We start from the raw sequence: 230,686 nt of genomic DNA, 5'->3' as shown, positions 1-230,686 counted from the left end.
ACTGGGACGAGGACTGGACCCCCACTGATGCGGTGAGCGACGCCGCTCGCCGGTAGCTCGTCGCGGTGTTCAGCAGGGCCGGGCTCGTCGCTCTCGGAGCGGCGGGCCCGGTCTTTGCGCTGGTCAGGCCACGTTGTCGGATATCTGACAGAAACACGTTTCAGTATTTTCCCAAAAGTGCCACGCGCGGAACTGGACAGCCGATACAGTTCGCCCGACCGCAGCCGCAGCTGTGGTTGTGCAGCAAGGAGTTTCGAATGACCGTGTGTGTGGACACGCGTATCGCCAGGCGGGCCGGTGTCGGCGCGACCGCCCTGGCCGCGATGGCCTGTTCCGTGGCGATGACCGCGACCACCGCGTCGGCCGTACCCACCGGCCTGACGGTGAACGCGGCCAATATCTACATGGGCTGCGTCTACCAGATCACCGCCACCTACGACAGCTGGTTCCAGGCCTGGTTCTACGACAACGGCGCCATCATCAGCGGCAGCCCGATCAGCCCGGCCAACGGCAAGGCGAGCATCCAGTGGACGCCGCATACCGCGGGCACCCACACCCTCTCGACCCTGCAGGGCTCGGCGTGGGAATTGAAAGTGAACGTCCTCGAACCCACTCTCACCGGCAGCGCCACCTGTGGCGCGGGACCGCTGGGCTTCCTGGGTTCGTAGCGAAAAGACTCGGTTCAGGTGTGGCCCGACCACTCTGAACCGTCCCGGGCCGGCTGATCACAATCCTCTGTTCCCAGGTCAGCCGGCCCACCCCTTTGTTCGGGGCATCGTGTTCCGGGTCAGTGCACGGTTACGTGCCAGACCACGGCCGCGGCCAGTGCGCCCGCTCCGTTGACCGCCCAGTGCAGTGCGATCGGCGCGAGCAGGCTGCCGCTGCGCCGCCGCAGCCAGGTGAACACCACGCCCGCGCCCGCGGTGGCGATCACCGCGAGCCCGATGCCGATCACCTGCCCGGCGGGGCCGCCGCCGAGGAATCCGGTCAGCCCCTTGTTGCCGCTGGTCAGGCCGAGCGACGAGGCGATGTGCCAGAGCCCGAAAAGCATTGAACCGGCCGCGAATACGCCGCGCGCGCCGACCACCCGATCCAGCGTGCCGTGCAGCACGCCGCGGAAGGCGAGCTCCTCGGGGATCGCGGTCTGTAGCGGAATGACGATCATGGACGCGATGAGCGCGCCGGAGACGGCGGCATAGCGGCTGTTGAGGAAGAACGGCCGGGTGATGGGCAGTGCCGCCCCGATCACCACCGCGAGAAGCACCACCCCGACCGCGGCCAGCGCCCAGAGTGAACCTTGCCGCCACTGTCGTGGCGAGAGTCCCAGTTCCGCCCAGCCCAATCCGCGGCGGCGGACCAGGGCCACCAGTATCACCGCGGCGATCGGCACCGAGACGATGCTGGCCCACTGGTTGGTGAAGTGGGCGATGAGGTTCGTTCCGATCAGAACGATGACGACGACGGCCACATCGATGTAGGCGTGCAGCTTGTGGCCGGGCGGGGTGGGCTGGGTGTCGAGCACCTGGACCTCATCCAGCGCCATAACCGAGCCGTTATCGTTTCGAGACATTGCGGCCAGTGTACGAGCGAATTCTTGGAAATCGCTTCGAATGTGGTTAATCCCGCTGCCAACCCGCATAGTCGTCCCACGCTCGCAGGGTCCGCGCGGTTCGAAATCGACGGGGTTCGCGGGTGATCGGATCGGTGAATTCCAGCGTCGAGGCCAGCAGTTGCAGCGGCCGGGTGTAGTCGTCGACCGGCTTGTCGGTGAGTTCCGGATAGAAGTCGTCGCCCAGGATCGGAATCCCGAGGCTGTTCATGTGCAGCCTGAGCTGATGCGTGCGCCCGGTGCGCGGCCGCAGCCGGTAGCGGCCCAGTCCGTCGCGATGCTCGAGCAGTTCGACGAGGGTCTCGGCATTGGGTTCGCCCTCGGCCTCGTAGGCCTGCAGCACCTGCTTTTCCTTGACGATCCGGCTGATGATCGTGCGCGGAAGTTCCAGGGCCGGGTCGTATCCCGCGATGGCCTCGTATTCCTTGAACACCAGCCGCTTGTGGAACATGGTCTGATACGCCCCGCGCCGAGCCGGATTCACGATGAACATCACCAGCCCGGCGGTGACCCGGTCGAGGCGATGCGCCGGAACCAGATCGGGCAGGTCGAGTTCGCGGCGCAGTTTCACCAGGGCGGTCTGCAGGATGTGCTGCCCGCGCGGGATGGTCGAGAGGAAGTGCGGCTTGTCCACCACGAGAATGTCGTCGTCGCGGTGCACGATGCCGATCGGGAAGGGGACTTCGGTCTCGGTGGGCAGGTCGCGGTGGAACCACACCGCGCCGCCGGGCGCGTAGGGCGTGTCGAGGGCGATCGGTCCGGTCAGATCGACGATGCCGCCCTCGCGCAACAGCTCGTCGATCCGTTCCGGGCGAACCCGCGGCAATCGTTCGACGAGGTGGTCGCGGATGGTCGCCCAGTCGCCTTCTTCGGGCAGTCGCAACCGGGCCGGATCCAATCCGTGCCGCTTGGGTAGCGGGGGTTGCTGACGGCGTCTCACACGCCAAACCCTAGTCCCAGGGATTGTGCCGACCTGGGGGTACGGTTGCCCCACGCCTGGAATGTCCGGGTCCAAAACGAATGAGCGGGGGTCTCGTGTATCCGAATGACCAACAGCCACAAGGGCTGCCGGGTCAGCCCGGTCAGCCGGGTCAGTGGGATTACGGTCAGCCGGGATATCAGCCGGGGTACGCGCCGCCGCCCGGATACGCACCGCCGCCGGGATATCCGATGGTCCCGCCGCCGCAGGGCACCAATGGTCTGGCCATCGCGTCGTTCGTGCTGGGCCTGCTGGGCTTCTGTTTTCTGAGCCTGCCGTTCGGATTCATCGCGCTGAGCCAGATCAAGCAGCGCAACCAGGGTGGTCGTGGGCTGGCCATCGCGGGCCTGATCATCTCCGGACTGTATGCGCTGCTGGCGGTGGCGATCTTCGGGCTCGCGGCGATCGGTGCCTCGCACGACTCGGCGTCGCAGGGCGATTCGACGCGCTCGGTCATCCCGGACGGCCCGACGTCGGTCTCCATCTCGGAGTTGAAGACCGGCGACTGTGTGCAGTCGATCGAGGAGAAGGACCACATTCGCAAGGTGACCCTGGTGCCGTGCACCTCCGCGCACGATGCCGAGGTGATCACGCCGGTGACGCTGCCCGGTGCCTGGCCCGGTTCGGCGGATGCCGCGTTCGCGAAGGCCAATGACTCCTGCGGGGATCAGGTCGACAAGCTGGTCGGCAACAGCCCGATGTACGACAAGTTGGAGACCTTCATCCTGTACCCGAACACCGAGTCGCAGTGGAATCTGTCCAATGGCCGCGCGACCTGCATGGTGCACAACGCCAATGGTTCGAAGCTGACGGGGAAGGTGCCGCGCTGACGTCGGTATGGTCGTTCTGGCAAAGTTAGCCTAACCTATCTTCTCGCCGGTGTTCGTGGGAGCGCCGGCGGAAACGAAGGTGGGAGGCGGACTGATGACGGTCGAGTCACCGCCCGCGGTCGAGGCGCAGACCCTCGACCCGGGCCCGGGCGCAGCCGACGGGGGAGTGCCGGACGCGAAGGCCGAGGCCAAGGCCCGGCGACGGCGAGAGGCGCAGGCGCGCAAGGAGATTCTGGCCCCGGTCAGCGGCCCGCTGACCATTGCCGGGCTGATCGTCGCGGTCGCTGCGGTGTGCTCGGTGCTGCCGTTCCTGCTGATCGTGTCCGCCTGCCGGGAACTGCTCGCGGCCACTCCTGACACCGACCGCGTCTGGCGGCTGCTGCTGTTCGCCGTGCTCGTGCTGGTGGCGCGGGCCGTCCTGCATGCGGCGGCCCTGACCTGGTCGCACGCCGTGGACGCCCGCTACCAGCTGAGCCTGCGACGGCTGCTGGCCGACAAGCTGACCCGGGTGCCGCTGGGCTGGTTCGGCGAGCGCAGTTCCTCGGAGGTGAAGAAGTACCTGCAGGACGATGTGGAGGCGCTGCACTACCTGGTGGCCCATGCCCGGCTGGACTTCATCGGCTCGGTGACGGTTCCGCTGGTGACACTGATCTACCTGGCCACCGTCGACTGGCGGTTGACCCTGGTGCTGTTGCTGCCGCTGGTGATCTACGCGCTGTGCATGCGCGCCATGCTCGACGAGCCCGGCCGCCAGCGACTTTCGGCCTACAACGCGGCCGAGCAGCGCACCCGTGCGGCGACCGTCGAGTTCGTGGACGGCATCCAGGTGGTGCGGGCCTTCGGCCGGGCGGGCAAGGCGCACAGCGAGTTCCGGGACGCCGTGGACGCGCAGACCGAGCGGCTGCGGCAGTTGAAGATGCCGGTCATGACCGTGCAGTCGCTGTCGGACACGGTGGTCGCGCCGGTGTTCGTCATGCTGCTGGTCGTCGTGGCCGGGCTGGCCGGTGTCGGCCTGGACTGGCTCGAGCCGTTGGATCTGCTGCCGTTCCTGTTGGTCGGGCTCGGGCTGGGCAGTTCGCTGCTGGGACTGGGTTACGGCGCGCAGGCGCTGCGCACGGCCGGTGACGCGGCGCTGCGGCTGCACGAGTTGCAGGCGACACCCGAATTGGCGTCCGGCTCGGGCGGATTCGCCTCGAACGACGCGGCGGCCGGCCTGATCCGTTTCGAGAACGTGCGTTTCGGCTACCGCGACGATCACGAGGTGCTGCGCGGCATCGACCTCGAGCTCGCGCCCGGCACCATGACCGCCCTGGTGGGCCCCAGTGGCTCCGGCAAATCGACGCTGGCCAAGCTGCTACCCCGCTTCTATGACGTGACCGCCGGACGGATCACCCTGGGCGGCCGCGATATTCGCGATATTCCCAGCGAGCAGCTGTATCGCACGGTCGGCTTCGTCTTCCAGGACGTCCGCCTGATCCGCGGCACCGTCGCCGACAATCTGCGCCTGGCGAGCCCCGACGCCGATGCCGCCGCCCTCGAGCGGGCGGCCCGCGCCGCCCGCATCCACGACCGCATCCTGGCCCTGCCGCGCGGCTACGACTCCGAGATCGGCGTCGACGCCATTCTCTCCGGCGGTGAGGCGCAGCGCCTTTCGATCGCCCGCACCCTGCTGGCCGACACCCCGATCCTGGTCCTGGACGAGGCCACCGCCTTCGCCGACCCCGAGTCCGAGGCCGCGGTCCAGGACGCGCTGGCCGAACTGGTCTCCGGCCGCACCGTTCTGGTGATCGCCCACCGTCTGCACACCATCACTGGGGTGGACCGAATCCTGGTGCTGGACAACGGGACCCTGGTCGAACAGGGCACTCATACCACCCTGCACACGGCGGGTGGCCTCTATCAGCGGCTGTGGGAAATCAATGCCGCGGCCCTGGAGTCCATCGCGGCCGAGGAGGAGAACCGATGATCCGCAAGGTGCTGGGTCTGATCCCCGCCGAATATGCCCATCTGACACCGCGATTGCTGCTGGCCATCGTGGCGCAGGCGTTGTCGCAGGCCGCGGCCTACGTGCTGCTGGTACCGGTCCTGCAGGCGCTGTTCGCCGACGATCTGACCCGGGCCTGGTGGTGGTCGTTGTGGCTGGGGCTGGCGGTGCTGGCCGTGGTGGTGTTCGGGTATCTGCAGTCGTTGTTGGGATTGCGGATCGGGGTCGGGATGCAGCACGGGTTGCAGACCGAGCTCGGCGATCGGCTGAATGCGTTGCCGCTGGGCTGGTTCGACGGGCGGCACGCGGGTGAGCTGTCGCGGGTCGTGGTGGAGAACGTGCGCGAGGTGCAGGGGCTGATCGCGTATCTGCTGGCGAAAATGCTGACGGGCGTGCTGGTTCCGCTCGGGGTGGCCGTCGGCATGCTGTTCGTGGATTGGCGGATCTCGCTGGCCATGCTGGTCGCGGCGCCGCTGCTGTTCGGGGTGAACCTGTGGGCGAACCGGTCCTACACCGGTGCCGACGAGCGCATGCACGAGGCCGCGACCGAGGCCAATGCCCGGGTGCTGGAATTCGCTCAGGCGCAACCGGTGCTGCGTTCGCTGGGTGCGGTGGGCGCGGGCAATCGGGCCCTCGACGCGGCCCTGGCCCGGCAGCGCAAGGCCGCCTCGGGCATGCTCGTCGCCGCCGTCCCCGGCCTGATCGTGTTCGCGCTGGTGGTGCAGGCCATCTTCCTGGTGCTGGTGTACCTGGTGGTGGGCCGGGCCACCGATGGCGCGATCTCGGCCGCCGCGGCCATCGCGCTCATTGCCGTGAGTTCCCGCTTCATCGAGCCGCTGACCCAGGCCGCGCAACTGGGCGGTGCGCTGCGCGCCGCCGCGGCCGCCGCCGATCGCGTCACCGCGCTACTGGCGGAACCGGCGCTGCCGCAACCTGATGCGCCGGTCACCGTCGGCGCGCCGCAGGTCGAGTTCGAGGGCGTCAGCTTCGGTTACGACTCCGGCAAGCAGGTGCTGTCGGACGTCTCCTTCACCGCCGCACCCGGAACGACGACCGCGATCGTCGGTCCCAGCGGTTCGGGCAAGTCCACGCTGCTGCGCCTGGTCGCCCGTTTCCACGACACTGCGGCCGGCCGGGTCATGGTCGGCGGCAACGATGTTCGCGAGCAGCCGACCGAAACCCTGTTGAATCAGCTGGCGCTGGTCTTCCAGAACGTCTACCTCTTCGATCGTTCGGTGCTGGAGAACATTCGGGCCGGTCGCCCGGACGCGACCGATCAGGAGGTGCTGCGCGCGGGCGCGGTGGCGCGGGTCGACGAGATCGCCCAGCGCCTGCCGGACGGCTGGCAGACGACGGTCGGTGAGGGCGGCTCGGCGCTGTCCGGCGGTGAGCGCCAGCGGGTTTCGATCGCGCGAGCGCTGGTGAAGGATGCGCCGATCGTGCTGCTGGACGAGGCGACGAGCGCGCTGGATCCGCAGAACGAGGCGGTCGTGGTGCGCGGTGTGCACGAACTCACCAGGGGCAGAACGGTGCTGGTGGTGGCGCATCGGCTCGCGACCATCGCGCACGCCGATCAGATCCTGTTCATGGACGGCGGGCGCATCGTCGAGCGTGGCACGCACGCGGAACTGCTCGCGCTGGATGGGCGCTACGCCGCGTTCTGGAATGAGCGGACCCGCGCCGCGGGCTGGCGTCTGGCTGCCGCCACCGCTTGATCCGAGCATGCGAAATACCGGGCACCGCAATGCGATGCCCGGTATTTGCTGATCCGGAAGTCTTTACAGGCTGCAGGGCAGCATGGCGATGCTGGCGACCGTGCACTCGCCGTCGCGGGTGAGCTTCCAGGTGCCGTCGATGTCGCGCCAGGTGAGGGTGAAGTTCCACGGATCGAAGCCGTCGATGGAGGTCTGCAGGCCCGCGGTCAGGGTGTCACCGGAGACGTTCACCGGGCCCTGCACCGACCATTTGAAGCTCGGCGGGGCGGCCGCGATGACGCTGCCGACCTGATCGATGAGCGCCATTCCGGCCTCGCCGGCCTCCAGCTCATTGGCGCGCGCGGCGCGCGAAGCACCGGTGTTCAGCACCAGCGCGAGCTTCGACTGTAGTTCTCCCACACCGGGATTGGTGGCCTTGACCGGCACGATCACCGGTGCCGCGGCGGCGGGGACGACGGTGGCGGCGGTGCCGCCCAGGATGGCGGCCACGGCGAGGGTGGCGGCCGCGGTGCGGCGCATGGACTTGATCATTCGGGATTCCCATCGTTTTCGGTCAGGTGTCCGGTCCAAGGGGTTGCGCTGGACCCGGTACCTGACCAATATAAGGTAAGCCTATGCAAACATAGGACCCCACGGTTTGGAAGTGTGACGCCCGATCCCGTTCCCCGATCGGTCATTTCGACGCGACCACCACTGGGGTAGCCGCACAGTGGCTGCCATCACATGTCAGGAGCATCAGTGGACACCCTTCTCGTGGTCGGAGCCGGTCCCAAGGCCATGGCTGTGGCCGCCAAGGCGCACGTGCTGCGCGAACTCGGTCTGCCCGCGCCGCGCGTGGTGGTGGTGGAATCGCATGCGGTGGGCGGCAACTGGCTGCCCAGTGGCGGCTGGACCGACGGCCGCCACCGCCTGGGCACCAGCCCGGAGAAGGATGTCGGGTTCCCGTATCACTCCAGCTGGGCGCGCGGCCGCAATCGCGCCATCGACGAGGCCATGCGCGCCTTCAGCTGGACGGCCTACCTGGTCGAGCACGGCACCTACGCGGAGTGGATCGACCGCGGCCGTCCCAGCCCGCAGCACACCATGTGGGCCGACTACCTGCAGTGGGTCGCCCGCCGCAGCGGTGTGGAGGTCGTGCTGGGTTCGGTCACAAGGATTTCCGCGGCCGCCGACGGCTGGCTGGTCACGGTGACCGATGCCGACGGCGCGCAGAGCACCCTGGACGCGGATCGTCTGATGATCACCGGTCCGGGCAACAGCCGCCGCGCGCTCGCCACTCACCCACGAGTGCTGAGCATCTCCGAATTCTGGAATCTGGCCGCCAAGCGCAGCCTCCCGATGTCCTCGCGCGCCGCGGTGATCGGTGGTGGTGAGACGGCGGGTTCGGCCATGGACGAGCTGGTGCGCCACGATGTGCTGACCGTGTCGGTGATCTCACCGAAGGCCACCATCTACACGCGCGGTGAAAGCTATTTCGAGAACTCGCTCTACAGCGATCCGATCAAGTGGCCCGCGCTGAGTGTGGACGAACGCCGCGATGTCATCCGCCGCACCGATCGTGGCGTGTTCTCGGTGCGGGTGCAGGAGAACCTGCTCGCCGACAGTCGCGTTCATCATCTGCAGGGCCGGGTGGTCCGGGTGGCCGCGCAGGACGAGGCGGTCGCGCTGACGCTGCGCAATGCGGCCCGGGTCGATCAGCTGCACACCTTCGATCTGGTCGTCGATGCCACCGGCGGTGAATCCCTGTGGTTCCTGGAACTTTTCGACACCGATGCCGCGGACCTGCTGGAACTCGCGGTCGGCGGCCCGGTCGATCAGGCCCGCCTGGAGGCGGCGATCGGCTACGACCTGGCGGTCTCGGGTCTGGAGGCCAAGCTCTACCTGCCGAATCTGGCGGCGCTGGCGCAGGGCCCCGGGTTCCCCAATCTGAGCTGCCTGGGCGCACTTTCGGACCGGGTGCTGGCGTCGGCCCCGGAGCGGGTGCGGCCGGCGGGGGTGGGTGTGGCCCACAGTTCTGTTGGCAAGTAGGTTAGGCTTAGCTTACTTCCAGTAATGATGAGGTTTCTGAAGATGAGGTTCCGTTAGATGCGCATCGTCTCGTTCGGCTTCCAGACCTGGGGGCGGAAAACCCTGCAGGCCCTGATCGATTCGCGGCACGAGGTGGTGCTGTCGGTGACGCATCCGGCCGCCGAATCCACCTACAAGGCGATGTGGTCGGATTCGGTCGAGGAACTGGCTCGCGCACACGGGATTCCGGTCCACCTCACCGAACGCGCCGACGCCGAGACCATCGATCTGGTCAAGCAGGCCGAGCCGGACGTCATCGTGGTGAACAGCTGGTACACCTGGATGCCCGAGGAGCTCTACAACCTGCCCCCGCACGGCACCCTCAACCTGCACGATTCGCTGCTGCCGCGCTTCACCGGCTTCTCGCCGGTGCTGTGGGCGCTGATCAGCGGGGAGGCCGAGACCGGCCTGACCGTGCACCGCATGGACGAGAACCTCGACACCGGCGACATCCTGGTGCAGAAGCGGCTGCCCATCGGTCCGGACGTCACCGGCACCGAATTGGTGCTGGCCGGAATGGAACTCATCCCGGACGCCGTGAACGAAGCCCTGGACGCCGTCGAGAGCGGCACCGCCGAGTGGCGTCCGCAGGACCCCTCGCAGCGCACCTATTTCCACAAGCGCGCCGACCGCGACAGCCGCATCGACTGGTCGTGGCCCGCGGTGGATCTCGAACGTTTCGTGCGCGCCCTGTCCGCGCCGTATCCGCCCGCCTTCACCTACTACCGCGGCGCGCGCGTCGAGGTGCTGGCCGCGCGAATCGCCGAATTCCGTTGTGGCGGAACGCCGGGTCGGGTGGTCGTGCTCGACGGTGGCGCGGCCGTGGTCTGCGGGCCCGACGCCTTCCGGGGCGGCAATCAGGCACTGGTCATCACCCGGGTGCGCACGGCCGACGGCCACGAGCACGACGCGGCCGAATTCTTCGCTCGCGGTGGCTATCTGACCGATTCGGCGGAGTAGGAGTTTCCCCTCATGGCAGCACAGCTCGGCTGGGTCCGGCAGTTCCACAAGCCCGCGGCGGCGGGTCTTCCGCCGCTGTTGATCTGCCCGCACGCGGGTGCGGGCGCGTCCAGCTACCGGACGTTCTCGAAGATCTTCAGCCGGTACTTCGACGTCGTCGTCTTCCAGTATCCGGGCCGTCAGGACCGGGCCCGCGAGGCGGCACTGACCTCGTTGACGGAGATCGGCGCGGGCGCGTACGCGGATTATGTTGCCTCCGAGCATGATCGCGGCCTGCCGCTGACCGTGTTCGGACACAGCATGGGCGCGATGGTGGCCTTCGAGCTGGTGCGGGCCGCCGAGGCGGCGGGCCGTGAGGTGCGGCTGCTGGCCCCGTCGGCGGCGGTGTCGCCGGGTAAGGCGGCCGAGCTGCCGCCGCATCCCAGCGACGACGACGAGATCCTCGACCATCTCGGCCGCTTGGACGGCACCGGCGCGGACGTGCTGGGCAGTCGCGAGGTGATGCGGATGGCGTTGCCCGTGGTGAAGGCCGACTACCGCGCCTTCGATGCCTACGAGTGCGCCCCGGATATCCAGGTGCAGGCCAAGATTCAGGTGCTCGGCGGTGTCGAGGACCCGTTCGTGACGCCGCGCGATCTTTACGGCTGGGCCAGCCACAGTGCGCGCGAGATCGACGTGACGGTCTTCGACGGCGGGCACTTCTATCTCAACGAGCACACCGACGGGATCGCCGAACTGCTGGCGCCGTCGCTGAACACGGTCGGATGAGCGGCATGACGGAACCGGATCCCATCGTCATCGCGGGCATGGCAATCGAAGCGCCGGGCGGCGTGGAGACGCTGCCCGGCTACTGGGCGGCCCTGTCACAGGGGCGTGAGCTGCTCGGCGCGTTTCCCCGTGACCGCGAGTGGCCGCTGGATCAGCTGCTGGCGCTGGATCGCGTGGAGGGCTGGAGCCGGGTCGCCGATTCCGGCGGATTCCTGGACGGCGCAACCGAATTCGATCCGCTGTTCTTCGGCATCACGCCACGTGAGGCGGTGTCGATGGATCCGCAGCAGCGGGTCGGCATGCGGGTCGCGTGGCGGGCGCTGGAGAACGCCGGCCTCGAGCCCGGCTCGCTGGACGGGGCCGAGGTGGGCTGCTTCATGGGCGCGTCCATCAACGAGTACGGGCCGATCGCGGCCGCGGTCACCGACTACAGCGGCTACCGGGTGACCGGGACGGCGCTGGGCGCGGTGGCGGGGCGCATCTCGCACGGGCTCGGTCTGGTCGGGCCGTCCATGAGCGTGGACACCGCGTGCGCGTCCTCGCTGACCGCGCTGCACCTGGCCGCCAATGCGATTCGCAATGACGAGTGCGAATGGGCGCTGGCCGGGGGCGTGTGCGTGATGGGTTCGCCCGCCGCGTTCTACGAGTTCTCCAAGAACAACGCGCTCGCCGCCGACGGGCGTCTGCGGGCCTACGCCGCCGACGCCACCGGCACGGTGTGGGGCGAGGGTGCGGGTGTCGTAGTGCTGGAACGGGAGTCGCGGGCTCGCGCGCTCGGGCACCACATTCACGCGCGAGTGTTGGGCACCCGGGTGAATCACAATGGCAAGGGCGCGCCACTGGCGGTGCCGAGCGCGAAAGCACAGCAGCGGCTCATCGAGAAGACCCTGGCCGCGGCCGGTGTCGGCGCTGACGCCATCGGTCTGATCGAGGGACACGGCACCGGCACGCCGGTCGGCGATCCACTCGAATTGACTGCTCTCGCAAATGCTTACGGCTCGCTGGATCGTGCATCCGGCCCGCTGCTGGGCTCGGTGAAGTCCAATGTCGGTCACGCGCAAGCGGCCTCGGGCATGCTCGGCCTGATCAAGGTGCTGCTGTGCGGGCAGTACGGGCAGATCGCGCCGACCCTGTTCGCCGACAACCCCACCGACAAGGTCGACTGGGCGGCCACCAGTCTGCGCCTGGCCACCGAACTCACCCCGTGGGAGCCCGTCGACGGCCTCCGCTACGGGGCTGTCTCCTCGTTCGGCGTCGCGGGCACCAATGCGCACGCCGTCCTCGCCATGCCCGTTCTGGAGGATCTGCATGTCTGAGTACCGGCTCCCGGACGGCACCGTCCCGGTTCTGCTGTCCTCCGAGACCCCCGACGGCCTGCGCGCCGAGGCGGCACAGCTGGCCGGCTACCTGGCCGACCGGCCGGAGGTGACACCGGAAAGGGTGGCGGACATGCTGTTTCGCACCAGGTCCGCGCGTCGTCGCCGAGCGCTGGCCATGGTGTCGGACCGTACGGAACTGCTCACCGCGCTGGCCGCCGTCGCCACCGACGAGGAACATCCCGCCGTGGTGTCGGGCATCGGTGCGGCCACCGCGCGTCGCATCGGGTTCGTGTTCCCCGGTCAGGGTTCACAGCGGCCCGGCATGGGCGCGCTGTACTACGGGCTCTCGGCCGCCTACCGCGCCGAGGTGGACGCCTGCGCCGCACTGCATCTCGACCATTACGGGCACGCCCAGCCGCTGCACTACCTGCTCGGCGAAGACGGCCGTTTCGAGAACACGGTGTGGGAAGTGCAGCCCGCCTTGATGTTCCACATGGCCGGACTGGCCGCCATGTGGCGGGCGGCCGGTGTGGAGCCCGCCGCGGCCATCGGACACAGCCAGGGCGAGCTGGCCGCCGGGTGGGTGGCGCGGGTGATGACCCGCCGCGACGCCGTCATGGCGGTCACCCAGCGTGCCCGGCTGGTGGAACGCATTTCCCCGCGCGGCTATTCGATGGCCGTGCTCGGCATGGACCGCGAGGAGGTGGAGGCGCTGCTGGCCCGCCACTCCGGCTGGGCCGAGCTGTCGGTGGTGAATTCGCCGCACATCCTGGCCATTTCGGGTGACCGCGAGACCATCGTGGACCTGGTCGCCGTCGCGCAGGGGCAGGGTAAGTTCGCCCGGGAGATCCAGGTCGCCTACCCGGCGCACACCTCGATCGTGGCCGAACTCCGGTCGGCGTTCGAAGAGTTCCTCGGCGCGGAGATGAGCGCACCGACCTTCACCGCCGGCGACATCCCCTGCTACGGCGCGACTCTGGGCACCGAGATCACCCCGGACCTCGAGCACGAGCAGTACTGGTACTGGAATCTGCGCAATCGTGTCCGCTTCGACCGCGCCATCGTGGCCGCCGCCGTGGACGGCATCGACACCTTCGTCGAGGTCGCCGAACACCCCACCCTGCAACTGGCAGTCCAGGAGAACCTCGGTCTCGTCCCCCAGGACCCGGCCCTCCCACTCCGCGACTTCCGAGTCCTCGGCACCTCCCTGCGCACCGCCGACACCCTGCGCGACTTCACCCGCAACCTGGCCACCGTCGCCGTCTCCGACCTCACCTACAACTGGCAGGCCCTGCGCACCACCGACACGGTGACCCTCCCGCTGCGCGACTTCCCGAACACCGTCATGAACCCGCAGCGCCTGTGGGCCGCGATCGAATCGCCCGTGGGCCAACCGGTCCCGGAGTCCACGCACCGCCTTCCCCATCGTCTGGCGGAGACCTGGACCCGCCTCGACAAGCGCTCCCTCGTGCCCCCGCGCGACATCCTGGTCGTCGACCACACCGGCGCGAATCCGGAACTGGCCGCCGCCATCTGCACGGCCGCCCACAACCACGGCGGTTCGGCGCGGGTGTTGACCACCTCGGACCGCGCGAACGTCGCTGCGCCGCTGGCCGCGATCGTGCGGGACGCCGGGGCGATCGGTGCCGACGAGTCGCCGACGGCAATCGAGCGGTCGGCCTCAACCGCCGGGACGGATATCGGTGCTGCCGGATCGAAATCGACGTCGGGGGTCGAAGCCGACGCGCCCGGTGGCTACGACACCGTGGTGATTCTGCTGCCCGAGTTGGGCGAGCTCGAAGCGTCGGCCGCCGTCGAGGAGGCCGCCGCGTTCTTCTCCGAGCCGTCGTGGCTGCCGGAGTTGGCCGGGGTCACCAACTGCTGGCTGGTCACCGTCGGTGGCGAGCAGATCGTCGCCGCCGATCCCGCGCCGCATCAGTTCCACGGTGCCGTGACCGCCGGGTATCGGTGCCTGGGCATGGAGTCGCTGGGCATTGCGTTCCGGCGGGTGGATCTCGCAGCGGGACAGGTGGACGCGAGTCAGGCTGCCGCGCTGGTCCGGGCGGTGCACGTCAAGAACGAGCCGGAGCTCGCGCTGCGTGACGGCGCGGTCTATGCCAAGCGGCTGGAAATCGATGCCGCGCAGCCGGGTCCGGTGCGCGACGCGGACCTGTCGCATGTGGTGATCGTCGGCGGCACCGGCACGCTGGGCGTGGAGTTCTGCGCGCATTACACCCGTCGGGGGGCGCGTCGGATCACCCTGCTCAGCCGGTCCGGGGAGACCGATGCGGTGACCCGCCGCCTGCGCCCGATCCGGGCGTCGGGTGATACCGAGATCGTCGTCGAGTCCTGTGACGTGACCGACGGGGCTTCGGTTCTGGAACTGGCTGCGCACCAGCAGATTCCGGCATCCGTGATCGTGCACGCGGGCGTCAACTACGTGCGCGCCGAGCTGGCCGATGTCACCCCGGAGAAGTTCCGCGAGATGGCCGGCTCCAAGATCTACGGCACCGAGCACATGCTGCGATCCTGGCCCCGAACTTCCGACTGCCGGATCATCCTGTGTTCTTCTGCCGCAGCCACTTTCGGCGGGCGTGGCCAGATTCTCTACGCCACCGTGAACCGCATGCTCGACGTGCTGGCCCACCGCCTGCGCGCCCAGGGCGTCGACGCGGTCGCCATGCAGTGGGGTCTCTGGGATCTCGAAGGTCCGCTGCACGCGGTCGGCACCGGTCCGGTCCAGGCTGCCGGTGTCACTCCGATGCGGGCGGAGGATGCGCTGCGGATCGGATTCGCCGAGCACGCCGACCATTCCGGCGCGGGCAACCGCCTGGTTGCGGCTGCCGATTGGAATGACGTCCGGGCGCTCATGGCCGCGATCGGCCAGGGTCCGCTGCTGGACGACGTGGTCGCCACCGTGGCCGTGGAAGCGGCTGCGTCGGTCGTGGATTCGGCGGTGCCCGGTCCTGCCGAGGCGGAGCTGAGCCCGCAGGTTCCCACCGCGGCTCCGGCTACCGCCGCCGTCGCCTCCGGCAATCTGGCCGATCAGGTGCGGCGGCAGCTGGGGAAGGTGATGGGGGCGGGCACCGAGGCGTTCGACACTTCCGTCCCGCTGGTGGCGCTGGGCCTGGATTCCTTGCAGGCCTTGGATTTCCGCAAGCGGGTGCAGGCCGAGTTGAACCGGGAGTTGCCGGTGGCGGCCATTCTGGGCGGCGCGTCACTCGACGATGTCGTCCGGCTGATGGCCGGTTCGCAGGCGTAGTTCGCACGACATACTTTCAGGAGCGAGACGAGACATGGCGAACGATGCCAACACCCTGCTGGAGCGCCGTAAGGAACTGCTGCGCCGGCGGATAGCCGAGAGCGGTGTCGCCGCGGCGGCCGCCACGCCGCGCGCGACCGCGGGGGAGCGGCACCCGCTGTCGGACGGGCAGCGGCGCATGTGGTTCCTGCAGACCCGTGACCCGGACGACACCACACTCAATATCTGTGTGGCATACCGGCTCACCGGTGACCTGGATGCCGAGCGACTACGGCGCGCGGTAGGTGCCGTCGCCGAGCGGCACGACATTCTGCGCACTACTTACGGTCTCGGTGAGGACGGCGAGCCGTACCAGGTCGCGCGGGCCGATCTCGCACCCGGCTGGGAGGCGCACGATCTGAGCGAACTGCCCGAGACCAGCCGTTCCCGGCGGCTGGAAGTGCTGGCGCGCAGGGAGTTCGGCCGCCCCTTCGACCTGTCGGCCGAGTCGCCGCTGCGCCTGAGCCTGGTGCGGCTGGCGGCCGACGAGTACGCCCTGATCCTGGTCGCCCACCACATCTGCTGGGACGACGATTCCTGGGCAGTCTTCTTCGGTGCGGTGAATGCCGCGTACGGCAGTGCCGAACTGGCCACGCTGCCGGGCCAATTCGTGGATGTCGAGGTCTTCGGAGCCGACGTCGCGGCCTCGGACACCGATCTCGACTATTGGCGAGCCGCGCTGCGTCCCCTGCCCGAGTCACTCGAATTGCCCGGCAAGAGTTCTGATTCCGGGTCCCGGCAGGCTGAGCGCCGCACCCTGGCACTGTCCGCCGAGCTGATGTCGCAGGTCGACGCCTTCGCCCGCGAGCATCACGCGACGCCGTTCATGGTGTTGCTGGCCGCCTACGAGGCCGTCGTGCACCGCTACACCGCCGCCGGTGACTTCCTGGTGTCGGTCCCGGTCACGGTGCGCCGCAATGCCGTTGCCGAATCCTTGATCGGCTACTTCGGCAACACCCTGCTGTTGCGCGCCACCCTCACCCCGGCTGACAGCTTCGCCGCGTTCACCGACGCCGTCCGCGACACCTGCCTCGGCGCCTTCGCGCATCAGGGCGCAGGCATCGATGCGGTGGTACGCGCGGCCAATCCGGCGCGGCTGGGCGGCAAGGACGGCCTCGATCAGCTGGTGCGCCTGGGCTTCAGCGTCCGCAAGAGCGCCGGCGGTTTCGCCCTGCCGGGTGTCGAGGCGACCATGCTCGAATTGGGCAGCCCGGTGACGCAGCTGCCGTTGAGCCTGGCCGTGGTGCTGGAGCCCACCGGCGCGTATCTGGAGGCCGAGTACCAGCTCGACCAGCTCGACGGCGCACTGATCGACCAATTGCTGTGCCACTACCCGCAATTGCTCGGGGCCGCACTCGCGGAGCCCGGCAAGCGCATCGGTGACCTGGACATCCTGGGTGCCGCCGATGCCGCACGCATCCTGGAGCTCTCGCACGGCGAACTGATCGCGACCCCGGCGATCACCATGGTGGACCTGTTCCAGGATCGGGTCGCCGCCGCGCCCGCCGCCGTGGCCGTGGTCGCCCCCGACACCGGTGTCGAGCTCACCTATGCCGCACTGAATCATCGCGCGAATCGCCTGGCGCACTGGCTGATCGGTCAGGGCCTGGGCACCGAGGACCTGGTCGGTCTGCGCCTGTCCAACTCGGTGGAGTTCGTGGTCGGCATGCTGGCCGTGCTCAAGTCGGGTGCCGCCTACCTGCCCATCGACCCGGCTTATCCGGACGATCGCATCGACTACCTGGTCGCCGATGCTCGTCCCCGCCTGGTGCTGGGCCGTGTGGAACTCGATGCCGCCGAACTGTCGGCGGTCGACCTGCCCGAGCACGATCCCTCCGATGCCGACCGGCTGCGCGCGCTGCGCCCCGGCAATCTGGCCTACGTCATCTACACCTCGGGTTCGACCGGTAAGCCGAAGGGTGTCCCGGTGCCGCACGGCGCGATCGCCGAACACCTGGACGGCTTCGTCTCCGAATGGGGCATGACGGCGGAAGACCGGCTGCTGCAATCCTCTTCGGTGAGTTTCGACGCCTCGCTGCTCGACATCTTCGTCACCTTCACCGCCGGTGCGCGCCTGGTGGTGCCGAAACCCGATGCCTTCCGCGACATTCCGTACGTCGCCGAGATCATCACGCGCTGCGGTGTGACCGTGCTGCACATGGTGCCGTCCATGCTCAGCACCTTCCTGCTGCTGCCGGAGGTGAGCCAGTGGCGGGCGCTGCGGCACGTGCCGGTCGGCGGTGAGGCGCTGCCGGGCGAGATCGCCGACAAGTTCGCGGGCATCTTCGACGCGGAACTGCGCAATCACTACGGGCCGACCGAGGCGGTGGTGTGCGCGACACACCAGGACGTGGTGGGCCCGCAGGGCACCCGCATCGTGCCGATCGGCAGCCCCAATCGCAATGTGTACGTGTACCTGCTCGACGCGGCGCTGCAACTGGTCCCGGCCGGTGTGGTCGGCGAAATCTATCTGGGCGGCGAGCAATTGGCGCGCGGCTACCTCAACCGTGCCGGACTGAGCGCGGAACGCTTCGTCGCCGACCCGTTCGGCGGACCCGCGGGCGTGCCCGGCGCTCGCCTCTACCGCACCGGCGACCTGGCCCGCCGCAATGCCGACGGGGAGATCGAGTTCGTCGGCCGCGCCGACGAACAGGTCAAGGTGCGCGGTTTCCGTATCGAACTCGGCGAGGTGGAGGCCGTGCTCGGCAGCCACCCGAGCGTGGGCCACTGCGTAGTGATCGTCACCGAGGACCCGGCGGTCGGCGCCATGCTCGCCGCCTACGTGGTGCCCGCGGCGGGCGCGACCGTCGACCCGGAGCAGCTGCGCGCGCATGCCGCGACAGTCCTGCCCGAGTACATGGTCCCCGCCGCGGTCGCCGTCATCGACGCGATCCCGTTGACCGTGCACGGCAAGCTCGACAAGCGCGCCCTGCCCACCCCCGAACGCCGGGCCACCCGCGGCTACCGGGAACCCGCCACCGCCACCGAGATTCGACTCGCGGCACTGTTCGGGCAGCTCTTCGGCCGCGACCGGGTGGGCGCCGACGATTCGTTCTTCGAGCTCGGCGGGCATTCACTGCTGGCGACGCGCCTGATCGTGTTGATCCGCAAGGAATTCGGCGTCGAACTCGACGTCCGCGCCCCGTTCGACACCCCGACCGTGGCGGGCCTGGCCGCGCTCATCGAGGCCGCACCGGCCGCCGAGTCGCGCACCGAGCCGCCGAGCCTGGCGAAACGGGCACGGCCGGACCGGGTTCCGCTGTCGTTCTCGCAGCTGGCCATGTGGTTCCAGCACAAGCTGGAAGGGCCCAGCGCGGTCGGCAATATCCCGTTCGCCATGCGTGTGGACGGGCCGCTCGACCTCACGGCCCTGACCGCCGCACTCGGTGACGTGGTGGCCCGGCACGAGGCGTTGCGCACCGTCTTCCCCGCCGACGGCGGCGTGCCCTATCAGTCGGTGCTGCCGGCCGGGCCGATCGATGTCATCGTCACGGTGCTCGACGATCCCGACCGGCTGCCCGCCGAACTGGCCGAGGCGGCCGAATACTGCTTCGCCGTCGAATCCGAACTCCTGGTGCGGCCCAAGGTGTTCGTCCTCGACCGGCATTCGCATGCCATCTCACTGCTGGTGCACCACATGGTGGCCGACCACTGGTCCTTCCGCACCATCCTGGCCGACCTGGCCGTCGCCTACCGCAGCCGCATCGATGCCCGCAGCGCCCCGCACTGGGAGCCGCTCGCCCTCGACTACGCCGACTTCGCGCTCTGGCAGCGGGAATTGGTGACCGCCGACCAGGAGCGCATCGACTATTGGCGCGAGACCCTCACCGGCCTGCCCGACGAGATCAACCCCGCCCACGACCATCCCCGCCCCGCCGTCCTCGGCAAGCACGGCAGCATGTCGGCTTTCACCGTCGCCGCCGACCTGCGGCGCCGGCTCAAGGCGCTGGCCGAGTCCGCCGGTGCCTCCGAATTCATGCTCTACCAGGCCGCCGTCGTCACCCTGCTGCACAAACTCGGTGCGGGCGTGGACATTCCACTGGGCACCCCGGTCGCGGGCCGCTCGTACCCGGTCGCCGCCGACCTGGTCGGCCTGCTCGCCAACATGGTGGTCCTGCGCAACGACCTCTCCGGCAACCCCACCTTGCGCACCGTCCTGGACCGTTCCCGCACTGCCGCCCTCGGCGCGTACACCAACCAGGACGTCCCCTTGGAACGCGTGGTCGAAGCGGTCAACCCACCCCGCTCCCGCTCCCGCAACCCCCTGTTCCAAGCCATGATGCACTTCCGCGAGGAAGACTGGTCCGCCGGAGAAGCGGGCCTCGGCGAAGCCGAAATCTCGGTCCTCCCCATCGAATTCGACATCTCCCTCCTCGACCTGAGCATCAACTTCTTCGCCGCCCCCGACGGCGGCTTCGACGCCAGCGTCATCGTCAACACCGACCTCTACGAGGCCGCCACCGGCAACCTCCTGGCCCACCGCATGCTGCGCGTGCTCAGCGCCTTCGCCGAGACCCCGGAGCTCGCGCTGAGCGAACTCGATGTCATGCCGGAGACCGAACGCCGAAAGATGCTCGAGCAGTGGGCGACCGGCCCCGCCACCGGCACCCTCACCGGACCGGGGCTTCTCGATCACCTCCGCAGTGTCCCGGCCGAGCGGCCCGCCGTGCGCCGCGCGGACGAGATCATCACCTATGGAGAGCTCGCCGCGTGGGCGATGCGCGCGGTTGTCGGCGCGGACAGCGACGCCGCGGCGGACGATACGAGTGGTGCCGGCGGGTTCACCGCCGAGGTGACCGGCTTGCTGTCCGAGGCGATCGCGGGCGGATGGGCCGTGGACCGCCGTACCGGTGGTGCCAGTTCCGCCGCGACGGGAAGCGCCGCGGGCGGTGAAAGCACCGCCGCCACTGGTGAGAATGGCTCTGCTGCCGGTGAACCGGTGGTCAGCTGCTTGGTGGCGGCTGCCTGGGGCAGCGGCGCGCATGTCGCCGAGCTGCTGTCGGGCATCGCCACCGGCGCGACCGTGATCATCGCCGACGAGGCGGTGCGCGATGATCCGACCGCCCTGGTGGAGTTGATCACCCGGCACCTGCCCGCCCGGGTAGCCGCCGATCCCGGCACGCTGGCCCGGTTCGTGCATACCGGTGTGTCCATGTTGCCCTCGATGCGGCACTGGGAGGTGCTCGGAACCGAGTGGCCCGCAGCTCTTCCCGACCTGCTGCCTGCGCTGTCGTCGGATTCCACGGCCACCTACGCGTACGTGGTGCCCGGGTTCCCGGGCGTAGCGGCGCGTGGCTCGCTTACCGATGCCGCGACGGCCGTTCCGGCTTCGGGTGCACGGGTGCTCGTCCTGGATGACCATCGGCGTCCGGTCCCGCCGGGTGTGGTGGGCACGGTGTACGTCGGATTCGGGGCGGATTCCGCGGATGGAGAAGCTCTGGTGCGTAGCGCTGATCGTGCCCGCTGGACCGTGGGTGGCGAACTGGAGTTCGCCATCGAGCGGGAGCGGGCCGTCAAACGCCCTGCCTCCACTGTGGGCGCTGCCGAATTCACCGCTGCTGCAACCGGAGCCGACACCGAGGCCAGGCTGCTCGGCATTCTGGCCGAATTGCTCGAGCTGGAGCCCGACGAGGTCAGCGGGGAGGACAACTTCTTCGCACTCGGCGGGGACAGTGTCATCTCCATTCAGTGGTCGGTGCGCGCGAATGAGATCGGGCTGCCGTTGTCACCGCAGCTGGTGTTCGAGTGCATGACCGTCACCGAGTTGGCGGCCGCCGTCGACGCGGCGCTCGCGGCCGGGGTGACGACGGCGGATATCGCTGCCGCGGCGGGAGTGTCGGCGGCGGAGATGTCGGCTGCGTTCGGTGGTTCGGCTCCGGCGGAGACCGCTGAGCACCCCGAAATCGCCACGGCCCCGGTCGTTTCCGCGGCCGACATGCACAGTCATGCCCCCATGAGCGCCTCCGGGCTGAACCAGGACGCCCTGGCCGCGCTCGGCGCTGCCTGGAAGGGTGCACAGTGAGAGAGGATCAGCCCGTGACCGTCGATCGGTCCAAGCCCGCCGAGATCGAGGACGTGCTGGCGCTGAGCCCGCTGCAGGAGGGGCTGTTCTCACTGGCCCGCCTGGCCGACGGCGGCGTCGATCTGTACACCATGCAGTTCGTCATCGATATCGGCGGACCGGTGGATATCCCGGTGCTGCGCCGCAGTGTCGAGGCGCTGCTCGCGCGGCATCCGAACCTGCGGGCAGCGTTCTGGGATCAGGACCTGCCCAAGCCGGTGCAGATCGTGCCCACCTGGGTGGACCTGCCGTGGACCGAGATCGAGGCGTGCCCAGAGGAATTCGACGCGATCGCCACGGCCGACCGGGCGCACAACTTCGACCTGGGCAAGGGCCCGGCCCTCCGGGTCACCGTGGTGACCCTGCCCGGCGACCGCCGCCGGATGATCCTCACTACCCATCACATCCTCATGGACGGCTGGGCGGTCGCGGTGTTCTTCCGGGAACTCATCGCCATCTACGAGGCTGGGGGAGTGGCGACCGCGTTGCCCGCCCCGCGCCCGTACCGCGACTACATCGGCTGGCTCGCCGCCCAGGACACCACCGCCGCCGAGCGGGCCTGGGCCGACTACCTGCGCCCGCTGTCGGGCCCCCTCATGCTCGCCGACGCCGGTGCGGCCGCCGTGGGCACCGTCATCCCGCAGCGCACCCGCCACTACCTCGACCCCGACGAGACCCGGCGGCTCATCCGATGGGCGCGCACCAACGGACTCACCCTCGGCACCGTTATCCAATTCGCCTGGGCCGTCGTGCTTTCCCGCCTCACCGACCGCCGCGACCTGGTGTACGGCACCACCATCTCCGGACGCCCCGACGCGTTGCCCGGCGTGGAAACCATGATCGGCCTGTTCATCAACACCGTGCCCGCCCGCGTCATCCTGGACCGCAGCACCACCGTCCGCGACCAGTGCCGCACCCTGCAACGCGAACAGTCCGCCATGCGCGACAACGGCTACCTGAGCCTGTCCGCCATCCAGCGCACCGCCGGCCACGGCTCCCTCTTCGACGTCCTGTTCGTCTTCGAGAACGCCCCCATCGGCGCCGCCACCGACCCCCTGATCACCGCCAACGGCACCCGCTTCCTGCCCGTCGCCATGGAAAGCCTGGTCCACTACCCACTCTCGGTGGTCTCCCACCTGGAAGACAACCGCCTGGTGGTCGCCCTCGAGGCCATCGCCGAAGCCCTCCCGCACCTGCCCATCCCCGAGCTCGGCGCGCGCATCATCTCCGTCCTGCGCCAGCTCCCCGAACACGCCGACTCGACTCCGGACGCCCTGGACGTCCTGCTGCCGGCCGAGCGGGCCGAACTCCCGGCGGCAGTCGTCGCTACCGCCGCCACGGAAGGCGCGGACTCCAGGACCAATTCGGCGACGTCGATCGGGCGCGTAGCGAGCGACGGGGAATCCGGCGCAGCGGATCCGGCAGGCCAGCAACGTATGTCGGACGTGTCCGTGTCAGTGCCGGAGCTGTTCGTGCGGCAGGTCGAGGCTGCGCCCGAGGCATCGGCATTGAGCACCGCTACCGCGCATTACACCTACCGCGAGCTGCACGAGGCGTCAGGACGGCTGGCCGCCGAACTCGCGGCGCGCGGGATCGGCCCGGAATCCGTGGTGGCGCTGGCACTTCCACGCTCCGCCGACTCGGTGATCGCCATCCTCGCGACCCTGTACGCGGGCGCGGCCTATGTCCCAGTGGATATTTCGGCCCCGGCCGCGCGGATCGCCTCGATACTGCGTCAGGCCGAGCCCGACCTGGTGGTGACGGTCACCGCGAGCGCGCCGACGGTGCTCGCCGCCGCGGCGAATCTCGCTGCGTCGGCGCACTTCCTGGTGCTGGACGAGACCGCCACCGTCGAACGCCTTGCCGCGCGCCGCGCCGTGCCGCCGTGCCCGGTGCATCCGGAGACTCGTGCCTATCTGATCTTCACGTCCGGTTCGACCGGGGAGCCCAAGGGTGTCATGGGTACTCATGGCGCGCTGGCCAGCTACTTCACCGATCACCGGGATCGGGTGTATCGCCCGGCGCGGGTGCGGCTGGGGCGGGCATTGCGGATCGCGCATGCCTGGTCGCTGAGTTTCGACGCCTCCTGGCAGCCGTTGATCGGATTGTTCGACGGGCATGCGGTGCATCTGTTCGACGAGACCGAGATGCGCGACGCGCAAGGACTCGTCGCGGGGATCATCCGGCATCGGGTGGACATGATCGACACCTCGCCGTCGATGTTCGCGCAGCTCGAGGCGGCCGGACTGGTGGACGGGGATCACCTCACCGTGCTGGCGCTCGGTGGCGAGGCCATCGGGCCCGCACTGTGGGAGCGGCTGCGCGCACTGCCCGACACCACCGTCTACAACTGCTACGGGCCTACCGAGACTACCGTCGAGGCGGTCGTCGCCACCGTCAATACCGGTGGGCTCGAAGAACTTTCGCAGGCCGGTCCGGTGCCTGTCATCGGCCGTCCGGTCGATCGCATGGCGGGCTATGTGCTCGACTCCGCGCTGCGTCCGGTCCCGCGCGGCGTGGTCGGCGAGCTGTACCTGTCCGGTGCGCAGCTGACCCGCGGCTATGTCGGCCGGGCCGCGCAGACCGCGGACCGCTTCGTCGCCGATCCCTTCCGTGCCGGTGTGCGCATGTATCGCACCGGAGATCTGGTGCGGCAGTCGCCGTCCGGTGAGATCGCCTACCTCGGCCGCGCCGATGATCAGGTGAAGATCCGCGGCTACCGCATCGAGATCGGCGATATCGAATCCGCCCTGCTGCGTCTGCCGGGCGTGCGGGAGGCCGCCGTCGTGGTGGTCACCCGGCCGACCGGGCCCACGCTGGTCGGGTTCGCCGTAGCCGGTGACGCCAACGGGACCGCCCTGCGGGCAGCGCTTTCCGAGCACCTGCCCGCCTACATGGTGCCCGCGCGCATCGTCACCCTGGCCGCCCTGCCGGTGACGCCGAACGGCAAGCTCGACGTGCGAGCGCTCACCGCCGCCGGGCTGAGCCTGCTCAGCGAATCCGGTTCGGGGACCGTGCCGCGCACCGGCACCGAACGTGCGCTGTGCGACGCGTTCGCCACCGTGCTGGGCGGCCGCACCATCGGCATCGACGATGACTTCCTCGCACTCGGCATCGACAGCATTGTTGCGATCTCCCTGGTTGACAAGGCCCGTCGGGCCGGATTGCCGATCAGCCCGGCCATGGTGCTGGCCACCCCGACCGTCCGGGACCTGGCGGCGGCGGTGGATGCGCGTGCGGCGCTCCAGGAATCGGCGAAGTCGGAACAGCTCACCGAGTACGGAGAGGTGCCCGTCACCCCGATCATGCGGTGGATGTACGAGTTCGGCGGCTACCGGCGGCTCACCCTCTCCACCCTGGTGACGCTCCCGGCCGGAATCGACTCCGCGCGAATGGAAGCCACGCTGCAGGCCCTGCTCGATGGTCACGACATGCTGCGCGCCCGGCTCGACCACATCGACGGCGAGCCACGCCTGATCACGCGGGAACCCGGCACGGTGCGGGCGGCCGACGTGCTGACCGAGGTGCCCGACGGCACCGATCTCGGTGCGGCACTGGAGCTCCGATCACGCGAGGCCATCGACCGGATCAACCCGGAGGCCGGGATCATGCTGCAGGCGGTGCGCTTCCGCCGCTCATCGGGTGATGTGCTGCTGCTGACCGTCCACCATCTTGCGGTCGATCCGGTCTCCTGGCACATCATCCTCGGCGACCTGGCCGATGCCTGGCAGCAGCTCGATACGGGCGAAACACCGAGCCTGGCAGCGGAATCCACGTCCTACCGGCGGTGGGGGCAACTGCTCGACAGGCGTGGCATCGGCCGGGAGGTACAGTCCCAGCGCGAATTCTGGGCCGGACAGCTGGCGGGCGGTGACGCACCGCTCGGCCGCCGCCGACCGGATCCACGCACCGACACCTGGGATTCCTATCGGATCACCCCTTCCTTCACCGACTCCGAGGCGACACGCGATCTCCTCGCGGCCACCGGTCAGGGCGATCGAGCCGCCGGAATTCACGAATTCCTTCTCGCCGCATGGGTGCTCACACTCAACACCTGGCGCGCCGAACGCGGCCAGGCCACCACCGCGGGCGCGCTGGTGGCCATGGAGGGTCACGGTCGTGAGGACACGCGGGTATCGGCCGAGGCCGACACGGCACGCACCGTCGGCTGGTTCACCAGCGTCTATCCGCTCCGCCTGGCCGCCGGTTCCGGCATCGACGTGGCCCGCGCACAGGCCGATCCGGCCGCCGCGACGGTCCTGCTGGAAACCGTTGCGGCACAGCTGCACATGGTGCCGAACAAGGGGCTGGACTACGGCACGCTGCGCTACGACGGCAGCGCGCCGGAACTCACGGCCGACGCGGAACCGCAGGTGCTCTTCGACTACCTCGGGCGGATGGATCTGACCGCGGGTACCGGCACGGACGCGCCGTTCGCACCCGTCACCGATCTGGCCCTGCACCAGCGACTGCCGATCGCGCCCGAACCGGATATGCCGCTGCGCTACGCGCTCGATCTCATCGCGGCGATCTATCCCGGCGCGCAGGGGCCGCAGCTGGTCGTCCTGTTCCGTTGGAGCGCAGCGCTTTTCGATGAGGCCGATATCGCGCGGCTCGCGGAGATCTGGCAGCGGGCCGTCGCGGCGCTCACGGCCGCCCATGCCGCACTCAGTCCGGCCTGACCGGTGCCTTCCGCCCGCCTGACCCGAATGAACACGAGGATGGAGAACCAGGTGTCGCAATCCAGCACGGACGCGGCCATTGTCGTCGAATCCGTCGAGAAGTCCTTCGGCGCGGTACATGCCCTGCGCGGCATCAGCTTCAGCGCACCCACCGGCAGCGTCCTGGGCGTGCTCGGCCCCAACGGCGCGGGCAAGACCACCACGGTCTCGGTGTTGTCGACCCTGGTCCGGCCGGATGCCGGACGGGCCCTGGTAGCCGGGCACGACGTGGTCCGCGAGGCGGACGCTGTGCGCGCCTCGATCATGCTGACCGGCCAATACGCGGCACTGGACGAGGTGCTCACCGGCCGCGAGAATCTCGTGCTGTTCGCCCGGCTGATGGGCCTGCGGCCCAAGGCCGCTCGGCAACGCGCCGACGAACTGCTGGAACGCTTCGACCTCACCGCGGCCGCCGACCGCCGCGTCGGCCAGTACTCCGGCGGCATGCGCCGCCGCATCGACATCGCCTGCGGCCTGGTCCGCCAGCCCAAGGTGGTCTTCCTCGACGAACCCACCACCGGCCTCGACCCGGTCAGCCGCCAGAGCCTCTGGTCGCTGGTGCGCGAACTCAAACAGCAGGGCGTCACCATCCTGCTCACCACCCAATACCTCGAAGAGGCGGACGCCCTGAGCGACAACATCATCGTCGTCGACAAGGGCACCGTCATCGCCGAAGGCACCGCCGACCAGCTCAAGGCCCGCTCCGGCGCAAGCTACTGCGAGGTCGTCCCGGTCGAAGCCGCCGACGTCCCCTGCGTACTCACGGCACTCGACGGCCTCGGTGACCTGACCGTCCCCGAATCCGCCGACCGTGTCGCCCTCCCCGCCCCCGACGGAGCCACCACCCTCGCCGAAGTCCTGCGCCGCACCACCGCCGCAAACATCGACCTCATCGACATCGCCCTCCGCCGCCCCTCCCTCGACGAGGTCTTCATCGAACTCACCCGCCCCCAACCCGCGGGCGTCGAAGCATGAACCGCGACACCGCCGTCACCGCGGCCGCCACGGGTGGCGCGGGGGCGCCACTCCCTTCGTCATCCCGGCGTGCTTCTGGCCGGGATCCACACTGCGAGGCGGCACAGTTCCGCGTCCCGGTCGGCCTGCAATGGAAGGCGCTGAGCGGCCGGACCATTCGTGCCGCCATACGTGAAGGGGACATCCCATTCGGCTTCTTCGCGCCGATGATCTTCTTCCTGTGCTTCTATGTGCCGCTGCGCAGGTCCATGGAGGCGGGCGGGCTGGATTACGCGCAGTACCTGCTGCCCGTCATCGTGTTGCAGGGCATGTTCTTCACCGCCATGTCCGCCGGCGATCGCGCGGCCCGAGACACCTTCAGCGGCATGGGAACCCGGTTGCGGTCGATGCCGGTGCGGCCGTGGCTGCCCATGGCCGCACGCATGTCGGCGAATCTGGTGCGGGCCGGGGCAGCCATCGCGGGCGCGCTGGTGATCGGATACGTGTTCGGATTCCGCTTCCACGATATGGTGGGTGCGGCTGGATTCCTCTTGCTCACACTGGCTTTCGCGGCCGCCGTGGTGATCGGCGCCGATGCTCTCGGCGTCGCCACCGGCAAACCCGAGATCGGCGCGTCCGCCCTACTGGCCCCGCAGCTGCTGCTGACCATGATGTCGACCGGGCTCGTCCCGGCCGCGGCGTTCCCCGGTTGGATCCAGCCGTTCGTCCGCAATCAGCCCGTCTCGCAGGCCGCCGCCGCCCTGCGTGGCCTCGCCGACGGCGAATTCCCGGTGTCCGTGGCCATCTCGGCTGCCTGGTGCGCCGGACTGATCATTGTCTGCACCGCGCTGTCGGTACGAGTGGAAAGGCGGCGGCGGTGAAGGCACTGCTGGATCAAACCCTCATCGAGGCCGGTCGTCTCATGCGCCGCTGGCCCCGCGAACAGGAGGTCCTCACCTCCACCCTCATCCTCCCGATCCTGCTGCTGCTCATGTACGAGCTGGTGCTGGACCGAGTGCTCACGGGCGCATCCGGCGCGGACGCCATCTACGGTTTCGTCCCCATGATCGCCATCACCGGTGCCATGTACGGTGCCATGGGCGCCGGCCTGTCCCTCTACGCGGAACGCGAAAGCGGCCTGCTACGCCGCTTCTGGGTACTGCCCGTACACCGCTCGGCCGGACTGCTCGGCCGCCTGCTCGCCGAATGCGGCCGCACCCTGGCGGGCACCGCCGTCATCGTGGCCCTGGGTATGGCGCTGGGCCTGCGCTTCCACCAAGGCCCCTGGGCCGCAATCGGTTTCGTGCTGATCCCGGTCCTGCTCATCCCGGGCATCTCGACCATGGTCATCACCGTCGGCGTGACCCGCGCAGGCGACAAGGTGGTTCAACTCTTCTCGGCCGTCACCCTGCTGGCCCTGTTCTTCAATTCCGGCTTCGTGCCGGTCGACAACTACCCGGGCTGGCTGCAACCCGTCGTGCGCGCCCAGCCCATGAGCTGCGCCATCGAAGCCATGCGCAACCTCGCTCTCGGCGGGCCCGTCGCCACCCCGATCCTGCAGACGCTGGCCTGGTCGGCCGGTCTCGCAACGGTTTTCGGCGCACTGGCCGTCCGCAACATCCGCGCGGCCGCCCAGAGCTGAACCGTACGGCCGCGGCTCAGGCCGCGGCGTACCCGCTACCGGCGGTGAGATCCGCTTCGGTGGACTGAATGGTCACCTCGGAAATACCGGTAGACGATTCGATCATGTCCAGCAGCAGCCAGCCGTCGGCGGTCCAGCCGCCGTGGGTGTCGGTACGCACCAGCCGGGCACCCGGGGCGAACGGGTCGTCGACGAAACCCTCGGCGGCACCGTCGAGTTCGAGCGCCAGCGCCGCACCGCCCACATACACCCGGCCGGACCGGCCCGGCGGCACCAGCCGCAAAGACTTGTCCAGCACCAGTAGCCGCGCACCCGGAATCGGGCGCACCCGGCCGGACCCGTCCAGCGGGCCGCGGCCCGCGACGCCGGCGTACTCCGGTGTGCTGTAAGCGAATCCGGCGCACGAACCGGGCGCCAGCCCGCGCAGCAACTCCGCGAGCGCCGCGGGAGCGTCGGAGCCGAAGACATCCCAGCGCCGCACCGACGGCAGCGCGGGGGAGGGCAGGAAGGCCAGCCCGGCCAGCGTGCCCGCGTCGGCGACGACATGGGTGGGCGCGGTCAAGGCGATGAGTTCGGCCAGCGCGGCTGCGTCGCCGCGCTGCGCGGCGGTGGCCAGCACCAGGGTCGCGCCGTCGGCCAGCACGGCCAGCAGTTCGACCGCGGCATCGGTGGTGTCCCAACGGCTGGCGAGCAGGCGCACATCCGGTGAGCCGTAAGCCTTGTCGATCGAGCAGTCGCGCCGATCGGCGGCCACGGCCCGGCGGTCGTCGGCGGCCGCGGCCACCGCGACCGGCTTCAGGCCGGTGCCGTCGGGACCCAGTTCGGCCAGCACCGCGCCGAATTCGGCGGCCGCGGCGATATCGCACAGCAGCCGGGCCAGATCGTCGAGGGTCGGTCCGGCGGTTCCGGTGACACCGCCGTCGAGACGTTCGTAGAGTTCGGCGTAGGTCAGGATGTGGTCGCCGCAGCGCAGGGCGGTGCGCAACGCGGGCACTCGCCGACCGCAGTCGATCAGCATCGGGACCGACGGCACGTCGTACAGTTCGACGCCGTTGGCCCATTCGTCCACGAGCCGGTGATGCTCGACGGCGGACAAGATCTCCGGCACCGCACGCTCCATCGTTCCAAACCCCCGGGTTCTAACTTATCCAACCCTAACCTAACCGATCAAGAGCACGGTAGGCCACCCCGATCGGGATCGAATCGGCGACAACGGTCACCGATTGCCGAGAAGATTAGGCTAGGCTCACCTACCGCTCGGCCGTGTGGGCGGGCATCGGCAGACAGGAGAGTCACGATGAAGTCGGCGTTCTCGATGCCCGGACCGGCACGCGGCAGGCGATCGATCGCGGTGCGGACGGCTCTGGCGGCACTCGCGGGTGTGCTCGCGGTCGGGCTGACGGCCTGCGGATCCTCCGGCGATGACGCCTCCGGCGGCGGCGAACCGGTCACCATCACCCACGCCCTCGGCCAGACCACCGTCAACGGCACCCCGAAACGCGTGGTGGCGCTCGGCAACCAGTGGCTCGACACCGCCCAGGCGCTCGGCGTCACCCCGGTCGGCTACATCGACAACATCGCGGTCCTCAGCAAGGGCGCACCACCCTGGGAGCCCGCCGCGCTCGCGCAGTCCAAGGCGCTGCAGACCACCGGCAATCTCGCCGAACAGGTAGCGGCCCTCAACCCCGACCTGATCCTGGCCGATTCGTTCATCGCCGACGCCAAGACCTACGGAGACCTGTCCAAGGTCGCCCCCACCCTGCCCGGCCTCGGCAAGGAAGCCATCACCCCGTGGGCCGACCAGGTCCGCGCCCTCGGCCAGGTCCTGCACAAGACCCCCGCCGCCGACAAACTCATCACCGACCTCAACGCCCGCATCGACGGCATCTCCCAACGCAATCCGGGCCTGAAGGGCAAAACCTTCACCAGCTCCTGGCTGGCCGGCCCCACCCAACTCATGGTCCTCACGGCCCCCGACGACGGCTCCACCCGCCTGTTCACCCAACTCGGCATGACCATCCCCCCGGCCCTGGTCGCCCAAGGCGGCAACGGCGGCCGCCTGGCCCTCTCCCCGGAACGCCTCGACGAACTGACCTCCGACCTCCTCCTGGCGGGCTACTCACCCGGCATGGACGAAAAATACCGAGCCCTACCGGGTTACACCGACCTCCCCGCAGTGAAGAAAAACGCCGTCGTCTTCCTAACCGTCCAAGAAATCAGCGCCATCAACCAGCCCACCCCCCTCGCCCTCCCCTACCTCCTCGACAAACTCGACCCCGCCTTCACCAACGCCGCCAAATAGCCCCATCGGATCCGGCTCGGGCTCGGCGTCACTCCGCGTGACGCCCTGTTTCGGGCTCCGCGGCTGGGTAAGCTCCACGTCATGACGATCCAGCCGGTGGAATCGCTCCCACACTCGATGACCGAGGAGCAATACCGCCAGTTGCCGGAGGCGCTGGCCAGGGAGATCGAAGTCGTCCACGGCCACGTCATCGTTTGTGAGTCACCGGCACCCGAACACAATCGGATAGCTCGACGATTGGCCGGAGCGCTGGAGGAACTACCCACCACCGAGCCGTGCATCCGCGTGGAGACCGATATCGATGTCGTGCTGTGGCGGGTTCCCAAGTTCACTTTCCGCAGACCGGACGTAGTCGTCTATCGCTGCCTCGAGGAACGCGGCGCGAAGCCCGAAGCTGCGGACAGTCTGATCGTCGTCGAGGTCTCCTCCCCGTCCACCGCAGAGGAAGACCTCCTCGACAAGAAGGCTCAGTACGCCCGTGTCGGGATCCCCCTCTACCTCGTCGTAGTCCTCGGCGCGAAATACGAAATCGATGAAATCCTCGAATTCAGACTCGACGCCTACGCACGTGAATACCGACTTCACGCGCTCCACCGCGGTCCCACCCTCACCCTCGAACACATCGTCATCGGGGACATCCCGTTCGAGACCCTGACGCGCTGACGCCCGAGCGGCGGCCGGACATCGTCTGTCGGACTTGCCTGGCAGCATCGGGGTATGACGGTGAGCGGGGATGAGGTTCGGGCGGTGGCGCTTTCGCTGGCGCGGACCAAAGAGGGGTTCGAGTGGGAGATGCCGACGTTTCGGGTGGCGGGGAAGTTGTTTCTGACGCTGCCGGAGGGGGAGACGTCGATGGCTGTGCGGTGCCCGATCGCCGATCGGGACGAGTTGGTGCAGGCCGAGCCGGACAAGTTCTGGATCGCGGCGCATGAGGTGATGAACGCGTGGGTGCGGGTGCGGTTGGCTGCGCTCGATGATGCCGACGAGTTGGAGGCGATCATCACCGACTCGTGGCGGCAGGCCGCACCCCGGGAGCTGACCGACTGATTGGTTTCCTCGGCTAGGGTGTTGGCTCTTGCTCGAGGGGGAAGTGTGAAGACCGAGAAGTCCGGTCAGGTGTTGCGGCTGGTGATGGTGCTCGTGGGGATTCTGCTGCTGTCCCGGATCGCGAACTGCCACGGGTCGTTTCGTGATTCGAACGCATCGCAACCGGGGACACCGGCCGTGACCACGTCGAATCTGGCGATGGATCCTGATGACAATCAGAAGAATCCGTTGAACCACGACATTCGGCTGGACCCGATCAACTGCGAGTTGCCGCCCATCTCACTGGATTCACCCGGGCAGCTGCAGTTCGTGAACGCGACCGTGACCTGCCTGCGCGGGGCCTGGTTGCGCGCCTTGCGCGATGCACACGCCTTCAAACCCTCACTGACCACGACCGACCAGGAAGTCACCGTCTACACCGTCGACACCACCCGGAAATCGTGCGGCGAGAACACGACCGCGCCCACCGACGCACCGCTGTACTGCGGCGGTCGGCAGAAGATCCTCTGGCCGTCGAAATATGCCGAGTTCCAAAATCTGCGGGGACAGCGACTACACGGCGACATGTTGTTCTCGGTGATGCACGAGTACGGCCATCATGTGCAGTTCATGACGGGCGTACAAGCGCAGGCGGACAGGATGTTCGGCCTCTGGAACGAGGAGTCGAGCCTGGGACAACAGATCCATCGGCGTATCGAACTGCAGGCGCAGTGCCTGGCCGGGGTGGCCATGGCCGCCGCCGTTCAGGGTGGCACCGTGGGGCGCGAGGAAGCCGAGGACGTCGTCGATGCCCAGCAGTACGTGATCGAGGAACCGATCCACGGCAGCCGCGCGGCCAATCTCCATTGGTCGCGGGCAGGGTACGACTCCGGATCCGCTGCCGCATGCAATACCTGGGCGGCGGATCCGGCAGATGTCCAGTAATCACTTGCCGTACCCGGCCGCTGGTCTGACCGATCAGAAGGTGACGCGCTGGTCCTCGGGACGGAAGAGCTTGTCGCCGTCCTTGACTCCGAAGGTGGCGTAGTACTCGGCCTGGTTGCGAACCACCTGGTTGGCGCGGAATTCGTCGGGGGAGTGGCTGTCGTTGGCGATCAGGTTCTCGGTGTACTGCGGGGTCTGCTTGGACCGCCAGTTCCGGCCCCAGGATTCGAGCATGTCCTTGTAGTCCGGGTTTTCGACTCCCGCCCGCTTCTGGTTGATGCGGTAGGCGGCGAAAGCCATTTGCAGGCCGCGATTGTCGGCCACGTTCTCGCTGAGCGTCAGCGTGCCATCCACGTGATACGCAGGGTCGAGGCCCTGCGGCACCAGCCCGTTGTACTGGTCGACGATCTTCTTGGTGCGCTCGTCGAACTTGGCCCGATCCTCCGCGGTCCACCAGTCCTTCAGATTGCCGTCGGCATCGTATTTGGAGCCCTGATCGTCGAACCCGTGCCCGATCTCGTGCCCGATGACCGCGCCGCCCGCGCCATAGTTCACGGCCGCTTCCGCATTCGAGTCGAAGAACGGCGGCTGCAGGAACGCGGCGGGGAAGACGATCTCATTGTTGACCGGCTGGTAGTAGGCGTTCACCGTCTGCGGCGTCATGCCCCATTCGGTCTTGTCGACCGGCTTGTCGAGCTTGTCGAACATCTTCTTGTTACCGAAAATGTTTGCGGCACGCAGGGATTGGATCAGCTGCCCGCGGGTGATCTGCAGGCCGCTGTAGTCCTCCCACTTGTCCGGGTAGCCGATCTTCACGCCCATCTTGCCGAGCTTCACCAGCGCGGCATCCTTGGTCGGCTGCGACATCCAGCTCGAATTGGTGAAGTTGTCCTTGTAGGCGGCGATCAGGTCGGCGACCATATCCAGCGCCCGCTGCTTGGCCTCGGGCGGGAAATGCTTGTCCACGTACAGTTTTCCGAGCTGCTCGCCCAGCGTGTCGTCGACCGTGCCCACCGCGGACTTCCACCGGTCGGGCCGCTGCGTCAGCCCGCTCATCACGGTCCCGAAGAATTCGAAGTTGGCGTCGGCGATCGTCTTCGGCAGGAAGCGCGCGAATTCCCGCACCACCGACAGTTTCAGATAGTCCCGCCACACCGCGATATCCACGTCCTGCCACAGCTTTCCGGCCGCGGTGATAAAGGACGGCTCGCCCACGATCACCGTCGCGAACAGGCTCTTGGGCCGATCGGTGGTCCCGGCCAGCCACGGATCCCAATCGAATTGCGGTGCCAGCGCCACCATGTCGGTCCACGACATCTTGTTGTAGCTGGCCTCGGTGTTGTGCAGCTTGATGTTGTCCCAGAATCCGGCCGCGATCTTCGTCTCGAGATCGAGCACCCGGCCCGCCATGGCGACCGGATCGGCGAAACCCGCACCGGTGGCGATCTTTTCCAGGAACGTCTTGTATCCCGCCAGCTTGGCGGCGTATTCGGGCTTGCGGTAGTACTGCTCGCTCAACCCGATCCCGGACTGCCCGACCGAGGCGATGTGCGCGCTGGAGTTCTTGCGGTCCACCGAGACACCGAGCCCGATCAGCCCGCCGATCGGCAGCGCCGCCATCACCTTGGCCAGATCCGGTTTACCCGCGGCCTTGTCGATATCGGCGAACATCTCCGCCAGCGGCGTGACACCCAGCTTCTCGATGCCGTCGACATCCAGCCGGGCGTCGTACAGATCGCGGATCTTCTGCTCGGTGGTATCCGGCTTGGGATCCTTGATGCCCTCGATAATGTCCTTGAGCTGCCCCTGCACCCGGTCGCCGACCTCGTCGAAGGTGCCGAAGGAGACCTTGTCCGCGGGCAGCGAATAGTCCTGCAGCCATTTGCCGTTGACGAACCGGTACAGGTCGTCCTGAGGCCGCACCGCCGCATCCGATCCGGACATGTCCGGGCCGGTGAGCTGGGTCGAGGCGACCGAGTTCTTCGTATCGTGTCCACACGCCGCCAGCGTGGCCACCGCCGGTGCCAGCCCCAGCGCGATCAGAAAACGACGACGGTCCAAACCGGCCGGACGACCCGACGAACTCACAGGCACTACCTCTCCCCGAAGCTGCGATACCGACGCGAGGCTACCGGGGATGGCAGCCTCGCGCGGGGTGTCGCATTCCTCAGAGGGTGACGCGCTGTTCCGGCGGCAGGAATTCCTTATCGCCGTCCTTCACCCCGTAGGTGCTGTAGAACTCGCCGAGATTCTTCACCACCTGGTTGCACCGGAATTCGGCCGGCGAATGCGGATCATTGGCCAGCTGATTCTCCAGCGCCTCGTTCGTCATCTTGGTCCGCCAGGTGCGACCCCACGACTCGAACATCGGCTTGTAGTCGGGAGCATCGGTGCCCTTGCGCTTCTCGACCATGCGATAGGCGGACAGCGAGATCTCCAGTCCGCGCAGATCCGCCAGGTTCTCACCGACGGTCAGTTCGCCGTTCACATGCTGATCGGCGGGCAGCCCCGCCGGCACCAGCGCGTTGTACTGGTCGATGAGCTGCTTGGTCTTGGCCTCGAATGCCGCCTTGTCCTCGGGCGTCCACCAATCCTTCAGGTTGCCGTCGCCGTCGTACTTGGAGCCCTGATCGTCGAACCCGTGCCCGATCTCGTGCCCGATGACCGCGCCGCCCGCGCCGTAGTTCACCGCGGGCTGCGCGTCCGGATCGAAGAACGGCGGCTGCAGGAACGCCGCGGGGAACACGATCTCGTTGCCGCTGGGGTTGTAGTAGGCGTTCACCGTCTGTGGCGGCATGCCCCACTCCGACTTGTCCACCGGCGTGCCGAGTCGGTCGAACATCCGGTTGGCATCGAAAGTGTCGGAGGCGCGCAGGGATTCGACCAGCTTGCCGCGGGTGACGGTGAGCTTCGAGTAGTCCTCCCACTTGTCCGGGTACCCGATCTTGGCGTCGATCTTGTCGAGTTTGACGATCGCCGCCTGCCGCGTGGGCGGCGACATCCACGTCGAATTGGTGAAGTTGTCCTTGTAGGCGGCCCGCAGATCGCCCACCATCTCCAATGCCCGCTGCTTGGCTGCGGGCGGGAAATGCTTGTCCACGTACAGTTTTCCGAGCGCCTCGCCCACCGTGCCGTTGACCGTCGACACCGCCGCCCGCCACAGCTCCGGCCGCTCCTTCAGCCCCGACATCTCCTTGCCGAAGAAATCGAAGTTCGGATCGGCGATCGCCTTGGGTAGGTACGTCGCGAAGGCGCGCACCAGGCCCAGCTTCAAATACTCACGCCAGGCGGCGATATCGACGTCGGCCCACAGCTGCGCCGCACCGGTGATGAACGACGGCTCACCCACATCGACCTTGTCGAACAGGTTCTTGGGTCGATCGGTGGTGCCGGAAAGCCAAGGATCCCAATCGAACTGCGGCCCCAACGCGGTCAGCTCCGCCCAGGTCTTCAGGTTGTAGGTGGCATCGGTGTCCCGCAGTTTCACGTTGTCCCAATGGAATCCGGCGATCCGTGTCTCCAGGTCCACCACCCGGTCTGCCAGCGCGGTCGGATCCGGGAACCCGGCGCCGGCCGCAATGCGCTGCATGTAGGTCCGGTACTTGGCGAGCTTGTCGGCGTACTTGGGATCGCTGTAGTACTGCTGCCCCAACCCGAGCCCCGCCTGCGACACCGACGGCAGATAGGCGTTGGAGTCCTTCGGATCGGGCCCGACGCCGATCCCGATCAGCCCGACCCCCGGCAGCCCGCCCATCACCTTCGCCAGATCGGGCTTGGCCGCCGCCTTGTCGATCTGATCGAACAGATCCTGCAGCGGCGTCATGCCGAGCTTCTCGATGGCGTCCTTGTCCATCCGGCCGTCGTAGAAGTCGCGGATCTTCTGCTCGTCGGAGCCCGCCTTGGGGTTGTGAATCCCCTCGATAATGTCCTTGAGCTGCTGCTCGACCCGCTCCTGCACCTCGTCGAAGGTGCCGAAGGACACCTTGTCCGGCGGCAGCTGGTACTCGTTGAGCCACTTCCCGTTGATGAACCGGTACAGGTCGTCCTGCGGCCGGATCGCCGGATCGGACCCGGACAGGTCCGGTCCGATCAGCTGCTTGGGTTTGTCGTTCTTATTACAGGAGGCCAGCACGGCCACGGTGGGTGCGAGACCCAGGGCGATCAGGAACTTGCGGCGGTCGAGAGCAGGACGCTCGGACGTCACGCGGATCTCCTCATATCGGCTGATCGAATAGCTCGGACGTTGATTTTGGTAGCCCGGACTTTGCTCGGCCCGACGCTAGTAGCCTCGGCTGAGGAAGGCCTGAATCCGCTGCGGGCGCGTGTCCAGCACCCCGATTTGGGTCCGACCTGGGGGTTCGCTAAACTGTTCCGGTTGCCTGCGGGAGCTATGCCCCGCGCTTCGGCCGCGAACCCACAGTGGTTGATCTCCAGTTTGGTGTGAAACCGCTGGCAGGCGTGCGTTTGAAGGGCAACTGACCATGCCCGTCGGGTCGGCAATCCGGCGTGCATTTCGTCCAGGTCTAGGAGGAGCTGAAGTGATTCAGCAGGAGTCGCGGCTGCGCGTCGCCGACAACACGGGTGCGAAGGAAATCCTCTGCATCCGCGTGCTCGGTGGCTCGTCGCGCCGCTATGCCGGTATCGGCGACATCATCGTCGCCACCGTGAAGGACGCCATCCCGGGTGGCAACGTCAAGAAGGGCGAGGTCGTCAAGGCCGTCGTCGTGCGCACCGTCAAGGAGCGCCGTCGCGCTGACGGCTCGTACATCAAGTTCGATGAGAACGCCGCGGTGCTGATCAAGGCGGACAACGATCCGCGTGGCACCCGCATCTTCGGCCCGGTCGGCCGTGAGCTGCGCGAGAAGCGTTTCATGAAGATCGTTTCGCTGGCGCCGGAGGTGCTCTAACTATGAAGGTGCACAAGGGCGACACGGTCATCGTCGTCTCGGGTAAGGACAAGGGCGCCAAGGGCAAGGTCATTCAGGCCTACCCGGCGACCGGCAAGGTCCTGGTCGAGGGCGTGAACCGGATCAAGAAGCACGTCGCGAACTCCGCGAACCAGCGTGGCGCCAGCTCGGGCGGCATCGTCACTCAGGAAGCGCCGATCCAGGCCTCCAACGTGATGGTCGTCGACTCCGACGGCAAGCCGACCCGCGTGGGCTTCCGCACCGATGAGAACGGCAAGCGGGTCCGCATCTCCCGTCGCAACGGGAAGGACATCTGAGATGACTTCTACTGACAAGGTGCAGCCGCGTCTCAAGACGCGCTACCGCGCCGAGATCAAGCCGGCCCTGAACGAAGAGTTCAACTACGCCAACGTGATGCAGATCCCGGGCGTCGTGAAGGTCGTCGTGAACATGGGTGTCGGCGACGCCGCCCGTGACGCCAAGCTGATCAACGGTGCGGTCGCCGACCTCACCCTGATCACCGGCCAGAAGCCCGAGATCCGTAAGGCCACCAAGTCCATCGCGCAGTTCAAGCTGCGTGAGGGCATGCCGATCGGCGCGAAGGTCACCCTGCGCGGCGACCGCATGTGGGAGTTCCTGGATCGTCTGATCTCCATCGCGCTGCCGCGTATCCGCGACTTCCGCGGTCTGTCGCCGAAGCAGTTCGACGGCAACGGCAACTACACCTTCGGTCTCTCCGAGCAGTCCATGTTCCACGAGATCGACGTCGACCGGATCGACCGTCCGCGTGGTATGGACATCACCGTGGTCACCACGGCCACCAACAACGAAGAAGGCCGCGCGCTGCTCAAGCACCTCGGCTTCCCGTTCAAGGAGAACTGATCCATGGCTAAGAAGGCTCTGATCAACAAGGCCAACGCCAAGCCGAAGTTCGCGGTGCGTGCCTACACCCGCTGCCAGCGCTGCGGCCGCCCGCACGCCGTCTACCGCAAGTTCGGCCTGTGCCGTGTCTGCCTGCGCGAGATGGCCCACCGCGGCGAACTCCCGGGCGTCCACAAGTCGTCCTGGTGACCCCACGGTCCTAGCGACCGCGTAACACCAAACCCGAAGGCCCCCACCGAGATCCGTCCCGGTGGGGGCCTTCGGCGTTTCCGGGAAGTCAGCGGATCTGACTCCACATCCACCAGTTGATGTAGAGGCGGTCGAAGGTGTCGCCGGAGGCTTCGAGCAGGACGGTTTGCTTGCGGAGTTCCAGGCCCGGGTGGGCGGCCAGGCCGTAGGGGGTCGACGGTCCGCTCGGACGGAGCAATGCCATTGTGCTGCTGGGTGTTTCGTGAGTGCGGTCGCGTACCCAGTGCGCGTCGAGGTAGCGCTTCAGATCTGCGGGATCAGCGAATTCGGTGAACCAGGTCGACACTTCTCCGTCATCGACGCAGGTCAGCTGGCGGACCGGCACTGGATCACCTGGCTGAACCAGGATGCTACCCACGGTCGTACAACGTGCATTCGCGAAGCCTTTCTCGTCGGGCCGCAACGGCGTCACCGGATAGAAGGTCACCGCGAGGTTCCAGTGGTCGCCCCACGACGGGCGCTCCGCAACCGGTTCGTGGTGATGGGCGCGAACGAAATTCCGGTAGAGACCGACCACGCCGATCCCCGCCATGGCCACCGTCGCCACCACCACGGACACGATCAGCAGGATCAGTCGACTGGTCCTCATGCCGGGGCGAACCTGTCCCCGTTGACGACCAACTGGGACTGGGGAGTCAGGGAAGCGTTGTTGCGCAACTGGATCGGCATGGAATCGCCGCGCCAGTCGACCTTCTGGACTGGGACATGGTCCTTGAAGAAGAGGTAGAAACCCTCGGGGACCGGTTCCTTCACTCTGGGCAGGCCGTCCCAGCAATATCCGGGTGTCTGCGTGAATCCGTTCAGGTCCGCTGTCTGGGTGTTCGAACGCACCTGTGCCATGAGATCCCAGCCATCGGACCACCCGGCCGCGCGAGTGAGTTCCTCCATCCGGACAGACTGCTTGTCGTGGAGTGCAGCCCGCATGGTCGTGCTCAGCGCGAGACCGGGGCCGAGCGGCTCGGTCAATACATTGAGATCGAACTGTCCGGCACAGTTCTGTCGGCTCGAATCGTTCGATACGAGTGAGCATGCGCCGAGGATCGGGAGCATGAGTGAGATCAGGGCGAGGCGAATGGCTTTCGTCATCTCAGAACTTTCCGGTGGGCATGGGAATGTCCGCCCCCGCGATGATGGCGGTATCCGTCACCGGGATATCGCTCTTCGCGAGCTGGGGTACGCCACCCTCCACGGTGGGCTTGGCGATCACGACCATCTCGCCGCGGTCGATCGATTCGATGATCCTTGCCTTCAGTTCGTCGGGGGAGGCGTCAGGGTGCTGGCCCGCGATCGTGCGACCGCGTTCGTTGTTGAAGAGGTCCATCGCCTCACGGGCAGGTGGATTGCCCGCGGACTTCTCGTGCGCCGTCGCGTATTTCTTGGTCCAGTCCTCGCCGAACTCCTGGGTCATCCGAGCATTCCAATACGTGTGGCGCAACGCGTCCGCTTGACCGTCGGCAGCCGAATCCTCATTCATCTGCGTGTACTTGTTCGCGTTCGGATCCTTTCCGCCGCCCAGGGCTTCGGCTTCGTTCTTGATGTTGAAGAACTTCAGTGCGTTCGCCGGATTCCCACCGTTGAGCGGGTTGGCGAGTTCATCCAGCGCGTCGGCTTCCTCGCTGGTCATCTCGATGGGTTCCAGGTCCGGATACTTCAGCCGGAGGAGGTTCAGCAGGGTATTGCCAGGCCAGAGGTTGGTGCCGGATTTCGAGTCGTCCGTCTGATAGTCCTTCAGAATCCGGGCCAGGTCCGCGTCGGCGGGAATCTCGATCACCGCGTTCTTCACCGAGTCGGTCAGTGTCTCGAGGCAGCGCGCCACGGCCTGCGCGGCGAGTTTGTCGATTTCTTTGATGTCGTAGAACGCCTGGGTTAGGTCACCGCTCAACTGCATCTGCGCCGCCGCCTTCAGCGCGACCGCCGCCGCACCGTACGGCGAGGTGCTCGTCGCGGTCGCCCAGTTGGATTTGCGCGAGTACACGTCACCGGTGGTGTCCTTGTAGGCGAGATCCCACTTCGACTCCTCGACCTCCCGCACCACCGTCCGCAAGGTCGAGATCTTCACCGCGAGCGCGTGATTCGCGTCGTCGATCACACTGGCTATGGCTTGATACGAGTCGGCGGTCGTGGTCGCATCGGATTTGTGCTTGGTGGATGCCCCGCGAGCTTCCTGCCCGGCCTGGTCCCCGAAGTAGTCGCCCGACTGCTGCACCTTGGCGTCAGCATTGACGGCTTCCTGATCGAGAGTGGTCGAGGCTTGCCGCACTTTGGCGACCACCAGGCTCAGCGCCGACAGATCCCACGCCAGTACTTCCGAGATCTTCAGCTTCTGGTCGCTCATTTGATCGCCTTGAATCCGTCGGCGTTGATCTCTTCCGTCCGGTCGATCGCGTTGGCCGCGTTGTCGGTAAGGTCGGCGAACTCGCGAAGTCGTTTGGCGTGCAAGGCCAGCACCCGATCCATCGCCTTTAGTGATTCCTCGGTTCGGGTCGCCAGATCGCAGTGCGGCATCTTGTTTCGCGCCGATTCGCGATCGTTGACGGCGACGCCGGACCGGCCTTCCGACCCGGCCTCCGCGAGCTTGGCGATGGCCCCTTCGGCGGTGCGCTGCTCGGTGGCGAGCTGCCGCATCTTCGCGGTATCGAATTCCATGCCTAGATCCCGAACGTAATGCGATGCGGCACGGGCTCTTCCCACTCGGGCTCGGGCGTGGGCCGCGCTGCGGTCACGAGAGCCGTCGCCCGTCGCTCGTTCTCCTCGAGTTGCGTGTGGACACGACCGGCCTCGGCCTCGGCGCGCTGCCTCGCTGTCCGATGGCACTGCACGATGACGCCGGCAAGCCGCTCCGCGTCCGCACTCATGGCATAGGGCGAAATCCGCAGATCCGTGATCGCCCCATACGCATCGGACTCCACGACAACCAGCCCCTCCGACGCCTGTGCCCGCCCCCGAACCCGAAGGATCGCTTCGTCGGCCAGCTTGATCTTCTCCGCCAACAGCTCACCGTCGTCCAACGGGATCCCCTCATCACCAGTTGCGCACGCCCACAGCTATTTGCGGACAAAACGGACATTACTGAAGCGGCAAGCGCCCGGCAACCAGACCCGCCCGGCCGCCAAAGTCCCGCGCAGTTCAAGGCTGGATCTGGGAGGGCTTCGAGATGTGTTGGGCGATAGCGGTTTCAGCGCTGCTGTGTGGACCAAAGGGGCTGATACCGCCCATGCCTCAGCTCGCCCGGCTGGCTCGCCGACCTGGTATTCCGAGGCGGCGGAAGACGAGACGAGACCTGACCGTCCCCTCCTCAGACGCGGCCAGGGCATCGCTCGAATCGATCCTGTCAATGTCCACCGCACCCGATCAAGATCTGGGACTCCCCCAACCTGGTGGTAGCGTCGGTCGCTCTTCGGGTCGGGAGTCGAACTCCCACTGGTGCAAAGGGTCACAGATGCAGGTCGGCGATGCAGCCGAAGTCGAGATACCGACGCTCGCCGCGTTCCTGAAGCAGCTGCGCCTGCGCCGCGGGTGGACGCAGCGCGTGCTGGCGCAGCAGGTGTACCTGGGGATCGGCACCGTGCAGAAGCTCGAGCAGGGCGACAAGGTCGGGGTCGGCGACCGCGCACTGACCGTGCTCGCCGACGCGATCTGCGATGACGAGCACGAGCGGGCGCATCTGCGGGCCCTGGCCGGTCGCCCCGATCTGACGCTCGGCGAGGCCGCCACCGCCGCGGATATCGAGCGGCTGCTCGACCAGCTCGCCGCGATTCCCGCGGCGTGGCTGGTGGATTGGCGGATCGTCGTCGCGAACGCGACCTACCGCCGCCTGTGGACGGGCCTGCCCGAGGCCGAGTCCATCGCGCACTGGATGTTCACCGACCCGCGCGCCCAGCACGTGCTACCGGAATGGCGCTACGAGGCCGAGGTCGTCGTCGGCCTGCTGCGTCACTACTGGGCGGCCGAGGGCGGCGACGGTGTCACCGGAGCCATGGTGCGCGAACTGGCCACCGCCAGTGCCGAATTCCGTGAGTTCTGGGATTCGGGGGTGGTCTACGTTCGCCGCCCCGAGGGCCCACGCTACGTCCGCTCGGGGGACACCGGCGCCGTCATTCCGATCCGCGAGTCCCTGATCCCCGCAGCGGCGGGCTGGCTGGTCATCGGCCTGTGACCTGGCCCTCGATTTGGTCGCTGATCAGGGATTGTCTACCATGACCGCTCGTCTGAAACGGTTGGTAGCGGGAGTCCGGATCCGGTGGGCGGTACCGGCATCGCCTTCTGCTTGGTTGCCGACAAACCGCACTGAACTCGTCCGATTGGTCCGTATCGCGTTCACAGGCTAGCGTTTCGCCGGAAAAGTCGGTTTCTAAGCGGGGGAGGGACTCGAATTGCGCTGGTTAGTGGCGGTTTCGGCCTTGATGTTGGCTTTGTTCACGAGCGGATGCGGGCTGATCAACGGCTCGTCGAACGCCGTGCAAGCGGCCGACTGCTTGAAGAAGTCGGGGGATGACGGCTTCGACAAGGTGTCGTGTTCGTCGTCGGAGGCCGGGTTCGTGGTGCTGGATCGGGCCGGGAGCGGGAACGCGCACGAGCGGTGTGTGGACGTGGCGGGGACCGAGTACGTCTACACCGACAGCGGCAAGGGATCGATCTGTGTGGGGATCAAGGGGGTTGATCCCGCGCATGCGGCGAATGCCGCGCAGAAGGGCGATTGCCTGACCGACACCAAGGGCAACAATCCACTGAAGGCGGACTGCGGTGACAGCACGGCCGTCTACCGGGTGCTGGATCGACTCGACACGACCGAGTTCATGCCGGATGCGGCCTGCAAGAAGGTCGCGGGCACCCAAACCACCTACAGCTACCTGCTCAAGGCCAAGAAGGGCATGGGCGCCTTCGGCACCGGCATCGTATTCTGCCTGATCGCAAAGGGTTCCGACCCCACCCTCACCATCGACAACGCCAAGATCGGCGACTGCCTCAAGAAGTCCGGCGCCGACGACGTCGAGATCACCTCATGCTCCAGCTCCGACGCCGAGTACAAGATCCTCAGCTCCCAACTCGACACGTCCCTATGCGACAACGTCTCCGGCTCCATAGCCACCTACTCCTACCAACAACCCGGCGAAATCATGCCCAAGGCCTTCTGCCTAGGCCGCGCCCACTGACCTCCGGCTGCGGCGTGTCATAGGGTTCGGGCGTGAGTGTCGAGGGGGGTGCCCGGCGGTTCGGGTATTGGGTGGCGCGGGTTCAGGATGGGCTGCTGGTGTCGGCGGCGGGGACGTATGGCGTTGTCCTTGTCGTGATGGCGGTGCGGAGTGGGGAGCACTTCTTCGGTCATCTGCCGCTGGTCTGGCTGGCCAAGATGATTCCGATTGTGGTGCTGGGCATGTGGGGTGTGGTGTATGCCGCGCGGCAGTCCTGGCGGCGGGCGCGGGTGGTGGCGGTGCTCGGGCTGCTGGTGCTGTTGGCGCTCGCGGTCGTGCCGACCGTGATCATCCAGTCGCGGTTCGGGTCGGCGAATTTCACCGGCTACCTGCCGTTTCCGACGTCGATCGGGTATCTGCTCGCGCGGTTCGCCATCACGCAGCTGGCGTTGGTCGCGCTGCTGCAGATCGTGCCGACGGTGTCGATCCTCAGGCGAGGGGAGCCCGGCATCGATGGGCCCGGCCGGGTCGGGGCGTGGCTGCGCACGTCCGGGGTGGCCGTGCTCGCCGCCGGAATGGTGGCGGCCGTGACCGCGGTGTCGGCGGGTTCGTTGCATGCCTTGGATGTGAACGACACTGCCGCGGTGTCGAATCCGCCGATCAACCGGCTGCCGATGCTCGATCTGTCCCGGACCTTCATGCCACCCATCGATCGGGTGGGCAAGCTCGGGTCCGCGCCGGCCGGGCCCTGGGCCATCGTCACCGAGCCCTGGCTCGGCTGGGTGGTGGGGATCGATCCGCGATCCGGGAAGTCCCGCTGGGAGGTTCGCCGTGCGGGCTGGGAGCCGAGGCTGCACGACTCCAACGGTGTCGGCGATCAATTCGTGAATGTCGCCTGGTATTCCGAGCAGCCGACGCTGGTCATCGACACCGATACCGGTGTGGCCCGGCCCTTCCGAGTCGATCAACGCGACTGGGCGGAGTATCCCCCCGATCGGCGGAACGTTCGCGTCGATCCCCGCACGGGCCGCACGATGTGGACCTTCGACCCCACCACGATCGGGTGCGCGGCGAGAGCCGCACGGGACTACTCGATGCACGGCGGCGGCGTGGTGCTGTACGAGTGCCGGCAATCATCCCCGGCCTCGACCGACCCCCATACCGATCAGACGGTCGCCGCGCTGGATGCCGATACCGGTCAGCTGCTGTGGAAGCGGTCCGATCTCATGGGATTCGCCATGACGGCCTTCGACAAGGTCGCCGGACTCGAAACCGGCGACGGCTGCGAGACGGTCGACGCGCGGACCGGCGCGACACTCGGCCATTTCCCCCGAATGTGTACTCCCGCATCACTTCTCCGCGACGGCCATATCATCGACAGCCCGTCGGAGACCCCGGAGCTCGGTTTGCTCAGCGGAGATTTCCAATTCCTGGCACCCGACGCGAAACCGCTGTGGTCTGCGCAGATCCCCGACGGCCTGCGGGCCTGCGACTGGGCGAGCACCGGAAACCAACTGCTGATGGCATGGCGGCGAGATGACCACAGCGACTGCGGCGACGGCCTCCGATACGAATTCGGGAGACCTGAGTCGGGCTGGGTGGTCGCCTTCGATCTCACCGACGGTCACCGCACGGTGGTGGCCGGCCCCGGACCGCTCCCGGACGGCGAAAACCCCATCCTCACCATGGATGTCGCCGTCAGCTCCCTCGGCGGAACCCTGCTCACACCCCAATCCTGGGGCGTCGCGATCCCCGGCCGTAACGGCACCTTCGCCATCATCCCGGCGAGGTAGGGATTCGCCTCACGAGCAGGCGGTGACGGCCGCGTCCTTGGCGGCGAAGTAGCGGTCCTGGGCGGGGTCGAAGTCGGCGTCGTTGCTGGTGCCCAGGCCGAGTCTGGTCATTTGGCCGCCGAAAGCCGTTGCGGCTTTGGAGTATTCGGTGAGGGCGGCGGCGAAGTCGGCCGGGGTGGGGTTTTTGGCGAGGGCGTCGGAGACCTCGCTGCCCGCGCTGTTGAGGGCGTTGGCGGCGTCGGTGACGGCGGTGCGGGCGGCGGTGATGTCGTGGTCGTCGATGCGCTGGTTGGCGGTGTGGATCTTGCCCGCGACATCGAGGGCGTCGGCGACGAAGATGCCGCAGACGGCGTTCTGGTGGGCGATCAGGGCGGCGGAGGTGGCGGCCGCGGCCGAACTGGAGGCGGCGGCGACCGAGGACCGGTAGGTGGTCACCTCGGCTTGATTGGCGACGGCCGTGCCGTCGATGGTGCTGGCGCAGGCCACGATGGTGAGTGCGGTGGCCGCGGCGGCCAGCGCGGAGATCATTCCGGCGACTCGACGATTCACGCTTGCCCCTTTACCTGTAGCTCTCGCGGATGGCATCAGGCAGGAATGGTGAAAAGATCTTGTTCGCACGATACCGAACCCCGGCGGCACTGTGACCCAGGCCTCGATTTGGTCGCTGATCAGGGGTTGTCTACACTAGACCGGTTGCCCGGGCACAGCTCTGTCTTGTTCCGGGCGCAAGCGCTAACTCCGGTCGGGCATTCCCGGCTGGAACCGCCCCGAATTGTCGTAGGCCCACGACCGCCGATCACTGACGGTGCTGAATGGGAACCGCGGCGAGAAAGGTAACGGTCAAACATGACCATGACTGATCCGATCGCAGACTTCTTGACCCGTCTGCGCAACGCCAACTCGGCGTACCACGATCAGGTGAAGGCACCGCACTCGAAGATCAAGGTGAACATCGCCGAGATCCTCAAGCGCGAGGGCTACATCTCCGACTTCCGCATCGAAGATGCCACCGTCGGCAAGAACCTGATCGTCGACCTGAAGTACGGCCCTTCCCGTGAGCGCTCCCTGCAGGGCGTGCGTCGCGTGTCGAAGCCGGGCCTCCGGGTTTACGCGAAGTCCACCAACCTGCCCAAGGTGCTCGGCGGCCTCGGCGTGGCGATCATCTCCACGTCCTCGGGTCTTCTCACTGACCGTCAGGCCAAGCAGCAGGGCGTGGGCGGCGAAGTCCTCGCCTACGTCTGGTAAGGGAGGTAGGAACAATGTCGCGTATCGGTAAGAAGCCGATCCCGGTTCCCGCCGGCGTCGAGGTGAGCATCGACGGCCAGAACGTGTCGGTCAAGGGTTCCAAGGGCACCCTGTCCCACGTTGTCGCCGAGCCGATCACCGTCGTCAAGGCGGAGTCCGGTGAACTCGAGGTCGTTCGTCCGAACGACGAGCGTCAGAACCGCGCTCTGCACGGCCTGACCCGCACCCTGATCAGCAACATGATCGAGGGCGTGACCAAGGGCTACGAGAAGAAGATGGAAATCTTCGGCGTCGGTTACCGCGTCGCTGCCAAGGGCTCGAACCTCGAGTTCGCCCTGGGCTACAGCCACCCGGTTCCGGTCGACGCCCCCGAGGGCATCACCTTCGCGGTGGAGTCCCCGACCAAGTTCTCGGTGTCGGGTATCGACAAGCAGAAGGTCGGCCAGATCGCCGCGGTGATCCACGGCCTGCGTAAGCCCGACCCGTACAAGGGCAAGGGCATCCGCTACGCCGGCGAGGTCGTTCGCCGCAAGGTCGGAAAGACGGGTAAGTAAGCCATGGCACAAACCGAAAAGCAGAAGCTCGCCCGCAAGCCGGTCGGTAAGGACGTCTCGACCGCGCGTCGTCTGTCGAAGACGCGTCGTCACTTCCGTCTGCGCAAGAAGGTCGTCGGCACCACCGAGCGTCCGCGCCTGGTGGTCAACCGCTCCTCGCGTCACCTGCACGCCCAGCTGATCGACGATTCCGTCGGCAAGACCATTGCCGCCGCGTCGACCATCGAGGCCGATGTGCGTGCCGCCGAGGGCGACAAGTCCGCCAAGAGCGCCAAGGTCGGCGAGCTCATCGCCGCCCGCGCCAAGGCTGCCGGCGTCGAGGCGGTCGTGTTCGACCGTGGTGGTCACGACTACCACGGCCGTATCGCGGCCCTCGCCGACGCCGCCCGTGAAGGTGGGCTGAAGTTCTGATGATCAACTCTGCGAACGAAGGGAACGTCTGATGCCGGGACGTCAGCGGCGTGACGGCGGAAACAACGGTCCCGCCGGACAGAACAACAACGGTGGTAACGACCGCGATCAGCGTGGTGGCGGCCGTGGCCGTCGCGACGACAATCGTCGGGACAATGCCGCCGAGAAGAACCAGCTCGAGCGCGTCGTCGCGATCAACCGCGTCTCCAAGGTCGTGAAGGGTGGTCGTCGCTTCAGCTTCACCGCCCTCGTGATCGTCGGTGACGGCAACGGTCTCGTCGGCGTCGGCTACGGCAAGGCCAAGGAAGTTCCCGCGGCCATCCAGAAGGGCGTCGAAGAGGCTCGCAAGAACTTCTTCCGCGTTCCGATGATCGGCTCCACGGTCACCCACCCGGTTCAGGGTGAGGCGGCTGCCGGTGTCGTCATGCTGCGTCCGGCTTCGCCGGGTACCGGTGTGATCGCCGGTGGCGCGTGCCGTGCCGTGCTCGAATGTGCCGGTATCCATGATGTTCTGGCGAAGTCGCTCGGTAGCGACAACGCCATCAACGTTGTGCATGCCACCGTTGCTGCCCTGAAGATGCTGCAGCGTCCCGAAGAGGTTGCCGCGCGTCGCGGTCTGCCGATCGAGGATGTGGCTCCGGCGGGCATGCTGCGTGCGCGTGCAGGACAGGGAGCGCACTGACATGGCACAGCTCAAAGTGACCCAGATCAAGTCCAGCATCGGCGCCAAGTCGAATCAGCGGGATTCCCTGCGCACCCTCGGGCTGCGCAAGATCCGCCAGACCGTGCTGCGCGAGGACAATGCGCAGAACCGCGGCCTGATCAACGTCGTGCGCCACCTCGTTGTTGTTGAGGAGGTTTCCGCATGACCATCAAGTTGCATCACCTGCGTCCTGCCGCTGGTTCCAAGACCGAGAAGACCCGTGTGGGTCGCGGTGAAGGTTCCAAGGGTAAGACCGCGGGCCGCGGTACCAAGGGTACGAAGGCTCGCAAGAACGTCCCGGTCCGCTTCGAGGGCGGTCAGATGCCGATTCACATGCGTCTGCCCAAGCTCAAGGGCTTCACCAACCCGTTCCGCACCGAGTACCAGGTCGTGAACGTCGGTGACATCGCTCGGGTGTTCCCCGAGGGCGGCACCATCGGCAAGACCGAGCTGGTTGCCAAGGGTCTCGTTCGCAAGAACGAGCTCGTGAAGGTGCTCGGCGAGGGCGATATCGCTGTCGCCGTGCAGGTTTCGGCCGACAAGTTCTCCGGCTCCGCGTCGGAGAAGATCGTCGCCGCCGGTGGTAGCACCACCGTTCTGGCCGGACGGTAACCTGAAATAGCAATGGCACCGGGCGAGTCGCGAGCTCGCCCGGTGTCGCTGTTAGAGTTCAAGTGTTGTCTGCCAACACCGTCATGGTTCTCGGCTCATTGTGGCTAACCCAGCCCCATCGCTGATTCCGTGTCCTGACCCATGTCGTTAGCCAGGAGGATCTGTGCTTTCCGCCTTCGTGTCGGCTTTCCGGACCCCGGACTTACGGCGGAAGATTCTCTTCACGCTGGGACTGATCGCGCTCTACCGGCTCGGTGCGTCGCTGCCCTCGCCGGGCGTCAGTTACAAGAACGTTCAAGATTGCATCAATCTTGTCAACGGCGGTGATTCCGCCGGTATCTACCAGCTCATCAACCTGTTCTCCGGTGGTGCGCTGCTTCAACTTTCGGTGTTCGCGATCGGCATCATGCCGTACATCACGGCGAGCATCATTATTCAGCTGCTGACTGTCGTCATCCCGCGGTTCGAGGAACTGCGCAAGGAAGGCCAGTCGGGTCAGAACAAGATGACCCAGTACACGCGGTATCTCTCGATCGCGCTGGCGGTGCTGCAGTCGACCGGTCTGGTCGCGCTCGCCTCCCGTGGTCAGCTGCTGCAGGGCTGCCACAAGCCCATTCTGGATGACACCTCGATCTTCGGCATGATCATCATCGTGCTGGTCATGACCGCGGGCGCGGCCCTGGTCATGTGGTTCGGCGAGCAGATCACCGAGCGCGGCATCGGCAACGGTATGTCGCTGCTGATCTTCGCGGGTATCGCGGCGCGTATGCCGTCGCAGGGCAAGCAGATCTACGACAGCCGTGGCTTGATGACCACCATTCTGGTCGGTGTCGCCGCGCTGGTCGTGATCGTCGGCGTCATCTTCGTCGAGCAGGGCCAGCGCCGGATTCCGGTGCAGTACGCCAAGCGTGTGGTGGGTCGCAAGATGTACGGCGGTTCCTCGACCTATCTGCCGTTGAAGGTCAACCAGGCGGGTGTCATCCCGGTGATCTTCGCGTCCTCGCTGCTGTATCTGCCGAACCTGTTGGCGCAGTTGACGCACAAGAGCTCGGGCAACCCCGCCAAGTGGCAGGAGTTGATCCAGAAGTATCTGGTCAACCCGACGAACCCGGTCTACGTCGCCATCTACTTCGCGCTGATCGTGTTCTTCACCTACTTCTATGTCGCGATCACCTTCAATCCGGAGGAGCGCGCGGACGAGATGAAGAAGTTCGGCGGCTTCATCCCGGGGTATCGCCCGGGTCGGCCGACCGCCGACTACCTCAACTACGTCCTGAGCCGGATCACCCTGCCCGGCTCCATCTACCTCGGTGCGGTCGCGGTACTGCCGAACCTGTTGCTGGGCATCGGGTCCGGCGGCGGCGGAATGTCGAACCTGCCGTTCGGTGGTACCTCCGTGCTGATCATTGTGAGCGTCGGCCTCGATACCGTGAAACAGATCGAGAGCCAGTTGATGAACCGTAACTACGAAGGGTTCCTGAAGTGAGACTCGTACTGCTCGGACCGCCCGGCGCCGGTAAAGGCACCCAGGCCGAACTGTTGTCCGAAAAGCTCGGTGTTCCGCACATCTCCACCGGGAACCTCTTCCGCACCAACATCGCGGAGCAGACCGCGCTGGGCCGCGAGGCGCAGCAGTACCTGGACGCCGGCAACCTGGTGCCCTCGGACGTGACCAACCGCATGGTCGAGGCGCGCATCGGTGAGCCCGACGCTGTCAACGGCTTCATCCTGGACGGCTACCCGCGCACCGTGGATCAGGCCGAGGCGCTGGAGAAGATGCTGAAGGAGTCGGGCAAGGTCCTCGACGCCGTGCTGTCCTTCGTGGTCGACGAGGACGTGGTGGTCGATCGCATGCTGGCCCGTGGCCGCGGCGACGACACCGAAGAGGTCATCCGCAATCGCATGCGCGTCTACCGCGAGGAGACCGAGCCGCTGCTCGAGCACTACGACGGTCAGGTTGTCTCCGTCGAGGGCGTCGGCGAGATCGACGAGGTCAACACGCGGGCGCTGAAGGCGCTGGGGCGCTGAATGGTCTTCGGCCGTAAGAGCAAGAAGGTGGTGCCCTTCCGCACCGCCGGTGAACTGGACGCCATGGCGGCGGCCGGCGCTATCGTCGGTCGTGCGCTCGTGGCTGTGCGGGCTGCCGCCAAGCCCGGGGTCTCCACCCTGGAATTGGACGAAGTGGCCGAGTCGGTGATTCGGGAGGCCGGGGCGAAGCCGTCCTTCCTGGGTTACCACGGCTTTCCGGGTTCGATCTGCTCGTCGGTGAACGACCGTGTGGTGCACGGCATCCCGTCCAAGGACGATGTCCTGGTCGAGGGTGACCTGGTCTCCATCGACTGTGGCGCCATTCTCGATGGCTGGCACGGTGATTCGGCGTGGACGTTCGGCGTCGGCAACATCATCGAGGCGGACCGCCTGCTGTCGGAGGCGACGCGGCTGTCCATGGAGGCGGGTATCGCCGCCATGCTCCCCGGTAACCGGCTCACCGACGTCTCGCACGCCATCGAGCAGGGCACCTACGCCGCGGAGAAGCTGCACGGCCGCAAGTACGGCATCGTCTCCGGTTACGGCGGTCACGCGATCGGCCGTGAGATGCACATGGATCCGTTCCTGCCCAACGAGGGCGCACCCGGTAAGGGCGCGCAGCTGGTGGTCGGTTCGGTGCTGGCGATCGAGCCGATGCTCACCCTGGGCACCACGGAAACCCATGAGCTGGACGACAATTGGACCGTCGTCACCGACGACGGCACCCGTGCCGCGCATTGGGAGCACACGGTCGCGGTCACCGAGGACGGCCCGCGCATCCTGACGCTGCGCCCGGAGTAGCCTCCGCGCAACGCTTTTCGCACCCGCTCCAGCCTGGCTGGGGCGGGTGCGGTCGTTTTGCCCCGACGGCTCGGTTGGCGTGGTACCGGGGGTGCCCGATACGGTGGGCCGCGAGCGGGATGGAGTTGGAGGGGACCGTGGCCGATCGTGATGCTGGTGCGTATTCGAACGCTCCCTCGGAATCGCGGGTGGAGGATCGATTCCGGGTCACCGGTTCGTCGGGGGATGTCTACGATGTCGCCGGCGCCGCGGTCAGTGTCGGCTACGGCCGCGCGTGGCTGCACGAATGCCGGGATCAGGGTGGCCGGGAGCGGTTGTACCGGGCCTACACCCTGCCGCTGACCGACCCCGACGAGCAGGATCGGGTGGGGAAGGTGGCGGCCACCGGGCGCGGGATCGTGCTGGGCGCGGAAGCGCGTTCGGACAGTTCGGCGGTGACGATCAGCTGGCCGATCGATGCGGTGTGGCGCGACGGCGCGCTCGCCGGGGTGATCCTGCCCGCCGTGCCGGGCGAATACCTGCGGCCTGACCGTGTTCCGCGGACGCTCGATCAGCTGTACGGCCCGGAACAGCCGTTCGGGGCGGAATACCGTGTGGCGGCGGCGATCCAGTTCTGTGAGCTGTTCGAGGCGTTGGAGCGCAACGACCTGGTGCACGGTGATATCGCGCCGCACAATCTGCTGTGGTCCGGATCGAGTGCGTATCTGCTGGGCGGCGAAGGTTTGCGCTCGGCGCACGCGCTGCCGGTCCCGCAGCCGATCGCCGAGGGGTGGCGGGATCCGCGGGTGCTCTTCGACGGCATCCCCGGCCATGACCGCTACAGCGACCGGTTCGATGTCGCGCTGCTGGTGTACCGCTGCCTGCTGCTGGATACGGAGCTGCCCGCGATCCGCGACGGAAGATGGTGCAAGCCTGCCGAATTGCCGTCCCTGGACCCGCCGCTGCGCGCGCTTTTCGACCGGGCCTTCGATGACGCGTCGGCGACCGCGCAGCGCCCGACGGCGGGGGAGTGGCGGGCCGCGTTGCTCGCGGCGTTCCGCGAACCGGATGGGATCACCCCGCGCCGGGACGCACTGTCCACGCTGGGAGTGCGAGCCCAGCCCACCGCCGGGCCCGAGTGGGAGCATCTGGTGGAGGCATCCGCAGTGCCGCCTGCGGACACCCCGACGCCCACAACGGGTTTCGTCGCCTCCGGGCCGAGTGCGCTGCAGCCGCAGCCGATCTCGGGTGTGCGGGTCGCGGGAATCGCGGCCGCGGCGATCGGCGCGGTCCTCCTCGTGGTGCTGGGTGTCCGTGCCACGCAGAGTTCCGATCACAGCAGCGCGAATTCGACCTCCACGTACACGCCGTACACCTACAACACCACCGCGTACTCCTACACCCCGCCGACCTCCACCACGCCCCCGTTCAACTCGAACACCCTCGATGCGGCGGGTACCGACAAGACTCCGTTCCTCCCGAGCGCGCTACTGCCGCAATCCTTCCGGGACACCAAGAACATCCAGTACACGTTGCGCTCCAGCGGCGTCATGGACTGCATCACCCCCGACATGTCGGCGAACGTGAAATCCATTCTGCGCAGCTACAACTGCACCCAGCAGGTAGCGGGCTCCTACGTCGACGACTCCAACCAGATCCTCGTATCGATCGACGTCCTGGCCTTCGCCACCACCGCCGACGCGAACCGGATGTACCAGGCGATGATGGACCAAACTCAGGACTGGTCGATCTGGTGCCCGCACGACGGTGTCGGCGCCGACGTGTGCAACAAGAACCCCGGCCGCGCCCGCCGCAGCGAATACGGCTCCCAACAGCACCGCTACGTCTACCAATCGACCGCCCTGTACATGAACCTGTCCCGCGACCCGGTCGTCGACGAGTGGATAGATCCCCCCGCCAAAGCCGCCGTCCAAAAGGCCGGCCCGGACAATTACTGGCACAAATGACAATCGACTCAGCTGCCGCCTCCGGCGCTTCGGGTATCACCGCGGGTATCGCCCCTGCCGCGCCAGGTGCACGGATAGCCGTGATCGATTTCGCCCCCGGGCTGCCTGACGGCTGCTTTGCTGATCACAGCGCCGGGCGGATCGATACAGGTGCTCGATTCCCGTAGCCTGCCACCGGTTTCGGCCGTCGATCTGACCGAAGCAGGGCTGTCGGCGGTGGTGTCGGCTGTGGTCGATGTCGTCGGCTCGATCGATATCGGCGGCAACCCGTTCACCCTCGCGATCGATTCGGTGGCCCGCACCGCCTACATCATCGGTGGCTACGTGGACGGGGCCAAGCATGACGCGGCGACCGCCCGCAGCGGTGTTGTCATGGTGGATCTGGACTCGGCAAAGATGACCACCTCGACCCGCACGCGCAGTACGTGACCGGGCTCACCGCAGACCCCCGATCCCATACGCTCTACGCCTTCACCTCCGACTCGGTCCTGTTCATCCCGGCGGTGCAGTGATCCGGCTGGCGCCCTCCCGGGCCTGCGGTTACGGTAGGCCGCGAACAGGGGCGATCTAGGAGTGGGTGTGGCCGGTCTGGGTGCCGACGTGGGCAATGACCCGGAGTTGATGCGACGGATCGGGCAGACGGCGGGGGAGTGTGAGCTCGGGGCGCACCGGAATTTTCACCTGGCTCGCAAGATCGGTATGCGGCTGGATCTGTACGAGCACGGCGCGGTGGTGGTGCTGGCCGGGCAGCAGATTCGGGTGGTGCGCAACGATATTGCCAAGGTGACGCAGAAGATCGTGCGGCACAGCAGGAATGGCACGCATACCGGGACCACGCATCACTACCGGGTGACGGATGTCCGCGGCGCGGAGATGCTGCTCACCGAGGCGCTGTGCTGCCCGGAGGAGTGGGGTCCGCAGCTGGTGGAGGGGATCGCGTCGCGGCAGGCGGCGGGTGCGCTCGAAACCCTGCGCGGCGGTGGCACATTGGAGTTCGGGCCGTGGTGGCTGACCGCCACCCAGGCGGGGACCGGCAAGAAAACCTTTGCGCTGCAGGAGCTTCGCGGTTTCCGGGTGAAGGCCGGTCAGGCGATCATCGAGGCGGGCGAGGACACCCGCATCACCGACAGCATCGACAAGTTCCCCAATTTCCTGCTGTTCCAATTCCTGGTGCACCAGCTGGTCCCGGATATTCCGGAGTCGGCGGGCAAGGTCTTCGGCCGCCGGTTGGCGGTGCGCGCCTGGAACACCGCCTTCGCGGTGGTCGCCGTGATCGCGTTCGTCATCGCCTGCGTGAGCAGTTGGCCGGTGGATCGAACCGAACTGTGCGACAAGTACTCCGCGGTGCAGCAGGCGGGTGTCGAGCTCACCGATCCGGTGAAGAACCTGCGCGACGCCGCCCACAACTACCGCGGCGACCAGCAGTCCGCGGTCCGCGCCGACGGCGACAAACTCGGCAAATTCACCGGTTCCGGCTTCCACTGGGTCAAGAAGGAAGAACTCGACGACGCCACCCTGTCGATCCGCGGCGTCTGCAACGCCAACATCTTCACGGCCCGAAAGTGATGCCATGAACCGCGACATCCGCAGCCTGATCACCGCCGCATTCACCCTGACCCTGGGCATCCTGGCGCTGATCCTGACCACCAGCGTGTGGTTGCCGATCCTGATCCTGGTCCTGGGCGGCATCGGCCTGCTGGCCGCCGCCCTCACCCCGGCCCGCGAATCCTGATCGGTCGGGCGTGGCGCTGGGCGACCGAGGCCGGGTCTGGTTCGATGAGGACATGACCGACAAGGTTGTTCTCATCACGGGTACTTCCACGGGGATCGGGCTGGCGGTCGCGGCCGCCGCGATGCGGGCCGGCTATCGGACCGTGGCGACATTGCGCAGCATGGACAAGGCCGGTCCGGTCCGGGAAACCGGCGCGGACGTGCGGCAATTGGATGTGACCGACCCGAACTCGGTCGCCGACTGCCTGGCCGGCGTGGCCGCCGATTACGGCCGGCTGGACGCCCTGGTCAACAATGCCGGGGTCTCGGTGCTGGGCACCGTGGAACACCTGCCGATGGCCGATATCCGCCGCGCCATGGAGGTCAACTTCTTCGGCGTGGTCGAAACGACGAAGGCCGCCATGCCGCTGCTGCGCGCCTCGAAGGGCCGCGTGGTGACGGTGACCAGCGTCGGCGGCGCGGTCGGCCAGCCTTTCAACGAGGCGTACTGTGCCGCTAAGTTCGCCGTCGAGGGTTTCATGCAGAGCCTCGAACCGGTGGCCGCCACGGTCGGCGTCGGCGTGAGCGTCATCGAACCCGGCGCGGTCATAACGGAATTCGTCAACAACGCCCGCGTCGATATCCCCACCGCGATCAGCGCCGCCGGTCCGTACGCGCCCGCGTTGGAGGCCTACATCAACCGCACCCGAGGCGCCTACAGCACCGCCCAAACCGCCGACCAGGTGGCCGAGGTAGTCCTCTCCGCCCTCACCGCCTACCCCATCGTATTCCGCTGGCAGACCTCCGATTTCGCCCGAGCCTTCGTCGCCGACAGCCTCTCCGACCTCGACGGCTCCATCGTCGCGGGCTTGACCTCGAAGTGGGTCCGCTGACCCCGCTCAGCCCTCGAGCATGAGCGTCACGGGCCCGTCGTTGACCAACTCGACGTGCATGTGCGCCCCGAACCGTCCGGTGGCCACGGTCGCCCCGAGTTCACGCAGGGTGTCGGCGAAAGTGTCGACCAGGGGTTCGGCGACCGAGCCGGGAGCGGCGGCATTCCATGAGGGTCGGCGGCCCTTGGCGGTGTCGGCGTAGAGGGTGAACTGGCTGATCACCAGGATCGGTGCGCCCAGATCGGCGGCGGATCGTTCGCCGTCGAGAATGCGCAGCCGGAACACCTTGTCGGCCAGCGCCTTCGCGTTCGCCTCCGTGTCGGTGTGGGTAGCACCGACCAGTGCCACCAAACCGTGGGGCGCCCCGTGCGCGCCGGGATCGATTCGCCCGACGACCTCGCCGCCCACACTCACCTGCGCCGACGTGACCCGCTGCACCAGTACCCGCATGACGACCGATCCTTCCAGGTGACCGCCCGGCGTCGGCACGGCAACCCCGCAAGGTCCGGGCCTGCCCCGAATTTCCTTGTGCGCCACCGAGAGTTCACAGCAGTAGGCTGTGCTGGCACAAACAGCTGAGAACTGGGCGGAGCGACGGAACTAACCGATGGCACCTGATAACAACACAACGCCCCCGGTATGGGGTTCGACCTTGACACCGCTGATCAGCGGGCACACGCTGCAGTTCGACCCCTCTGCTGCACAGACCGGCATGAATGCCGCCGGGGATATGGCGCGGGCGATGCGGGGTTTCAAGGACGCGGTTACCACCCAGGGTCTCAATTCGTTGCCGCAGATCGGGAATCAGCCGTCGGGGCTGGCGCTCGCAGCGGCATTGAGTCGGCGTGGCAACGAACTGATGAACGCGTTCGACGGCCATGCCAAGATGCTCGAGGCCATGGTGGAGACGTTCCGGGCGGCGGGTCAGGCGTACCAGTACACGGACGGTCTCTCCGCCGAGCAGATCGAGAAGTCCGCCGTTACCGTCGGCAAGCTGGGTGACTACAAGATCCCCGACGGTTCGGCGAGTGCCGGTCTCCCGGACCCGAGTTCGCGCAGCATGGGTTTGCTCGGTGCGGACGGGCTGTCGGCGGGCAAGTCCACCAAGCACGACTTTCCGAAGGATCTGCAGGACTACAAGGGCGCGAAGGAGTCCATTTACATCGAGTGGGAGAGCGGTCAGAACAAGAGCTGGGATTGGTTGATCGCCTTCCGGAATTCGATGAACTCCGACCCCTACTACTTCGCCGGCCAGGACTGGAAGGCGCTGGCCGACAAGGTCAATGCGGATGTCGCCAACTTCGGAACCCAGATCGAGGGGCTGAGCAACAGCTGGCACGGAGTCGGCGCCGACGCGGCCAGGCAGGCCGTCCGTGACTATGCCAACAACACCAAGCCGCTCATCGACACCATGCACGCGATGAACTCTCTGCTCGACTACACCTCCCGCTGGGTCCAGTACTGCTACGAGCAACTGCCCTGGAAGAAGGAGAACGACTCGTGGTGTCAGGACGCGCTCGGCGACTACCGCAAGCGCTTCGACGACTGCTACGTCAAGAACGGAAAGCAGACCCAGGGCATCCTGCCGATCGTTCCGGGCGCCCCGGTGGATAAGACGCCTGCGGTAACTCCCGGGCCGACCCCGACGCCCACCCCCACGCCGACGCCCACGCCGACGCCCACGCCCACGCCCACCCCCACGCCGACGCCTACCCCCACGCCGACGCCGACTCCGACGCCCACCCCCACACCGACGCCCACACCGACCCCGACTCCGACGCCGTCAGGTCCTGGTGGACCGAGTGCCAGTGGCGGTGCGCAAGGTTCGCCCAAGGCGCCGGTGATCCCGCCGGTGGACGACAAGCAGACGCCCACCGGGACCACCCCTCCGGGAACCAATCCCGCGGGCACCAATCCGGCTGGCAACAACCCCTCAACGCCGGTCCCGTCCGGCACCGGGTCGCCGACTCCCACTTCGACCGGGTCGCAGACCGGCAGCACGACAGGCGGTTCCGACAGCTCCGGCATGTCCCAGATCGCGAGCGTGCTGAGTTCACTGGCGGGCGTGGCCTCCACCGGTATCCAGTCGCTGTCGAGTGTGCTGCCCACCGTGTTGCAGGAGCTGCAATCCCTGAGTAGCACCGAAACCACGCAGCTGGCACAGGCATTGGGGGTGCCGGAGGACAAGCTTGCTACCGCGTTCACCACGATCGAGAAGTCGCCGGACAAGCTCTCGCAGTTGTCGCAGCTGCTCGGCCTGTCCGCCGGAACCGATACGCAGCCGGTTGCGCCGGCGGCCGCGCCTGTCAACCCGGTAGCCACGGTCGCGTCCGGCGCGGCCCCGACCCCTTCGGGTGCGTCGCTGCCGGGACAGCCGACGGCGCCGTCGTTCACGAATCTGTTCCGTAGTGGACTGGCCGATCTGCCCGCAGAGCCGGTGGTTGCCACCCCGGACGGTGCCATGGTTGCCGGAGTTACAGGCACAGCGACGGCGGGCGCCGAGCTGCCGGTCGACTTCGTGACCGATCTGGTGGGTACCGTCGCGCACTCGCAGGCCGTACTGGGGGCGGTCGCGGACTCGATCGAGCCTCTCGCGCAGGCGGTTCCGGTGGTGGAGCAGTGAACTGGGAGCTCACCGACGACGAGTTCAAGGTGCTGTGCAATCGGTACCTGGATGGGTGGTTGCCGGCTCCCCTCACCTACACCAGTCGTATTCCTACCCTCGACGCCTACGAGCGCGAACTCGACCGGGTGGAGGCCGGGCTGCGTGATCGTCTCGACGGCGGCCTGAACCTACCCTTCGAGACCCTGGCCAATCCGGAGGTGCTGGTCGTTTCGGGCACGTGGTGCGACAGCGATCTCGACAATCAGGACAAGCAGATTCGTATTCACGCGGCCCTGCGCGGCTGGCACGCGGTGATGATCGTCCAGCACCCGGGAGAAACCGCGCTGCACAGTGCGGGATACACGCTCATCGAATGCGACCCGGATGCGTTGTCCACGTTGATGGTCGAGCGCCTGCCGGTCACAGAGGCCGCGGGTGGACCGCCCTTGCCCATGGTATTCGAAGCCCTGGAGCAGGACCCCTACGAGTCCCGTCAAGGCTTGGCCTTCGATTCCTTCGACGACACCGCCGAGGCCAGCAGTCTGGCGTTCTGGAACAAGGCCGCCGAGCGCACCGGTTTCCTCCGTGTGGTGCAGGGACGTTCCATCTATGGCCCGCGTGGACGGCTGATGACGACCGCGATCTGGCGCGACGTGCCGGGGGAAGGCCGCTACCTGGTCGAGGTCGACGAACCGGAGATCCGTGCGATGGGTGCGGATTCGTCGATGTTGATCCACAGCATCGACCGCCGCGTGGCTCTGGTACTCGACCACATGGCGGAGCGCGGGGAGCTGCGGGTGTGATCGTGACGGAGGCGGTCGATCAGCCCGGCTGATCTACCGCCCCGCCCGAATCAGCACTCTCCGTTAATATTCCGGCTACTGAGTAGTTGCCCGGGGCTGCCAAGGTCAACAGCATGAGTGGCGGTCGGCTGGAGTCCTACCATGATTTGCTGGTCACGGCGTCGCGCAAGACGGGCGAGGTCCGGGACGGGATCCAGGGCGTGGTAGACCAATTCACGTCCGCCGCCGATGCGCTCGGGGAGCCGTGGGGCAACGACAGTCTCGGTAAGCAGTTCGCCGATGGCGAGCAGGGCTATCTGGCCAGCCGGAAGAACATTGTCGAGGGCGCCACGAATATGGCGGGGACCTTCGGGAATTTCTCGAAGGGGCAGCAGGATTCGGCGGCGCAGCTCGAGCAGATGGAGCGCGATAATGCCGACGGGTTCAAGGGCCAGCCGCAGCAATGAGCAATGAGCAGGCCAAGGACGATCTCGCGGCCATCCTCGACGGCTTCGCCGACCAGATGCGCACCATCACCCGGTTGCAGCGTGAGCGTGCGGCGCTGACCGCGTCCGCGACCGTGCGCGGCAGGCGGGTTACCGTCACCGTGAACGCGGACGGCACCGTCATCGAGACCCGATTCGGTTCCGGCATCGAGGATCTCGACTATCCGGAGATCGCGAAGGCGATGACCGAGGCGGCCCAGCAGGCGTCCGCCGAGGTGGCGCGGCTCGGTCGCGAACTCATGGCCCCGGTGTCGCAGAATCGCAACCGGCTGCCCAAGCTGGCCGATCTGGTTCCCGGAATGCCGGATCTCAGCAAGGAATTGACGATTCCGGAACCGCCGGTGGTGTCGACCGCACCGCCGAAGTCGCCGGAGCGCCTGGGTGGATTCCAGGAGTCGATTCCCGACGCCGAGCAGCCGCGGCGAGGCGGAGCCACCGATTCCGGATGGTGATGCGAATCCGCTGGGATCGGTAGCGGCGTATGGCTCTCTACCTGCCCCCTGAACTCGACTTTCTGAGCTGGCTCGTCGGTGTCGAATGGCCCGAGGGCAACGAAGACCAGATGTGGGAGCTGGCCAACCAGTGGAAGGCCGCCGCCAGTGGTCTGCGCGGCCAGGTCTCGAAGATGGACGACGCCAAGTACGCGACGCTCTCGGCGTACGTGGACGGCGACGGTCGCGACGCCATGGCCAAGGTCTTCGACAATCTGGCCGGTGTCGGCGGCCATCAGGACGGCAACACCTCGATCCTGGATCTGGCGAACTTCTACGACCAGATCGGTGGCTCGGTGCACGACACCGGCACCGAGATCGAGTCGACCAAACTCATGTTCTATACGTCGCTGGTCATGCTGGCGGGGGAAATGCTTGCGGCGTGGATCTTTCCGCCGACCGCGCCCGCCGTCGAGGCGGCCGCCCAGGCCGCCACCCGCGTCGCGGTGCGCATCATCGCCAAGCGGGCGCTGGCGGCCATCGAGGAGTATGTCGGCAAGCTGGTCGGCTCGACCCTGGCGAAATTCATGGTGCGGCACTTCCTGCTGGACGCCGGGCTGGGTGTGCTGCAGGAAGCCGGTATCGAGGGCTACCAGGTGGCGGCGGGGCACCGCAGTGGCATGGACTGGGGCAAGGTCGGGGTCACCGCCATCAGTTCGGCCGCGGGCGGTATCGCGGGTGGCAAGGTGGGCAAGGCGCTCGGTGAGCACTTCGAGACCTCCACCCTGAACCACTATCTGACCGCCGCCATCACCGGCAGCAGCGCTGGGCTGGCCGGTGCGGGAACGGGATTCATCGCCGGGACGGCGGCACAGTTCGGCCTGGACACCTACCAGCACGGTCTGGGTGAGGCGTGGAAGAACACGGAGAACGCGTTCACCCATTTCGATCCGCGCATGCTGACCGCGGGCGGGCTGAACGGCACCCTTTCCGGTCTCAATCACACTGCCGCCCATAGTTTCTGGGAGCCTCGCGTTTCCCGCCGGCAGGCGGGGGTCTCGACCGATATGGCGAATGTCGGCGCGGTCCCCGAAGGGGCTGCGGGTGGCTCCGGTCATGTCGGCAGCGGTGATTCCGGTGGCCCCCAGGTTCACCCGTCCGGATTCGCCGGCGGCTCAGGCGATTCCGGCAACGGATCTCATCCCGCCGGTGACGGCAGCACGCAGCATCCGCAGAGCCAGGACGCGGGCGGCGGCGTAACAACCGACAGTCGCGGCAGTTCCGATCGTGGCGCATCTGACGCCGGGCAGTCGGCCGCCTTCGACAATGGCCAGTCCGGAACTTCTCAGCATGAGTCTCAAACCCCTTCCGAGCCGGCCGCTTCCGACACGCACGGCGCCCAGCCCCACGCAGGCTCGCCCGACACCTCCGGCACCCCGGAATCCGGCGTCCAGGCCGGCAAGCACGAAACCGCTGCCCCCGCCGCCGCTCCCGACGGCGGCTCCGGGCCGGTCGCGCAGAACACGCCAGCCGCAGCCCAATCGTCCGCGACCCCCGGCGCCGCCGACGCCCGCCCCGCCACGTCGTCCGCCCCAGCCGCCGACACCCGAGCCACCCCGTCCACCGCCCCCACGGATTCGGGCTCCCGCCCGCAACCCGCCGGCGTGAACTCGGGCGGCCGCGACTCCTCGACCCCTGCCGCGCAGTCCGGCTCGGGTGCCCGTGACGCGTCCACGCCCGCCGCGCAAAACGGGTCGGGAGCTCGAGATGCGTCCACACCTGCCGCGCAGCCTGATTCAGGTGCGCGCGATGCGTCCGCCGCTGCCGCGCAGCCTGATTCCGGCGCACCGGGTGCACCGGCTGCCGCCACGCAGTCCGATGCGGGTGCGCAGGGTGGTTCCGCGCCGGCCTCACAATCCGACTCCGGTGCGCGTGCTACCGCCGCACCCGCAGCACAGTCCGATTCGGGCGCAAGCGCTTCCGGCGCATCCGCCGACGCCGGAGCAGGTGCGAGCCTGCACACCGCCCAGGCCGCACCTGTCGTCGAACCCCACGAGGCGCCCGCCGCAACCGTCTCCGCGCCCGCCCCGGCCGAGCGCCCGAACGCGCCCGCCGGTGAGGCCGCGTCCGCTCTGGCGAACGCCGCCGCACCGCTCGGCGGCGACGCGACCGGCGGTGCCCCGGACCGGTCCGGTCCCGCGTCGCCGCAGCACGGCGGCGCAACTCCCGAGTCCCGCACCGCGCCCTCGGACGTTCGCCAATCGCCCACCCGCCCGGGCGACGCCACCGCACCCCGCCCGGACCCCACCCGCCCGGACCCCACCCGCCCGGAATCCGGCCGCCCGCAACCAGGCTCCGACTCCCGCCCACCCGCGGGCTCCGACTCCCGCCCCAACCCGAATGGCGCCGAGCGCACCCCGAACGCCGAAACTCCCGCAGAACAAACGGATTCCCCGGCCACCGACCGCAACGCCGACCCGGCTGACGCGGCCGCTACCCGAGACGGAGCCTCCGACCCCGCGGAGCCTGCTCGCCCCGGCTCCGACGAGCCCCTCTCGGCCCGCGACGGGTCGGAGGCGCACCCCGAGCCCACATCACAGCGTGATGACACTCCCGCCGAGCCCGAGGCCCCCCACCCGGCCGCCGAATCAGACCGCGCACCAGCGGAATCCACCCACGGCGAAAAGCCTGCGCCCCACGACGAATCTGCCCCTCGTGATGAGGCCGCGCCGCGTGATGAGGCCGCGCCGCGTGATCCTGCTGTGCCCCGTGAAGAGGCCGTGCCGCGTGACGGGGCTTCTCCTCGGGATGAGGCGTTGTCGCGTGATGCGGCTGGTTTGCGGGCGGAGGAGTCTGCGTCGGATGTTGATTCGGGTGCGCGGTCGGAGGATCTGCCGCTCGATGGGGCGGGGCGCACGCCGGGAGATGATGGCGTGGCGGGCGATGGTGCGAACCGGCCGCACGGCGACGACGGCGCGGATCGGGCGGCGGAGGGGCCGGATGCGGTGCGGTCCGAGCCCGAGGGTGCTGGGCGTGGGGACGAGTCGGTACCCGCAGCCGAACGTCCCGAGGCTGGTGAGCGCACGGGCTCCGGCAATGAGCGGGTGGAACCGGCTGCGCATGAGCATGATTCGGCGGCCGGTGCGGGGCAGCCCGCGCACGATCGGTCGCGGGACGACCGGACCGGTCATGATGCTCCTGCGGAGGGGCTCCTTATCGCGCCGGTTCCTTTGGGGGAGCACTCGATCCCGCACGGCGGCGAGGGCGACGGCCGGGCCTCGGGTGGAGAGCGACCGCGTGACGGCGCGGGGGAGAGGCAACCTGCGCCCGCGATGCGACGCGGACTTGCGGATCGCGCGGCCGAGCGCCGGACCGGACCGGCGGAACACGGCGATGGTGCGGTCGAGCACCCCGGGTCCGTGCGGGAACCGTCGGAGCATCCGGTGTCGGAGCATCCGGGCGCGGCGCCCGAACATGCTGTGCCGCAGCCGGAGCGGGCTACCGCACCGGGCGATCATCCCAACCGCGGGCGCTGCGGTGAGCTGGCGTTGAAGCTGCTGCGCCAACTCACCGGCAACGATGGTGTCCGGGTGCCGGAGCGTCCGGTCGGTCCGGAGGGCATGTCTGCGTCCGAGGTCGTCTCCATGGCGGGCGGCAGGCTGCGCGGCTACGAAGGCCACGAGGCGATCGCGGATCGGCTGCGGGAGTTGGGCCCCGGCTCTTCCGCGCTGGTCATCGATCACTACGCCGGTCCTGCCGATGAGCACGGGGTGGGCGCGCACGCCTACCTGCTGGTCAACGAGGGCGGCAAGATCGTCGTGAAGGATCCGGCGGCGGGCCGCGAGCACGGCTTCCCGCCGGAGGTGCCGCAGGAGACCAAGGGCACCCACGCGATCCTGTTCAAAGACGATGGCACGCCGGTGGATCCGCTCAGCGAGCGCACCCGCCAGGGCCTGCTCCCGATGCGTGGTCCGCACAGCGCCCCGCCCGGCTCGATCGACATGTCGGGTGACTTGCGCACGCAGATTGCCCAGGCACACGAGTTCGCCCGCCACGACCTGCGTAAGGCCATCGCCGGCCTGCAGAAGGCGACCGGCTTCCGGGTCGCCGAATCCGACCTGACCGCGGCCAAATTCGACGACACCATGCGGGAACTCGAATCCCGCCCGGTCCGTGCCACGCGCGGCTCCGACCCCCAGGCGGCCTTCACCAAACTGCGGGAAGCCGCCCAACAGTTCCACCGCACCGACAACCTCACCCGCCTGACCATCGCCGCCGACCTGGAACACGCCGCCAACCAAGCCCGCGCCGCCGATCCAGCCCACCCGGACGACCTTGCGCGCGTGGGCGATCCCCAGCACGCGGATGATCCCGCGCTCGCGGCGGACCCGGTCCACGCGCCGGGCTCCGCGCACCCGGGCGTCGCCGATCCGGTGGCGGAGGCGCGGGAGTTCGGGCGCCGGGTCGAGGAGGCGATCGGGTCGGGGGAGGCGTCGGTCGAGGTCATCAGTGAGGGGGCGCTCAAGAGCGCGCAGCGGGTTGAGCTGGTTACCTTCGAGGACGGCACCCAGCTGATTCGCAAGCTGGTCACCGTTTCCGCGCACGCCGATGCGGAGGAGCTCGCCTCGCTGGTGGGCCGGGCGGTCGGCGTGGATGTGCCGCGCGTGTATCGGGACCCGGCGAACGAGCGTGTCGTCTACATGGATCTGATGCCCGGCGATACCGCGGCGTATCACCATGGGGCCGAGGTGAATCCGGCGCTGCTCTATCACGACACCCCCGAGGGTCTCCGGATGGGCCTGTTCGACGCTCTGCTCGAGATCCCGGACCGCAACCCCGGCAACTGGATGGTCGGCCCGGACGGTCACCTCATCGCCATCGATCACAGCCTGGCCTTCGGCAATGATGCCCGGGCCCGCGACCCGATCAGCCAGTTCGCCCGTCAGTTCGCCGAACACGGACCGAACCGCGAAACAGTCTGGCGTGACCATGAACTCACCCGCTCGGAGCTCGCCGAGGTCCGCGCCCGCCTCGACGCCCTGGCTCCCGAGTTCGAGCGCGCCGGTCACCCGGAGTGGCACGAAGCCATGCGCGCCCGCCTCGATCAGATCGAGCAGCACGCCCGCCCCAACGGGCCGGGACATGAACACCCACAGTCCGCGACGAATGAGGCCGCGCCTGTCCGTGATTCGGCGCATGGCCCGCGCCACCTCGATGAATCCGGCGAACAGGGCAATCACGCTGCCGATTCCCGCTCCGGGGGTGAGCACACCGGTCACTCGGGAGCAGATCTTCCCGAACACCCCCAGGATTGGGGCGCACAGATCTATGACGAGTGGAACGGGCTGAATGCCGAGCAGATTGCCGAGCGTCTCGAAAGTCGCTGGGATATAGACGTTTTCGGATTCGGGCCCGCCATTCATCCCGGGGTGCTGCGCGAGTTCGCGCGCGCTGTCGACGACATGTTCTCGAAGTACCCCGCGACCAATGTGCGCTCGGTCGGGATCGGGGAGCTGCCGGAGGGCGTTTACGCGCGGTCGAAGTCGGAGCGGAGCCCCACCGTCGGCTGGTACGGCGAGAAGATCATCTTCAACGAGGATTTCGCGCGCAGGCCGGAAGAGCTGGCGCGGCAGGCGGCGTCGGACGAGAGCTCGGGTCACCACGTCCCGGGCGGGAGCGAACGTCCGATCTACGCGACGATCGTGCACGAGTTCGGGCACGGTGTGGACTTCACCGGTCAAGGCGAGGCCCGCATCCGCATCATGCCCGCGCTGTTGAGACACTATGTGGCCGAACATGGCAACCTCGACAACTTCGAGTCCTGGCTGAAGGAGAGTCTCTCCCGGTACAGCTTCAACAAGCAGTACCGGATCGACACGCCCGAAGCGCTGGCCGAAGCCTTCACCGACGTCGAACTCAACGGCCCCCACGCGAGCGACGCCGCGAAGGTGATCCACCGCGTCCTGCTCGACGCTTTCGCCGAACACACCGCCGGCCACCCCTCCGAGGGCGGCCCCAGAGCCCGAATCACTCTCCCGGAGACCGTTATCCGCGATGCGGCGGGCGAGCACGAGCCGCCCAGGGATTCGCGCTCCGGCGGCGGGCCCGAGCACGTTCACCCGGAGCAGCATCCGGCCGGTCACGATGCACCGCACTCCGATGATGCGCAGCCCGTCCACGAGGCGAACCCGGCCTGGTCGCCGAATCCGGTCGACAAGTGGTCGGGCCTGGATGCCGAGCACATCGTCGACAAGCTGGAGAAGAGCTGGGGCATCAATGTTTTCGGGTTCACCCCGGAAATCCATCCCGAGTTGTTGCGCGAGTACGCGCGCGCCATCGACACCATGTTCGAGAAGTACCCCGGGACCAACTTGACCACGGTCGGGATCGGGAAGCTGGACGATCTCGTCTACGCCGTGGCCGATCCGGTCCGTGGCCCCAACGGCTGGTATTGCGAAAAGCTGATTCTCAACCAGGATCTGGCGCTGCATCCGGACAAGCTGGCGCAGCGCGCGGCCGAGGACTCGGCCTCGGGCTTCCACGTGCCCGGTTCCGGCGACCGCCCGGTCTACGCCACGGTTCTGCACGAGTTCGGTCACGCCATGGACATGACCAGCCAGGGCGTGGTCCACCGGCGCATGATGGAAGCGCTGGCCGAACACTATGTGGCCGAGCACGGCAATATCGTCGGCATCCGGCAGTGGCTGAACCGCACCCTCTCGGGCTACAGCTTCTCCAGCCGTGACGTGCCCCGCAGCATCGTCCACACCGAAGCAGTGGCAGAGGCGTTCACGGACGTCGAACTCAACGGCGACAAGGCCAGCGCACCCGCGAAGATCATCCACAAAGTTCTGGTGGACGCCCTGGCCCAGCGCGCCGAAGCGCACCCGGCCACCGACCGCCGCCATGTCGAGCCCCCGGCGGCCGAACCCCGAGCCGGGACTCCACGGCCGGAGGTTCGGCCCGGGGGCGCACGCGATGCGGACCTGGGCAAGCCGCTGGATTCACGCCACGGTGGGTCCCCGAATGAAGCGGGCGGTCGTCGCCCGGAGGAACCGGCCGCCGGTGGCGAGAACGGCAAGGAGCCGCCGAAACCGCCCGCCGCGGTGCCGGGCCCTGAGCGGGAGCCGAACGGCGACAACGGACGTCACACGCCACCGGGTGAACACCCGCACCCGGAAACCCCTGCCGCGGCAGCGGAACCCGCGCCGGAGCCCAGTGCTTGGCTGAAGCGTCAGGAGGCCGTGCAGGCCGACTGGACTGCCGCCATGGAGGGCAAGCGCGCGGGTTGGCTGCGCGATATGGCGAACCTGATGCCGGAGGGCAGTCCCGAACAGGCCTTGTTCGAACGCCGTGCGGACGAAGCGGATGCGCGCGCCCAGGTCGCCCGGGGCGCGGCGGATCAGATGTGGGAGCACGCGGGCGGCCGAGAGGGTGAGCCGGCTTCGGAGAACCCGAATCCCGCACCGGCACAAGGTAATACCCGGCCTGAGACGGGACCGGGTTCGACTGTCGAGACAACGGTGCCGGACCTGCGGGCCGCGAGCGCCACGCCCGCCGTAGTCGCGATCGCCGAGGCCGACACCCGGGACATGCCGCTGCCCCTTCGCAAACCCGGCGAGCTGGTCTACATAGCTCCGCCGGTCGAGGCCGCACCCGCGCTCCGGTCTGCGGCGGACTACCTGCGCCGTTCCGGCCCGGAGCCCGGAGTGCGTGAGCGCACTCCCGCCGAGGTGTTGTACGCGCGGCGTCTGGTGGATTCGCTGGGCCTCGGTGACGCGATGGGCAGGCGCCGCGATCCGCTGGCCGCCCTGCGTGATGTGGCCGAGAATGCGCGTGCGCGTGGTGGTTTCGGCGACCCGCGAGAGAACGTGCCCCCGCGCACCATGCGTCCGGACGAGTTCGGCGAGCTGTCGCTCGATGACCGTTTCTTCCCGAAGCAGCCCGAGCCCAGATCGGGTGAGACGCCCAGGGAGCTGCCGCTCGAGCCGTGGGCGGAGGCGAATCACGGTCCTGCCGAGCGGGAACCGCGCGCGCTGTCACTGCCGGAGCTGCGGCGGGAGCTGGCCGATCGGCTCGGCCTGCGCCCCGAGGACCTCACCTCGGGACACCTGTCGGTTCTTGCCGGCGAGCTCCAGTATCGGAATCTGTTGCGCGCCGGAGCGATCGAGGCCCTCGGCGAGGCGATGGATCGGCACGGCCAGGCGACCACCGAGGGCCGCCGCGAGGCCTATACGGCCGTCCGCGACGAGTGGGCCCGCCTGCTCGGCGTGGACCCGGAACACCTGGCCCGCGATCCCGAGGCCACACTGAATCGCCTCCGCGCCGAAACCCTCCGCCGCGCCGACGATGTCGCCGATCTGGTGGCCGCCACCTTCCACACTCCCGACCCGGAGGCGGGCCGCAGGCTGGTCCTGGAGGCCGACGGCCGGCGGGTGCACGTCGAGGTCACCGTGGGCGAGGATGGTGTGCCCCGGTTGGAGGAGGCGGGTCGGCCGAAGTTGCCGACGCGGCCGGAAAGCACTGTCCGGGAGCCGGATCCGGGGCTGTTCCGCCGGATGTGGCGTGCCGTCAAGGGGCACGACTACGAAGGCCAGTACCCCAAGTACCCGTCGGGTTCGGGCAACGACGGCGCCGGTCAGGCGTGGCTGCTCCGATTCATGGGCAAGCTGTTCGGCCACGAATTCCCCTTCACCGAGCATCCCGGGGAGGCACTCGAACGCATCGCGTCGGGCGAGGAACACGAGTGGCCGGACATGGTGCACGAGTTCCCCCTCGCCCGCATCCTCAAAGAGGGCATCACCATCTACAAGTCGCGGGAGCGGATGCCCCTGCTGAGTTACCGCAAGAGCCGCATCGCCGATGTGGCCGCCGATATCCATCCCATGCGAGTCCGGGGTGGCGGCGAGTACGAGCCGTGGTTTGCGGAGGCCGATCCCCGGCTGCGCGCCCCGATCGAGACGGACCTGCGCGAGCGCGGGGCGCTCACCGAGGCGGACTACATTCGCGCTCGCGCCGAGCACCAGACGGTGGAGATTCCCGCGGTACAGGAAGCGCCGCCGCGGCATTGGGCGTCGAATCTGCCCGAGCCCATGGCGCGTGCGGCGCAAGCCCGTGACGCCGCGTTGAGTGATGTGCGGCGCGTGGTAGCCGCGCAGCGGCTGGATCTGCCCGAGACGACTCCCGAGGCGCTGCGCAAACTGGTCGCCGAGGAGACTTATCGACTGGTGCGCCGGGCCGGTGCGCTGGAGGCGCTCAGCGATGTCGCGCAGCGGTTCAACGAGGCCGAGGCGAAGGTGCCGCATCAACCGGTCGCCATCAACGACCAAAACCCGCTGGGCCGGTATGTGCGGGAGGTCTACGCCGCCAAGGAGCAGGAGCGCCTGCAGCGCGAGGCCGCCCAGCAAGGCGAGAAACACCTTGCCAAGGGCCAGGATCCGTCGAAGCTGCCGGAACCGGGCAAGCCCAAGCCCACCTTCCTCAATACCGAGGGCACCAATGTCGGCAGCGAGTGGGCGAACCATTTCGAGGATCCGGAGCTCGGATTCCCGCAGAGCGAGCAGGGCGAGCTGTTCCATGACGCCCTGACCCGCGACCAGATCACCGAGGAGCGGTCGAACTGGGCCCAGTTGCTCGGCCTCGATCTGGACGGACTGGGCCCGACCAAGGAGCAGCTCGACCACGCCATCGCCGCACAGCGGATGGCGGTGCGCGACGCGCGGGACCGCTTGAGCGAGTTCTCCACCGCGGTCGATCATTACCTCGAACTGGACGCCGAATCCGAGCGCAAAACGAGAGAGCTGGCCGAGCAGACGGCGCACTCCTGGATGGACGCCAACGGCGGCGCGATGCTCGAACCCGGGGTCGGTGTGCGTCCGGGTGAGCACCCCGGCGACCCGAACCGGCTGGTGGTGATCAGCGGCGAGGAAAACCATCACGCGCTGCTGGCCGAGGCACTGGCCGCCCATCCGGAACTGGGCGAAATGCTCAATCATGGTGAGCTGCACCTGGATTACCGCAATGTCGCGCTGAACGAGGCCGACGGCTCCGTGCACGTCGTGGCGGAAGAGACCCCGCACGCGCGCTTCCAGGAGGTGACGGTCGCCGGCGAGCGCACCCCCGTGGTCATGGTGCGCGACGAGCACGGTCCGTGGCAGCTCGTCGGGCCCGAGCGCACCACGCCCGAGCCGGAGACGCCGAAGCAGGCCGGTGGTCCGCGCGACCCGGACATTGTGCGTGAGGAACGCAATGCGGCCGCCGCGAAGCTGGAGGCGCAGCACCTGGATCTGGGCGAGCACCTCGATCACACCATTGCCGCACTGCGCCAGGACAATATGTTGCGGGCCGCGCAGATCGAGGGCATCGCCGACTATGTGCGCAGCGGCGACGCCATCGAGCATTTCAACGACCTCAGCGACAAGCTGGGCGATCTGGCGCACGTGCTCGGCGTCGATCCGAAGGACCTGTCGCCGCAGCGGCTCGCCGAGGAGCTCACCAAGCCGAAGATGAGGTCGGCGCGCCGCAGGCAGGCCATCGGCGACCTGTTCGATTACGCCAAGGAATTGCAGAACGCCGACAAGAAGGCCGACAGCCACAACCGGCCCGCCTACAAGCCGATCGTGACCGAGGCACGCGACCGGCTGGTGCGGCAGCTCGGTGTGGACCCGAAGGATGTGTACGGGTCGAAGTGGCAGACGGACAAGAAGACCTCGAGGCTCACCCACGGGCCGGATCAGTATTCCACCGACAAGAACGCGATGGTCCGCGCGATCAAGGACGCGCTGAAGGATCCCGAGCAACGCTCGAACGTGACGGCCGCGCTCGCCGAGTTCGCGCACACGCTGGGGACTCTCGACCCGTACCACCCGGACCTGCGCTTCGATCCGCGCACCGATCCACGCGCGAACGACGGGGTGCTGCCCATCCACGATGTGGAGGGTCTGGCACTGCTGAACCGCCTGATGAGCGAATATGTCGGTGAGCCGGTGCTTTCCGACAATCCGTCGCAGGCTCAGGGTGTCTGGTCACATCTGCAGGGCGTGGACGTCGACGACATCGACCACATTGTCGACCTGTACAGAAAGAAGCTGTCCGGCCTGCACCGCCAGATGCCGCCGGAGGAGCTGCGCCGGGTGCTGGAACGTCATCAGGAGGAGCTCGGCAAGGCGCTGGAGCGCCAGCCGGCGGAGTCGCGCAAGGAGCTGGAGCATCGGCCGGAGAGGCTGATGCGGGAACTGGAGCGTCAGGGGGAGAAGCGACCGGTCGAGCTGCTGTACCCGGAGTACGTGCAGCGCGTGGATCCCGCGGTGCGGCCGCTGTCGGAGGCCGACTTCGTCCGGCTGGTCGACACCGTCCGTGAGGCCCGCTTCGCCGCCGTATACGAGGTGTACCGCGACGGCAAGATCGACACTCACGAGCGGCCCGATCCACAGGATCTCGAGGCGATGCTCGCCGATCTGCGCACCAAGGTCGGGACGCGTGAGCTCGATATCGACGCGCTCGAGCGACTGGCCGTCGAACATCATGCCCTGACCTCGGTGCCGGAACCCGAAGCGCCGCACCGCAGCCCGCGCGAACACGCCGTCGAGGTGGTCGAGGCTCGGCAGGCGCGTGACCAGGCTCGCGCACAGCGTGACGCCGCCCTGGCACAGCTGGACCACGGCACGGAGCGGGCCGTGCGTGAGAGTGATCTGCGCCCGCAGCGGTTGCGCGGCACCTTGCAATACCTGGCTACCCGGATCTCCGAAGACGGTGGCCGCCTGGTCAATTCCGGGGAGCGCGTCGCGGAACTGGAGCGGGCCGCGACCGACTTCACCGAGGCCGATCGCCGGGTGAACGCCGAGGAGGCGCGACTGCGCGCGGTCGTCGAGGCTGCCGCGGGTCCGGGCGAGACACCCGCCGAATTGTGGCAGCGCGAAGTCGACAGTGCGAGAGGCGATCTGCTGGCCGTGGCGGCCGCCACGCCGGGGGACTGGCCCGCGCACGCCGATCAGATCGTCGGCCGGCTCGACCGGCTCGCACGGGCGAGCTCGGAGCACGGCCTGCCCCCCGAACTCGCCCCGCTCAGTGACGCCGTGCGTCGGTACCAGACGGCTATGGACTTCCAGGCCGCCGTGCGGCCCGAGCCGATCGAGTCGGTTCGCCGCACGGAGACACCGCAGGCCCAGGCGCAGCGCGGACTCCGCTACGCCCGGCAAGACGCCGACATCGCCAAGGTGGCGGTGGATTCGGCGCGGGCGGGCCTGCCGGTCAGCGAAGCCGACCTCACCCGCGACTGGATCGCCGCCACCCGAGCGGAATTCGGCGGCACGCCACCCGAACAGCTCACCCCCGAACAGCGCAGCCGCCTGCGCCTGGCCGACGTTGCCGAGCATCACCTCGACCTGCAGGACCGCGGTGCACGCTGGCAGGCCCAGCTCGACAACCTCGCCGCGCTCGCCGCCCACGCCGCGGACACCCCGCACGCCGCCGCGGCACGCGGCATCGACGAGGCACAGGCCGAATTGCGTGCTGCGATAGCGCATTTCCACGAGCAGACCGGCCTGCACATCGACGAGACCACGCTCCTGGAACGGCCCGACGACGCCCTGGCCAACCTCCCCGAACGCATCCTCGCCGACTCCGAAGCCGATTTCCCGCTCCCCGGCGAGCGCTCGCTGGACGGTGCCGCGAACGACCTGCGCCAGGCGGCCGAAAAGGTCCACCACGCCGAGGAATTCGCCCAGTGGATCGATGAGCACACCGCTGGCCGCGACCCGGGCGACCCAGGCGAATCCGGCACCCCCGAGCCCAGCGGCCCCGGCAAGCCCGGCTCCGATGGCGGAGCTTCCGGAGCCGATCCGACCCCGCCCAAGCCCAGCCACCCGGGCGGCTTTGCCCAGAGCCCGTCCCGTTTCGGTGGCCCCGGCGGCGAAGGCGGTGCCGGAGAAGGCCGCGGCGCCACGCCGAATCCCGGTGGTGCGGGCGAACGGTCCAGCACGGGTGGTACGGCGTCCAACGCGCGCGAGTCCGGTACCCCACCCACCACACCCCCAACCGGCCTGACGAGGGAGTCCCTCGACAGAAGAGGTGCTTCGTCCGGCAACGAGGGCGAGCCCACCAAGCCCGCTGGGTCTCCTGATCCCGCCGCACCGAAGCCGGATCCCGCTGCGCCCAAGCCGGATCCCGCTGCATCGACTCCGGATCCGGCCGCGTCGACTCCGGATCCTGCCGTGCAAGCGCCGGATCCGGCGGTTACGCACGGATCCGGGGTGGTCGTACCAGCATCCGAGGCGACGATCGAGGGGCAGCACCCGGCGGGGAGTGAGCCGGAGGGGCCGTTGTCGGTGAACCCGGCGGTGGTCTCGCCCACGCTGAAGGCGGTCTCGGACTTCCTGGCGGATGCGCCGCTGGAACACAATGCGCGCCAGCGCACTCCGGAGGAGCTCGCATACCTGGCGCGACTGGCCGATGGGCTGGGCATGGTCGAGCCGCTGTCGAAGCGGCCGGACGCCCTTGCCTCGCTGCAGGAACTGGCCGAGATGGCCAAGGCACGCGGCTTCTTCGGTGATCCGGAAACCGGTACCGGGCCCGCGTCCATGCGCGATCCCGAGGATTACCGCCCGCTGACCACCGAGGAGCGTTACGGCGGCGAGGAGTACTGGCGTACCGAGGCCGATCCGCGTGAACTCGCGGCATTCGAGGCTCAACTGCGGGACCTGGGGCTCACCGACCGCCTTCAGCAGGCGGGTGCGGCCGAGGCCGCCGCGGCCCGACAAGCCTTGGAGCAGAATGCCTCTGGCCGCGGCGAGGCACAGAATCTCCCGCACGAGCCGTGGTCGGACGCCACGCATCAGGCCGGAGACCAGCCCCGCGGATTGACGCTCGACGAGCTGCGCCGGGACATCGCCACCCGTCTGGGCCTGTCGGATGCGGATCTCGCCAAGGGCCGGTTGCCGGAGGTCGCCGGAGAACTGCAGTACCGGAACATGTTGCGTGCCGGTGCGATCGAGGCACTCGACGAGGCCACCGCCCGCCATGATGCGGCGACCGATCCGCAGCAGCGGGCGCAACTGGCCACCATCCGAGACGAGTGGGCACGCCTGCTGGGCGTCGACCCCGAGCGGCTCGCGCCGGAGCATCGGGCGGCCACTCTGACCGATCTGCGCGACGAAACCGTCCGGCGCGCAGCCGATGTCACCGATCTGATGGCGGCGACCTTCCACCAGCCCGCCCCGTCCGCCCCGCACCGTCTGGTGCTCGAGATCAACGGCGACCGCGTTCACGTCGTGGTCCGCACCGACGCCGACGGCGTGCGCCACCTGGAGCCGGCGGCCCGGCCGAGCCTGCCGGGCGATCGTCTCCCGGCCGAGCGGCAGCCGGTCCGGCCGCCGTTCCTGCGCCGGCTGTGGGATTTCGTGCGCGCCGGATTCAAGGACCAGTACCCGAAATACGCCTCGGGCTCGGGTCTCGACGGCACCGGGCAGAAGCAGATCATCCACGAGATCGGTGGCTGGCTGCACAACGACTTCCTGCATCACCTGGACATCAACCCGTCCCGGTTGGGCAAGGAACTCGCGACCTTCTGGAAGTCGCGTGAGGACCTGCCGTTCTTCCACCGCCTCACCGCGCGGATACCCGATGTGGCCTCCGAGGCGGTGCCGATGCGCACCCGCGGCGGCGAGTACGAGCCCTGGTTCAGCGAGGTGGATGCCTCCACCCGAGCGCTGGCCGCCGCGGATCTGCGCCTGGCCGGCATCTCGCAGGATCATGCGACACCCGCCGCACCTCGAACCGGACCCGACCCGGTCCGGGACCCGGCCGCCGTCCCGCAGCGAGAGCCGCTCGCGCAGCTGCCGAGCGGCGAACGTGCAGGTGCGATCGAGCCCGCGCACGGGGCCGCCGAACATGCTGGTACACAGTCGGATCCGGCCGTTCGGCCGCGGGAGCACGAGACGGGCCCCACCCGTGACGCGCTGCCCAAGACGCTGGCCGACCGCCTCGACGTCCGCGACGACGCCCTGCGCGAAGTGCTGAAACAGGCTGCGCGCCAGGGCATCGACCTGCGCACCGCCGATCCGGCGACCCTGCGTCGTCTCGTCGACGAGTCGACCTACGTGCTGCTACGCCGCGCGGGTGCGGTCGAGGCGCTGTTCGAGGTCGCCCAGCGCTACAACACCGAGGACGCCCGCGTCCCCTACAGCCGCAGCATCAACTTCTTCGACAAGGATCCGCTGGGTCGTTTCCTACGCGAGTTGGTGCACAGCGATCCGACTCGAACCGACGGTGTGGTCGCCAAGCTGGCCCGCAAGGTCGGGCTGATCGGCAAGACCGACCCGCACCCCACCACCCTGGACTGGGAAGGCACACCCAATGGTGGTGAGCCCGCCCGCAATTTCGATGATCTGTCCCCGGACGAGCTGGCGGTCCACAAGGCGGGCGTGCTGTTCGACAACGCCCTGTACCGCGATCAGACCCGGGAGGAGCGTTCGAACTGGGCGCAGCTGCTGGGCGTCGGCCTGGACGAGCTGACCCCGGAACGCTTGCGGCACACCGTGGCCGAGTTGCGGATGGCGGTGCGCGAGCATGCCGGCCAGGTCGCCGATCTCGGCCGTGCCGTCGACGATTACCTGCGTGCGGACTCCGAGGCCCGCACGGTCGCGGGCGACCTCGCCGATGACGCGGCCCGCACCTGGGCGGACGAGCACGGCGGCGCGCCCCTCGAACACGGCATTGCGGTGCTCCCGGGTGATCCGCCGCGGCTGACGGTCATTCGCGCCGACGGCGAGCACGCGCGAGCCCTGGCCGACTACCTCACCGCGCATCCCGAGATCGGCCGTCAGCTCAATGACGGCCGCCTGGTAGCCGATTTCCGCACGGTCACCATGGATGGCGAGGGTCGCCTGCATGTGCTCGCCGGGCACACGCCCGAGGTGCGCTTCCACGAGCCCGAACACGACGGCGAGAAGGTTCCGGCCACGACGGTGCGTGATCACCCGTCCGATCGCTGGCGGGTCGTCGAACAGACGCCGGAAGGCCCGCTCCCGCACGAGGATCCGACGCCACTACCCACCTCGATCGACGAGTTGCGCACCGCGCGTGACGAACTGGCGAAGCGGTTGGCCGTCTACCGTGACGACCTCACGCCCGACCGGCTGGCCGACGCCATCCAGGCCATGCAGCACGACAATGCGTTGCGGGCCGCGCAGATCGAGGGGGTCGCCGACTTCATCGCCAGCAGCGACGGCATCGAGTCGTTCCACGATCTCAATGACGCGCTGCAGCAGTTGTCGCATCGGCTGGGCCTGGATCCGGCCGAGCTGACGCCGGAGAAGATGGTCGAGGCGCTCACCGACCCGGGCATGCGCAATGTGCGCCGCCTGCAAGCGGTGCAGGATCTGGTCGCCTACGCCTCGGCGGTGCGCGGCGTGGACGGCCCGGCGGCGCTGGCCGCACGCGACCGGCTCGCGACCCGCCTCGGCCTGACCTCCGAGGACCTGTACTCCGACAAGTACAACAAGACCGACGATCGCTTCGAGCCGGATGCCAAGAGCATCGCGGCGCCGGCGTTGCTGCGGGCGATCAACGACATGATGCACCGCTCGCTCGAGCGCCCGGAACTGGTTGCCGCGCTGACCGAATACGCGCACGCCCTCAGCGCCATCGACCCGTTCCACGATGGTCTGCGTTTCGATCCGAACACCGATCCGCGGGTGGCCGAGGGTGAGCTGCCGATCCGCGAGGCGGCTGCGGCGGCGGCACTGCGCGGCTTCGACCACGGATCCCTCGGCGAGCCACCGAGCTCGGACGACCCGTCGCGGGCGGGCTCGGCGTGGGCGCGACTGCAGGGACTGGAACTCGGTGACGATCCCGCGCGCTCGGCCAAGGCATACGAGGCATACCGCGACGGCAAGATCGAGAAGTTCGAGCGCCCGACCGATGCCCAGACGAAGGCAACCGTCGAGGAATTGCGCGCCGAAGTCCGCGCTCGCGCAGCCGATATTGCGGAGTTGCAGCGGCTCGCGCAGGCATACAACGACGCGACCGCCCTGCCGGAGCCGGAACGCCCGCCGGTCCGCCCCAGCGCGGCCGCGGCCGAACTGCACAGCGCGCGAACCGATCTCGAACGAGCGAGCAACAGCCGCGATTTCGCGCTGCGCAGGGTCACGCATCCGGATGCGCACGAACCCCATCTCGACGGCGCCCCGGGCCGACGGGTCGAGGCCGGAGACCTGACTCCGCAGCGCTTGGCCGCCACGATCGAGCACCTCGAAGCGCTGCCCGTGCACGAGGGCCTGCGCTCCAGCCACGATGCCCGCGTCGCCGAACTCCGCGCGGCCGCGGAACATTACAACGAAGCCGAGGCCCGGGTACGCGCGGCGGAAGCGGAACTCGACAGATCCCTCATGGCCGGCGCCCACTCGGACGAACCCCCGGCGGACACCCTGCGCCGCGAACTCGAACAGGCCGTCCGCGATCGCGACCGGGCAATGCGGGGCGTGCGGGTGAACGCCTCCGACCTCACCCCCGAGCACTTCCGTGACGCCCTCGACGAGGCCGCCCAGCACGCCCGCACCCCCGAGGCGCAGGCCGAGGCCGGCCCACGCATCCAGCGTCTGCACGACGCGACGGTGCGGGTGCACCAGATCGAGGAGTTGATTGCCCGCCACGAGGCCGCCGCCGAAGCCCAGGCGCGCGCGGCCGAATCTCCCCTCGACACCGCCCGCCGAGAATCCAGAGCGGCGCAAGCGGAACTCCGCGCCGCCCAGGCCGACCGCGACGTGATCATGGCCGGCCCGAAGACCAACAGTGCCGAGGAGTTCGTGGCCCGCAACGAGGCCCTGCGCGCTGCCCTCGACCGTGTCGATCAGGCCCGGGCTGTCGCCGATCGCTGGTCGACCGAGCTGAAGCGGCTGTGGGCCGCCGAAACTCGCGCCGCGGTTACCCCGCACGAGGCGGCTGCCCAGGCCCGCGACGAGGCTCGCGCCGCCCTGCGTCGGGCCATCACAGACTTCCATGCGGCGACGGGTCTGCGCGTCGCCGAGTCCGATCTGACCCCCGCGAACCACGGCCCGGCTATCGAGGAGCTGCAGGGCAAGACCGTGCTGTCCAACGGTCCCGGCAGCGCCACGGCCTTCGAGGACCTCCGCAGGGCCGCCGAGACCTCCCACCGTGCCGACGCTCTCGCCCAGTGGGTCGACGACAACTTTCCGCGCTCAAACGAGCTGGAACCGGTTGTCGGCGAAGGTGATCCGAACCAGGAGTCGTCGCCCCGGCCGCCGGTCGATCCGAACGATCCGAGCACCTGGTTGGACCGCCAGGAGGCCGTTCAGGCCGACTGGACCGCGCGGATGGATGCCGAGCGCGCCCGATGGCTGCACCAGATCGCCGACGGCATGCCGCCCGGCAGCACCGAGCAGCGCTTCGCCCGGTTGCGCGCCGAGAACGCCGAACTACTGGCCCGCATCTCCGCCGACCGCGCCGACTGGTTCTGGGAACTCGCCGGTGGTCGTCCCGAAGAACCGCCCACCCCGCCGCACGGCGGTGGCGGCGGGGAGGAACCGCCCACACCCGCGGGCTCCGGTGCAGGCGGCAAGAACCCACCGAACCCGCCGCACGGCAACGCATCCGAACCTACCCCGGAACCCGATCCGGCCGGTGGCAGTCAAATGCATGCCGGTCCCGGGAATTCCGAGCCCGCACCGCTACCGGCGAAGCCCGCAACGCCTGAGCCGACGGCCGGGTCCCACCCGCTTGGTGAGGTCGAAACCGAAGCCACGCCGACCGGTGAGGCCCAAGCCGAAGCCACGCCGACCGGTGAGAGTGATCCGGAGTCCGCGCCGACCGGTGCGGACAAACACGGGGCTGCGCCTGATCACCGGCAGGAGCGGGGGAGCGCGTCGGGCGGGCGGAATTGGGATCCCAACTGGCGGTCGCATATTCCGCATCCGCCTCGGCAATTCGATCCGGAGTTCCCGCAGTACACACCGCAGCCGTCGCAGCAGGCCGCACCGTGGACGCTGCCGCCGGACGCGAATCCGCCGCAGCCGCCCGCGCCGCCGAGCCCGCCACCGCCGCCGGGTGTGCCTGGTGGCCAGCAGTATTCGAGTGGCCAGCAGTATTCGGACGGACAGCCGTATGCGGGTGGTCCCGGATCGTCGGGTGGGGGGATGCCGGGGCAGCCGGGCATGCCGCAGTTGCCGCAACCGCCCGCGATGCCGCAGGCACCCATGGTGCCCCCGTATCAGGGCGGGCAGATGCCACCGGGCGGTGGCGCGCCGAATGGTCAGTTGCCGCCGTGGGGTTCGTGGCCCGATTCGGCGCAGCAGCCCGGCGGTTCGTCGCAGTGGCCGGACGGGTCTCAGACCTGGCCGAATGGCTCGCAGCAGTGGCCCGATGGGTCGCAGCAGTCGACCGACGGTTCCCAGCAGTCGCCGAACGGTTCCCAGCAGTGGCCGGGCTCGACCGACGGCCGGAATCCGGGCTACCCAGGATCGCCGTCGACGCCGCACGGTCCCTACAAACCCGGCAGTCCGCACCTACCCGGCGGGCCGAACATGCCCGGTGGGCCCAATAGCGGTGTCCCGCACGGTCCGAATGGTGCTCCGGGCTGGAATCCCGTGCCGGACAATTCGTTCGGCGGCTACGGGGCGAACGGTGCCGATTCGAGCGACGGTGGCACGAACGGTGCAGCCGGATCATCGGGTGGATCGCCCGGCGGCCCGATGGGTGGCGGCTCGGGCGGCCAGCCGGGTGGTCAGCAGCAGGGCGGGGCGAACGGTGGTCGTTCGCGCGGCGGCAGCCGCTTCCCGCGCGCCTCGGGTCCGACAGCGCAGTCGGGTGGTGGGGTGTACCTGCGCTCGCATTCCGGGTTCGGCGAATTCGCCATGCTGAATCCGCTGACCGGCGAGCTGAATTCGGCACCGCTCGGCGCGGGTTCGCCGGCGGGCGTCTACGACGATCTGGACGGCCTGCGGGTGGCCTTCTACCGCGACCATCAGGCGGGCCTGGTGCTGCGGGTGGGTGATCAAGCCATCGAGGTGGATCGGCTCGGTGCGGATGTGCACTGGGAACGCACGCAGCAGGGCTTCAACCGCCTGCTGGTCGGTGTCGGCGGTGCCGCGCAGTGCGAGGTGCGCTATCGCACCGTCCCGCAGGACGCAGACCTGGGCTTGCTGATCCGGGATGTGTTGTCGGATCCGGCTCGCCGGGCGGGCATCTTCGGATAACCATGGGCGAGTTCGCCGATTCTTACGGTTCCCGCAACCGCGTGGTCAATTGGGATATGTGATGCTGGGTTTCGGCTCGGCAGAGGGAGGAGAGGGACGTGCGGCACGGATACCCCAGTGACGATGAGTTGCGGGCGAATTTCGACGAGGTGCTCGGGCACGTGTTGGAGGGCCGGGGCGTGCACACCGCCACCGGTCTCGACGACGACACCCAGAACGCCCTGTGGGCGATCGCCGAGGCTCATCCCGACGCCACCCCTGAGATGATCGAGGCAGCCCGCAAGGCCCTCGCCGGTCAGCTCGACGGTAGCAATGCCGTCCGCTGGGCCGAGGAAATGGACAACTGGGTCAAGGAATACGGAACAGGAAAGGCCGCAGGCGATCAGCAGGGGTCGGCGGAGCAGGGCTGATCGCGCGTGACCGACGAGAACAGCCAAGACCGCATCGGCGCATCCCTGGCCGCCGATATCGCCGAGCCGGTCGAAATCATCGGTGCTCCGGACGATTCCGATCCGGACATCGGTTTCAGCTCCGACCCGGATATCGGCTTCAGCCTGACCGCGCCGGTCATCGACATCCCGCAGCGCGCTCGCACCCTGGCCCACCGCATCGCGCAGGACCTGCGTGAGCTGGGGCCGGAGGGCTGGGCGCGCGTGCACGCCGCCTTCGCGCTCACCGCGACCGGCCACCGCTCCCGGGTCGTGTTCTCCGACGACGGGGACCGCCTCGCCCAGGTGCTGCCGTCCGCCGAGATCCTCGAATACGTCACCGAACACCGCCGGCTCTCCGCCGATCTCGGTGATGGCCCGTGGTGGCGGCTGGAATTGACGATCACCGCCGCGGGCGAGCTGACCGTCGATCACGATTACGGCGATGAACCGTTCCCGGCCGACCAGATGTTCGCGCCGGAGGACTACCTGGCCGATCTGGAGGTATTCCCCCGCACCGAGCTGCCGCTGTGGCTGGCCGCCCATCTGCATCAAGGCAACCGCCAGTCCCGCGATCCGCGTCATGCCGCCGATTCCGCGCGCGCGGATCGCGAATCCGGTTATCTCCCGGTGGTTTCCGACGGGGATTTCCCGGATTTCCCAGTGCTGTGGTCGCGTTGGGCCGCCATCTCCGCCGCCTTCGTGGCGATCGGCTCCGAGTGGGGCCCCCGGGTGCTGCCGTCCTTCGGCTGGTTCGAGGGTTCGCGCCGTTCCGGTTCCTCGCTGTATCTGCTGCCCGGCGGTCGCGCGGTGCTGTCCGGAGGCGTCTGGAACGCACCGGAATTGGCGGCCGCCTACAACCGCGGCAGCGAGCTTCCGCGCCTGTACGCGGGTGCTCCGGAATGGGTCGCCAACCAGGTGCTCAATAACCGCGCGGCCGGTGGACTGCTCACCTTCTGCTACTGGTGGGAGCGTGGGCGCTGGTATCGCGGTGATTCCCCGGCCGGCGCCGACGTGGCGGCCGCGGTTCCCGGCATCTGGACGGCCGCCACCGTCATCGACGTGATCAGCGGACTGGTCGATACCGATCCGACCCTCGAACAGCGTTCCGCCGTAGCGGAATTCGTGGCCGCCGCCGAACGCCGCGACGTCACACATGCCGTCCTCGCCGCCGTCTTCGGCGACATCGCCGACCTGGATGCCGCGCACTACCAGCTGACCTTGGCCGGGGTGGCCCGCCTGGGCCCGGATCCGCTGCCGGAGTTCGAGGCCCTGGAAGCGGTCCGCCACCATGTCCGCTCCGCGGGCGTGGACTCGCTCGCCTACCCGCTGGATCGGCTTCGCGGCGAACGGCTTTCGGTCGGGTGGATGGTGTACGTGCCCACCGAGCCGGAGGAGGTCGTGATCGATCGCGCCCTCTACTATGTGGCCGACGACGGCGTCGTGGAACAGACCACCTCGAGCATGCCCGCGTCGGTCTATGTGCCGGGTCTGGAACAGCGCTTCCGCCAAAGGCATTCGTAGGGAACGAATCCGGACGACTGGAGTGTTGGTGTCGGCGAGCCGTAATGTTTCGGTGTGTCGGGAGTTAGGAGCGGGACGTGAGCGACGGTGACAAGGTCGACAATCCTTGGCTCGGGTGCGACGGGAGCCTGCGCGACGGTGAACTCACCCTGAAGCACGACGCGGCCCTGGACGCCGCCAAGAAGGCGGCCATCGCGGCGAACACGCTGGAATCGCTGAAGGGCTACCAGCACCTGCTGACCAACCACAAGGGCTTCAACGACAACGGCCCCCTGACGAAGTGTCAGCAGCTCGCCGCTGAATTCGACGCGCAGGGCAAGCAGCTGGACACGGTGCTGAATCACTACATCGACCTGGTGAACGCCATGGCCGACGTGATGATCCGGGCGGACAAGGATTACAAGGCCGCCGAAGAGGATTCGAAGCACAAGTTCGATCAGCTCAAGACGGACAACCCCGTCGGCGGCGGCAATCCGACGCTGGCCCACGGCAAGATCCCCAGCTTCGACACCGACAAGATGCAGCCGTTGGACGCCAAACACGGTTACGGCGACCTGTCCGACATCGCGCACTCGAAGAACCACTCCCAAGCGATCGTTCCCGAGGACCCGTATTCGCTGACCCACGAGCAGTTCCACGAGGCGCGCGTGGCCATGAACCCGCAGTTGGTGGCGGACGCCGGCGCGACCTGGCTGCTCGTCGCCGGGAAGCTGGACACCGCCTTCGGTGACCTGAACACGCAGCTGCAGAAGATGGAGACCGACAAGAGCTGGACGGGACTCGGCGCCAAGGGCGCGATCACGGCCTCCGGCAGGTTCAAAACTCAGGCCGCGGATCTCAGCTCGGATCTGCGCGCCATCTCGAGCAACCTGATCGCGGTGTCGGGGTGGCTGGCCAACACCCAGGTGTATCTGCCCCCCAACGCGCCGACCGACGCCGACTACGACCGCCCGCAGCGTGAGGACAGAATCCTCACCCGCGCCCGGCTCGGATTCACCAACTGGTACATCCCCGGTCTGAGCGCCGCGGGCCCGGCCATCCCGATCCTGGCCGACCCGACCGCGCCGATGCCCGGTGGGGGCAGCCCGAGGAACTATTACACCGGCGACGGCGGCGGCGGTGGTGGTGGCCGCGCCCAGCCGCGCGGCAAGATCGGCGCTACCGGTGCGCCGACCTTCGGTGACGGCTCCACACCGAGTGGTACCTCATCGAAGGGCGGTTCCGGCGCGGGTGCCGGTGCCAAGGGCTCGAATCCGAACGGCACCGACCCGAAGGGCAATGGCTCGAATCCCAACGGCTCCAACCCGAATGGCTCGAATCCGAACGGTTCCAGCCCGGGCGGCTCCGGTGGCTCGAATTCCGGCAGCAACCCCAGCTCCAGCCAGAGCGGCGATTCCAGTTCGCAGCTGTCGCAGTTGTCCAGCGCCCTGCAGCAGGGCATGCAGAGCCTGCAGAGCCAGACCCAGCAGAGCAACAAACAGTCGGATCTGTCCAAGCAGCTGGAGAATTCGCCGCTGGCCGCCCTGCCGAACCTGCTCGACCAGTTGAAGACGGCCGGGGGCGGCGGACCGGGCGGTGGCGGACCGGGCGGCAAGTCGCCGCTGGAACCCGCTCAGGCCAAGCTGTTTCCGCGTGCCGCGGTCACCGCCGAGGTGGCGGAGGCGGAAGTCCTCGGCGCTTCCCGCGCGGGCGTCGCGGCCGGTGCCTCCCCGATGGGCGGCATGGGCGGCGGCATGGGCGGTATGGGACACGGCGGCGGCGCGCACGGCGCGGGCGGCAAAGAACACAAGCGCCCCGACTTCCTGGACCGCGCCGAGTATCTCGACGAGGCCATGGGTACGCCCCCGGTGGTGGCGAAACCGGTGGTGGAGGGCTGAATTCGATGGGTCGAAGCTGGTCGCTGACCGACCTCGAGTTCCTGGTGCTGTGGGAGGAGCTGGGCGAGGAGTCGCTGCCCGCCCCGCTGTTCTTCACCAGCCGTACCGCATTCTGGGACGCGCACCTGGACAACAAGGCTCGCGCCCGCAGCGCCCTGCGGGACCGCGATCCTGATCTGGATTACGTATTGCGTGCCGTGCACATGCCGGAGTTGCGGGTGGAGGTGCACGGCTGGGACGGCCGCGACCCGCGCGCTCCGGCGGCCGGCATTCGTATGCTCGGGGTGCGCAGCGGCGAAGCCGGTTATCTGGTGGTGCAACGGCCGGGCGAAACTGTCAGGCACAGTGCGGGATTCACCATCACCGAGTTCTGGGCGGCGGAGCTGGCGACCGAAGTGGTGGCCGGGCTGCCGGACACCGCCGCCGGGCGTGGCCCCGACACCGTCCTCGCCGAGCCCGAGGACACCGCCATGGTCGACTACGCCTTCGGCCTGTCCCCGGCGCACGAGACCCTGGAGGGCGGCGTGGTCGACCGGGCCGCCGAGTTTCTGGCCGCGCCCGCGCCGAGCATGGGCACCATCGATGTGGTGCAGGGCCGTTCGCGTTTCGGCCCGCGCGGCGTCACCCGGCATCACCTGGAATGGCGGGATCTGGACGCGGACGGCCGCTACGTGGTCACCGCCGAGCAGCCGCCGGTCGCGGTGCCCGCGGATCGCCGCCGGATGATCACAACCCTGGAATCGGTGATCGCCGAAGTGGTGTTGGCGATCGCGGACGAATGAGAGGCAGTGCAGTGGCATCCGAGGCAGTGCCGTCGAGTGAGGTGGCGTCGAGCGAGTTCACGTTTCCGACCGAGTTCACGCTCGCGTCGCGCACCGGGGCGATCGTGGTGACCACCACGGAACAGGGTCTGCCCCGGGCGATCTCGGTGGAGCGCGAGCACCTGCGCGGCGACCCCGAGCAGCTCGCGGGCGAGATCCTGCGGCTGTGCCGACAATCCGCGGCCCGCGCCGGAATCGAGCGCCGTGCCCAGCTGAAGGCCGCGGGCCTGGCCCCCGAACTGCTGGCCCTGACCGGTCTGCCGACCGCCGAAGAGGTGACCCGGCAGGAGTACATCGAAGAACAGGACTACGAGACCGAACCCGACAGCTGGCTGCGACCGATCTGAGTGTCCGGTGCCGGAGCTTCTGGGGGGTTCGCTGAAATATACAGTGTGGCAACATTATCCAGCAGACCGCAGATAACCTGCGGAATACCTGGAGTTCACCGCATCGTTCACGGGTTGGTGAACTCTTTGCTGTACCGGGTGAATCTCCGCTCTGTATAGTTCGATTCGAAATGATCTTCCTGATGGGAGCCTCATGAGCAACCTCGTTGCCACACCGGACGCGATTCGCGGCTACGGCGAGGCGTCGGCCGCCATGGCGAGCACCGTCGCCGGAGCCGCCGCGGTCGACCAGGTCGCCACCGTCGTGGGTCTGGTACCCGTCTTCGGTCTGATCGGGCAGGACTTCCTGCTGAGTTACGCGGGCGCACAGGGCAATCACCTGTCCTCGGTCGCCGAGCTGGCCGCCGTGCACGCGGGCACCGCCGTCGCCGCCTACGATGCGGCCGCGAACTACGAGGCCGTCGACGACGCCTCCGGGGTCGACTTCCTCTCGCTCACGCGGGACCTGTGACCACGCCCCTGGAAGGGGCCGCCGGGGCCGCGCCCATGATGGCGAGCAGCCAGACGGTGGCGGATGCCTTGCGCGACACCACCTTCGCGCCCCTGCTGGACAGCCCGGTCGGCGATGTCCTGCAGACGCTCGGCCTGCCCGCGCTGCCACAGCTGCCCGCGCTGCCCCCGCTTCCGGACATGCCGCCGCTGCCCACCCTGGATCTGACCGCGCTCACCAAGCCGCTCACCGATCTGGCCTCCGCGTTCGGCACCGGTCAACTGGGTCAGGGCGTGGACGCCTCCCAGCTGCTCTCGGGCGTCTCCTCCGCACTGCAGCAGATCATGTCGATCGCCCAATCGGTCATGTCACTGGCCAACTCGGGCAACTGGCAGGGCAGCGGCGCGACCGGCGCGGCCGAGAAGGGCACCGAGGCGCAGACCAATGCGCTCGAGCTGGAAACCCAGAACCTGCACCAGAAGACGGTGATGACCGGTGCCGCCGGGTCGGTGGCCACGGGTGCGGCCATGATGTCGGCCATCATCACCAAGTTCGTCACCGGCGTCACGATCGCCGCACCGTTCATCGCCACCCCGCCCGGGCAGGCGTTCCTGCTGTCGCTGGCCGGCGAGACGGCCTCGGAGGCCACCGCGGTGGTCGCCAAGACCCGCACCGAGATGACGGTGCACAGCGCCAATATGACTACCGCCGGGCAGAAGGTGAAGGTCACTTCCGCCCCGACCGGCGACTCGCTCTCACAGGTGTCGCAGCTGCTGAGCCTGATCTCACCGCTGAGCAGCGCGGCGAGTTCGGGCGTGCAGCAATTGCAGTCGATCAGCCAGGCCTCCACCGTCCAGCCGACCCTTGACGCCGAACCGATTGCCGCACCGACGGATTCGGGCGGGCTCGGTGCCGGTGGCCTCGGTGCGGGCGAGCTTTCGCCGATGGGCATTCCGAGCCTCCCGGCGACCGCCGCACCGCTCGGTCAGGCCAGTCCCCGCACCATGAGCGCGACGGCCACGCCGACGGTTCCGGTGCCCGCTCCGGTCCCCGGTTCCGGTGCGATGGGCATGGGCGGCGGCATGGTGCCGCCCATGGGCATGGCGGGCGCGGGCGCGCACACGGCGGGTGACGCCGACGAGGACGTGCGCACCAATCTGGTCACCGGCGAACACGGTGACGAGGTGGTGGGCGAAATGGGTTACACCGGTGTGCCGGTGGTCGGCGCGGTCGGCACCAACGGCCCGCGCCCGGCGCACTAGCCCGGTCGTCCGGTGCGAGAAACCCGGTCGGTATTTGTCGGCGCGACGCGGTAGGATTCGCGCGGAAAGGGAGGGACGATGAGCGAATTCAACTTGGGCGGTGTGCGTTTCGACGCCGACACCGTACTGTCCGCGGCCGCCGATCTGGACGCGATGGCCGACCGCTTGGAGGCTGCGCTCGGCGCGGAGGGCCACGCCCTGTCCGTACCCGCTGCGGGCTCGGACAAGGTGTCGCTGGCCGCGGCCGACACTCTCACCTCGGTCGGCACTTCCTTTGTCGCGCAGACCGGTTCCGGTGTGGACGAGCTCCGCAAGCTCGCCGCCCTGGTGCGTGGTCAGGCGAACGCCTTCGGCCAGGTCGAGGTCGACAACGCGACGGACTTCATGAACCTCTGAGCCCGTCGGAGCGTCGGCGGTCGAGTCAGACCGCCGACCTGCGATGGACATCGAGGACGTTGGTTCGATTGAGCCAGAACACCTCGAACAATGCGTCCTCACCCTCGCCATGCGCGAAGTCGATTTCGGGGGCGGTGACCGGCACCAGGGTGATCATCTGCAGGACCGGGGCGGTCGCGTCCGGGAAGAGATTGAACCCTTGGTCGAAGGTCGGGTTCACATGCGCTATGACCCCGACGATTTCGGTACCCTCCACGATGGGCTGATCATTCTCGAATATCGACCCGAACTCCATCCCGCGGCGGTTGCGGATGATCATGGACGCAATCGAGTCGACGAGGTAATGGGCGATGTGCTGCTGATCCGAACGGAGTGAGCAGACCAATTCTTCGGGCAGCATCGACGTAATGTTCTGAAACCGAAGCCCATTCGTCACGACGGTGGTGACGGGCGGCTCCTCGACATCGTAGAAAGTCAAGTCGTAGCCGCGATTGCCGTTATCGGTATTCGCCGATTCGACGCGCTGCACAGGTCCGAGGCGGCGCTCGAGATGTTCGAGAAGTCCAGTGAACTTTTGGTCTTCCGGCATGGTGCATCCCTAATCTATTTCGAGGAGTTCGGGGTCCTGTGGGTTGCGAGCCTATCATCGTCGAGGATCGCCAGGTTTCCGTCCTCCCTTGATGATTCCGCTGTCGTCCGGGGGTGCCGCGGGGATGGGCGGGATCGTTTCACCCGGGAACAGACGCTTGTAGAGCTTGGGGTAATTGCCGTAACCGGGGTCCGTCGATTCGTGGTCGTGGCCTTCGTTCTCCTCTTTCAGTTCGAGCCGGTAATGCCCTGGATCGTCGTATACCCGCTCGAACTGTTCGACGGTTCCCTTGTGGTACAGGGCAAATGAGCGCTGCCGCCAGTATTCGTACTCCGGTAGATGGCCCATGTGGGCGCTGTTGGGCTCCGGAATGGTGAATTTGTCGTGCGGCGGATTCGGTGGATTCTCGCCCCGCTTATACCAATCCGGTGGATCGGTCTCGGTGCGTCTACCACCGACCATCTCATGGAACCGAGGGTGACCGTCCGATCCCAGGACTACCGGAATGGGTCTGCCGGATACGGCACACTTGTATGTTCCATCCGCATTCATCTCGGTCGCCGCATAGACGGAATACTTGGTGGCAGTGGAGAATGACGGGCGATCACCTGCGTAGACGTACCCCATGAATTTCTGGTCATCCCGAAGATGATCGGGTGTTTCCGGAGTCGGTTCGAGCGTGCCTTCCCGTTCGACCCATGCGCCATGCCCGTGGTCGGCGGTCGCGTCCCAGCGCAAGGGCGGTCCGGACTCGCCGCTGCGGAGCCGAGCCTCCTGGCCGCCGGCGTAGAGGTAGTACTTCTCCGGGAGGGCATTCCGCCGCAAATCCCGCTCGGCTGCGGTGATCGGGTGGCCCGGATCGGGTGACGGCATCGGGGGGTGGTGCGCGTCCGGCTCGTAGACGATGACCATCCGGTGTTCCGGCATCGGCCGGTCGATTCCGGCCATGCGGGTGCGGTCGAGGTTATTACTGCCGCCTGCGTTGATGGTGTAGTCGTAGTTGTTGTTGCCGGGCGGCGGGAACTCGGTGTGCTCGTCGACCCGGAATGGGTTGGTACGGCCCTCGTAGCGCTGCTTGATGGCTTCCCACAGGTCGGTGCCGGTGATGTGCCCGCGATTGCCGGGCCGGCCACCCGGTTCCTCCGGCTTCATGTCCCATTGGATCTCGATGCGCCCGCCGGGTTTCAGTGTCGTCTCGAGCCTGTCGGCCATGGCGCGGTAGGCGGCCTCGTTCGGGTGGGCGCTGACATTGTTGATGTAGACACGCCCTGCTTCGCCGCCCGGTCCGTCGCCGAGCAGATGCCCGTTGCCGAGCAGATCGCCGAACACCATGACGGTCCCCGGCTCGGTGAGCGGACCCGGATCGAGGATGCCGCGATCGCGTCGGCGTTGGGCGGGGCCCGGCATTTCCGAGGCCAGCTCGGTCTTGATGACGAGGCCACCGCCGGAGCGGTCCGCCGCGGGGGTCAGTTCGACCGCGAACGCGCCGCGCCCGACACCGACATCGATGGTGTGCCCGCCCTCGACCGCGGCCTGCACCGACGGCCGTTCCACCAGCGGGATTCGCTCGTCGTGCTCGCCGAAGGTGTTCTGCTCCAGCGGTAGTCGATGCTGTGGCCGAGGCCGGGGGAGCACCTCGACGGCGGAGTGGCCGTCGACCGCGTCGTGCAGGACCACGGTGTATTCGACATTGAGCCCGTGTTCGGTCGCGCCGCGGTTGGCGCGGTCGATGCCGCGCAGGAACTCCCCGAGGGTGGTGTGCTCGCCGTCGATGGTGAGGCGGCCGGTGGTCATGTCGATGCTGCCGGTGATGTGGTCCGGGCCGAAAGCCAGTGCGTCCGCGGCCTTGTGCATGTGCTCGAAGCCGCCGGGGCCGATGGCGTCGCGCAGCGCGTCGGGCATGGCGTCGTGGAGGTTGTCGATGGCCCGGTGCAGGGCGTCGGCGCGGGGCTGTCCGTGCCCGGCCGGGTCGTTGACGGCGGCACTGATCGGGTCCAGCGTCTCGAACAGCTCCGGCCAGGCCTTCCGCGCGGCCTCGACGCTCTGGTCGAAGATCGGGTCGAGGATGCGCCGCGCGAGTTCCTCGCGCAGGCGGCCCTGCATACCCATCTCCTCGGCGCGCAGCACATCGTCGGCGTGCGGGCCGGTCAGCAGGTCGCGCAGCTGCGTCAGATGTTCCCGGGCGGCATGGTCGAACTGGTCCTCGGTGAGCGAGGGGTCGAAGGTCGGCCGGTGTTCCAGAATGCCGTGTTCCGCCAGCGCTATTCGGCGGGCCAGCTCGGGATCATACTGGCGCAGTAGTTCTTCGGCGATCGGCGCGTGGTCCGGATCGCGCAGTCCCAGCCTCTCGGTGAGATCGTGCAGATCCCGGCGCACGCCCGGCAGCTCGCGCGCCGGATCCGGATCCATCACCGCCCGATCGAAATGCGCGGCCAGCACCCGCAATTCGGCGAACCGCCCCGCTAGATGCGGGGTCAGCTCGCCGGGCCGGTCCTCCCGCACATCCGGCCGCAGATCCAGTGGTATCGGATCATCCTGAGCCAGCCGGATCTCGGCCAGCTCGTGCGCCAGCGCCCGCACCACATCCTCGTCGCGGGCATGCCGCGACAGCCGAATGTCGTACCCGTCCGCGCTCGGATGAATCTCCGCGACATTGCGCCTACCGGTATCCGGCTGCAGCTGCGTATCGGCGATCTCGATCCGGATCTTGCGACCGTCCTCGAGCAGGAAATACCGCTCATCCCGATTCCACGAGATCCCCTCGGGCGTCATCAATCTCAGCCCGTCATCGATCTCCCCGTCGAGAAACTCCTGACTCAGCTCGCCTTCCGGCCGTGCGTCACCATGGAATTCGCCGACCGGGGCCGCCGCCGCAATGCCGGGCCGACGGTTATCGGATACGTGCGGACCGACCTCGGCATCATGCGGTGTGGGAAAGGGAACCAGTACCGGCCCGCCCTCACCCGGCAGTCCGGCATGCGGCTCATCCGCCCGGCTCCGCCCGCCCGGATCGGAGGGCTCGCGCTCCGCACCGGAACCGCGCCCCTCGCCGGTCGGATGCCCCGCCCCCTGCACCCCTTCCTCATCGCGCGTAGAGGTTTCGGCGGGCGTGTGACCGTCGCCCGAACCACGCCCTTCGCCTGGCGGGCGGCCGTCATCGGCTGAGCGGCTGTCACCGGTCGTGCGGCCATCTCCAGATGCGCGGTCGTCGCCGCTGGGTGTGTGACTGCCGGTGCGGGCATCGCCTTCGCCTGGCGGTCGGCCATTGCCGGGTGCGTCACCTTCGCCGGGCGCGTGGCCGGTCTCGCTCAGCCGGTCCCGGATGGTGCGATCGATCCCGCGCGAGGCGGGGTCGACGCCGGTTCGGGCGGCTTGAACCGGCGGGCTGTCGCCGCGGAAGGACTTGTCGGGCGCGGTTGCGCGGGATTCGGGGCCGGGCACAGTGGGTTTGGGCGCGGTGCCATCGTTGGGCGGCCCGGTGCGGACGTCGCGAGGCAAGACAGTGGACCGGGCCGGGTCGGCGGCCGGGCGGCCATCGCCGCCGAGATGGGTGGTGCCGGAGCCCGAACCGGCGCTCGACGAGCTGCCTGTGCTCTTGGCGGCCTCGGCACCCGGTCCGTTCTGTGCGGGGGAGTTCGGATCGGTGCCCTGAATCGGGCCCGTCGCCTGATTATTCGGGTCCCGAGTGGGTTCGGGTGCGGCGTCGAGCCGCGACTCCGGTGTGTGGCTGCCCGGATCGGTGGCGCGAGTGGGCTCGCCCGTGTGGTCGGCGGGCGCGTGTGAGTCGCCCGCGGTCGAGGTGTCGCCGGTAGCCGTGTGCGTATCGGGCGTGCGCTGCGCGCCGAAATCCGAAGTGTCGGACACATTCTGCGGATCCGCTTCCGGACGCTCCCGGCGAGTGTCGATGCCCGCCGCGCCCGAATTGTCGGCAGGCGCCGAGTCGTGTCCGGTATCGGTGTTCTGCGGGTGTTCGGTGGTCGGCGCGCCGGCCGCACCGGACGGGTGCATCGAGGGACCGCCCTCGCCGCCATTCGGTGCCGAAGTGTCCGAGCCACCCGAGGTGCCGGTGCCCGGCTGTGTGGCTGCCGGTCTCGGTTCGGCGTCGCCACCCGGCCGGCCGTCAGTGCCCAGGTGATCGAAGGACGGCGTGGTGCCCCTACCCGGCACGCGCGTGCCGTCGGGGATCTGCGAATCCACCGGGATCCCCGCGTGATTGGAGCGCCCCTCGTATCCGTGCAATCCGGCGGGCCCGGCCCCGGCCAATCCCGCGCCGACGATCGAGCGCGGATCGAACTCCCAGTTCCCGTTGACCAATCCATTGCCGAGCCACCCGGCCCCGGCCCCGCCCACTCCGGCGGCGAATCCGGTCAGCGCGCCGTTGAAACTGCCACGCCACCCGCCCATCTCGGTGGGCAGCACCGAGTGTGCCCCGAACCCGACGGCTCCGCCCGCCGCGCCGGACAGCGCCGCGACGGCCGCGTTCTTCCCGATCGCGCCCCAGTCGTACCCGTGCCCGTGGCCGTCCATGTTCTGGACGGTCTGCACCGCGAGTTCCTGCCCGACGCTCTGCACGGTCGACACCACCGCGCCCTTGCCGATCTCGTAGATCGACTTGACCACGATCTCCTTGAGCACCTCATTGGTGATCCGGTTGCCGATCAGGCTCTCGATGCGCTTGGTGAGCAGCTCGCCCAGCTCCCGGAAGGTGGTGCGGGCGAGGGTGATCACCTCGATCTCCGTCTCGGGCGCGAACGGTCCGGTCATGGCCGCCCATGCCATCTCGCCGACCAGCCAGGCGCCCGCGATATAGAAATTGAGCTTGGCCGACTGCAGTTGATCGCCCATATCGTCGGCGGCCTTGGACAGCTGGCGGTAGTTGTCGCCGAACTCCTTCACCGACCCGTGCCCCGACGCGTCGCCGTCGCGCAACGGCTGCAGCCATTCGAGGGCCTGCTCACCGCCGACGCCGTCGGGATAGGCGCCCTTGATGGAGTCCATCAGGTGCGTCAGCTCGTCGTGCAGCGCATCCGACTGTCCCGCAACCGATTCCAGATCCCGGGCCATCTGCCACATCCGGTCCTCGTTGCCGTGCGGCCACTCGGAACCCACCAGCCAGCTCATCCATTCGAGCCAGGATGGAAATTCCAGCGCCACAGGTCACCTCACGCCGGTCGGATCTGATCTTGGCGAGACCGACTGTGCCACAACGCACCAGGTGAACTCAACACGAACGGCGAATGTGGAGCGCATGACCGGTTAACGGCCGCTCGGTAGTTATTGCCGGTGATAGGGTCCGCCCCGAAAGGAGACCGTATGCCCGACCGCCCCGAACCGGCGCGCACGAGCGAGACCGTGACCCCCGGCTTCGTGCTGTGCTACGAATGCGACGGCGTCGGCCGCTGCCCCCGTTGCGACGGTGCCGGCTGGCTCACCGACGACACCGGCGAGAAGCGCAAATGCCCGGTGTGCCACGCACACCGGGTCTGCCTGATCTGCCGGGGCGACGGCCAGCTGGCGATCTCCCGGCTGTCCAGATACCAGCGCGGCTACTACCCGCAGTTGCGCGCGCCGGACTGACTCACCAACTGGAGTCGGTGGCTCCCCGGTTGGCCTGGTCGGAACTCCACTCGTCGTAGTCGACCGCATTGCTGAACCGTGGCGCGGGCTCGGTGTACTGTGCCAGCCGTTCGCGCGCCTGCGGCGGCGCCAGTGAGGCGGGCGGGATCGGCGCACGCGTCGCCAGCTCGGGCATCCCCTCGATCAGCTCCGACAGTCTGGGCATTTTCGCCCGTCGATCACGCAACGGCTGCAACAGTTCTCGCGACTGCCGCTGCACCTCTTCGGTGGCCTGCTGTGCGGCGGCGGTCACCGCGGCGGCGATCTCCTGGTAGGTGAGTTCACCGATATCGGCGGCGAACCGGGTGGAGATCACCACGCCATCGGCATTCACCGTCACGGTGACCCGTCCGCGCGCCGCCGTCCCACTGGCCGTCAACTGTACCCGGCGCTGCGATGCCTCGGCGATCTCACGCATCTGTGCGGTAAACCCCTCGAGAATCGATGCCGCAGTGGATTCCCCTTCATCCCTGGACATTTCGCGCTACTCGAACGTTCCGGTATTGCCGTGCTCCATGGCCTCGAGCGCCGCCGCCGACTTGTCCAACCCCGTCTTCAGGTTCTCGAACGAGGTCGCCAGATTCCCGGTCCCGGTGACCAGATTGTCGCCACCGCTGACGAACCCCTTCGCCCCGTTGGCGAACTTGCCACCGAAATCGTCATCGCCCCAGGCGGATTCACCCGGCGTCATCGCGGTGTGCGCGTCGGCGGCCATGCGCTGCAACCGATCCCGAATCTCCTCGGCGAATCCGGCCGCACTGCGCACCAGCTCCGGATGCGCTTCCAGTCTCTCCGCCATCGCGCCCCTCACGATTCATCCGACCAATCGAAGCATCGACTCTCCCACGGCCATCCGATGAACGCAACGTGAACTGCCTCTGCGCGGCCCCGATCCGCGCCGGGCCGGGATTGTTCGTATGCTCGAGACCGGACCGCCCCGCCACGGGGCCGACATCGACCCCGGGGAAGGAGCGGGCATGCCCGACACGCTGCCGCTGGCACGCACCAATGCGGAGGCCCGCCTGTTCGTCAGCCTGCAACCCTGCCCCACCTGCGGCGAAACCCGCTGCACCTTCCGCAGCGCCGTGGTGAACATCGACGGCGTCCTGGCCAGCCGCTACACCGGCGAATGCCCCGGCTGCGCCGCCCAGCGCGCCTACGAGTTCCGCCTCCCCGCCGACATCCTCCCGCCCCCGGCGAACACCGTCCGCTTCGGCGCCGAAGACCCTTCCGAGCTGCTGGATCCCGGTGTCTGGCTCTGGTATTCCGACCTGTGCGCCCGCCAGGTCCCCGCCACCACCGCCGACCTGGACACTCGCGCGGTGCGCGCCGCCCGCCACGCCCTGGCCACGGCTCTGGCCGCGATCGAGGAAACCCTCAAATTCGTCCCGGCGTCCGCCGACCGCATCCCGGCATCCGCCTTCACCTCCCCCGAAGGCCGAGCCGCCTACGCCCGCGAACCAGGCCGCTTCACCCGCCCCCGCCTGGAAGCCTTGCGCGACACCTACTCCGCCATCACCCTGGACTGACCCGGCCTCACCCGCCGGTGATCACCTTGATCGCCGCATCCTTCGCCGCCTCGTCCACGTTCCCAACCCGGAACCCGCGACTCACAATGTGCTGCACCAACTCCGGCTCCGGCGTGAGCCCATGCTTGTGCAGGTAGTGCGACACCGCCCCCGCCCACACCCACACCCCATCGGTCCGGAAATTCAACGGCACATCCCGCTCCGCCGGCGCGAACTCATCCTGATCAAAACTCCGAGCCGCCAACACAATCGGCGCCGACTCCAAGTACGCCAACACCGCCATCCGGGAATTCCCATCCAACTCCGGCCGATTCACCACCGGCCGCCCGTCGGCACCCTTCTCGTCGTAAACCTTCGCCATCCGAGGCGGCTGCACCGCCCCGGGCTTCGGCTCGATCCTGACCGTCGTCTCCACCTCCGGCCCGGTCTGTGCCGGCGCAAACGGGTTCTGCACCATCAGATTCGGCCCGGACACGAGCGGGTTCGGCACGGGCGTGGCTGCTGCGAATGGATTGGGTGCGGCAGCCGCGGCCGCGAACGGGTTGGGGCCCGGCATTGCGGGCTGACCCACGGGTGCAAAAGGATTCGCTCCGGGAGCGGGCGCGAACCCAGGCACCTGCCCCGCTCGCGGCTGCGCCATCAGCCGCGGCCGCGCCACCTGCGCCACCACTCCCGCCACCGCTGCGGCGAAGGACAGGACGACCGTCAGCACCAGTAGCCAGAACCCGGCTCCCGCGTACTCCCAGAAGTTCGGTCCCATAATGGAGAACACGTCCCCCAGCCCGCCGACCGCGCTCACCGCGATGAGCCCCGCCGCAGCCCCACTGGCCGCTCGCACTGCCGCATTCCGCACACCGAATCCAGCCAACAACGCGATAGCCACAACGAGCACCGCGATCGAACCCAGCGTGAACCGCACTGCGGACCATGGAAAACCCGCGGTTTCTCCCGCGCTCCAGATGGTTGTGAAATGCCGCGTCCGGTCCACCGCCGGTACGAACGTCGCCCCGAAATCGACCGCCGCGGCAACAATCAGGAATACACCGGCAACCCGGTCGGCGGCCCCGCCTGCCTGCTGCACCGCACCACGTTTCGCCACCACGGCATCCCACAACGCGGTCGCCAACGCAGCGATGCCGAGCACCATCACCAGCGTGATCACCCAGTACCCGGAGCCCAGCGAGACTCCATGCCCGAAACCTCGTCCATACCCCACCACGTCCTGCGACGCGATCTGCAACGCCATTCCGCTCGCGAACGCCCCCAGCCAGAACAGTCCACCGCGCCGAGCCCCCACTCCCACTGCGAGCGGTATCCCGGCAACCGCGGCAGAGATCGCCACGAGCACGTAAGGCGCCACGCCGAAGTAGTCGGAGAATCGCGTGGACCCATGATGGATCACGACCTTCCAGACAAACGCATCCCACTTCCCGTCGCCGTAGGTCATTACGGGCAGCCAAAACATCGCAACCGTCAACACCGCCGCCGCGATCAGCAAAAACCCCGCGATCCGCCCGACTGACCGTCTCGGCTCCCCGGTTGTCATCGCAGGCACACCGGTGCCCCCGTCATTCCGTGTGTAAGCCATACGTTTTCGTGCCTCTCCCTACCAAGCTGTCCCCGGCCACCCCGCAAACAGCCCGTACCCAACCCCGTTAGCGGTTCTCCCCGTCCGATGCTGCCGCCGACCCTAATTGCCCACCTCCCCCGACGCCAACGCGACCAAATTCCCCTATCGTGTCCACTATGTCGGGGGAGCGCACATGACGATCGTCTCGTGGCAGTGGCCACTAGTCCTCTCCATCCCCCTGATCCGAGTCCTGGCCCCCGGCTGGTACCTCTTCCTCACGGTCCTGACCCTCGGCCTCCCCCTCTGGATAGCCTGCGCCCCACTCCTGATCACGGCCTCCATAGTCACCCCCGACCAGCACCACTACCTCCAACTAGCAGACCTCTGCCTCCTCATCGCCGCCTTCACCCTCCCCGACGGCGGCGACAACGCGGGCCACCACATCCCCGTGGTAACCCTGGTCAAGTTCGACCCCGAACTAGACGTAGAAAGCCCAATCGCCAAGGCCCTGATCACGATCGGCCTACTCGCCGTCCTCGGCTACATCGTCTCCCTCGCCGCCATCTGGATCTCTGTCAACGGAGTGTGGTGAATCGCTCGTGCTCTACTACCGCGCCGTCTACAAGGGCGACTACGAAAAGTCCCCACCCTTCACGATTTTCGTATCCACCGACAAATCCGACGACGCCCTCGTCTGGGCCCAACGAATCCAAATGTGGCAGTACGACCCCGGCCGAGTAATCCGCTTCACCTCCGACTTCCGCAACGACGACCGCTGGGAACTCGTAGACCGCCCCACCGCCGAAGCCTTCTCCCGCCGCCTGGCCGTACCTGGTTCCACAGCCAGCGAACTCCCCACCGAGGCGTGGATCGAATGGTTCTTCTCCTGGCAGGGCGATCCCCCCGACCACGAAGACATCTCCTGGAACGACGACTACTACGTCCGCGAGTGGAACCGCCTGCGCAACAACCCTCCACACCCCGACCTCTGAACCGAACCCCTGATCTTGAAAGCCATGGTCGTCGGATCTCGTCGGGACGCAGCGGAGCGCCGTATTACACTGCGCCGCAAAGCATGACGATGCGTCGACTAGGGGAATAACCGTGGAGGAACTTCATCGTCCAGGTAGGCCGACGGATCTGCCGGACGCTTGGGTGTTGTGGGCTCGGTGGGCGGCTCTAGCCGTGGCCGGGTATGACCGGGAGGCGGAGGGGCAGTCGGATCGAGCGGGGATCTGGCTCAATGACACCGGCCTGCACTGGGACGACAGCGGTTGCACCTGGTGGACGCTCGCCTGGCTGGGGGAGGGGCGTGCGGTGCTGTTCGGCGAGGATGAATCCAGTGATATCCGCTGGTACAACTACAAGTTCGAGCACCCGGTGATCGACATGCTCGCCGGCGCGCCCGACTGGCTGCCACGAGCGGACCTCGAGGAGATCGACGACATGCTCGGCTGCGTCTACTGGTGGGACAACGCCGCCTGGCACCGCGCCCCCTACCCCGACGACCTCACCGACGACGGCCTCGACTGCGGCATCTCCCGTTTCATCACCCGCGCCCACCTCGTCCACGACATGGCAGCGGACCTGGAAGTCCCCACCGCGTCCTTCCCCGAGGCCCTCGCCCTGTGCGATCGCTTCGTCCACCACGCCGAACACGGCACCCTGTCCGCGACGGTACTGACTGAATTCGTCACTGCAACAGTACATTCGACATCCAGCCCCACCTCGGAATCAGACCTCCACGCAATGCTCGCCCTCGCTCACCGCGCCGGCCTCGATACCCCACCCTGGAGTCAGACCCTCGCCCTCCAGCACCGACTCAGCCCCGCATGAGTCCGGCACAAGATCAACTGAGCAGGCAATGACGGCCCTGGCATGCTGTCTACATGTCAGAGGGTTTGAACGAGCGCTCCTCCTATGAAGGGCTGTTGGAACACAACCTTCAGCACCTAGGGAAGTTCAGATACGCCGAACCCGCTGACAACGGTGTCAGGAATCGCGGATACGACCTCGTGTTCTACGACCTTGATGAGCACGGCGTCACGTCCGTCACGACGAACGGCCTCCGATTCCAAGCCATCGACGCCCTCCTCCCCGAGGAACTCATCTGCACCCTGAGCATCGGCGAGGAAGGCTTCGCCCACCATCTTGTCGGTCTAGTGGCCAGCCGGATCATCCAGCGCCGCAAGGGCCTTGAATTCGGGGAGATCCTGGTGACCGAAACCCCGCTGATCGACGACACGCAAATCAGCGGAGTACTCGCAGCCACAAGCCCCTTCTTCGGCACCGACTTCGACTTCTTCTGCGGCTCCGGAGAACACCCTGTGCTGCAAACGATTACCCTCCTCCCGATCACCAGCCGTGAGGCGAAGTTCGTCGTGGAGAACAGCCCGGACGAACTCTGGGATGCGTGGAAGGCCAGCGCCGCAAACATATTGACCATCAACCGCCCCTCAACCATCTGACAAGATGCCCGTCCCGGCCGGAACGCCGGGGCCGGGTTCCCCCGGGTCAGTACTCCTGGAACCCTTGTTCCGGCCAGCTCCCGGTGTTCTTCTGCAGCATCGTGATTTTCGACATTGCCATCGCACAGTCGGTGGGGAACGCTCCGGGAATATTGGTTCGGTACCCGCGCGGCTGCTTGGTGATCGTCAGCCGATATTCCGCCGTCGGCTGCGGTGGCTGGGTCAGTGATTCGGTGGTCACCCGGTAGTCGAGTTCCGTCGCGGTCTCCGTGATCAGCTGGAACACAACCCGCCACTGGCGTGGAAAGACCTGTTGGGCCGGTAGTCGCTCTCCCGTCCGGATCGACTCGTCGTACATCTCACCCCAGGTTTTCCAAGATCTCGCAGCCCCGTAGCTCGTCACCACCCCCGTTCGCGCGTCCACGATGCAGCAGCCGCCCGTTCCCGGCGTCCGCATCGCGACGACCTGCTCCGCTGAGGTCAGCGGCATCCAGCAGACCCAAGCGAACTCGGTCTGGAAGATACCGATCTCCCGATCCTGCGGGTAGACGCGAGCCTCCCGCAGATATGCCGCAACCTGCTCCCGGGTGTGTAGCTCCTGCACGGGTGAAACCTCCGATTGGATCGCAGTGGCGGCCGGTCTGCGGGTGCGCAGGAGACCCCGTGCACCGCAGCCCGTATCGCAAGATCAGTCAGTGCACTTGGTGACCATGATCCGCCCCTGGCCCGGTGAACCGCCCGAGCTGCCGGAGGGCAGGAACGACTGCGAGCTCCGGGCGTACAACGCGTTTAACGCATTCTGTTCGGACTCGGCCCGGCTGGGCCCGCCGGCCCAGGCCCGCCAGTTGCTGGCGGGATTCACCGCGATGGAGCCGCACGACCCGTCCGAGAACTCCACCGCCACAATGCAATCGCTGCCGCACTGCACAATCGCCGCGTGATTCGCAGCAGCCTGCGTGGGAAAGTTCACCGCTGAGCCCCACACATCGCGGCTATTGACCGGCCCGATCGCGAGCGCCCCATAGATCGACCCATCCGGCCCCCGTTCCGCATTGGCGGTCGCCGCACTGAACGACGACACCAGCGCGGCAGACGCAACGACCGTCAACGCACCCTTGACCAGAACAGACTTCAAAAGAACTCCCCACACTTCAAGATCGGCCTCCGACTCCGGAGCCTCGCCGATCCTGGCCAAGGGAGCACCGAAATGTCCACCTATTTCAGCCGAGATCACACGCCCCGCTCAGTGCGACCACCTCGATTCCACTGGCTCTTCCGACTACGTCGGAAACTCGCCCAGCCAGCTCCGCTGCACGATATGCCGTGGCAGGTAGTCGGACTCGACATCGATGGACAGCCCGGCGTCATAGGCGAGGCAAGTCATGGCGAGCGGCCCCGCGGCGATCATGCCATCGCGATCATCCCGCCGGTCGTCGTGGTCGGAGTCCCAAAATGTGTCGTGTAGTTGAAGCGCTTGTGCCAAACCGTTGTTGAACTCCTCGTGTTGTTCGGCGAGGAATCGGTAGAACAGATCGATCGGCGGGTACAAAAGCTGGAGCATGAGATCAGGGGGCGCGTACCTGGCGTTGGCCGGGTCGGTGCCTTCGAATGCGGCCCGGAGTTTTGCTCCGATGTCAGAACCCTCCGACCAATACGTTTGCAGTGTGTCGACCCAGTGGTAGATGTACTCGTCGTAGACCGATCCCGACGTGCGCAATAGATCGATCGGTACGTCGCAAAGCATGTCGAGGCGCGCCTGGTCGCGCCCCATGATCGCGAAGAAGAACGCAGTCACCCAGTTACCCGCATCGGCGATACCGCGGGTCGCACCGGCCGGAAGCGTCAGAGTCCGGTCGGCATAACGAACTTCGATCATGCCGTCAGCCTTGCCGGCAATCGCGAAGATCGCTGAGGATGCTTGCATGACCTGGACGTAGGCTTGCCAGGTCTCAACCTTCCTGGCCGTCGGATCGATAGCGGAACGCAGCCCTGCCAGCCGCATCGACGCGTGGAGAATATCCTTGAAGCGCCGTGGATGCTTCTCTGCACGGGTGAGATGGTGCTCGATCCCGTGGGAGATACGCTCTTGCTCACCCTCCTGATCCAGGATCTCGAGGTGGTGTCTGGCAGCTGCCCTGGTGGTCATCTAGTTGTGTCTTCCTTCCCGTACGACCCGTCTCCCGAATACCGGAACGAGGGCGGTAAGCCGAGGGCCCGACGCGCGAACTCCTCCTCCCACAGCGCGAATGTCTTGCGCCACAAGGCCGTGATCGTCGCGATCTCCTCGTCGGTCATGGACCGTCGTCGCCGTCGGATCGGTGCGAAGATCTGCTCGATCTGCCGGTAGATCTCGAAAATCGGACCGTCACCCCGCAGATACCAGCGTCGCGCCTCCTCGGTCTCCCGCACGAAGCGCTCCTCGAAGAGCTGCGCGTAGTCGAGATCGGCTGCAGGCCTTAGGACCTCGGTGATGTCGTCGTGGGTGGCCGGCTCGAAGGTGCCGAGGTGGATATTCAATTTCCGGCCGATTTCGTCACCTTGCCAGCGTTCCTCCATGCGAATGGTGCCGTTGCGGAATCGGAAGTACGACGGTGACTGCCGCAACGAGATCGGGTGGAAAGGCTTCTCGGCCGCCAGCGTGTCGTCCAGCCACGCCAGCAACCAAGACCTGAACGCGGGATAGTCCGCAGACCGTGTCAGGGAGACTTGGTACTGCCCGTAGGTCAGCTTTCCGGTCTCGTCGATGTCGACTCCGACTGTCTCGGAACGCAATTGCGAAATCTCCAGCGCCCGCCCCAACGCCATCGCATCATGCTGCATCGTGCCCGGATAGAAGCTCTCGAACCACCGGTCCAGATGTGCCCGAAGCAACTGCCCCGCCGCCCGCGATCCCTCGAGTATCGTGTATTCCCTGGAGCTCGAGTTGATTTCATTCTCGGGGTGGAAGGTAACGTCCGCCGGCACGATCCGCAGGTGTAACCCGGCCCGCAACACCGTCTGTGCTGCGTCCACATCGAGCCGAATATTGTGCTCGGCCCGGCCGACCCCATCCAGATCCCCACCCATCTGCGTAACTACCAGCCGTCCAGCGCAATCGGGAATCTCCCTCACGACATCCGCAAGGTTCGACATCGGCCCGAGACCCAGCCACCGCACCCACCCCTCGGCCCGCGTCAACACCCACCGCACCGCCCCCACCACATCTCCGCCAGGCAACACCACATCCTCGGGCACGAGCCCGTCCGCAGCCCAATACTTCTCATTCCCCAAGTCCCGCCCCGCCACCACCGGCACATCGGACCGCCCAAGCAGATCCAACAGATGCCGAGCCAGCCGAGCCCGCCGATCCCCATGCTCATCACTGGTAAGAACCAACGCCAACTCCGGCCTCCGCGCTGCAACCACCAGTGCGACAGCATCATCCGGATCACCCCCGACATCGGTATCCACAATCAGCAACGTCTCCCGAAGCTCCGCCGCCGACGGCCCCACCGACTTCCCGCCCTCGGCCATAGGCCCTCCCGCCCCTCGCGTCCTTGCCCCGACGGTACCGACCCCCACCTCCGCCGGCACTCCCATTTCGACCAGCCAGCCCGGGGTTGCTCTGGCTCGATACTCATCTGCTCGTTACGGCAAACCATCGGCCGAATAGCGGAACGAAGGCGGCTCACCAGCGGCACGACGGGCGAATTCCTGCTCCCACATGCCAAATGTCTTCCGGCGCAACGCACGCAGCATCTCGACCTCATCTGCGGTGAGCGGCCGCCGCTCGCGCCGAGCGGTGTCCAGCACCCGATCAATCTGCCCGTAGATCTCGAAAATCGGCCCTTCGCCCCACAGGTAGCTGCTTCGAGCGTCCTCGGTCTCCGCGATGAACTCGTCTTCGGTGAGCTCTGCGAAATCCAGATCGGCTCCGGGCTGGAAAACATCGTTGATGTCAGCCCGGGTAGCCGGTTCGAAAGCCCCGGTATCAATATTGAGCTTCCGGCCGACCACCTGAGCCGGAGCAGGCTCTTCGAGCCGGATGGTCTTGTTGCGGAACCGGAAGTACGACGGCGATTGCCACAGCATCAGCGAACTTGCTCTAGACCGGTCTGGAACCAGTCCGGGATGAATCCGCCACTGCGGGGATGGATTTCAAGCTCTTCATGAAAGGCTGTCCGCCCGGGGCGTTGATCACCCCAGCCCGCGTCTTCGTGCCAGAAGTACGAGATATCAACAGTATTTGAGGATCTCAGCACGAGATCCATGCTCAACCAGGCTCCCCGCTCCGGTCGGTACATGTTGTGACGCAGCTGTTCAAGCAACTGAACAGCCTCACCCGGAGGCCGCCATAGACACCCGGCGTTGTCCCTGTTCCACACCATGGCGGGCGCTTGGCTGACGCTGCCTAGCGCGCGGTACTTCTGTACCAATCGCTTCCAGTCGGATGGAAGGTGAGTCCTGAGCAAACTGACCAGACGCTCGATAGTTTCACGATCGTCGAAGGCGCGAAGGTCTTCATGGCTCGACACTGGACACCTCGCAGTAGATCCCGACCGGCTTCAACTCCGTCGTCGTTCTGGACACTGTGTATCCCCCGAACGATCTGAGCAGGAACGCTGCCCAGCGTACTGGCCCAACCGCGGTACTGGATCGTGAAGTGTCGCGGCTATCTCTGCCCCCATCCCGGGTCTGTCGGGTCATATCGATCATGCCGGGCGTCGAGAGTCGGTGGCGTCGGACCCTGTTGAGCTGCACGGTGATTCGGCGTCTGTCGTATGCGATGCTGTGCGAGGACGTACGGGCAGGTTTGGGGTGCTATGGACGCGGAGGACACGGGTTGGGGCCGGTAGCGGATGACGAATCGCGCCGGTATCGCGCAGAACTACTCACCGAAGGGAACCGGCTGCGCAAGATCTACCGGCAACGCGATTTGACACCGGAAACCAGGGAAGCGTCTGTGCGAGGCGGCGAGATCCTTGAACGGTATCTGGAGTGGTTGCCGGAGATCCCGGTGGCTCGCAGCCCATTCAGCGATGAACTCATCAAGTGGCCGATCGACAATGTCGACCTCGATGGCTGGTTCTGGAACTGGTCCAACCCGGCCCGCCGCGGTAGATCGAAGGTTTTCGGCGGCTGGCTGGCCATGGGCGGCGCGATGCGCCTGTCCGAACCGCTGTCCCCGATGCCCTTCGATTTCTGCCTCCCCGGTCCTGCCGTCCCATACGTCGTTCCTCATATTCTGGAGCTGCCCGGAACCCGCGCGGTCGTTACCGAGGTTCCCATCGGCCACCACATCGGATGGACAACCACCTACTTCACAACTCACCGTCCGCGCCGAACTCCGCTGGAAGATCTGTGGGGCACACAGAAATACGACCTCTATGACGATTCCGGCAACTGGCGAGCCTGGAGCGAACACATGCTCACCGGGAGCGAATACGACTTCGACCTTCGCCCCTGGCTGGACTCCGGCAAACTGCTCTGGATAGCACCTGATGACGCGAACTGCACGCTGCGATCCGGCCCGACCGATTGCCCTTACCTCGACCTACCCGGCGAGCGGCGCGTGCAGATGATCAAGAACGGCACGATCAGATTGGCCTGATTCCAGGGGATCGCGTGGCGGCTACTCCGGCCCGTAGAGCAGCTGGAGCGCCTCCTTGACTCGATCCATAGTCGGTTCTACGGCTGTGTAGTCGCTGCGCCGGACATGCTCTAGGAAGTCGGTCTCGATCGGTATGTCGTGCTCGTACATGTAGTAGGCGATACTCACCGGCCAGATCCATATCCCATCCGTGCGATAGAAGATCGGAACGACTCGCCCCCGGTTAGGATCGACGTTGTCGATGCTCTTCCTCCCGGTTCCCAGGACGATCCCGCCGCCTTTCAGGAATCGTTCGATACGAGGTCGCTCATCTGGATCGGACACGGAAGTGCGGCTCGCCGAAAGTATCGGGCGCCCAGCCTCATCCAAGCCATCGAAAACATTCGCGAGATTCACGGCTCAATCCCCGCCCTCAGTCAATCAGCCCCAGCAGTCCGCACAGTAGACGTCGACAAATTGCGATACCTCCTGGGGTGAGGCTTACGAAGCATTAGCGGGTGTCGTCGCCGGAGTAGTGGAACGAGGGCGGTTCGCCGGCGGCACGACGAGTGAACTCCTGCTCCCACATATTGAATGTCTTCTGACGCAGAGCGGCGATGGTCTCGCGTTCCTCGGAAGTCATCGGCCGGCGGAGGTGATTCCCGGGCCGGCGATATCGACAGTCAACCCCCCGAATTCCCCGAGAAATCGCTCCACCGCTGCGTTCCACCGGAACCCGCCGCGCTCGACCGTCTCCTTCCATGCACTGGTGTCGACCTGCCTACCGGGCCACCATCCGGAAGCACGAAGTACGCGTTCAGTCTCGCTCGTGAGCTGTGTCATAGTCAGTTCCCATCGTCGGTGATGAATTCCAGCGAATAGTGCTCTCGCAGAGGCCTACAGCTACCACACGGTGTGGGATCCAACCCGGCGTCGAGTGCTGCAGATATGCACTGAGGAAGTCCGCACGCGCCATGACCGCGCTCACGCTCCGCGACAGGCATGTTCTTCGGGATCTGCGCTACGTTCACCGGCGTTGAAGACGCGATCGGAGGTGCTGTGCAACTGGTCGATGTGTTCTGTTCTTTGTAGAACTCCTCGAATTCAGCCACGGCGTCCGAACCTGGTGTTGTGGCGACAGCCGGTGCGTCGAGTTCGGGGTTGTTGTGGAGATCCCGTGGTGGCGGAAGCTCGTTGCGCTGGTGTATCAGTCGTGCTGCGACCTCCGGTTTCGGGGTGTGGGATGCTGGGGTCAGTTCGACACAGAAGGGGACCCGACGTGCGGCTGGGCCATGCCAGTGAGGATGAGCTGCGGAGCAGCTTCGATCGGGTGCTGGCGTTTGTTCTGGAGGGCAGGGGTGTACCCAGCGATACCGGGCTGGATGATGAGACGGAGGCGGCCCTGTGGGCGGTCGCCCGAGCTCATCCGAACGCTTCCGCGGATCTGGTCGAAGCCGCTCGCCGCGCCTTCGCCGGACTGTTGGACGGTAGCAATACCGCCCGCTGGCGGGCAGCGCGAGACCGCAGGTTCGCCGAGCGTGAAGCGGGGTCCGCACGCCGCTACCGGGATGAGCTACTGGCTGAAGGCAACCGGCTGAATCAGCTTCACCGGGAACTTGGTACAACACCCGAAGGCAGCCAGGCCTTTTCGCAGAGCGGTGCAGTCCGTAAGAAGTACATCGACTGGCTCCCGGAACTGCCCGTCGCGCGCAGCCCCTTCACCGATGAGCTCGTCACTTGGCCGATCGACAACGTCGACCTGGATGGCTGGTACTGGAATTGGCGAAATCCGATCCGCCGCCGCAAGTCGACCGTCCCGTCGGACTGGCTGTGCATGGGTGGCGCGATGCGGTTGACCGAGCCTCTGACCGCGATGCCGTTCGACTTCTGCATGCCGGGCCCTGACGTCCCCTATGTCGTCCCGAGATTGCTGGAGCTACCCGAGACCCGAGCTGTCATTTCCCAGGTGCCGGTAGGCCCTCACATCGGATGGGCAATTACCTACTTCACCACTGGTCGCCCCAGTCGATTCCCACTGGAAAATACCTGGGGTGCACAGGAATATGACGTCTATGACAATTCTGGCCATTGGCGAGCCTGGGGTGAACACGCCCAAACGCCCCGTGACTACTCTTTCGAACTTCGTCCCTGGCTGGAATCGGGAAAGCTGCTGTGGATTGTTCCGGGCGATCCGGCCCTCACCCTCCGTTCCGGTACCGCAGATTGCCCCTACCTGGATCTTCCCGGCCAACGGCGCATGCAGATGATCAATAACGGCACGATCCGGCTATGGGGAAAGCCCTCCTCGGATGTACCGGAGCAGCGTTCCACCGAGGACAAGTTGCGGGAAAGCTTCGACTTCATGCTGTCACGCATCCTGGCGGGCAACGGTTTCCTGACCGGTTCCAGCCTGGACGAGGAGACCAAGACGGCTCTGCGAGCGATCGCCCGCGCCTACCCGGCCGTCACCGATGAACTCGTCGCCGCCGCCCGTAAAGCCTTCTCCGGCCAGCTGGATGGAAGCAACGCCGAGCGCTGGCGCAGGGAGCGCGACCGCAGGCTCACCGAGCTCGACGAGCAGGTGAAACGCTCGCAGTAAACACAATCGACTCTCGGCTCAGAAGTAGTTCGCGATCGCGGTGTCGAACTTGGCGTCGGCCACGTCGATACCCCCGTGGGGCCGATAGTTTCGGCCCCGCACGTGCTCCAGAAACGCGGCTGGAATCGCCAGCGCGTAGGTCTCCAGATAGTGAATCGAATCCATTCGCCAGATCCACTCGCCGTCCGAAACCAGCGAGGGCCCGCTGCGGATGGTCCGGGTGGTGTCGAGCAGATCAGTGACATCCCCGGCCACATCGAACACCGGCGTCCCGGCTTTCATGTACTCCGCTACCAGTTTTCGGTCCTCGATCGGCCAACTTGTATAGGAGTCGCGCAGCGCCGGCAACTCCTCCCGCACCTTTCGGTACATCTCGCGATAGATCCCGACGGGCTTCAGTCCACCCGCCGACGGCGTCTCTGCCACTCTGTAACCCCCGATTCGGTCTGACGCTGGATGTCGTCAGGGTACCGGTCGGTCGGCCTTCTTGCCTCTGCGCCGGACCATCCTCAGTTCGGCAAGGAATGCTCGAGGGCGTAGCGCGGCAAGTAGTGCCGGAAGAATTCCGATACGTCCCCTGGAATCGGGCGTATGGCTGACAACGAGTAGGTGAGGACATAGCCCGATCTCTTGGGTGCTCCCCTCCAGAAGCTGTATTCCGGCGCGTTGCCGTCGATCAAGTCCTGGTACAGGTCGCGGATCCGGAGGAAATTGAGCAACTCGTCCAGACCCCATCCGGCGATGACATCCCCGGGGCGCTCCGGCAGAAAGGCAGGACGTCCACCGCTGTTGCCGCGCAGTGGTTTTCCCTGCGACAGGGCGAGCGCCTGGTCGAAGTCCAGGAAATGGATCGGTCCGGCTGTCTCGGCGAAGACCCAGCGATCGAATCGCAGGCTTTCGTAGATGTCGCCGCTCGGGACAGTCGCGAGATGCCGTGTATAACCGAGCCCCGTCCGCATCGTGTCATGTGGCAGCCCGTCTTCACCTCGGGCCGTAACGAGGTGCTCTGTTCCGCAGATCCAGTTCAACAACTCGGTCCGGAACTTCGGCCCGAACTCGGAGGCGCGGACACAGGACCAGTGGTAGCAGCCGTGGAAGAACATCGGGTCGTCGCTCCAAGGGGCCAGCACCTTGTGCCCGGGCCGCAGAGATTCCGCCCAGCCTTCGACCTCGAGAACGTACCGCCCGCAGAACTGGCAGGCGTGCGGCGAGTCGAACGCCGTGAGGTTCGCGACGACACTCAGTCCCGCTACGCGGCAGGCGATTTCGGTCAGGCATTGCCAGGGATCGAGATCGGTGTCGAGCACGGCGTCTATCGTCAGCGACCACTGCTGCGCATCCACACGCGAGAACGTCATCACCATCCGCGTGATACCGCTGTTCGGCTGGAGTTCGGCGCGTTCTCCCAGAACAGTATTCGCGGGCTCGCCGGAAGAATTGACGGCGACGAGCCCGAGATTGCGTCGGAGTCGATCAAGGCGATCGGGGGTCAGGTCCCCGCGCAGATCCAATTCGAGGCGGCGTTTCAGCGGTTGCCGGCCCGGTGTGCTTGTCGGCGAATCAGCTTGGTGCGGGAGAGGGCTCATTGTCTGTCGATTCCCAGCCGCGGCAGGTCGAGGTCACGGTTTCCGAGGCTCGAGTTCCAGGCCCGATACACCAGGCGCGTCGGGCTGGAGACGTGAAAGACATCCCGCAGCCCGGTCACTGCCATGGCTGCCAGCGCCCGGTAGATATCGGTGGTTATCGGCCAGGGCAATTCGACCCACCAGTTGTAGTGATCGGTCTGGTCCGGGCGATGCCAGCCGGCGGCCGAGGCGAGCAGGGCTCCCGGCATATTCGGCTCGGCGCCTTCGTCGAGGTCCCCAGCCGCGCCCAATTCGGCCACCAACTTGTCCTCGTACTGTGCGAATTGGGCCAACCCGAGTTCAGTGTCCACCCGTGTCTCGATGACAACGAGCGCGCCCGCGGGGAGCTCGGCCAACTGCTCGGCGAGTCCGGCCTCGAAGCGATCCCAGCTGGTCACAGCAAACCCTGCTCGTCAAGTGCGGAAACCCGATCCTCGAGGTCGAGAGCCGAATTGGTGAAGAGATAAAGCGAAACACAGCTGGCGAGATCGCGGAGTCGCAGTGTGGTTTCCGTTCCGGCCCAACGGATTTCGGCGTCCTCCCCGGGGATCCTCAGGGTGGGTGGGCCGAGGGCGCTGATGATCGCGGAGGTCATATTGGCAAACGCGTCGCGAACATGTCCGCGGCCATTCGAGTCGTCGTCGGCGTAATCCGTGACCCGGATGCTGATGTCGTCGGCTGTTTCGGATCGGCCTGACACACTGCCGGTGCGAGGTCCGAGCTCGGTGCCCACCGAAACCGAATACTGATAGGTCGTTCCGATGGTCCAGCCGAAATCCACAGCCAGTGCGGGCACATCCGCGAGCTGCCAAGACCAGTCGAGGGACCGCAGCCTGAGGGCCAGCTCGGCTACGTCGGGCCCAGCCAGCGCACGCCATTCCGTCATGTGATCACCCTAGCCTCAGTGTTCTTCGTCGAATGCGATCGGTGACATCACAGCTCACGTGCGAGGCCGCGCGCGCGTTCTTCTATCTGCCGAGTCATCGTCCGCTGGGCGACCTCCGTCTCCCGCGCCAAAGCAGCGGCACGAGCTGTCTGAGCCTGACCGAGGCTCAGCGCGTAACTGGCCTGCACGGCTTCCAACGACACTCCACGTTCCAAGTCCCTGGCCGCCTGTGCGAGCCGCCAGGCCTCCGACTTCACCGACACCTCGACCTCGCGTCCATGCTGCTCGAAGACCAGCGCCTGTTTCTCCGGGGCGGATCGGATCGGATTCTGCTCTCGGCAGAGCTGGTACGTCCGCGCATCGAAATCCCGCGCAGATCGGACCGGGATATGCAGACCTGTCTCGGGGCCGAATAGTCGATTGTGCTCTTGCCGCTGCATCTCCCGGGTGAGTGGGTCGAGCGCCGGCGTGATCTGGCCGCGGCGGTTGTCCTCGAATTCCCTGGTCACCTCCTGCGCCAGGTGTTGGCCGAGCTCCAGCCGCTCCAGTTCTTTTACCTCGCACGCGCGTTCGGCCTCCACTGCCCGCTGTAGCCCTTCGTGCGCTTCCTCAACGCGTGCCAGGTTCGGCTGCTTGCCTTGCTCGTAGGAGAGCTCAATCTCGCGCGCGACTTCCAGAGCCTTTTCCTGCGCTCTGGAGCGTGCCTCGACTTCCACGGCACGTGCCGCCTCGGTGCGCTCCACGCTCTGGCGCACGACTTCCCGACGTAATGACTCCTCTGTCTTGTCGAGGGTGTGTGCATGTTCCCGGTCGAGCGCCTCCTGGGCCAGCTGGCGGTGATTGTCACTCAACTCCATCGCCTCGAGTGCCCGTACGTCACTTGCTCGTTCGTACTCGCCAACCTTCTGCACGCGCTCGAAGGCATCCCGCACACCACTCAACTCGGGAGTCGGACGCCCTTCAACCCTGGCGGTCTCGATGTCCCGGGCCAGATTGAGATGGTGCTGAATGAATTTGGCGCGATCCTTGGGCGAGACTTCTCGCGCGTTGATTGTCTCGGCGACGCTCCGGTCGACGAGTTCGCGTTCGAGTACCTGAACCTGTGCGCTGAGCACGCTGTTCCGCTGCTCCAGGTCCAACACGAGCAATTCCTTGGTCGCACCCCCCTCCGGGCCGGAACCGAGATCGGCCACCGTCGCCATTCGGCTGTCGAGTTCGAGTTGCTGTACGCGATCCAGGGCATTCCGCGCGTCGGTGAGGCTCTTGCTCACCTGGGCCAGGTCGCTGTGCTCTTCCATGGCTCGCACAACGTTGCCCAAGGCGTCCTGAGTGAGCATGAATTGTTGTGCCGCGGTGATACTCCGGCCCTCGCGTGCGGTACCGAGTGCCGATTCGACAATTTCCCGTTGCGCGGGAGTCAGGCGTTCGAGTATCTCGGTGCGCTCCCTTTCGATCGCTTGGACGATCTCCAATTCTCTTTGTTTGGCCAGTTCCAGCACGGGCGTCCGAACCCGTGTGATACCGGCGATGTTATCGATCTCCATGGCGATTCCGTCGCGTTCCAGGCTGTATGTTGTGACGGAAACAGAGTAGGTTGTGTTACCGTCCCTGTCTTTCGCGAGATCGGCATGAACCTTCTCGACCTTGTATACGAGCGTGCCGTCTTGGAATGCCTGCAGCATTTCGTCTCGGGCTTTGAGTACTTTCTCGATTTCAGGTGTCATTACGATCCCGCGAGCCTTCAAACTCTCTGGGGTGTCTTCCATTAGGAGCCTGAAGTTCTTCTCGACCTCCAATGTCCGCTTGGTGTATTCCGGTGTGCATTGTCGTGCGCGACCCACATCGGTATCCGCGTGGCCCAGTTCGGACCCGACGCCCTTGCACTCGATCGCCGTGAGCGTCGGTGGTTTGCCGCCCGCGGCCGGGTCGAATACCGGTATGTCGAAGGTGTCCCTGCCGTCGACGAACCGTCCGGGGGATTCCAGGACGACACCGTTGGGGTGAAGATTCCGATCGTTGGCGCGCGCTGTTCCCGCAGTATCACCCATTTTCTTGGATGTTTCGACCATCTCCGGGCCGAGGCTGTGGTATATGGCGGCGTTTGTCTTCAGTTCCTTTAGACGTGCAAGCTTTGCGTCCTTATCGGGGCCCTCGGGCATGCGTTCGGCCTTTGCCTCGAGTTCCGTGAACTTTTTTTCTGCTTTCTTGCCGGAGAGGTCGTTTATGTGTTCGATATCGAATTCTTTCATATGTCCGCGGACTATATTTGCGGCCGGATCCCGCTTATCCTGCTGGCGGCTGCGAAGTTCGGCATTCGCCTGGAGTTGCTTCTGGGCCTCCGAATCTGTCACCTCGTAAGGTTCGGGTTTTCCAATGGGTGTGGTCTCGTATAGTACGGGCTCATCGCGATTCGATAGATGGTCTTCGATCCAGCCAAAACCTTTGGGTGTCGGACCGTGAAGACTGAAATCCTTGGCCCGGAAGGTGCCTGCCGGGTCGGTCTTATGGTGCAGTCGACCATCCGCATGCGGGCCGTCGAGGGTGCGATAAGTTTCCTCTCGGTCCGTCGGGAGATGTAGTAGCTTGTCCTTGCCGAGAATCAAATTGCCCGCATTGGGGGGCAATTTGGTATATGTCTCCGGCTGCGCCGGCGGTGGCCTTTCCTTATCGGTCGGATTTCGATACAGCTCTGCCGGTTTTACCTGCGATGGCTCCGCGCGCGGCGGAGCGACGCCGTGGTCTCCCGGCCCGATCTCTCGGGCAACCTGGTTGGTTTCCGACACGGTAGGTGCAGCGGTCGAATCCGCGGCTGGTTCCACGTGCGATCGGTCGACTTCTTGAGCCTTGCCGCTCTGGGCGGTCGCTTGCAGGTCTCGGCTCTGCCTCGTGGCGGGGTCCCGATCGGTATGAGATCGAGGGTCAGCTGGCTCCAGCTGTGTGCGGTTATTCGGATGGGCGTCGTGGCGGACGGCATTGACGTCCGCGTGATACCTGCCCGCGGGAGTCTGTGTACTCCATTCCGACTCCGGTATGCGGTGCTCGCCCCGTCCTCGCTTCGACTCCCACCGTGTGGGTTGCTCATTGCCCTCTGCCGGAACTTCGAAGCCCTCGACGGGGACCACGAATCCTTGCCGATCGACAGGGCCGCCTTCAGGAAATTCTTCGGAGGACAGCACACCGTTGTCATCGAAGAGTCTGACATGGCCATCGCTGCTGACGACGGCTTCGACATGCGAGGTGGTCTTGTACAGCACATCGAGGTGCATGCTCTCCTCGGACGGCACACCCGCCTCGGCATGTGCGTGCACGATGAATTCGTAACCATCGCGCAGACTTTCGGGAATCGTGCTGGTCGTCTCGGTTCCGCGGAAGAGCCGTAGCTCCCCGTCCGGGCCCTGGACGATCGCGTACTCGACACCCGAATGCTGTTGTAGTTCGGCCAGATGCGCGACATTGACTTCCCCGGGCTGGATCTCGATGTGCTCGGCGACCGCCAGCCGCGCGTCGAGCTCCTGCGCTTCGGGTGAGAGCGCGGGCGGATCGGCACCGTGCTCGTCTGTTTTGTCGACGCCGGACTCCTGGTCCAGGTGGGAACTCTGTTCGTCGCCGAGGATGTCCCAGTCTGCCCGCAACTGTCCGTTGTCCGTCGGAAGGTTCTTGTCGGTCCGGCCCGGCTTGTGGACAGTGGGCTCCGGTGTGGTGCCGTCCGCCTCGGCGGGATGGAAGGTGCGCCATTCCGCCGTGTCGTGGATGGCTGCGGGGGAATCGGGGACGGCGCGGACGCCGACCAGGTCGGAGGGGGCGCGGACGGGAACACACAACTCGTTGGCGATGTGCTGGGCCCAGCCGATGTCGTTGCCGCTGTGGCAGGACAGGAGGCGGATGGGGGTGCCGTCGACGTAGTTGGGGTTGTTGCGGATGGCTTCGGCGACCTGGTGGGGGTCGAGTTCGAAACCCCCGTCGGCGGTGGGCTTTCCGAAGCGGTCGCCGTGAACGATGACATCGTGCTCGCCCTCGTTGCGGACATTGTCGAAGGCACGCTGGCCTTCGGGCGAATTGCCGAGCGCGGTGCGGTCGGTGCCATGACGGACCGGAGGTTCTTCGGGAATGTGCGGGTCGGCACTCGGTGCGCTGCCAGGATCGTTTGGATGTGCCTCGTGATCGACGTTATCCGTGGGCTTCTCGTGGGTAGCGGCGCGTTTGGGTAGCTGCTCGCTTTTGGGCGGCTCGACGTGCGACTCCGGTTGCTGCTGGCCGGATGGCTTCGCGGGCGGCTCCAGGTGCGCATGGGAGCGATCGTCGGCGGTAGGGAGCAGATCCTTGTGGCCGGTCTCGACATACTTCGCGACCATTTCATTGTGCTGCCGGAACAAGTTCCATGCAGTTGGCCCTGCTACAGGGTCACGAAGGCCCAGCTTGTCGACGAGGTCACCGAATTTCACACGTAGACCAGGTAATTCGGGTGCACGGTGAGGATTGTGGTAGGCCCGCATCAGATCATTGATGTGCTGCTGAACTTCGTCGAAACGTCCCTGCAAATGCGGCGTCAGCGTTGGGGGCCGATCCGGATCGATCGGGGTGTGCGACTCCGGCGGCAGTAGGGCGGGTCCGTATTCCTTGAGGTATTCGGCCAGCTTCGAATCGTGTTCGTGAAGGCGCTGCCACGCGTCCGCCTCGGATTCGGGCGACCGTAGGCCCAGACGGTCGTATTGCTCCGCGAGTTCCGCACGGAGCGTGGGTAGTTCGGCGGCACGCGCTGGGTTGTTGAACGCTGCGACGACGTCCTTGGTTTGCCCCCGTAGATCATTGAAGGCGCTGCCCAACTGCTCGGGCGATAAGGGCTGCTGTTGGGCAGGTTCTTCGGGTTTCGTGATCGGCTGGTCGGGGCGATGCGGTTCGTGAACTCTGGCGATGGTGTCGTGAGGTATTCGTGTGAATCCTGTAGAGGCGACGCTGTGTGCATTGGCACTGTCCAGCAGATGCCAGTACAGCACCTTGGCCGGTTCGGTGGCCGCCTCACCATTGAGTTCCACATCCGCGAACGCCTCCGCCAGCGCCTCGTCGCCATTCAGCCGGTTCTCGCTGAAGCTGTAGCCGCTCAGCTGGTCGAGCCATTGGTCGAATGCCGCCTTGTCCATCCCGCCGCGGCTGTTGGCGAAGTAGGTTTCCAGCACCTTTTCGGCGGTTGCGGCGGCGTGCTGCTGCCCTTCGGCGACGATGGCGTGGCCGTATTCGTGGATGATGGTCGCGTGGATCGGGCGGTTGTCCGAACCTGCCACGAAGTGACCGGCCGCCGTGTCTTGCGCCACTTCGCCGGCCATCTTGTCGGGCGAGAGGACGTGGGTCTCGTTCAGAATCACCTGTTGGGTGCTCACCGGTCCACTCGTGGGGCCGCCCACATCAGTGGCCGCCAAGTACTCCTCGGGGAGTTTCTCGATGACGATCCTGGGGATGTTCACGTCCGGATACCGCGACTTCATATCCGCTATGGCACGGGCGAATTCGCGCACGACCTCCGGGTGCAGTTCCGTCGCACCGAAATCTGCATCGATCCCATAGAGGTCCTTGAGCCTGCTCGCAATGTCCTCGGCAGTCAGATTGGACCAGGTGTCCGCGGTGTCGGGTGCCCAGTCGACAGCGGCGGAATGATCAGGTGCCGAAGGGGTTTCAGTGAGAAGGGGCTCGCCGGAATGCGTCTCGACATGCGCACCTGATGGCGACGCGGATGCCTGCGCGAACAGTCGCGAGTGATTGTCCGAACCGTGATTCGCCTCGGCGGGAACTGGTTCCGAGGTCGGCACGGACAGGTGCTGTTCGGGCCCGGCGGGCCGGGTGGTCGCATCGCCGGGGGCCCGGAATCCGGTCGGTTCCGTGCTGTGTGCGGCGGCGTTGTCCAGCAAGTGCTGGTAGAGCACCTTTGCCGGTTCGGTGGCAGCCGCGCCATTGGCTTCCACGTCCGCGAACGCCTCGGCCACCGCTTCGAGAGGCCTCAGTCGGCCGTCATTCCTGAAGCTGTAGCCGCTGAGTTGATTGAGCCAGCTTTCGAACGCATCCCTGCCCTGCCCCGGCCGGGTTGACTCGAAATAGTTCTCCAACGCGGCTTCAGCGGTTGCCGACGCATGATTCTGGCCTTCGTTGTCCAGGACATGCCCGAACTCGTGCACGAAGGTGGCGTGGATCGGGCGTCCGCTGTCGTTCGGTACCAGGAAGCCTTCGGCTTGGACTCCCGCGATGAGGCGGGCCATCTCCTCGGGCTCGCGGAGATGGACTTCGTTGATCACGACCCAGTCGTTGTACACCCGGCCGTTGACGGAGTGAGGAAAAGTTTGGCCGAGCACGCCCTCTTCCATCGGCTCGATCGAGACATGAGGAAGTTTCGCGTCCGGGTAGCGGGTCAACATTTCGTCGACGGCGCGAGCGAGTTCACGCACGGCCTCCGGATGCAGGCCGGGGATGTCGAAGCCGATCGCCTCGACGCCGTGGGTGCGTTTCAGCTCGTCGACGATCTGCTCGGGACTCATCGCCGACCACTTGTCATTCAGGTGCGCATGCCAATCCACGGACGTGGGCTGCACTTCACCGGTCGGACTGTCGACGGGGTCCGGCGATTCCGGGCTGTAATGCTGCGGATCTGCGGAATGGCCGTTGTCCCCAAGGGGATTCGTGGCGCGGGTGGCATCCTCGCGCAGGTTCTTGCCCAGCTTCACCGCTTCCTCGGCGGAATGCACAACAGGTGCGCTCGAAGGGTGGTATTCCCGTTCCGGCTGCCGGTCGTGTGGGTTCAGCTCGTTGCGTAACTCCTGGCGGAGCTCGGCCAATTGGTGTGCGGGAGCGTCGATACGCGCAAGGACGGGGTCGATTTCTTTTCCGCGGTCGATGAACATCATCGGTTGTCGGTGCCCGTCGATCTCGACGTCGATCGGAGTGCGGAAAGTATCGTCCAGCCAGCCGCGATACTCGGCATGCTCGAAATCGGGATCCTCGGCCAGTTCGGCGACTCTGTCCCGAATTTCGGAGATATCGGAATCGATGCGCTGGCGTAGGTCGTTCTCGAACCGGGCTCTCTCGGCCGGCGTCGCGTCGGGCTTGTCTGCGAAATGAGCGCGGGACTGTTCTTCCACGGCCTGCAGCCGCTGTTCGTGAACCGCGGTCAACTCGGACTCGATGTGCCACGGGGTCAGCTCGCGATCAATGGTATCCAAATCCATGGCAGCCCAGGCGAGTTCGGGTTGCTCGTCGGGCCGGAACCGCACCAGCGGTGTGTTGTCGCTGCCTGCCGGAGTCGGGTCGTACTGATGCTCTCGGACGATGCTCTCGAAATTGCGGACACGCTGATACTCGTTCGGCGGTTCCCAATAGACGTGCGGGCCGTGCTGGATTCCGGCGTCGCGTTCGACGAGCGCCTGGCGGTGGAACAATTCTTCTTCCGGCGTGAGGCGGGTGCCGTCCGCGTGCCGGATGTCGAAGAGATCATGGTCTCCCGTGACCTCCCTCCACCTGTCCCCGAACCATCCTTCGATGACACCGTCGTCGCGGACCTGGAACAGACCCTGATCGATCAGCTCCTCCATATGGTCCTGGTACTTCTCGAAGTCCTTGATCCGCTTGGCGAGCCGGTCCTCCAGTTTGGCGTAATGCTCGTCGGAAACCGTGCCGCGCTCCGGGAGGCTCAGCTGGTCCGGGCTGAATCGACCGACCAGACCTTTGGATTCGGCAGGCGCGCCGAGCTCGACGTCGAGGTCATTGATCGTCTTGTCCTTGATCGACATCGGCTTCGGCATTGCCCCGTCCTTCAAGTGCTGGACGGCATCGGGATTGGTCGATCGAACCTCGATGATCAGGCTGTTCTCATCGGCGTACGCCTGGATCTTCTGCTGGTTCTCCTCGGGAATGCCCAACTCCGACTCGATTTCGTGTGGAGTGAGCGGCGTGGGTTCCGGCAGTGAGTGCTGTGCTTGTTGCTCGGAGTCGTGTGGGTGCGGAGCGTGTTCATCCGACAGGATCTCGGTCAGTTCGTGGGAGATCGCACGGGCGACATCCTCGGTGCGGGCGCGATCGGAGACGGTGATGTGATAGTCGGGTTCGTCCGGGGTGCGCTCTTCGGGGGTGCGTTCGTTGGGCTTGAATTCCGCCACCACATCGGGATGGCTCACCGGGCCGACTCCGACCTCGACCTTGAGCTCACGGCCGGTCAGGTCGTCGCGAAGAACGAACTGTCCGCTCTCCGGATCCCAACGGACAGAGGGAGTTGCGGTGTCCGGGTGGGTGGGGAGGATGCCGTCGAGTTTGTCGCCGATCTCGTGCAGCAGTGCGTCGTGGGTGAGGTTGGGTTGTCCCTCCGGTCGGGCCTCCCCGCGGAAATCGCCAATCGGGCCCAGAGCTTGGCGTGGGCCCGCTTCGCCAGTGCGGGCGGGGGCGGACCGAGGAGTTTCGGCCACCGGCTCGGTGTAGAGCATCGGGCCTACGAACTGGTCCGAGGCGGGGTCGGCGGCGTTCCGGTCCTTGTCCGCTTCGCTGTCTTTCGAAATCTCTTCCGGCGCACGGGCAGCCGGGTCCTTGCGGGCGTTCGGATCGCCCGATCGGGTGCGATCGGTGAGGGTGTCCGTACGTGATGCCTGGTCCGGGGATGGTTGCCGGGCGGGCGCGCCGCCATCGGTCTTCTGGTCGGGGCGCGCCGGTGCGGCGTCGGGTGTGGACGGTGCGTCGGCTTGTGCCGGCGTGCGCTGGCCCGCAGGTGTTGCGTCCGAGTTCGGGGAGGCGACGTCGGTGGCGGGCTTGATGCCCTCTCGCACCTCGGTGACGTGCTGCTGCGCTGGCGGAGTGGCGGTCTCGGCGACGACCGGCCGCACTTCGGCCGGCGGGACAACAGGCTTGACCTCGGGTGTCCGCCCGGCCGGGACCTGCGCGGGCGTATCTTTCGCCCCCGCAGGGAAACTCGCCTTCTGATCGCCGGGCGGCGTGCCCGACCCACGAGCCGAGGCGTCCTCCGCCGGCCTGACGCCCGCGCCGTCCTTCAGCGCATTCGCCTCCTGCGCACCGAGCGGCCGCGCCCCGCTTTCCGCGGGCTTCGCGCCATCGCCAGCGGGTTTCGCACCCTCGGCATTGGACCGGTTCGCGCCGTCTCCGGCGGGTTTCGCCCCTTCGGCATTGGCACGGTTCGCGTCACCACCACCTCGGTGGCCGTCCGCGTTCGACGGATTAGCCCGCTGCTCTGCTCCATTCGCAGCACCGTTGGCCGAGGCTCGGCCATTCGCAGGCGGATTCGAATGTCCTCCGTTGTTCTGCTGGCCGGTATCGCCTGCCGGTTTCTGGTTGATCTGCTCGGCGGGCGTCTTCTGATGGCCCGCGTCAAACGATTGCGGGCTCACGACCTTGGCGGTGGCGGGTGAGCCCGCACCCGACTGCCCCCCACCGGAATTGAGCGCCTCGAGCTTCTGCATCTCCTCGGCGTGCGCCTTCAACCCGTGTGCGCCGCCGCCCATGGCACCCATGGCCAGACCGCCGGCGATCAGCTGCCCGCTGGGGACGTAGTCGACCTTCGTGAAATCCCAGTGGTGGTCGGACGCCGAGGTGCCGATCCCCGCGACATACATGCCGGCCGCGCCGGCAAGTCCACCCCCGGTGCCGACTACGAGTCCACCCATCCTCTTCGACAGCAGCTGCTCGGACGGGGCCAACTGGGGATTCATCAGCTTGCGACCCAAGCCCTCGCCGGCCATCCCACCGGTCACACCGCCCGCGCCCCACTGGATACCGGTCTGGAAGGTCTGCTTCAGATTGAAGCCGTCGTCGCGATGCCCCTCCATGATTTGGCCGATCTGGGTGGCGGCATCCAGGCCCGTGCCCATGATCGTTCCGTGCGTGAAGCCCTTCAGCGCCGCGACCGGGTAGCGGACCCGTGCTCCGCTCTTGGCGATGGTCTGATTCAGCGCCTCCCACTTCTCGTAGGTCTCCGGAGACCACTTTTGGACCAGCCGCCCACGCCATGTAGGAGCCTTCTTGGTGGCATCCTCGGCGGCTTTCTTGGCAGCCTGCTCGGTGGTCTTCTCGGCAGCGTCTTCAGCGGCTTTCTTGCTTGCTTGCTCCGCTGCGTCCTCGGTGGCCTTCTTGGCGGCTTGTTCGGCAGCGTCTTTGGCAGCTTGGTCTGCGGCGTCCTTAGTGGCTTGCTCGGCAGCGTCTTTGGCGGCTTGCTGGGCGGCTTTCTTAGCGGCCTGTTCGGCGGCATCTTCCGCGATCGGTGCGAGTTCCCGGGCCAGCGGTTCTGCTGCGTCCTTCAGGGCCGCCATCGCCATACGGTCGCCGATGCGCTGCGCCATCTCCGCTGCGAATTCGGCGAGCCCTTTCCGGGCTGCCGCGAGTAGAGCGGGGACCGCAAGGGAACCGTATTGGGAAACGATGAGCGCGTAGACGGAATACAGCGTCATGAGCGCGAAGATCTCCGACTGGATCTTTGCGAACTCGATGTCCGTTGCGGTGGATCGCGCATCGTGGCCGAGGTTGTTCAGTGTCTCGACCAGCTTCGGGATCGAGTGAACATCGTTGGTGTCGAAGAGTTTTGCGAACTCGGCGGCCGCAGCCGTCGCACCGTCGCCCTCGTAATACTGCGGGACCTTGTCGGTGGTGCTCTTGACCGACGGCTCGAGCTTCTCGAGCTCCGCGGCCGCATGCTTCAACGCGTCACCGAGCGCGAAGAGTTGGTCCTCGTCGCCCTTCGGGTATGCAGCTCCGAAGTTGAGCCACTTCATCAGCCATCCGGGGAGGAAGTCCCCACCGGCGGTACTCCACCCCACGTGTGGTCCTGTGCGCCGCTAGCTCACCACTCCGGAGCTGAAATCGAGGACCGGCCAGCCCCGTCGTGGTCCCACTCCTCGACATTGCTGAAGCGCACGGCCTCTTCAGGCTCCGGCGTGCTGCGCTCAGGAGAACCAGGCGGCGCAGTCGACACGGTCGGTGAGGACGGCATCATGGTCTTGATATCCGGCATAGCGGGGAAGAATTCGGATAGCGATGGGACACGCGACTGCTCTTGCTGCGCTGCTGCCAGGATCTGCTGAGCCTTCTCCTGCACCTTGGCCGCGGCATCCTGAGTGACCGCGGTGACAGCGGCAGCGATCTCCGAGTACTCGAGATCGTCTATGTCGTCGGAGAACTCGGTCTTGATCACGATGCAGTCGGCGTTAACCGTGATGGTGACCCGACGGTCCGCCGAGCGGGCAGTCGCGGTGAGGCGGGCACGCTCCTCCTGTGCACGAGCCATGGAAGCGATGCCACCCTGCACCAATTCCATCAGTTCGGCTAGTTGCCCTTTTGCGGCCTCGTTCGCCATGATCTGCTCCTCCCCAGCCCAATAGGACGCCGATGTTCGGCGTGTGGGCTCGTGTTCCGGCTACGTCTGGAAACCGTCTTGGTTGACCTGATCAGTCTTTTCGAGCTTGTTGGCCATGTCGTGCGTTCCGCCGGAGTACACGTGCAGCCGACTCACTATCGAGCCCACCGTGTCCAGTGAATCGGATCCCCGCTTGAGGTAACCGTTGTCGCCGTTGTCGCCGTTGGCGAACTGGTTTCCATACTCGTCGTTGCCCCAGCAGCCCTTGCCCGCCGTCATCGCAGCGTCGAGCGCTGCCTTGACGGTGTCCAGCGCCGATGCCACGCCATCGAGCTCGGTTGCCGTCGAGCGGAGCCCAGCGACCTCGACCCGCACCTTGTCTGTCATGGTCAACCCCCCGGTAGCAATGTCTGGAGCAAATTCCCGACGATCATATACGCCCGGCGGTGACGATGGCGACGCCAATCATCTCGAATGGCGTTGTGCCTATTGGGGTGTCACCACCCCGGCCAGGAGGAGTTGGTAGAACGCACTATGAGCACTAGCTGTCCCCCCGAGGATCGGAGCAGCGAATTGGCGGGTCACGGTGCCCGCCTCAGCCGCCGTGACCAGTCTCGCAGCTGCGTCCGCAGGGACTCGCGCATTCGTTTCGATGATCGCCTCAACAGCGCTGGCGCTGGTCCACACACCGGGCAGTGCGGGACCCAGATCCGCGGCGGCCGGCGACTCACCGCAGTACCACGCCACACCATCCCACCAGTAGCAAAATGACAGCAATCCGCTTGTGGCACGGGGATTCAGTACGGGACCAGCGACCCAATCCGGCGCACCCCGATACAACAGCGGCATAGCGACCCCATCGTTGTAGGTGGCGTCCAACCGCGAATCGTTCCACAACCCACCCGACAGCACCGCGCGACCATGCGGCAGCAGATGCAGCGTGGACCCGCTGCGTGAGGTTCCCTCGAACCAGCCGAGCGCAGATGTGATCCGTGGACCCAACTGAGAGTCGGCCGCCACAAACGCCGCCGCGATGGTCGCCCATCGCGCCCACATCAAAGGCAGAGCGGGAAGCCCTTTTTCGACCCGTGGCGTGAATGCGCCATCGCCCGCGCGTGAATTCGCCGCATGGCTCGGTGTACGGATCTGCCGGTCCATATGGCCGATATACGCGGCCAGCCACATTGGCAGACGCCGGCGCGGATATGTCTGCAGATCAGCCAGATACGCCTGCGGTGGAAACAGTTGCTGATCCGGAAAAGGGATTACCCCATAGTCGTATTCAACCTCCGCCGAGCCGCTCTTGTCGACCGAGGCCACAACCCGCCACCACGGCCCGTTCGCTGTCGCCGCCGATTCGTGTCGTAACTCCCGCAGCATCTCGATAGCCCGCGCCGACAGCGGCACCGGCACCGGCACCGCATGCTCCGCATCCGACACAATGACCTGCGCTGCCTCGTCGCTGACAGTCATGGCCACGGCTGCATCAAGCCGATCCCACCCGTCCGGCAACAATGAAAACAGCTCCGCGGCAAGTTGCTCCACCAGCTGTTCCAGTCTGGCGGAACTGTCCGGCACGGTCGTCGCACCCGCGCGGGCTCCGGCTGGCCCAGCCGCCACCGTCGGCTCCACCATCCGGAAGCCCACGTCCGGCGATCCGGCAGTCGAATTGTCCTGACTCACACTGTCCTCGGTATCCACACCCAACGCGCTCCCAGCGCGCCCGAATCTATCGGATCTCCGAAGACGGCGGTGCACGCCAGGTGCGGTCCATGTGTTCTGAACGTCGTGTTGCGGAGTCGCGGGGGCTCTTCGCTGTGGGTTAGGGTGCGAACCGGCAGTGCATGATCGAAGCGGGGGACTGATGTATCGGCTGAAACGCTACTCGACCAGTCGAATTGCTATGCTGGCGGCTACGCTCTGCGCGGTCGTCGTCACGGCCGGGTGCACCTCAATATCCGGACATCCAGTGGCCGCACGGAATACCTCCCCGTTCTACACGGCGGTCGTCGATCTGATGATGCAGTCCGCCGCGCACTACACCGGATCGGATGCCAACGGCACCACCTGGGACATGCGCACCACCAGTGGTGGGGAGGTGCTTGGTAAGGCCACGTCGGGAGGAGATTCGACCGACATTCTCGTGGTCGGTGGGAAGTCGTACGTCAAACTGCCCAAGAGTAAAGCTGCAGCGAATCTACCTCGCGGACTTTCGCTCTCGGACGTGGACGGCAAATGGCTCACCGGCTCCGACGATCTCGATGCGGAGATTCCGACCGGAGCGCTGTCTCCTCGTGAACTTGCCAAGCGGCTGTTGCAAGCACTCGACAACACCACCAACTTCCCGCGTGTCGGTGACGCACCCGTGCAGGTCGGCTCCGACCAGGCATTCGTGGTCCCGACACCGATGGGCACGCTGGCGGTTTCGGCGACCGCACCGTATCGGTTACTGAGTCTGACTCCCTCGCCGGACGCCGACAGTGCGACAAGCACCAGTCCAACATTCGATCCAGGTGGCGGCCTCGGCGGCGGTTCTCAGAACGATCAGCTGTCGGGTCCGATCGCGTTCGTCCTCATGACGCCGACGGACCGCGACCAGGCGTTCAACGACATCATCAATCAGACTCAAACACTGAACAATTCGCTGGATGTCGGTATCAATTTCAACTTCGACCAGTCCGGTGACATCAACTGCTCGGACACCAGCTGCACGGTCACCTCGAATGTCACGACGTCGACGTCTTCGACCCGTAGCGCCAAGCTGTCCGGCAACGTCTCCGCGGTTATGAGGGCCTCCGTCACCATCGACGACAAGCCCAGTGCCGGCTGCGTCACCACCCAAGCCTTGCCCATCAGCGGCAGCTCGGTAATGAGCTGCATAGACGGTAGCGTGGCGCCGATCATCGCCGCTATCAAAGCCGGCAAGGATGCCGAGGCCCAAGCCAAAGCTAACGCCGAGGGCCACGACGTAACCTTGAACTACAAGATCCACCTCGCCGCCCAGATCACCGTCCAAGCGACGGCAATGATCCAGGCCGAGATCGACCGGATTGTGATGGTTGTACGTACCGAGGGTGACAACTCCCGCAACCGCGCCAACTGCAGCCAGACCTGCAGTTACAGCCAAATCCCCTACGGCAGTGACAAGCTCAGCCAAGTGGCCAATCGCGCGCGCACGACTGGCGGAGTCGCTCCAAGTAACAACATCATGGTCGCCGTCGTGCCCGGCTGGAACGACCCGACTACCGGCGACCAGGTAGTCGGTTCCGGCGACACCCAACCCGACAATGCCACCGGCAAATCTGAAGATGACCTCGTCACCAAGCTCGCGGCGAAGGGCTTCAAGCCCGACCAGATCACCGGTCTCTACAGCGAACGCCAACCCTGCTTCTCGATCTGCAAATCTCAACTGGCGCAGAGCCTTCATACTGGAACCCAGGTGGGGTACAGCGTCCCGTGGATACCGAACGATGCCGATTCGACGAGCGCCGTAGACGATCTCATCAAGCGGCTGGCGGCCGAAGACTCTGGAGCGCAGCACAAGTAAGCAATCGAGTGACCCTTATCGCTGCGCGAACGTTGGGTGGACCTCCGTCGTCACGAATGGAGGTCTGATCCCGCCTACGTGGCTTCCGGTCGCGGTCGAGAAGGCAACCAGAGGACAAGTCCGATCGCAATCGCCGATAGTGCTGCCGCAACCATGAGCATCCAAGCGCCTGAACGCAGGCTTCCGACGTCTCCGCCGTTCAGGAACTCGTGTGAAGTCGTATCGAGGACAACGGTCAGGGTGACGCCGAAAATAAGACCAGCTGCGGAAGCGCTCGCTGTACGAACGAACCCGGTGCGCAGCGCAATCGGTGTGAGGAGCAGACCGGCGCACAGGATTCCGAGGAATGCTGCTAGCAGGAGCGGTACTCCCAGTTCTACCGGGTCCGTTCTACCGCTGGTGGCCGAAGAGTAATCGAGATGCCACGCTGATAGCGAGAGTCTTTTAGTCATACCTGCTGCCGGTGGATCCTGCCACTGATCAGGAACTGAGCCGATCGCGGCGATCGCTGATGCGAGTAGCAAGACTCCCGCGAACACGATGGCCGCGTACCGATCTCGGACGGTGCCTAGTCGGCCGACCTTTGCAGTGATACCTATGGCCATCGCGGTGGCCGCAACCAACGCCGCTGCGAGGAGTAACCAATAGCCTGCGTGGCGGGCAAGAGGATGGGCGGATGATGAGCCGTACGATTCGGCAGCGAACATGGTGGTCGCTGTCACTCCGACCGACAGTCCGGATGCAACAGCAGCCACCGTCGGAGCCGATCGTCTATCTCCAACTCGTACCAATATCGCCAGTAAGCCGGCAACAACGATGAGTACGCCGGAAACCACAAGCGCGACGCCATCAAGCTGTTCGTAGGTACGGCTGTTGGGCGCACCATTCGAGTGGATCTGCCAGGCAGTCCAGTGGCGCGACGGATACACCAATTCGGTGCTGGCGATCTCAGCGAAAGTCGCTCCGAGCGTCAAAATCCCACTGAGTATCAGCAGTGCGCCCCAAGGGAAACGTAATATGCCGCCTTCCCTTCCGTGATCAGGCAGGGGAAGCTCTTGCTGCCCAATATCGTTGCCCGGGGCGAATCCGATCTGCGGCGAAGGAATCGAGTTGCCGGGCACCATCATCTGTGCATGTCTCTGGTCGGGCGCCGGCCAACCTATCTCAGGTATCTCTCCCAATTTCCTAACCACCCCTCGACTGGAGACGCTGTGCTTCGCGATGCTAACAGCCAATCGTCAGTGGGGTCATCTGATGCTGAGGCGTCCTCCTTGCCAGATTCATGACCAATCTCGCACGACCGCATGGGTTAGGCTGCGACGCACAGGTGCTGACGGATGGGGCGAGGAACGGGCAATGTGCAGGCGCAGGGGGCAACATTGGTGGCGCGATGAGAAGCCAGGTGGGACAGCATGATTGCGGATGCCCCAACAGGCAATGCCCCGGCTACGCCTCGATCCAGGCGGTGGCCATGGGTGGTTGGTTCAGTACTTGTCGTCGTTCTCGTCGTCGCAGGGGTTCTGCTCGGTCGGCAGACTGTTCAGCAAAATGCTGGCACAGGAGGTGTGACATCGACATTCGCGTCCACCCCCCTGCCGGATCCATGTGTGTTGAGTCCGAGTCAGCGAGACGCGTATGGGTTCGTAGACCAAGTCCAGCTTGGCTCTGGCCCGGACAAGCGGTATTGCGCCGTAACACTGGCCCACAATGATTTCACGCGACCGTACCGTGACTTGATGATCTATGTGACCAGGGCGAACATGGGTGGCGACGACCAGTCGGGGGTGACCGTTACTTCATCTGCCGTGCGGGTCGCTGGGCAGGTAGACGGTCGGAGAGTTCTCGTGCTGCAGAACGGAGATCCTCATTACGCGGTGTGCTACGTGGAGTGGGGCAGGTCCTACGGCTATATCAAGGTAGTCATGTCCGGAACCGGAAGCGGCGACACCGACGGACTATGCAGAGCGGCAGAAGAAGTTGCAAACCAGGCCGCTGCGGTATTGCCCCGCTGAGCAGGCGGAACCGGAGTGGTAGCGGGTCCAGCGCGGATGCGGCAGGATGGACTGCGCGACTGCGGGAGTGATGTGCGGTCCACCGTCGTTGTTGCTATAGGGGAGGGTCATCGGTGGCTCCAACAGATACACCATCATGGAGTTTTGTCCGCGGGTTGGGTGCGAACTCGGCGGAGCTCTTTTTTACGGTCGACTCGGCGAAGATCGGTATCAATGCATGTACCGATCTGATGTGGGCGCTGCTTTCGGTGCAGGACACTCTCAATCGAGATGATAAAGGTTCGATTTGCAATCCCCGTGATTTCGCGGGACCTAAGCAATTCCCCTCGGGTGCAAAATGGGCCGATGTGTTCCGAAGTGCAGGCGTAGATCTACGTGATAGGGTGAATTCGCAAATTGCGGTTGTCAAGGCCATGGGCGAGACTATGCAGTCGGCAATCAAGGCCTTTGGAGATGCTGAAGAGAAATCGGCGGATGATCTGAGGAAGGCGATTATTCCGGGTTCAATCCCCTCGTACTCGGATGATTTGAGTACTCCAAATGGGAAGGCGTGGGATTCTTGGAAAAACTGGATGTCAACGAATGCGCCGACTCCTTGGCCTCAATTGGGAAATAGTCCGGCGAATGCGCAGATTTCCGACGCCTACAAAAAGCTTAATGAAAAAGACTCGGATAGGACATCCGAACTGCCGGGTTTGACAAACCTGATGATGGAATCTGGTGACAATCAGAAGGCGGCTAAGGATCACAAGGACGCGGAGTTTTTGACGACGCATGGTGCGGTTCAGCCGGAGTGGCCATTTTACAGTGGTTTTCATTGGGATGACTTCTATGAATTTGGCAACAGCATTGTTGAGGAGCAGGTCATGACAACCGCGGTTGGCTGGGAACTGATTCGCGGTGAGCTGGATCGGGCTTACAAGGAGTTTGAATCAAAAAGCCGCCGGATTGCCGATGGTTGGCAGGGTCATTCGAGTGAATCCGCCACTACAGCGATGGCTGCGGTGATTGCTGACGGTGCTGCACTGGTTGCGAAAATACCGGACATAGAGGATCGGTTGATGGACGCTCATGGTTGGTTGAAGGCTGCCCGCCTGAAGATGCCTACCAATCGTCAGCCGAAGCTCGAGGATGTCAAAAAGAATGCGGACGAGACCTATGTCGTGCAAATCGATGACCGCACTGGCCGCCTGGGATCTAATAATGGGGGTAACGAGGTTGGGGGTCCAACGCCGGAAGCGGCTATCGAGCACGGTACCACGTTTTATCGAATAGAATTCTATGAAACGTATTTCAAGGGAATCGAGGCCCATAACAAGGCGTTGGCGAGTCTGACCTTTCCGACCATGACCAGTAAACCCGGTACTTCGGCGTTGCCACCTCCACCGGAGGTCCTGACTCCTCCGGATGACAAATCGAAGGGCAACGGCGGCAATCCGAGTGCAGGAAGTCCGAGTGCTGGAAGTCCGTCAGCACCCGGTGGCACACCGACTGTGCCGGATGGCAAGGATCCGAAGGACACCGACCCGAAGGAAACGGATCCTAAGGACGTCGACAAAAACACCAAAGACACTACGAAGACGGGTGACACGACGCTGTCGACGATTGTGTCGGCTGTCGAAAACCTTGCGCAGCAGGGAGTCTCGCTGGTCGAGTCGTTGGCTTCCACGGGTGAGACTGCACTTCAGCAGGGCATAACGTCTTTGTCGTCGCTATTGACCAGCCAGCAGACTACGCAGACGACTACCACCGACCAGGTGAAGCAGTTGGAGGAGCAACTCGCAGCGCTGACCAATACGCCCACGGATAAAGGGAGTCCGGTTTCTCCTGGAGGCGGCACTCCTGGTGGGCCGTCGACGACAACACCCGTCAAGGACACACCGCAAACCACCCGTCTCTTTCCGCGTGCGAACGTTCCGGCGACCACAGATGAGAAGGAAGAAACCGTCACTGCCTCGCGAGCCGGGCTAGCGACGGGTTCGACCACATCGACAGCGACATCAGGCGCCTCGGGGAGTGGTATGCCGATGGGTGGCGCCGGGGCTGCCGGGGGACAAGGCTCCGGCAAGGAACACAAGCGTCCTGAATATCTGCGGTCCGGCGAGAATCTCGAGGAAGTATTCGAAGGTCTCCCGGAGGCGGTGCGTCCGGTGGCTGAGAAATGAGCGCGACGTGGCATTTCGACGACCTGGAGTTCCTTACGCTGTGGGGTCGCACGACCGGTGAGTGGCTCCCGTTTCCCTTCGTATACACCAGCGACACTTCCTCGTATTACGACCATCTGCGACAGCAGCGGGCCGCAACTGAGCGGGTGTTCGCCAACTGGGATCGATCATTCGATCCGGCGCTCGATACGTTCACTGAACCGGACTTACGAATCTCGGTCGATGGTATGGACCGGAGGGACTCGGGTAGTCGCCGTATCCGAATGATCGGTCTTCGGAGAGGTAGCCGGGGCTACGTCGTCGAGCAACTCGCTGGTGAGAAGCCGATGGAAACAGCAGGATTCACTGTGTCCGAGTGTGATCCCGTGGGTCTGGTCGATGTGCTTGTCGCGGCACTTCCCGAGGCCACAGTCGGACGCCAGGCGCAGATACGGCTGGTATACGAGGATGAGAGCGATGATGCCGAGTCCGACCCCGACTACCACCGGATCATCGTCGATGACATCTTCGGAGAATCGGCGAGGATGCGAACGAAAAGATTCGAGGATGCGCCTGTCGACACCGAAGGTAGGTTCGAAATCGTCCAGGGCTACTCGAAATTCGGTCCGCGCGGGGTGGCCAGGCGCACGCTGAGCTGGCGTGATCTCTCGGACGACGGTCGGTACGTAATCGGCAACGAGCCGCACGTGGCAACTCCCGCCGATGCCAAGAGGATGGTTGCCGCCCTCAATGTTCTGGTCGCGGCCATAGTCCAGAAAATTCGCGAAGAGCGAGCGCTATGACCTCCCCGGGCCTCAGCCGAACCGGGGTTGGAAAAACAATGGTGGCAGCGGATTGCCGTATGGTACTGATACGCCAGGCAAACTGGGAGGGAGTTCGCGGATGGAGGGCCAGGGGGACGTGAGTTCTAGCTCTGCTGAGGGTGATTGGGCTTCGGTTAGCGTTGCGAACGCTTATGGGACGATTCGGGTGCGGACTACCCAGCAGGGGGTTCCGTTGGCCTTGAAGGTGGATTCGGCCGAGTTGCATCGGGATCCGGGGCAACTGGCTGCAGAGGTTTTGCGGCTTTGTCAGAAGGCTGCCAATCGAGCTGGGCTGGAGTTGCGGAAGCAGTTGGAGGAAGCCGGGATGAGTGCCGAGAGCATTGCTCGGGCTGGGCTTCCCACCGTGGCCGAAGTTGCTCGGCAGGAGATTGTCGAGGAGCAGGACTACGATACTGAGCCGCAGAGTTGGCTCAGGTCGGTGTGAGAGGGGGGCACGTGGTCTCTTCGATGGATGAGCTGCAGGAGCAGGTTCGGCGGCAGCTGTATCGGTTTCAGGACTTGGCTGATCAGATGGCCGCGGTGCGGGGGCGGGAGACTTCCGAGGACGGGGCCGTGACCGCTGAGGTCGACGGGAACGGGGCGCTGAAGGATCTGCGGTTCAGCAGTGCTGTTTCGCGCATGACGCCGGCGGAGTTCGAGCGGGTTGTGGTGACGACTGCGGCGCAGGCGGCGCGGCGGGCGTTCGAGCGGCGGGCCGAGATCGTCAATCGGTTCAACGAGGAGATGGCCGGGTAGCGCCCGGATTGTTTACAGAAGTTTGAGCCAGAGTTTGCACCTTGCGGTCTGGCCCAACACAATTCGTACTTGTAGTCTGTGCAAGATCATAGGTAGTGGGAGGGACACTCATGACGGCCGATCACGTGGCGGCAGAATTTCCGCCGATCTTGGCGTACGCCACCGAAAAAACTGGGATCGCCGCGCAGGTAGCGGGGTCGGCTGCAGCCGATGTGGGTACAGCCCTCGCGCAGGCGGTGCCGACGTTCGGGCTGATCGGGCAGCAGTTCCTCGCGGCTTTCGCTGTGGCGCAAGGGAACTTCCTGATGTCCTCGGCCGAGATCGCGGCGGTGCACGCGAACACGGCGACCACGGCTTATGCGGCCGTCGGCGCGTACAGCACCAATGAGATCACCTCCGCGGCAAGCTTCCTATCGACGCTGTGACCAATCCGTCCAACCCGACGGTGCTGGACGAGCTGCGTAGTAGTCCCATCGGTCCTTACCTCGATACGCCGGTCACCGATGTATTGAGCAACCTGGGATTGCCGCAGCTGCCACAGCTTCCGTCCATCAGCCTGCCGGATCTATCGGGGATACAGCTGCCCACGCTGCCCACAATCGATCTGACCACGCTGATTCAGCCGGTGATCAGCATGTTGCAGTCGTTCGGAACCGGGACCTCGAGCAACAGCAGCTTCAATCCGGCGACCATCATCACCGACCTGATCAGTGCGCTGACTTCCGCTACGTCGCAGAGCAAGTCCGCCACCAGCACGGTACTGAACACCTGGACAGGCGACGCCGCGAAGGCCGCGGAGGCGCTGAGTAAAACCGTCGAGGCGCAAAGCGGCGAGGTCGCCGCACAGGGGGCGAACCAGCACGGCATCCTGATCACGGCGCAGGGTGTCGTCGCCACGGGCAATGCGCAAATGGTCGCTCTGATCGGTGATTTCATCACCGAGGTGAGCGGGAGCATCGCGACGCTGGCGACCCCGGCCGGCCTTCCGTGGCTGATCGCAACCGTGATCAAGACGATCAATCTGGCCTTGGGCATCGTGGCCGATACCGAGGCGGCGCTGGCAGGTCCGACGGCCGACATTGCCGTGGCCGGCACGAAGATCATTATCGCGGGCGCGCCCATTGCACAGAACATCGGGTCGCTGGTGAGCATGGTCGGCACCGCGCTGCAGCCGATCACCAACGCGCTGCCCACTGCCGCGGCCGATGTCGCATCGAAGGGCGCGACGGTGGTCGAAACAGGTGTCAAGGACATCAGTTCGGCGCTGAGCAGTAGCAACACCAACTCGAATACCAACACCAACACGAATACCGACACCACCAAGAAGACCACCACTCCGACGGTCACCACTACCAAGACCGACGACGAGAAGAAGACCGAGACCCCGGACACCACGAAAACCGATGGCGGCGGGACCAGCCCGGTCAGTACCCTCCTCGGAGGCGGTGTACCTAGCACCACAACACCGGCAACTACAGTGGGGGCCAACAGAATTCCGACCGGTGAGGTAAGTACCTCCGGAGCCGGAATCCCCAAAACCACAACCGAAGCGAACGGCCGCTCCACCGCGACCACTTCGCCGGCGATGGCCGGCGGTGCGGGGGCGGCGGGACGCGCGGGGGCTGCCGACGAGGAGTCCACCTCGGACCGCTCGAAGCTGGTTACCGGCGCACACGGTGACGAGGTCGTCGGAGTCATCGAGGGCGTGGTGCTCCCGGTCGTCGGTGCCATCGAAGCCATCGAAGAGCCGCCGGACAAGGCGCTCACACTCTGACATCACGAAGAACTGAATTGCCAGGGGTAACAGGAGGATTGGCATGAGCACCAACGCATTCGAGGGTCTGCGCTTCGACCAGTCGACCGCGCTTTCGGCCGCGGCCCAGCTGGACGCTCTCGCAGATCGGATCGCGGGCGGACTTGCGGTCGAGCAGGTCAAGCTGAATCTGACGCCCGCCGGCGCCGACGAGGTGTCGGTGCAAGCTGCACAGACTCTCACCAGCGTCGCCGCCTCGTTCGTACAGTCGGGTGGTGATGGCGTTACCGAGTTGCGGTCGCTCGCAGCAACGTTGCGCGCTCAGTTCAACACTATCGGCCAGGCTGAGGAGCAGAACGCTCTCGGCTTCGCGGTCTAGGCGGACGCACCTCGATGCTGGAACCGACGAAACCTGGCTTCACCGGGACGGTGTGGGAGTCCCGGCCGGCCGAGCAGCTGGCCCGTGAGCTGGTGACGGGCGCCGGTGCGGTCCCCGCTGCCGAGGCAGGGCTGGCATGGGCGCGGCTGAGCGCCGGTTTCGCCGCTGCGGCAATCGAGTACGAGCGGATCCTCACCGTCCTCGACAGCGCTTGGGAGTCGAAGAACAGCGGATCATTCATCGAACGTATTCGTGCCCTGCGTGATTGGCTCGCAACATCGGCCAGCGCCGCGGCTGGCAATGCCGGGCAGGCTGAAACTCATGCGGCCGCATATGAGCTCGCGAAACTGACCATGCCCGATGTGGACGAGGTCGAGAAGCTGAAGGATATTCAGCAGCTCATGCAGAACCTCGGCCTCGCCTTCGGCCTTCCACTGCTGGGCGGCCTGGCCGCCACCGATGCCGATGCCGAACAGGCGAAAGCCGCCGCCGCGCGGGTAATGCGCACGTACGAGGCTGCGACCGAAAACCTTTCCAAGCCTTGGGAGCACGCGGCGCCACCGCAGGTCGTCTCTGGGGTGCAACCCGCCGAACAGGCGCAGCCGACACAGCCTGCGGAAACGGCACCGACTCCGGAGCCGGGGTCGGTTCCCACATTGTCGCTGGGTTCGATCGAGATGCCGCCGATGCCGTTCGTACAATTGCGTGCGCCGGGCATGCAGACCAGTGAGAACACGACCACACAACGTGTGGTATCGCAGCCGGTGACGGTTCAGCAGACGGGAACCTCGTTGGCTCCCGCCGCCATGGGCGGGACTGCCAGCCATGCAGAGGATGAAGCGCATACTCCGCGTGCTGGACTGGTGGGTGCGCCCACGAGTGATGCCGAACTCGGACTCATGTCGGGCATGCAGGTCGCGCCCGCCGTACTGGGTGGTCTCGACCCGAACGTGCAACGTGTCCCCGATATTGCGTTCAACGCGTCGACGACTGGGGCCGAAAGCAGTTCGGGCACGGCCGAGTCGAGGGTGCCGACAGAGGCAGCGTCATGATCACACTGACGAACGACGGTCTGATTGCACTGGCTGGCTGCCTCGGTGTACAGACACTGCCGCTGGTCTTGTCCATCGGCCCGCAGCAGAATTCATATCATGACTGGGAGCGGGCCCAGCACGATGCTCGCACTGATCTGCGGGCTCAGCGCATCGTCGACGACCACGGTGACGTCGATGGTGACACCGCTACAGCTCTTTTCACACTGGCGCAGCCCAATCGCGAACTGGCGATGCGCGTCCAGACCGACGCCGGTCCTGTCCGTGTTTGTGTCGCCCGTCGAGCCGAGAACCACGCCGTCGCCGTTCGGCATGGCGATCTCATCGATATTCACCCCGTGTGGTCGGACGGTTCAGGCGAATCCCTGGCGCGCCCACTGCTGGACGTACTTGGCTACTGCCCGCCCGTCGATCTGGCGGCCTTCAGTGCCGAATCGACCGATGTGGCCGAACGCTTCGACGCTGCAACGACTTCCGAGGATTACGCGAGCACCGTCTACCACCTCGGTGTCTCCGACTCCGACGCCACCGGTTACGGTCTCGCCCTATCCTCCATCCACGCCTACGCCGAAATCGTGGCCTATGCCTACGCCGACGGCGTCACAGACCGATCGTCGGGAGCCGTCGCGGTGTATGACACCGCGCGGGGACGCCTTGTGGCGGCACCGGGGGTCGCCCCGGACCAGCAACTCTGGTCCACCTTGACACCGGGCAGTGATCACCGTATCGCGCAATCGATCACGGCTCTGATCGAACTGCTGCCTGGGGGGAGGTGGCTGTCGTAATCCCGTGTGTGATCAGACAGCCGTTCAACTCCGAGCGAGGGTGGTGCATGTTCGCATCACCCAGTGAATCAACTATCTACCCAAAGGCAGGTACATCATGAGCGGCGGCAGTCTCGACTCGAACGATTCGAACCAGGTCAGTGCGGAACACGATGTCGCGGAAAAGGCCAAGAACCACATGGCCGACATCATCAGCACCGTAAAGGCGACTCTCAAGAAGTGCACGGATGCTGTGGATGCCGTGAAGCCGGGCTTCCAAGGTGACGCCGCGGGCACTTTCAAGACCGCCAGCGATGCATGGCATGCCGAGGCCGACAAGCTGAACACGAAGCTGGACGCGATTCAAGACCAGGTGGGCGTCGGAACCCAGCTCCAGCAGCACGCTGATGGTGAGAGCGCCAGCGGGTTCACAAAGTTCACCACGCTGTAGTTATCCCACGTACTTGACCTAGCACCAATCTTCAAGCAAGGAGTAGACAATGGTGATGATCTATGACCGCAAGTTCATCGAGCCTATGCTGGACGAACTCAAGTCCTGCTATGGCCAATTGGTCTCGGCTGCCGACGATATGAAAGAGGCCCATGACCAGATGCAGCATGCTTGGAAGGGCACGGCCTACACCGGTTTCGACAATGCCTATATGGATTGGAAGAACGCGTATGACGGCAACGACGGCAGCGGCGATGGCTCTTCGCTGCACATTCTGAACCAGATCATGGACCAGGTCGAGATCGCTATGAACCGGGCGTTCAGCACCGATCACAAGATCGGCCAGGGCTTCGGCGCGTAAGACGGAGGCTGTCCGTCTCCCAAGGTGCGTACCCCTCCCGGCGGGAGGGGTACGCACCTGCCCATTGATGGCATAGGTATTGTCGTGCAAGAGGTTCCAGGTTCACCGGAGGATTAGTGCCAGCACAATTGAGCACCCGTGCCCAGGTCAATGGGTACCGCTTCCTATTGCGCCGGCTCGATCATGCGTTGGTGCGTCGCGATGTACGGATGCTCCACGATCCGATGCGGGCACAGTTCCGGTCGTTGATCTCCGGGGCCATCATCGCGATGCTCGTGGTCGCGGGTGCGGCGATCATGGCGTTCATCAAGCCTCAAGGCTCGATCGGCAACGCGCATATCGTGATGGGCAAGGACAGTGGTGCGCTTTATGTGCTCACGAATGACGACAAGAATGACAAGACCAAGACGACTCTGCATCCCGCGCTGAATCTTGCGTCGGCGCGGTTGATCACCGGCAGCAGTGAGTCGCCGACCTCGGTCAAGGACAGCAAGCTGAATTCGGTGCCGCGTGGGCCGCTACTCGGAATCCCGGGTGTGCCTGCGGCTTTGCCGGGCAGTTCGCAGGGTGAGCGTTCGCAGTGGACCATGTGTGACACGGTGAAGCTCTCCGACACCGGTGGTGCTGCTTCTTCGCCCGGTGCCGCGGCCACGGTGATCGCCGGCGGATTGACGCTCGGTGACCGGATCAAGCAGGGGGATCCCGGCACTGCACTGCTCGTGCATCACCGCGATGAAGTGCGGAAGGTCGAAGTCACCTATCTGATCTATGACGGCAAGAAGGCCGAGATCCAGACCGATGCCGAGCCACAGAACGCGGCCGTGATGAACGCTCTCAAGGTGAAGGACAAGGTAATCCGGCCGATTTCGGCGGACTTTCTCAACGCGGCGATCCCGGCAGCTCCGCTCAAGGTGCCGAACATCCCGCAGAAGGGTGCCGCAGGACCGAACGGACTGAGTGACACCCCGGTCGGCAGCGTCATCAAGGTTCAGGCCAACGACGGTTCGGATCGCTCGGACCTGTACATCGTGCTGTCCAATGGTGTGCAACGGATTTCGCCGTTCACGTCGGCGGTGCTGCAGACCGTTGTCAAGACCGTGTCATCGGACAAACTGAGCGGCCTGCTGCCGCCGATCCATGACCTGCCGCTCGATGACTTTCCGGAGGCGGTGTCGAAGGTCATTGCCCCGGAGGATGGTCCGGTCGCCTGCATAACGTGGATCAAGAGAAGCGGCCTGGGTAAGGAAGACCTGGACGCCACCGAAGGCCCGGCCGACCGGCCCGAGATTCAGCTATTGGTCGGCACCCGCCCGCCGCTGTCCGATTCTCAGACCCCGGTCAAATTGGCTACGAAGAAGGACTCCACTGTCGACAGCGTCACGAAGGTGTATGTGCCGCCCACTACCGGCGAGTACGTACGCACGACCGGGATCGACCCGAACAATCCTCGGCGCGACAGCCTCTTCTACATCGCAGACAACGGAATTCGCTATGGCATCCCGGACAAGGACACGGCGAAGCTACTCGGGTTGGGCGACCAACCGCGTCTGGCCCCATGGTCGATTGTGAGCAGCCTGATCTCGGGACCCACCCTGTCCAAGTCGGATGCGATGACGCAGTGGGACGACATGAGCATGACCGGCGGTAAGTCGTACGGTTCTTGACCGCCAGATCTACTTGACGGACCTGCGCAGGATCGGCAGAAGTTTGTCGAGCAGGATCTGTTCGGAACCGTCGGACCACTGACGAATTGCATTGACCGCCGTGGGGTCGTCGAGAACGATGACCTGGGCCTTGCTGGCGGCGACAGCGAAGGGAAGATTGACCAGGCCGCCGCCTCCGGCGGCGCTGTCACTGCGAACGGCCAGTAGATATCCGGATCCGATCGATCCGAGCGCGGCGTCCTGGGTGCTCGAATCCGATGGAATCGGCCGTGGATTCGCTTCATCACCCTGACGGATGAAATTGGGGTCGTAGGTGAAGCCAAGGCCTTCGAAGAACTTCGTTTGCGGACTGGGTTGCAAGGGGACATCCATGGTCGCCTTGGATCCACTCGTACCCGAGATATCGACCACCACAATGCGTTTGCCGTAGAAGGCCGGATTCTGCGATCGAGCGCTGGATATGGCGCTACCTGATGTAGTCGTGTCGTGTTGGGTGGCCCAGATGCCCACGCCCGCCGCGATCGCAACAATGGTCACGCCGACGCCACTCAGAAGCAAGGTGCGCTTGCCTTTACCGGGTTTCACGGGTGCTCTCGTTGTCTCCGGCAACGGAACTGGCGCAGCATCGTCGGCGAGCTTGTGCGGCACGGTGTGCATGGTCAACCCGGAAACCCCGTATTCGAGAACGGATTTCAAGGCAGTAGTGAACTCATGGCAGGTGTCGAATCGATCCGCCGGGTTTTTCGCCATCGCGATGGCGATCACCTCGTCCAACGCGGCTGGGAGCGAGGGGTCGACCGCAGTGACCTTCGGCGGCGGTTCGTTGATGTGGCCCATCATGACCGCTGCCGGTAGCGCCCCCGGGTAGGGATTCTGTCCGGTCAACAGCCGGAAGAACGAACAGGCGAGGCTGTAGATGTCGGCGCGGCTGTCGACCTGGTTCCCACTGAGTTGCTCGGGTGAGGCGTAGGCGATGGTGGCGACGAAGCCACCAGCCTGAGTGAGCTCGTTGGTGTCCTCAGTAGATTTGGCGACACCGAAATCGGTGAGCAGAACCCGCTCTTCGCCGTTGTCAGCCATGGAGAGCAGGAAATTGGCGGGCTTGATATCCCGGTGCAGCAGGCCCCGGCGGTGTGCGTGGTCGAGACCGCGCCCGACCTCGGTGACGATGTGCAGTGCGCGCCACGGTGTGATAGATCGAGGATCACGTTCCGCCGCGGCCGCCGCATCGATGCCGTTCACGTACTGCATCGCGATCCACAGTTGCCCGTTGTCTTCGCCGCGGTTGTAGATCGAGACGATATTCGGATGGTCCAATGCCGCTGCCAGATTCGCCTCACGCTCGAATCGCGCACGGTATTCGGGATCTGCACTGTACTGCGGGCTGAGCACCTTCAACGCATCCCAGCGGGGGAGCTCGGGGTGCTTCGCGAGATACACCGTGCCCATGCCACCCATGCCGAGTACGCGCTCGATCCGGTATCCGCGGACAATAGTGCCGGGTCCGATGTTCATCACTTTTCCTTACATGAACTGGCTGTTGGCCAGCAGTGCGTATTGGGCGGCTGCGCGCAGATGGGCGTCTGCCAGTTGCGAACTCGCCACCCGCGCGACGTAGCGGTCGTAATGCACTGTGCAGACGAACCGGCTGTTGTGGTTCCACGCGTCGGTTGACCACGCAGTCTGGTCATTCGGGTTCGCGGCCTTCGGGCTCTCGGCGCAGGACATATCGGGTACGGCCGCCGACTTGTCATCGGACACCGGCGTGATGGCATTGATGCCGGACCACAGGGTGGTTGCGGCGGCAACATCACGCGCCCGGAAAAGCAGTGCGCCGTTCTTGGTATCGGAGATCTTGTCCACCCCACCGGCGTCGAGCAGCTTCTTCCAGGCGGCCTGGTCCTCGGCGAAATGCAGATAGCCACGTGGCGTGCGCGTGATCTCGTCCTGGGCATTCGGGGTCGAGTAGTCCTTCGGGTGAAGGGTTCGTCGGATCATCCCGTCCGGGTCGTAGTCCAGCCGCAGGATGTCACGCTGCGACAGGGCCGGAACTTTATCGAGGAGCGGTAGTTGCGCTGCTAGCACCTTCTCCGCCAAGGCCTTCAGTCCATCGAGGTCGGGCTTGGTCTGCTGGACAAAAATGGTCACTACATACTGCCCGGTGGCCAGGGTCGCAGCCATCGATGGCACCCCGGGGCGCCAGTGTGCCCGGGCGTTCGGCTGCTTGTCCAGTGTCACCCTGGCGTTTTGATCGGCCGCCATCGCGAAATCGACGGCCTCCGTCTGATCGGCTGCGGATTGCGCCAACTGCTGATCGGGGAACTGCAACACGGTGACGTTGAAGCCAGTTGTGTCGGGATTGGTCTCAGCTCCACCGAGTGGCGAATATCCGCTGCCCCCGGAGACGAAGTGGTCGGGCAGCGGCTGACTGCTAGCGCTTGCAGTGAATCCGAACTGCATCTTGTTCTGTTCCAGCACCGGCCGGGTGGTGTATGCGAGTGCGCCGTAATCACTCGAGTCGATCAATGCCTTGGCCTTGACGCTGTGATTGAACGTCGGATCGACCTCGACGCCCGTGACGACAGCGTCCATGAGACGGCCGGCCGCGAGCTCTCTCCCCTTGAACACGTCGTGCTGATAGTCATCCCGGGCATCGAGAGGCACGGTCGAGTACTGGCCGACTTCTAGTTTCCGGACGTCCATCTCACCGGCATTGGCCGTGCCGGAAACTGTGCTCCCGCAGCCGGAGAGGAGGACCGTCGAGATAATTGCGGCGGCCGTGCAGACAAGCGCCGTGCAAGCGAGCCTGCGGCCATCGAGGATTCCCACAGTTCCCCCTACTTATCGTTGGCGAGTATGGCGTACTGCGCCGATATCTGCTGGTACGCGTCCTGTTGCTGGGTGGACATGGCTTGCGCCAGGTACCGCCCGTAGGTCAGATAGCAATGGAAGGACGGCGAACCTGAGCGGGTTCCCTTGAAGCATTGCGCTGTGGACAACCCTGGGGGTGAGTCGATGAGCTGCTCGAACTTGGTACGGGTACGTCCCTCGTAAAGGTCCTTGGCGGCTGCGGCATCGCGAGTCCTGATCAGCTGTGTGGTGCCGTAACTCACGTAGTCCACACCGGCCTTGTCGAAGCTCGCCCGAGTCTTGGCTGCATCGGAGGCGAGGCCGAGATCGGTGCGCTTGTCCAATGTTCCGTCGAAGGCGTACGCGAAGATTGGGCTCGCGGGTAGCGGAATCGTCAACCGCAGCATGCTCTGAGGGTCGAGCGGGAGATCGGAGAGCTTGTCTTTCGCGGTTGGTTGAAACGTTGCCAAACGGTCCACGGCCGCAGCTGTCGCTTTGTCGGCCAACGTCTGCAGGCCGGGCAGGTCGGATACCTTCAGCTGCCAGTTCTCTTCGTTCACTGCGGTCGAGATGATGACGAATTGTCCTGTGGCGTAGAAGGACGCGAGTATCTGGTCGTCCGGAAGCCAGATGACCTGAGCACTCGGATAGGCCGTTGAAGGCACAGGAACCGGAGGAACCCTACTTGTGCCAGGAAAGAAGCCGCTGTGCGCGAGGGCGAGAGCGGCCGAATTCGCGGCGTCGGGACTTTCGAAGATCATCACGGCTTGGCGCATGGAACGCGAGATGTTCCAGTCGTCCTCCGATTGGGCCGCTGTCGCGAAGCCTGCCACCAGGCCGGGGGTATTTGCGGCGAAATCCTTGATGTTCAACATGTCCAGGAAGGCGGTGCCCTCCAACGAATCTGCTCCGGTGAACGGATGGACGCCAAGCATAGTGTGGGTCAGGGCGGGGTCGATCTCCATCGGCAGTGGCATGGCGCTGCCCAGCCGCAAGGCTTCGGCATTGCGGGCAGCCAGTGCAGCGTCCTTCGGGGCGTACTGATGCGGCTTCGTCGGATAAGTCCCGGTATCCAGCTTGCTCAGATCGACCGGTTTCGTCTCGTCCGCATGTGATTCCGACCCACACCCGGCTCCCACCAGCACCGAGGCCGCAAGCGCCACAGCGACCGCCGCGCGCACCCGAAAACGGGCCGACCGTAGTCGGCCATAGCCATGACGCATGCCGAACATCCCCCCGCCGATACCGAACTGTCTGTGAGACCTTGCCTCTGGTGTGCAGAGTGTAATGGGAGGTATGTCCGGAAGGTGCATGACGTCAACTCGCTGCATTGCTTCTCACAGGTACTGACTGTTCGCGAGCAGTGCGTACTGGGCTGCCGCCTTCTGCTGGGCGTCGATGATCTGGTTGCTTGCGACACGGGCGACGTAGCGGTCGTAGTGCACGGTGCAGGTGTACTTGTTCATCGCGTCCCAGGCGTCGTCGGACTCGGCATCGCCGGTCAGGCTCCATCCGGTCTTGGGGTTCGGGTTCTCGACGCAGGTCGCGTCGGGGATACCCTGCGGTGCATCGACGGACGTGCCGGATTTCGCGTTGATCGCGGTCCAGAAAGCGGTGGCGGCCTTCGCATCACGGGTGCGGAAGAGTAGGCCGCCGGCTCTGGCGGTCGAGATCCGGTCGACACCATTGTCGTCCAGGAGGCGCTTCGTGGTTGCCTGATCTTCCACGGCGTGAAGGTAGCCCCGTGGAGTGTGGGTGATTTCGAAGAGGTGCTGGGGGCTCAGGTAGTCCTTGGGGTGCAGGGTTCGGCGCATCATGAGGTCTGGGTCGTACTTCAGGCGGAAGATCTCCCGCGGCGACAGGGCGGGAGCCTGATCGAGCAGGGGCAGTTGGGCCGCGAAGACCTGGTCGGTGAGCTTCCGCATGCTGTCCAGGTCCGCGGTGGGCTGCGCGACATAGACGTTCACGACGTAACCACCGTGGGCCAGGGTGGCTGCCATGGACGGAATACCCGGCCGCCAATGTGCTTTCGCGTCCGGCTGGTGATCGAGGGTGACGTGTGCGTTCTGGTCCGCCGCGACCGCGAAGTCCGCGGCCTCTATCTGCTCGGCGGCCGTCTTCGCCTTCTGCGGATCGGGGAACTGCAGCACGGTCACGTTGAAGGAGGTCGCCTGCGGGCCGTCCTTGGCGCCCCCGAAGGGGTTGAAGGTATCGGGGGCCTGCTGGACGGCGGACACTGCCAGCGACTGGGTACTCGCGGCCGCGGAGAAGCCGAACATCATCCCGTTCGCAGCCAGTGCGGGCAGAATCGCGTTCGGAAGTACATTGGCGTACTGCGTATTTCGCGTCGAACTCAGATACCGCACCAGCGCGTTGTGCCCGAACATCGGGTCGACGTCGGATCCGATGACGATATTGTCGGCCAGCCGTCCACGCGCGAGCGCTGAGCCATCGGTGGAGCCGTAGAAGTCCTGGACCCGGAGATCCAGCGGATCGGTCGGGTAATTGCCGACGGCGAGCTTTCGGACGTCGAGCTCACTCGCCGCCGGGTTTCCCGAAACCTGGCCGCACCCCGTGAGGGCGGCCGCGGCCAGCACGCCGGCCATTGCGGCGAATATCGTTCTGCCACAGGGGCGGAGAAGAATTCTCACGATGCCCCCTACTTGTCATTCGCGAGGATGGCGTACTGCGCGGAGATCCGCTGATACACGTCCTGCTGTTGCTGTGACCACACCGACGCCACGTATCGCCCGAACGTCACATGGCAAGTGAACGGGAACTGGTGAGTGTCGGGACCGTGGTACTTGACGCAACGGGCGTTCGGGATTCCCGGCGGCGCGTCGATCGGGCGGTGATACCGATCGGCGAACGCGGCATCGAAGTAGCTCTGTGCGGAGTCGGCATCGCGGGTACGAATCAATTGCCCTGCACCGTAACTCACGTTGTCCACGCCGGTCTTGTCGAACAGTGCGCGCTTGACCGGATCGTCCTCGTCGTACAGCGCGCCGTGCGCATCGAGCGTCCCGGTGAATGCGTTCGCGGTCTGGTCTCCCTCCGGCCGTGGCAGCGTCAGCCGGAGCATGCCGTCGGGGTCGAGGGGAAGGCCGGCGAGTTTGTCCGGTGGTGTGGGCTGGAAGGATTTCAATCGGCCCGCTGTGACATCGATAGCCTTGTCCGCCAATGCGAACGGCGCGGGATCAGGAGCAGCGTTCCAATAGTTCTGCAGGTAGGAGCTCTCGGGCTGCAGGATGAGCGTGAAGATGATGTACCGGCCCGTGGGATACCAGGAAGCGAAGGTCTGCTCGTGCGCGGACCACACGATCTGGGCAGCCGGATGTTGATTCGATTGCAGTGGGACGCTGTCCGGTTGAATACCGGCAGATTTCGCCGAGCTGAGATTCAGTCCGCTACGCGCGAGCGCGGCGGCCGCATTGGTCGCGGCGAGGTCACTGTCGAAGATCATGACCGAGTTGTTCAGCGAGTAGTGGCCGGATTCGCGCGACGACGCCGCCGCCGCGGCGAAGCCGGAAATGAATCCCGTGGTGTCGGAGTCGAAATGATCGACATTGAGGTAGCCGGCGAACGAGTTCGCCTTCAGGAAGACGTGGGTGCCGCCGACGTACTCGGTCAGCGCCGGGTCGATCTCGAACGCCAATGGCATCGCATCGGCAAGTCTCAGCGCCTCGATGACGCGGCCGCGCGTCGCCGGATCCGTGCTGGTCGGATCCTGCGGTTTCGTCGGATAGCTACCGACGTCCAACTTGCTCAGATCTAGCGGCTTTGCCTCGGCAGCACGGGATTCCGACCCGCAACCGGAGCTTGCCAGGGCACAGAACGCCAGTGTTGCCGCGGCGGTCGCGCGCAGCAGGACGCCGGCCGACCGTAGTCGGCCTGTGTAGTTACCCATGTCGTGCAGGTCCCCCCTAGTCGGTCAGCGTCGGGCCAGGGCCCCGCTCAGGTAGTGCTGTTCCGCCGGCGTGGTGACCATTTGGGCGGTGGTCGTAGTAGCCGGGGTGCGGACGGTGATCGTGTGGGGGGCATCCGGGTGCTGCACGATGGTGACGTCGGCATCGGGTTCGTAGTCGGCGGGCTGGGATTCGTGGATCGTGACCACGGTGGCCGAGCCGGGAGGTGCGCTGGCGGGAACGCCGTCGAAGACGATGACGGTGGCGGCCGGGGTGGGGAGGCGGCCGGTGACGGCTGTCCCTCGGGCAGAGTGGGTCACCGAGGAAGCCAAGGCCAGGGCGTGCGGGGCGGCCACGTTGGCGACCATGCCCTGCCAGGCCCAGGGGCGGGCGGTGTGGACGACAGCGCCCGCGCCGAGAGCGATGGCGCGAAGGATGACCTGTTGTGCCAGCGGGAGACTGGCGATGATGTCGATGCGGCGGGAGCCGTCACCGATGAGAGGGACAGCGATGCCGCTGCCGGTGGCGTCGGCGCCGATGAGCTGGCCGCAACCGGCGGTCGGCATGGTGATGTTGGTGAGGACGTCGACCGGGCCGCGGTAGCCGCTGGGGCGAATTTCCTGGGCGCCGTAGAAGAGTAGGTCCATGAGGGCCCAAAGTTGGCGGCGGGGAAGTTCTTTCAGGCCTGCGACTGGGGGCTCACCATGCTCGTAAGGAGTGTCGTAGCGGACGCGGGCGTCCACCTCGATGAAGGCGGCGGGCTGACCGGGGCGCGCGTTGGGTTCGGCGACCGGCTGTAGTCGCACCGCCACGGTGGTGGCGAGACTGCGGACTGCCCAGATCTTCGCCAGGCCATCGGAATTGAAGAGCTGGGGATCGATCTGGTAGCTCGTCAGGTGCGTCCCGTTGTACTCCAGGTTGTCCGGGTTCTCGGTCAACTCGCTGAGCGGAATGCCGCGGGCGATCTCGCGCAGCGCGGAGGTCATTTCGGGAGTTGTCAGGACCGAGGCGGTGATCCCGTGTCCGGCAAGACGATTGGCGACACGACGGGTGGCGACCAGGGCGGAACGGAGGGCTCCCTCCGGACCGCCGCCGCGATTGTCGACCGCCTTGGCATTGTCGAGCGGGTTCAGGCGCAGGACCAGCCACATGGTGCGGTGGGCAATGGCGGGCAGCGGGCCGAGGATCTCGTCATAGAGGCGGCCCAACGGCGCGATGCTGGCCGCGTAGCCGGAGATCACGGCTTCCGTGCTGGCCGTACGGGTGCCGTTGCTGATCACGTCCACCGAATGCAGCTCGACATCGTATTGTCGCAGGCAGGCGGCGATTTCGTCGAGCGGCAGCAGCTGGTCGGTGCTCAGCGAGCCACGGCGCAGCAGGGTCAGGGTGTCCGGTGGCGAGTCGATGCGCAGCATGGTGGTGATCAGCGTGCCGTCCCAGCGGAGGCCGCAGCTGCCACCGTCCGGCATGGGGACGTCGACGACGCCGCTCTCGTCGAACGACTGGCGGCGCGCCTGCTGCCAGCGGTAGGCCAGCCAACGGCCCAGACGCAGGCCGAGCGGCACACCACCGATCGGAACGAGGCCCAGCAGGACGGGCACCACACCGGCGGCCAGGGCAGCCCACCACGGTGCGTGGGCCGCGACCACGATCAGAGAAATCGCGACACCGATCAAGGCCAGCGGAATCACCAGGTGCAGCGGCAGATTCCGCAGCAGCCACAGGTCATCGGAACGTAGCTCGGCCGCAGCGGCATTCGTCGCGGCCCGGTCGGCGGAAGTCTGTGCGTGCCGACCCCGGGACGGTGTCGGTTCCGGCGCGGATGGTGCAGGTCGACGCGGTTCGGGAGACGGCTGCGGCGGTGCCGGTCGCGGCGGAGCGGCGACACTCGAACCGCCCTGCGCGAATCCGTCGAACGTACCGTCGCCGACCTCGCCACGCCGACTGTGCGACTGCCCCTGCGCGGGCGGGTAATTGCCGGGAGGGCCCGGACGGAAGCCATCCGATTCACCCGGCCCGTAATTGCCTCGCTCCGCCGGTGGACGGCTGCCCGGCCCGAAACCTTGCTCGCCCCGGCCGAACTCGCGCGGGTCGCGCTGCCCATGGCCGTCCGGCGCATTCGGTGGCCGGCCACCAGGCCCGAAACCGCCGGGTCCGCCCTGCGGCGGACCACTCGGCGGGCGGTTGAATCGCCCGTCGCCGGGGAAGCCCCCGTTCCCACCGTTTCCGCCCGGCTGATAGCCGCCCGCTCCCCGCGGAAAGTCGTTCACAGTTCAGATGCCCCTCAGTCGGCGGCAGACGCCAGGTTTAGGCCGCTGAGCAGGGTGCCCAGCGCGGCCCGCATATCGGGACCTTCGATCCGCATGAGCACCGCGTCGTCGATGGCGCTCAGATCGATGGATTCGTCGTTGGCCAGCCGGAACTCGCGTTCCTCTTCGGCGGCCTCGATCACGTTGCGGATGAAACGGCCGTTGCCGGCCAGGTCGACACCGCGGCGGGGCTGCCCGCTCTGGTCGGTGCTCTCCATGTCGTAGAGCTTCTGGCAGGTTTCGACCAGCGCGGCCAGGGCGTCTTCGGAAAGTTCCGAATCACGCTTGGTGGCAACGACATCGCCGATCGCGCCGAGCTCTTCCGCTGTGTAGGAAGGGAATTGCAGGCGCTTGGCGAAACGCGAGGCCAGACCGTCATTGGCGGCCAGGAAGCGGTCGATCTCGCCGTCGTAGCCGGCGATGATCACCACCAGGCGATCGCGGTCGTTCTCCATGCGGGCCAGCAAGGTGTCCACGGCCTCACGGCCGAAGGCGTCTCCACCCGAAAGGCCCTGCTGGATCAGCGTGTACGCCTCGTCGACGAAGAGCACGCCGTCCATGGCGGTATCGATCAGCGCGTCGGTCTTGATGGCGGTGGAGCCCAGGTGCTGACCGACGAAGTCGGAACGCTTGGTCTCGACCACCTTGTCGGTCTTGAGAATGCCGAGGCCGCAATAGATTTTGGCGACCACGCGCGCGATGGTGGTCTTACCGGTTCCGGGCGGGCCCGTGAAGGCGAGGTGCTGACCGCGCGCCGAGCTCGAAAGTCCCTTCTCCGCACGGATCTTCGCCAGCTGCGCACTCGACTGCAACTTGGCGACCTGCGTCTTCACCGCGGTCAGACCGATCTGCTTGTCCAGCTCGGCACGGGCCTGGGCCAGGATCTCCTTGGCGCGATCCTCGTGCTCGGCGGCCTGCTTCTCCTCCAGCGAGGGGGCCGAGGCCGGATCCCACTTGTCGGTGCGGGCCTCGATCACCTCCTTGGTGGTCAGCGTGATCCGGTAGGTGCGATCACGCATCGCGGAGGTGTTGGCGTCGAAATCCGGTGCCTGCGAATACACCTTCTCGAACAGTGCCTGCGCCTCATCGGCGGCACCGCTCTCACGCAGGCACAGGCCGCGGCAGAACATGGCGGCGGTGCGGGCGGCCGGAATCGGTCCCGCCTCCGCGGCTTCCATCCGGCGAATCGCCTCACCGAACAAACCCAGCTGCGCGCAGGCTGTGCCGACCATCACATGGGCACCGGCGGCCAGATACGGGTCTTCCCAGCCGTCGGAGCCGTTCAAGACGGCCATCACATCCGGCCAGCGCTGAGTGTTGTAGTGCAGGATGCCGCGCACGTACTTGGCGATCCGGGTGTCGATTTCGAAGTCGGATTCCGAAGCCCGCGCGCGGCGGTGCTTTTCGAGCTCGTCGAGTACCTCGACGGCCTCGTCATAGGATTTCTCCGCGATCAGATGCGCCGCCCACGCCAGGTGGATCTCGGTGAAACTCGCCAGCGGATAGTCGATGTAGAGGCCCGGCAGAAAACGTCCAGCAAGCACCCGTGCGCCCAGCCCCAACCGGCGCTGTTCCCGTCCCAACGAGACGGTGCTGCACTTGTACAGGTTGCTCAGAACATCCTTGGTGACCTCACCGGCGGCCGCGCGGCCCAGCCAGGCGTCGGCCATGGTCGGGTCCCATTCCGTGGCCCGTTGGAAGGCGAGTTTCGCGTAGTCGAGGTCGCGGGTCGACTCCTGGCCCTCGATGCTCAACCCCAGGGACAGCACTCCGGCGTCGAAGGCGCGTTGGGCCTGGCGAGTGTCGATCATCCTAGTCGAACCCCGAATTCGTCGAACCTGATAGGTCTTTCGTTCACAATCCCCACCCACACGGTGCGATCGCACAGCTGCGGACAGTCGGATACATTATGGTTAACCGCCCTGGGCGGGCAACTGTTGAGAGCTACAGGGGAGCAGTTCAGCTAGTGACAGCACAGTCGATCGGGGGCTCGCGGGCCACCGAACCCGAGTTGTGCCGAGTGTCCGTCATCGGGGGGAATACCCAGCTCGACGTCGGTCTGCCGGCCAACGTGCCGATCGCCGCGTTCATCGGTGATCTGGTGCGGCTCATCGAATCCCGCAATCCGGAACCGATCGGCGGCGAGGACGGGGGCACACCCCTCCAGTCGCAGCATTGGACACTGGCCAAATTGGGACGCGACATGATCGCGCCGAGTCAGACGCTCAATGACGCCGAGATCTATGACGGCGAATTGCTCGTACTGCGCTCGGTTTCCGCCAAGGAAGCGCCGGCGCTGTTCGACGATGTGATCGACGCGGTTTCGCGGCTCACCGCCGAAGAATTCCGAGGTTGGTCGGCTACCGCCGCACGGTGGACCGGACTCGTCGCGGGTGTCGCGGCAGTGGTGTTCGCCGTACTGCTGAGCCTGCTTTCGCGTGCCGACGGAGACAACTTCGTGGCGCCGCTGCTCCTGCTCGGCGGGGCCATTGCGTCGCTCGTGGCGGCTGCCATCGCCATGCGCAAATATGCAGACGAGCTGACCGCAACCGTGCTCACGCTGTGCATGTTGCTGCTGACCTGCAGTGGCGCGGCACTATTGGTGCCCGGATCACTGGGCAGTCCGCACATGATGCTCGGTGCGGCAGCGACGCTGCTGATCGCGATCGTCGGCTATCGGATCATCGGGGCCGGTGCCGCGGTGATCGCCGCGATCGTCACCGTTGTGCTGCTGTCGGGAATCGGTGCCGCCGTCCGCATGGTCTGGGACACGGGACTCCCGAAAGTCGCTGCCGGCGTGATGGTCGCTTCGATCCTGCTGCTGTCGATGGTGCCGCGACTGGCCGCCATGCTGGCTCGACTACCCGTGCCGCCGGTGCCCACCGCCGGCGCGGCGATCGACCCGGCCGACCACGAACCCCGGCCCACCATCGAGGGCATCGGCGCCATCGGCGCGACCGTGCTGCCCTCGGCACACGGCCTCGGCCAGCGGGCCCGCACGGCCAACCAGTTCCAGACCGGCATCGTGTTCGGCAGCGCCATCGGTGCCGTCACCGGTGCACTCGGCGCGGCCGACCCGCTGCACTCCGATCGCTGGCAGGGCATCGCGCTCGCCGTGGTCATCGCCATCATCCTGTGCCTGCGCGGACGTTCGTTCGCCGATCTCACACAGGCCGCGATCCTGATCGCCAGCGGCTGTGTGACTTTCATCGCTCTCGCGGTATTGCTCGCGATGCCCGCGGACGGCATCCCGCTGGTTTCGGTCGGTCTGCTCCTTGCATTCACGGTGGGAGCCATCGGATTCGGTGTCATCGGCCCGCACGTCGAGGTGACGCCGGTGACGCGGCGCTTCAACGAGATCTTCGAATACGGCCTCATCGTGTCGATCGTCCCGCTGGTGCTGTGGATCATGGACGTCTACTCGACGGCTCGGAACATATGAGTCGGCGTCCCGGAAACTGGGCGCGAACACTGTGTGCGGTAGCGGTTCTCGGCGGTGCGCTGCTGGGACCGCAGGCATCGGCGGGGGCCCGGCCGATGGCAACCGTCGATCCCCCGAAACCGGGGACGAGCCTGTCCGACGACACCAAGAAACTCGTCGACAAGCCCGCACCCAAGGCGGTCACCGAACTGCGTCAGGAATGCGGGAGCCTGGGGTTCCTGAAGGGGGCCGCCCCGAAAGACGAGTCGGTGCCGCAGAAGATGCTCAATCTGCCGGCCGCCTGGCGCGCCAACCCGGACCTCGAACACAACAAGGGCGCGGGAATCAAGATCGCGGTCATCGATACCGGTGTGAACCGTAATCCGCGACTCGACGTTCAGCCCGGCGGCGACTACGTCTCCAACGCGGACGGCACCGACGACTGCGATGGGCACGGGACTTTCGTCGCGGGCCTGATCGCCGCGAAGCCCAGCCCCGACGACTCGCTCGTCGGGGTCGCGCCGGACGCCCAGATCATTGCCATCCGTCAGGTCAGTGACCATTTTCAGGCCAAGGACCAGAACGGCGACAAGCCGCCGGGCAGCATGAGCAAGGAAGGCTACGGCCCGCCCGAGACCCTGGCCGCCGCCGTCGTGCACGCCGTCAACATGGATGCCGACATCATCAACATCTCCGAAACCTCGTGCACGGCAGCCAATTCCCCGACCGGTGACGATGATCTCGGCGTGGCGGTGCGGTACGCGTTCGAGAAGGGCCGCGTCGTTGTCGTAGCCGCGGGCAATACGGGCACGAACTCCAACTGCTCTACACCGAACGGCGAATACTCGGACAGCAAGACCAGTTGGGACAATGTGCACACCGTCGCCAGCCCGGCCTGGTTCAGTCCCTATGTGCTGACGGTGGGTTCGGTCAACCGTTTCGGCGATGCATCCAGTTTCACGCTCTACGGTCCCTGGGTCGACGTCGCGGCGATCGGCGAGGGCGCGGTTTCCCTCGACAGCAAGAGCACCACCGGCGGGGTGATCGACTCGATGCTCGGTGACAAGGGACAGCCCGTCCCGATTCCCGGAACCAGTTTCTCCACGCCCTTGGTGTCGGGGCTGGCGGCGCTGTTGAAGGCCAAACATACGGATTGGTCGCCGCGGGAGATCATGAACCAGATCATCCTCACCGCGCATCAACCCGGCACCGGGCGTAACGACCGCATCGGTGCGGGCGCGATCGATCCGGTCGCGGCGCTGTCCCAGGACTTTCCGCTCGACGTGCTCAACGCGGAAAACCCGGTGCTGCCGGTCCATGCCGGATCGGATCAGCCGCACGCCCTGCCCACACCACTGAAGCCGGACGGCCCACCGCGACTCCCGCGGCTCGTCGCCACCGTCGGCTCCCTCGTCTGTCTGGCCGCGCTGGGAATCGGTCTCGCCGTATCGATTCCGTTCCGGCGTCGTCGCCACGACGACGAGCTGCCCGACCTCGATTCCTGACAATCGGAGAAATACCCATGGCTACCGAAGGTTTCGTGCGCCGGCCCCGCATCGCCCCGCCGCGTGCACCGGGCGGTGAAATGGCATTGACCGCGCCGCCGGAGATTCCACGCGCGGTGTCCGCACCGCTCATGCAGAAGCTCATGCCCGTCGTGATGATCGTCGCCATGATCGGCATGATGGCGATGATGGCCATGATGGGCCGGTCCATGCTGACCAACCCGTACATGATGATGATGCCGCTCATGATGCTCATGGGTATGGGCGGCATGCTGATGGGACAGCGTGGCAGCGGTAAGAGTGCCGCCGAGCTGAACGAGGAGCGCAAGGACTACTTCCGCTACCTCGACCAGACCCGCCGCGAGGTGCGGCGCACCGGGCAGAAGCAGCTCGAGACTCTGGTCTGGAGTCATCCGGAACCGTCGGACCTGCCGTCGATCGTGTCGAGTCGGCGCATGTGGGAGCGTCGGCCCAACGACCCGGACTTCGGGCATGTGCGCGTGGGCATCGGCACGCATCGGCTCGCGGCCAAACTGGCCCGGCCGGAAACCGGTCCGCTGGAGGACTTGGAGCCGGTCTCCACGGTGGCGTTGCGTCGTTTCGTGCGAACACATTCCGTGGTGCACCATCTGCCGACCGCGGTATCGCTGCGGGCCTTCCCGGCCATCAATATCGAAGGGCCCTCCGAAGACACGCATGCGCTGGTCTGGTCGATGCTCATGGAGCTCACCGCCTTTCACGGACCCGACCACGTCGGCGTCGCCATCGTCACCGCCGAACCGGACTGTGAAGCCTGGTCATGGGCGAAATGGCTGCCGCACGTGCAGCATTCGAGCCAGCGTGACGGGATGGGCGCCTCCCGCATGATCTACGGCTCGCTCGGTGAGCTGGAGACCGCGCTGGCCGACGATCTGCTCGAACGCGGACGGTTCATGCGCAACCCGCAACCGACCCAGGGGCGGCTGCACCTGGTCGTCATCATCGACGACGGATATGTCAGCGGCAGTGAGCGTTTGATCAGCGAGTCCGGTCTGGACGCCGTGACCGTCATCGACCTGAGCGCCGCCGAGAACAGCCTGGCCGCGCGGCGAGGGCTGCAACTGGTGGCCGCCGACGGCGAGGTGTTCGCCAAGAGCGCGGCGGGCAGTGAGAAGTTCGCCAATGCCGACCGCGTGACGCTCGCCGAGGCGGAGTCGTTCTCGCGCAGTCTGGCTCGATTCCGCGTCGCCACCGCCGCGCAGATCGTCAGCCTCGGTGACAACACCTCGGTCAGCGATCCGGGTCTGATGAACCTGCTCAAGATTCCGGATGCGGCGCAGATCGACGCGTCCAAGGTGTGGCGTCCGCGCGCGGGACGTGAGCGACTACGGGTGCCGATCGGCATTACGCCGGACGGGACGCCCGTCGAGATCGACATCAAGGAATCCGCCGAGAGCGGTATGGGCCCGCACGGCCTGTGCATCGGCGCGACCGGTTCCGGTAAGTCGGAATTCCTTCGGACACTTATCCTTTCGATGGTCACCACGCACTCGCCGGATCAGCTCAACCTGATCCTCGTCGACTTCAAGGGTGGCGCGACGTTCCTCGGTATGGATCCGCTGCCGCACGTGGCAGCCGTCATCACCAACCTCGAGGAAGAACTCTCGCTCGTCGACCGTATGCGTGACGCGCTGGCCGGTGAGATGAACCGGCGGCAGGAACTGCTGCGCTCCGCGGGCAACTTCGCCAACGTCAACGAGTACGAGAAGGCACGCGCGGCCGGCGTCCCGCTCGACCCGCTGCCCGCGCTGTTCGTCGTCATCGACGAGTTCTCCGAATTGCTTTCGCAGAAGCCCGATTTCGCGGACCTCTTCGTCATGATCGGCCGACTGGGTCGATCCCTGCACGTCCACCTGCTGCTCGCGTCCCAGCGGTTGGAAGAGAACAAGATGCGCGGCCTGGACTCGCACCTGTCCTACCGCATCGGTCTGCGCACGTTCTCCGCCAACGAATCCCGCGCGGTGCTGGGTATCACCGACGCCTACCACCTGCCCGGCGTCCCCGGCTCGGGTTACCTCAAGAGCGACGCCTCGGATCCGCTGCGGTTCAACGCCACCTATGTGTCGGGGCCGTACGTCGCGCCACGCGCCACCCGGCAGATCGACGGTCGCGCGATCGTCGAGGCACCGCCGCGCGAATTCACCGCCTCGGCAGTCGAAATGCTCGAACTACCCGAGCCGGAGAATCCGCTCGACCCATTCGACCTGCTGCCCCCACCGCCGCCCGCCGCCGAGGAGGGCTTGCCCGACAGCCTGCTGCAGACCGTTGTGAAGCGCCTGACCGGTCACGGTCGTCCGGCCCACGAGGTCTGGCTGCCGCCGCTCGAAGAGTCGCCGACCGTCGACATGCTGCTGCCGGACCCGGACTGGCGTTCGTCGGTCAACCGGCACGGGCAGCTGTGGATGCCCATCGGCATCATCGACAAGCCCTACGAGCAGCGCCGCGACGTGCTCACCATCAATCTCTCCGGTGCACAAGGCAATGTGGCGGTCGTCGGTGGTCCGCAGTCCGGAAAATCGACCGCGCTGCGCACCATCATCATGGCCGCGGCGGCCACACACACGCCCGAGCAGATCCAGTTCTACTGCCTCGACTTCGGTGGTGGATCCATGGCCGGCCTGGTCGGGCTGCCGCACGTCGGTTCCGTGGCGGGCAAGCTCGATTCCGACCGCGTGCGTCGGACCCTCGCAGAACTTACGACGCTGCTACGCGAGCGGGAAGAACGCTTTGCCGCGCAGGGCATCGAGTCGATGGCGGAGTTCCGCCGTCGCAAGCACGCCGCGTTGGCCTCGGATCGAACCGACGATCCGGTACTGGCCGACCGATTCGGCGACGTCTTCCTCGTTATCGACAACTGGCTGGTCGTTCGCGAAGAGTTCGACAGTCTGGAGCCGATGGTCGGACAGCTTGCCGCCCAGGGACTTTCCTACGGCATCCATGTCATCCTCGGTGCGAACCGGTGGGGAGAGGTGCGAGCCTCCATCAAGGACATGATCGGTACTCGAGTCGAGCTGCGCCTGGGTGACCCCTCGGACTCCGAGATGGGCCGCCGCGTCGCCGTCAACGTGCCGCTCAATCGGCCGGGTCGCGGTCTCACCTCGGATCAGCTGCACATGCTCATCGCCATGCCGCGCCTGGACTCCGACACCAACCCCCAGAATCTGGCCGAGGGCGTTGCCGCCGCGCGTAACGAGATGCAGGCGTTGTGGGGCGATCGCAGGGCACCGCAGGTTCGTACCCTGCCGCCCAGCGTGTCCCGCCAGCAGGTGCTGGAGCTCGCTCGCCGCCACGGCATTCAGCAGAGCGCTACCAAGGTGGTCGTGGGCATCGGCGAGTCCGAGCTGCAGCCGATCGCCCTGGACTTCGGCACCGACCCGCACTTCATGGTCTTTTCCGAAGTCGAATCCGGTAAGACCACGGTGCTGCGCAACCTCCTGCGCGGCTTGGCCGAGAGCTCCAATTCCGAGCAGGCCCGCGTCATCCTGATCGACTACCGCCGAACCTTGCTGGGCGTGCTCGAGGGTGAACAGCTAGCCGGGTATTCGACCTCATCGCAGACGTGCGGCCCCATGATCAAGGAGGTCGTCAACTTCCTCGCGAAGCGTGTCCCGGGCTCTGACATCACCCCGCAGCAGATCCGTGATCGTGACTGGTGGACCGGCCCGGAGATCTACATCGTCATCGACGACTACGACATGGTCGTCGCGGGTGGTAGCCCCTTGAGCCCCTTGGTCGAACTCCTACCGCAGGCCCGCGACATCGGCCTGCACGTCGTCATCTCCCGCAACATGGGCGGTATTTCCCGAGCCCTCTTCGATTCGGTTCTGGGCTCGATGAAGAACCTCTCGGTCCCCGCCCTGCTCATGAGCGGTCCCCGAGACGAAGGCAAGGTCATCGGCGACGTCCGCCCCATGAAGCTGCCCCCCGGCCGAGGCCAATACTGGTCCCGCGGCGCCGGCGTCGAAATGATCCAAATCGCCGACCTACCCCCCATGTAAACCTCTGCGACACACCAAGGAAGCCGCATGAACATCGGCCCCGGCTCGATACTCGGCGGCTACCGCATCGAACGCGCGCTCGGCAGCGGCGGGATGGGCACGGTCTACCTGGCCGCCCACCCCGCCCTGCCTCGCCGCGACGCCATCAAGGTCCTGTGGCCTCATATGGCGGCCGATCCGGAGTTCCGTGCCCGTTTCGAACGCGAAGCGAATCTCGCTGCGACCCTCGATCATCCGAACATCGTCGCCGTCCACAACCGGGGCGAGGATGAGGGTTGTCTCTGGATCGCCCTCCAATATGTCGCAGGCACCGACGCGGCCACCGCTCAAGGCCATGACCCGGTGTCGATGACTCCGATGCGGGTCCTGCACATCATCACCGAGATCGGCAAGGCCCTCGACTACGCCCACCATCACGGCATGCTTCACCGCGACGTCAAACCCGCGAACTTCCTCCTGTCTCCCCAACCTCACGGCCCTGAACGAGTCCTCCTGGCCGACTTCGGAATAGCGAAGCCCACCGACGGCTCCACTGAGCTGACTCGCACCGGCGCCTTCATGGCCACCGTCGCCTTCGCGTCCCCCGAACAACTCTCGGCTGGCAAACTCGACCCCCGCAGCGACCAATACAGCCTCGCCTGCTCGTTCTACCGGCTGCTGGTGGGCCGAAACCCCTACCCCGGCACCGAAGCCCTGAACGTGATGCTTGCCCACCTGAACGAGCCCCCACCCCGCATCACCGCACTACGCCCCGAGTTGCCCGCCGCGCTCGACGGTGTGCTGGCCCGAGCTCTCGCCAAAGACCCATCCCAGCGGTTCGGCAGTTGCCTCGAATTCACGACCGCGGCAATGGAAGCCATCTCGAGCGCACCCGCGCGAACCGCGGAAACCGTGCGTGCCTCGGCTCCGGTTCGGCCAATGGACCCTGTGTCCGGAGCTCGTTCATTCTCCGATCTCCTCAGCAATGTCGGTGCTTCCGATCCAGGTACGAACCGTCGCCCTGGTGATCGCTCGTTCGCGGGTCTCCTCACCAATACCGACCCGGCCGCTCGGAATGCGCGACCCGGGGCGGCCCCGCCACCGCTGACTCCGTTCGACAAGCCACTTTTCAGCGGGCGGTCCTCACGTTCGATTCCTCAGGAGCCGAAGCCATTCGACCATGAGACCGAGTGGAGCCGATCCCACCGGGTGGCGGCATGGGGGCTCGGTCTGTTCGTCCTGCTTGTGGTCGTCATGGCCTTCGCGTTCCACTCCGGTTCGTCCTCCGACGAGTCGGCCGGGGCGGCCACCACGACCTCGACCTTCAACGCCTACAGCACCTCCAGTACGCAGCCGCGGGTTCCGCCGTCCGGACTTCAGGACCCCTGCGACTTCCTCAAAGAAGACTCGGCAACCGCCCCGTCGCGATTCGACCTGCGCAACACGGGAACCCCAGCATTCACCGCGGACCAGCGCCGATGCGATTGGTACCCGGTGGCTTCCGGCAACATGTCCGCCAACGTCACCGTCGCCGCGAAGCCCCTACCGGCAGACCCGGGCGTACAGCCGGTGCGGATCGCGAACGAACTCGACGCCCAGGAACTTCGCGCCCCCGCGGCCACCGGCCAGAGCTTCTCCACCTGCACGATCAGCTGGACTACCTCCTACGGCTACGCCCGCTTCGCGATGAACAACTACTTCGCGACCCTGACAATGGACGAGTTGTGCCAGCGCACAGCAGATCTCGCGACCGCCATCTACACGAGCTCCTCCCCGAAACTGGCCCGCTGACATGCAAATCGGCCGTAATCCACTGCGACACAACAAGGAAGCCGCATGAACATCGGCCCCGGCTCGATACTCGGCGGCTACCGCATCGAACGCGCGCTCGGGAGCGGCGGGATGGGTACCGTCTATTTGGCCCAGCACCCCGTTCTGCCCCGTCGCGATGCGCTCAAGGTCCTCTGGCCCCACCTCGCTACCGACCCGGAATTCCGTGCGCGCTTCGACCGCGAAGCGAATCTCGCGGCCACGTTGGATCATCCGAACATCGTTGCCGTTCACAACAAGGGTGAGGATCAGGGCTGCCTGTGGATCGCCCTGCAGTACGTGCCTGGCCTCGATGCCGCCAGCGCGCAGGAGCAGGACAGAGTCGCGATGACGGCTGATCGGGTCGTGCGGATCATCACCGAGATCGGTCATGGGCTCGATCATGCTCATCGGGCCGGGCTACTGCATCGGGACATCAAGCCCGCGAACTTCCTGCTCGCACCACAGCAACATGGTCCGGAGCGAGTTCTGTTGGCCGACTTCGGCATTGCCAAACCGGCCGACGGCGCGACCGAACTCACCCGCACCGGTACCTTCATGGCCACGGTCGCTTACGCCTCCCCGGAACAGCTCTCGGGTGAGCGCATCGATGCTCGCAGCGACATCTACAGCCTCGCTTGTTCCTTTTATCGTCTGCTCACCGGGCAGACGCCCTATCCGGGGACGCAGCCCCTGAACGTCATGATGGGGCATCTCAATGAGCCGCCACCTCGGATCACCGCGCTGCGCCCGGATCTGCCCGCCGCGCTGGACGGGGTCTTCGCCCGCGCGTTGGCCAAGGATCCGGGGCGGCGTTTCGGGAGTTGCCTGGAACTGACCGAAGCGGCGGCGGGCGCACTGGGTGGCTGGACGGCCAGACGTGCTCCCACCGTGCTCAATTCGACCCCCGCGATGCCTGCCCAACCCGCTTCAGGCTCGCCGTTCGCTCGGCTCAAGGCAGAGGCGGATGTCGACCGTGCACGCAGAGAAGGCGCACGCAGAGAAGCCGAACTGAGAGAACGCCGCGAAGCCGAACGCCGCGAAGCCGAGCGTGCCGCGAAAGTGAAATGGACGCCGCCGAGCCCGGCCGCACCTATGGCACCGGTCGACCGTCAGGGTGTGCAGTCTTTCGCGAGTCTCGCGGCTGAGCGCGCACATGGACGGGAACGCCCGGCGCAGGAGGAATGGTCGCTCGACGCGATGCGAGCACAAGCCCGACAGGAGATGGCGGCGGGTCGTCGGCCCAGGGCGGAGGATCTCGCCCCGGGGCGGTCGTGGGACGTCAGATCGGCCGTACTCGCGATTCGCCTGGGGATCATCGCGTTACTCGCTCTGTGCACTCTCCTGATCATGTTGTTCCACTAGCCGTTTCGGCTCAGGTCGTAGGTGCTGGGCCGGGTTCGGCGACTACGCCCGGGTGGGGGCGGAGGAAGGGGCTGTGGGGGAGGGGCCAGGTGGTGGGGGGTGTGAGGGGGAGGGTGAAGAGGGTGGGTTCGGTGGTTGCGGGGGTGAGGGGTGGGTAGGTGGAGGTGTGGGGGGCCGTCCAGTCGGCGGTGGGGCGTTCGAAGAGGGCTCGGGAGGGGCCGGTGGCTTCGGGGCCGGCTATGCGGGCTAAGTGGAAGCCGGAGCGGAGGTAGTAGGCGTGGAGGGCTTCGTTGGTGGTCCAGGCGTCCAGGCGGACCCAGGTGCGGTGTTTGCGGCGGGCCAGGCAGGCGGCGTGGGCCAGGAGGGATTCGCCGACTCGGAGGCCGGCGAAGCGGAGGTCGACGATCATGTAGTGGATGATCACGGCGTCGGCGAGTTCGCCGGGGGACCAGAGGTTTTCGTCGGCGCGGTCGTTGACGGTGATGGTGGCGGCGGGCTCGCCGTTGACCTCGGCTATCCAGGTTTCGCCGTTACGGACGGCCTGGGCCACGGACCGGACGAAGGTCTCGATGGGGAGGCCTCGTCCGGTCCGGGTCCACTGGTCGCTGCCGCGCGCGGCCAGCCAGTTCGTACGTTGCAGCCGGAACCGGGTGATGGTTCCCAGGTCCGAGAGACTGGCCGGGCGCAGGTGCGGTGTCATGGCGAGCCGGGTAGCAGAGAATTGCCGAAGGAATGGGAATTTCCGGGCGGATTGGGCGAGCCCAGAGTTTTACGAATAATGTCCGTTCCTTCGTTGTCGCCCAATTCGTATGCCAATCGGTTGCGGGCAGCTGTGGAACGATGCCGGGTCACTCGAGTTATTCGCTCGTGGTTGGCTCCGATGCGTAAATGATCGAGCAGGAGCGTGCCGGGACCGACGCCCAGCAGGGCGGCCTCGTCCGCGGTGGCGGGGCGTGCGACGACGGTGTCGCGGTGTGCGGTCTCGGCGAAACCGCGGTCGGCCAGCCGGCGCGTGGTGCCCTCCGGAATGTCGTGCGGTGCGTCGATTCCCGTGGCCTCGGCCAGATCTCGCGGATAGAAGCTGACCTCCCATGACCATGGCTCGTTGTCCAGGTACTGCATGATCGTGCGGGACACCACCCACTCGTCGCGCTCCACGCCCAGCCAGTGCGCCACCTGCTGACTGGCCGGTTCCATTCTGGCACTGAACTGTTTGGACGGCTGCCGCCCCGCGGCGCGCGCGATCTCCGAGAAGATGTCGTGCGCGGCCTTGGGGCGGTCCGGCCGAATATGGTTCGTGACAACCGATTCCAGAACCTCTTGACTTCGCACGATGGTGCCGCGCGAAGTTGCTGTGTAAACGAGGTTTTCGGCGACCAGGAGTTGAATCGCATTGCGGGCCGTCGTAATCGAGACCTGCATCTGCTCAGCCAACTCATTGTGACTCGGTAGTCGATCGCCCGGTTCCCACTTGCCGGCGCGGATCTCCTCGCGGAGGAGGTCTGCGATCCGTTGATATCTCGGACCGTCCGCCATCTCGCTCCTCGGTTGTTGCTTCAAGGCTGTGAAGTCTACTCCGGTGGTACTACTGCCGTGTAAGGCTTGACAGCAGCATTCTGAGGTTTATTGTAATGAACGTCCTGAATGCGGTGTTGTTATACGTCGAAGAACGCGAGGCAACGTGGCTGGTTCGGAGACATCAAACACGGTCGTCGTGGCATTGCCCGACGTGTCCTGTTCCTATGTGGACATGGAGGCGCAGCCACTGGCTTCCGGCCTATTGCCGACCTCCGACCTACTCCTGCGCGCTTGTCGCGGGCACCGGGTCATCGGCGGACCCTTACTGTGGTTCGCCCACGACCTCGCCGTGCTGCACGAGCGCCGAGTGGTCGGACGGGGCGGTATCGGGCCGGAGACGGATCCGACCTCGATCATCGAAAACAAGCGCCGCCGAATCGAATTGGTCATGGCCATTGACGACTGGATCGTGCGCTCGGTTCCCCAGCATCGACTGGGTGCGACCTTGCATACCGAAACGGTCGGATCGGTCATCGATCGACTTGCCGAGGCGTCGATCCGTGCCCATCACGCGTTGATGACCCTTGACGCGAATGATGAAATGCTGCACGGCGCTTGGCACCATTTGGCTGAATTGTCCGACGCTTATGACGATCTCGTGCGCGATGTGCTCGCGGGTCGGCGTCGACTGCCCGCCTGGTAAATAGCAAACCCACTGTGCGGTCCGGGCCCGAGGGTGGCCCGGACCGCCATCTGTTTTGTACTAATTCACTTCGGCAAACGCGGAATCGCATCGGTGAGTAGTTTTTCCGCTTTGCCGCAAGCGTCCGGTGAATTCGAAAGATCGGAAACTCTGATCTTCAACTGCTCGGCATTGTCCTTTTCGGTCGGACGCACCAGGTAGCTGAGCGAACAGTCGCTGGCCGACTGTGCGCCGATGGCGTAAGTCGTGAACTCACCCACCGGCACGGTGTCGTAGGTCCAGTCACCGCGATCCGGGCGCGACTCGTCGGACAGGTCGACCCGGACCCAGCCCTCGCGGCCGATCGTCGTGCAGGAATGCGGGGCGCGCTGATGGTCGACGAGGTCGCCCGCGAGATCGTGAATCATGCTCTCCTGCACCACTGCACAGGGATCCAGGCGCAGGACCGACGCCGCGGGCAGCTGACGCTGCGGCGCGTAATCGGTGAGCTGCTGCACCACGGCCAGCAGAGCCGCTTCGGAGGCGGCGCAGGCGGATTCGGGCGGCGCCGCGGGGTCGAGTTCCGCGGCGGACATGCGCAGCGTGACCGGGACCGCCGACTGGGTGACGACCGCGGTATCGCAGGTGCTGCCCGCGGCTCCGGCGCTCAGGATGGGTGCCCAGCCCGCGGTACGGCCGGTCGGGGTCAACTGGTCTACACCGATCGCGTGATCGGGGATGTCGAAGGTGTACTGGACCTTTCGCTGCGTGGAATCGACGACGGTGGTGGCGCAGCCGCCCTCGGGAGTGGACTCCGGATCGCCCGTGCGGGTGCCCAGCTTGCCCGCCACCGACTTGTCGATGACCGCGCAGACATCCAGCAGGCGCAGTTCCGCCGCCGACAGATCCAGCGACGGGTCCTTGTGCGGCTGGGCGTGCCCGCCGGTATCCGGGGAGTCGCTCAGACTCCACACCGTGCCACCGATCACCACCAGGCCGACAGCCGCGGCCGCCGCCAAGCCGACCGTGCGCCGGCGACGACCGGCCAAGCGCGCCAACTGATCCCGGTACCGGGTCTCCTGCTCGCCGCTGGACGCCCACCATTCGGCATCCACCCGATGCGCCTCGATGAAATCCAGCACCGGTTGCGGCCAGGCGGATTCCGTGGGGATGCGCTCGGCCTGCTCCAGCATCTGCCGCGCCGAGGGGCGATGCGCGGGATCCGGCGCCAGGCACGACTCCACGAGTTTGCGGAGAGAATGCGGGATCGCCTGGAAATCCGGCGAAGCGGACGCGGTGCCGGTGGCGGCCAGGGTCAGCAGCATGCCGACCGCATAGACGTCGGCGGCGGAGGTCACCGGCTGGCCCTCGGCCTGCTCGGGTGCCTGGAAGGTCGGGCCCGTGGCGCCGTCGGCGGCACGCGGGCTGGCGATCCCGAAATCGATGACCTGCGGCCCCTCCGGGGTCAGCAGCACATTGCCGGGCTTGAGATTGCGGTGCACCAGCACCGCGCGGTGCACCTCGATCAGGGTGGTGGCCAGGCCGATCGCCAACAGCCGCAGCCCGGACAGCGGCATCGGGCCACAGCCCGCGATCACCGTCGCCAGATCCGGGGCCGCCACGTATTCGCTGGCCAGCCAAGGGGTCTCGGCATCAGGATCACTGTCCACCACGGTCGCCGTGAACGCGCCCGTCAGCTGCTTGCCGGTCTCCAGCTCACGCTGGAATCGGGCGCGGAACTCCAGATCGTCGGCATGCGCACGGTGAATCTGTTTGACCGCCACCAGCTTCCCGGTCGGCGTCCGGCCCAGCAGCACCCGGCCCATACCGCCGGTGCCGATCACGGCGATCATGTGATGCGGGCCGATCCAGCGCGGATCGTCGGGCAGCAGCGCCTTCATCGCCCACCCGCCATGACCGCGTACTGCGCCGCCGCCAGCTGCCGGACATCGCTGTCGGTATTGCTGTAGACCGTCGCCACGTACTCGCCGCGGGTCACCACACAGCGATATCTGCGGGCCGACAGCGATTTCGGGTCCGGGCGGGTCGCCTCCGAGCAGCGGGCGCCGGGCAGGGCATTACGCATCCAGGTGTACTCCGAGTTCTCCGGGTCATCGGACAGCCAGCCGGCATACGACTGGGCGGACTTCGAATCGCGCATCCGATACAGGTATTTGTCGTGCGAGACCGCCAAGGCGGTGACGCCATAGCCGGACAGTGTGGTCAGCTTGCGGGCCGGCTCCGTAGCCAGCGCTGCGAAGGCGCGAACACCGAAGGCGGCGAAGGACTTCGGATCCGCCAGCGGATCACCGGTGTGAACCAGCCTGGTCAGCAGGCCATCCGGGTCGAGTGCGATCGCGGCCGGATCCGGCACCGGCGCGGTATCGAATCCGGTCAACTGCGCCACCTGCTTGCGATAGGTGGCGTCCACCAGATCGGCCAGCCGCCCCGGATCCGGCTCCGGCAACTCCGCGTACACCCGGATCACCACGTTCTTCCACGCCAGCAGACTGCCGACCGAGGCGACGCCCGGCCGCCAATGACTCAACGCGGACGGGAAGTCCGCCAACGGGATCGGCGCGTTCTCCGGACTCGCCTCGAAATCCACCCGCGCCATCTCCGCCGCGGCCGTCGTGGCGGCGGAGTCGTCACGGAACGCGGTGAGGGATACCGCGAGATACTTCTGCGGCGGGCCCTGCGCGGCGGACCGATTCGCCGCCGCGAGACCGAACGACCCGGCCACCCCGAAGGGACGCGCCACCGCCCGCTGGGCCGGCGAAAGCGCGGGCTCATGCCAGCCGCGATCATCCGCGGACACGCCGCCGCCGCGCATCGTCGTCAGGTCGGGATCGATATCGACCGGGAACACGATATGGTCGGCCAGCCGCAACGACTCGGCCAGAATTCCCCGAATCCGACTCGGCTGCCGATCGAAATCATTCCCACCCGGCGCGACCGAATACGGCCCGTAATCGGCTGCCGCAGCATCATTCCCGCATGCCGTGGCCACAACGAGCAGCGCGACACCCATTCCGGCAACCGACAATCGCCGGAACCTCAGACGCATGCGTTTCAACCCTCATCACCGGACAGCAGCGGGCCACTGAACTATTCGATCCCGCACGCGCCGGACGGGCGGCGCTCGAGCCACAAGTTAGCACCGGTCCGGTGCTGTGTCATGTGCGGGCGAGGGGACTGAACTCGGTGCCGGCGAACGGGTTCGAATCAGCCTCGATAGCGGCGGTGGTCGGCCGAGAAATCATCGGCGACCGTGGCCGCCAATTCGACGTAGGCGCGCTTGGTGGGCTTGCTCAGGCGGTGCAGGTCGATCTCGGCGCCCTCACCGAGATGGGAGTCGTAGGGGATGATGTGGACTGCGCGGCAACGGGACAGGAAATAGTCGCGGAGTTGGTTGATGCCGACGCTGGGGGCGCCGGGGCGGGGCAGGTTGATCACCACGACGGCGTTGCGGACCAGGTGGTCGTGGCCGTGCAGGGAGAGCCAGTCGAGGGTGGCGGCGGCACTGCGGGCGCCGTCGATGGCCGACGACGAGATCAGGACCAGGGAGTGGGCCAGGTCCAGGACGCCCGCCATCGCCGAATGCATCAGGCCGGTGCCGCAGTCGGTGAGGATGATGTTGTAGAAGCGCTGCAGAATTCGCGCGACCGCGCGGTACTCGTCCTCGCTGAAGGCCTCCGAGGCCGCCGGATCCCGTTCACTGGCCAGCACTTCCAGCCGGCTGCTGCCCTGTGAGGTGTGGCGGCGCACATCCGAATATCGCTGAATATGCTCGTCCAGCAGCAAATCCCGGACCGTGGAGCGCGTCTGCAAGGGGACGCGCTGTGAGAGCGTGCCGAAGTCGGGATTCGCATCCACCGCGATGACCCGATCGCCGCGAATGGAGGAGAAAATCGAACCCAGGCCCATCGTGGTGGTCGTCTTACCGACGCCACCCTTCAGCGACAGCACCGCGATCCGGTAATCACCGCGCACGGGCTGCCGAATTCGCGCCACCAACTCCTGCAGGCGGCGCTCCTCCGCCGACATGCCGGGATTGATCGTGCCACCGGACATATGGTGAACGGCCCGCCGCCAACCGGAATCCGGTGCCTTCTTGGCCTTACGGAACGGGACATCATCCAGCGACGGCGCGGTCCCGCCGGGACCGTTCGCACCCCACGCGGGCGCGGCGTAGCCGGGCTGGCCCTGCGGACCGGGGCCGTACTGACCCGTCGCCGGACCGGGCTGACCGGGCGCGTACTGGCCCGGCGCGAAGTTCGAATTCGGGCCCGCGCCACCGGGATAGCCCGCGGGCTGTTCCGAACCCGGCGCGCCCCACTGGCCTTGACCGGGGTCACCCTGCTGGTACCCGGGGGCGGGCTGCTGGCCCTGCACAGCCCACGGCATCTGCCCGGGTGCGCCGAGCTGCCCGGCATCCTGGCCGGGAGCGAAACCGTCGGGTCCCGGTGCGGCCGGGTACGGCGCACCCTGCTGCGGTCCGGGCCCGTAACCCGGCATCGCCTGCTGATCCGGTGCGCCCCACGGCGCGGACGGGGCTTGCTGTCCGGATGCGTCCGGACCCCAATTCGATTGCGCGGGTGCGATATTGCCCGGAAAACCGGTGCCCGCCGGTGTGGTACCGAGACCGTGCGGACCGGTCAGGCCGGCTGCGGCCGCCTCGGACATGGGGGCGTTGGTCCACGGATTCGCATCCGGGTCGATGGCCTCCTGCGCGGCCGGGACACCTGGAAGCTGACCCTGCGGTCCCAGGGGCGTGCCCGGGATCGGCGGCTGCGGCGGTGTCCAGTGGCCACCGGTCGGCGGCTGCGGGCTCGGGACCTGCGGAATAGGGCCGGAACTCTGCGGGCCGGGGCCCGGAACCTGCGGCCCCGGGGCCGACAGCTGCGGACCGACACCCGGGAACTGCTGGCCCGGAACGGAATTCTGCGGCCCTGGGCCGGGAATCTGCGGGGCAGGGGCCGAATTCTGCGGGACAAGGGTCGGGCTTTGCGGGGAAGGGGTCGAGCTCAGCGGCGCCGGGCCGGAACCCTGCGGGATCGGCGGGGCCGGTGGCCGGAATGCGGGCTGCGCGGGATCGGCGTGCGGCGTCGACGGGATCGGGCCGCCCTGGGGGGAATTCGTGGGAAGGGGGAGGGGGACCTCCACTGCGCGGTGTCGACCAGGGGGGATCGGCTGATCGAGTTCGGTGTCCGGCGTCGAGTTCTCGACTGCGGCATTCTCGATCGCGGGGGAGTCGGAGCCGTGGCGGTGTGCACCGGAATCTGTTGCGGCCAGGCTGTCCGGCGCTGTGGTCGGGGCGCCGCCATTGGCGGTGGGGGCCAGCGGATTCGGGCCCGCGAGAGCGCCACCCAGGCTGGCCAACTGGGCCTCCAGCAGGCCGTGGGCGGCGGCCGTGGTGTTCGGCACCGGGCCGCCCACCGCGGGCGTACCGGCAGGCGGAGTGATGATGCCGGTGCCGGTCGCATCGAGATCGCCGGGCGCCGGAGGCAAGGGCGGCTGCGAGATCTTGGTGGTCGCACCGATCGGGTCGGACGCGGTCGCGCCGACTTCACCGGGCGACGGCGGCAGCTCGGGACGCCCGACGGGAGCGGCCGAATCGCTTGTCGCCGAGCTGGATTCACGGGACGCGCGCGGCAGCGGCACCCGAGTGGTGGGGTCCGACGGAGCCACGGGAGCCGGGGCGATCGCCGACGGACCGGCAGCGTGCGAGGCACCGCCGGACTGCGCCGCGGCCGAGTCCTGCTGCGGAATGGGTGACGGCGGCAGCGACGGCGGGGTGAAACCCGGGTTGCTCTGCTGCGGGCGCGACTGCGCCGACTGATCCGCCGGAGCCTCGGGAATGGCAGGGCCGGACAGCCGCGGCCCGGCCGAACCGGAGTTCGGCCCCGGCAGCGGCGATTCCGGGATGACCGGCGGCTGCGAGAAATGGCCGCCGACCGAGGGTGCAGACGTTGGGCCGAGCGGACCCGAAGGCGGTCCCGGGGTCACCGGAGGGCGTGAGAACTGACCGCCGTTCTCGGCGAGGTCGGTCGGCGAGAGCGGGCTCGACTGCGGCCGGTCCGGAAGCCGTTGCTCCGCTTGACCGTTCGGAACCGCGCCACCGGTGCCGGGCCGATTCGGCTGCGCCGGAGGGAATCCGGTGCCACCCGGCTGCGTCGCGGGGAATCCCTGGCCGTTGGGCTGCTGAGCCGGGAAGCCTTGACTGTTGGGCTGCTGGGCCGGGAAGCCTTGACCGTTGGGCGGCTGCTGCGGGAAACCTTGGCCGTTGGGCTGCGCGGGGGCGGAGCCGAAGCCGTTGCGCTGGGCTGCCGTGGGGCGCTGGCCGTTGGGGGTGGGCGGGGTGCCGGACTGCTGGGTCGCGCCGTTCGGCGGAGTGCCCTGCGAGGGGAGATTGAAATGGGTGCCCGGCGCGCGCTGCGGCATCGGGGCACCCGACTGCGGGGAGTTGGACCGGTCGGGCTCGGCGGCCTTGGGTGCGGGGGGTGCGGAACGGTCCGGGGCAGGAGTCGGGGTCGGCGACTTCGACTGCGGTGCCGGTTCGGGAGTCGAGGACTTCTTACGACGGTCGCGATTGCCGAAGATGCGGCCCTTGGCCTTGGGGATGACCTCGTCCTGCGGGAGGTTCTGGACCGGGGGAGCCTCATAGGCGCTGTCGGAGACCTCGCCCTCCGACAGCCAGGGTGGGAGCATTGGGAGGCCGTCGTTCTCGCGACTCACATCTACCCCCGGGTGCTCGACCGATCTAGCTGGACAGGGCGTAGTTTAGCGATCTCCGGCGACGGTGTGCCCGCTGTATATGTTCCCGGGCCGGCGAGGGCGTGGAGTCGGAGCACGTCACAGGCCCCGTATTTGGCCGGATCTGGGGAAACGGGTAGGCTAGGCAGCTGGTGACTTACATAGTGGTTGTGGCATGTCTACGTGCCGCCCCCAGTGAGTATGTCACCGGGTTGGCCAGCGTGCACCACTAACTTCTGGGCCGACCAGCCGTAATGAGCTCGAGCCAACCAGGTTCGGCCTAACCGGGATCGCGGAGGATATGGCGAAGAAGGAAGGGGCCATCGAGGTCGAGGGCCGGGTTATCGAGCCGTTGCCCAATGCGATGTTCCGGATCGAGCTGGAAAACGGGCACAAGGTTCTGGCCCACATCAGCGGCAAGATGCGGCAGCACTACATCCGCATCCTCCCCGAAGATCGCGTCGTCGTTGAGTTGTCTCCTTATGACTTGACTCGCGGCCGCATCGTCTACCGCTACAAGTGAGTCACCCTCGCGGGTGCGTCAAGACTTCCGGGGCCTAGAGTCCCGGGTTTTCCCCGGTCAAACCGGCCGGGGAAAAACTGTGTTCACGGCCAGTGAACACCAACCCAGATTGGATCTGACGTGAAGGTTCAGCCGTCCGTCAAGCCGATCTGCGAGAAGTGCAAGGTGATCCGTCGTCACGGTCGGGTCATGGTGATCTGCGAGAACCTGCGCCACAAGCAGCGTCAGGGCTGATTACCGCCAAGCACCGAACGCGATTCGGATTGGCAGTAATAGAAGAACTCCCAGCTCCAGTCGCCGTCGACGAGTCCCGTAGGGGACGGACGGCGGCCTACCCCCGGTACGGAGGCCGGGGCCCCACTTTCGAGGGGACGGACAGGGAGAAGACCTCCGCAAAAGTAAGGAATCGCCAAACATGGCACGTCTGATGGGCGTCGATCTCCCGCGCGAAAAGCGCATGGAGATCGCGCTGACCTACATCTTCGGCATCGGCCGTACCCGCGCCAAGGAGATCCTGGACCAGACCGGCGTCAGCCCGGACCTGCGTTCCAAGGACCTCAGCGATGACGACCTGACCAAGCTCCGCGACTTCATCGAAGCCTCGGACATGAAGGTCGAGGGTGACCTGCGCCGCGAGGTGCAGGCCGACATTCGTCGCAAGATCGAGATCGGCTGCTACCAGGGCATCCGCCACCGTCGTGGCCTGCCCGTGCGTGGTCAGCGGACGAAGACCAACGCTCGTACGCGCAAGGGTCCGAAGAAGACCGTCGCCGGCAAGAAGAAGTAGGGATAGCGCATGCCTCCGAAGAGCCGGGCCTCGGGCCCGAAGAAGACTCAGAAGTCGCGTCGCCGGGATAAGAAGAACATCCCGCACGGCCACGCGCACATCAAGAGCACGTTCAACAACACGATCGTGTCCATCACCGATCCCGAAGGCAACGTCATCTCCTGGGCGTCCTCGGGTCACGTCGGCTTCAAGGGTTCGCGTAAGTCGACCCCGTTCGCCGCGCAGCTCGCTGCCGAGAACGCTGCCCGCAAGGCGCAGGAGAACGGCGTCAAGAAGGTCGACGTTTTCGTCAAGGGCCCGGGTTCGGGTCGTGAGACCGCGATTCGCTCGCTTCAGGCCGCCGGCCTCGAGGTTGGCTCGATCTCCGACGTCACCCCGCAGCCGCACAACGGCTGCCGTCCGCCCAAGCGCCGTCGCGTCTAGCGGGAAAGGATTCAGATAAAAAATGGCTCGTTATACAGGCCCCATCACCCGCAAGTCGCGTCGTCTGCGCGTCGACCTCGTCGGAGGCGACCAGGCGTTCGAGCGTCGTCCTTACCCGCCGGGCCAGCACGGCCGCGCGCGGATCAAGGAGTCCGAGTACCTGCTCCAGCTGCAGGAGAAGCAGAAGGCTCGCTTCTCGTACGGCGTCATGGAGAAGCAGTTCCGCCGCTACTACGAAGAGGCGAACCGCCAGAAGGGTAAGACCGGCGACAACCTGCTGCGTCTGCTCGAGACCCGTCTGGACAACGTCGTGTACCGCGCCGGTCTGGCCCGTACCCGTCGTGGCGCCCGTCAGCTGGTCTCGCACGGCCACTTCGTCGTCAACGGCGTCAAGGTGAACGTGCCGAGCTTCCAGGTGTCGCAGTACGACATCATCGACGTCAAGCCGAAGTCGGCCTCCATGCTGCCGTTCCAGGTCGCGCGTGAGACCGTCGGCGATCGTCAGGCTCCGGGCTGGCTGCAGGTCGTCCCCGGCCGTCTGCGGATTCTGGTGCACCAGCTCCCCGAGCGTGCGCAGATCGATGTTCCGCTCCAGGAACAGCTGATCGTCGAGTACTACTCGAAGTAATGAGGTGCGCTTAGGCGCGCCGCTGGTTGCGGCCCACTGGGTCTATTAACGAAGCCCTTAGGGCCGCAACAGCTCCCAATCGTGAGCATCAAATGGTGGGTGCTCGAAGGAGGAAGAAATGCTGATTTCACAGCGACCGACGCTGACCGAAGAGGTCGTGTCCGAGAACCGGTCGCGGTTCACTATCGAGCCGCTGGAGCCGGGCTTCGGTTACACCCTCGGCAACTCGCTGCGGCGCACGCTGCTGTCGTCGATTCCTGGTGCGGCTGTCACCAGCATTCGCATCGACGGCGTGCTGCACGAGTTCACCACGGTTCCGGGCGTGAAGGAAGATGTCACCGACATCATCCTGAACCTCAAGGGCCTCGTGGTGTCGTCCGAAGAGGACGAGCCGGTCACCATGTACGTGCGCAAGCAGGGTCCGGGCACCGTCACCGCCGGTGACATCGTCCCCCCGGCGGGCGTGACCGTGCACAACCCGGACATGCACATCGCCACCCTGAACGACAAGGGCAAGCTGGAGATCGAGCTCGTTGTCGAGCGCGGTCGCGGCTACGTCCCGGCCGTGCAGAACAAGGCGTCGGGTGCGGAAATCGGCCGGATTCCGGTTGACTCGATCTACTCGCCGGTTCTCAAGGTGACGTACAAGGTCGAGGCCACCCGTGTCGAGCAGCGCACCGACTTCGACCGGCTCATCCTGGATGTCGAGACCAAGAACTCGATCTCCGCGCGGGATGCGCTGGCGTCGGCGGGCAAGACCCTGGTCGAACTGTTCGGTCTCGCTCGCGAGCTGAACATCGAGGCCGAGGGCATCGAGATCGGCCCGAGCCCGGCCGAGGCGGACCACATCGCCTCGTTCGGTCTGCCGATCGAGGACCTGGATCTCACCGTTCGGTCGTACAACTGCCTCAAGCGTGAGGGCGTGCACACCGTCGGCGAGCTGGTCGCCCGCACCGAGTCGGACCTGCTGGACATCCGCAACTTCGGTCAGAAGTCCATCGACGAGGTCAAGGTCAAGCTGCATTCGCTCGGCCTGTCCCTCAAGGATTCTCCGGCTTCCTTCGATCCGTCCTCCGTCGTCGGCTACGACGCGGCCAGCGGCACCTGGAGCGACAGCGGCTCGTTCAGCGACACCGACAGCGGCGAGCAGGACTACGCCGAAACCGAACAGCTTTAGGTCATTCGGGGTGTAGCGCCCCGAATCGGCCTTCAACACAGGAGATTCAAACAATGCCCAAGCCCAAGAAGGGTGCCCGCTTCGGCGGGACGGCGTCGCACCAGAAGGCGATCTTCGCCAACCTGGCGACGGCGCTCTTCGAGCACGGTCGCATCACGACCACCGAGGCCAAGGCCAAGGCGCTGCGCCCCTACGCCGAGAAGCTCGTGACCAAGGCGAAGGGCGGCACCCTTGCCGACCGTCGCGAGGTCATGAAGGTGATCCGTAGCAAGGACATCGTCCACGCCCTGTTCGCCGACATCGGTCCCTCGTTCGAGGGCCGTGATGGTGGCTACACCCGGATCATCAAGACGATCCCGCGCAAGGGCGACAACGCCCCGATGGCGATCATCGAGCTGGTTCGCGAGAAGACCGTGACCAACGAGGCCGATCGTGCCCGTCGTGTCGCGGCTTCGCAGAAGCCCGCCGAGGCCCCCGCTGCTGCCGAAGAGGCCGTGGTCGAGGATGCCGCCGAGGAGACCGTGGCTGACGCCCCGGCCGCCGAGGCCAAGGACGCGGAGTAACCCCGCCCCTATCGGATTCATGAGTGAGCCCGCCGTCCCCTCCGGGTCGGCGGGCTTTCTCCATGTTAACCAGGAGATCGCTGTGACCGTAGAGGTTCCGACGCCCGAACCGGTTTCGATTCGGGTACGGCTGGACATCAGCTACGACGGCACCGATTTCACCGGCTGGGCGCGGCAGCCCGGCCTGCGCACCGTGCAGGGCGTGCTGGAGGAGGCGCTGAGCAAGGTGCAGCGGGAGACCGTCCAACTGACCGTCGCCGGGCGCACCGACGCCGGCGTGCACGCGGAAGGGCAAGTCGCGCACTTCGATACGCACACCGAGGTGGACGGCCCCAAGCTGGTGCACCGGCTGGCGCGGTTTCTGCCCAAGGACGTCCGGGTCAAGGACGTCAGCCTCGCGCCCCCGGAGTTCGACGCCCGGTTCTCGGCGATCCGCCGCCATTACGCCTACCGGCTGACCACCGCCCCTTACGGCGCGGAACCGCTGCAGGCCCGCGGTGTGGTCCCCGTACGGTCCGGTCTCGATGTGGAGGCCATGCGCGAAGCCTCGCGAAACCTGTTGGGCCTGCACGATTTCGCGGCCTTCTGCAAACGTCGCGAGGGCGCTACCACCATTCGTGAGCTGCAGCGCTTCGATTGGGCCCAGGACGGCCATCTGCTGACCGCCTACGTCAGCGCCGACGCCTTCTGCTGGTCGATGGTCCGCAGCCTGGTCGGCGGCGTGCTGGCGGTCGGTGAGGGCCGCCGGACCCCGGCCTGGATCGCCGGTCTGCTGAACGAACGGGAGCGTTCCAGCTCCGTCACCGTGGCCCCCGCGCACGGTCTGAGCCTCGTCGCCGTCGACTATCCCGCCGATTCCGAACTGGCGGCCCGCAATCTGCAGACCCGCGAGGTGCGCACCGTGCCGAGCGGCGAAGATTGCTGTGGCGGATAGGGTTTCGGACGACATCCCGGCTCCCGAGATCCGGCGGATGGAGTTGCGGTCCGGACCGGAGCTGGGACGGACGGAGGCCTTCGAGCAGTGGGAGGCCGGGATGATCGATACGTACTTCCCGCTGGCCGTCGCGCCGCTGCCCGCACCCGACTTCCACGGCCGGATCAGTCACGGGCGCTACGGCGACCTGGACGTGACCGGTATCGGGGCCTCGCCGCAGCAGGTGCGATTGACCGACGGCTTGATCGCGGCCGCGGACGACGAGTATCTACTGGCGAGCGTGTGCGTCCGCGGCCGTGGCCGACTGCACCTGGGTGACCGGACCGCCGAGATTCGCCCCGGCGAGATGGTCTTCTTCGGCAGCAGCCGGAAACTGTTGTGGGAGTTCGACGCCGCCTGGGAGAAGACGGTGCTGCAGGTGCCCGTGGCGAGTCTGCGGGAGCGCACCGGCCTGACCCTCGACGATGTGCCGCTGGCGGTCACGCTGCCGAACGCGGGCGCGGCGGCGGTGGTCTCCCGGTTCTTCCGTGAGCTCGTCGGATTGCAGGAGCGGGCGCCGGGTGCGGCGGCGCTGATCGGCGAACCCGCCTTGGATCTGCTGGGCTCTGCGGTGCTGCTGGCGGGTGGCCGACGCCCGGGCCGGGTCTCCGCCGATGCGCTGCTGCGGGAGCGCGTGCTGAGCTTCATGCGCGATCACCGCGCCGACCCTGCGCTGTCGGTGGACCGGATCGCCCAGGGCTGCATGATCTCCCGCCGAGCCCTCTATCGGATCTTCGATGAATTCCCCGACGGGCCAGCGGCCGTCCTGCGCCGCATGCGCGTGGAACGGGCGTGCGACCTACTGGCGAACACCGACCTATCGGTACCGGCCATTGTCGCCGCGGCGGGATTCACCGGCGAACGCCAGTTCTACCGCGCCTTCCGCACCGAAATGGGTACCACCCCCGCAGCCTTCCGCACCGGAGGCCGCGCGCCGCGCTGACCGCGTTCGGGCGCGAATTTTCGTCGAAATTGCGGATGTCGGGTGTGGGTGAAAGTGCAAGTCCGGGATGAAGATTCGTCACGCAACTTGCGGGCAATGGGTCAATTCGGGCGGAAGGGCGAAAGTTGGATGTTGTTAAGGGAATTGGGGGGTTGGGGGGTGGGCGGGGTGCGAGAATCGGGCGATGAGGGGCGGCGCCACGCCTGCGGTGGTGGAGGTTCGGTCCACACCGGAGGTTTCGCAGCAGGAGACGTTCGAGGAGTGGGAGGCCGCGGTCGCGGCGGCCTACGTTCCGCTGGTGGTGACACCGGTGCGGTCGGGGGAGTTCCGGGCCCGAATAGTGCAGTCCCGCTTCGACGGGATCGATGTGTCGATGGTGACCGCCAGCGGGCAGCATCTGAGCCGGATACCGCGGCTGATCCACCAGCCCGAGGAACCGATCCTGTTCGCCAGCGTGACCACGCACGGGCACGGCTGGCTCGAGCAGGACGGGCGGGTCGGTGAACTGGCCGACGGTGGGCTCACCCTGCACGTGAGTTCGCGGCCCTTCAGCGCGCATTTCGAGCAGTCCTGGGGCGTGGTGGCGGTGCAGGTGCCGCTGGCCGAGGTGGTGGGCGCGTCGGGGGTGCCCGCCGATCGGATGCCGACCGCGGTGCGCTTTCCCCCGGAGGGCGCGGCCGGCATCGTCGGGCGGTTCTTCTGCGGGCTGGCGCAATTGCAGTACAGCGCACCGGATCAGGCGGCCGAGCTGGCCCGCCACGGTACCGGGCTGCTGGCTTCGGTGGTTCAGCTGGCGGCCGGGGACCTGCCGCGCGACGAGCCGGCGCGGGCGCTGGCCAAGCAGCGGGCGCTGGGCTACATCCAGCGCAATTACGCCGACCCGGAACTCACCATCGATCAGGTGGCCGGTGCCTGTGCGGTCTCGCGTCGCACTCTCTACCGACTGTTCGAGCAGGGCGAGGATGGGGTGGCGGCCATGTTGCGGCGCATGCGGGTGGAGCGGGCGCTCGCGCTCATCCGCACCGATCCGACCCGTCCGCTGCTGTCGGTGGCCCGCGCGTCGGGCTTCGTGTCGGAGCGGCAGTTCTATCGTGCCTTCAAGCGCGAAACCGGTATGACGCCTGGCGAATTCCGTACGCATCGTGCCTGATCAGGATATGAAACGGTGGTGACGCTAATTGGCAGTGATCTGGCACGGGCGGGCAGTCACAACGCGGCCGTAGCTCGTAATACTGGACACGCGCCGCCCGGTCGCCGCCTCGAGCCGCCGACGACCGGGCAGGCGGCCTCTTCTAAGCCAATTGTTACGCGAGCTCTGACCTCGAAAAACCCAGGCAATTGGTCTGTTTCGTCGCATCGGTCGGCTTCATTCGCAGTTTGCCAGCGGCCCGGTAGTGGAATGATGGCGGAGTGGGTACCGCCTCCACTGCCAGCGCCGAAGTCCGCACGACATCGGAGATTTCCGCGCGGCAGGCATTCGAACAGTGGGAGGCGATCGTCGCGGACGCCGTGCTGCCCTCGATCATCGAACCGCTGCGCCAGGGTCACTGGTACGGCAAGGTTCGCTCCACCTCGTTCGACCGTTCCAGCCTCACCCTGATGACCTCCAGCGCGCAGCGGGTGGTGCGCAGCAAGCGCCAGCTCGAACAGGCCAGTGCGGACTTCCTGCTGGTGAATATTGTTGTCGAGGGCGCGAACTGGACCGAGCAGAACGGCCGGCTCGCCGCGGGCGGCGCCGGGACCATCGCCTTCTACGACAGCGCCCGCGCCATCGAGAGCCGCACCACCGAGAACGCGGTGTCCACCATCGTGCGCGCGCCCATGGCCGCGGTGCTGGAGCACGCCGGGATCCCGCGCGACGAATTACCCATCGCCCGGGCGATTCCGGCGACCGGCGCCATGGGCGTGGTGACCGATTTCTTCCGGGGCATGGCGTCGCTGCCCGTGAACGAGGGCAACCGCGCGGCGGACGTACTGGAATCCCATGTCACGGCGATGCTCTCGTCGGCGGTGCTGCTGGCCAACGGGCAGAGCTCACCGGCCCCGGCGGATTCGCTCTACACCCGGCAGCAGGTGCTGGCGGTGCTGCGGCGGCGCTACACCGACCCGGACCTCACCGTCGACGAGGTGGCGCACGCCTGCCTGGTCTCGCGCAGGACGCTGTATCGGGTGTGCGAGGACATCGGCGGCCCGGCCGCGCTGGTGCGCCGGATGCGGGTCGAGCACGCCCGCAGGCTGTTACGCGCCGACCCGAACCGGCCGTTGTCGGCGGTTGCCGCGGCTTCCGGGTTTGCCACCGATCGACATTTCTACCGGGCATTTCGGCAGGAAACCGGCGTGACGCCCGGTCAATTTCGGTCACAACTGGACTCAGGCACACGCGGTCTGTAGCTCGGCACGGTATGTCGCTGTTAGCGGCACGCGTTCGGCGAAGGGTGATTGCACAGATCATCCGATCCGTCGAAGGAGCCGAGGTGCCGACGAAGGTGCGAGTCGCGGCCGTCCAAGCCGAACCACGATGGCTGGATCTGCGTGCGGGAGTCCAGCAGGCCATCGAGTTGATCGAGGACGCGGCCGCGGGCGGTGCGCAGTTGGTGGCTTTCCCGGAGACCTTCCTGCCCGGCTACCCGTGGTGGTTGTGGCTGGACTCGGTGAGTTGGGGGCAGGGCTTCTTCGCACGCTATCGGACGAATTCGATGACGGTGGGCCGCACCGAGTTCCGCCGCCTCGCCGATGCCGCGCGCCGGCATCGGATTCATGTGCTGCTCGGCTTCAGCGAACGCTGTGGCAGCGCGCTCTACATGTCGCAGTGCCTCATCGACGATCGAGGGGTACTGCTCGGAGTCCGTCGCAAGCCCGAGCTCACGCCGCTGGAGCACAAGATCTTCCGGTGTGGCGAGCCCGGTGATTCGCAGGTCTTCCGTACCGGCATCGGCCGCATCGCGGTGCAGGGCGGCTCCGAGCAGTTGCATCTCCCCGCGCGGCGCGAGCTGGAACGCACCGGTGCGCAGATCCATGTGGTCTCATGGCCGGGCTTCATCGTCGCCCGGGACGTGGATTGGGGTGTGCGCGTGAACAATGCGGCCACCCTCTGGTACGCGGTGGTCGGGCAGTTGAACGTGATCGCGGCGTGCGCGGTGATGGATGTGGCGGGCAGTGAGAGCCGCCGGGGCAGTGAGCCGGCCAAGCAGTTGGTGCGCGGGCCGGGTGGGCACGCGCGCATCTTCGCGCCGGGCGGCGAGGAGTTGGCGTCGCCGATGAGCGGGCACGAACAGGGTTTGCTGTACGCGGATCTGGAGCTGGACCTGAGCTTCGAGTCGGCGGCCTGAGGGTTCGTTTCCGGTGGGGCGTGCGCCGATCCGGTGCATTGGCCCCATATCCCGCGATCTGACACACTCACCCGAGTATTCGGCCGTACATGGCCGTCCATTGCAGTCGAGGGATGGGGAGTGGAAGCGTCAGACGCGGTCAATCGGATCGAGGTTCGGTCCGGACCGGAGCAGTCACCGGCGGAGGCGTTCGAGCGGTGGGAAGCGCAGGTGACGGCCGCCTATGTGCCATTGGCTGTTTCGCCAATACCGACCGGTCGCTTTCGTGGTTATATCGAACACGCACGATACGACGAGCTGGATCTTTCGGTAATCGGTTCAACGCCACAGGTGATCCAGCGCACCGATTCACTCATCGCGCGCAGCAACGAGGAGTACCTGCTCGCCAGCATTCCCACCCAGGGCACCGCCCGGCTTCATCAGGACGGTCGCGTGGCCGATGTGAGTCCCGGCGGAATTGGGTTCTACGACAGCACTCGTCCCTACCACTGGGACGCTTACCAGGACTTCGAGCAAGTGGTCGTACAGGTCCCGCTGAGCCGGTTGCAGGAACGGTATGGGTTGGACAGCAAGGAGATTCCTACCGCGACCATCTTTTCTCCCGACACCGCACCGGGAATCGTCGCGCAATTCTTCCGCGGTGTCGCGGCATTGCAGCGCACCGATCCCACCGGGGCGGCGATCCTGGCCGAGCCGGGCATGGATCTGATGGCGGCCGCCGTCACCGCGGCGGCCGGGCGCATGCCGCGCGACCAGTCCGCGGACGCGCTGAACCGCCAGCGTGTGCTGGCCTTCATGCGCAGTCACTGCGCTGATCCGGACCTCGGTGTGGATCGAATCGCGGAGGGCTGCAGTATGTCCCGGCGTACGCTCTATCGGGTATTCGGTGAGTTCGAAGGCGGGCCCGGAACCGTGTTGCGACGCATGCGAATCGAACGTGCTTGCGATCTCTTGCGGAATGCGCCGCAGTTGCCGCTTTCGGCGGTCGCCAAAGCCGCGGGATTCCTGACGGAACGGAGTTTCTACCGAAGCTTCCGGTTGGAAATGGGGACAACTCCGGGGTCATTTCGCGCAATGGCATGATCAGTCGGTCATTCGGCACTCGTCGCCCTTGTACGGCCTGAAACTCTTGGGCGAGCATCACGTTCCATGAGGGATAAGCGATGAGGATTACGGTGCGAGTCGCCGCCGTCCAGGCCGAACCCAGCTGGCTGCGGCTGTCCGACGGAGTCGATCAGGTCGTCGAACTGGTCGAAGCGGCAGCGATGCGAGGTGCTCGGCTGATCGCATTCCCGGAGGCGTTTCTCCCGGGATATCCGTGGTGGCGCTGGATTGATACGAATCAGTGGAATGTCGAATATTCGACCCGCTGCCGCGAGAATTCGATGACCCGCGATGGTGCGGAAATGCGCGCGATCAGTGCCGCGGCCGCCGCACACGGCATTCATGTCGTGCTCGGATTCGGGGAGCGGCAGGAGCGGCGAATCTATATGTCACAGGCGGTAATAGACGATTCCGGTGAGTTGCTGTCGGTACGCCGCAAGGCTGGACTCAACAGCATCGAACGCAAGATTTTCGCCTCCGGAACTCCGAATCTGCCCGCGGTGCACCACACCCCGATCGGCAAATACGGTGCGTTGTCCGGTCAGGAGAATCAGCGGCCGCTGCTCACCCGTGCGCTGCGCGCCGACGAGGAACAGATCCACGTGGCCGCCTGGCCTGCCAGCCCCACCCCCGATGCGGGCGGACCGGATTCGAGCGCCACGGTGAGCCGCATGTACGCGCTCGAGGTCGGCGCCTACGTGCTCGCCCCCACCGCCGTGGTCGGCGACGCCGCCTGGGGCGGCATGCCTCGCCCGAACACCACCGCCCCCACCGGCAGTGCCCACATCTACGCCGCCGACGGCTCCGAAGTGGTAACACCCCTGGCGGAAGGCGAGGAGGGCATCCTCTACGCCGACCTCGAGATCGGCGCCGCCAACGCCAATGGCATGCAATGCGAATCCACCCGCGCCCCGCGCGAACGCAGAGACGTCCCCCCGGCCCGCCGCGGCTCCCGCCGCGCCGCGGCGGGCTGGCAGTCCGGCCCCGACCGCTGGGCCCTCCCGATGTCGCTCGTCTCCTACCCCGGCGGCATCACCGCCTGCTGAAACCGCACGCACCATGGCTCAGGCAAGGCTGCTGGGCCGGGTGGGCTTCAGGGCGAAGCCCCTGGGGTGTGAAAGCGGTTTCAGGGGAAGCCCCTGAGAGTTACGAGAGTTGTTAACTCCGCACCAGGCGGGCGATGGCGTCGGTCGCCTCTTTGATCTTGGCTTCGGCCTCGGGGCCGCCCGCCACGGCCGCGTCGACGACGCAGTGGCTGATGTGGTCCTCGAGCAGACCCATGGCTACGGCTTGGAGCGCCTTGGTCATGGCCGACACCTGGGTGAGGATGTCGATGCAGTACTTCTCCTCGTCGACCATGCGCTGCAGGCCGCGGGCCTGGCCCTCGATCCGGCGCAGGCGCTTGAGGTAGTCGTCCTTGGCGGTGATGTAGCCGTGCGTGGCGTGGTCGTGGCAGGACTGGTCGGCCGTGGTCTCTGCCGTGGCGGTCTTGTCGTCGGTCACCTGCTTGTCCTGTCTCCGAGGGGGAAATACCCCCCTAGGGTACATGGTTCGCCCTGGTCCCACCACTCATGCGCGCATGCGCAAGAATCGTGGCCATGAGTTCGGATGCACGGGCGACCCTCGCCATTATCGGAGGCAGTGGGTTCTACGACTTCTTCGGCGACGACGCCACCACGGTCGAGGTCGAGACCCCCTACGGCGCGCCCAGCGCGCCCATCACCATCGGTCAGGTGGAAGGACGCGCGGTCGCGTTCCTGCCCCGGCACGGCCGCAAGCACGAGTACTCCCCGCACACCGTGCCCTACCGCGCGAACATGTGGGCCCTGCGCACCCTGGGCGTGCGCCGGATCTTCGGCCCCTGTGCCGTCGGCAGCCTGCGCGCCGACTGGGGCCCGGGCACCGTGGCCGTGCCCGACCAGCTGGTGGACCGCACCTCCGGCCGCGCCCAGACCTTCTACGACACCGGCGGCGTGCACGTCTCCTTCGCCGACCCGTACTGCGACGAACTGCGCACGGCCGCAATCGCTTCCCTCGGCGAGGAACTGCCCTCGCACGACCACGGCACCATGGTCGTGGTGGAGGGTCCGCGCTTCTCCACCCGCGCCGAGAGCCGCTGGTTCGCCGGTCAGGGCTGGGAACTGGTCAATATGACCGGGCACCCGGAGGCCGTGCTCGCCCGGGAACTCGAAATGTGCTACTCCGCAATCGCTCTGGTCACCGATCTGGATGCCGGGCTGGAGTCGGGTGCGGGCGTCAGCGCCGCCGACGTCTTCGCCGAGTTCGAGAAGAACCTGGTGCCGTTCAAGGCGCTGGTGCGCCGCGCCGTCGCCGCCGTCGAGGGCGACGAGACCTGCGACAACTGCCGCGTGCTGACGGGCACCGGTGTGCAGCTCCCCTTCGAACTGCCCTGATGACCTCCACGCCTCTCCGAATCTCACGCGGCAACTGATTTCGAGCCGACCGGGGTAACTCGTCGGGTACGTCCAGAATTGGTTCGCTACCCAACCGTCGGCACGGGTTGCCAACGCGGACGGCTCTTAGCCGTCCGCGGAAGGCGCGGAGAGGCGGGGGAGTCCGGGGCACCACGCTGTGCCCCGCGGTGCGCCATTGCACCTGCTCGCGGCGGCATCCGGGAATATCTGCTTCGCCCGGAATGCCCATCAACAAATAGGTATTCGGGTTACGGCCCCCGTTGGATGTGAGCGACCTCGGCCGGTCGAATAGGCTGGAGGTATGACTGCGGGCGGTTCCGATCCCGTGCGCGTCCTGCTGACCGGCGCGGCCGGTTATCTGGGCTCCCACGTCCACCGCGCCTTGCTCGCGGCCGGGCACGAGGTGATCGGCGCGGATCTGCTGCTCGACACCGTGCACGGGCCGGATACCGTTGTCCCCGAGGATGTTCGACGGGTCGATATCCGCGATTCCGACGCACTCGAGCCTTTGCTCGACGGCGTCGACGTGGTCTGTCACCTGGCCGCCGCGGTTCCGCTGCCGCGTGCGTCGGCACCCGCCGAGGTCGCGCCGTCGACCTCCTCGAATGCTGCTGTGCAGCAGGAATTCCCACGTTCGGACGGCATTCGGACACCCGACGTGGCACGTCTCGAGCACGGTCCGGGACGGGCCGGAGGGCGCGACGAGTCCGGCGGACCCGGAACCGGGCCCTGCGTGCGCGCACCACTCTGGTCCGGGCGGATGGGCGCGGAGCGGCCGGGCCTGGACGGCATGCAATGGGCCGCGCTCTACGCCAGCCACAACGATGCGGGCACGGCCGTGCTGCTGGCGGCGATGGAGCGGGCGGGCGTGCGGCGGCTGGTGCTCGGCTCCTCGGTGGCGGTCTATGGGGAGGGTCGGTATCGGGGCGCCCGGGGTGGGATCTTCTATCCGGGGTTGCGGCGCCGGCGAGATCTGGATCGGGGGATGTTCGATCATCGCGAGCTGCGGTCCGGTGATGTGCTGACCTGGGAACCGATGGGGGAGGACGCGCCGCTGCGGCCCCGCAGCGCTTATGCGGCAAGCAAAGTCGCGCAGGAGCATTACGGGCTGGCCTGGGTGGCCAATACCGGTGGGAACGCGACCGTGCTGCGGTATCACCATCTCTACGGGGAGCCGGTGGCCGACGGTCGCCGGGTGCGTTCGGCGGAATCCGGTGTGGTGGCGCGGTTTCGGTCGGAGCTGATCGCGGGCCGTCCGCCCAGAGTGTTCGAAGATGGCGGGCAGGTAAGGGATTTCGTGCACGTGCGGGACGCCGCGGTCGCGACGGTGGCGGCGGTGGAGCGCTCGCTGCCCGGGTTCGTGCCGCTGAATATCGCCTCGGGGCGGCCGCTCACGCTGTGGGAGGTGGCCTCGACCATGGCCAAGGCGGTGGATGGGCCGACGCCGGTGGTGACCGGGCAGTGCCGGGTCGCCGATATCCGCCATGTCGTCGCGCATCCGGATCGGGCGCGACAGGCGCTGGAGTTCACCGCCCGCACCCAGCCGGGCAAGGGGCTGGCCGAGTACGCCGCGCGCGGGATCGGGCGGCGCTGAATCCGGGCCGGTTAGGCTCGCGGCATGGACTATCCGCTCCGGCTCGAGGTCATTGTCGCCAGCGTGCGCCCGAAGCGGTTCGCACCGGTCGTCGCGGACTGGTTCCTGCGGCAGGCGCGGGCCGACGCGGCTTTCGACGTGGGAGTCATCGACCTGATCGATACGCCACTGCCGCTGGATTTGACCGAGACCGACGCGGTGCGGGCCTTCCAGCAGCGCGTCGATGCCGCGGACGCGTTCGTGGCCGTCACCTCCGAGTACAACCACGGGTATCCGGCGTCGCTCAAGACGGCATTGGACAGTGCCAAGCGCGAATGGCGCGGCAAGCCCATCGGTTTCGTCAGCTACGGCGGGCTGTCGGGTGGATTGCGCGCGGTCGAGCAGTTGCGGCAGGTGGTCGCCGAGATCCACATGGTGTCGGTGCGCGAGTCGGTCAGCTTCCACGAGGCCAAGCGGAAGTTCGATGCGGACGGGGAGACCACGGACGGCGCGGCCATCGACGCCTCCGGTCGCATGCTGCGTCAACTGTCCTGGTGGGCAACGGCTTTGCGGACCGCCCGGACCGCCGATCCCTATCCGGGTAGCTGACGGTCGCTAGCGCGCGAAAGCGTGTGCCGCGCGCGGTGTTCCGACGTAGGTGGCTTCGCGCGGGATGGAGACCATGGTCAGCGGTACCTCGGTGCTGCCGGTGCGCAGGATGATCCGGTTTCCGGTCGCGCCGGGCTGCGTGATCGACAGGTCCGGCCGGATATCGGGCCAGCCGAGCGGATCGCCGGTCAGATAGAGCGTGGTGATGCCCGCGTGCGGGGCCGGGGCGAGCAGGCCGTCGACCACGGTGGCGGTGAAATCGGTGTCGGACTGGTGGGTTTCGACGGCGAGGGCCAGCCGTTCCGGATTGCCGATGGTGGTGACCAGTTGCTGCCAGGCGTCGGGCCGGTCGGTGCGGATGAGCACGCGTTCCCCGACGGCGAGCGCGCGGAAGATCAGCTGCTGGGCGAGATACAGCTCGCCCGCGATGAACACACTCGAAATACCTTGGCCGACCAGGCGGATGGCGACCCCGTTGCCGTCCTCGTCGGAACCGAGCAGCTGCCCGCACCCCGCCGAGGGCAGTTGCAGCGCGTCGATGCCCGCGATCGCGCGCAGCTCGGTGGGGACGGTGTCGTCCAGGCCCGGCACCGCGAACGGCAGATGCGCGAGCAGCCCCTCCCGGTGGCGGCCGTTCATCGAGATCATGTGCTGCTGTACCGGTTCCTCGGGCAGTTCCCGGGCGGTGAGCCGCCAGGCCGCGCCGATGCGCACGGTATCGGCGCTGCGGCCCGGACGCAGCCGCACCGCCACCGTGGTGCCGCGTGAGGCGGGTACCCACAGCTGGGCGAGCAGGTCGGCGGCGAGCTGCCCCGGATCCACGGCCGCGCCGATGTTCACGCTGTTGCCGAGTTCGGTGTAGCGCCAATGCTGGCTCAGCGCACCGGGATCCACGCCGGCGGTGACCTGCAGGGCGGCCTGGCGGATCTCGGGCGCGGTGAGCAGCCGGGCCGCGCAGTCGCCGTCCTCGAGGGTGCGCACGATGCGTTCGGTGGCGACGGTGACGGACCGGCACGCGCCGTCCAGTCCGCCGCCGCGGCGCGCCGCCGCGTCGGGGCACAGCAGCGGATCGAAGGCGATGGCCAGCCAGACGGTGCGGTGTGCGGTGGCGGGCAGCGGGCCGAGCAGGGATTCGTAGATCGCGCCCGCGGGGGTGCCCGAGCGGCTGCGGTAGCCGTGTGAGACCACGTCGATGCCGGCCAGCAGGATGTCGTGCTGGGTCAGGCTTTTCGCGAGTTCGGGCAGCGGCAGCAGGTGGGTGGATTGCACGGCGGAGCGGCCGAGCCGGGTCAGTCCGCCCTTGGGGGCGAGCAGTTCGACGACGGCGACCACGCGGCTGCCGTCGCGGTAGAGCCCGAGGGAGCGGCCGTCGGGGGCGCGGAAGTCGATGATGTCGGCCGGTGGGTGGGCGCGGCGGGCGCGGAAGCGGCCGCGGGTGGCGATCCAGTCGGAAATTGTTCGTTTGCCGAGTGGTAACAGAAGAACCAGACCGACCACTATTCCGAGGGCGAGCGCGCCCCACCAGGGCAGTCCGCACAATATGGCGAGAACCAGGGCGACCAGTCCGACCACTTGAGCGCAGACCAGGCTCGTGAACGAGATCCGGCCCAGCAGCGGCCGCCCCGCCGCCGTCCCGGAATCGATCGTCATCATCGGTCCCCGGCTCCCCGATGTCGGCCCGCGCCGCGGCCCGAGTGCGAATAAAGGTCCTGGTAAATGTACTGTGTTCGGCGAACGCAACGACTGCCGGGGACACGGATGCCTTCGAAACCCACGACCCGATGGCAGGTGAGCGGATATCGCTTCCTGGTCCGTCGCATGGAACACGCGCTGGTCCGCAGGGATGTGCGAATGTTGCACGATCCCATGCGGTCCCAGTCCCGCGCGTTCACCGCCGGGCTGATCCTCGCGTGTGTCGCGCTGGCGGGTTGCGGAGTATTGGCTCTGCTGCGGCCGCAGGACAAGATCGGGTCCAACAAGATCCTCATCGGCAAGGACACCGGCGCGGTCTACGTGGTGCTCGACAATGTGGTGCATCCCGCCCTGAACATCGCCTCGGCGCGGCTTGCGGCCGGGGACGCGGCCAAACCCGCGACGGTCAAGGAATCCGAGCTGGCCAAGAAGCCGCGCGGCCAGCTGATCGGCATCCCGGGCGCGCCGACCTCGCTGAACTTCGACGCGGGCGGCCGCACCTGGACCGTGTGCGACGCGCTGTCCAACGACGGCAGCCGCAATCTCACCACCTCGGTGCTGGTCGGCGATCTGACCTTGGCGGACAAGGCCTCCGCGATGGGGTCCGGCCAGGCGTTGCTCGTGCAGGGGCGCGACCACACGTATCTGGTCTACGACAACGAACGCGCCCAGATCGACCTCAACGACCGCGCGGTGGCCGACGCCCTGGATCTGCGCGGGCGCACCCCGCGGCCGATCAGCGAGGGCCTGCTCAATGCCATTCCCGAGGTGCTGCCGCTGGTCGCGCCGCGCATCGACAATGCCGGTGCCACACCGGGTTACCCGCTCGGCGACCATCACATCGGCGATGTCGTGCAGGTGCGGACGGACAGCAAGTACTACGTGGTGCTGCCCGACGGTCTGCAGGCGGTCTCGCCGTTGACGGCCGACATCATTCGCAATACCTACCGGTCGGCGGCCGCCGACAACTACATCGCGCAGGCCGACCGCACGAGCGCCCCGGTGTCCTCGGCCCTGCAGGTCGGCAACTATCCCGACCATGCGCCCGACCTGGTGGACGGCAAGGATCAGCCCATCGACTGCCTGTCCTGGAAACCGCTGAATTCCGCCGACACCTCCGACGGCAGCAAGCACGCCGAACTGACCGTGCTCACCGGGCATGCGATGCCGATTCCCGACCGCGCCAAACTGGTTCCGCTGGCCCAGGCCGACGGCAGCGGGCCGAATGTGGACAGCTTCTACATGAAGCCCGGTGCGGGCGCGTACGTGCAGTCCACCGGTATCGAACCGGACAGTCAGCGCCACGACAGCCTGTTCTTCGTGTCCGACTACGGCGTTCGTTTCGGCATCAAGAACCTGGACTCCGCGAAGGCGCTGGGCATGGATCCCGCATCGGTGCGGCCCGCGCCCGCGCCCTGGCCGATCCTCGGATTGCTCGCCCCCGGACCGACTTTGAGCCGCGAGGCCGCGATGGTCGCCCACGACGGTGTGGCATCGGATCCGAGTCCGGCCAAGGAGCCGGTGAGAACCCAAGCGCCACCGGCGAATTGATTCAGGCGTCGGTGTCGTGGTCGCCGAAGCGGCGGCGCAGGGGGAACGAGGCGAGGAAGCCGAGTACCAGCAGCAGGGCGACGATTCCGGTACCGATCAGGGCGACGTCGCGGGGCGTATTGTTCGGCGCGGGTGCGGGTTTGGGGAGTGCCAGCTGCTGATCGCGCGGGCCGGCGGCGCGCTTCGGCGGTAGTTCGCCCGGTACCTGCTCGGTCAGCGCGGCCACGGGATCGACTGTGCCGTAACCGATATACGGGTTCCAGCCTTCGCCGGGCGCGTGTGCGGTGGCTTCGATGCGCTTGATGACGTCGGCAGCGCGCAGGTCCGGGAAGCGGGAACGTACGAGCGCGGCCACGCCCGAGACCTGCGGCGCGGCGAAACTCGTTCCGCTGTACGGGGTCACCTGTCCCTGATTGGTGACCTTCGCGGTGGTGAGCCCGGTATTGCGGGGATCGAGGGAGATGATGTTCTCGCCCGGCGCGGCCACCCCCATCCACGGCCCCGGGACGCTGAACTTCGACGGCTGGCCGATGGCGTCCACCGAGCCGACCGACAGCACGTAGGCATCCCACCACGCGGGCACCACGTAGGAGCTGACGTGATCCCACGGATCGTCGTTGGGGTGCAAGGGATCCAGGCCCGGATTGCTCGCCTTGCAGGTGTCGGTATTGCCCGCCGCGGCCACGATGACCACGTCCTTCTCGACCGCCGCGTACTGCACGGCCGCGCCGAGGGCACCCATGTCGGCGCTGGTCGGTTCACTGGTGGGGCAGGCGACCAGCGAGATATTGATGACCCGCGCGCCCGCGTCGGCGGCCCGGCGCACCGCGGAGGCCAGCGCCGAGATCTTGCCGTAGCCGTCGGGCATATCGTCGGGGCCCTTCTCCTTGCCCGCGCCCTTGGTCTGATAGAGCGCGCTGGTCTGGCGGATCGTCATGATCCGCGCCTCGGGTGCGACCCCGGCGAAGCCCTGCCCCTCGGCCTGCGCGGCACCGATGAGGCCCGCCACGATGGTGCCGTGCGCATCGCAGTCCTCGGTGCCGTCGCCGCCCGCGGCCACGTAATCGCCGTCGGGGATGAGGCCGGGCAGGCGCGGATGCGGGGATACGCCGGTGTCGATGACGGCCACCAATTGTCCTGCGCCACGCGAGAACTGCCAGGCATCGGGCAGATCCAGGGTGCGCTGGGTCGGGGGGATGGTCGGCCCGTCACCGCCCGCCTGGGTGCTGAAGCACGGCGAGTTCGCGGGATGTTCGGTCTCGGTCGGCGGCACCGCCGGACTGCCGGACGGGAGTAGGCCCGCATCGATGGGCGGTGGCCGATCCGCCAGGGCCACCGCCGGATTCGAACCGAACGACACTCCCAGCGCCAGTACGGATACCGCCGCAGCCACGTGGAAAACCTTGCCGCCCATCGATCTACCGCGCGGTCACAGTCCGCGCACCAGCGCGTAGAGGTCGGTCACCCAGAAGGTCAGGGGCACCACGGCGGCGACGAACGCGTACTCGAGCAGTTCCACCGCGCGCCGCATGGGCGGGGTCGCCTGCTGGCGCGGCACGATGATGCCGAGGACCAGGGCCGACGCGAAAAGCACCAGTGCCACACCGAAAATCGTGAGCGGCTGCCGCTGGGTGAGGGCTGCGCCGATGAGCACCAGCAGCACGATGGCGGTGCCGCCCGCGATCAACACCACGGCCTGTTCCGCACCCGCGTAGGTGCGGCTGCGGAACATCAGCACCACCGCGCACACCAACGCCAGCGCCAGACCCGGCCAGTACGGGCTGTCCGCGGTGGGATTCACGGCGGTGACGGCTCCGGCCACGACCACCACGGTGGTGGCGGTCACCAGGCCGGCTAGATATTCGCGTGCCCGTTCGGATTTCAGGCGCAGCGCCTCGAGCGTGGGCAGGGCGCGATGGTCGTCCGGATCGTCCTCGGTGGGGTCGATCGGGGTGCCCGGAGCCGGGACGGGCGGCAGCGGCAGCTTGGCCAGCAGCATGGAAACCCGTGGCGCCAAGGATAATCCGGCCAGTCCCAGGGCGGCCGCACCGCCGCCGATGGCCCGCGCCGGCAGGTCGGTGAGCAGGCCGACAAGGCCGGCCGGGACGGCGAACACGGCCAGCGTGGTGGCGCCGATGAACAGGCCGAGCCCGACCCCGCTCACCCGCCAGGCCAGAATCGCGGTCGCGCCGAGCAGTACCGCACCCAATAGCGCGTTGGCCCAGCCGTAATGGCTCGGCACGAACAGCATGCCCGCGCTGAAGGCGGTCGGCAGCGCACAGCCGCCCAGTACCAGCGCGCTCGCGTGATCGCGGTACATGCGGGCCAGCACCATGGCGGCGGTGACCAGCAGCAGGGTGACGAAGGTGGCCACGGTCGCGCTGACCCAGCTCGGGATCGCGGTCGGCGCGGCCAGCAGTCCGAAGCAGCCGGTCAGCATGATAGCCACGGCCAGCGCCGAGCCGGTGATCCGCGCGGTGCGGGGCGTCCAGCCGCGGAAGTGGTCGGTGTCGGCGATGGCGACGTTGTACATGATGTCGTCGAACAGCGGTGTCGGCGCGATGTGCGCGGCGCTTTCGAGCATGAGCAGTTCGCCGTCGCGCACGCCCTGCTCGGCCAGGCTCAGGGAGTTGGAGAACGGCGGCTGCCCGATGCGGGCCAGCACCCACTCATGGGGTTCGACCTGTTCGCCGTCCTGGTCGAAGTCGTTGCCGCGATTGTGTTGATCGACCATGTCGACCACGCTCGGGATGACCAGCGCCACCGGCACATCGACGGGAATGGCCATGTCGACCTGGGTGTGTTTGGCCAGAATGGTGACTCGCGCCAAGTCCGGCGCGCGGACGGCGCCCGTCGGGTTGGACCGGAGTTCTTCGAGATGATCCGTACGCGAGTGCGTCACGCCCGCAGAGTACGGCATGATGGTTGCCGTCCGTACACTGAGGCCGCATGTCCGCGGGTTTCGATGGGTGAATATCAGCGATGAGCACCGTACGGTTCCAGCGCCGTCCACGCCGGGAGATGCCCCGCTCGCCCGGCGGCGAGGTGACCCTGCAGCCGCCGCCGGAGATCCCGAGGGCGGTCCCGGCCAACCTCTTCTCGAAGCTGATGCCCGTCGTGATGGGTGTGGGCATGCTCGGGATGGTGGCGCTCATGATCACCTCCGGCAGTGGTCTGGCGACCAATCCGATGAGCCTGATGTTCCCGATGATGATGGTGTTCTCCATGGTCGGGATGTATGCGGGGCAGGGTGGCAAGGGTCAGAAGGCGGCCGAGGCGAACGAGGACCGCAAGGACTATCTGCGCTATCTCGATCAGGTGCGCCGGGATGTGGAGGAGACGGCCGGGCAGCAGCGGGCGGCCGTGGAGTGGAGTCATCCGGAGCCCGGGGTGATCTGGATGCTGGCCGGGACGACGCGCATGTGGGAGCGGCGGCCGGGGGACAAGGACTTCTGCCACGCCCGCATCGGGCTCGGTAGCCAGAGACTTGCTACCAGACTGGTCGCCCCGGAAACTGGGCCCGTCGAGGAGCTCGAACCCATTGCCGCGGTCTCGCTGCGGCGCTTCGTGCGCACCCACTCCACCGTGCCGGATCTGCCCACCGCCATCGCCGTGAAGGGCTTCGCAGCGGTGCAGCTCACCGGCGACCGCGCGCAGGGACGCGAGATGACCCGCGCCCTGCTGCTGCAGCTGGCCATGTTCCAGGGTCCCGATCAGGTTCTCATCGCCGTCGTCTGCGGGCCCGACACCGTGCGCGAATGGGAATGGACCAAATGGCTGCCGCACACCCAGCACCCCGACTCCCAGGACGGAGTCGGCACCGGGCGCATGGTGTACGGCTCCATCCGGGAGGCGCACGCGGACCTGAACCCTTTGCTGTACAACCGGGTTCGCTACTCGCGTAATCAGCCGCCCAACCCGAACCTGGTCCAGATCGTGCTGGTGGTGGACGGCGGACTGCTCGAGGCCGAGGAAGATCCGCTGCGGGAGAACGGCTTCGAGGGCGTCACCATTCTCGACCTGTGCGGCTACGCACCCCGGCTGGCCGCCTCCCGCGGCATCCAGATGGTGGTGGAGAACGGCGAGTGTGCCGGGCGCGGGCCGACCGGCGTGATGGAGCGCTTCGCGGTCATCGACCGCATCAGCGCCAAGGAGGCTGAGCAGGCGGCGCGGCGGCTCGCGCCCTACCGGGCTGCCACCCAACGCGCCGCCGAGGCGACCGGCGAAGAGGGCGAGGTGATTTCGAGCTGGACGCAACTGCTGAGCCTGGGCGACCTCGGCACCTTCACCCCCGAGACCGCATGGAAGCCGCGCTACGGCCGCGAACGGCTGCGGGTGCCGTTCGGTGTCGGGGCCGACGGACTGCCGGTGGTGCTCGATATCAAGGAGGCCGCCGAGCACGGCATGGGCCCGCACGGGCTGTGCATCGGTGCGACCGGTTCGGGTAAGTCGGAATTCCTTCGGACGCTGGTGCTTTCGCTCATCGCCACGCACTCGCCCGATCAGCTCAACTTCGTGCTGGTGGACTTCAAGGGTGGCGCCACCTTCCTCGGGCTCGATGGTGTCGCGCACGTCGCGGCCATCATCACGAACCTGGAGGAGGAGGCCGACCTGGTCGACCGCATGCGTGACGCCCTGGCCGGTGAGATGAACCGCCGGCAGGAACTGCTGCGCGCGGCAGGCAATTTCGCCAATGTCTCCGAATACGAGAAGGCCCGGGCGGCGGGCGCCGACCTGGATCCCATGCCCGCGCTGTTCGTGGTGCTCGACGAGTTCTCCGAATTGCTCTCGCAACACCCGGATTTCGCGGAACTGTTCACCATGATCGGGCGCCTGGGGCGCTCGCTGCACGTGCACCTGCTGCTGGCTTCGCAGCGGCTGGAGGAGGGGCGGCTCAAGGGACTGGAGAGCCACCTGTCCTACCGGATCGGCTTGAAGACGTTCTCCGCCAATGAATCCCGGCAGGTGCTCGGCGTACCGGACGCCTACAACCTGCCCAACAACCCCGGCGGCGGCTACCTGAAATCCGATTCGGGGGAGATCCAGCGCTTCCAGTCCGCCTACGTCTCCGGCCCGTATGTGGGCGGCGGTTCCCAGCGCGACGCCACCGTCTCCACTCAATCCGGTGAGATCGACGTGACCGCGCGACCCTTCGTCGCCGGGCACGTGGATTTCCGTGCCGCCGACCGGATTCCGCTGCCCGAGCAGGTGGAGACGGTCGAGGCGCCAGTGGACGCCGAGCAGATCTCCAACCTGCAGATGCTGGTCTCGCGGGTGCGTGGGCACGGCCGTCCCGCCCACGAGATCTGGCTGCCGCCACTCGGGGCGGCCCCGACCCTGGACGAGCTGCTGCCACGCTCGATCCTGACCGGCGACTGGAATACCGTTGCGGCACTGCGGGCCCCGATCGGCATCGTCGACCGGCCCTACGACCAGCGTCGCGATCCCATGGTGGTGGACCTGTCCGGATCCCGGGGCAATGCGGCCGTGGTCGGCGGCCCACAGTCGGGCAAGTCGACCGCGTTGCGCTCGCTGGTGATGGCGATGTCGTTGACGCACACCGCTGAACAGGTGCAGTTCTACCTGCTGGACTTCGGCGGCGGCACGATGGTCGGCCTGGAAGGGCTGCCGCATGTGGGCGCGGTCGCCACCCGCATGGAAGAGGACACCGTGCGCCGCACCATCGCCGAGATGGTGGGCACCGTGCGCCGCCGCGAAGCCACCTTCCGGCGGCTGGGCGTGGAATCCATGACGGAGTTCCGCAGGCTGCGGGCAGCGGACTCGGCCGATCAGACCGCCGCGGGCGTGCAGGCCGATCCCTTCGGCGACGTGTTCCTGGTGATCGACGGGTACGGCGCATTCCGGCAGGAGTTCGACCTGCTCGAGCAGACCGTCATGAACCTTGCGGTGCAAGGTCTTTCGTACGGTGTGCACGTCGTCATGTCGCTCAACCGGTGGGCCGAGGCGCGGCCGGCGCTCAAGGATCAGATCGGTACCCGCATCGAACTGCGCCTGGGTGATCCGATGGACTCCGATCTGGGGCGCAAGTTCGCGGCGCTGGTGCCGATGGGGCGTCCCGGCCGCGGCATGACCGCCGACGGCCTGCACATGCTGACCGCGCTGCCCCGACTGGATGGCAACCCGGATCCATCGAGCCTGGGAACCGGTGTGGCACAGGCGGTCTCGGCCATCGCGCAATTCACGCCCGGCCGTCCAGCCCCGGTGGTGCGGATGCTGCCCGGACGACTGCCGCGCGCGGACCTGCTGCGCCTGGACGGCGACTGGCCCGCCCAGGTGGACCGCACGCGGCCCTGCCTGCGTTTCCCGCTCGGCATCAACGAGTCCGAACTGGCCCCGGTCCATCTGGACCTGGCCGCCAGTCAGCACTTCGTCATCGTCGGCGACTCCGAATGCGGCAAGACCACGGTGCTGCGTTCACTGGTCGAATCCATCTGCGCCGCGAACACTCCCGACCAGGCCCGCATCATCATGGGCGACTACCGCCGCAGCATGCTCGGCATCGTCCCGCAGGGTTACCTCGCCGGATACGGCACCACCGCGCCCCAGTTCACCCAGAACATGGCCGATCTCGCCGCGTATGTCACCCAGCGCATGCCCGGCCCGGATGTCACCCCGCAGCAGCTCAAGGACCGCTCGTGGTGGTCCGGCCCGGAGCTCTACGTCATCGTCGACGACTACGACCTGGTCGCCAATGCCAGCGGCAATCCGCTGCACGCCCTCGTCGACCACCTCGCGCACGCCCGCGACCTCGGCTTCCACGTCATCCTCGCCCGCCGCTCCGGCGGCGCGGGCCGTGCCATGTACGAGGCCACCTTCAACCGCCTCAAGGAACTCAACTCGGCGGCTTTGATCATGAGCTGCAGCCGCGAGGAGGGCGTCCTGTTCGGCACCACCCGCCCGTCCCCGCAGCCCCCGGGCCGCGGTACCTACGTCACCCGCGCGGGCGAGGGCCTCATCCAGACCGGCTGGCTGCCGCCGTCGGAATGACCTGAAATGCGAGCGGGCCCCGGCAGAGTGCCGGGGCCCGCTCGCTATGAAGTTCTGGGGTTTCCGTCAGAACAGACCGGCGAGGGCCGTGTCCTTCATCTGGAGTTCGGCGTTGCCGGTGTGCACGAGCTGGGCGGCGCCGTTCAGGGTGGTGTTGAGCTGGACGACGTGCTGGTTCCACATGCGCTGGAGGTCGGCGAACGCGTCGTTGGCGTCACCCTTCCAGTTGTTCTGGACGAACTCCTCGACGCTGCGGTGGAACGCCTCGAGTTGATCGCGCACGCCCTCGGCGCGCTTGATGATCGACATCGCGCCGTCGGCGACACCCTCGAAATGGGCGGAGATGATCTGGCCGTCTGCTGCTGCCATGGTGAATTCCTTTGCCAAATGTCTGAAAGAAGGGAGGCCGGACCGGTTAGACGGCCGGGAGATCGAGGCTGGAGATCTGCGCGTTGACCTTGGCCTTGTAATCCTGGTCGTGGTCCTCGTAATTGGAACCGGCCTTGATCAGGTTCTCGGCGGTCTGCATCAGCTTGTCGTTCATCTTGTCGGCCTGGAAGTAGTAGCGCTGCATGAACGCGTTGAACGCGTCGGCGGCGCCGCCCTTCCAGTTGGAGCCCGCCACCATGCTGTCCTCATCGCGCTTGAGATCGGCGATGGAGTGCATCAGCATCTCGTGCGTCTTCTGGAATTCCTGGGCCTTGGCCTGGATGAGGTCATTACTGGCTTCGAATGCACCGGCCACGGTGCCTCCTTTCGATTCGCGGGCGGACGGACCTGTTCGCAGTGTTTAGACGTAGGTCACGGCCCGGCGGTTCCACCCCTGATACAGCTATTCGTCAGCACACTATCCAAGGATCGGTATCGCTGACCAGTGCTGACGGCAAACGGGTGACAACCTCCACTCGAGAGGAAGCTCACAAACCTCTCACCAGGTGCTGTTCGCCAACAATGCGTACTGGGCGGCCGCTCGCTGGTGGGCGTCGGCGAGCTGATCCCCCTCGACCGAGGCCGTGTAGTTGCGATAGCTGATCATGCATTCGAAGCGGTTCCGGCTGCCGCCCTGATTCTGGTCGGTCTTCTCCCCGCATTTCACATCCGGAACTCTGGACGGTGCGTCCGCGACACCGGAATGGGTGCGGTCGAGAATGGCGGCCGCCAAATCTCGTGCGGCCTTGGCGTCCCGGGTGCGGAAGAGCATCGTGACACCGTCATAGTCCGCACCGGAGGTGGCGAAGCGATCCAGTCCGCTTTCGGTGATGAGCCGCCGCCAGAAATCTTGATTGCCTACACGATTCAGGAATCCACGCGGTTGCGCGACGGCGTTATCGGAGAAGTCCGGGCCGAAGTAGTTCTGCGTTTCGAGGGTCCGCCGCAGCATCGCATCCGGGTCGAAGGGCAGTCGCAATACGCCCTCACGATCCAAGGGCGGCAAGGAATCCAGCAGCGGAAGCTGGGCGTCGTAGACCTTTTCGGCAAGGGCCGTCAATTCCGAAAGGTCCGGATCCTTCGTCCCGAGATAGGCATACACAACATAGTTGCCATGCGCGATGGCCGATCCGATGCTGGCCACGCCGGGCAGCCAATGGCTGTGCGCGTCGGGATATTTCGGCAGCGAGACGTGCTGGTTGACATCCGCCGCCACGCCGAAGTCGGCGTTCTCAAGATCCGCGGCGGCCTTCGTCGCGGACGCCGCGTCGGGGAACTGCATCACCGTCACCGTGGTGAAGGCGCTGTCGTCGGGTGCCTTGCCGGACTGGTCCGGCTGTTTCTCGCTGTGCCCCACGGCGATACCGAACATCATCTTGTCGGCATCGAGCACCGGCGCCGTCACTTTGGCCAGCACCTTGGTGGCGTCGTCCGAATCGTGAAAGGGCAGTGAGCCTGTCGCATACTTGAATTCGGGGTCGATGTCCGAGGCGTTGACTACATGGTCGGCCAAACGCTGGACCGCCAGCTCGAGTCCGTTGCGCATCCTGGCGGAGTAGAGGTATCGCAGATCCAGCGGGTCGACGGAGTACTTACCGACATCCAGAGTGCGGACGTCGATCTCCCCGGGATGGGCGCTGCCCTGGACGGTCGTGCCGCACCCCGCCACCGCGACGGCGGTCAGCAGGAGCAGCGCGGCAACTCGAAATCGTTGCGAGAGCATAATTTTCCCTTCTCGCCTCAGTGGTCCGCGTTGACGAGCCTGGCGTACTGCGCCGAGATGCGCTGCTGGGCATCCAATAGCTGGTCCGCCGACACCTCTGCGGCGAACCGTCCGTGCCGGACGAAGCAGTAGTAGGAGATCGACAAGGGAATCGGACCGACATACTTGCGGCACTGGGCATTCGGCAGATTCACGGGTGGATCGGCGGGCCGGAAGACCCGGGATGTCTCGCTGCGCGCCGTGACGATCGCCGCCGCGCCCGCATCGTCGCGGGCACGGAAGAGGTTGCCGCCGTTGAACGCCACCCGGTCGACACCCGCCTTGTCGAACAAGGCCGCATTGTCGTCACCGGGGAAGAATTGGAGCCCGCCGTGCCGGTCGTAGACGCCGGGAATGCCGCGTTGGGACTGGTCGTCGCCCACGGTGGGCAGCGAGCGGCCCAGGACTCCGTCCAGGTCGACGGGTTGTTCGGTCATCTGATCGGATGGGACGGCGGGGAAGCGGGCCAGCGCGGGCGGGATGAGGTCGAGTCCGAGCTGGGTGCGGGCCAGGAGCTTGGCCGGATCGCTGATGCCGGTCTGGGCCATCACGTCGTCCCAGACATAGGTGAACAGCACGAATCTGCCTGTGGCATACCACGATCGGACAGTCGCGTTGAAGTCGTACTGGGTGTCGAGGTAGGTGAACGCGTCCGGGTACTTGTCGATCCGCAGACGCTGACTGCCCGCGACGGCATCGAAGTCGGCCTGGCCGAGAGCTTGGGCGGCGGCGGTCGCCGCGGCGTCATCGGTGAACAGCAGTACGACGTTCGAATGTTCGTAGCCGACGGCGCCCGGGGCGGTGAGCAATTCGGAGTCACCGGTGGTGACGAAGCCCGCGATGAATCCCGGGGCCGCGTCCCGCAGCACGTCGGCCTTGGCGTTCGCGCGCAGTTTCATGGCGTTGGAACCGAAATCGATGAACGGGCGGATGGCGCCGTTCACCGCCGCGTCCGGGTACTTGACCTCGGGGTTCACCTCCGACGGCAGCGGAATGTAGTTGGCCAGCCGTTCGGCCTGGACGATCCGGGCCAGATCCGGGTCGCTCGCGTTGTCGTAATGCTTGGGCTGGGTCGGCAGGTTTCCGGTGTCGAGCTTGGACAGGTCGACGGCGGGTTCGGTGGGCGTGGCCGGCGTCGAATCGGTGCCGGAACCGCAGGCCGCCGTCATCCCCACCGTCAGCGCTATCGCGGCCGTCAGTGCTGCTTGTCGTGCCCTGCCCATGCTTCCCCTCCCTGAGCAAACGATCGGGCAACACCCTACGGCTACCAGGTGCTGTTGGCCATGAGGGCGTACTGAGCGGCCGCTCGCTGATGGACATCGGTCAACTGGTCGGATTCCACCAGTGCCACGTACCGGCCGTAGTGGACGGCGCAGCGGTACCGCTTCTTGCTGTAATCGTCGACCGTCTTGCCTTCACCGCAGGTGGCCTCGGGTACCTGCGGTGGGGCCTCGGCCGCGCCCGGAAAGGCCGGTTGCAGTGCGACGGCGGACAATTGCGCGGCCGCGTGCGCGTCACGGGCGCGGAAGAGCATCGTGATACCGGAGCTGGAGAAGCCGCTCTGGGAATAGCTGTCCACGCCGTTCGCGCCCAGCAGGTTCCGCCAATACTTCTCGTCTGTAACATGATGCAGGAATCCCCTTGTGCTGGAAGCGAATTGGGACTCGAAGTCGGGAATGCCCATGCCGTCGATATTGAGGGTTTGCCGCAGCATGTCGTCGGGATCGTCTTTCAGGCGCAATATGGCCTCGCGGTCCAGCGGTTTCAGGGCATCCAACAAAGGCAGTTGGGCGTCGAAGATCTGCTGGACGAGTCCGGTCAGCTGGCCCAGGTCGACATCCTTGACCCCGGCGACCGCGTTGATCACGTAATCGCCGTGTGCGACATACGATCCGATCGTCGCGATGCCCGGTCGCCAATGTGCGTGGGCGGTGGGATATTTCGGCAGGACGACCGCCTGGTTGGCAGCGGCGGCGATGGCGAAGTCGGCGGCCTCGAGATCCGCGGCGGCCTTGGTCGCGGCAGCCTCGTCCGGAAACTGCATGACGACGACCTTGGCCACCGCGCCGTCGCTCAGGTGGCTGCCGGGGTCGTCGGGATTCGACTCCGCGGCGCTGGTCGAGAGGCCGAACATGAGGCCGTCATCCTTCAGCGCGGTCGTCGCGCCGGGCATGTGCAGTACGCCCGTGCCATCGTCGGGATCGCTGAAAGCCTTGTAGCCGAGTCCGTATGTGAGCCGCGGGTCGATTTCCGGCCCGGTCACGACGGCACCGTCCAGACGCATTTCCGCGAGCACCGTGGTGTTATCGACGCTCCGATACATGTGGTAGCGCACTTCCAGCGGGGAGGTGGCGTAGTTGCCGACATCCAGTGTGCGGACGTCTATTTCACCGGGCACCGGGCTGCCGTTCACGTGGGTCGCGCACCCGGTCAGGGCCGCGGCGGCAATTGCCAGGGCGGCCCAGCGAATTCGGCGTGCAAGCATTTCCGGCTACCTCGGTACTTCGTCAGAAAGGGTTGACCAGCATGGCGTACTGCGCCGAGATCCGCTGCTGGGCATCTTGTAGCTGACCGGCGGACACCTCGGCCGCGTAGCGGTCGTGCCACACGAAGCAGTAATAGGGGATGGCGGCGAACGAAGGACCGATGTATTTGCGGCACACCGCATTCGGCAGGTTCGGGGGCGAATCGGCGTGGATGAAGGTGTGGCTGGTCTCGCTGTGGTCGGCGACGATCAGGGCCGCTCCGGCCGCATCGCGAGCGCGATAGAGGAAGTTGCCCTTCCATGCCACACGATCCACGCCCGCGTCCCCGAGCAATTTCGCCGAATCGGGGCCCTGGACCAATTGCAGTCCGCCGTGCAGGTCGTAGACGCCGGGAATTCCGGCCTGGCCGGGATCATCCAGGATGGTGTGCAACGCCCGGGCGATCACCCGGTCCGGGTCGATCGCCAGCTCCATCAGTTTGTCCTGCGGGGTGGCCGGAAACTTGGCCAAGGCCGGCGGGATGACCTCGAGGCTGCGTTGCAGATGCCCGACGAGCTTGGGGAGATCCCGCGTCTTCAGGGTATTCATCACGCTGTCGATGACGCGCGTGTAGATGACGAATCGTCCGGTGGCGTACCAGGAGAACAGGCAGCCCCGCTGGTAGCTGTGCTCGTCATTGGTGACGTAGGCGAAGGCCTTGGGATATCCGTCGACCGTGATCTGCTCGTCGTCGGAATTCGCGGCCATCTCGGTCCGGCCGAGCGCCTGCGCCGCGTCGGCGGCGGAGGTGTCATCGGTGAACAGCAGCACCACATTCTCGAGGTAGTAGGACAGGTCCTCCTCTTTTTCGGATCGCCCCGCCGTCACGAAGGCCGAGAGGAATCCCTTGGCCGCGTCGTTCATCGCGTTCGGGTCGGCATCCATTCGACCGGCCATCGCGCCCGAGCCGAAGTTCACGAAGGTGCGAATGTCCGCTGTGGCGGGGGCCGCCGGATACTGCAACGCGGGATCGATATCCGCAGGCAGGGGAAGGTAATTCGCGAGCCGCTCCGCCTCCAGCGCCTTGGCCTGATCCAGATTGACCGCGGTGCCGTACGCCTTGGGCTTGGTCGCCATGTTCCCGGTGTCCAGCTTGGACAGGTCGATGGCGGGTTCGGTCGGCTCGACGGGACCGGTCGCGGTGTGGGAGCCGCACGCAGCCGTCAGCACGACCGATACAGCTACAGTCGCGGACATGACGGCGCGCAACAGGTTGCGCATGGAGTTCCCCCTCCGGAAAAGCTTTCGGCGTAACCCTACTTGATCCGGTTGTGCAGCACCGGAACCAGCTTGGCGACCAGGGTCTGTGACGAATCCGGTGTCCAGCCGCGGACCGCGGCCACGGCGGCCGCGTCGTCGAGCGGGATGACGATGGCCCGCGAGCTGGTGATCTCGCTGGGCAGGCCGAGCAGCCCACCGCCCCCGGCCTTTTCGTCGCTGCGCACGGCGATGATGTAGGAATCGTCGGGCACCTTCAGCGACCCCCAGCCGTCGGCGGGCCGGGGCGAGGTCTCGTCGCCGGTCGGCTGGTACTGGCTGTTGTAGACGAATCCGAGGCTGTCGAGGAACTTCGCCTGATCGGAACCGGCCAGGTAGATGCTGTATTTGGTGCTGAACTGCGCGCCGGTCACGTCGACCATGGTGACGGTCTTGCCCTGGAAGGCGGGATTGTCCTTGCGCGCCTTGTCGACCGGGCTCAGGTTCGGATCGACCGCCGTGGCGGCGGGGGAGTTGGTGGAAGTCACTGCCGCGCTGTTGCTTCCGCTGCCGCCGCTGGCCACGATGCCGATACCGACAGCCAGCGCCACCGCCACCACCGCGGCACCGAGACCGATGTAGAGCCGGTTACGCGACGGCCGTCCCGTCTCGGTGAGCTCTGGCGTGGAAACCGGTATCCCGGTGAGGGTTTCGCCGCCCGGCCGCAGCATGGCGGGCGGGGCCACCTGGATCGGGTAGGTGGGTGAGGTGGTGGTGGACACCGGCATGTAGCCGGGTACCAGCGCGGCGGCCGCGGCCTCGGCGAAATCGCGGCAGGAGTTGTAGCGGTCGGCGGGATTCTTGGCCATCACCCGCGCGAACACCGCGTCGAGAGCTGCGGGGAGATGCGGGTTGACGTCGGTGGCGCGCGGCGGCGGCTCGTGCAGGTGGCCCATCATGACCAGCGCCGGTTGTGTTGCGGGATAAGGGTTCCGGCCGGTCAGCAGCTTGAAGAAGGCGCAGCCGAGGCTGTAGATGTCGGCGCGGTGATCCAGCGGCTGCCCGGCCAGCTGCTCCGGCGGCGCGTAGGCGATGGTGGCGACGAAGCTGCCGGTCTGGGTGAGCTCGACGGTGTCTTCGGCGGATTTGGCGACGCCGAAGTCGGCGAGCAGGGCGCGTTCGTCCTCGCCGCCGGCGCTCGAGAGCAGGAAGTTGGCGGGCTTCACATCCCGGTGCAGCAGGCCGCGGCGGTGCGCGTAGTCCAGGCCGCGGCCGATCTGGGTGACGATCGACAGGGCGCGCAGCGGCGGAACGGCGGTCGGATCCCGTTTGAGTTCCGCCGAGGCATCGGTGCCCTCGACGTACTGCATGGCGATCCAGAGCTGCCCGTTCTCCTCACCGCGATTGTGCACGGCGACGATATTCGGGTGGTCCATGCCCGCAACCACATTCGCCTCGCGTTCGAAGCGACCCCGGAACTCCTCATTGGTGGTCAGGTCGGCCGAGAGCACCTTGAGCGCGTCCATGCGCGGCAGTTGCGGGTGTTTGGCGAGGTAGACGGTGCCCATTCCCCCGGCCCCGAGCACCCGCACGATCCGGTAGCCGCCGACGATGGTGCCGGGACTCATCGCCATGAATAAAGCTCCCCTGGATGTATCGGTGATCTGCCCTGCAAGCGGCAGCATACTGGACCGCCCGGTCCACAGCGGCGTACGCCGAAGGGGCCCACGTAACCTGGTTGCGTGCTGAACATCCCGAGCCGCAGAGTCCCCGGGGGCCGGTTGCTGTGATGGATCGGCAGGTCGAGGTGGTCGCGGGCGACCATGTGCTGAGCCGGGTGGCCGGCGCGGTCATCCTGGTCGCGCATCGCGAGCGCGGGAAACTCACCCCCGAATCACGGGCCGTGATCGCGGCGCGGGCGCTGGGCGATCTGGTCGCCGACGCCACCGAACTGTCGCCCCAGGGGCCGGGACGGCTGGTGGCCCGCCAGGCCACCCGCTGGCTGATGAAGGAGGCCGAGCGCATCTCGCCCGGCGAGCCGATCGAATTCGGCATCCTGTGCGCCTCCGACAGCGGGGGCGTCGCGATCTTCCTGCACGGTTCGGTGACGGCGGTGCTGGCCGGGAACGCGGTCGAGTACTACCGCGGCAGTGATGCCGCCTTCACCGTGGATCGGGTGGCCGCGCCGCCGACCCGGGCGGTGGCGCTGTTCATCGACGAGAACCGGTCGCGGCCACCCGAACTACCCGAGCGCGGAATCGGTTCGCTCATCGAGGGACTCGCGCCCGCCGCGGGCGCGGTGGTGTGGTTCGAGGGCGAACCCGTGTTGTCACGGCCGCAGCCGCGTCCGGCCCCGGCGCGGCAGCGCGACGTGGAACCGCCGCCGACGGCGGCCTTCGACTCCGATCGGGATCGGCACGCCGACCGCGACCTGGAAGCCACCTGGGAACCGGAGCACGATCCGCAGCCCGAGCCGATTCCCCTGGACCCCAACCTGATTCCGACCCGCACCTCCAACCGGCTACTGCCCGGGATGGATCCCGACCTCGCCGCGCTGATTCCGGCCGACCCGGTCACCGAGGGTCTCGACCTGCATCACGCGCCCACCGAGGCGGGCAATCCGAACGAGACCGCCGGCACCAATCCCGCGCCCAAGCCGGACCCGGACCTGCAACGACGGCTCGAGCAGACCGCCAAGGTCAATGCCCTCACCGTGAAGGTGCTCGGATTCAAGTGCGCGCGGGCGCATCCCAGCGATCCGCGGGCCGCCTTCTGCACGGTGTGCGGTATGCCGGTGGATCAGACCCAGCACGTGGCCGAGGTGATCCGGCCGCCGCTGGGCATGCTGGTGCTCGACGACGGCATGACCTACATGGTGACCGCCGACGCTGTGGTCGGCCGCGATCCGGAACACTCCGATGCCACGCGAGCAGGCTTGGCGCCGTTGCGCATCGACGACAACTCCGGCGGCATGTCCCGCGTCCACGCCGAAATCCGGCTGGTCAACTGGGATATCACCCTCATCGACCTGGGCTCCACCAACGGCACCCGCATCCGCCCGCCCGGCTACCGCGATTGGGTTCGGCTGCAACCCAATCAGCCCTGCACCCTCGTCCCCGGCACCGAACTCATGCTCGGCAACCGCGTGCTGCGCCTCGAACCGGTCGCACCCCCGCCCTTCGGCTGAAGGTTCCGCGGCGGCTACGAATACCGTGCGGCGCAGGTGGTTTGGTCGCCAAGCACGCCCGCGCGGAAGGCGTCCACGCGGGAGAAACCGCTCGGCACGGTGTTGCCGTTGGTGTCGCTGGCGGCCAGGCCATCGGAGAGCAGACCCGAGACCGCCTCGTCGATATCGCCCGAGGTCAGGGTGATGCCGCTCGGCGACTTGTGGTTGGGGTCGGCCAGTTTGGCGGTGATCACTCCTGACAGGCAGGCCGCTCGCAGCCCCGTCTTGGCGCCGGTGAGCGCCTGCCCGACCGCGTGCTGCACGGCCAGCGTGTAGCGGGAGATGAAGACGATGTACGCGCTGTAACTGCCGGTCACATTGGTGGGCAGACCCTCGTCGTCGGCGTTCGAGACGCCGCGGTCGTGCAGGGCGGGTACATCGGTGCCGATGAGATTGGTTGCGGGGCAATAGGTGACGGGCGCGGTGTCGGCGGCGTTGCGGCAGTTCAGTTTCGCGGTGTCGTAGCTGTACTTGGGCTCGTCCGGAATGGGCAGGATGGCGGCCATATCGGTGGCCAGCTGCCGCAGATTGGACTGGTTCACCTCCGAGTTGGCCTGTCCGCCATCGCCATTGCCCTGCGGCAGGTTGACACTGCGCCGGTCGATCTCGTTCTGGTCGATGCCCTGGCAGCCCTTCGGCCCGTCGGTGAAGCCGATCTGTACCGCGGTCACCCGCTGGAAGGCCGAACCGTGCACGCTCTGCGGATCATCGGGGTTCTCGTCCCGGAAGGCGACCGTGGCGGCCAGCACCTGATTGAGGCCGTCGGAGGTGTTGATGGTGAAGTGTTTCGCCTTGCCCTCGGCCACATTCCGGATGAACGCGCCCGCGAAACAGTCGGCCTGCTGCTCCTTGACGATGGTCGGGGTGCGGCGGCCAACGAGCTTGGCCATCTCCTGGATGGCGTGCCCGTACTCGTGGGCCAGCACCATCACCACCGACATCTTCCCGAACTCGTCGGCCACCGCGGGCAGCAGGACGCCGCGATCCCAGCCAACCGAACCGTCCAGTCGGCAATAGGCCGCATTGACGAGCCGGTAACTGGACTCGCCGCAGAACTGCCCGGCCTGCGACCGCGGCGTCTTGGCACTCCAGGAGATGAACTTGGTGACCGGCGCGAAGGTGCCGCCGAACTCCAGCGGGAACTCGCCCTGCCAATAGGTCTGGATGTCGTCGAGCGCGTTCAGCACCAGATGGTCTATCTGACCGTTATCGGAATCCTGTGCGGTCAGCGGCGAATCCGCGGCACCGGCACGGGGGCCGTTGGGTCCGCTCGTCGTGGGCAGACCGGCCACCTTGAACGGATCGTCGTAGATGGAAACCGCCCGTCCATGAATACTTCGTGTACATCCGGACAAGAGTGCGACCGCCACCACCAGCACGCCGGTCACCACGAGCAGGCGCCGAATTCCCCCGAACCGGCGCGTGCGCACGGCCTCCCCCTGGCGTCTCCGCACTGGCACTCCCTCGCAAAGCGGTCGAATCACTGTCCCGTTATCGGGCTGGTTGCCGATAAGGGCAACGCCGGACTCCGGGGGCTTCGCTTATTATCCAGCCATGTCTTCACCGGGGGCGCAGCAGATCACCGTGCGTCATGATGGAACCGATCGGGTCTTCGACGCGACACAACAGATCACCATGGGCCGGGCGCCGGAGGTGACGCTGTTCGTCGACAGCCCGCTGGTGTCCCGGGTGCACGCCATCCTCAGCTACGAGGCCGGGTCGTGGATGCTCACCGACAACGGCAGCACCAACGGTGTTTTCGTGGATGCCCGCCGCCTGACGACGCCGCTGGTCATCAACCGGCCCACCCAGGTGCGCCTCGGTGACGCAATCAGCGGGCCGCTGCTGCACCTGCTGCCGCAGGCCGCCCGCGCGGCCACGCCGACGCCGCAGCCACAACCGCAGCGCCCGAACGTGATGCCGCCGCCGAACCGGCCGCCGTCGCGGCCACAGCCCCAGGCCGGGCAGCCGCAGCCCTATCCGCAGCGCCCGCCCGTGCAGTCGCAGCGGCCCAACCCGCAGCAGGCGTGGCAGCAGCCGAATCCGGTCCAGCCCAATGTCGCCCAGCCGAATCCGAATCCGGTCCAGCGGCCGAATCCGAACCGGCCCACGCCCGGTCCGCAGCATCAGCAGCCGAACCAGGCCCAGCAGCGGCCCACCCCGCCGCCCGCGAATGTGGTTCGCCCGCCGGTCAATACGCCGTCGCCCGCGAGCGACCCCATCAACATGACCACCAAGGCGGACACCTCCGCGCTGCCGCCGATCCGGGCCCGCGCCTCCACCGCCGCCATGGCGCGCGCCGACCGGATTCCGCGCGAGGGCCTGAACATCGGCCGTACCAGCGATAACCAGATCGTGGTCAACGATCCGATGGCCTCGCGCAATCACGCGCGCCTGGTGCCGGACCGCCAGGGCCTGGCCATCGAGGACCTGAACTCGGCCAACGGCACCTTCGTCAACGGCCGCCGCGAACAGCGGGCGCTGCTGCGCGAACGTGACATCGTCACGATCGGCAATATCGACTTCGTGGTGCAGGAAGGCACCCTGGTGCACCGGCAGCGGCCGGTCGCGGAACAGGGCCTGCACGTGCACGGCGTCTCGTTCACCGTCGAGGGCAACAAGCAGTTGCTCGTCGATGTGAACATGCAAGCCGGGCGCGGCTCGCTGACCGCGCTCATCGGACCTTCCGGTGCCGGCAAGTCGACGCTGTCGAAACTCATTGCGGGAACCACGCATCCGTCCGCGGGCGTGGTCACCTTCGAGGGCCGCAACCTGCACGCCGAGTACGAGGCGCTGCGCTCCCGCATCGGCATGGTGCCGCAGGACGACGTGCTGCACCGGCAGCTCACCGTCAAGCAGGCGCTCAACTTCGCCGCCCAGCTGCGGCTGCCCCCGGACACCAGCAAGGCCGACCGCAAACAGGTGATCGAGGATGTGCTGAAGGAGCTTTCGCTCACCCAGCACGCCGACACCCGGGTGGACCGGCTCTCCGGCGGTCAGCGCAAGCGCGCCTCGGTGGCCATGGAACTGCTCACCGGTCCCTCGCTGCTCATCCTGGACGAACCCACCTCCGGCCTGGATCCGGCGCTGGACCGGCAGGTCATGACCATGCTGCGGGAACTGGCCGACGCCGGGCGCACCGTCATCGTGGTCACCCACTCGGTCGCCTGCCTGGACATGTGCGATCAGGTGCTGCTGCTCGCGCCGGGCGGCAAGACCGCGTTCTGCGGGCATCCGGGCAGTGTCGGGCATGTGATGGGAACCAGCGACTGGGCCGAGATCTTCGGCCGGGTCGCCGACGACCCGGACCGGGCCTTCGCGAATTTCCGTTCGCGGCAAGCGTTTGCGGAACCGCCCGCGCCGGTCAAACCGGTCGAGCGGGCCAAGGCGCCGAAATCCAGTCCGGTCAAACAGTTCTCGACCCTGTTCCGCCGGCAGTTGCGGCTCATCTTCGCCGACCGCGGCTATCTCGCATTCCTCGTCGTCCTGCCGTTCGTACTGGCCGGACTGTCGCTGGTGGTGCCGGGCAAGAACGGGTTCGAATCGGTCGGATTCGTGCAGGCGCCGGACGGCAGTTTCGTGCGCGCCAACAACGGTGAGGCGCAACAGCTGCTGGTGGTGCTCATTCTGGGCGCGTGCTTCCTGGGCGTCGCGCTCACCGTGCGTGACCTGGTCGGTGAGCGACCCATCTACTTCCGGGAACGCGCGGTCGGATTGCGTTCCGGCTCCTACCTGATGTCCAAGGTCGTCGTGTTCAGTCTCGCGGCGATGCTGCAGTCGGCGGTCATGATCGGCATCGTGCTGGTGGTGAAGAAGCCGCCGAGCAAGGGTTCGGTGATCCCGAACGGGCCCGCGGAGCTCTACCTCGACGTGGCGCTCACCGCGGTCTGCTGCGTGGTGCTCGGCCTCGCGCTCTCGGCGCTGGCCCGCTCCAACGAACAGGTGATGCCGCTGCTCGTGGTGATCATCATGGCGCAGCTGGTGATGGCGGGTGGCCTGATCCCGGTGACGGGTCGCGCTGTGCTGGACCAGATCTCGTGGCTGTTCCCGTCGCGCTGGGGCTATTCCGCCGGTGCGTCCACCGTCAATCTGCCCGACCTGTCGGCCTCCGATGCGGCGCAGAAGGACCATTTCTGGAAGCACACGGTGGCCGCCTGGTCACTGGATATCGGCGTGCTGGTCCTGATCACGGTGCTGCTGGCGCTGTTCACCTGGTCGCGTCTGCGCCTGAAGAAGTCGGCTGCGTGATCGGGGATTCGTGCAGGCGGGGGTGCGAAGTGTGGAATCGGTCGCGCGCGCGGCGGAGCGAGCAGGCAGACTGATGGGCGTGACGGCTCGAGTTGGGGCAGTGCATCTCGGCTGGGACGTGGTGTCGGTGGCCGCCGGAGGCGGCGGCTCACCCATACGCCCGGTCCAGGTCGAAGGCTCATACACACCACCCGCCTACCTACTGGCGGATTCGTCCGGCCGGTTGCACACCGCCGGCGTGGACCGGCGTCCCGACGTCGGCATCGCCATCTCCGATGTGCGCGACATCATCGGGCACCCGCAGATCGTGGTGGCCGGGGCGACCTGGCCCGCCGAACTGGTGTTCCGGGCGCGCATGCACAATCCGCTCGCCTCCATCGTCGAACGCTTCGGCGGCCCGGCGGATGTGGTGGCGCTGCCCTTCCCCGACGAATGGCCCGACCCCAAGGTCGACGAATTCGTGCGCCTGGTCGAGCAACTCGGCGTCTCCGCCGAACCACTGCCCGAATCGGTGGCGCTCTCCGGCTATGTGCGGGCCCTCGGCCTGGTGCGTGCGCCCGGTCGCGGCGCGGCGGTCGGCGCGGTCGGCGTCTACTCCGACGGTCGCGAATGCCTGGTGGTCGCGGTGCACGGGGATGACGATCAGCCGACCGAATCGGTCAGCGTCGCCATCACCGCCGAGGCGCTGCACGAAGCGCGCGCCGCCGACAACGTGGTCATCGAGGTGATGGCCGCGGCCCGCGCCATCAATGCCGACACCTCCACGGTGCTGCTCACCGGCAATGTCTGCTTCAACGACGCGCTGCGGCTGGCCTTCCAGAACCATCTCGGCCACCGCTTCCAGGTCGCCGATCACCCCATGCACGCCCTCGTACTCGGTGCGACCCATCTGCTGGTCGCCGACAGCGAAGGCGACCCGGCCTACGACCGCCCGGCCGCGAGCGGGGCCCAGTCCTCCGGTGGTGCTGCCCAGGCGTCCGGTGGTGCTGCCCAGGCGGCGGATTCCCGCCCGGTCGAGCAGGGGCCACGCCACGTTCCCGCCGGCTCGGGCCAGCCGCTGCAGCGGCAGCCGGAGCCCTTGGCGCAACAGCCGGAACTCGTTCCCCGGCACATGGATTCACCGCCCACGCCCGAATCCGCCACGCCCCGAACGGGATCCGCCGGACCCGCCACGGGCGCACAGCCGGTCATCGACCCGGCCGCCGCGCAATCGGTCGGCGCGCAAGCCGCGAATTCGGTGGAGCAGACCCATCGCATCACCGCCGAAGAGGCCGCAGCCTTCAAGGCGCAATCCGCCCGGGCGACCGGGACCGGACCGCAGCCGGTCGCCGGTCCGGCCGCCGCAACCGATGCCGCGGCGGTAGCCGCCGCGGGTGGGACGGATACCGGCGCGGGCGCACCCACCGGGCCCGGCGGGCTGACCCAGCGCATGACGGCCGAGGAGATCGCACGGCTGGCCGCACAGGCCGGTATCTCCGGAACCTCGGCGGCAGGACTCTTCGCGCACGGCCGCCACGAGGCTCCGGAGGCCGGACAGCAGGGCGGCGGTGATGCGAGCCAAGGGGTTTCGGGTGAGACGTCCGCCGATTCGGCCGGCCGCGGCACCCTGCCACCCGGACTGGAAGGTGTGGGCGGCCGGTTCATGCGGCCACCGGGCTCACCGGCCGATGATCAGATGACCGCCGTCGTGGGCCGCGAGGTGCTCGGTAGCGCCGGGACCGGCCAGCCCGGCGGGTACGGCACGAGTTCCGGGGCCGGGCAACAGGGTTCGGAAGCCGGTGCGGGTGCGTACGGTCCAGGCGGCCAAGGTCAGCAGGGCGGCCAGGGGCAGTCCGGTGGTCAAGGTCAGCCGGGTGGTCAAGGCGGTACGTACGGGCCGCAGGGCGGATACGGAGCGGCCGGTCAGCAGGCCGCGTACGGGCAGGCCGGCGGCTATGGCCAGTCCGGTGGTCAGCAGGGCTACGGGCCGGGCGGCACGTACGGACCTGGTGGTTCCTACGGTGCGGCAGGTCAATCCGCGCCGGGCGCTCCCGGTTATCAGGGCGGTCAGGGCTACGGTCCGGCAAATGCTCCAGGATCCGAGGCGGGCGCGCAGGGCGGTTCCGGTCCGTACGGACCGGCTGTCGGCCAGCCGGGTGCCGGTGGGCAGTATGGCCAGGCCGGAGGCTATGGCTCGACTCCTGGTTACGGGCAGCAGGGCGGCTACGGTCAGGGTGGATACGGTGCTTCGGGCCCGGCCGGTGGCTATGGCCCCGAAGGGGATTCGTCCGGTTCGGGTCGCGGGAGTTTTGCTGGATCCGGCGGAAACGCTCCTGGTCAGCCCGGCGCGATGTACGGTGGGTCGATGTCCACGGGGGCGCGTCAGTCGAATCCGCAATCGCCGGAAGATGCCGCAGGCCAGTCGGATTCGGAATCCGACTCCGAGCGCAAGCCGCGCAAGGGCAAGCTCTGGAACAAGATGCGCAAGCCGTTCGGCGCGCCGATCATCATCGGCGCGGCGGCCCTGTCGGTGCTGGGCATCCATTCCGACGGTGCCGCGCACTCCACCGCGGCTCCGGTGTCCGACACCGTGATTCAGGTAGGTGCCGGTGCGCTGCACCCGGTCGGTCAATCCTGCGCGGTGACCCCGTCGGTCTCGGGTCTACCGGCCACGGGTATCGCCACGATCGGTGATCCGCGGAACCTGGACTGCCTACGCTTCGGCATCGACACGCTTCGCTACACCGTTCCCGGACCCGTGCGCGGCATCGATCCCGGCCCGCCACTGCACATCTGAGCCCGGCAGCAACTCCGAGCTTCGTACCCAGCCCGCCGCGGCCAGCAACTCGATCTGTGAGATCCGAGGTGCCGGTCCGGTGTGGCCGGTCAGCGCCCAGGCGCGGTCGACCGTGGCCTGGCGTAGTCGCCGGGCCGCGAAGAACAGGGTCGCGGCCAGCGGCAGTTCACCGATGCCCGCGGAGAGCACCGAGAACCACAGTTCCGGGGTGTTCCAATCCAGCACGATGTCGAACCAGGCATCACAGACCAGCAGCGTGCCGGTGATCATCGCCCACGGGATGAAGATCTGCCGTCGCCGCCAGGCGTACCAGGCGGTCATGCCGATCGCTCCGACGAGTGCGAAGTCGAATCCCACCCACGCGATATCCCACTGGTTCACCTCCCGCCGCGAGGGCAGGCTGACGGAGAGATACGCGATCCACGGGATGAGGAACACCAGGCTTCCGGTCACCACGGCGAGCAGCGTCCGGCGCAGCGCGCGGGCATGCGGATGTGGCTGCGGGACATCGACGCGCGGTCGGCCCACTCCGGTCTGCGGGCGGCTCGGATGAATGTCGATCGTCATCGCGACCTCCAATGGCACTGCGACTGCTCAACCGCCGTGGCGGTCCCGGTCCTCACTACAATGCCCGTAGCGGAGGTGGGTATTCCGCTTACTGCGTGATCTGGATCACTATCGGACGTCGAATCGTCGTCCTCCGGACCGGATTCGGGTGTGCGTACCGGCGCTGGTAAGGTGCTTCGTTGGTGTGCGGTACGGCCGGGAAACCGGTTGTCGCACGGGCCCCGGGTCTCCACCAGCCGCCGGGAATCAGCTCGACCGCACGCTGTGGTTGGCAAAACCTACGACAGACAGGGATGCACTGTGCCTACGTACAGCCCCAAGGGCGGTGACGTGACCCGCAAGTGGTACGTCATCGACGCCACTGACGTAGTGCTCGGCCGTCTTTCCGTGCAGGCTGCAAATATCCTGCGCGGCAAGAACAAGCCGACCTACGCTCCGAACGTTGACGGTGGCGACTTCGTCATCATCATCAATGCCGAGAAGGTTGCCATCTCCGGCAACAAGCGGCAGGACAAGGTCCTCTACACCCACTCCGGCCACCCGGGTGGTCTGAAGGGCCGTACCGTGGGCCAGATCCTGGACACCCGCCCCGACCGTCTGGTCGAGCGTGCCGTCAAGGGCATGATCCCGAAGAACAAGCTGGGCAACCAGATCATCGGCAAGCTGAAGGTCTACGCGGGCCCGAACCACCCGCACGCCGCCCAGCAGCCCATCCCCTTCGAGATCAAGCAGGTGGCCCAGTGACCGCTCCCGAAGAATTCAACGAGGACGGCTACGTCGTCGAGGACACCGCTGTTGAGGTCGTCGAGGAGGGTGACGGTTACGAGGCCGAGGCCGAGTACACCGAGACCGAGTCCTTCGCCGCGCCGGTCCTGATCGACCGTCCGGTGCAGACCGTCGGCCGCCGCAAGGAGGCCGTGGTCCGCGTGCGCCTGGTGCCGGGTTCCGGCAACTTCGTGCTCAACGGCCGCACCATCGAGGATTACTTCCCGAACAAGGTGCACCAGCAGCTGGTGAAGTCCCCGCTGGTCACGGTCGAGCGTGTCGAGTCCTTCGACATCTTCGCCCGCCTCGTCGGTGGTGGCCCGTCCGGTCAGGCCGGCGCCCTGCGCCTCGCCATCGCGCGTGCCCTCATCGAGGTCACCCCGGACGACCGTCCCGCCCTCAAGCGTGCCGGCTTCCTGACTCGTGACCCGCGTGCCACCGAGCGTAAGAAGTACGGCCTCAAGAAGGCCCGTAAGGCGCCTCAGTACTCGAAGCGCTGATATTGCCCTGTACGGCAGTACCGTGCCCGGCCCTTTCGAGGGCCGGGCACGGTACCGTTTGTACGGCAACCTGTACGAGAGCAGGCTCCCCGCAACGGTTTTCGAACTGGCTGGGCGCCTGCTCTCGTGCTGTATCGACCGGAAATCGGCAGGGGTGTTGAGGTAATGGGACGTTTGTTCGGCACCGATGGTGTGCGTGGCCTGGCCAATGGCTCGTTGAGTCCGGAACTGGCGCTGCAGGTTTCATCCGCCGCCGCGCAGGTGCTCAGCCGGGGGAAGAAGCGGGCGCTGGCCGTCGTCGGCCGCGATCCGCGCGCCAGCGGCGAGATGCTCGAGGCCGTGGTCACCGCGGGCCTCACCGCCGCCGGGGTGGACGTGCTGTCGGTCGGCGTGCTGCCGACGCCCGCCGTCGCCTATCTCACGGGCGTGTACGACGCCTGCCTGGGCGTTGTCATCTCCGCCTCGCACAATCCCATGCCGGACAACGGCATCAAGATCTTCGCCGCGGGCGGGCACAAGCTGGACGACGCCATCGAGGACCGCATCGAGGCGCTCATCGACGAGGGCACGTTCACCCGGCCCACCGGTGCCGCCATCGGGCGCGTGCTGGGACGTCCCGGGCTGGGCGGGCACGTGTACGACGTGCACGACCGCTACAGCCTCGAGGGCACTCACGAGCGCTACGTCGAGCATCTGGTTCAGGCCACCGGCCGCGATCTGCGCGGGATCACCGTGGTCGTGGACTGCGCGCACGGCGCGGCCTCCGAGGTCGGGCCGGCCGCTTTCCGCGAGGCGGGCGCGACGGTCATCGCCATCAATGCCGAACCCGACGGCCTCAATATCAATGACGGTTGCGGCTCCACGCATCTGGCGCAGATCCAGCAGGCTGTCCGTGAGCACGGCGCGGACCTCGGTCTCGCCCTCGACGGCGACGCCGACCGCTGCCTGGCCGTGGACGCCACCGGCGCGATCATCGACGGCGACGCCATCATGGCCGTGCTGGCCGTGGCCATGCGCGACTCCGGTGAGCTGGCCGCCAACACGCTGGTCGCCACCGTCATGAGCAACCTCGGCCTGCATATCGCCATGCGCGCGGCCGGAATCACGGTGCGCACCACCGCCGTCGGCGACCGCTACGTCCTCGAGGATCTGCGCGCGGGCGGCTTCACCCTGGGCGGTGAGCAGTCCGGCCACGTGGTCTTCCCCAAGTTCGGCACCACCGGCGACGGTGTCCTCACCGGTTTGAAGCTGATGGCCCGGATGGCCGAAACCGGTAGCACCCTGGCCGAATTGGCGGGCATCGTGCAGACCGTGCCCCAGGTGCTGCTGAACGTCCCGGTCTCCGACAAGGCCGCCGTGGCCTCCGCCCCCGCGGTGCTGGCGGCCGTCGCCGAGGCCGAGGCTCTGCTCGGTGACACCGGCCGAATCCTGCTGCGTCCCAGCGGAACCGAGCAGCTGGTTCGCGTCATGGTGGAGGCCACCGACCAGGCTCAGGCGCACAACCTGGCCGACAACCTCGCCAAGCTGGTCGCCGCCGTCTAGCCCTTACTGCCGTTCGGTGAGCTGCCCGGCTTCCATGTGCCAACGCCGGGTGGCTCGCACGTTGTCGAGCATGCGGCGGTCGTGGGTGACCAGGAGGACTGTGCCCTCGAAGGATTCGACGGCCTCCTCGAGCTGTTCGATGGCGGGGAGGTCCAGATGGTTGGTGGGCTCGTCGAGGACCAGCAGGTTCACGCCTCGGGCCTGCAGCAGGGCCAGGGCGGCCCGGGTGCGTTCGCCCGGTGACAGGGTGTCGTTGGGGCGCATCACATGGGGGCCGCGCAGGCCGAACTTCGCGAGCAGGGTGCGGACGTCGGGCTCGTTCCAGTCGGGGACCTCGGCGCTGAAGGTGTCGGCCAGATTGGCGGTGCCGCGGAAGAGTCCGCGCGCCTGATCGACCTCGCCGATGGCCACGCCCGAACCCAGGGCGGCGGATCCGCTGTCCGGCTTCGTCTTGCCGAGCAGCAGCGACAGCAGGGTGGATTTGCCGGAGCCGTTCGCGCCGGTCAGCACGATGCGGTCGCCCCAATCCACCTGCACCGACATCGGTCCCAGCGTGAACTCGCCACGGGTCAGGGTCGCGCCCGACAGGGTCGCCACCACCGAGCCGCTGCGCGGGGCGGCGGCGATGGACATGCGCAGCTCCCACTCCTTGCGCGGTTCCTCCACCGCGTCCAGGCGTTCGATGCGCTTGACCGTCTGCTTGATCTTCGAGGCTTGCTTCTCGGTGGATTCCGCGCGGGCCTTGCGACCCATCTTGTCGGTGTCGCCCTTCGACTTGCGGCGGGCATTGCGGACGCCGTGCTCCAGCCAGTTGCGCTGCATATTCGCGCGCGCTTCCAGGCCGGACTTGGTGTCGGCGTACTCGTCGTAGGCCTCGCGGGCGTGGCGGCGCGCGATCGCACGCTCCTCCAGATAGGACTCGTAGCCGCCGTCGTAGATACCGACCTGCTGCTGCGCCAGATCCAGTTCCACAATGCGATTCACGGTGCGCGCCAAGAACTCCCGGTCGTGGCTGATCACCATGAGGGGCTCGCGGACGCCCGTCACGAACTGCTCGAGCCGGGCCAGGCCGTCCAGGTCCAGGTCATTGGTGGGCTCGTCGAGCAACAGGATGTCGAAGCGGGACAACAGGACCGAGGCCAGTCCGGCGCGGGCGGCCTGACCACCCGACAGCACGGTCATGGGGGTGTCGAGGCCGTGCGGCAGGCTCTCGGCGAGGCCGAGGTCGGCGGCCGTCTCCTCCGCGCGCTGCTCGAGATCCGCGCCGCCGAGCGCGAGCCAGCGTTCCAGGGCGGGGGAGAACTCGTCCTCGCCGCCGTCCGCGAGACGTTCGGCGGCGGCGTCCATGGTCTGCTGGGCCTCGGCGACACCGGTTCGGCGGCGCAGGAATTCGAGCACGGTCTCGCCCGCGAGACGTTCGGGCTCCTGGGCCAGGTAGCCGACGGTGGCGTCGGGCGGGCTCAGCACGATCTCGCCCTCGGGGGCGTTCCCGTCGGCGAGCAGGCGCAGCAGGGTGGATTTACCGGCCCCGTTCACGCCGACCAGTCCGATCACGTCGCCGGGGGCGAGGATCAGGTCCAGGTCGGAGAACAGGGTCCGCTCGCCGTGTCCGGCGGCCAGGCCGCGCGCATGCAGAGTGGTGCTCACCAGGGCGATTCTGCCGTGCTCAGGGTGCCACCCTGACGTCGGCCCTCGGAAAGTTCAGGGTCGGAATGGGGCGCGGGACCGATGTGGGTGGTGATCGAACTCGGCACAGTGGAGTCATGACAACACAGTTCCCGACACCGGCACCCGAATACTCGCCCCAGCCCCCGAAGCGACTGACCCGCTCCCGCACCGACAGTTGGATCGGCGGCGTGTGCGGCGGTCTCGCCGAATACCTTGGCTGGAACGCCAATCTCGTCCGCATCTTGTTCGTGGCGTCCTGCCTGCTGCCCGGCCCGCAGTTCCTGCTCTACATCGCGCTGTGGATCATCATTCCGAAGGGCTGAGTTATCCACAGGGGGCGAGTTATCCACATTCGGTATCGAAGGTGGTGCGTCGGCCATCGCACGGTGACAGGATGAGAGTCACGTCACAGCGGAGGAGCGACACCATGGTCACATCGGGTGATCTGCCCGGATTGGATCTGCCGGATTTCGACGCGCATTCGGCACTCGATGCGCTCGGTGCGGTGGAGTTAGCCCATCCCACGCAGGATCTCGATGGTGACGGTCTACTCGACACCGTGACCACCGGCACCGATCACGCCATGCAGGTGTGGACCGATCTCGATCACGACGGCTACGCCGACCACGTGACGGTGGTGGACACCGGCGGGGACTATTCGGCCTGGGAGTTCCACCACAATCCGGACGGCACCACCGCGTGGGTGCGGACCGACGAAGGACACCTCGGCGGCAAATAGCCGGAGGCAGTGGGGGTTTCACGGCGCAAGGTTCTGCTTCGCGGCACACCGGTCCGGTGTGCCGCAGAGATTTGCTGTGCAGCACAGCGATTCGAGGGGGACTCATGAGTGAATCCGGCGATTTCGGCGTGCGCATCGCAACCCTGCGCACCGCGGCCACCACACTGCGCGACGGCGCGGACGCGCTGGGGCGGCACTCGCGTGCGGTCGGCGAGCGTGCCTTCGGCCTCGGCAACGACCGTGCCGGGCGCAACTATTCGGCGCAGGGCAGTGCCGTGCACGAGGGTTTCGAGCGTGCCGCCGCCTGCCTGCGCGCCTGGGGCGCCGCCGCGGCCGCCACCGCCGCCGTCTTCGACCGCGCCGCAGTCGAATACGCCCGCATCGACCGTGACCGTGCCACCGCGCTCACCGGGTGCGGCCGATGAGCTTCGACCCCACCGGCAAGTCCATCGATGCGATCCTCGACTACGGCGCACCCGGTCTGCGGTACTGGGAACACTTTCTTCCCCTGTACGCCAAGGTTTTCGGCGCCCCGCACGGCATGTCACTCACCGACCTGTACGCCCGCTATGACGAGCAGCGCGGGATGAACCTCGACGAATTCGACGCCGCCCGAACTGAACTGGACAAGGCCGTCACCGAGGGCGAGACACGGTGGGCCGCGCACCAATCGGTGGCGCAGACCCTGCCGACCACCTGGACGGGTGCCACCGGCACCGAGGCGCTTGCTGTGGTGACTTCCCAACTGCGTCAGGCCCGCGACGATCTCGACTCGATCCGCACTACCGCCACCACCATCCGCGAGGCCCTCGATCCACTCCGCCGCGCGGTCCTCACCAAGGCCGAACACACCCTCGGCCTCCTCGAGCCCACGCCAGACGGGAAAGGTCACATAGCCATTGGCGGCAAGTCACCCGACGACATCGAAGCCCTCGACGCCACCGACCCGTGGCTGACTACCACCTTCCGCCCCGATATAGACCACAAACTCGCCGCCTTCACTGCGGCGTGTGACACCACCGACCAGGCCTTCGACTCCCACTACCGCACGATCATCACTGCCTTCGCCCAGGTAATCGACCACCCCTACGCCCAGCCCGCCCCCACTTTGCTGTCTCACCCTGATCCGACGCCAGATCCGAATCCCCCGGTATCCCAGCCCACTTCGATCGCCCCGCACTACCCGGCAACCTCGGCAGTTCCGGCTACCGCAGCCGATCCGGCCCATACACCCGCACAGCCCGCCCACCCATCGACTCCCGCCGGTGGTGCGGACCCGAATGTCTCCTCACCGCCCGACAATGCCGACCGCCCAGCCGAACCGCCGCGAAGCGGGAGTCCGGCCACCCGCGCAGGCGCACCCCTCGAGACCTCGCCCGCCCAGGCCACTCCCGCTGAGCTTCCGGCCACCCAGGTCGCCGCTCCGGCTGAACCGCCTACCGCGCCAGCTGAATCAACCCCTCCACCAGCCGAGTCGGCCAACGCCCCGGCGGTATCCGAGCCGGCTAAGCCGGACAGCTTCACTCGCACGCTCAAGGCCACCCTCGATCAACTGGAAACCGGCCTCCAACAGGGAGTTTCCACCGCCCTCGAGAAGCTCGCCGCCCTCGCCGACCCAACGTCCGGACTCACGGGCGGCACAGCGGCCACCGACGATCCGAAGTCGGGCACGGACCACCCCGCCACCCCAGAACACAACGCGAACCCCGAACAACCAGCGGACCCCGAACATCCGGCGAACCCCAAGACCCCCGATAATTCCGCCCTCCCGACCGGCCACCTCGAATTCGACCTCGCCGGAAAGCATTTCGCCCTCGAACGCACCCCCGACGGCGAAATGTCCCTCGCCATCACCGACGAGTCCGGCCACACCCGCACCTGGACCCTCACCTTCGACGAATCCGGCAACCCCACCCTCGCGACGGAGGACCCGAACCTGGCTACTCCACCCGAATCTTTCGCCAGCGGCCCGAGTCAGCCCGAATCGCCCACGCCGACACCGGATCCCGGCAGCGCCGTCCATCCGGCAGCCCCCGGCGCTCCGCCATCCGCGGACTCGGACCCCGCCGCACCATCTCCGGCCACCACCTGCGGTCCGCCGCCGCCTTGTGCCGATCCTGCAGAGGGCCGCCCCCTCGTGCCTGAGCCCCGCCCGGATATCTCAGAGGTCTGCCCCGCGACACCCGAACCGCAGCTGCCTCCGCCGAATCTCGACCCCACACCACCGGATTCGGTCATACCGGACAAGAATTCGGGTCTACCACCTACGGCCGGCTCTGCCTGCACGGATGCCGCCCTGCCCGGGTCGGCCCCGGACAACACCCCGACGCACTGTGCAGCTCCGCCTGAATCTGCCGTACGGATCCCGCCTCCACCGGCCCCGGACCTCGGCGCCGGGCCTCCTACCGGTCAGCCCGCGCCGGAGACGCATCCACTCGGCAGCCCGGACGAGTCGGTGGAAATCCCCGAGGGAGGAGTTGAGATCCCCGAATTGACGCAGCCTGCAACGTAATAGGTCGCAGGCGGGCGGACTACTTGCGGAGGGCTTGGATGAGTTGGAGGACGGGGAGTTTTTGGGGCTGGTCTGACTCGTCGTCGATGGCGTCGGGGTCGACGAGTTGGGTGTGGGGGAGGAGGGCTTCGGGGTCGGCGAAGGGCTTGTATTTCTTGTCGTTGAGGACTGTGTAGTTGAGGTAGCCGATGAGGAGGGCTCGGGTGAGGCGTTCGGTTTTGGGTTCGTGCTTGCCGGCGCCGAGGGCGGCCAGGGCGCGGCGGCCTTCGACCATGCCGTTGTGGGTGGCCTTGTCGAGGGAGCGCAGGATCGCGCCTTCGCCCCAGGCGGAGGCGAGGGGGATGGCGTCGGAGCTCACCGCGTCGATGTCGTTCGCGCCCGCGAGGATCAGGGCGGGGGCGTCGATCTTGGGGGCCAGCGCCTCGGCGGAGGGTGCGGTGGGTGCGGGGTAGAGGGCGGCGACGGCCGCGACCTGGCGCTGGGAGGCAGCGATGACGGCCGCGCCCGCGCCCATGCCGTGCCCGGCCAGCGTCAGCCGATCCGGATGCACGCTGATATTGCCCGCGCCCAGTCGCACACCGGTGCAGATGTCCAGGGTCGTCAGCAGATCCGTGGCCAGGTTCAGATGCGACGGGATCGGCCCGCGCTCGGTGTCGGGCGCGGCGGCCACATATCCCCAGGAGGCCAGATGCTCCAGCAGTCGGCGGTAGTTGCCCACACCCGTCAGCCATCCGTGCCCGAACGCCACCGCGGGCAGGTTGAGCCCCTTCCCGGGCGTGAACACCACCCCGGGCAACCCGGCGATGCCGAGATTCCCGCGCAGCACCTCATGCGGGCCGCGCAGGGTCAGAGTGCTCAGAAGCGATTTCACAGACGCCGACACGGACTAGAACCTATCCGATCAACATGTACTTGGGGCGTTTCGCCCGGTCGGATTGCGACTCGGATTCGTCGGGCCGGGTCATCCGGTTAGGCTATGGGCCCATGTGCGGAATCGTGGGGTATGTGGGGTACCGGGATGCGCTCGGCGTGGTGGTCGATGCGTTGCGCCGCATGGAATATCGCGGTTACGACTCGGCGGGGGTGGCCATTCTGGACGGGGCCGGGGGCCTCGCTGTGGAGCGCAAAGCGGGCCGTCTGGCGAACCTGGAAGCCGAACTCGCCGAGGCGGGTAAGGAGCCGTTCGCGGGAGCCACCGGCATGGGCCACACCCGCTGGGCCACGCACGGCGCGCCGACGGACCGCAATGCTCACCCGCACCGCGACCACACCGGCCGGGTCGCGGTGGTGCACAACGGCATCATCGAGAACTTCGTGCCGCTGCGCCGCGAACTCGAGGAGGCCGGGGTCGAACTCGGCAGTGACACCGACACCGAGGTGGCGGTGCACCTGGTGTCGCGCGCCTACGCCAAGGGCGACACCGCCGGTGACTTCGTGGCCTCCGCGCTCGCGGTGGTGCGCCGCCTGGAGGGCGCGTTCACCCTGGTGTTCTCACACGCCGACCACCCGGGCACGATCGTCGCGGCCCGCCGCTCCACCCCGCTGGTGGTCGGGGTCGGCCAGGGCGAGATGTTCATCGCCTCCGATGTCACCGCCTTCATCGAACACACCCGGGAGGCAGTGGAACTCGGCCAGGATCAGGCCGTCGTCATCACCGCCGACAGCTACCGGGTCACCGACTTCCACGGCCGCACCGACGGTGTCCGCTTCCGTCCCTTCACCATCGACTGGGATCTGGCCGCCGCCGAGAAGGGCGGCCACGACTACTTCATGCTCAAGGAGATCCAGGAGCAGCCCCAGGGTGTCGCCGACACCCTGATCGGACATTTCGCCCACGGCAAGATCATTCTCGACGAGCAGCGGCTGGCCGATCAGGAACTGCGCGAGTTCGACAAGGTCTTCGTGGTCGCCTGCGGCAGTTCGTATCACGCGGGCCTGCTGGCCAAATACGCCATCGAGCACTGGACCCGGCTGCCCGTCGAGGTCGAGCTGGCCAGTGAATTCCGTTACCGCGACCCGGTATTGGACCGCTCCACCCTGGTGGTCGCCATCTCCCAGTCCGGCGAGACCGCCGACACCCTGGAGGCGGTGCGCCACGCCAAGGAGCAGAAGGCGCGAGTCCTGGCCATCTGCAACACCAATGGCGCACAGATCCCGCGCGAGTCCGACGCTGTGCTCTACACCCGCACCGGTCCCGAGATCGGTGTCGCCTCCACCAAGGCGTTCCTGGCGCAGATCACCGCCAACTACCTGGTCGGCCTGGCTTTGGCGCAGGCTCGCGGCACCAAGTACCCCGACGAGGTGGCACGCGAGTTCGCCGAACTGGAGTCGATGCCGAAACTCGTTGCGCAGGTGCTGGAGTCGGCCGAGCGGGTGCGGGAGATCGCCCGGCAGTTCGCGCACGTGCCGACCGTGCTGTTCCTGGGCCGCCACGTCGGCTACCCGGTCGCGCTCGAGGGTGCGTTGAAGCTCAAGGAATTGGCGTACATGCACGCCGAGGGTTTCGCGGCGGGCGAGCTCAAGCACGGCCCGATCGCGCTCATCGAGGACGGGCTGCCGGTGTTCGTGGTGATGCCGTCGCCGAAGGGCCGCGCGGTGCTGCATTCCAAGCTGCTCAGCAATATCCGCGAGATCCAGGCCCGGGGCGCGCGCACCATCGTGATCGCCGAGGAGGGCGACGACACGGTGCGGCCGTTCGCCGACCACCTGATCGAAATCCCCTCGGCCCCAACCCTGTACCAGCCGCTGCTGTCGACGGTCCCGCTACAGATCTTCGCCGCCGAGGTGGCGCAGGCGCGCGGCTACGACGTCGACAAGCCCCGCAACCTCGCGAAGTCGGTCACCGTCGAGTAATTACTGGACGGTGACGGTGCCCTTCATGTCCGGGTGCAGCGAGCAGATGTAGCGGTAGGTGCCCGCGGTCGTGAAGGTGTGGCTCCACTCGCCCTTGTGGATGATCGGGCTGTTGATGCCGAGCGACGTGTCGCCGACGCCTTGCACGTCGTGCGGACGACTGTCGTCGAACTTCCAGGTCACCGTGTCGCCGGCCTTGATGGTGACGTCGGCGGGGGAGAACTTCATGTCCTTCACCTCGACGGTGACCGCGGCGGGCCCGGCCGGAGTGGTCACCGTGGCCGACGTCCCGGAGGCTACGGCTGCCGTGCTGGAGGCAGCGGCGCCGGTCGACTTGTCCGATGAGCAGCCTCCCGCTACCAGTGCGCTCGCCACGACAGCGACGAGAAACAGGGCACGCGTGGACGACTGGCGACGGATCGACATGCCAGTCAGGTTAGCCGCCGCCGATTGCGGGCCATTCGCGGGCACCCGTGCTGACCTGCATGGCGATCCGACCGGCGTAGTCTCCACAAGCGCAGGCCCAGACCAGTACCGGAGGCGAACCATGACCGCACCGGCGGTGCGCGCGTATTACACGGCCGACGAGGTTCGGGCGATGGAGGCCGAACTCTTCACCCGGGTACCCGACGGAATGCCCATGCGGCGGGCCGCTTTCGGCCTCGCCGACGTGGTGGCGCGGGAACTTCGGGAGCGCACCGGGGGAGTGGCCGGCCGCGCGGTCACCCTGCTGGTCGGCTCCGGCGACAATGGCGGCGACGCGCTGTGGGCGGGCTCGTTCCTGCGCAAGCGCGGGGTCGCGGTGCGCGCGGTCCTGCTGTCCCCCGACCGAGTTCACCTGGAGGGCTTGGCCGCCCTGTGCCGGAGGGGCGGCCGCATCATGTCCGCTCCGCTCTCCGCCGACGAGCTCCGAGCCGACCGGATGCCGCCGGGCGCGATACTCCATGTGAGCACCAATCGGGAAGTGCCCTGGCCGGTGCGCGACCTGCTCGGCGAACCGGACCTGGTGGTGGACGGTATCGTCGGCATCTCCGGCCGTGGCCCGCTGCGCCCGGTGGCCGCCGCGGTGGTCGCGGGCGTGCGCTGCCCGGTAATCGCCGCCGACCTGCCCAGCGGCGTGGACTGTGACACGGGTGCCGTGACCGGTCCCGCCGTCGTCGCCGACGTCACCGTCACCTTCGGCGCGTTCAAACCGGTGCATGCGCTGGCGACTCCGCACTGCGGCCGAATCGAACTGGTACCCATCGGATTACAGCTTGGCTGGGCGAATCTCGTTGCGCTGGAACCGAGCACGGTCGGCGCGGAGTGGCCCGTACCCGGGGCCGCCGACGACAAGTACTCCCAAGGCGTCACCGGGGTGTGCGCGGGAAGCTCGACGTATCCGGGCGCGGCGGTGCTGTGCACCGGCGGCGCGGTCGCCGCCACCTCCGGCATGGTCCGCTACGCGGGCACCGGCGCTGCCCAGGTCCTCGCCCACTTTCCGGAAGTGATTGCCGCCGAGTCCGTTTCCGCCACCGGCCGCGTCCAATCCTGGGTCTTCGGCCCCGGCGCGGGCACCGATGCCGCCGCCCGCGAGCGCCTCGCGGAAATCCTCGCGACCGACCTGCCGGTCGTGGTCGATGCCGACGGCCTCACCCTGCTCGCCGCCGAACCCGACCTGGTCGCGGGTCGCAACGCCCCCACCGTCCTGACTCCACACGCCGGTGAGTTCGCGCGCCTGACCGGTTCCGAACCCGGCCCCGACCGTGTCGCCGCCGTCCGCAAGCTGGCCGAATCCTGGCAGGTCACAGTCCTTTTGAAGGGTCGGGCAACCCTGATCGCCAGCCCCGGCCGTCCGGTCCTGGTCAATGAGGCAGGCGGCTCCTGGGCCGCCACCGCAGGCTCCGGCGATGTCCTCTCCGGCATCATCGCCTCCCTCCTCGCCACCGGCTCCCACCCGGCCGGCGCCGCCGCGTTCGCCGCCCGCGCCCACGCCCTCGCCGCCAACCTGGCAGCCCACGCCACCACCACAGCCGGAGCCCCGATCTCCGCCTCCCCCTTGCTCTCCCACGTCCGCGAGGCCATCGGTACCCTGCGCGAACTCGCCACCGCCTGACCGTGCACGAGCCGGGTCCGCTGCCTCGCCCGGCGGCGGACCTCGACATGGGCGGGCGCTTCATCGTGTCGTCGAGGTCAGAGCACTCCGCCGGGTGCGCCGGGGCGGGGCGCGGTGGCTGCGATGTGGAGGGCGTCGCGGGCCGCGCGGACGATCGGGTGGTCGCCGGTGCCGCTGCGGTAGGCCAGGTGGGTGCGGCGGCGGGTCGGGAGCGGGGTGAGATGGACGCCGCCGGGGACGGTCAGCGCGCCCAGTTCCGGGACCAGGGACACGCCTTGGCCTGCGGCGACCAGCGCGAGCACGGTGCCGAAGTCGTCGGCGTGGTGACGGATGCGTGGGGTGAAACCCGCTGCGAGGCAGGCGCGGACGGTCATTTCGTGGCAGAGGGTTCCCGGTGTGGCAGCGATCCACTGGGAATCGGCGTGCACGGCCAGCGATTTCGAGTTCGGTGGCGATGGTCGCGGAATCGGTGTCGCGGCCCGCGTATCCGACGACAGCGTGGCGAGGTGGACGGTCTCCTCGAACAGCGGCTCGGTGTCCAGGCCCGGTTCCGGGGCAAGGGGGACGTAGTCGTATTCCTGGAGCAGCGCGATGTCGAGGGTTTCGGCGCGCAGGGCGGCCGGGGCGGCGGCCGGATCGAGTTCGGTGACAAGGAGTTCCAGGTGCGGGTGGTCGCGGCTGAGGGTGACCAGGGCGGGGGAGAGGATGGTGTGGACGGCGGTGGGGAAGGCGCCGACGCGGAGGGTGCCGGTGAGTTCGGTGCGGGCGGAGGCCAGTTCGGCGGTGGCCTGTTCCAGGACAGCGAGGATGGTTTCGGTGTGGTCGACCAGGCGCAGGGCGGCGGGGGTGAGGGTGACACTGCGGCCGGTGCGTTCCAGGAGCGGGACGCCCGCTTCGCGTTCGAGGGCGGTGAGCTGCTGGGAGACAGCGGAGGGGGTGTAGGTGAGGGCGTCGGCGACCGCGGCGATGGTGCCGCGGTGCGCGAGCTCACGCAGCAGCCGCAGGCGGCGCACATCCAGCATCAGTTGAGCTTACGCTCGGCGATAGAAACGTGAAATAGACCTGACGCACGCCGTCGAGAAGCATGGTCGGCATGACATTCACCGGCTTGTACGTGCCCCTGGTCACGCCCTTCACGGCCGCCGACGAGGTGGCCGCGGACGCCCTGGAAGCCCTCGCTCACGAGTCCCTCGACGCGGGCGCGGCCGGCTTGGTCGCGCTCGGCACCACCGGCGAACCCACCACCCTCACCCTCGACGAGCAGGCCCGCGTCCTCGACATCTGCGCCGGTGTCTGCCGCGAGCGCGACGCCGCGCTGATCGTCGGCGCGGGCTCCAACGCCACCGCTGCCTCGACCCGCGCCCTGCACGCCCTGGACCCGCGCGCCACCGCCGCGCTCGCGGTCGTCCCGTATTACAGCCGCCCGTCGGAAGCCGGTGTGTTGGAACACTTCCGAGCGCTGGCCGCCGCCAGCCCGGTGCCGGTGCTGATCTACCACATCCCCTACCGCACCTCCCGCACCCTGTCCGCCGAAACCCTCTGCCGCCTGGCCGAATTGCCGAATGTCGCAGGCTTCAAATACACCGCGGGCGGCATCGACGACACCACCATCGCCTTCCTGTCCCGCCTGCCCGAACACACCTCGATCCTGGCGGGCGACGACCTCTACGCCGCCCCGCTGCTGGCCCTGGGCGCTTCGGGCGCGATTCTCGCCTGCGCCAATGTCGCACCTGCGGCCTACGCCGACCTGATCACCGCCTGGCGTGCGGGCGACCTCCCGCGCGGCCGAGAACTCGGCAACCGCCTCGCGCCCTTGGCCGCCGCCATGTTCGCCGAACCCAATCCGGTTGTCGTGAAGGCGGTCCTGGCCGCCCAGGGCCGCATCCCCACCCCGAACGTCCGGCTGCCCCTGCTCGCCGCCGTACCCGAGTCGACGTCCGCCGCCTTGGCGGCGACAGCCGCTGCAAAGGTGACAACTGATCTCGTAAGTGCTGGGTAACTCCCCGGGGACGTCCAGAATTGGTTCGGCTCCTGACCGCACGTCGGGTGCACGACAGGCGACGGCTCTCAGCCGGCCGCTGAAGGCTCGGGGAGGCGGGGGAGCTCCGGCTCGCGGCGGTCTCAATGGCAGTATCGAGGGCGTGAACGAGCCCGACCCTCAGGTGGAAATCGTCGTAGACCTGGATGCCATCGCCCACAATGTGCGAATCCTGGCCGAGCACGCCGGAGATGCCGCCGTGATGGTCGTGGTGAAGGCCGACGGTTACAACCATGGCGCGGCCGAGGTCGCGCGGGCGGCGTTGGCGGCGGGGGCGCGCGAGATCGGGACCACCACGATCGCCGAGGCCGTGGCCTTGCGGGCCGCGGGTATCACCGCCCCGATCCTGTCCTGGCTCAACACCTCCGACGCCGATTACGCGAGCGGCGTCGAGGCCGACATCGAAATCGGGGTCTCGTCGGTCGAGCAGCTGGAGGCGGTCGCGCAGGCCGCGCGCGGGCTCGGCCGCACCGCCACGGTGAGCCTGAAGGTCGATACCGGCCTCAACCGCAATGGGATTCCCGCCGCCGAGTTCCCGGAGATCCTGGAGCTGCTGGGCAAGCTGGTCTCCGACGGTGTCGTGCGTTTCCGGGCCCTGTTCTCGCATCTGGCCATGGCCGACGAGCCGCAGCATCCCGTCAATGACATGCAGCGCGATCGCTTCCTCGGCTTCATCGCCACCGCCAAGGAGCACGGTCTGGAGCCGGAACTGGTGCACCTGGCGAATTCGGCTGCGGCACTGACCCGCCCGGACCTGGCCTTCGACATGATCCGCCCCGGGATCGCGGTGTACGGCCTCTCACCGATCCCGGAGCAGTCCGACTTCGGCCTGCGGCCCGCCATGACCCTGCGCGCGCGGGTGCTGCGGGTGAAGCAGGTCGCCGCCGGTGAAGGCGTGTCCTACGGCCACCAGTGGGTCGCCGAACACGACACCACCGTCGCCCTCATCCCGGCCGGGTACGCCGACGGCGTGCCGCGTCCCTTGAGCGGACGGTTCTCGGTGTGGCTGGGTGGTGCGCGCCGCCCGCAGATCGGCCGGGTCTGCATGGACCAGTTCGTGGTCGACCTCGGCGCGAACGAAGCGGGCGTGGCCGCGGGCGACACCGCCGTCCTGTTCGGTGGTGAACCCGGTCACCCGCACGCGCAGGAGTGGGCCGACGCGCTCGGCACCATCAACTATGAGATCGTGTGCGCGCCGCGCGGCCGCGCGACCCGCACACACCTCGGGGGCAATCGATGACCGACCACCGCATGCTCGCCACCGTGGAGGACACCGAAGCGCTCGGCCGCGAGCTCGCCGACCAGCTGCAGGCCGGGGATCTGGTGATCCTCGACGGCCCGCTCGGCGCAGGCAAGACCGCGCTCACCCGGGGCATCGCGGCGGGGCTGGGCGTCGAAGGGCGAGTCAGCTCACCGACTTTCATCATCGCCCGCCAGCATCGCGCCGGAACCCACCCGGGTGCGGTGGCGCTCGTACACGTGGACGCCTACCGGCTCGGCGGCGATCTCGACGAACTCGACGCGCTGGATCTGGACACCGATCTCGACCATGCCGTGGTGGTGATCGAATGGGGTTCGGGCGTCGCGGAACACCTCACCGACCGTCATCTACGCGTGCAACTGCGCCGCGAACCGGAATCGGATGTGCGTACCGCGGAATGGGAGTGGATCGCCGCCAACTGATGCGCGAGTAAGTTCGCGCAGGCAGACACCACACCGAGTGGGCTGTACCACCCGGTATCGTAAGGGCAATCATGCTGATTTTGGCTGTCGACACCGCGACTCCGGCCGTCACGGCGGGACTGGTGGAACTGGAACCGGCGGAACCCGGATCGAATGCACCGCGCATCACCACGATCACCACCAAGGTGACCGTGGATGCTCGCGCGCACAACGAGGTGCTGACTCCGCACATCTTGGCGTGCCTCGCCGAATCCGGGCGCTCCCGTGCCGATATCGCGGCCGTGGTCGCGGGTATCGGGCCGGGGCCGTTCACCGGACTGCGCGTCGGCATGGCCACCGCGGCCGCGTTCGGCGACGCACTCGGCATTCCGGTCTACGGCGTGTGCAGTCTCGACGCGATCGCCGCCGACACCGAGAGCTATCTGCGCGAGAGTTCCGAGCCGACCGAGCTGCTGGTCGTCACCGACGCTCGCCGCCGCGAGGTGTACTGGGCGCGCTACCGGGCCACCGGCGAGGGCACCACGCTGGCCCGCGTCGAGGGCCCCGAGGTGAGCAAGCCCGCCGACCTGGATCAGGCCGCCGCCACCGTGATCGCCGGATCCGCCTCGCACGTCGACTATTTCGATCTGCCCGTGCTGCCGGTGGAGACGCCGTCACCGTCGGGTCTGGTGCGCTGCGCCGCCGCCGAACTGCTCGCCGGCGCGACCCCGGCCCCGCTGGTGCCGCTGTACCTGCGCCGCCCCGACGCCGTCGAAAAGAGTTACGCGCAGGTGGGCCGATGACCATCCGCATCGATCCGATGCGGCCGGAAGACGTCACCCGCTGCGCCGAACTCGAACAGGTGTTGTTCCCGGAGGACGATCCCTGGCACGAGGTTTCGTTCCTGTCGGAGCTGGCCGGACCGCACAACCGCTACATCTGCGCGCGCGATCGCAGCGGCCGCATGGTCGGCTACGCGGGAATCGCCTTGCTGGGCACCGACGATCACCCCGAGGCCGAGGTGCACACCATCGGCGTCGATCCCGACGATCATCGCCGCGGCATCGGCACCCTGCTGCTCGAAGCCCTGCTGCTGGAGGCCGGTAAGCGCGGCGGACCGGTCTTCCTCGAGGTCCGCACCGACAACGCGCCCGCCATCACGCTGTACGAGAAGCACGGCTTCCACATCATCGGCCTGCGCAAGAACTACTACCAGCCCAGCGGCGCGGACGCGTACACCATGCGCCGCCCCGCCATGGCCGGGTTCCCGCAGGACGGATTCACCACCGACGCCGAGGTCTCGTCATGATCGTCATGGGTATCGAAAGCTCCTGCGACGAAACGGGAGTCGGCATCGTGCGCCGATTGCCGGACGGCAGTTGCGAACTGCTCGCCGACGAGGTCGCCTCGAGCGTGGATCAGCATGCCCGCTTCGGCGGCGTGGTGCCCGAGATCGCCTCGCGCGCACACCTCGAGGCCATCGTGCCCGCCATGCGCCGGGCGCTCGCCACGGCCGGGATCAGCAAGCCGGATGCCCTCGCCGTCACCATCGGCCCGGGTCTCGCCGGTGCCCTGCTCGTTGGCGTCGCGGCCGCGAAAGCCTATGCGGCGGCCTGGGATGTCCCGTTCTACGCGCTCAACCACCTCGGCGGGCACGTGGCGGTGGACACCCTCGAACACGGACCCATGCCCCCGGCGGTCGCACTGCTGGTGTCCGGCGGACACACGCATCTGCTGAAGGTCACCGATCTCGGCCAGCCCATCACCGAATTGGGTAGCACGGTCGACGACGCCGCCGGTGAGGCCTTCGACAAGGTGGCCCGCCTGCTCGGCCTCGGCTACCCGGGCGGCCCGGTGCTGGATGCCATTGCCGCCGACGGTGATCCGCGCGCCATCGCCTTCCCGCGCGGCATGACCGGCCCCCGCGACCCACGCTACGACTTCTCCTTCTCCGGCCTCAAGACCGCGGTCGCCCGCTACGTCGAAGCGGCCCAGCGCGAAGCCCGCGAACTGCCCATCCCCGATATCGCCGCCTCCTTCCAGGAAGCCGTCGCCGACGTCCTCACCATGAAGGCCGTCCGTGCGGTCCAGGACCTCGGCGTCGACACCCTGGTGCTCGGTGGTGGCGCGACCGCGAACTCCCGCATCCGCTCCCTGGCCGAAGAACGCTGCACCGCAGCCGGTATCACCCTGCGCGTCCCCAAACCGCGCCTGTGCACCGACAACGGCGTCATGATCGCCACCCTGGGTGCCCACGTGATCGCCGCGGGCGCAAAGCCTTCCGCTCTCACGGTGGCCACCGACCCCGGCCTCCCGGTCTCCACCAGCCACCTGTAAACACCCCGAAAACGCGACCGCGACCGGGAGCCTGTGCTCCGGTCGCGGCGAGTAGGTGTGCTTTGGATCAGTCGGTCGGTCGGACCATGGTCGTGACTCCGCCGCCGGAACCCGAGTTCGTATTCGAGCGCGGCGAAGGCGAGATCTTCGGCTCCGACTCGACGGGCGGTACGGCGGTGCCGAGCAGCGGGCCGAGCAGGCGGGGCAGGTCGGCGGGGAACGGGATCTGGGGTAGGTCCGGATCCGGGCGCAGCGGGGGTTGCTGCTGGCTGGTGGTCGCCGACGGGATGGTGGGAACGCCGGTGGCCGAACCGGTTTGGGCCGGCGGAATCACCGGGGTGGTGGGTTTGCCGCGATTGGGCGTCGGGCTGGGGGTCGGAGCACCGGACGGGGTGGTCGGCGAGACCGGCTGCACCGGACCGGTCGTGGTGGGGGAGTAATGCGTGTTCTGCGGTTCGGGCACCACGAATTCCTTGACGCCGTAACCGATGATCAGCCCGACCACCACGATCGCCCCGGCCAGCGTGCCCGCCAGCTTGGTGAAGGTGCCGATCGGCGCGTCGGTGCCCAGCCCGATCACCGGGAAGGCGCTGGGCGTGGTCGAATCCGCCACCAGCGCCGCGCCTTTCGCGATCGCCGCCTCCGGCTCCGGCACGGTGATGACCGGCACGTCGAGCTGCCGTTCCAGCCCGACCACCATGATCGGCACGTTCGCACCGCCACCGATCACCGCGACCGCCTCCGGGAACTTCGGGGCTCGCGCGAACACCCCGCGCGCGAACACCGCCAGCTCCCGGAGCAGGTCGGCGACGATCTCCTCGAAATCCACCCGGGTGAGCTTGAGCGGCTGCCCGGCCACATGGTCGATGGTGACCGCCGGAACGACCGACAGATGCTCCTTGGCGGCCCGGGAACGGTTGAGCAGGATGCCCCGGTTGGGTCGGATGCCGCGGCGCGAGAGGTGGCAGTCCAGCAGGTGCTGCAGGATCAGCTCGTCGATGGCATTGCCGCCGATGGCCGTCGTGCGCTCCGAGCGCAGCACGGTGTCGTCGGCGTGATCGGCCACGGTGACCGTGGTGCCGGTGGCCCCGATGTCGATGACCGCGACCGTGTCCCAGCGGTCCAGCAGCCCGGTGTGCCGCAGATAGGCCAGGGCCGCGGTGCTCTCCGGAATGAGATGCACGCCGTGGCGCTGCCGGCCGATGGCCGAGCGGATCACCTGAGCCTGCTCACGGTCCCGGTAGGCGACGGCGATATCACCGGGCGGGGTCGGTTCGGGCTCGTGATGGTTGGCGATGCGGGCGACCGGATGCGCGCCGACGGGATGCACGACGTCACGCGGAATCTGCGTGGTCATCAGTTCGATGGAGGACGCCACCAGATCACCGAGGTCGGAGTGAGCCGTATCGGCCGTCACGACCCGGTAGTCGAAGTTCTGGGCGCCGTTGGGCGCGGTGACGACCGTCGCCGAGCACACCACCTCGGTGCCGGCGGAGATGCCGAGGGATGTTCGCATGTTCACCTCCCTTCGAGCGGATGGTCCTGGTGGAGACGACCATCTCGAACGGACTCCGGTCGCGCC

General features: G+C 67.0%; 183 protein-coding genes (1 of these 183 running past the window's edge). 116 read left to right on the top strand and 67 right to left on the bottom strand.

Annotated elements, in window-relative coordinates; translation table 11 throughout:
* Positions 1 to 56 carry the 3' end of an MMPL family transporter gene (locus tag ACFXHA_RS07310; protein WP_379353970.1) on the top strand. The gene continues 2,152 nt to the left of window position 1, outside the view, so the window shows 56 of its 2,208 coding nt (coding positions 2,153-2,208); the start codon falls outside the window, past its left edge; the stop codon is at positions 54 to 56.
* A gap of 201 nt (positions 57 to 257) precedes the next feature.
* Positions 258 to 668: a hypothetical protein gene (locus ACFXHA_RS07305; protein ID WP_379353968.1), complete on the top strand. Its 411-nt coding sequence runs from the start codon at positions 258 to 260 to the stop codon at positions 666 to 668.
* Between the two features lie 119 nt (positions 669 to 787).
* On the opposite strand, the gene ACFXHA_RS07300 is transcribed toward ACFXHA_RS07305, so the two are convergent.
* Both ACFXHA_RS07300 and ACFXHA_RS07295 read right to left on the bottom strand, forming a co-directional pair.
* Positions 788 to 1,543, bottom strand: a complete 756-nt coding sequence (locus tag ACFXHA_RS07300; protein ID WP_379354983.1) for a CPBP family intramembrane glutamic endopeptidase — start codon at positions 1,541 to 1,543, stop codon at positions 788 to 790.
* Between the two features lie 73 nt (positions 1,544 to 1,616).
* Entirely contained in the window at positions 1,617 to 2,549 is a 933-nt protein-coding gene (locus ACFXHA_RS07295) for an RluA family pseudouridine synthase (RefSeq protein WP_379353966.1), read from the bottom strand.
* A gap of 95 nt (positions 2,550 to 2,644) precedes the next feature.
* Here ACFXHA_RS07295 and ACFXHA_RS07290 point away from each other — a divergent pair, with 95 nt between their 5' ends.
* The 3 genes from ACFXHA_RS07290 to ACFXHA_RS07280 all read left to right on the top strand — a co-directional run bounded on the left by ACFXHA_RS07290 (position 2,645) and on the right by ACFXHA_RS07280 (position 7,117).
* Positions 2,645 to 3,418: a DUF4190 domain-containing protein gene (locus ACFXHA_RS07290; protein ID WP_379353964.1), complete on the top strand. Its 774-nt coding sequence runs from the start codon at positions 2,645 to 2,647 to the stop codon at positions 3,416 to 3,418.
* Between the two features lie 94 nt (positions 3,419 to 3,512).
* A complete protein-coding gene (locus ACFXHA_RS07285; protein ID WP_379353962.1) occupies positions 3,513 to 5,384 on the top strand; it encodes an ABC transporter ATP-binding protein in 1,872 nt (623 codons plus the stop codon).
* Complete coding sequence (locus ACFXHA_RS07280; RefSeq protein WP_379353960.1) at positions 5,381 to 7,117, top strand: ABC transporter ATP-binding protein; 1,737 nt, start codon at positions 5,381 to 5,383, stop codon at positions 7,115 to 7,117. The genes ACFXHA_RS07285 and ACFXHA_RS07280 overlap by 4 nt, the downstream gene beginning before the upstream one ends.
* A gap of 63 nt (positions 7,118 to 7,180) precedes the next feature.
* On the opposite strand, the gene ACFXHA_RS07275 is transcribed toward ACFXHA_RS07280, so the two are convergent.
* Positions 7,181 to 7,648: a hypothetical protein gene (locus ACFXHA_RS07275; protein ID WP_379353958.1), complete on the bottom strand. Its 468-nt coding sequence runs from the start codon at positions 7,646 to 7,648 to the stop codon at positions 7,181 to 7,183.
* A 192-nt stretch (positions 7,649 to 7,840) separates the two neighbouring features.
* Here ACFXHA_RS07275 and ACFXHA_RS07270 point away from each other — a divergent pair, with 192 nt between their 5' ends.
* Genes ACFXHA_RS07270 through ACFXHA_RS07225 form a run of 10 tightly spaced genes read left to right on the top strand, consistent with a single transcriptional unit; the run spans position 7,841 to position 28,910 of the window.
* Positions 7,841 to 9,145, top strand: a complete 1,305-nt coding sequence (locus ACFXHA_RS07270) for a SidA/IucD/PvdA family monooxygenase (RefSeq protein WP_379353956.1) — start codon at positions 7,841 to 7,843, stop codon at positions 9,143 to 9,145.
* 57 nt (positions 9,146 to 9,202) lie between these two features.
* Complete coding sequence (locus tag ACFXHA_RS07265) at positions 9,203 to 10,144, top strand: methionyl-tRNA formyltransferase (RefSeq protein WP_379353954.1); 942 nt, start codon at positions 9,203 to 9,205, stop codon at positions 10,142 to 10,144.
* Between the two features lie 12 nt (positions 10,145 to 10,156).
* Positions 10,157 to 10,912 carry a thioesterase II family protein gene (locus ACFXHA_RS07260; protein ID WP_379353952.1) on the top strand — a complete coding sequence of 252 codons (756 nt, stop codon included), beginning with the start codon at positions 10,157 to 10,159 and terminating at the stop codon, positions 10,910 to 10,912.
* Positions 10,909 to 12,228 carry a polyketide synthase gene (locus ACFXHA_RS07255; protein WP_379353950.1) on the top strand — a complete coding sequence of 440 codons (1,320 nt, stop codon included), beginning with the start codon at positions 10,909 to 10,911 and terminating at the stop codon, positions 12,226 to 12,228. Before ACFXHA_RS07260 ends, ACFXHA_RS07255 begins: the two co-directional genes overlap by 4 nt.
* Entirely contained in the window at positions 12,221 to 15,493 is a 3,273-nt protein-coding gene (locus tag ACFXHA_RS07250) for an SDR family NAD(P)-dependent oxidoreductase (RefSeq protein ID WP_379353948.1), read from the top strand. The genes ACFXHA_RS07255 and ACFXHA_RS07250 overlap by 8 nt, the downstream gene beginning before the upstream one ends.
* Before the next feature lie 34 nt (positions 15,494 to 15,527).
* Complete coding sequence (locus tag ACFXHA_RS07245; RefSeq protein ID WP_379353946.1) at positions 15,528 to 21,554, top strand: amino acid adenylation domain-containing protein; 6,027 nt, start codon at positions 15,528 to 15,530, stop codon at positions 21,552 to 21,554.
* 14 nt (positions 21,555 to 21,568) lie between these two features.
* Complete coding sequence (locus ACFXHA_RS07240) at positions 21,569 to 26,275, top strand: amino acid adenylation domain-containing protein (protein ID WP_379353944.1); 4,707 nt, start codon at positions 21,569 to 21,571, stop codon at positions 26,273 to 26,275.
* A gap of 51 nt (positions 26,276 to 26,326) precedes the next feature.
* Positions 26,327 to 27,289 carry an ATP-binding cassette domain-containing protein gene (locus ACFXHA_RS07235; protein WP_379353942.1) on the top strand — a complete coding sequence of 321 codons (963 nt, stop codon included), beginning with the start codon at positions 26,327 to 26,329 and terminating at the stop codon, positions 27,287 to 27,289.
* On the top strand, positions 27,286 to 28,149 hold the full coding sequence (locus ACFXHA_RS07230; RefSeq protein WP_379353940.1) for an ABC transporter permease: 864 nt from the start codon (positions 27,286 to 27,288) through the stop codon (positions 28,147 to 28,149). Before ACFXHA_RS07235 ends, ACFXHA_RS07230 begins: the two co-directional genes overlap by 4 nt.
* A complete protein-coding gene (locus ACFXHA_RS07225) occupies positions 28,146 to 28,910 on the top strand; it encodes an ABC transporter permease (RefSeq protein ID WP_379353938.1) in 765 nt (254 codons plus the stop codon). The genes ACFXHA_RS07230 and ACFXHA_RS07225 overlap by 4 nt, the downstream gene beginning before the upstream one ends.
* Before the next feature lie 16 nt (positions 28,911 to 28,926).
* Here ACFXHA_RS07225 and ACFXHA_RS07220 read toward each other — a convergent pair whose 3' ends face one another.
* Complete coding sequence (locus tag ACFXHA_RS07220; RefSeq protein WP_379353936.1) at positions 28,927 to 30,018, bottom strand: AMP-binding protein; 1,092 nt, start codon at positions 30,016 to 30,018, stop codon at positions 28,927 to 28,929.
* 189 nt (positions 30,019 to 30,207) lie between these two features.
* On the opposite strand from ACFXHA_RS07220, the gene ACFXHA_RS07215 reads away from it, so the two are divergent.
* From ACFXHA_RS07215 to ACFXHA_RS07200, 4 genes are all read left to right on the top strand, one after another.
* Positions 30,208 to 31,212, top strand: coding sequence for an ABC transporter substrate-binding protein (locus tag ACFXHA_RS07215; protein ID WP_379353934.1), 1,005 nt, complete (start codon positions 30,208 to 30,210; stop codon positions 31,210 to 31,212).
* A gap of 81 nt (positions 31,213 to 31,293) precedes the next feature.
* Complete coding sequence (locus tag ACFXHA_RS07210; protein WP_379353932.1) at positions 31,294 to 31,875, top strand: Uma2 family endonuclease; 582 nt, start codon at positions 31,294 to 31,296, stop codon at positions 31,873 to 31,875.
* 54 nt (positions 31,876 to 31,929) lie between these two features.
* Positions 31,930 to 32,259: an MmcQ/YjbR family DNA-binding protein gene (locus ACFXHA_RS07205; RefSeq protein WP_379353931.1), complete on the top strand. Its 330-nt coding sequence runs from the start codon at positions 31,930 to 31,932 to the stop codon at positions 32,257 to 32,259.
* Positions 32,260 to 32,304: 45 nt separating this feature from the next.
* The gene (locus ACFXHA_RS07200; protein ID WP_379353929.1) at positions 32,305 to 33,183 is read left to right on the top strand and encodes a neutral zinc metallopeptidase; all 879 of its coding nucleotides are present in this window, start codon (positions 32,305 to 32,307) and stop codon (positions 33,181 to 33,183) included.
* A 33-nt stretch (positions 33,184 to 33,216) separates the two neighbouring features.
* On the opposite strand, the gene ACFXHA_RS07195 is transcribed toward ACFXHA_RS07200, so the two are convergent.
* Both ACFXHA_RS07195 and ACFXHA_RS07190 read right to left on the bottom strand, forming a co-directional pair.
* Entirely contained in the window at positions 33,217 to 35,271 is a 2,055-nt protein-coding gene (locus ACFXHA_RS07195) for a M13 family metallopeptidase (protein WP_379353927.1), read from the bottom strand.
* A 79-nt stretch (positions 35,272 to 35,350) separates the two neighbouring features.
* A complete protein-coding gene (locus ACFXHA_RS07190; RefSeq protein ID WP_379353925.1) occupies positions 35,351 to 37,387 on the bottom strand; it encodes a M13 family metallopeptidase in 2,037 nt (678 codons plus the stop codon).
* A gap of 334 nt (positions 37,388 to 37,721) precedes the next feature.
* Here ACFXHA_RS07190 and rplN point away from each other — a divergent pair, with 334 nt between their 5' ends.
* From rplN to ACFXHA_RS07170, 4 genes are read left to right on the top strand one after another with little or no spacing between them, the layout of a single operon-like run.
* On the top strand, positions 37,722 to 38,090 hold the full coding sequence (rplN, locus tag ACFXHA_RS07185) for a 50S ribosomal protein L14 (protein WP_379353923.1): 369 nt from the start codon (positions 37,722 to 37,724) through the stop codon (positions 38,088 to 38,090).
* 2 nt (positions 38,091 to 38,092) lie between these two features.
* On the top strand, positions 38,093 to 38,407 hold the full coding sequence (gene rplX / locus ACFXHA_RS07180; protein WP_379353921.1) for a 50S ribosomal protein L24: 315 nt from the start codon (positions 38,093 to 38,095) through the stop codon (positions 38,405 to 38,407).
* A 1-nt stretch (position 38,408) separates the two neighbouring features.
* Positions 38,409 to 38,972: a 50S ribosomal protein L5 gene (rplE, locus tag ACFXHA_RS07175; RefSeq protein WP_379353919.1), complete on the top strand. Its 564-nt coding sequence runs from the start codon at positions 38,409 to 38,411 to the stop codon at positions 38,970 to 38,972.
* 3 nt (positions 38,973 to 38,975) lie between these two features.
* Positions 38,976 to 39,161 (top strand): type Z 30S ribosomal protein S14, encoded by a 186-nt coding sequence (locus ACFXHA_RS07170; protein ID WP_029923637.1) that lies wholly within the window; start codon positions 38,976 to 38,978, stop codon positions 39,159 to 39,161.
* Between the two features lie 88 nt (positions 39,162 to 39,249).
* On the opposite strand, the gene ACFXHA_RS07165 is transcribed toward ACFXHA_RS07170, so the two are convergent.
* Genes ACFXHA_RS07165 through ACFXHA_RS07145 form a run of 5 tightly spaced genes read right to left on the bottom strand, consistent with a single transcriptional unit; the run spans position 39,250 to position 42,229 of the window.
* A complete protein-coding gene (locus ACFXHA_RS07165) occupies positions 39,250 to 39,810 on the bottom strand; it encodes a hypothetical protein (protein WP_379353917.1) in 561 nt (186 codons plus the stop codon).
* On the bottom strand, positions 39,807 to 40,307 hold the full coding sequence (locus ACFXHA_RS07160; protein WP_379353915.1) for a hypothetical protein: 501 nt from the start codon (positions 40,305 to 40,307) through the stop codon (positions 39,807 to 39,809). The genes ACFXHA_RS07165 and ACFXHA_RS07160 overlap by 4 nt, the downstream gene beginning before the upstream one ends.
* Position 40,308: 1 nt before the next feature.
* Entirely contained in the window at positions 40,309 to 41,556 is a 1,248-nt protein-coding gene (locus ACFXHA_RS07155; RefSeq protein WP_379353913.1) for a DUF6973 domain-containing protein, read from the bottom strand.
* Positions 41,553 to 41,867, bottom strand: coding sequence for a hypothetical protein (locus tag ACFXHA_RS07150; RefSeq protein ID WP_379353911.1), 315 nt, complete (start codon positions 41,865 to 41,867; stop codon positions 41,553 to 41,555). The genes ACFXHA_RS07155 and ACFXHA_RS07150 overlap by 4 nt, the downstream gene beginning before the upstream one ends.
* Before the next feature lie 2 nt (positions 41,868 to 41,869).
* A complete protein-coding gene (locus ACFXHA_RS07145) occupies positions 41,870 to 42,229 on the bottom strand; it encodes a YbaB/EbfC family nucleoid-associated protein (RefSeq protein WP_379353909.1) in 360 nt (119 codons plus the stop codon).
* A 431-nt stretch (positions 42,230 to 42,660) separates the two neighbouring features.
* Between ACFXHA_RS07145 and ACFXHA_RS07140 the strand changes: the two genes are divergently transcribed.
* The 3 genes from ACFXHA_RS07140 (at position 42,661) to ACFXHA_RS07130 (ending at position 46,146) form a co-directional block, all read left to right on the top strand.
* A complete protein-coding gene (locus ACFXHA_RS07140) occupies positions 42,661 to 43,377 on the top strand; it encodes a helix-turn-helix transcriptional regulator (protein WP_379353907.1) in 717 nt (238 codons plus the stop codon).
* Between the two features lie 247 nt (positions 43,378 to 43,624).
* Positions 43,625 to 44,374 (top strand): hypothetical protein, encoded by a 750-nt coding sequence (locus ACFXHA_RS07135; RefSeq protein ID WP_379353905.1) that lies wholly within the window; start codon positions 43,625 to 43,627, stop codon positions 44,372 to 44,374.
* A gap of 32 nt (positions 44,375 to 44,406) precedes the next feature.
* Positions 44,407 to 46,146: a hypothetical protein gene (locus tag ACFXHA_RS07130; RefSeq protein WP_379353903.1), complete on the top strand. Its 1,740-nt coding sequence runs from the start codon at positions 44,407 to 44,409 to the stop codon at positions 46,144 to 46,146.
* Between the two features lie 9 nt (positions 46,147 to 46,155).
* Here ACFXHA_RS07130 and ACFXHA_RS07125 read toward each other — a convergent pair whose 3' ends face one another.
* Positions 46,156 to 46,695, bottom strand: a complete 540-nt coding sequence (locus ACFXHA_RS07125; RefSeq protein ID WP_379353901.1) for a hypothetical protein — start codon at positions 46,693 to 46,695, stop codon at positions 46,156 to 46,158.
* Between the two features lie 297 nt (positions 46,696 to 46,992).
* Here ACFXHA_RS07125 and rpsH point away from each other — a divergent pair, with 297 nt between their 5' ends.
* The 14 genes from rpsH (at position 46,993) to ACFXHA_RS07055 (ending at position 57,049) form a co-directional block, all read left to right on the top strand.
* Positions 46,993 to 47,391 (top strand): 30S ribosomal protein S8, encoded by a 399-nt coding sequence (gene rpsH, locus ACFXHA_RS07120; RefSeq protein WP_379353899.1) that lies wholly within the window; start codon positions 46,993 to 46,995, stop codon positions 47,389 to 47,391.
* A 14-nt stretch (positions 47,392 to 47,405) separates the two neighbouring features.
* Positions 47,406 to 47,945, top strand: coding sequence for a 50S ribosomal protein L6 (gene rplF, locus ACFXHA_RS07115; protein ID WP_379353897.1), 540 nt, complete (start codon positions 47,406 to 47,408; stop codon positions 47,943 to 47,945).
* A gap of 3 nt (positions 47,946 to 47,948) precedes the next feature.
* Positions 47,949 to 48,356, top strand: coding sequence for a 50S ribosomal protein L18 (gene rplR, locus ACFXHA_RS07110; protein WP_379353895.1), 408 nt, complete (start codon positions 47,949 to 47,951; stop codon positions 48,354 to 48,356).
* Between the two features lie 31 nt (positions 48,357 to 48,387).
* Positions 48,388 to 49,038 (top strand): 30S ribosomal protein S5, encoded by a 651-nt coding sequence (gene rpsE, locus ACFXHA_RS07105; RefSeq protein WP_379353893.1) that lies wholly within the window; start codon positions 48,388 to 48,390, stop codon positions 49,036 to 49,038.
* A 1-nt stretch (position 49,039) separates the two neighbouring features.
* Positions 49,040 to 49,225, top strand: a complete 186-nt coding sequence (gene rpmD, locus ACFXHA_RS07100; RefSeq protein ID WP_379353891.1) for a 50S ribosomal protein L30 — start codon at positions 49,040 to 49,042, stop codon at positions 49,223 to 49,225.
* The gene (gene rplO / locus ACFXHA_RS07095) at positions 49,222 to 49,671 is read left to right on the top strand and encodes a 50S ribosomal protein L15 (protein WP_379353889.1); all 450 of its coding nucleotides are present in this window, start codon (positions 49,222 to 49,224) and stop codon (positions 49,669 to 49,671) included. The genes rpmD and rplO overlap by 4 nt, the downstream gene beginning before the upstream one ends.
* A 163-nt stretch (positions 49,672 to 49,834) precedes the next feature.
* A complete protein-coding gene (gene secY / locus ACFXHA_RS07090) occupies positions 49,835 to 51,157 on the top strand; it encodes a preprotein translocase subunit SecY (RefSeq protein WP_379353887.1) in 1,323 nt (440 codons plus the stop codon).
* Positions 51,154 to 51,699 carry an adenylate kinase gene (locus ACFXHA_RS07085; RefSeq protein WP_379353885.1) on the top strand — a complete coding sequence of 182 codons (546 nt, stop codon included), beginning with the start codon at positions 51,154 to 51,156 and terminating at the stop codon, positions 51,697 to 51,699. The genes secY and ACFXHA_RS07085 overlap by 4 nt, the downstream gene beginning before the upstream one ends.
* Positions 51,700 to 52,500, top strand: coding sequence for a type I methionyl aminopeptidase (gene map, locus ACFXHA_RS07080; protein ID WP_379353883.1), 801 nt, complete (start codon positions 51,700 to 51,702; stop codon positions 52,498 to 52,500). It abuts the gene before it with no gap.
* A 188-nt stretch (positions 52,501 to 52,688) separates the two neighbouring features.
* The gene (locus ACFXHA_RS07075) at positions 52,689 to 54,446 is read left to right on the top strand and encodes a hypothetical protein (RefSeq protein ID WP_379353881.1); all 1,758 of its coding nucleotides are present in this window, start codon (positions 52,689 to 52,691) and stop codon (positions 54,444 to 54,446) included.
* A 150-nt stretch (positions 54,447 to 54,596) separates the two neighbouring features.
* Positions 54,597 to 54,875 (top strand): hypothetical protein, encoded by a 279-nt coding sequence (locus tag ACFXHA_RS07070; RefSeq protein ID WP_379353879.1) that lies wholly within the window; start codon positions 54,597 to 54,599, stop codon positions 54,873 to 54,875.
* 150 nt (positions 54,876 to 55,025) lie between these two features.
* Complete coding sequence (locus ACFXHA_RS07065; RefSeq protein ID WP_379353878.1) at positions 55,026 to 56,012, top strand: DUF6585 family protein; 987 nt, start codon at positions 55,026 to 55,028, stop codon at positions 56,010 to 56,012.
* A gap of 4 nt (positions 56,013 to 56,016) precedes the next feature.
* Positions 56,017 to 56,178, top strand: coding sequence for a hypothetical protein (locus ACFXHA_RS07060; protein ID WP_379353876.1), 162 nt, complete (start codon positions 56,017 to 56,019; stop codon positions 56,176 to 56,178).
* Between the two features lie 52 nt (positions 56,179 to 56,230).
* Complete coding sequence (locus tag ACFXHA_RS07055) at positions 56,231 to 57,049, top strand: SDR family NAD(P)-dependent oxidoreductase (RefSeq protein ID WP_379353874.1); 819 nt, start codon at positions 56,231 to 56,233, stop codon at positions 57,047 to 57,049.
* Positions 57,050 to 57,055: 6 nt separating this feature from the next.
* Here ACFXHA_RS07055 and dtd read toward each other — a convergent pair whose 3' ends face one another.
* On the bottom strand, positions 57,056 to 57,499 hold the full coding sequence (gene dtd, locus ACFXHA_RS07050; protein WP_379353872.1) for a D-aminoacyl-tRNA deacylase: 444 nt from the start codon (positions 57,497 to 57,499) through the stop codon (positions 57,056 to 57,058).
* Positions 57,500 to 57,701: 202 nt separating this feature from the next.
* On the opposite strand from dtd, the gene ACFXHA_RS07045 reads away from it, so the two are divergent.
* The 13 genes from ACFXHA_RS07045 (at position 57,702) to ACFXHA_RS06985 (ending at position 88,725) form a co-directional block, all read left to right on the top strand.
* Positions 57,702 to 59,672: a WXG100 family type VII secretion target gene (locus ACFXHA_RS07045; RefSeq protein WP_379353870.1), complete on the top strand. Its 1,971-nt coding sequence runs from the start codon at positions 57,702 to 57,704 to the stop codon at positions 59,670 to 59,672.
* Positions 59,669 to 60,457, top strand: a complete 789-nt coding sequence (locus ACFXHA_RS07040; protein WP_379353868.1) for an ESX secretion-associated protein EspG — start codon at positions 59,669 to 59,671, stop codon at positions 60,455 to 60,457. Before ACFXHA_RS07045 ends, ACFXHA_RS07040 begins: the two co-directional genes overlap by 4 nt.
* Before the next feature lie 113 nt (positions 60,458 to 60,570).
* Positions 60,571 to 60,903 (top strand): hypothetical protein, encoded by a 333-nt coding sequence (locus ACFXHA_RS07035; protein WP_379353866.1) that lies wholly within the window; start codon positions 60,571 to 60,573, stop codon positions 60,901 to 60,903.
* Entirely contained in the window at positions 60,900 to 61,394 is a 495-nt protein-coding gene (locus ACFXHA_RS07030; protein ID WP_379353865.1) for a YbaB/EbfC family nucleoid-associated protein, read from the top strand. The genes ACFXHA_RS07035 and ACFXHA_RS07030 overlap by 4 nt, the downstream gene beginning before the upstream one ends.
* A 29-nt stretch (positions 61,395 to 61,423) precedes the next feature.
* The gene (locus ACFXHA_RS07025; protein WP_379353863.1) at positions 61,424 to 81,580 is read left to right on the top strand and encodes a hypothetical protein; all 20,157 of its coding nucleotides are present in this window, start codon (positions 61,424 to 61,426) and stop codon (positions 81,578 to 81,580) included.
* A 98-nt stretch (positions 81,581 to 81,678) separates the two neighbouring features.
* Positions 81,679 to 81,990, top strand: a complete 312-nt coding sequence (locus ACFXHA_RS07020) for a hypothetical protein (protein ID WP_379353861.1) — start codon at positions 81,679 to 81,681, stop codon at positions 81,988 to 81,990.
* A gap of 6 nt (positions 81,991 to 81,996) precedes the next feature.
* Entirely contained in the window at positions 81,997 to 83,532 is a 1,536-nt protein-coding gene (locus ACFXHA_RS07015; RefSeq protein WP_379353859.1) for a hypothetical protein, read from the top strand.
* A 77-nt stretch (positions 83,533 to 83,609) separates the two neighbouring features.
* Positions 83,610 to 85,409: a WXG100 family type VII secretion target gene (locus ACFXHA_RS07010; protein ID WP_379353858.1), complete on the top strand. Its 1,800-nt coding sequence runs from the start codon at positions 83,610 to 83,612 to the stop codon at positions 85,407 to 85,409.
* Positions 85,410 to 85,414: 5 nt separating this feature from the next.
* Positions 85,415 to 86,191, top strand: a complete 777-nt coding sequence (locus tag ACFXHA_RS07005) for an ESX secretion-associated protein EspG (RefSeq protein ID WP_379353856.1) — start codon at positions 85,415 to 85,417, stop codon at positions 86,189 to 86,191.
* Between the two features lie 11 nt (positions 86,192 to 86,202).
* A complete protein-coding gene (locus tag ACFXHA_RS07000; protein ID WP_379353854.1) occupies positions 86,203 to 86,577 on the top strand; it encodes a hypothetical protein in 375 nt (124 codons plus the stop codon).
* Positions 86,578 to 86,770: 193 nt separating this feature from the next.
* Positions 86,771 to 87,088: a type VII secretion target gene (locus ACFXHA_RS06995; RefSeq protein WP_379353852.1), complete on the top strand. Its 318-nt coding sequence runs from the start codon at positions 86,771 to 86,773 to the stop codon at positions 87,086 to 87,088.
* Positions 87,085 to 88,329 carry a hypothetical protein gene (locus ACFXHA_RS06990; RefSeq protein ID WP_379353850.1) on the top strand — a complete coding sequence of 415 codons (1,245 nt, stop codon included), beginning with the start codon at positions 87,085 to 87,087 and terminating at the stop codon, positions 88,327 to 88,329. Before ACFXHA_RS06995 ends, ACFXHA_RS06990 begins: the two co-directional genes overlap by 4 nt.
* A 78-nt stretch (positions 88,330 to 88,407) precedes the next feature.
* Entirely contained in the window at positions 88,408 to 88,725 is a 318-nt protein-coding gene (locus ACFXHA_RS06985) for a PE family protein (RefSeq protein WP_379353848.1), read from the top strand.
* 25 nt (positions 88,726 to 88,750) lie between these two features.
* Here ACFXHA_RS06985 and ACFXHA_RS06980 read toward each other — a convergent pair whose 3' ends face one another.
* Both ACFXHA_RS06980 and ACFXHA_RS06975 read right to left on the bottom strand, forming a co-directional pair.
* Positions 88,751 to 89,314 carry a suppressor of fused domain protein gene (locus ACFXHA_RS06980; protein ID WP_379353846.1) on the bottom strand — a complete coding sequence of 188 codons (564 nt, stop codon included), beginning with the start codon at positions 89,312 to 89,314 and terminating at the stop codon, positions 88,751 to 88,753.
* A gap of 54 nt (positions 89,315 to 89,368) precedes the next feature.
* A complete protein-coding gene (locus ACFXHA_RS06975; protein ID WP_379353844.1) occupies positions 89,369 to 94,468 on the bottom strand; it encodes a GH-E family nuclease in 5,100 nt (1,699 codons plus the stop codon).
* 159 nt (positions 94,469 to 94,627) lie between these two features.
* On the opposite strand from ACFXHA_RS06975, the gene ACFXHA_RS06970 reads away from it, so the two are divergent.
* Positions 94,628 to 94,891: a hypothetical protein gene (locus tag ACFXHA_RS06970; RefSeq protein ID WP_379353842.1), complete on the top strand. Its 264-nt coding sequence runs from the start codon at positions 94,628 to 94,630 to the stop codon at positions 94,889 to 94,891.
* 1 nt (position 94,892) lies between these two features.
* Here the strand turns inward: ACFXHA_RS06970 and ACFXHA_RS06965 are convergent, their stop codons facing one another.
* Positions 94,893 to 95,408 carry a YbaB/EbfC family nucleoid-associated protein gene (locus ACFXHA_RS06965; RefSeq protein WP_379353840.1) on the bottom strand — a complete coding sequence of 172 codons (516 nt, stop codon included), beginning with the start codon at positions 95,406 to 95,408 and terminating at the stop codon, positions 94,893 to 94,895.
* A gap of 6 nt (positions 95,409 to 95,414) precedes the next feature.
* Positions 95,415 to 95,729 carry a hypothetical protein gene (locus tag ACFXHA_RS06960; protein WP_379353839.1) on the bottom strand — a complete coding sequence of 105 codons (315 nt, stop codon included), beginning with the start codon at positions 95,727 to 95,729 and terminating at the stop codon, positions 95,415 to 95,417.
* Between the two features lie 178 nt (positions 95,730 to 95,907).
* On the opposite strand from ACFXHA_RS06960, the gene ACFXHA_RS06955 reads away from it, so the two are divergent.
* Complete coding sequence (locus ACFXHA_RS06955) at positions 95,908 to 96,459, top strand: hypothetical protein (protein ID WP_379353837.1); 552 nt, start codon at positions 95,908 to 95,910, stop codon at positions 96,457 to 96,459.
* A 7-nt stretch (positions 96,460 to 96,466) separates the two neighbouring features.
* Here ACFXHA_RS06955 and ACFXHA_RS06950 read toward each other — a convergent pair whose 3' ends face one another.
* A complete protein-coding gene (locus ACFXHA_RS06950; protein ID WP_379353835.1) occupies positions 96,467 to 97,957 on the bottom strand; it encodes a hypothetical protein in 1,491 nt (496 codons plus the stop codon).
* A gap of 265 nt (positions 97,958 to 98,222) precedes the next feature.
* Here ACFXHA_RS06950 and ACFXHA_RS06945 point away from each other — a divergent pair, with 265 nt between their 5' ends.
* From ACFXHA_RS06945 to ACFXHA_RS06930, 4 genes are all read left to right on the top strand, one after another.
* Positions 98,223 to 98,621, top strand: a complete 399-nt coding sequence (locus ACFXHA_RS06945; protein WP_379353833.1) for a hypothetical protein — start codon at positions 98,223 to 98,225, stop codon at positions 98,619 to 98,621.
* Positions 98,622 to 98,628: 7 nt separating this feature from the next.
* Positions 98,629 to 99,021: a hypothetical protein gene (locus tag ACFXHA_RS06940; protein WP_379353831.1), complete on the top strand. Its 393-nt coding sequence runs from the start codon at positions 98,629 to 98,631 to the stop codon at positions 99,019 to 99,021.
* 193 nt (positions 99,022 to 99,214) lie between these two features.
* Entirely contained in the window at positions 99,215 to 99,865 is a 651-nt protein-coding gene (locus tag ACFXHA_RS06935; RefSeq protein ID WP_379353830.1) for a hypothetical protein, read from the top strand.
* Positions 99,866 to 99,918: 53 nt separating this feature from the next.
* The gene (locus tag ACFXHA_RS06930) at positions 99,919 to 100,497 is read left to right on the top strand and encodes a suppressor of fused domain protein (protein WP_379353828.1); all 579 of its coding nucleotides are present in this window, start codon (positions 99,919 to 99,921) and stop codon (positions 100,495 to 100,497) included.
* 46 nt (positions 100,498 to 100,543) lie between these two features.
* Here the strand turns inward: ACFXHA_RS06930 and ACFXHA_RS06925 are convergent, their stop codons facing one another.
* From ACFXHA_RS06925 to ACFXHA_RS06900, 6 genes are all read right to left on the bottom strand, one after another.
* Entirely contained in the window at positions 100,544 to 101,101 is a 558-nt protein-coding gene (locus ACFXHA_RS06925; protein WP_379353826.1) for a hypothetical protein, read from the bottom strand.
* A gap of 84 nt (positions 101,102 to 101,185) precedes the next feature.
* Positions 101,186 to 101,692, bottom strand: a complete 507-nt coding sequence (locus tag ACFXHA_RS06920; RefSeq protein ID WP_379353824.1) for a DUF4189 domain-containing protein — start codon at positions 101,690 to 101,692, stop codon at positions 101,186 to 101,188.
* Between the two features lie 84 nt (positions 101,693 to 101,776).
* Positions 101,777 to 102,643 (bottom strand): immunity 49 family protein, encoded by an 867-nt coding sequence (locus tag ACFXHA_RS06915; RefSeq protein ID WP_379353822.1) that lies wholly within the window; start codon positions 102,641 to 102,643, stop codon positions 101,777 to 101,779.
* Entirely contained in the window at positions 102,640 to 104,010 is a 1,371-nt protein-coding gene (locus ACFXHA_RS06910) for a nucleoside hydrolase (RefSeq protein WP_379353820.1), read from the bottom strand. Before ACFXHA_RS06910 ends, ACFXHA_RS06915 begins: the two co-directional genes overlap by 4 nt.
* A 114-nt stretch (positions 104,011 to 104,124) precedes the next feature.
* Positions 104,125 to 104,568, bottom strand: coding sequence for a hypothetical protein (locus ACFXHA_RS06905; protein ID WP_379353818.1), 444 nt, complete (start codon positions 104,566 to 104,568; stop codon positions 104,125 to 104,127).
* Positions 104,568 to 105,011 (bottom strand): hypothetical protein, encoded by a 444-nt coding sequence (locus tag ACFXHA_RS06900; RefSeq protein WP_379353816.1) that lies wholly within the window; start codon positions 105,009 to 105,011, stop codon positions 104,568 to 104,570. The genes ACFXHA_RS06905 and ACFXHA_RS06900 overlap by 1 nt, the downstream gene beginning before the upstream one ends.
* Before the next feature lie 227 nt (positions 105,012 to 105,238).
* Between ACFXHA_RS06900 and ACFXHA_RS06895 the strand changes: the two genes are divergently transcribed.
* Entirely contained in the window at positions 105,239 to 106,087 is an 849-nt protein-coding gene (locus ACFXHA_RS06895) for a hypothetical protein (protein ID WP_379353814.1), read from the top strand.
* Between the two features lie 21 nt (positions 106,088 to 106,108).
* On the opposite strand, the gene ACFXHA_RS06890 is transcribed toward ACFXHA_RS06895, so the two are convergent.
* The 3 genes from ACFXHA_RS06890 to ACFXHA_RS06880 form a co-directional block, all read right to left on the bottom strand.
* Positions 106,109 to 106,483 (bottom strand): hypothetical protein, encoded by a 375-nt coding sequence (locus ACFXHA_RS06890; RefSeq protein WP_379353812.1) that lies wholly within the window; start codon positions 106,481 to 106,483, stop codon positions 106,109 to 106,111.
* Positions 106,484 to 106,577: 94 nt separating this feature from the next.
* Positions 106,578 to 106,709, bottom strand: coding sequence for a hypothetical protein (locus tag ACFXHA_RS06885; protein ID WP_379353811.1), 132 nt, complete (start codon positions 106,707 to 106,709; stop codon positions 106,578 to 106,580).
* Positions 106,706 to 106,909: an SUKH-3 domain-containing protein gene (locus ACFXHA_RS06880; RefSeq protein ID WP_379353809.1), complete on the bottom strand. Its 204-nt coding sequence runs from the start codon at positions 106,907 to 106,909 to the stop codon at positions 106,706 to 106,708. The genes ACFXHA_RS06885 and ACFXHA_RS06880 overlap by 4 nt, the downstream gene beginning before the upstream one ends.
* Before the next feature lie 436 nt (positions 106,910 to 107,345).
* Between ACFXHA_RS06880 and ACFXHA_RS06875 the strand changes: the two genes are divergently transcribed.
* Entirely contained in the window at positions 107,346 to 108,665 is a 1,320-nt protein-coding gene (locus ACFXHA_RS06875) for a hypothetical protein (RefSeq protein ID WP_379353807.1), read from the top strand.
* A gap of 18 nt (positions 108,666 to 108,683) precedes the next feature.
* Here ACFXHA_RS06875 and ACFXHA_RS06870 read toward each other — a convergent pair whose 3' ends face one another.
* The 8 genes from ACFXHA_RS06870 to ACFXHA_RS06835 all read right to left on the bottom strand — a co-directional run bounded on the left by ACFXHA_RS06870 (position 108,684) and on the right by ACFXHA_RS06835 (position 124,203).
* A complete protein-coding gene (locus ACFXHA_RS06870; protein WP_379353805.1) occupies positions 108,684 to 109,091 on the bottom strand; it encodes a hypothetical protein in 408 nt (135 codons plus the stop codon).
* Positions 109,092 to 109,174: 83 nt separating this feature from the next.
* The gene (locus ACFXHA_RS06865) at positions 109,175 to 110,251 is read right to left on the bottom strand and encodes a hypothetical protein (RefSeq protein WP_379353803.1); all 1,077 of its coding nucleotides are present in this window, start codon (positions 110,249 to 110,251) and stop codon (positions 109,175 to 109,177) included.
* Entirely contained in the window at positions 110,248 to 110,688 is a 441-nt protein-coding gene (locus ACFXHA_RS06860) for a hypothetical protein (protein ID WP_379353801.1), read from the bottom strand. The genes ACFXHA_RS06865 and ACFXHA_RS06860 overlap by 4 nt, the downstream gene beginning before the upstream one ends.
* Positions 110,685 to 111,176, bottom strand: coding sequence for a DUF6301 family protein (locus tag ACFXHA_RS06855; RefSeq protein WP_379353799.1), 492 nt, complete (start codon positions 111,174 to 111,176; stop codon positions 110,685 to 110,687). Before ACFXHA_RS06855 ends, ACFXHA_RS06860 begins: the two co-directional genes overlap by 4 nt.
* 47 nt (positions 111,177 to 111,223) lie before the next feature.
* Positions 111,224 to 121,921, bottom strand: a complete 10,698-nt coding sequence (locus ACFXHA_RS06850; protein WP_379353797.1) for a hypothetical protein — start codon at positions 121,919 to 121,921, stop codon at positions 111,224 to 111,226.
* Positions 121,922 to 121,989: 68 nt separating this feature from the next.
* Positions 121,990 to 122,502 (bottom strand): YbaB/EbfC family nucleoid-associated protein, encoded by a 513-nt coding sequence (locus ACFXHA_RS06845; protein WP_379353795.1) that lies wholly within the window; start codon positions 122,500 to 122,502, stop codon positions 121,990 to 121,992.
* A 60-nt stretch (positions 122,503 to 122,562) separates the two neighbouring features.
* Positions 122,563 to 122,889, bottom strand: coding sequence for a hypothetical protein (locus ACFXHA_RS06840; protein WP_379353793.1), 327 nt, complete (start codon positions 122,887 to 122,889; stop codon positions 122,563 to 122,565).
* 99 nt (positions 122,890 to 122,988) lie between these two features.
* Complete coding sequence (locus ACFXHA_RS06835) at positions 122,989 to 124,203, bottom strand: hypothetical protein (RefSeq protein ID WP_379353791.1); 1,215 nt, start codon at positions 124,201 to 124,203, stop codon at positions 122,989 to 122,991.
* A 163-nt stretch (positions 124,204 to 124,366) separates the two neighbouring features.
* Between ACFXHA_RS06835 and ACFXHA_RS06830 the strand changes: the two genes are divergently transcribed.
* On the top strand, positions 124,367 to 126,049 hold the full coding sequence (locus ACFXHA_RS06830) for a nucleic acid/nucleotide deaminase domain-containing protein (protein ID WP_379353789.1): 1,683 nt from the start codon (positions 124,367 to 124,369) through the stop codon (positions 126,047 to 126,049).
* 74 nt (positions 126,050 to 126,123) lie between these two features.
* Here the strand turns inward: ACFXHA_RS06830 and ACFXHA_RS06825 are convergent, their stop codons facing one another.
* Both ACFXHA_RS06825 and ACFXHA_RS06820 read right to left on the bottom strand, forming a co-directional pair.
* Complete coding sequence (locus ACFXHA_RS06825) at positions 126,124 to 127,176, bottom strand: hypothetical protein (RefSeq protein WP_379353787.1); 1,053 nt, start codon at positions 127,174 to 127,176, stop codon at positions 126,124 to 126,126.
* Between the two features lie 828 nt (positions 127,177 to 128,004).
* A complete protein-coding gene (locus ACFXHA_RS06820; RefSeq protein WP_379353785.1) occupies positions 128,005 to 128,172 on the bottom strand; it encodes a hypothetical protein in 168 nt (55 codons plus the stop codon).
* 2 nt (positions 128,173 to 128,174) lie between these two features.
* Between ACFXHA_RS06820 and ACFXHA_RS06815 the strand changes: the two genes are divergently transcribed.
* The 11 genes from ACFXHA_RS06815 (at position 128,175) to eccB (ACFXHA_RS06765) (ending at position 138,209) form a co-directional block, all read left to right on the top strand.
* Positions 128,175 to 130,226, top strand: coding sequence for a hypothetical protein (locus ACFXHA_RS06815; protein ID WP_379353783.1), 2,052 nt, complete (start codon positions 128,175 to 128,177; stop codon positions 130,224 to 130,226).
* On the top strand, positions 130,223 to 131,008 hold the full coding sequence (locus ACFXHA_RS06810) for an ESX secretion-associated protein EspG (protein ID WP_379353781.1): 786 nt from the start codon (positions 130,223 to 130,225) through the stop codon (positions 131,006 to 131,008). Before ACFXHA_RS06815 ends, ACFXHA_RS06810 begins: the two co-directional genes overlap by 4 nt.
* Before the next feature lie 489 nt (positions 131,009 to 131,497).
* Positions 131,498 to 131,785: a YbaB/EbfC family nucleoid-associated protein gene (locus ACFXHA_RS06805; RefSeq protein ID WP_379353779.1), complete on the top strand. Its 288-nt coding sequence runs from the start codon at positions 131,498 to 131,500 to the stop codon at positions 131,783 to 131,785.
* 110 nt (positions 131,786 to 131,895) lie between these two features.
* A complete protein-coding gene (locus ACFXHA_RS06800; RefSeq protein ID WP_379353777.1) occupies positions 131,896 to 132,210 on the top strand; it encodes a hypothetical protein in 315 nt (104 codons plus the stop codon).
* A complete protein-coding gene (locus ACFXHA_RS06795) occupies positions 132,207 to 133,559 on the top strand; it encodes a hypothetical protein (protein WP_379353775.1) in 1,353 nt (450 codons plus the stop codon). Before ACFXHA_RS06800 ends, ACFXHA_RS06795 begins: the two co-directional genes overlap by 4 nt.
* Positions 133,560 to 133,602: 43 nt before the next feature.
* Positions 133,603 to 133,917, top strand: coding sequence for a PE family protein (locus ACFXHA_RS06790; RefSeq protein WP_379353773.1), 315 nt, complete (start codon positions 133,603 to 133,605; stop codon positions 133,915 to 133,917).
* Between the two features lie 14 nt (positions 133,918 to 133,931).
* Positions 133,932 to 134,969 (top strand): PPE domain-containing protein, encoded by a 1,038-nt coding sequence (locus ACFXHA_RS06785; protein WP_379353771.1) that lies wholly within the window; start codon positions 133,932 to 133,934, stop codon positions 134,967 to 134,969.
* Positions 134,966 to 135,754, top strand: a complete 789-nt coding sequence (locus tag ACFXHA_RS06780; RefSeq protein WP_379353769.1) for an ESX secretion-associated protein EspG — start codon at positions 134,966 to 134,968, stop codon at positions 135,752 to 135,754. Before ACFXHA_RS06785 ends, ACFXHA_RS06780 begins: the two co-directional genes overlap by 4 nt.
* Positions 135,755 to 135,851: 97 nt before the next feature.
* Positions 135,852 to 136,184, top strand: coding sequence for a WXG100 family type VII secretion target (locus tag ACFXHA_RS06775; RefSeq protein ID WP_379353767.1), 333 nt, complete (start codon positions 135,852 to 135,854; stop codon positions 136,182 to 136,184).
* Positions 136,185 to 136,233: 49 nt separating this feature from the next.
* Complete coding sequence (locus ACFXHA_RS06770; protein ID WP_379353765.1) at positions 136,234 to 136,545, top strand: hypothetical protein; 312 nt, start codon at positions 136,234 to 136,236, stop codon at positions 136,543 to 136,545.
* Between the two features lie 128 nt (positions 136,546 to 136,673).
* Entirely contained in the window at positions 136,674 to 138,209 is a 1,536-nt protein-coding gene (gene eccB, locus ACFXHA_RS06765) for a type VII secretion protein EccB (protein ID WP_379353763.1), read from the top strand.
* 9 nt (positions 138,210 to 138,218) lie between these two features.
* Here eccB (ACFXHA_RS06765) and ACFXHA_RS06760 read toward each other — a convergent pair whose 3' ends face one another.
* The 7 genes from ACFXHA_RS06760 to eccA form a co-directional block, all read right to left on the bottom strand.
* Entirely contained in the window at positions 138,219 to 139,724 is a 1,506-nt protein-coding gene (locus tag ACFXHA_RS06760; protein WP_379353761.1) for a serine/threonine-protein kinase, read from the bottom strand.
* Positions 139,725 to 139,733: 9 nt separating this feature from the next.
* Positions 139,734 to 141,038, bottom strand: a complete 1,305-nt coding sequence (locus ACFXHA_RS06755) for a hypothetical protein (RefSeq protein WP_379353759.1) — start codon at positions 141,036 to 141,038, stop codon at positions 139,734 to 139,736.
* Between the two features lie 8 nt (positions 141,039 to 141,046).
* On the bottom strand, positions 141,047 to 142,291 hold the full coding sequence (locus ACFXHA_RS06750) for a hypothetical protein (RefSeq protein ID WP_379353757.1): 1,245 nt from the start codon (positions 142,289 to 142,291) through the stop codon (positions 141,047 to 141,049).
* A 105-nt stretch (positions 142,292 to 142,396) separates the two neighbouring features.
* Positions 142,397 to 143,665: a hypothetical protein gene (locus ACFXHA_RS06745; RefSeq protein ID WP_379353756.1), complete on the bottom strand. Its 1,269-nt coding sequence runs from the start codon at positions 143,663 to 143,665 to the stop codon at positions 142,397 to 142,399.
* 53 nt (positions 143,666 to 143,718) lie between these two features.
* A complete protein-coding gene (locus ACFXHA_RS06740; protein WP_379353754.1) occupies positions 143,719 to 144,966 on the bottom strand; it encodes a hypothetical protein in 1,248 nt (415 codons plus the stop codon).
* A gap of 24 nt (positions 144,967 to 144,990) precedes the next feature.
* Positions 144,991 to 147,234, bottom strand: a complete 2,244-nt coding sequence (gene eccE, locus ACFXHA_RS06735) for a type VII secretion protein EccE (protein WP_379353752.1) — start codon at positions 147,232 to 147,234, stop codon at positions 144,991 to 144,993.
* A gap of 14 nt (positions 147,235 to 147,248) precedes the next feature.
* Entirely contained in the window at positions 147,249 to 149,084 is a 1,836-nt protein-coding gene (gene eccA, locus ACFXHA_RS06730; protein ID WP_379353750.1) for a type VII secretion AAA-ATPase EccA, read from the bottom strand.
* Positions 149,085 to 149,293: 209 nt separating this feature from the next.
* Here eccA and eccD (ACFXHA_RS06725) point away from each other — a divergent pair, with 209 nt between their 5' ends.
* The 5 genes from eccD (ACFXHA_RS06725) (at position 149,294) to ACFXHA_RS06705 (ending at position 159,389) form a co-directional block, all read left to right on the top strand.
* A complete protein-coding gene (gene eccD, locus ACFXHA_RS06725) occupies positions 149,294 to 150,715 on the top strand; it encodes a type VII secretion integral membrane protein EccD (protein WP_379353748.1) in 1,422 nt (473 codons plus the stop codon).
* 95 nt (positions 150,716 to 150,810) lie between these two features.
* Entirely contained in the window at positions 150,811 to 152,199 is a 1,389-nt protein-coding gene (gene mycP / locus ACFXHA_RS06720; protein WP_379353746.1) for a type VII secretion-associated serine protease mycosin, read from the top strand.
* A gap of 17 nt (positions 152,200 to 152,216) precedes the next feature.
* Complete coding sequence (gene eccCa, locus ACFXHA_RS06715; RefSeq protein ID WP_379353744.1) at positions 152,217 to 156,236, top strand: type VII secretion protein EccCa; 4,020 nt, start codon at positions 152,217 to 152,219, stop codon at positions 156,234 to 156,236.
* Between the two features lie 27 nt (positions 156,237 to 156,263).
* Entirely contained in the window at positions 156,264 to 158,006 is a 1,743-nt protein-coding gene (locus tag ACFXHA_RS06710) for a serine/threonine-protein kinase (RefSeq protein ID WP_379353742.1), read from the top strand.
* A gap of 45 nt (positions 158,007 to 158,051) precedes the next feature.
* A complete protein-coding gene (locus ACFXHA_RS06705; RefSeq protein ID WP_379353740.1) occupies positions 158,052 to 159,389 on the top strand; it encodes a serine/threonine-protein kinase in 1,338 nt (445 codons plus the stop codon).
* A gap of 10 nt (positions 159,390 to 159,399) precedes the next feature.
* Here the strand turns inward: ACFXHA_RS06705 and ACFXHA_RS06700 are convergent, their stop codons facing one another.
* Entirely contained in the window at positions 159,400 to 160,089 is a 690-nt protein-coding gene (locus ACFXHA_RS06700; protein WP_379353738.1) for a GNAT family N-acetyltransferase, read from the bottom strand.
* Entirely contained in the window at positions 160,086 to 160,925 is an 840-nt protein-coding gene (locus tag ACFXHA_RS06695; RefSeq protein WP_379353736.1) for a GntR family transcriptional regulator, read from the bottom strand. The genes ACFXHA_RS06700 and ACFXHA_RS06695 overlap by 4 nt, the downstream gene beginning before the upstream one ends.
* Positions 160,926 to 161,256: 331 nt before the next feature.
* On the opposite strand from ACFXHA_RS06695, the gene ACFXHA_RS06690 reads away from it, so the two are divergent.
* Positions 161,257 to 161,610, top strand: a complete 354-nt coding sequence (locus ACFXHA_RS06690) for a DUF4254 domain-containing protein (protein ID WP_379353734.1) — start codon at positions 161,257 to 161,259, stop codon at positions 161,608 to 161,610.
* A 65-nt stretch (positions 161,611 to 161,675) separates the two neighbouring features.
* Here ACFXHA_RS06690 and ACFXHA_RS06685 read toward each other — a convergent pair whose 3' ends face one another.
* The 3 genes from ACFXHA_RS06685 to ACFXHA_RS06675 form a co-directional block, all read right to left on the bottom strand.
* The gene (locus ACFXHA_RS06685; protein ID WP_379353732.1) at positions 161,676 to 163,490 is read right to left on the bottom strand and encodes a protein kinase; all 1,815 of its coding nucleotides are present in this window, start codon (positions 163,488 to 163,490) and stop codon (positions 161,676 to 161,678) included.
* Positions 163,487 to 164,656: a hypothetical protein gene (locus tag ACFXHA_RS06680; RefSeq protein ID WP_379353730.1), complete on the bottom strand. Its 1,170-nt coding sequence runs from the start codon at positions 164,654 to 164,656 to the stop codon at positions 163,487 to 163,489. Before ACFXHA_RS06680 ends, ACFXHA_RS06685 begins: the two co-directional genes overlap by 4 nt.
* Before the next feature lie 158 nt (positions 164,657 to 164,814).
* Positions 164,815 to 166,275, bottom strand: a complete 1,461-nt coding sequence (locus tag ACFXHA_RS06675) for an AAA family ATPase (protein ID WP_379354981.1) — start codon at positions 166,273 to 166,275, stop codon at positions 164,815 to 164,817.
* Positions 166,276 to 168,646: 2,371 nt separating this feature from the next.
* Between ACFXHA_RS06675 and infA the strand changes: the two genes are divergently transcribed.
* The 14 genes from infA to ACFXHA_RS06605 all read left to right on the top strand — a co-directional run bounded on the left by infA (position 168,647) and on the right by ACFXHA_RS06605 (position 179,841).
* Positions 168,647 to 168,868, top strand: a complete 222-nt coding sequence (gene infA / locus ACFXHA_RS06670) for a translation initiation factor IF-1 (protein ID WP_040804562.1) — start codon at positions 168,647 to 168,649, stop codon at positions 168,866 to 168,868.
* A gap of 120 nt (positions 168,869 to 168,988) precedes the next feature.
* Entirely contained in the window at positions 168,989 to 169,102 is a 114-nt protein-coding gene (rpmJ, locus tag ACFXHA_RS06665) for a 50S ribosomal protein L36 (RefSeq protein ID WP_033085975.1), read from the top strand.
* Between the two features lie 181 nt (positions 169,103 to 169,283).
* The gene (rpsM, locus tag ACFXHA_RS06660) at positions 169,284 to 169,655 is read left to right on the top strand and encodes a 30S ribosomal protein S13 (protein ID WP_033085976.1); all 372 of its coding nucleotides are present in this window, start codon (positions 169,284 to 169,286) and stop codon (positions 169,653 to 169,655) included.
* Between the two features lie 9 nt (positions 169,656 to 169,664).
* Positions 169,665 to 170,078 (top strand): 30S ribosomal protein S11, encoded by a 414-nt coding sequence (rpsK, locus tag ACFXHA_RS06655; protein ID WP_067818955.1) that lies wholly within the window; start codon positions 169,665 to 169,667, stop codon positions 170,076 to 170,078.
* 22 nt (positions 170,079 to 170,100) lie between these two features.
* Positions 170,101 to 170,706: a 30S ribosomal protein S4 gene (gene rpsD, locus ACFXHA_RS06650; RefSeq protein WP_379353728.1), complete on the top strand. Its 606-nt coding sequence runs from the start codon at positions 170,101 to 170,103 to the stop codon at positions 170,704 to 170,706.
* 118 nt (positions 170,707 to 170,824) lie between these two features.
* Positions 170,825 to 171,883, top strand: a complete 1,059-nt coding sequence (locus ACFXHA_RS06645) for a DNA-directed RNA polymerase subunit alpha (protein ID WP_033085978.1) — start codon at positions 170,825 to 170,827, stop codon at positions 171,881 to 171,883.
* A 53-nt stretch (positions 171,884 to 171,936) separates the two neighbouring features.
* Positions 171,937 to 172,446, top strand: coding sequence for a 50S ribosomal protein L17 (rplQ, locus tag ACFXHA_RS06640; RefSeq protein ID WP_379353726.1), 510 nt, complete (start codon positions 171,937 to 171,939; stop codon positions 172,444 to 172,446).
* A gap of 19 nt (positions 172,447 to 172,465) precedes the next feature.
* Positions 172,466 to 173,380 carry a tRNA pseudouridine(38-40) synthase TruA gene (truA, locus tag ACFXHA_RS06635; RefSeq protein WP_379353724.1) on the top strand — a complete coding sequence of 305 codons (915 nt, stop codon included), beginning with the start codon at positions 172,466 to 172,468 and terminating at the stop codon, positions 173,378 to 173,380.
* Positions 173,370 to 174,362: a helix-turn-helix domain-containing protein gene (locus ACFXHA_RS06630; protein WP_379353722.1), complete on the top strand. Its 993-nt coding sequence runs from the start codon at positions 173,370 to 173,372 to the stop codon at positions 174,360 to 174,362. The genes truA and ACFXHA_RS06630 overlap by 11 nt, the downstream gene beginning before the upstream one ends.
* Positions 174,363 to 174,546: 184 nt before the next feature.
* Positions 174,547 to 175,512, top strand: coding sequence for a helix-turn-helix domain-containing protein (locus ACFXHA_RS06625; RefSeq protein WP_379353720.1), 966 nt, complete (start codon positions 174,547 to 174,549; stop codon positions 175,510 to 175,512).
* A 260-nt stretch (positions 175,513 to 175,772) separates the two neighbouring features.
* Entirely contained in the window at positions 175,773 to 176,753 is a 981-nt protein-coding gene (locus ACFXHA_RS06620; RefSeq protein ID WP_379353718.1) for an AraC family transcriptional regulator, read from the top strand.
* 83 nt (positions 176,754 to 176,836) lie between these two features.
* Positions 176,837 to 177,691 carry a nitrilase-related carbon-nitrogen hydrolase gene (locus tag ACFXHA_RS06615; RefSeq protein ID WP_379353716.1) on the top strand — a complete coding sequence of 285 codons (855 nt, stop codon included), beginning with the start codon at positions 176,837 to 176,839 and terminating at the stop codon, positions 177,689 to 177,691.
* Positions 177,692 to 177,901: 210 nt separating this feature from the next.
* Complete coding sequence (locus ACFXHA_RS06610) at positions 177,902 to 178,774, top strand: helix-turn-helix domain-containing protein (protein ID WP_379353714.1); 873 nt, start codon at positions 177,902 to 177,904, stop codon at positions 178,772 to 178,774.
* Between the two features lie 80 nt (positions 178,775 to 178,854).
* Positions 178,855 to 179,841, top strand: coding sequence for a nitrilase-related carbon-nitrogen hydrolase (locus tag ACFXHA_RS06605; protein WP_379353712.1), 987 nt, complete (start codon positions 178,855 to 178,857; stop codon positions 179,839 to 179,841).
* A gap of 112 nt (positions 179,842 to 179,953) precedes the next feature.
* Here ACFXHA_RS06605 and ACFXHA_RS06600 read toward each other — a convergent pair whose 3' ends face one another.
* The gene (locus ACFXHA_RS06600; protein WP_379353710.1) at positions 179,954 to 180,298 is read right to left on the bottom strand and encodes a metal-sensitive transcriptional regulator; all 345 of its coding nucleotides are present in this window, start codon (positions 180,296 to 180,298) and stop codon (positions 179,954 to 179,956) included.
* Positions 180,299 to 180,393: 95 nt separating this feature from the next.
* Here ACFXHA_RS06600 and ACFXHA_RS06595 point away from each other — a divergent pair, with 95 nt between their 5' ends.
* The 3 genes from ACFXHA_RS06595 to ACFXHA_RS06585 all read left to right on the top strand — a co-directional run bounded on the left by ACFXHA_RS06595 (position 180,394) and on the right by ACFXHA_RS06585 (position 183,412).
* Positions 180,394 to 181,209 (top strand): S-methyl-5'-thioadenosine phosphorylase, encoded by an 816-nt coding sequence (locus ACFXHA_RS06595; RefSeq protein ID WP_379353708.1) that lies wholly within the window; start codon positions 180,394 to 180,396, stop codon positions 181,207 to 181,209.
* A gap of 322 nt (positions 181,210 to 181,531) precedes the next feature.
* Positions 181,532 to 182,824 (top strand): NAD-dependent epimerase/dehydratase family protein, encoded by a 1,293-nt coding sequence (locus ACFXHA_RS06590; RefSeq protein ID WP_379353706.1) that lies wholly within the window; start codon positions 181,532 to 181,534, stop codon positions 182,822 to 182,824.
* Between the two features lie 24 nt (positions 182,825 to 182,848).
* Complete coding sequence (locus tag ACFXHA_RS06585; RefSeq protein WP_379353704.1) at positions 182,849 to 183,412, top strand: NADPH-dependent FMN reductase; 564 nt, start codon at positions 182,849 to 182,851, stop codon at positions 183,410 to 183,412.
* A 6-nt stretch (positions 183,413 to 183,418) separates the two neighbouring features.
* Here the strand turns inward: ACFXHA_RS06585 and eccE (ACFXHA_RS06580) are convergent, their stop codons facing one another.
* Positions 183,419 to 185,062, bottom strand: a complete 1,644-nt coding sequence (gene eccE, locus ACFXHA_RS06580; RefSeq protein WP_379353702.1) for a type VII secretion protein EccE — start codon at positions 185,060 to 185,062, stop codon at positions 183,419 to 183,421.
* Between the two features lie 66 nt (positions 185,063 to 185,128).
* On the opposite strand from eccE (ACFXHA_RS06580), the gene eccB (ACFXHA_RS06575) reads away from it, so the two are divergent.
* Entirely contained in the window at positions 185,129 to 186,655 is a 1,527-nt protein-coding gene (eccB, locus tag ACFXHA_RS06575; RefSeq protein ID WP_379353700.1) for a type VII secretion protein EccB, read from the top strand.
* 1 nt (position 186,656) lies between these two features.
* On the opposite strand, the gene mycP (ACFXHA_RS06570) is transcribed toward eccB (ACFXHA_RS06575), so the two are convergent.
* Together mycP (ACFXHA_RS06570) and eccD (ACFXHA_RS06565) are read right to left on the bottom strand one after the other, a co-directional pair.
* Positions 186,657 to 188,069: a type VII secretion-associated serine protease mycosin gene (gene mycP, locus ACFXHA_RS06570; RefSeq protein WP_379353698.1), complete on the bottom strand. Its 1,413-nt coding sequence runs from the start codon at positions 188,067 to 188,069 to the stop codon at positions 186,657 to 186,659.
* A gap of 15 nt (positions 188,070 to 188,084) precedes the next feature.
* A complete protein-coding gene (gene eccD / locus ACFXHA_RS06565) occupies positions 188,085 to 189,557 on the bottom strand; it encodes a type VII secretion integral membrane protein EccD (protein WP_379353696.1) in 1,473 nt (490 codons plus the stop codon).
* A gap of 80 nt (positions 189,558 to 189,637) precedes the next feature.
* Here eccD (ACFXHA_RS06565) and eccCa (ACFXHA_RS06560) point away from each other — a divergent pair, with 80 nt between their 5' ends.
* Positions 189,638 to 193,663, top strand: a complete 4,026-nt coding sequence (gene eccCa / locus ACFXHA_RS06560; protein ID WP_379353694.1) for a type VII secretion protein EccCa — start codon at positions 189,638 to 189,640, stop codon at positions 193,661 to 193,663.
* Positions 193,664 to 193,729: 66 nt separating this feature from the next.
* On the opposite strand, the gene ACFXHA_RS06555 is transcribed toward eccCa (ACFXHA_RS06560), so the two are convergent.
* The 7 genes from ACFXHA_RS06555 to ACFXHA_RS06525 form a co-directional block, all read right to left on the bottom strand.
* Positions 193,730 to 194,032, bottom strand: a complete 303-nt coding sequence (locus ACFXHA_RS06555; protein WP_379353692.1) for a WXG100 family type VII secretion target — start codon at positions 194,030 to 194,032, stop codon at positions 193,730 to 193,732.
* A gap of 46 nt (positions 194,033 to 194,078) precedes the next feature.
* On the bottom strand, positions 194,079 to 194,408 hold the full coding sequence (locus ACFXHA_RS06550; RefSeq protein ID WP_379353690.1) for a WXG100 family type VII secretion target: 330 nt from the start codon (positions 194,406 to 194,408) through the stop codon (positions 194,079 to 194,081).
* Positions 194,409 to 194,591: 183 nt separating this feature from the next.
* Positions 194,592 to 195,815 (bottom strand): hypothetical protein, encoded by a 1,224-nt coding sequence (locus ACFXHA_RS06545; protein WP_379353689.1) that lies wholly within the window; start codon positions 195,813 to 195,815, stop codon positions 194,592 to 194,594.
* A gap of 17 nt (positions 195,816 to 195,832) precedes the next feature.
* A complete protein-coding gene (locus ACFXHA_RS06540) occupies positions 195,833 to 197,077 on the bottom strand; it encodes a hypothetical protein (RefSeq protein WP_379353687.1) in 1,245 nt (414 codons plus the stop codon).
* Positions 197,078 to 197,118: 41 nt separating this feature from the next.
* A complete protein-coding gene (locus ACFXHA_RS06535; RefSeq protein WP_379353685.1) occupies positions 197,119 to 198,339 on the bottom strand; it encodes a hypothetical protein in 1,221 nt (406 codons plus the stop codon).
* 22 nt (positions 198,340 to 198,361) lie between these two features.
* A complete protein-coding gene (locus ACFXHA_RS06530; RefSeq protein ID WP_379353683.1) occupies positions 198,362 to 199,600 on the bottom strand; it encodes a hypothetical protein in 1,239 nt (412 codons plus the stop codon).
* A 35-nt stretch (positions 199,601 to 199,635) separates the two neighbouring features.
* Entirely contained in the window at positions 199,636 to 201,210 is a 1,575-nt protein-coding gene (locus ACFXHA_RS06525) for a serine/threonine-protein kinase (protein WP_379353681.1), read from the bottom strand.
* 155 nt (positions 201,211 to 201,365) lie between these two features.
* Here ACFXHA_RS06525 and ACFXHA_RS06520 point away from each other — a divergent pair, with 155 nt between their 5' ends.
* On the top strand, positions 201,366 to 202,763 hold the full coding sequence (locus tag ACFXHA_RS06520; RefSeq protein ID WP_379353679.1) for an FHA domain-containing protein: 1,398 nt from the start codon (positions 201,366 to 201,368) through the stop codon (positions 202,761 to 202,763).
* 14 nt (positions 202,764 to 202,777) lie between these two features.
* Here the strand turns inward: ACFXHA_RS06520 and ACFXHA_RS06515 are convergent, their stop codons facing one another.
* Positions 202,778 to 204,232, bottom strand: coding sequence for a metallopeptidase (locus ACFXHA_RS06515; protein WP_379354979.1), 1,455 nt, complete (start codon positions 204,230 to 204,232; stop codon positions 202,778 to 202,780).
* A gap of 124 nt (positions 204,233 to 204,356) precedes the next feature.
* Here ACFXHA_RS06515 and ACFXHA_RS06510 point away from each other — a divergent pair, with 124 nt between their 5' ends.
* Positions 204,357 to 207,050, top strand: a complete 2,694-nt coding sequence (locus ACFXHA_RS06510; RefSeq protein ID WP_379353677.1) for an ATP-binding cassette domain-containing protein — start codon at positions 204,357 to 204,359, stop codon at positions 207,048 to 207,050.
* 79 nt (positions 207,051 to 207,129) lie between these two features.
* Positions 207,130 to 209,826: a hypothetical protein gene (locus tag ACFXHA_RS06505; RefSeq protein ID WP_379353675.1), complete on the top strand. Its 2,697-nt coding sequence runs from the start codon at positions 207,130 to 207,132 to the stop codon at positions 209,824 to 209,826.
* Here ACFXHA_RS06505 and ACFXHA_RS06500 read toward each other — a convergent pair.
* Positions 209,743 to 210,393, bottom strand: a complete 651-nt coding sequence (locus ACFXHA_RS06500) for a hypothetical protein (protein WP_379353673.1) — start codon at positions 210,391 to 210,393, stop codon at positions 209,743 to 209,745. The genes ACFXHA_RS06505 and ACFXHA_RS06500 overlap by 84 nt on opposite strands.
* Positions 210,394 to 210,693: 300 nt before the next feature.
* Between ACFXHA_RS06500 and rplM the strand changes: the two genes are divergently transcribed.
* From rplM to glmM, 3 genes are all read left to right on the top strand, one after another.
* The gene (gene rplM, locus ACFXHA_RS06495; RefSeq protein WP_213557937.1) at positions 210,694 to 211,137 is read left to right on the top strand and encodes a 50S ribosomal protein L13; all 444 of its coding nucleotides are present in this window, start codon (positions 210,694 to 210,696) and stop codon (positions 211,135 to 211,137) included.
* Complete coding sequence (rpsI, locus tag ACFXHA_RS06490; RefSeq protein ID WP_379353672.1) at positions 211,134 to 211,658, top strand: 30S ribosomal protein S9; 525 nt, start codon at positions 211,134 to 211,136, stop codon at positions 211,656 to 211,658. The genes rplM and rpsI overlap by 4 nt, the downstream gene beginning before the upstream one ends.
* A 165-nt stretch (positions 211,659 to 211,823) precedes the next feature.
* Complete coding sequence (gene glmM / locus ACFXHA_RS06485) at positions 211,824 to 213,200, top strand: phosphoglucosamine mutase (RefSeq protein WP_379353670.1); 1,377 nt, start codon at positions 211,824 to 211,826, stop codon at positions 213,198 to 213,200.
* 3 nt (positions 213,201 to 213,203) lie between these two features.
* Here glmM and ACFXHA_RS06480 read toward each other — a convergent pair whose 3' ends face one another.
* Positions 213,204 to 214,847 carry an ABC-F family ATP-binding cassette domain-containing protein gene (locus ACFXHA_RS06480; protein ID WP_379353668.1) on the bottom strand — a complete coding sequence of 548 codons (1,644 nt, stop codon included), beginning with the start codon at positions 214,845 to 214,847 and terminating at the stop codon, positions 213,204 to 213,206.
* A gap of 116 nt (positions 214,848 to 214,963) precedes the next feature.
* On the opposite strand from ACFXHA_RS06480, the gene ACFXHA_RS06475 reads away from it, so the two are divergent.
* From ACFXHA_RS06475 to ACFXHA_RS06460, 4 genes are all read left to right on the top strand, one after another.
* The gene (locus ACFXHA_RS06475) at positions 214,964 to 215,191 is read left to right on the top strand and encodes a PspC domain-containing protein (RefSeq protein WP_379353666.1); all 228 of its coding nucleotides are present in this window, start codon (positions 214,964 to 214,966) and stop codon (positions 215,189 to 215,191) included.
* Positions 215,192 to 215,295: 104 nt separating this feature from the next.
* Positions 215,296 to 215,607: a DUF6802 family protein gene (locus ACFXHA_RS06470; protein WP_379353664.1), complete on the top strand. Its 312-nt coding sequence runs from the start codon at positions 215,296 to 215,298 to the stop codon at positions 215,605 to 215,607.
* 104 nt (positions 215,608 to 215,711) lie between these two features.
* A complete protein-coding gene (locus ACFXHA_RS06465; protein ID WP_379353662.1) occupies positions 215,712 to 216,032 on the top strand; it encodes a hypothetical protein in 321 nt (106 codons plus the stop codon).
* The gene (locus ACFXHA_RS06460; protein WP_379353660.1) at positions 216,029 to 218,119 is read left to right on the top strand and encodes a hypothetical protein; all 2,091 of its coding nucleotides are present in this window, start codon (positions 216,029 to 216,031) and stop codon (positions 218,117 to 218,119) included. The genes ACFXHA_RS06465 and ACFXHA_RS06460 overlap by 4 nt, the downstream gene beginning before the upstream one ends.
* Before the next feature lie 19 nt (positions 218,120 to 218,138).
* Here the strand turns inward: ACFXHA_RS06460 and ACFXHA_RS06455 are convergent, their stop codons facing one another.
* Positions 218,139 to 219,002, bottom strand: a complete 864-nt coding sequence (locus ACFXHA_RS06455; protein ID WP_379353658.1) for a dienelactone hydrolase family protein — start codon at positions 219,000 to 219,002, stop codon at positions 218,139 to 218,141.
* A 101-nt stretch (positions 219,003 to 219,103) separates the two neighbouring features.
* Between ACFXHA_RS06455 and glmS the strand changes: the two genes are divergently transcribed.
* The gene (gene glmS, locus ACFXHA_RS06450; RefSeq protein WP_379353656.1) at positions 219,104 to 220,972 is read left to right on the top strand and encodes a glutamine--fructose-6-phosphate transaminase (isomerizing); all 1,869 of its coding nucleotides are present in this window, start codon (positions 219,104 to 219,106) and stop codon (positions 220,970 to 220,972) included.
* Here glmS and ACFXHA_RS06445 read toward each other — a convergent pair whose 3' ends face one another.
* Positions 220,973 to 221,398, bottom strand: coding sequence for a cupredoxin family copper-binding protein (locus ACFXHA_RS06445; RefSeq protein ID WP_379353654.1), 426 nt, complete (start codon positions 221,396 to 221,398; stop codon positions 220,973 to 220,975).
* Between the two features lie 136 nt (positions 221,399 to 221,534).
* On the opposite strand from ACFXHA_RS06445, the gene ACFXHA_RS06440 reads away from it, so the two are divergent.
* Positions 221,535 to 223,067 (top strand): NAD(P)H-hydrate dehydratase, encoded by a 1,533-nt coding sequence (locus tag ACFXHA_RS06440; RefSeq protein ID WP_379354977.1) that lies wholly within the window; start codon positions 221,535 to 221,537, stop codon positions 223,065 to 223,067.
* 77 nt (positions 223,068 to 223,144) lie between these two features.
* On the opposite strand, the gene ACFXHA_RS06435 is transcribed toward ACFXHA_RS06440, so the two are convergent.
* Positions 223,145 to 224,089 carry a LysR family transcriptional regulator gene (locus ACFXHA_RS06435; RefSeq protein ID WP_379353652.1) on the bottom strand — a complete coding sequence of 315 codons (945 nt, stop codon included), beginning with the start codon at positions 224,087 to 224,089 and terminating at the stop codon, positions 223,145 to 223,147.
* A gap of 71 nt (positions 224,090 to 224,160) precedes the next feature.
* On the opposite strand from ACFXHA_RS06435, the gene dapA reads away from it, so the two are divergent.
* The 6 genes from dapA to tsaD all read left to right on the top strand — a co-directional run bounded on the left by dapA (position 224,161) and on the right by tsaD (position 229,104).
* Positions 224,161 to 225,066: a 4-hydroxy-tetrahydrodipicolinate synthase gene (gene dapA / locus ACFXHA_RS06430; RefSeq protein ID WP_379353650.1), complete on the top strand. Its 906-nt coding sequence runs from the start codon at positions 224,161 to 224,163 to the stop codon at positions 225,064 to 225,066.
* A 142-nt stretch (positions 225,067 to 225,208) separates the two neighbouring features.
* Positions 225,209 to 226,345, top strand: a complete 1,137-nt coding sequence (gene alr / locus ACFXHA_RS06425; protein ID WP_379353648.1) for an alanine racemase — start codon at positions 225,209 to 225,211, stop codon at positions 226,343 to 226,345.
* The gene (gene tsaE / locus ACFXHA_RS06420; protein WP_379353646.1) at positions 226,342 to 226,788 is read left to right on the top strand and encodes a tRNA (adenosine(37)-N6)-threonylcarbamoyltransferase complex ATPase subunit type 1 TsaE; all 447 of its coding nucleotides are present in this window, start codon (positions 226,342 to 226,344) and stop codon (positions 226,786 to 226,788) included. The genes alr and tsaE overlap by 4 nt, the downstream gene beginning before the upstream one ends.
* A gap of 71 nt (positions 226,789 to 226,859) precedes the next feature.
* Positions 226,860 to 227,570, top strand: coding sequence for a tRNA (adenosine(37)-N6)-threonylcarbamoyltransferase complex dimerization subunit type 1 TsaB (gene tsaB, locus ACFXHA_RS06415; protein WP_379353644.1), 711 nt, complete (start codon positions 226,860 to 226,862; stop codon positions 227,568 to 227,570).
* Entirely contained in the window at positions 227,567 to 228,076 is a 510-nt protein-coding gene (rimI, locus tag ACFXHA_RS06410) for a ribosomal protein S18-alanine N-acetyltransferase (RefSeq protein ID WP_379353642.1), read from the top strand. Before tsaB ends, rimI begins: the two co-directional genes overlap by 4 nt.
* A complete protein-coding gene (gene tsaD / locus ACFXHA_RS06405; protein WP_379353640.1) occupies positions 228,073 to 229,104 on the top strand; it encodes a tRNA (adenosine(37)-N6)-threonylcarbamoyltransferase complex transferase subunit TsaD in 1,032 nt (343 codons plus the stop codon). Before rimI ends, tsaD begins: the two co-directional genes overlap by 4 nt.
* Positions 229,105 to 229,171: 67 nt before the next feature.
* On the opposite strand, the gene ACFXHA_RS06400 is transcribed toward tsaD, so the two are convergent.
* On the bottom strand, positions 229,172 to 230,620 hold the full coding sequence (locus tag ACFXHA_RS06400; protein ID WP_379353638.1) for an Hsp70 family protein: 1,449 nt from the start codon (positions 230,618 to 230,620) through the stop codon (positions 229,172 to 229,174).
* Positions 230,621 to 230,686: the final 66 nt, after the last annotated feature.

This window comes from Nocardia sp. NPDC059240, assembly GCF_042753865.1.
Classification (GTDB): domain Bacteria; phylum Actinomycetota; class Actinomycetes; order Mycobacteriales; family Mycobacteriaceae; genus Nocardia.
This window is presented reverse-complemented; position numbering and strand designations above follow the sequence as displayed.

Excerpts from the sequence above, each read along its gene's own strand:
- ACFXHA_RS07305 (WP_379353968.1), top strand. The coding sequence starts at position 258 with ATGACCGTGTGTGTGGACACGCGTATCGCCAGGCGGGCCGGTGTCGGC.
- ACFXHA_RS07300 (WP_379354983.1), bottom strand. The coding sequence starts at position 1,543 with ATGGCGCTGGATGAGGTCCAGGTGCTCGACACCCAGCCCACCCCGCCC.
- ACFXHA_RS07285 (WP_379353962.1), top strand. The coding sequence starts at position 3,513 with ATGACGGTCGAGTCACCGCCCGCGGTCGAGGCGCAGACCCTCGACCCG.
- ACFXHA_RS07280 (WP_379353960.1), top strand. The coding sequence starts at position 5,381 with ATGATCCGCAAGGTGCTGGGTCTGATCCCCGCCGAATATGCCCATCTG.
- ACFXHA_RS07275 (WP_379353958.1), bottom strand. The coding sequence starts at position 7,648 with ATGATCAAGTCCATGCGCCGCACCGCGGCCGCCACCCTCGCCGTGGCC.
- ACFXHA_RS07270 (WP_379353956.1), top strand. The coding sequence starts at position 7,841 with ATGTCAGGAGCATCAGTGGACACCCTTCTCGTGGTCGGAGCCGGTCCC.
- ACFXHA_RS07265 (WP_379353954.1), top strand. The coding sequence starts at position 9,203 with ATGCGCATCGTCTCGTTCGGCTTCCAGACCTGGGGGCGGAAAACCCTG.
- ACFXHA_RS07260 (WP_379353952.1), top strand. The coding sequence starts at position 10,157 with ATGGCAGCACAGCTCGGCTGGGTCCGGCAGTTCCACAAGCCCGCGGCG.
- ACFXHA_RS07255 (WP_379353950.1), top strand. The coding sequence starts at position 10,909 with ATGAGCGGCATGACGGAACCGGATCCCATCGTCATCGCGGGCATGGCA.
- ACFXHA_RS07250 (WP_379353948.1), top strand. The coding sequence starts at position 12,221 with ATGTCTGAGTACCGGCTCCCGGACGGCACCGTCCCGGTTCTGCTGTCC.
- ACFXHA_RS07245 (WP_379353946.1), top strand. The coding sequence starts at position 15,528 with ATGGCGAACGATGCCAACACCCTGCTGGAGCGCCGTAAGGAACTGCTG.
- ACFXHA_RS07230 (WP_379353940.1), top strand. The coding sequence starts at position 27,286 with ATGAACCGCGACACCGCCGTCACCGCGGCCGCCACGGGTGGCGCGGGG.
- ACFXHA_RS07215 (WP_379353934.1), top strand. The coding sequence starts at position 30,208 with ATGAAGTCGGCGTTCTCGATGCCCGGACCGGCACGCGGCAGGCGATCG.
- ACFXHA_RS07210 (WP_379353932.1), top strand. The coding sequence starts at position 31,294 with ATGACGATCCAGCCGGTGGAATCGCTCCCACACTCGATGACCGAGGAG.
- ACFXHA_RS07205 (WP_379353931.1), top strand. The coding sequence starts at position 31,930 with ATGACGGTGAGCGGGGATGAGGTTCGGGCGGTGGCGCTTTCGCTGGCG.
- rplX (WP_379353921.1), top strand. The coding sequence starts at position 38,093 with ATGAAGGTGCACAAGGGCGACACGGTCATCGTCGTCTCGGGTAAGGAC.
- rplE (WP_379353919.1), top strand. The coding sequence starts at position 38,409 with ATGACTTCTACTGACAAGGTGCAGCCGCGTCTCAAGACGCGCTACCGC.
- ACFXHA_RS07170 (WP_029923637.1), top strand. The coding sequence starts at position 38,976 with ATGGCTAAGAAGGCTCTGATCAACAAGGCCAACGCCAAGCCGAAGTTC.
- ACFXHA_RS07165 (WP_379353917.1), bottom strand. The coding sequence starts at position 39,810 with ATGAGGACCAGTCGACTGATCCTGCTGATCGTGTCCGTGGTGGTGGCG.
- ACFXHA_RS07160 (WP_379353915.1), bottom strand. The coding sequence starts at position 40,307 with ATGACGAAAGCCATTCGCCTCGCCCTGATCTCACTCATGCTCCCGATC.
- ACFXHA_RS07155 (WP_379353913.1), bottom strand. The coding sequence starts at position 41,556 with ATGAGCGACCAGAAGCTGAAGATCTCGGAAGTACTGGCGTGGGATCTG.
- ACFXHA_RS07150 (WP_379353911.1), bottom strand. The coding sequence starts at position 41,867 with ATGGAATTCGATACCGCGAAGATGCGGCAGCTCGCCACCGAGCAGCGC.
- ACFXHA_RS07140 (WP_379353907.1), top strand. The coding sequence starts at position 42,661 with ATGCAGGTCGGCGATGCAGCCGAAGTCGAGATACCGACGCTCGCCGCG.
- ACFXHA_RS07135 (WP_379353905.1), top strand. The coding sequence starts at position 43,625 with ATGTTGGCTTTGTTCACGAGCGGATGCGGGCTGATCAACGGCTCGTCG.
- rpsH (WP_379353899.1), top strand. The coding sequence starts at position 46,993 with ATGACCATGACTGATCCGATCGCAGACTTCTTGACCCGTCTGCGCAAC.
- rplF (WP_379353897.1), top strand. The coding sequence starts at position 47,406 with ATGTCGCGTATCGGTAAGAAGCCGATCCCGGTTCCCGCCGGCGTCGAG.
- rplR (WP_379353895.1), top strand. The coding sequence starts at position 47,949 with ATGGCACAAACCGAAAAGCAGAAGCTCGCCCGCAAGCCGGTCGGTAAG.
- rpsE (WP_379353893.1), top strand. The coding sequence starts at position 48,388 with ATGCCGGGACGTCAGCGGCGTGACGGCGGAAACAACGGTCCCGCCGGA.
- rpmD (WP_379353891.1), top strand. The coding sequence starts at position 49,040 with ATGGCACAGCTCAAAGTGACCCAGATCAAGTCCAGCATCGGCGCCAAG.
- rplO (WP_379353889.1), top strand. The coding sequence starts at position 49,222 with ATGACCATCAAGTTGCATCACCTGCGTCCTGCCGCTGGTTCCAAGACC.
- map (WP_379353883.1), top strand. The coding sequence starts at position 51,700 with ATGGTCTTCGGCCGTAAGAGCAAGAAGGTGGTGCCCTTCCGCACCGCC.
- ACFXHA_RS07060 (WP_379353876.1), top strand. The coding sequence starts at position 56,017 with ATGAACCGCGACATCCGCAGCCTGATCACCGCCGCATTCACCCTGACC.
- ACFXHA_RS07055 (WP_379353874.1), top strand. The coding sequence starts at position 56,231 with ATGACCGACAAGGTTGTTCTCATCACGGGTACTTCCACGGGGATCGGG.
- dtd (WP_379353872.1), bottom strand. The coding sequence starts at position 57,499 with ATGCGGGTACTGGTGCAGCGGGTCACGTCGGCGCAGGTGAGTGTGGGC.
- ACFXHA_RS07035 (WP_379353866.1), top strand. The coding sequence starts at position 60,571 with ATGAGTGGCGGTCGGCTGGAGTCCTACCATGATTTGCTGGTCACGGCG.
- ACFXHA_RS07030 (WP_379353865.1), top strand. The coding sequence starts at position 60,900 with ATGAGCAATGAGCAGGCCAAGGACGATCTCGCGGCCATCCTCGACGGC.
- ACFXHA_RS07025 (WP_379353863.1), top strand. The coding sequence starts at position 61,424 with ATGGCTCTCTACCTGCCCCCTGAACTCGACTTTCTGAGCTGGCTCGTC.
- ACFXHA_RS07005 (WP_379353856.1), top strand. The coding sequence starts at position 85,415 with ATGGGTCGAAGCTGGTCGCTGACCGACCTCGAGTTCCTGGTGCTGTGG.
- ACFXHA_RS06995 (WP_379353852.1), top strand. The coding sequence starts at position 86,771 with ATGAGCAACCTCGTTGCCACACCGGACGCGATTCGCGGCTACGGCGAG.
- ACFXHA_RS06985 (WP_379353848.1), top strand. The coding sequence starts at position 88,408 with ATGAGCGAATTCAACTTGGGCGGTGTGCGTTTCGACGCCGACACCGTA.
- ACFXHA_RS06980 (WP_379353846.1), bottom strand. The coding sequence starts at position 89,314 with ATGCCGGAAGACCAAAAGTTCACTGGACTTCTCGAACATCTCGAGCGC.
- ACFXHA_RS06970 (WP_379353842.1), top strand. The coding sequence starts at position 94,628 with ATGCCCGACCGCCCCGAACCGGCGCGCACGAGCGAGACCGTGACCCCC.
- ACFXHA_RS06965 (WP_379353840.1), bottom strand. The coding sequence starts at position 95,408 with ATGTCCAGGGATGAAGGGGAATCCACTGCGGCATCGATTCTCGAGGGG.
- ACFXHA_RS06960 (WP_379353839.1), bottom strand. The coding sequence starts at position 95,729 with ATGGCGGAGAGACTGGAAGCGCATCCGGAGCTGGTGCGCAGTGCGGCC.
- ACFXHA_RS06955 (WP_379353837.1), top strand. The coding sequence starts at position 95,908 with ATGCCCGACACGCTGCCGCTGGCACGCACCAATGCGGAGGCCCGCCTG.
- ACFXHA_RS06945 (WP_379353833.1), top strand. The coding sequence starts at position 98,223 with ATGACGATCGTCTCGTGGCAGTGGCCACTAGTCCTCTCCATCCCCCTG.
- ACFXHA_RS06930 (WP_379353828.1), top strand. The coding sequence starts at position 99,919 with ATGTCAGAGGGTTTGAACGAGCGCTCCTCCTATGAAGGGCTGTTGGAA.
- ACFXHA_RS06915 (WP_379353822.1), bottom strand. The coding sequence starts at position 102,643 with ATGACCACCAGGGCAGCTGCCAGACACCACCTCGAGATCCTGGATCAG.
- ACFXHA_RS06910 (WP_379353820.1), bottom strand. The coding sequence starts at position 104,010 with ATGGCCGAGGGCGGGAAGTCGGTGGGGCCGTCGGCGGCGGAGCTTCGG.
- ACFXHA_RS06905 (WP_379353818.1), bottom strand. The coding sequence starts at position 104,568 with ATGCTGTGGCAATCGCCGTCGTACTTCCGGTTCCGCAACAAGACCATC.
- ACFXHA_RS06885 (WP_379353811.1), bottom strand. The coding sequence starts at position 106,709 with ATGACTTCCGAGGAACGCGAGACCATCGCCGCTCTGCGTCAGAAGACA.
- ACFXHA_RS06880 (WP_379353809.1), bottom strand. The coding sequence starts at position 106,909 with ATGACACAGCTCACGAGCGAGACTGAACGCGTACTTCGTGCTTCCGGA.
- ACFXHA_RS06865 (WP_379353803.1), bottom strand. The coding sequence starts at position 110,251 with ATGAGCCCTCTCCCGCACCAAGCTGATTCGCCGACAAGCACACCGGGC.
- ACFXHA_RS06855 (WP_379353799.1), bottom strand. The coding sequence starts at position 111,176 with ATGACGGAATGGCGTGCGCTGGCTGGGCCCGACGTAGCCGAGCTGGCC.
- ACFXHA_RS06850 (WP_379353797.1), bottom strand. The coding sequence starts at position 121,921 with ATGAAGTGGCTCAACTTCGGAGCTGCATACCCGAAGGGCGACGAGGAC.
- ACFXHA_RS06845 (WP_379353795.1), bottom strand. The coding sequence starts at position 122,502 with ATGGCGAACGAGGCCGCAAAAGGGCAACTAGCCGAACTGATGGAATTG.
- ACFXHA_RS06840 (WP_379353793.1), bottom strand. The coding sequence starts at position 122,889 with ATGACAGACAAGGTGCGGGTCGAGGTCGCTGGGCTCCGCTCGACGGCA.
- ACFXHA_RS06830 (WP_379353789.1), top strand. The coding sequence starts at position 124,367 with ATGTATCGGCTGAAACGCTACTCGACCAGTCGAATTGCTATGCTGGCG.
- ACFXHA_RS06825 (WP_379353787.1), bottom strand. The coding sequence starts at position 127,176 with ATGATGGTGCCCGGCAACTCGATTCCTTCGCCGCAGATCGGATTCGCC.
- ACFXHA_RS06820 (WP_379353785.1), bottom strand. The coding sequence starts at position 128,172 with ATGACCCTCCCCTATAGCAACAACGACGGTGGACCGCACATCACTCCC.
- ACFXHA_RS06810 (WP_379353781.1), top strand. The coding sequence starts at position 130,223 with ATGAGCGCGACGTGGCATTTCGACGACCTGGAGTTCCTTACGCTGTGG.
- ACFXHA_RS06805 (WP_379353779.1), top strand. The coding sequence starts at position 131,498 with ATGGATGAGCTGCAGGAGCAGGTTCGGCGGCAGCTGTATCGGTTTCAG.
- ACFXHA_RS06800 (WP_379353777.1), top strand. The coding sequence starts at position 131,896 with ATGACGGCCGATCACGTGGCGGCAGAATTTCCGCCGATCTTGGCGTAC.
- ACFXHA_RS06790 (WP_379353773.1), top strand. The coding sequence starts at position 133,603 with ATGAGCACCAACGCATTCGAGGGTCTGCGCTTCGACCAGTCGACCGCG.
- ACFXHA_RS06785 (WP_379353771.1), top strand. The coding sequence starts at position 133,932 with ATGCTGGAACCGACGAAACCTGGCTTCACCGGGACGGTGTGGGAGTCC.
- ACFXHA_RS06780 (WP_379353769.1), top strand. The coding sequence starts at position 134,966 with ATGATCACACTGACGAACGACGGTCTGATTGCACTGGCTGGCTGCCTC.
- ACFXHA_RS06775 (WP_379353767.1), top strand. The coding sequence starts at position 135,852 with ATGAGCGGCGGCAGTCTCGACTCGAACGATTCGAACCAGGTCAGTGCG.
- ACFXHA_RS06770 (WP_379353765.1), top strand. The coding sequence starts at position 136,234 with ATGGTGATGATCTATGACCGCAAGTTCATCGAGCCTATGCTGGACGAA.
- ACFXHA_RS06760 (WP_379353761.1), bottom strand. The coding sequence starts at position 139,724 with ATGAACATCGGACCCGGCACTATTGTCCGCGGATACCGGATCGAGCGC.
- ACFXHA_RS06750 (WP_379353757.1), bottom strand. The coding sequence starts at position 142,291 with ATGTTCGGCATGCGTCATGGCTATGGCCGACTACGGTCGGCCCGTTTT.
- ACFXHA_RS06745 (WP_379353756.1), bottom strand. The coding sequence starts at position 143,665 with ATGGCCGGCGTGCTGGCCGCGGCCGCCCTCACGGGGTGCGGCCAGGTT.
- ACFXHA_RS06740 (WP_379353754.1), bottom strand. The coding sequence starts at position 144,966 with ATGGGTAACTACACAGGCCGACTACGGTCGGCCGGCGTCCTGCTGCGC.
- eccA (WP_379353750.1), bottom strand. The coding sequence starts at position 149,084 with ATGATCGACACTCGCCAGGCCCAACGCGCCTTCGACGCCGGAGTGCTG.
- mycP (WP_379353746.1), top strand. The coding sequence starts at position 150,811 with ATGGCAACCGTCGATCCCCCGAAACCGGGGACGAGCCTGTCCGACGAC.
- eccCa (WP_379353744.1), top strand. The coding sequence starts at position 152,217 with ATGGCTACCGAAGGTTTCGTGCGCCGGCCCCGCATCGCCCCGCCGCGT.
- ACFXHA_RS06710 (WP_379353742.1), top strand. The coding sequence starts at position 156,264 with ATGAACATCGGCCCCGGCTCGATACTCGGCGGCTACCGCATCGAACGC.
- ACFXHA_RS06705 (WP_379353740.1), top strand. The coding sequence starts at position 158,052 with ATGAACATCGGCCCCGGCTCGATACTCGGCGGCTACCGCATCGAACGC.
- ACFXHA_RS06700 (WP_379353738.1), bottom strand. The coding sequence starts at position 160,089 with ATGACACCGCACCTGCGCCCGGCCAGTCTCTCGGACCTGGGAACCATC.
- ACFXHA_RS06695 (WP_379353736.1), bottom strand. The coding sequence starts at position 160,925 with ATGGCGGACGGTCCGAGATATCAACGGATCGCAGACCTCCTCCGCGAG.
- ACFXHA_RS06685 (WP_379353732.1), bottom strand. The coding sequence starts at position 163,490 with ATGAAGGCGCTGCTGCCCGACGATCCGCGCTGGATCGGCCCGCATCAC.
- ACFXHA_RS06680 (WP_379353730.1), bottom strand. The coding sequence starts at position 164,656 with ATGCGTCTGAGGTTCCGGCGATTGTCGGTTGCCGGAATGGGTGTCGCG.
- ACFXHA_RS06675 (WP_379354981.1), bottom strand. The coding sequence starts at position 166,275 with ATGTCCGAGGCGGCCGCAGCCGGCCTGACCGGTCCGCACGGTCTCGGT.
- infA (WP_040804562.1), top strand. The coding sequence starts at position 168,647 with ATGGCGAAGAAGGAAGGGGCCATCGAGGTCGAGGGCCGGGTTATCGAG.
- rpsM (WP_033085976.1), top strand. The coding sequence starts at position 169,284 with ATGGCACGTCTGATGGGCGTCGATCTCCCGCGCGAAAAGCGCATGGAG.
- rpsK (WP_067818955.1), top strand. The coding sequence starts at position 169,665 with ATGCCTCCGAAGAGCCGGGCCTCGGGCCCGAAGAAGACTCAGAAGTCG.
- rpsD (WP_379353728.1), top strand. The coding sequence starts at position 170,101 with ATGGCTCGTTATACAGGCCCCATCACCCGCAAGTCGCGTCGTCTGCGC.
- ACFXHA_RS06645 (WP_033085978.1), top strand. The coding sequence starts at position 170,825 with ATGCTGATTTCACAGCGACCGACGCTGACCGAAGAGGTCGTGTCCGAG.
- rplQ (WP_379353726.1), top strand. The coding sequence starts at position 171,937 with ATGCCCAAGCCCAAGAAGGGTGCCCGCTTCGGCGGGACGGCGTCGCAC.
- truA (WP_379353724.1), top strand. The coding sequence starts at position 172,466 with ATGAGTGAGCCCGCCGTCCCCTCCGGGTCGGCGGGCTTTCTCCATGTT.
- ACFXHA_RS06625 (WP_379353720.1), top strand. The coding sequence starts at position 174,547 with ATGAGGGGCGGCGCCACGCCTGCGGTGGTGGAGGTTCGGTCCACACCG.
- ACFXHA_RS06605 (WP_379353712.1), top strand. The coding sequence starts at position 178,855 with ATGAGGATTACGGTGCGAGTCGCCGCCGTCCAGGCCGAACCCAGCTGG.
- ACFXHA_RS06595 (WP_379353708.1), top strand. The coding sequence starts at position 180,394 with ATGAGTTCGGATGCACGGGCGACCCTCGCCATTATCGGAGGCAGTGGG.
- ACFXHA_RS06590 (WP_379353706.1), top strand. The coding sequence starts at position 181,532 with ATGACTGCGGGCGGTTCCGATCCCGTGCGCGTCCTGCTGACCGGCGCG.
- ACFXHA_RS06585 (WP_379353704.1), top strand. The coding sequence starts at position 182,849 with ATGGACTATCCGCTCCGGCTCGAGGTCATTGTCGCCAGCGTGCGCCCG.
- eccE (WP_379353702.1), bottom strand. The coding sequence starts at position 185,062 with ATGACGATCGATTCCGGGACGGCGGCGGGGCGGCCGCTGCTGGGCCGG.
- eccB (WP_379353700.1), top strand. The coding sequence starts at position 185,129 with ATGTACTGTGTTCGGCGAACGCAACGACTGCCGGGGACACGGATGCCT.
- mycP (WP_379353698.1), bottom strand. The coding sequence starts at position 188,069 with ATGGGCGGCAAGGTTTTCCACGTGGCTGCGGCGGTATCCGTACTGGCG.
- eccCa (WP_379353694.1), top strand. The coding sequence starts at position 189,638 with ATGAGCACCGTACGGTTCCAGCGCCGTCCACGCCGGGAGATGCCCCGC.
- ACFXHA_RS06555 (WP_379353692.1), bottom strand. The coding sequence starts at position 194,032 with ATGGCAGCAGCAGACGGCCAGATCATCTCCGCCCATTTCGAGGGTGTC.
- ACFXHA_RS06545 (WP_379353689.1), bottom strand. The coding sequence starts at position 195,815 with ATGCTCTCGCAACGATTTCGAGTTGCCGCGCTGCTCCTGCTGACCGCC.
- ACFXHA_RS06540 (WP_379353687.1), bottom strand. The coding sequence starts at position 197,077 with ATGGGCAGGGCACGACAAGCAGCACTGACGGCCGCGATAGCGCTGACG.
- ACFXHA_RS06535 (WP_379353685.1), bottom strand. The coding sequence starts at position 198,339 with ATGCTTGCACGCCGAATTCGCTGGGCCGCCCTGGCAATTGCCGCCGCG.
- ACFXHA_RS06530 (WP_379353683.1), bottom strand. The coding sequence starts at position 199,600 with ATGCGCAACCTGTTGCGCGCCGTCATGTCCGCGACTGTAGCTGTATCG.
- ACFXHA_RS06525 (WP_379353681.1), bottom strand. The coding sequence starts at position 201,210 with ATGGCGATGAGTCCCGGCACCATCGTCGGCGGCTACCGGATCGTGCGG.
- ACFXHA_RS06520 (WP_379353679.1), top strand. The coding sequence starts at position 201,366 with ATGGATCGGCAGGTCGAGGTGGTCGCGGGCGACCATGTGCTGAGCCGG.
- ACFXHA_RS06510 (WP_379353677.1), top strand. The coding sequence starts at position 204,357 with ATGTCTTCACCGGGGGCGCAGCAGATCACCGTGCGTCATGATGGAACC.
- ACFXHA_RS06500 (WP_379353673.1), bottom strand. The coding sequence starts at position 210,393 with ATGACGATCGACATTCATCCGAGCCGCCCGCAGACCGGAGTGGGCCGA.
- glmM (WP_379353670.1), top strand. The coding sequence starts at position 211,824 with ATGGGACGTTTGTTCGGCACCGATGGTGTGCGTGGCCTGGCCAATGGC.
- ACFXHA_RS06475 (WP_379353666.1), top strand. The coding sequence starts at position 214,964 with ATGACAACACAGTTCCCGACACCGGCACCCGAATACTCGCCCCAGCCC.
- ACFXHA_RS06470 (WP_379353664.1), top strand. The coding sequence starts at position 215,296 with ATGGTCACATCGGGTGATCTGCCCGGATTGGATCTGCCGGATTTCGAC.
- ACFXHA_RS06465 (WP_379353662.1), top strand. The coding sequence starts at position 215,712 with ATGAGTGAATCCGGCGATTTCGGCGTGCGCATCGCAACCCTGCGCACC.
- ACFXHA_RS06460 (WP_379353660.1), top strand. The coding sequence starts at position 216,029 with ATGAGCTTCGACCCCACCGGCAAGTCCATCGATGCGATCCTCGACTAC.
- glmS (WP_379353656.1), top strand. The coding sequence starts at position 219,104 with ATGTGCGGAATCGTGGGGTATGTGGGGTACCGGGATGCGCTCGGCGTG.
- ACFXHA_RS06445 (WP_379353654.1), bottom strand. The coding sequence starts at position 221,398 with ATGTCGATCCGTCGCCAGTCGTCCACGCGTGCCCTGTTTCTCGTCGCT.
- ACFXHA_RS06435 (WP_379353652.1), bottom strand. The coding sequence starts at position 224,089 with ATGCTGGATGTGCGCCGCCTGCGGCTGCTGCGTGAGCTCGCGCACCGC.
- dapA (WP_379353650.1), top strand. The coding sequence starts at position 224,161 with ATGACATTCACCGGCTTGTACGTGCCCCTGGTCACGCCCTTCACGGCC.
- tsaE (WP_379353646.1), top strand. The coding sequence starts at position 226,342 with ATGACCGACCACCGCATGCTCGCCACCGTGGAGGACACCGAAGCGCTC.
- tsaB (WP_379353644.1), top strand. The coding sequence starts at position 226,860 with ATGCTGATTTTGGCTGTCGACACCGCGACTCCGGCCGTCACGGCGGGA.
- rimI (WP_379353642.1), top strand. The coding sequence starts at position 227,567 with ATGACCATCCGCATCGATCCGATGCGGCCGGAAGACGTCACCCGCTGC.
- tsaD (WP_379353640.1), top strand. The coding sequence starts at position 228,073 with ATGATCGTCATGGGTATCGAAAGCTCCTGCGACGAAACGGGAGTCGGC.
- ACFXHA_RS06400 (WP_379353638.1), bottom strand. The coding sequence starts at position 230,620 with ATGCGAACATCCCTCGGCATCTCCGCCGGCACCGAGGTGGTGTGCTCG.